201 protein-coding genes, 6 pseudogenes and 1 CRISPR repeat array (2 of these 208 cut by a window edge) are annotated in these 223,899 nt (G+C 74.1%); of the genes and pseudogenes, 103 read left to right on the top strand and 104 right to left on the bottom strand.

The annotated features are described in order from the left end of the window. From casB to ACZ3IL_RS13845, 7 genes are all read left to right on the top strand, one after another. Nucleotides 1-569 carry the 3' portion of a type I-E CRISPR-associated protein Cse2/CasB gene (casB, locus tag ACZ3IL_RS13875; RefSeq protein WP_467389924.1) on the top strand. It extends 82 nt beyond the left edge of the window, so the window shows 569 of its 651 coding nt (coding positions 83-651); the start codon falls outside the window, past its left edge; its stop codon occupies nt 567-569. Continuing rightward, complete coding sequence (cas7e, locus tag ACZ3IL_RS13870; protein WP_467389922.1) at nt 566-1,762, top strand: type I-E CRISPR-associated protein Cas7/Cse4/CasC; 1,197 nt, start codon at nt 566-568, stop codon at nt 1,760-1,762. The genes casB and cas7e overlap by 4 nt, the downstream gene beginning before the upstream one ends. Then, a complete protein-coding gene (gene cas5e / locus ACZ3IL_RS13865; protein ID WP_467389920.1) occupies nt 1,759-2,496 on the top strand; it encodes a type I-E CRISPR-associated protein Cas5/CasD in 738 nt (245 codons plus the stop codon). Before cas7e ends, cas5e begins: the two co-directional genes overlap by 4 nt. Next, nucleotides 2,496-3,209 carry a type I-E CRISPR-associated protein Cas6/Cse3/CasE gene (gene cas6e / locus ACZ3IL_RS13860; RefSeq protein ID WP_467389918.1) on the top strand — a complete coding sequence of 238 codons (714 nt, stop codon included), beginning with the start codon at nt 2,496-2,498 and terminating at the stop codon, nt 3,207-3,209. The genes cas5e and cas6e overlap by 1 nt, the downstream gene beginning before the upstream one ends. Beyond that, on the top strand, nt 3,206-4,171 hold the full coding sequence (cas1e, locus tag ACZ3IL_RS13855) for a type I-E CRISPR-associated endonuclease Cas1e (RefSeq protein WP_467389916.1): 966 nt from the start codon (nt 3,206-3,208) through the stop codon (nt 4,169-4,171). Before cas6e ends, cas1e begins: the two co-directional genes overlap by 4 nt. Beyond that, on the top strand, nt 4,168-4,518 hold the full coding sequence (gene cas2e, locus ACZ3IL_RS13850) for a type I-E CRISPR-associated endoribonuclease Cas2e (RefSeq protein ID WP_467389914.1): 351 nt from the start codon (nt 4,168-4,170) through the stop codon (nt 4,516-4,518). The genes cas1e and cas2e overlap by 4 nt, the downstream gene beginning before the upstream one ends. A gap of 92 nt (nt 4,519-4,610) precedes the next feature. Continuing rightward, a CRISPR array of direct repeats spans nt 4,611-4,944; the repeat unit is 29 nt; unit sequence CTGCTCCCCGCGCACGCGGGGATGGTCCC. 249 nt (nt 4,945-5,193) lie between these two features. After that, nucleotides 5,194-5,370 (top strand): helix-turn-helix domain-containing protein, encoded by a 177-nt coding sequence (locus tag ACZ3IL_RS13845; RefSeq protein WP_467389912.1) that lies wholly within the window; start codon nt 5,194-5,196, stop codon nt 5,368-5,370. A gap of 60 nt (nt 5,371-5,430) precedes the next feature. Here ACZ3IL_RS13845 and ACZ3IL_RS13840 read toward each other — a convergent pair whose 3' ends face one another. Further along, a complete protein-coding gene (locus tag ACZ3IL_RS13840; RefSeq protein WP_467389910.1) occupies nt 5,431-6,585 on the bottom strand; it encodes a tyrosine-type recombinase/integrase in 1,155 nt (384 codons plus the stop codon). 92 nt (nt 6,586-6,677) lie between these two features. Here ACZ3IL_RS13840 and ACZ3IL_RS13835 point away from each other — a divergent pair. Then, nucleotides 6,678-6,836: pseudogene (locus ACZ3IL_RS13835) on the top strand (pirin family protein); the annotation flags it as partial. Between the two features lie 201 nt (nt 6,837-7,037). Here the strand turns inward: ACZ3IL_RS13835 and ACZ3IL_RS13830 are convergent. Next, nucleotides 7,038-7,199 carry a hypothetical protein gene (locus tag ACZ3IL_RS13830; protein WP_467390496.1) on the bottom strand — a complete coding sequence of 54 codons (162 nt, stop codon included), beginning with the start codon at nt 7,197-7,199 and terminating at the stop codon, nt 7,038-7,040. 437 nt (nt 7,200-7,636) lie between these two features. Between ACZ3IL_RS13830 and ACZ3IL_RS13825 the strand changes: the two genes are divergently transcribed. Continuing rightward, a complete protein-coding gene (locus ACZ3IL_RS13825; RefSeq protein ID WP_467389908.1) occupies nt 7,637-8,815 on the top strand; it encodes a sensor histidine kinase in 1,179 nt (392 codons plus the stop codon). A 37-nt stretch (nt 8,816-8,852) separates the two neighbouring features. Continuing rightward, entirely contained in the window at nt 8,853-9,557 is a 705-nt protein-coding gene (locus tag ACZ3IL_RS13820; protein ID WP_467389906.1) for a response regulator, read from the top strand. 341 nt (nt 9,558-9,898) lie between these two features. On the opposite strand, the gene ACZ3IL_RS13815 is transcribed toward ACZ3IL_RS13820, so the two are convergent. The 6 genes and pseudogenes from ACZ3IL_RS13815 to ACZ3IL_RS13790 all read right to left on the bottom strand — a co-directional run. Continuing rightward, nucleotides 9,899-10,378 (bottom strand): hypothetical protein, encoded by a 480-nt coding sequence (locus ACZ3IL_RS13815; protein ID WP_467389904.1) that lies wholly within the window; start codon nt 10,376-10,378, stop codon nt 9,899-9,901. Between the two features lie 1,053 nt (nt 10,379-11,431). Continuing rightward, nucleotides 11,432-11,659, bottom strand: coding sequence for a hypothetical protein (locus ACZ3IL_RS13810; protein WP_467389902.1), 228 nt, complete (start codon nt 11,657-11,659; stop codon nt 11,432-11,434). Between the two features lie 157 nt (nt 11,660-11,816). Further along, nucleotides 11,817-12,332 carry a hypothetical protein gene (locus tag ACZ3IL_RS13805; RefSeq protein ID WP_467389898.1) on the bottom strand — a complete coding sequence of 172 codons (516 nt, stop codon included), beginning with the start codon at nt 12,330-12,332 and terminating at the stop codon, nt 11,817-11,819. Nucleotides 12,333-12,573: 241 nt separating this feature from the next. After that, nucleotides 12,574-13,221, bottom strand: a complete 648-nt coding sequence (locus ACZ3IL_RS13800; protein ID WP_467389896.1) for a DUF6518 family protein — start codon at nt 13,219-13,221, stop codon at nt 12,574-12,576. A gap of 212 nt (nt 13,222-13,433) precedes the next feature. Continuing rightward, the gene (locus tag ACZ3IL_RS13795; protein ID WP_467389894.1) at nt 13,434-13,631 is read right to left on the bottom strand and encodes a hypothetical protein; all 198 of its coding nucleotides are present in this window, start codon (nt 13,629-13,631) and stop codon (nt 13,434-13,436) included. Nucleotides 13,632-14,056: 425 nt separating this feature from the next. Next, nucleotides 14,057-14,541: pseudogene (locus ACZ3IL_RS13790) on the bottom strand (cellulosome protein); the annotation flags it as partial. Between the two features lie 5 nt (nt 14,542-14,546). Here ACZ3IL_RS13790 and ACZ3IL_RS13785 point away from each other — a divergent pair. Next, a pseudogene (locus ACZ3IL_RS13785) lies at nt 14,547-14,869 on the top strand (MGH1-like glycoside hydrolase domain-containing protein); the annotation flags it as partial. 46 nt (nt 14,870-14,915) lie between these two features. Here ACZ3IL_RS13785 and ACZ3IL_RS13780 read toward each other — a convergent pair. The 3 genes from ACZ3IL_RS13780 to ACZ3IL_RS13770 all read right to left on the bottom strand — a co-directional run bounded on the left by ACZ3IL_RS13780 (nt 14,916) and on the right by ACZ3IL_RS13770 (nt 17,228). Continuing rightward, entirely contained in the window at nt 14,916-15,485 is a 570-nt protein-coding gene (locus ACZ3IL_RS13780) for a TetR/AcrR family transcriptional regulator (protein WP_467389892.1), read from the bottom strand. 88 nt (nt 15,486-15,573) lie between these two features. After that, nucleotides 15,574-16,452: an SDR family NAD(P)-dependent oxidoreductase gene (locus ACZ3IL_RS13775; protein WP_467389890.1), complete on the bottom strand. Its 879-nt coding sequence runs from the start codon at nt 16,450-16,452 to the stop codon at nt 15,574-15,576. Nucleotides 16,453-16,652: 200 nt separating this feature from the next. Continuing rightward, a complete protein-coding gene (locus tag ACZ3IL_RS13770) occupies nt 16,653-17,228 on the bottom strand; it encodes a TetR/AcrR family transcriptional regulator (protein WP_467389888.1) in 576 nt (191 codons plus the stop codon). Nucleotides 17,229-17,312: 84 nt separating this feature from the next. On the opposite strand from ACZ3IL_RS13770, the gene ACZ3IL_RS13765 reads away from it, so the two are divergent. Continuing rightward, nucleotides 17,313-17,804: an FBP domain-containing protein gene (locus tag ACZ3IL_RS13765; RefSeq protein ID WP_467389886.1), complete on the top strand. Its 492-nt coding sequence runs from the start codon at nt 17,313-17,315 to the stop codon at nt 17,802-17,804. 110 nt (nt 17,805-17,914) lie between these two features. On the opposite strand, the gene ACZ3IL_RS13760 is transcribed toward ACZ3IL_RS13765, so the two are convergent. After that, a complete protein-coding gene (locus ACZ3IL_RS13760; RefSeq protein ID WP_467389884.1) occupies nt 17,915-18,520 on the bottom strand; it encodes a TIGR03086 family metal-binding protein in 606 nt (201 codons plus the stop codon). 244 nt (nt 18,521-18,764) lie between these two features. Here ACZ3IL_RS13760 and ACZ3IL_RS13755 point away from each other — a divergent pair, with 244 nt between their 5' ends. From ACZ3IL_RS13755 to ACZ3IL_RS13745, 3 genes are all read left to right on the top strand, one after another. Further along, the gene (locus tag ACZ3IL_RS13755; RefSeq protein ID WP_467390472.1) at nt 18,765-19,154 is read left to right on the top strand and encodes an ArsR/SmtB family transcription factor; all 390 of its coding nucleotides are present in this window, start codon (nt 18,765-18,767) and stop codon (nt 19,152-19,154) included. 181 nt (nt 19,155-19,335) lie between these two features. Then, nucleotides 19,336-19,710, top strand: a complete 375-nt coding sequence (locus tag ACZ3IL_RS13750) for a hypothetical protein (protein WP_467389883.1) — start codon at nt 19,336-19,338, stop codon at nt 19,708-19,710. Nucleotides 19,711-20,106: 396 nt separating this feature from the next. Continuing rightward, nucleotides 20,107-20,448 (top strand): GNAT family N-acetyltransferase, encoded by a 342-nt coding sequence (locus tag ACZ3IL_RS13745; protein WP_467389881.1) that lies wholly within the window; start codon nt 20,107-20,109, stop codon nt 20,446-20,448. Between the two features lie 133 nt (nt 20,449-20,581). On the opposite strand, the gene meaB is transcribed toward ACZ3IL_RS13745, so the two are convergent. From meaB to ACZ3IL_RS13730, 3 genes are read right to left on the bottom strand one after another with little or no spacing between them, the layout of a single operon-like run. Then, nucleotides 20,582-21,565, bottom strand: coding sequence for a methylmalonyl Co-A mutase-associated GTPase MeaB (gene meaB, locus ACZ3IL_RS13740; RefSeq protein ID WP_467389879.1), 984 nt, complete (start codon nt 21,563-21,565; stop codon nt 20,582-20,584). Then, nucleotides 21,562-23,736, bottom strand: coding sequence for a methylmalonyl-CoA mutase (gene scpA / locus ACZ3IL_RS13735; protein ID WP_467389877.1), 2,175 nt, complete (start codon nt 23,734-23,736; stop codon nt 21,562-21,564). The genes meaB and scpA overlap by 4 nt, the downstream gene beginning before the upstream one ends. Continuing rightward, nucleotides 23,733-25,547, bottom strand: coding sequence for a methylmalonyl-CoA mutase family protein (locus tag ACZ3IL_RS13730; RefSeq protein WP_467389875.1), 1,815 nt, complete (start codon nt 25,545-25,547; stop codon nt 23,733-23,735). Before ACZ3IL_RS13730 ends, scpA begins: the two co-directional genes overlap by 4 nt. 140 nt (nt 25,548-25,687) lie before the next feature. Between ACZ3IL_RS13730 and ACZ3IL_RS13725 the strand changes: the two genes are divergently transcribed. Genes ACZ3IL_RS13725 through ACZ3IL_RS13710 form a run of 4 tightly spaced genes read left to right on the top strand, consistent with a single transcriptional unit; the run spans nt 25,688 to nt 28,822 of the window. Further along, nucleotides 25,688-26,392 (top strand): DUF2470 domain-containing protein, encoded by a 705-nt coding sequence (locus ACZ3IL_RS13725; RefSeq protein WP_467389873.1) that lies wholly within the window; start codon nt 25,688-25,690, stop codon nt 26,390-26,392. Between the two features lie 30 nt (nt 26,393-26,422). Next, the gene (locus ACZ3IL_RS13720; protein ID WP_467389871.1) at nt 26,423-27,022 is read left to right on the top strand and encodes an HD domain-containing protein; all 600 of its coding nucleotides are present in this window, start codon (nt 26,423-26,425) and stop codon (nt 27,020-27,022) included. Between the two features lie 55 nt (nt 27,023-27,077). Continuing rightward, nucleotides 27,078-27,740, top strand: a complete 663-nt coding sequence (locus tag ACZ3IL_RS13715) for an RNA polymerase sigma factor (protein ID WP_467389869.1) — start codon at nt 27,078-27,080, stop codon at nt 27,738-27,740. Beyond that, complete coding sequence (locus ACZ3IL_RS13710) at nt 27,737-28,822, top strand: CU044_5270 family protein (RefSeq protein WP_467389867.1); 1,086 nt, start codon at nt 27,737-27,739, stop codon at nt 28,820-28,822. The genes ACZ3IL_RS13715 and ACZ3IL_RS13710 overlap by 4 nt, the downstream gene beginning before the upstream one ends. A gap of 118 nt (nt 28,823-28,940) precedes the next feature. Here the strand turns inward: ACZ3IL_RS13710 and ACZ3IL_RS13705 are convergent, their stop codons facing one another. The 7 genes from ACZ3IL_RS13705 to ACZ3IL_RS13675 form a co-directional block, all read right to left on the bottom strand. Continuing rightward, nucleotides 28,941-30,023, bottom strand: a complete 1,083-nt coding sequence (locus ACZ3IL_RS13705) for an LLM class flavin-dependent oxidoreductase (protein ID WP_467389865.1) — start codon at nt 30,021-30,023, stop codon at nt 28,941-28,943. 4 nt (nt 30,024-30,027) lie between these two features. After that, nucleotides 30,028-30,891, bottom strand: coding sequence for an ABC transporter substrate-binding protein (locus ACZ3IL_RS13700; protein ID WP_467389863.1), 864 nt, complete (start codon nt 30,889-30,891; stop codon nt 30,028-30,030). Next, nucleotides 30,888-31,670 carry an ABC transporter ATP-binding protein gene (locus ACZ3IL_RS13695; RefSeq protein WP_467389861.1) on the bottom strand — a complete coding sequence of 261 codons (783 nt, stop codon included), beginning with the start codon at nt 31,668-31,670 and terminating at the stop codon, nt 30,888-30,890. Before ACZ3IL_RS13695 ends, ACZ3IL_RS13700 begins: the two co-directional genes overlap by 4 nt. Beyond that, entirely contained in the window at nt 31,667-32,503 is an 837-nt protein-coding gene (locus ACZ3IL_RS13690; protein ID WP_467389859.1) for an ABC transporter permease, read from the bottom strand. The genes ACZ3IL_RS13695 and ACZ3IL_RS13690 overlap by 4 nt, the downstream gene beginning before the upstream one ends. Continuing rightward, a complete protein-coding gene (locus ACZ3IL_RS13685; protein ID WP_467389857.1) occupies nt 32,500-33,507 on the bottom strand; it encodes an ABC transporter substrate-binding protein in 1,008 nt (335 codons plus the stop codon). Before ACZ3IL_RS13685 ends, ACZ3IL_RS13690 begins: the two co-directional genes overlap by 4 nt. A gap of 40 nt (nt 33,508-33,547) precedes the next feature. Continuing rightward, on the bottom strand, nt 33,548-34,567 hold the full coding sequence (locus ACZ3IL_RS13680; protein ID WP_467389855.1) for an ABC transporter substrate-binding protein: 1,020 nt from the start codon (nt 34,565-34,567) through the stop codon (nt 33,548-33,550). A gap of 452 nt (nt 34,568-35,019) precedes the next feature. Then, nucleotides 35,020-35,145: a putative leader peptide gene (locus tag ACZ3IL_RS13675; RefSeq protein WP_467389853.1), complete on the bottom strand. Its 126-nt coding sequence runs from the start codon at nt 35,143-35,145 to the stop codon at nt 35,020-35,022. Between the two features lie 191 nt (nt 35,146-35,336). On the opposite strand from ACZ3IL_RS13675, the pseudogene ACZ3IL_RS13670 reads away from it, so the two are divergent. Beyond that, nucleotides 35,337-36,119, top strand: a pseudogene (locus tag ACZ3IL_RS13670) (IclR family transcriptional regulator); the annotation flags it as partial. A gap of 59 nt (nt 36,120-36,178) precedes the next feature. Here the strand turns inward: ACZ3IL_RS13670 and ACZ3IL_RS13665 are convergent. Genes ACZ3IL_RS13665 through ACZ3IL_RS13650 form a run of 4 tightly spaced genes read right to left on the bottom strand, consistent with a single transcriptional unit; the run spans nt 36,179 to nt 40,459 of the window. After that, entirely contained in the window at nt 36,179-37,171 is a 993-nt protein-coding gene (locus tag ACZ3IL_RS13665; RefSeq protein WP_467389851.1) for a class I SAM-dependent methyltransferase, read from the bottom strand. Next, the gene (locus ACZ3IL_RS13660; RefSeq protein WP_467389849.1) at nt 37,168-38,274 is read right to left on the bottom strand and encodes an NAD(P)-dependent alcohol dehydrogenase; all 1,107 of its coding nucleotides are present in this window, start codon (nt 38,272-38,274) and stop codon (nt 37,168-37,170) included. Before ACZ3IL_RS13660 ends, ACZ3IL_RS13665 begins: the two co-directional genes overlap by 4 nt. Then, nucleotides 38,271-39,695: an aldehyde dehydrogenase family protein gene (locus ACZ3IL_RS13655; protein ID WP_467389847.1), complete on the bottom strand. Its 1,425-nt coding sequence runs from the start codon at nt 39,693-39,695 to the stop codon at nt 38,271-38,273. The genes ACZ3IL_RS13660 and ACZ3IL_RS13655 overlap by 4 nt, the downstream gene beginning before the upstream one ends. Before the next feature lie 8 nt (nt 39,696-39,703). Beyond that, a complete protein-coding gene (locus ACZ3IL_RS13650) occupies nt 39,704-40,459 on the bottom strand; it encodes a (5-formylfuran-3-yl)methyl phosphate synthase (RefSeq protein WP_467389845.1) in 756 nt (251 codons plus the stop codon). A gap of 312 nt (nt 40,460-40,771) precedes the next feature. Between ACZ3IL_RS13650 and ACZ3IL_RS13645 the strand changes: the two genes are divergently transcribed. Continuing rightward, nucleotides 40,772-41,305 carry an EF-hand domain-containing protein gene (locus ACZ3IL_RS13645; protein WP_467390470.1) on the top strand — a complete coding sequence of 178 codons (534 nt, stop codon included), beginning with the start codon at nt 40,772-40,774 and terminating at the stop codon, nt 41,303-41,305. 170 nt (nt 41,306-41,475) lie between these two features. On the opposite strand, the gene ACZ3IL_RS13640 is transcribed toward ACZ3IL_RS13645, so the two are convergent. Continuing rightward, nucleotides 41,476-42,246, bottom strand: a complete 771-nt coding sequence (locus ACZ3IL_RS13640; RefSeq protein ID WP_467389843.1) for a hypothetical protein — start codon at nt 42,244-42,246, stop codon at nt 41,476-41,478. Beyond that, nucleotides 42,230-43,459, bottom strand: coding sequence for a hypothetical protein (locus ACZ3IL_RS13635; protein WP_467389841.1), 1,230 nt, complete (start codon nt 43,457-43,459; stop codon nt 42,230-42,232). Before ACZ3IL_RS13635 ends, ACZ3IL_RS13640 begins: the two co-directional genes overlap by 17 nt. 188 nt (nt 43,460-43,647) lie before the next feature. On the opposite strand from ACZ3IL_RS13635, the gene ACZ3IL_RS13630 reads away from it, so the two are divergent. Beyond that, nucleotides 43,648-47,190, top strand: coding sequence for a hypothetical protein (locus tag ACZ3IL_RS13630; protein ID WP_467389839.1), 3,543 nt, complete (start codon nt 43,648-43,650; stop codon nt 47,188-47,190). Between the two features lie 48 nt (nt 47,191-47,238). On the opposite strand, the gene ACZ3IL_RS13625 is transcribed toward ACZ3IL_RS13630, so the two are convergent. From ACZ3IL_RS13625 to ACZ3IL_RS13610, 4 genes are all read right to left on the bottom strand, one after another. Beyond that, nucleotides 47,239-48,348: an aryl-sulfate sulfotransferase gene (locus ACZ3IL_RS13625; protein WP_467389837.1), complete on the bottom strand. Its 1,110-nt coding sequence runs from the start codon at nt 48,346-48,348 to the stop codon at nt 47,239-47,241. A gap of 33 nt (nt 48,349-48,381) precedes the next feature. After that, nucleotides 48,382-49,383: an ABC transporter substrate-binding protein gene (locus tag ACZ3IL_RS13620; protein ID WP_467389835.1), complete on the bottom strand. Its 1,002-nt coding sequence runs from the start codon at nt 49,381-49,383 to the stop codon at nt 48,382-48,384. A 90-nt stretch (nt 49,384-49,473) separates the two neighbouring features. Further along, nucleotides 49,474-50,190, bottom strand: a complete 717-nt coding sequence (locus tag ACZ3IL_RS13615) for an ABC transporter ATP-binding protein (RefSeq protein ID WP_467389833.1) — start codon at nt 50,188-50,190, stop codon at nt 49,474-49,476. Further along, the gene (locus tag ACZ3IL_RS13610; protein ID WP_467389831.1) at nt 50,187-50,966 is read right to left on the bottom strand and encodes an ABC transporter permease; all 780 of its coding nucleotides are present in this window, start codon (nt 50,964-50,966) and stop codon (nt 50,187-50,189) included. The genes ACZ3IL_RS13615 and ACZ3IL_RS13610 overlap by 4 nt, the downstream gene beginning before the upstream one ends. A gap of 139 nt (nt 50,967-51,105) precedes the next feature. Here ACZ3IL_RS13610 and ACZ3IL_RS13605 point away from each other — a divergent pair, with 139 nt between their 5' ends. After that, nucleotides 51,106-51,675, top strand: coding sequence for a helix-turn-helix domain-containing protein (locus ACZ3IL_RS13605; RefSeq protein WP_467389829.1), 570 nt, complete (start codon nt 51,106-51,108; stop codon nt 51,673-51,675). A gap of 172 nt (nt 51,676-51,847) precedes the next feature. Here ACZ3IL_RS13605 and ACZ3IL_RS13600 read toward each other — a convergent pair whose 3' ends face one another. Further along, complete coding sequence (locus ACZ3IL_RS13600; RefSeq protein WP_467389827.1) at nt 51,848-52,771, bottom strand: glycerophosphodiester phosphodiesterase; 924 nt, start codon at nt 52,769-52,771, stop codon at nt 51,848-51,850. 164 nt (nt 52,772-52,935) lie between these two features. Here ACZ3IL_RS13600 and ACZ3IL_RS13595 point away from each other — a divergent pair, with 164 nt between their 5' ends. After that, nucleotides 52,936-53,688: a helix-turn-helix domain-containing protein gene (locus tag ACZ3IL_RS13595; RefSeq protein WP_467389825.1), complete on the top strand. Its 753-nt coding sequence runs from the start codon at nt 52,936-52,938 to the stop codon at nt 53,686-53,688. 170 nt (nt 53,689-53,858) lie between these two features. Further along, nucleotides 53,859-54,329: a hypothetical protein gene (locus ACZ3IL_RS13590; protein WP_467389823.1), complete on the top strand. Its 471-nt coding sequence runs from the start codon at nt 53,859-53,861 to the stop codon at nt 54,327-54,329. A gap of 64 nt (nt 54,330-54,393) precedes the next feature. Here ACZ3IL_RS13590 and ACZ3IL_RS13585 read toward each other — a convergent pair whose 3' ends face one another. From ACZ3IL_RS13585 to ACZ3IL_RS13570, 4 genes are all read right to left on the bottom strand, one after another. Next, complete coding sequence (locus tag ACZ3IL_RS13585) at nt 54,394-55,839, bottom strand: GH1 family beta-glucosidase (RefSeq protein ID WP_467389821.1); 1,446 nt, start codon at nt 55,837-55,839, stop codon at nt 54,394-54,396. A gap of 61 nt (nt 55,840-55,900) precedes the next feature. Beyond that, the gene (locus tag ACZ3IL_RS13580; RefSeq protein ID WP_467389819.1) at nt 55,901-56,812 is read right to left on the bottom strand and encodes an ABC transporter permease subunit; all 912 of its coding nucleotides are present in this window, start codon (nt 56,810-56,812) and stop codon (nt 55,901-55,903) included. 4 nt (nt 56,813-56,816) lie between these two features. Next, complete coding sequence (locus ACZ3IL_RS13575; RefSeq protein ID WP_467389817.1) at nt 56,817-57,824, bottom strand: carbohydrate ABC transporter permease; 1,008 nt, start codon at nt 57,822-57,824, stop codon at nt 56,817-56,819. Between the two features lie 91 nt (nt 57,825-57,915). Continuing rightward, entirely contained in the window at nt 57,916-59,253 is a 1,338-nt protein-coding gene (locus tag ACZ3IL_RS13570; protein WP_467389815.1) for an ABC transporter substrate-binding protein, read from the bottom strand. 370 nt (nt 59,254-59,623) lie between these two features. Here ACZ3IL_RS13570 and ACZ3IL_RS13565 point away from each other — a divergent pair, with 370 nt between their 5' ends. Continuing rightward, nucleotides 59,624-60,658: a LacI family DNA-binding transcriptional regulator gene (locus tag ACZ3IL_RS13565; RefSeq protein WP_467389813.1), complete on the top strand. Its 1,035-nt coding sequence runs from the start codon at nt 59,624-59,626 to the stop codon at nt 60,656-60,658. 173 nt (nt 60,659-60,831) lie between these two features. Here ACZ3IL_RS13565 and ACZ3IL_RS13560 read toward each other — a convergent pair whose 3' ends face one another. The 3 genes from ACZ3IL_RS13560 to ACZ3IL_RS13550 all read right to left on the bottom strand — a co-directional run bounded on the left by ACZ3IL_RS13560 (nt 60,832) and on the right by ACZ3IL_RS13550 (nt 65,914). Continuing rightward, nucleotides 60,832-62,343, bottom strand: coding sequence for an endonuclease/exonuclease/phosphatase family protein (locus ACZ3IL_RS13560; RefSeq protein ID WP_467389811.1), 1,512 nt, complete (start codon nt 62,341-62,343; stop codon nt 60,832-60,834). A gap of 207 nt (nt 62,344-62,550) precedes the next feature. Next, complete coding sequence (locus tag ACZ3IL_RS13555; protein WP_467389810.1) at nt 62,551-64,308, bottom strand: glycoside hydrolase family 6 protein; 1,758 nt, start codon at nt 64,306-64,308, stop codon at nt 62,551-62,553. Nucleotides 64,309-64,339: 31 nt separating this feature from the next. Next, nucleotides 64,340-65,914 carry a cellulase family glycosylhydrolase gene (locus ACZ3IL_RS13550; RefSeq protein WP_467389808.1) on the bottom strand — a complete coding sequence of 525 codons (1,575 nt, stop codon included), beginning with the start codon at nt 65,912-65,914 and terminating at the stop codon, nt 64,340-64,342. Between the two features lie 268 nt (nt 65,915-66,182). Between ACZ3IL_RS13550 and ACZ3IL_RS13545 the strand changes: the two genes are divergently transcribed. From ACZ3IL_RS13545 to ACZ3IL_RS13530, 4 genes are all read left to right on the top strand, one after another. Further along, on the top strand, nt 66,183-69,086 hold the full coding sequence (locus ACZ3IL_RS13545; protein ID WP_467389806.1) for a glycoside hydrolase family 48 protein: 2,904 nt from the start codon (nt 66,183-66,185) through the stop codon (nt 69,084-69,086). A gap of 388 nt (nt 69,087-69,474) precedes the next feature. After that, a complete protein-coding gene (locus tag ACZ3IL_RS13540) occupies nt 69,475-70,011 on the top strand; it encodes a SigE family RNA polymerase sigma factor (protein WP_467389804.1) in 537 nt (178 codons plus the stop codon). Next, complete coding sequence (locus tag ACZ3IL_RS13535) at nt 70,011-70,691, top strand: hypothetical protein (protein WP_467389802.1); 681 nt, start codon at nt 70,011-70,013, stop codon at nt 70,689-70,691. Before ACZ3IL_RS13540 ends, ACZ3IL_RS13535 begins: the two co-directional genes overlap by 1 nt. A 70-nt stretch (nt 70,692-70,761) precedes the next feature. Then, nucleotides 70,762-71,184, top strand: a complete 423-nt coding sequence (locus tag ACZ3IL_RS13530) for a secondary thiamine-phosphate synthase enzyme YjbQ (RefSeq protein WP_467389800.1) — start codon at nt 70,762-70,764, stop codon at nt 71,182-71,184. 68 nt (nt 71,185-71,252) lie between these two features. Here the strand turns inward: ACZ3IL_RS13530 and ACZ3IL_RS13525 are convergent, their stop codons facing one another. Then, the gene (locus tag ACZ3IL_RS13525) at nt 71,253-71,786 is read right to left on the bottom strand and encodes a DUF7822 domain-containing protein (RefSeq protein ID WP_467389798.1); all 534 of its coding nucleotides are present in this window, start codon (nt 71,784-71,786) and stop codon (nt 71,253-71,255) included. 300 nt (nt 71,787-72,086) lie between these two features. Between ACZ3IL_RS13525 and ACZ3IL_RS13520 the strand changes: the two genes are divergently transcribed. The 3 genes from ACZ3IL_RS13520 (at nt 72,087) to ACZ3IL_RS13510 (ending at nt 75,318) form a co-directional block, all read left to right on the top strand. Further along, nucleotides 72,087-73,346 carry an MFS transporter gene (locus ACZ3IL_RS13520; protein ID WP_467389796.1) on the top strand — a complete coding sequence of 420 codons (1,260 nt, stop codon included), beginning with the start codon at nt 72,087-72,089 and terminating at the stop codon, nt 73,344-73,346. A 161-nt stretch (nt 73,347-73,507) separates the two neighbouring features. Next, nucleotides 73,508-74,908, top strand: a complete 1,401-nt coding sequence (locus tag ACZ3IL_RS13515) for an MFS transporter (RefSeq protein WP_467389794.1) — start codon at nt 73,508-73,510, stop codon at nt 74,906-74,908. After that, nucleotides 74,908-75,318 carry a PPOX class F420-dependent oxidoreductase gene (locus tag ACZ3IL_RS13510; protein WP_467389792.1) on the top strand — a complete coding sequence of 137 codons (411 nt, stop codon included), beginning with the start codon at nt 74,908-74,910 and terminating at the stop codon, nt 75,316-75,318. Before ACZ3IL_RS13515 ends, ACZ3IL_RS13510 begins: the two co-directional genes overlap by 1 nt. Here the strand turns inward: ACZ3IL_RS13510 and ACZ3IL_RS13505 are convergent. From ACZ3IL_RS13505 to ACZ3IL_RS13475, 7 genes are all read right to left on the bottom strand, one after another. Beyond that, nucleotides 75,290-76,306 carry a Gfo/Idh/MocA family protein gene (locus ACZ3IL_RS13505; RefSeq protein ID WP_467389790.1) on the bottom strand — a complete coding sequence of 339 codons (1,017 nt, stop codon included), beginning with the start codon at nt 76,304-76,306 and terminating at the stop codon, nt 75,290-75,292. The two genes, ACZ3IL_RS13510 and ACZ3IL_RS13505, sit on opposite strands and share 29 nt — an antisense overlap. Further along, nucleotides 76,303-77,307: a transketolase family protein gene (locus ACZ3IL_RS13500; protein ID WP_467389788.1), complete on the bottom strand. Its 1,005-nt coding sequence runs from the start codon at nt 77,305-77,307 to the stop codon at nt 76,303-76,305. Before ACZ3IL_RS13500 ends, ACZ3IL_RS13505 begins: the two co-directional genes overlap by 4 nt. Then, nucleotides 77,304-78,953 carry a thiamine pyrophosphate-binding protein gene (locus ACZ3IL_RS13495; protein WP_467389786.1) on the bottom strand — a complete coding sequence of 550 codons (1,650 nt, stop codon included), beginning with the start codon at nt 78,951-78,953 and terminating at the stop codon, nt 77,304-77,306. The genes ACZ3IL_RS13500 and ACZ3IL_RS13495 overlap by 4 nt, the downstream gene beginning before the upstream one ends. Further along, on the bottom strand, nt 78,950-79,843 hold the full coding sequence (locus ACZ3IL_RS13490) for a hypothetical protein (RefSeq protein WP_467389784.1): 894 nt from the start codon (nt 79,841-79,843) through the stop codon (nt 78,950-78,952). The genes ACZ3IL_RS13495 and ACZ3IL_RS13490 overlap by 4 nt, the downstream gene beginning before the upstream one ends. Continuing rightward, nucleotides 79,836-80,987, bottom strand: a complete 1,152-nt coding sequence (locus ACZ3IL_RS13485; protein WP_467389782.1) for a threonine synthase — start codon at nt 80,985-80,987, stop codon at nt 79,836-79,838. Before ACZ3IL_RS13485 ends, ACZ3IL_RS13490 begins: the two co-directional genes overlap by 8 nt. Then, nucleotides 80,984-82,573: a DUF6917 domain-containing protein gene (locus ACZ3IL_RS13480; RefSeq protein ID WP_467389780.1), complete on the bottom strand. Its 1,590-nt coding sequence runs from the start codon at nt 82,571-82,573 to the stop codon at nt 80,984-80,986. The genes ACZ3IL_RS13485 and ACZ3IL_RS13480 overlap by 4 nt, the downstream gene beginning before the upstream one ends. Before the next feature lie 157 nt (nt 82,574-82,730). Next, complete coding sequence (locus tag ACZ3IL_RS13475) at nt 82,731-83,825, bottom strand: mandelate racemase/muconate lactonizing enzyme family protein (RefSeq protein WP_467389778.1); 1,095 nt, start codon at nt 83,823-83,825, stop codon at nt 82,731-82,733. Nucleotides 83,826-83,966: 141 nt separating this feature from the next. Here ACZ3IL_RS13475 and ACZ3IL_RS13470 point away from each other — a divergent pair, with 141 nt between their 5' ends. Beyond that, nucleotides 83,967-85,607, top strand: coding sequence for a carbamoyltransferase family protein (locus ACZ3IL_RS13470; protein WP_467389776.1), 1,641 nt, complete (start codon nt 83,967-83,969; stop codon nt 85,605-85,607). A 2-nt stretch (nt 85,608-85,609) separates the two neighbouring features. Next, entirely contained in the window at nt 85,610-86,533 is a 924-nt protein-coding gene (locus tag ACZ3IL_RS13465) for a phosphotransferase enzyme family protein (protein WP_467389774.1), read from the top strand. A gap of 84 nt (nt 86,534-86,617) precedes the next feature. On the opposite strand, the gene ACZ3IL_RS13460 is transcribed toward ACZ3IL_RS13465, so the two are convergent. Next, nucleotides 86,618-86,956 carry an SCO0607 family lipoprotein gene (locus tag ACZ3IL_RS13460; RefSeq protein WP_467389772.1) on the bottom strand — a complete coding sequence of 113 codons (339 nt, stop codon included), beginning with the start codon at nt 86,954-86,956 and terminating at the stop codon, nt 86,618-86,620. 186 nt (nt 86,957-87,142) lie between these two features. Further along, nucleotides 87,143-89,308 (bottom strand): MMPL family transporter, encoded by a 2,166-nt coding sequence (locus tag ACZ3IL_RS13455; RefSeq protein WP_467389770.1) that lies wholly within the window; start codon nt 89,306-89,308, stop codon nt 87,143-87,145. Between the two features lie 478 nt (nt 89,309-89,786). Here ACZ3IL_RS13455 and ACZ3IL_RS13450 point away from each other — a divergent pair, with 478 nt between their 5' ends. The 3 genes from ACZ3IL_RS13450 to ACZ3IL_RS13440 all read left to right on the top strand — a co-directional run bounded on the left by ACZ3IL_RS13450 (nt 89,787) and on the right by ACZ3IL_RS13440 (nt 92,203). Continuing rightward, nucleotides 89,787-90,857, top strand: a complete 1,071-nt coding sequence (locus tag ACZ3IL_RS13450; protein ID WP_467389768.1) for a sensor histidine kinase — start codon at nt 89,787-89,789, stop codon at nt 90,855-90,857. Further along, entirely contained in the window at nt 90,854-91,531 is a 678-nt protein-coding gene (locus ACZ3IL_RS13445) for a response regulator (RefSeq protein ID WP_467389766.1), read from the top strand. Before ACZ3IL_RS13450 ends, ACZ3IL_RS13445 begins: the two co-directional genes overlap by 4 nt. Nucleotides 91,532-91,738: 207 nt before the next feature. After that, on the top strand, nt 91,739-92,203 hold the full coding sequence (locus ACZ3IL_RS13440; protein WP_467389764.1) for an ATP-binding protein: 465 nt from the start codon (nt 91,739-91,741) through the stop codon (nt 92,201-92,203). A gap of 328 nt (nt 92,204-92,531) precedes the next feature. Here ACZ3IL_RS13440 and ACZ3IL_RS13435 read toward each other — a convergent pair whose 3' ends face one another. Continuing rightward, a complete protein-coding gene (locus ACZ3IL_RS13435) occupies nt 92,532-92,813 on the bottom strand; it encodes a hypothetical protein (protein WP_467389762.1) in 282 nt (93 codons plus the stop codon). Between the two features lie 301 nt (nt 92,814-93,114). Between ACZ3IL_RS13435 and ACZ3IL_RS13430 the strand changes: the two genes are divergently transcribed. From ACZ3IL_RS13430 to ACZ3IL_RS13405, 6 genes are all read left to right on the top strand, one after another. Further along, the gene (locus ACZ3IL_RS13430) at nt 93,115-95,571 is read left to right on the top strand and encodes a penicillin acylase family protein (protein WP_467389760.1); all 2,457 of its coding nucleotides are present in this window, start codon (nt 93,115-93,117) and stop codon (nt 95,569-95,571) included. A 149-nt stretch (nt 95,572-95,720) separates the two neighbouring features. Beyond that, nucleotides 95,721-96,755 carry an alpha/beta hydrolase gene (locus ACZ3IL_RS13425; protein WP_467390468.1) on the top strand — a complete coding sequence of 345 codons (1,035 nt, stop codon included), beginning with the start codon at nt 95,721-95,723 and terminating at the stop codon, nt 96,753-96,755. Between the two features lie 416 nt (nt 96,756-97,171). Continuing rightward, nucleotides 97,172-98,698, top strand: coding sequence for a Re/Si-specific NAD(P)(+) transhydrogenase subunit alpha (locus ACZ3IL_RS13420; protein WP_467389758.1), 1,527 nt, complete (start codon nt 97,172-97,174; stop codon nt 98,696-98,698). Between the two features lies 1 nt (nt 98,699). Next, a complete protein-coding gene (pntB, locus tag ACZ3IL_RS13415) occupies nt 98,700-100,118 on the top strand; it encodes a Re/Si-specific NAD(P)(+) transhydrogenase subunit beta (protein ID WP_467389756.1) in 1,419 nt (472 codons plus the stop codon). A 168-nt stretch (nt 100,119-100,286) separates the two neighbouring features. Continuing rightward, nucleotides 100,287-102,248, top strand: a complete 1,962-nt coding sequence (locus tag ACZ3IL_RS13410; protein WP_467389754.1) for an acyl-CoA dehydrogenase family protein — start codon at nt 100,287-100,289, stop codon at nt 102,246-102,248. A gap of 458 nt (nt 102,249-102,706) precedes the next feature. After that, on the top strand, nt 102,707-103,417 hold the full coding sequence (locus ACZ3IL_RS13405; protein ID WP_467389752.1) for a glycoside hydrolase family 95 protein: 711 nt from the start codon (nt 102,707-102,709) through the stop codon (nt 103,415-103,417). 90 nt (nt 103,418-103,507) lie between these two features. On the opposite strand, the gene ACZ3IL_RS13400 is transcribed toward ACZ3IL_RS13405, so the two are convergent. From ACZ3IL_RS13400 to ACZ3IL_RS13390, 3 genes are read right to left on the bottom strand one after another with little or no spacing between them, the layout of a single operon-like run. Next, the gene (locus tag ACZ3IL_RS13400; protein ID WP_467389750.1) at nt 103,508-104,143 is read right to left on the bottom strand and encodes a LutC/YkgG family protein; all 636 of its coding nucleotides are present in this window, start codon (nt 104,141-104,143) and stop codon (nt 103,508-103,510) included. Then, the gene (locus ACZ3IL_RS13395) at nt 104,140-105,537 is read right to left on the bottom strand and encodes a lactate utilization protein B (RefSeq protein ID WP_467390466.1); all 1,398 of its coding nucleotides are present in this window, start codon (nt 105,535-105,537) and stop codon (nt 104,140-104,142) included. Before ACZ3IL_RS13395 ends, ACZ3IL_RS13400 begins: the two co-directional genes overlap by 4 nt. A gap of 47 nt (nt 105,538-105,584) precedes the next feature. After that, nucleotides 105,585-106,301 carry a (Fe-S)-binding protein gene (locus ACZ3IL_RS13390; protein ID WP_467389747.1) on the bottom strand — a complete coding sequence of 239 codons (717 nt, stop codon included), beginning with the start codon at nt 106,299-106,301 and terminating at the stop codon, nt 105,585-105,587. 225 nt (nt 106,302-106,526) lie between these two features. Between ACZ3IL_RS13390 and ACZ3IL_RS13385 the strand changes: the two genes are divergently transcribed. Both ACZ3IL_RS13385 and ACZ3IL_RS13380 read left to right on the top strand, forming a co-directional pair. Beyond that, nucleotides 106,527-107,960 (top strand): WGR domain-containing protein, encoded by a 1,434-nt coding sequence (locus tag ACZ3IL_RS13385; RefSeq protein WP_467389745.1) that lies wholly within the window; start codon nt 106,527-106,529, stop codon nt 107,958-107,960. Beyond that, nucleotides 107,957-108,427: a hypothetical protein gene (locus tag ACZ3IL_RS13380; RefSeq protein ID WP_467389743.1), complete on the top strand. Its 471-nt coding sequence runs from the start codon at nt 107,957-107,959 to the stop codon at nt 108,425-108,427. The genes ACZ3IL_RS13385 and ACZ3IL_RS13380 overlap by 4 nt, the downstream gene beginning before the upstream one ends. Nucleotides 108,428-108,623: 196 nt before the next feature. Here the strand turns inward: ACZ3IL_RS13380 and ACZ3IL_RS13375 are convergent, their stop codons facing one another. Then, a complete protein-coding gene (locus tag ACZ3IL_RS13375; protein WP_467389741.1) occupies nt 108,624-109,046 on the bottom strand; it encodes a DUF350 domain-containing protein in 423 nt (140 codons plus the stop codon). Between the two features lie 177 nt (nt 109,047-109,223). After that, nucleotides 109,224-109,838: an HdeD family acid-resistance protein gene (locus tag ACZ3IL_RS13370; RefSeq protein WP_467389739.1), complete on the bottom strand. Its 615-nt coding sequence runs from the start codon at nt 109,836-109,838 to the stop codon at nt 109,224-109,226. Between the two features lie 208 nt (nt 109,839-110,046). On the opposite strand from ACZ3IL_RS13370, the gene ACZ3IL_RS13365 reads away from it, so the two are divergent. After that, on the top strand, nt 110,047-110,619 hold the full coding sequence (locus tag ACZ3IL_RS13365; protein ID WP_467389737.1) for a DoxX family protein: 573 nt from the start codon (nt 110,047-110,049) through the stop codon (nt 110,617-110,619). An 80-nt stretch (nt 110,620-110,699) separates the two neighbouring features. Next, nucleotides 110,700-111,617 (top strand): glucose-6-phosphate dehydrogenase assembly protein OpcA, encoded by a 918-nt coding sequence (gene opcA / locus ACZ3IL_RS13360; RefSeq protein WP_467389735.1) that lies wholly within the window; start codon nt 110,700-110,702, stop codon nt 111,615-111,617. A 117-nt stretch (nt 111,618-111,734) separates the two neighbouring features. On the opposite strand, the gene ACZ3IL_RS13355 is transcribed toward opcA, so the two are convergent. From ACZ3IL_RS13355 to ACZ3IL_RS13345, 3 genes are read right to left on the bottom strand one after another with little or no spacing between them, the layout of a single operon-like run. Further along, nucleotides 111,735-111,950, bottom strand: a complete 216-nt coding sequence (locus ACZ3IL_RS13355) for a ferredoxin (RefSeq protein WP_467390464.1) — start codon at nt 111,948-111,950, stop codon at nt 111,735-111,737. Between the two features lie 5 nt (nt 111,951-111,955). Continuing rightward, the gene (locus tag ACZ3IL_RS13350) at nt 111,956-113,149 is read right to left on the bottom strand and encodes a cytochrome P450 (protein WP_467389733.1); all 1,194 of its coding nucleotides are present in this window, start codon (nt 113,147-113,149) and stop codon (nt 111,956-111,958) included. 37 nt (nt 113,150-113,186) lie between these two features. Beyond that, a complete protein-coding gene (locus tag ACZ3IL_RS13345; protein WP_467389731.1) occupies nt 113,187-113,540 on the bottom strand; it encodes a hypothetical protein in 354 nt (117 codons plus the stop codon). A 356-nt stretch (nt 113,541-113,896) separates the two neighbouring features. Between ACZ3IL_RS13345 and ACZ3IL_RS13340 the strand changes: the two genes are divergently transcribed. From ACZ3IL_RS13340 to ACZ3IL_RS13330, 3 genes are all read left to right on the top strand, one after another. After that, nucleotides 113,897-115,636, top strand: a complete 1,740-nt coding sequence (locus tag ACZ3IL_RS13340; RefSeq protein WP_467389729.1) for a DUF262 domain-containing protein — start codon at nt 113,897-113,899, stop codon at nt 115,634-115,636. A 34-nt stretch (nt 115,637-115,670) separates the two neighbouring features. Then, a complete protein-coding gene (locus ACZ3IL_RS13335; protein WP_467389727.1) occupies nt 115,671-116,951 on the top strand; it encodes a type II toxin-antitoxin system HipA family toxin in 1,281 nt (426 codons plus the stop codon). Nucleotides 116,952-117,300: 349 nt separating this feature from the next. After that, complete coding sequence (locus ACZ3IL_RS13330) at nt 117,301-117,543, top strand: DUF5302 domain-containing protein (RefSeq protein WP_467389725.1); 243 nt, start codon at nt 117,301-117,303, stop codon at nt 117,541-117,543. Nucleotides 117,544-118,029: 486 nt separating this feature from the next. On the opposite strand, the gene lanKC is transcribed toward ACZ3IL_RS13330, so the two are convergent. Beyond that, the gene (lanKC, locus tag ACZ3IL_RS13325; RefSeq protein WP_467389723.1) at nt 118,030-120,627 is read right to left on the bottom strand and encodes a class III lanthionine synthetase LanKC; all 2,598 of its coding nucleotides are present in this window, start codon (nt 120,625-120,627) and stop codon (nt 118,030-118,032) included. 627 nt (nt 120,628-121,254) lie between these two features. On the opposite strand from lanKC, the gene ACZ3IL_RS13320 reads away from it, so the two are divergent. Continuing rightward, entirely contained in the window at nt 121,255-123,690 is a 2,436-nt protein-coding gene (locus ACZ3IL_RS13320; RefSeq protein WP_467389721.1) for a polysaccharide lyase 8 family protein, read from the top strand. A 438-nt stretch (nt 123,691-124,128) separates the two neighbouring features. Here ACZ3IL_RS13320 and ACZ3IL_RS13315 read toward each other — a convergent pair. Both ACZ3IL_RS13315 and ACZ3IL_RS13310 read right to left on the bottom strand, forming a co-directional pair. Beyond that, nucleotides 124,129-124,383: pseudogene (locus tag ACZ3IL_RS13315) on the bottom strand (threonine--tRNA ligase); the annotation flags it as partial. Further along, entirely contained in the window at nt 124,361-125,167 is an 807-nt protein-coding gene (locus tag ACZ3IL_RS13310) for a transposase family protein (protein WP_467389719.1), read from the bottom strand. The gene ACZ3IL_RS13310 and the pseudogene ACZ3IL_RS13315, both read right to left, overlap by 23 nt. A 93-nt stretch (nt 125,168-125,260) precedes the next feature. On the opposite strand from ACZ3IL_RS13310, the gene ACZ3IL_RS13305 reads away from it, so the two are divergent. The 5 genes from ACZ3IL_RS13305 (at nt 125,261) to ACZ3IL_RS13285 (ending at nt 128,814) form a co-directional block, all read left to right on the top strand. Further along, nucleotides 125,261-125,854: a TetR/AcrR family transcriptional regulator gene (locus ACZ3IL_RS13305; RefSeq protein ID WP_467389717.1), complete on the top strand. Its 594-nt coding sequence runs from the start codon at nt 125,261-125,263 to the stop codon at nt 125,852-125,854. Further along, the gene (locus ACZ3IL_RS13300) at nt 125,851-126,687 is read left to right on the top strand and encodes an alpha/beta fold hydrolase (protein WP_467389715.1); all 837 of its coding nucleotides are present in this window, start codon (nt 125,851-125,853) and stop codon (nt 126,685-126,687) included. The genes ACZ3IL_RS13305 and ACZ3IL_RS13300 overlap by 4 nt, the downstream gene beginning before the upstream one ends. A 296-nt stretch (nt 126,688-126,983) precedes the next feature. After that, entirely contained in the window at nt 126,984-127,691 is a 708-nt protein-coding gene (locus ACZ3IL_RS13295; RefSeq protein ID WP_467389713.1) for an alpha/beta fold hydrolase, read from the top strand. 419 nt (nt 127,692-128,110) lie between these two features. Then, complete coding sequence (locus tag ACZ3IL_RS13290; protein ID WP_467389711.1) at nt 128,111-128,266, top strand: hypothetical protein; 156 nt, start codon at nt 128,111-128,113, stop codon at nt 128,264-128,266. Nucleotides 128,267-128,283: 17 nt separating this feature from the next. Further along, complete coding sequence (locus tag ACZ3IL_RS13285; RefSeq protein WP_467389709.1) at nt 128,284-128,814, top strand: hypothetical protein; 531 nt, start codon at nt 128,284-128,286, stop codon at nt 128,812-128,814. Nucleotides 128,815-129,184: 370 nt separating this feature from the next. Here the strand turns inward: ACZ3IL_RS13285 and ACZ3IL_RS13280 are convergent, their stop codons facing one another. Continuing rightward, nucleotides 129,185-130,558 carry an NAD(P)-binding domain-containing protein gene (locus tag ACZ3IL_RS13280; protein WP_467389707.1) on the bottom strand — a complete coding sequence of 458 codons (1,374 nt, stop codon included), beginning with the start codon at nt 130,556-130,558 and terminating at the stop codon, nt 129,185-129,187. 220 nt (nt 130,559-130,778) lie between these two features. On the opposite strand from ACZ3IL_RS13280, the gene ACZ3IL_RS13275 reads away from it, so the two are divergent. Then, a complete protein-coding gene (locus ACZ3IL_RS13275; protein ID WP_467389705.1) occupies nt 130,779-131,141 on the top strand; it encodes an ArsR/SmtB family transcription factor in 363 nt (120 codons plus the stop codon). Beyond that, nucleotides 131,138-131,638 carry a GNAT family N-acetyltransferase gene (locus ACZ3IL_RS13270; protein WP_467389703.1) on the top strand — a complete coding sequence of 167 codons (501 nt, stop codon included), beginning with the start codon at nt 131,138-131,140 and terminating at the stop codon, nt 131,636-131,638. Before ACZ3IL_RS13275 ends, ACZ3IL_RS13270 begins: the two co-directional genes overlap by 4 nt. A gap of 154 nt (nt 131,639-131,792) precedes the next feature. Here ACZ3IL_RS13270 and arsB read toward each other — a convergent pair whose 3' ends face one another. Beyond that, the gene (gene arsB / locus ACZ3IL_RS13265) at nt 131,793-132,878 is read right to left on the bottom strand and encodes an ACR3 family arsenite efflux transporter (protein ID WP_467389701.1); all 1,086 of its coding nucleotides are present in this window, start codon (nt 132,876-132,878) and stop codon (nt 131,793-131,795) included. Beyond that, on the bottom strand, nt 132,875-133,180 hold the full coding sequence (locus tag ACZ3IL_RS13260) for an ArsR/SmtB family transcription factor (RefSeq protein ID WP_467389699.1): 306 nt from the start codon (nt 133,178-133,180) through the stop codon (nt 132,875-132,877). The genes arsB and ACZ3IL_RS13260 overlap by 4 nt, the downstream gene beginning before the upstream one ends. Before the next feature lie 74 nt (nt 133,181-133,254). On the opposite strand from ACZ3IL_RS13260, the gene ACZ3IL_RS13255 reads away from it, so the two are divergent. Both ACZ3IL_RS13255 and ACZ3IL_RS13250 read left to right on the top strand, forming a co-directional pair. Further along, nucleotides 133,255-133,677, top strand: coding sequence for an arsenate reductase ArsC (locus ACZ3IL_RS13255; RefSeq protein WP_467389697.1), 423 nt, complete (start codon nt 133,255-133,257; stop codon nt 133,675-133,677). A 120-nt stretch (nt 133,678-133,797) separates the two neighbouring features. Beyond that, nucleotides 133,798-135,078 carry an APC family permease gene (locus ACZ3IL_RS13250; protein WP_467389695.1) on the top strand — a complete coding sequence of 427 codons (1,281 nt, stop codon included), beginning with the start codon at nt 133,798-133,800 and terminating at the stop codon, nt 135,076-135,078. Nucleotides 135,079-135,249: 171 nt separating this feature from the next. On the opposite strand, the gene ACZ3IL_RS13245 is transcribed toward ACZ3IL_RS13250, so the two are convergent. After that, nucleotides 135,250-135,825: a rhodanese-like domain-containing protein gene (locus ACZ3IL_RS13245; protein ID WP_467389693.1), complete on the bottom strand. Its 576-nt coding sequence runs from the start codon at nt 135,823-135,825 to the stop codon at nt 135,250-135,252. Nucleotides 135,826-136,268: 443 nt separating this feature from the next. Between ACZ3IL_RS13245 and ACZ3IL_RS13240 the strand changes: the two are divergent. Further along, nucleotides 136,269-136,659, top strand: a pseudogene (locus ACZ3IL_RS13240) (DUF302 domain-containing protein); the annotation flags it as partial. Nucleotides 136,660-137,292: 633 nt separating this feature from the next. Here ACZ3IL_RS13240 and ACZ3IL_RS13235 read toward each other — a convergent pair. The 3 genes from ACZ3IL_RS13235 to ACZ3IL_RS13225 form a co-directional block, all read right to left on the bottom strand. Then, entirely contained in the window at nt 137,293-137,790 is a 498-nt protein-coding gene (locus ACZ3IL_RS13235; protein WP_467389691.1) for a hypothetical protein, read from the bottom strand. A 29-nt stretch (nt 137,791-137,819) separates the two neighbouring features. After that, nucleotides 137,820-139,046: a hypothetical protein gene (locus tag ACZ3IL_RS13230; RefSeq protein WP_467389689.1), complete on the bottom strand. Its 1,227-nt coding sequence runs from the start codon at nt 139,044-139,046 to the stop codon at nt 137,820-137,822. A gap of 149 nt (nt 139,047-139,195) precedes the next feature. Then, a complete protein-coding gene (locus tag ACZ3IL_RS13225; protein ID WP_467389687.1) occupies nt 139,196-139,696 on the bottom strand; it encodes a hypothetical protein in 501 nt (166 codons plus the stop codon). Between the two features lie 160 nt (nt 139,697-139,856). On the opposite strand from ACZ3IL_RS13225, the gene ACZ3IL_RS13220 reads away from it, so the two are divergent. From ACZ3IL_RS13220 to ACZ3IL_RS13210, 3 genes are all read left to right on the top strand, one after another. After that, the gene (locus tag ACZ3IL_RS13220; protein ID WP_467389685.1) at nt 139,857-140,960 is read left to right on the top strand and encodes a LysR family transcriptional regulator; all 1,104 of its coding nucleotides are present in this window, start codon (nt 139,857-139,859) and stop codon (nt 140,958-140,960) included. 292 nt (nt 140,961-141,252) lie between these two features. Continuing rightward, nucleotides 141,253-141,678: an aspartate 1-decarboxylase gene (gene panD / locus ACZ3IL_RS13215; RefSeq protein WP_467389684.1), complete on the top strand. Its 426-nt coding sequence runs from the start codon at nt 141,253-141,255 to the stop codon at nt 141,676-141,678. Nucleotides 141,679-142,169: 491 nt separating this feature from the next. Next, nucleotides 142,170-143,597, top strand: coding sequence for a peptidoglycan DD-metalloendopeptidase family protein (locus ACZ3IL_RS13210; protein WP_467389683.1), 1,428 nt, complete (start codon nt 142,170-142,172; stop codon nt 143,595-143,597). Here ACZ3IL_RS13210 and ACZ3IL_RS13205 read toward each other — a convergent pair. Then, nucleotides 143,572-144,531 (bottom strand): DMT family transporter, encoded by a 960-nt coding sequence (locus ACZ3IL_RS13205; protein ID WP_467389681.1) that lies wholly within the window; start codon nt 144,529-144,531, stop codon nt 143,572-143,574. The genes ACZ3IL_RS13210 and ACZ3IL_RS13205 overlap by 26 nt on opposite strands. A gap of 559 nt (nt 144,532-145,090) precedes the next feature. Between ACZ3IL_RS13205 and ACZ3IL_RS13200 the strand changes: the two genes are divergently transcribed. The 3 genes from ACZ3IL_RS13200 (at nt 145,091) to ACZ3IL_RS13190 (ending at nt 147,787) form a co-directional block, all read left to right on the top strand. Next, entirely contained in the window at nt 145,091-145,804 is a 714-nt protein-coding gene (locus tag ACZ3IL_RS13200; RefSeq protein ID WP_467389679.1) for a (2Fe-2S)-binding protein, read from the top strand. A 60-nt stretch (nt 145,805-145,864) separates the two neighbouring features. Then, a complete protein-coding gene (locus ACZ3IL_RS13195; protein WP_467389677.1) occupies nt 145,865-147,340 on the top strand; it encodes an SDR family NAD(P)-dependent oxidoreductase in 1,476 nt (491 codons plus the stop codon). 276 nt (nt 147,341-147,616) lie between these two features. Beyond that, nucleotides 147,617-147,787 (top strand): hypothetical protein, encoded by a 171-nt coding sequence (locus ACZ3IL_RS13190; protein WP_467389675.1) that lies wholly within the window; start codon nt 147,617-147,619, stop codon nt 147,785-147,787. Nucleotides 147,788-147,901: 114 nt separating this feature from the next. On the opposite strand, the gene ACZ3IL_RS13185 is transcribed toward ACZ3IL_RS13190, so the two are convergent. Continuing rightward, entirely contained in the window at nt 147,902-149,326 is a 1,425-nt protein-coding gene (locus tag ACZ3IL_RS13185) for a lipase maturation factor family protein (RefSeq protein ID WP_467389673.1), read from the bottom strand. A gap of 22 nt (nt 149,327-149,348) precedes the next feature. Continuing rightward, nucleotides 149,349-149,894 carry a DUF1990 family protein gene (locus ACZ3IL_RS13180; RefSeq protein WP_467389671.1) on the bottom strand — a complete coding sequence of 182 codons (546 nt, stop codon included), beginning with the start codon at nt 149,892-149,894 and terminating at the stop codon, nt 149,349-149,351. Nucleotides 149,895-150,472: 578 nt separating this feature from the next. Here ACZ3IL_RS13180 and ACZ3IL_RS13175 point away from each other — a divergent pair. The 7 genes from ACZ3IL_RS13175 (at nt 150,473) to ACZ3IL_RS13145 (ending at nt 159,553) form a co-directional block, all read left to right on the top strand. Beyond that, entirely contained in the window at nt 150,473-151,633 is a 1,161-nt protein-coding gene (locus ACZ3IL_RS13175; RefSeq protein WP_467389669.1) for a DUF6777 domain-containing protein, read from the top strand. A 145-nt stretch (nt 151,634-151,778) separates the two neighbouring features. Continuing rightward, a complete protein-coding gene (locus tag ACZ3IL_RS13170; protein ID WP_467390462.1) occupies nt 151,779-153,785 on the top strand; it encodes a SpoIIE family protein phosphatase in 2,007 nt (668 codons plus the stop codon). Nucleotides 153,786-153,887: 102 nt separating this feature from the next. Continuing rightward, the gene (locus ACZ3IL_RS13165) at nt 153,888-155,234 is read left to right on the top strand and encodes a wax ester/triacylglycerol synthase family O-acyltransferase (RefSeq protein ID WP_467389667.1); all 1,347 of its coding nucleotides are present in this window, start codon (nt 153,888-153,890) and stop codon (nt 155,232-155,234) included. A 10-nt stretch (nt 155,235-155,244) separates the two neighbouring features. Beyond that, nucleotides 155,245-156,033: a LytR/AlgR family response regulator transcription factor gene (locus ACZ3IL_RS13160; protein WP_467389665.1), complete on the top strand. Its 789-nt coding sequence runs from the start codon at nt 155,245-155,247 to the stop codon at nt 156,031-156,033. Nucleotides 156,034-156,130: 97 nt separating this feature from the next. Beyond that, complete coding sequence (locus tag ACZ3IL_RS13155) at nt 156,131-156,547, top strand: hypothetical protein (protein WP_467389663.1); 417 nt, start codon at nt 156,131-156,133, stop codon at nt 156,545-156,547. A gap of 19 nt (nt 156,548-156,566) precedes the next feature. Continuing rightward, the gene (locus ACZ3IL_RS13150) at nt 156,567-158,348 is read left to right on the top strand and encodes a sodium/solute symporter (RefSeq protein WP_467389661.1); all 1,782 of its coding nucleotides are present in this window, start codon (nt 156,567-156,569) and stop codon (nt 158,346-158,348) included. Next, a complete protein-coding gene (locus ACZ3IL_RS13145) occupies nt 158,345-159,553 on the top strand; it encodes a histidine kinase (protein WP_467389659.1) in 1,209 nt (402 codons plus the stop codon). Before ACZ3IL_RS13150 ends, ACZ3IL_RS13145 begins: the two co-directional genes overlap by 4 nt. Before the next feature lie 104 nt (nt 159,554-159,657). Here ACZ3IL_RS13145 and ACZ3IL_RS13140 read toward each other — a convergent pair whose 3' ends face one another. Both ACZ3IL_RS13140 and ACZ3IL_RS13135 read right to left on the bottom strand, forming a co-directional pair. After that, the gene (locus ACZ3IL_RS13140; RefSeq protein WP_467389657.1) at nt 159,658-160,149 is read right to left on the bottom strand and encodes a hypothetical protein; all 492 of its coding nucleotides are present in this window, start codon (nt 160,147-160,149) and stop codon (nt 159,658-159,660) included. Between the two features lie 270 nt (nt 160,150-160,419). Beyond that, nucleotides 160,420-160,977: a sigma-70 family RNA polymerase sigma factor gene (locus ACZ3IL_RS13135; RefSeq protein WP_467389655.1), complete on the bottom strand. Its 558-nt coding sequence runs from the start codon at nt 160,975-160,977 to the stop codon at nt 160,420-160,422. A gap of 269 nt (nt 160,978-161,246) precedes the next feature. On the opposite strand from ACZ3IL_RS13135, the gene ACZ3IL_RS13130 reads away from it, so the two are divergent. Next, nucleotides 161,247-162,449, top strand: coding sequence for a CapA family protein (locus tag ACZ3IL_RS13130; protein ID WP_467389653.1), 1,203 nt, complete (start codon nt 161,247-161,249; stop codon nt 162,447-162,449). Nucleotides 162,450-162,553: 104 nt separating this feature from the next. Beyond that, complete coding sequence (locus ACZ3IL_RS13125) at nt 162,554-163,423, top strand: polysaccharide deacetylase family protein (protein ID WP_467389651.1); 870 nt, start codon at nt 162,554-162,556, stop codon at nt 163,421-163,423. Between the two features lie 63 nt (nt 163,424-163,486). On the opposite strand, the gene ACZ3IL_RS13120 is transcribed toward ACZ3IL_RS13125, so the two are convergent. Then, nucleotides 163,487-164,149 (bottom strand): class F sortase, encoded by a 663-nt coding sequence (locus tag ACZ3IL_RS13120; RefSeq protein ID WP_467389649.1) that lies wholly within the window; start codon nt 164,147-164,149, stop codon nt 163,487-163,489. 391 nt (nt 164,150-164,540) lie between these two features. Here ACZ3IL_RS13120 and ACZ3IL_RS13115 point away from each other — a divergent pair, with 391 nt between their 5' ends. Beyond that, nucleotides 164,541-165,149 carry a hypothetical protein gene (locus ACZ3IL_RS13115; RefSeq protein WP_467389647.1) on the top strand — a complete coding sequence of 203 codons (609 nt, stop codon included), beginning with the start codon at nt 164,541-164,543 and terminating at the stop codon, nt 165,147-165,149. Nucleotides 165,150-165,245: 96 nt separating this feature from the next. On the opposite strand, the gene ACZ3IL_RS13110 is transcribed toward ACZ3IL_RS13115, so the two are convergent. From ACZ3IL_RS13110 to ACZ3IL_RS13100, 3 genes are all read right to left on the bottom strand, one after another. Then, nucleotides 165,246-165,821: a hypothetical protein gene (locus ACZ3IL_RS13110; protein ID WP_467389645.1), complete on the bottom strand. Its 576-nt coding sequence runs from the start codon at nt 165,819-165,821 to the stop codon at nt 165,246-165,248. Between the two features lie 357 nt (nt 165,822-166,178). Continuing rightward, nucleotides 166,179-166,943, bottom strand: coding sequence for a bestrophin-like domain (locus ACZ3IL_RS13105; protein WP_467389643.1), 765 nt, complete (start codon nt 166,941-166,943; stop codon nt 166,179-166,181). 17 nt (nt 166,944-166,960) lie between these two features. Next, a complete protein-coding gene (locus tag ACZ3IL_RS13100) occupies nt 166,961-167,092 on the bottom strand; it encodes a hypothetical protein (protein WP_467389641.1) in 132 nt (43 codons plus the stop codon). Between the two features lie 1,084 nt (nt 167,093-168,176). Between ACZ3IL_RS13100 and ACZ3IL_RS13095 the strand changes: the two genes are divergently transcribed. Both ACZ3IL_RS13095 and ACZ3IL_RS13090 read left to right on the top strand, forming a co-directional pair. After that, on the top strand, nt 168,177-168,989 hold the full coding sequence (locus tag ACZ3IL_RS13095; protein WP_467389639.1) for an SAM-dependent methyltransferase: 813 nt from the start codon (nt 168,177-168,179) through the stop codon (nt 168,987-168,989). Further along, nucleotides 168,986-171,151 (top strand): putative bifunctional diguanylate cyclase/phosphodiesterase, encoded by a 2,166-nt coding sequence (locus ACZ3IL_RS13090; protein WP_467389637.1) that lies wholly within the window; start codon nt 168,986-168,988, stop codon nt 171,149-171,151. Before ACZ3IL_RS13095 ends, ACZ3IL_RS13090 begins: the two co-directional genes overlap by 4 nt. 99 nt (nt 171,152-171,250) lie before the next feature. Here the strand turns inward: ACZ3IL_RS13090 and ACZ3IL_RS13085 are convergent, their stop codons facing one another. Next, nucleotides 171,251-172,129 (bottom strand): LysR family transcriptional regulator, encoded by an 879-nt coding sequence (locus ACZ3IL_RS13085; protein WP_467389635.1) that lies wholly within the window; start codon nt 172,127-172,129, stop codon nt 171,251-171,253. Nucleotides 172,130-172,324: 195 nt separating this feature from the next. On the opposite strand from ACZ3IL_RS13085, the gene ACZ3IL_RS13080 reads away from it, so the two are divergent. Genes ACZ3IL_RS13080 through ACZ3IL_RS13070 form a run of 3 tightly spaced genes read left to right on the top strand, consistent with a single transcriptional unit; the run spans nt 172,325 to nt 175,658 of the window. After that, the gene (locus tag ACZ3IL_RS13080) at nt 172,325-172,951 is read left to right on the top strand and encodes a succinate dehydrogenase (RefSeq protein ID WP_467390460.1); all 627 of its coding nucleotides are present in this window, start codon (nt 172,325-172,327) and stop codon (nt 172,949-172,951) included. 2 nt (nt 172,952-172,953) lie between these two features. After that, nucleotides 172,954-174,912: a fumarate reductase/succinate dehydrogenase flavoprotein subunit gene (locus ACZ3IL_RS13075; protein WP_467389633.1), complete on the top strand. Its 1,959-nt coding sequence runs from the start codon at nt 172,954-172,956 to the stop codon at nt 174,910-174,912. Beyond that, the gene (locus ACZ3IL_RS13070) at nt 174,909-175,658 is read left to right on the top strand and encodes a succinate dehydrogenase/fumarate reductase iron-sulfur subunit (protein WP_467389631.1); all 750 of its coding nucleotides are present in this window, start codon (nt 174,909-174,911) and stop codon (nt 175,656-175,658) included. Before ACZ3IL_RS13075 ends, ACZ3IL_RS13070 begins: the two co-directional genes overlap by 4 nt. 38 nt (nt 175,659-175,696) lie before the next feature. Here ACZ3IL_RS13070 and ACZ3IL_RS13065 read toward each other — a convergent pair whose 3' ends face one another. The 8 genes from ACZ3IL_RS13065 to bla all read right to left on the bottom strand — a co-directional run bounded on the left by ACZ3IL_RS13065 (nt 175,697) and on the right by bla (nt 184,978). Beyond that, on the bottom strand, nt 175,697-176,779 hold the full coding sequence (locus ACZ3IL_RS13065) for an endonuclease/exonuclease/phosphatase family protein (protein ID WP_467389629.1): 1,083 nt from the start codon (nt 176,777-176,779) through the stop codon (nt 175,697-175,699). A gap of 3 nt (nt 176,780-176,782) precedes the next feature. Continuing rightward, a complete protein-coding gene (locus ACZ3IL_RS13060) occupies nt 176,783-177,781 on the bottom strand; it encodes a D-alanyl-D-alanine carboxypeptidase family protein (protein ID WP_467389627.1) in 999 nt (332 codons plus the stop codon). Between the two features lie 141 nt (nt 177,782-177,922). Next, complete coding sequence (locus tag ACZ3IL_RS13055) at nt 177,923-179,185, bottom strand: ATP-binding protein (protein WP_467389625.1); 1,263 nt, start codon at nt 179,183-179,185, stop codon at nt 177,923-177,925. A gap of 13 nt (nt 179,186-179,198) precedes the next feature. Next, nucleotides 179,199-179,906: a two-component system response regulator CseB gene (cseB, locus tag ACZ3IL_RS13050; protein WP_467389623.1), complete on the bottom strand. Its 708-nt coding sequence runs from the start codon at nt 179,904-179,906 to the stop codon at nt 179,199-179,201. A gap of 336 nt (nt 179,907-180,242) precedes the next feature. After that, nucleotides 180,243-180,953 (bottom strand): GNAT family N-acetyltransferase, encoded by a 711-nt coding sequence (locus ACZ3IL_RS13045; protein ID WP_467389621.1) that lies wholly within the window; start codon nt 180,951-180,953, stop codon nt 180,243-180,245. 182 nt (nt 180,954-181,135) lie between these two features. Further along, nucleotides 181,136-183,496 carry an ATP-binding cassette domain-containing protein gene (locus ACZ3IL_RS13040; RefSeq protein WP_467389619.1) on the bottom strand — a complete coding sequence of 787 codons (2,361 nt, stop codon included), beginning with the start codon at nt 183,494-183,496 and terminating at the stop codon, nt 181,136-181,138. A 207-nt stretch (nt 183,497-183,703) separates the two neighbouring features. Beyond that, the gene (locus ACZ3IL_RS13035) at nt 183,704-183,901 is read right to left on the bottom strand and encodes an antitoxin (protein WP_467389617.1); all 198 of its coding nucleotides are present in this window, start codon (nt 183,899-183,901) and stop codon (nt 183,704-183,706) included. Between the two features lie 138 nt (nt 183,902-184,039). Continuing rightward, the gene (bla, locus tag ACZ3IL_RS13030; protein WP_467389615.1) at nt 184,040-184,978 is read right to left on the bottom strand and encodes a class A beta-lactamase; all 939 of its coding nucleotides are present in this window, start codon (nt 184,976-184,978) and stop codon (nt 184,040-184,042) included. Nucleotides 184,979-185,193: 215 nt separating this feature from the next. Here bla and ACZ3IL_RS13025 point away from each other — a divergent pair, with 215 nt between their 5' ends. The 3 genes from ACZ3IL_RS13025 to ACZ3IL_RS13015 all read left to right on the top strand — a co-directional run bounded on the left by ACZ3IL_RS13025 (nt 185,194) and on the right by ACZ3IL_RS13015 (nt 187,606). Continuing rightward, nucleotides 185,194-186,057 carry a LysR family transcriptional regulator gene (locus ACZ3IL_RS13025; RefSeq protein WP_467389613.1) on the top strand — a complete coding sequence of 288 codons (864 nt, stop codon included), beginning with the start codon at nt 185,194-185,196 and terminating at the stop codon, nt 186,055-186,057. 44 nt (nt 186,058-186,101) lie between these two features. Further along, the gene (locus tag ACZ3IL_RS13020) at nt 186,102-186,968 is read left to right on the top strand and encodes a serine hydrolase (RefSeq protein ID WP_467389611.1); all 867 of its coding nucleotides are present in this window, start codon (nt 186,102-186,104) and stop codon (nt 186,966-186,968) included. Nucleotides 186,969-187,117: 149 nt separating this feature from the next. Then, nucleotides 187,118-187,606, top strand: a complete 489-nt coding sequence (locus ACZ3IL_RS13015; RefSeq protein WP_467389609.1) for a phosphatase domain-containing protein — start codon at nt 187,118-187,120, stop codon at nt 187,604-187,606. A gap of 195 nt (nt 187,607-187,801) precedes the next feature. On the opposite strand, the gene ACZ3IL_RS13010 is transcribed toward ACZ3IL_RS13015, so the two are convergent. Then, entirely contained in the window at nt 187,802-188,017 is a 216-nt protein-coding gene (locus ACZ3IL_RS13010; RefSeq protein WP_467389607.1) for a dodecin, read from the bottom strand. Between the two features lie 274 nt (nt 188,018-188,291). Here ACZ3IL_RS13010 and ACZ3IL_RS13005 point away from each other — a divergent pair, with 274 nt between their 5' ends. The 3 genes from ACZ3IL_RS13005 (at nt 188,292) to ACZ3IL_RS12995 (ending at nt 191,402) form a co-directional block, all read left to right on the top strand. Continuing rightward, the gene (locus ACZ3IL_RS13005) at nt 188,292-189,536 is read left to right on the top strand and encodes an extracellular solute-binding protein (RefSeq protein WP_467389605.1); all 1,245 of its coding nucleotides are present in this window, start codon (nt 188,292-188,294) and stop codon (nt 189,534-189,536) included. Nucleotides 189,537-189,672: 136 nt separating this feature from the next. Next, nucleotides 189,673-190,467, top strand: a complete 795-nt coding sequence (locus tag ACZ3IL_RS13000; protein ID WP_467389603.1) for a GNAT family N-acetyltransferase — start codon at nt 189,673-189,675, stop codon at nt 190,465-190,467. After that, nucleotides 190,464-191,402 (top strand): lysophospholipid acyltransferase family protein, encoded by a 939-nt coding sequence (locus ACZ3IL_RS12995; RefSeq protein ID WP_467389601.1) that lies wholly within the window; start codon nt 190,464-190,466, stop codon nt 191,400-191,402. The genes ACZ3IL_RS13000 and ACZ3IL_RS12995 overlap by 4 nt, the downstream gene beginning before the upstream one ends. Here ACZ3IL_RS12995 and egtD read toward each other — a convergent pair. The 4 genes from egtD to egtA are packed head-to-tail and all read right to left on the bottom strand — an operon-like array spanning nt 191,297 to nt 195,610. Next, nucleotides 191,297-192,262 (bottom strand): L-histidine N(alpha)-methyltransferase, encoded by a 966-nt coding sequence (gene egtD / locus ACZ3IL_RS12990; RefSeq protein WP_467389599.1) that lies wholly within the window; start codon nt 192,260-192,262, stop codon nt 191,297-191,299. The genes ACZ3IL_RS12995 and egtD overlap by 106 nt on opposite strands. After that, nucleotides 192,259-193,011 carry an ergothioneine biosynthesis protein EgtC gene (gene egtC / locus ACZ3IL_RS12985; RefSeq protein WP_467389597.1) on the bottom strand — a complete coding sequence of 251 codons (753 nt, stop codon included), beginning with the start codon at nt 193,009-193,011 and terminating at the stop codon, nt 192,259-192,261. Before egtC ends, egtD begins: the two co-directional genes overlap by 4 nt. Continuing rightward, nucleotides 193,011-194,354, bottom strand: coding sequence for an ergothioneine biosynthesis protein EgtB (egtB, locus tag ACZ3IL_RS12980; RefSeq protein WP_467389595.1), 1,344 nt, complete (start codon nt 194,352-194,354; stop codon nt 193,011-193,013). Before egtB ends, egtC begins: the two co-directional genes overlap by 1 nt. Next, nucleotides 194,351-195,610: an ergothioneine biosynthesis glutamate--cysteine ligase EgtA gene (gene egtA / locus ACZ3IL_RS12975; protein ID WP_467389592.1), complete on the bottom strand. Its 1,260-nt coding sequence runs from the start codon at nt 195,608-195,610 to the stop codon at nt 194,351-194,353. Before egtA ends, egtB begins: the two co-directional genes overlap by 4 nt. A gap of 268 nt (nt 195,611-195,878) precedes the next feature. Between egtA and ACZ3IL_RS12970 the strand changes: the two genes are divergently transcribed. Further along, on the top strand, nt 195,879-196,727 hold the full coding sequence (locus ACZ3IL_RS12970) for a TIGR02452 family protein (protein WP_467389591.1): 849 nt from the start codon (nt 195,879-195,881) through the stop codon (nt 196,725-196,727). A 109-nt stretch (nt 196,728-196,836) separates the two neighbouring features. On the opposite strand, the gene ACZ3IL_RS12965 is transcribed toward ACZ3IL_RS12970, so the two are convergent. Then, the gene (locus ACZ3IL_RS12965; protein ID WP_467389589.1) at nt 196,837-197,568 is read right to left on the bottom strand and encodes an alpha/beta fold hydrolase; all 732 of its coding nucleotides are present in this window, start codon (nt 197,566-197,568) and stop codon (nt 196,837-196,839) included. Between the two features lie 160 nt (nt 197,569-197,728). On the opposite strand from ACZ3IL_RS12965, the gene ACZ3IL_RS12960 reads away from it, so the two are divergent. Both ACZ3IL_RS12960 and ACZ3IL_RS12955 read left to right on the top strand, forming a co-directional pair. Further along, complete coding sequence (locus ACZ3IL_RS12960) at nt 197,729-197,998, top strand: hypothetical protein (protein ID WP_467389587.1); 270 nt, start codon at nt 197,729-197,731, stop codon at nt 197,996-197,998. 196 nt (nt 197,999-198,194) lie between these two features. After that, a complete protein-coding gene (locus ACZ3IL_RS12955; protein ID WP_467389585.1) occupies nt 198,195-199,382 on the top strand; it encodes a thiolase family protein in 1,188 nt (395 codons plus the stop codon). Between the two features lie 97 nt (nt 199,383-199,479). Here ACZ3IL_RS12955 and trxA read toward each other — a convergent pair whose 3' ends face one another. Continuing rightward, nucleotides 199,480-199,860: a thioredoxin gene (trxA, locus tag ACZ3IL_RS12950; RefSeq protein WP_467389583.1), complete on the bottom strand. Its 381-nt coding sequence runs from the start codon at nt 199,858-199,860 to the stop codon at nt 199,480-199,482. Between the two features lie 113 nt (nt 199,861-199,973). On the opposite strand from trxA, the gene ACZ3IL_RS12945 reads away from it, so the two are divergent. Next, on the top strand, nt 199,974-201,413 hold the full coding sequence (locus ACZ3IL_RS12945) for a dihydrolipoyl dehydrogenase family protein (RefSeq protein WP_467389581.1): 1,440 nt from the start codon (nt 199,974-199,976) through the stop codon (nt 201,411-201,413). 60 nt (nt 201,414-201,473) lie between these two features. Here ACZ3IL_RS12945 and ACZ3IL_RS12940 read toward each other — a convergent pair whose 3' ends face one another. Then, on the bottom strand, nt 201,474-202,034 hold the full coding sequence (locus ACZ3IL_RS12940) for a TetR/AcrR family transcriptional regulator (protein WP_467390458.1): 561 nt from the start codon (nt 202,032-202,034) through the stop codon (nt 201,474-201,476). Nucleotides 202,035-202,248: 214 nt separating this feature from the next. Here ACZ3IL_RS12940 and ACZ3IL_RS12935 point away from each other — a divergent pair, with 214 nt between their 5' ends. Together ACZ3IL_RS12935 and ACZ3IL_RS12930 are read left to right on the top strand one after the other, a co-directional pair. Further along, nucleotides 202,249-203,646: a purine-cytosine permease family protein gene (locus ACZ3IL_RS12935; RefSeq protein WP_467389579.1), complete on the top strand. Its 1,398-nt coding sequence runs from the start codon at nt 202,249-202,251 to the stop codon at nt 203,644-203,646. A gap of 47 nt (nt 203,647-203,693) precedes the next feature. Continuing rightward, nucleotides 203,694-205,358 (top strand): amidohydrolase, encoded by a 1,665-nt coding sequence (locus ACZ3IL_RS12930; RefSeq protein WP_467389577.1) that lies wholly within the window; start codon nt 203,694-203,696, stop codon nt 205,356-205,358. A 165-nt stretch (nt 205,359-205,523) separates the two neighbouring features. Here the strand turns inward: ACZ3IL_RS12930 and ACZ3IL_RS12925 are convergent, their stop codons facing one another. The 4 genes from ACZ3IL_RS12925 to ACZ3IL_RS12910 form a co-directional block, all read right to left on the bottom strand. Beyond that, on the bottom strand, nt 205,524-206,189 hold the full coding sequence (locus tag ACZ3IL_RS12925; RefSeq protein ID WP_467389575.1) for a DUF305 domain-containing protein: 666 nt from the start codon (nt 206,187-206,189) through the stop codon (nt 205,524-205,526). A 114-nt stretch (nt 206,190-206,303) separates the two neighbouring features. Then, entirely contained in the window at nt 206,304-206,705 is a 402-nt protein-coding gene (locus tag ACZ3IL_RS12920) for a hypothetical protein (protein ID WP_467389573.1), read from the bottom strand. A 51-nt stretch (nt 206,706-206,756) separates the two neighbouring features. Continuing rightward, on the bottom strand, nt 206,757-207,101 hold the full coding sequence (locus tag ACZ3IL_RS12915) for a tetratricopeptide repeat protein (protein WP_467389570.1): 345 nt from the start codon (nt 207,099-207,101) through the stop codon (nt 206,757-206,759). 132 nt (nt 207,102-207,233) lie between these two features. Next, the gene (locus ACZ3IL_RS12910) at nt 207,234-207,881 is read right to left on the bottom strand and encodes a class I SAM-dependent methyltransferase (RefSeq protein ID WP_467389568.1); all 648 of its coding nucleotides are present in this window, start codon (nt 207,879-207,881) and stop codon (nt 207,234-207,236) included. Nucleotides 207,882-208,384: 503 nt separating this feature from the next. Here ACZ3IL_RS12910 and ACZ3IL_RS12905 point away from each other — a divergent pair. Genes ACZ3IL_RS12905 through ACZ3IL_RS12885 form a run of 5 tightly spaced genes read left to right on the top strand, consistent with a single transcriptional unit; the run spans nt 208,385 to nt 212,749 of the window. After that, nucleotides 208,385-209,956 (top strand): ATP-binding protein, encoded by a 1,572-nt coding sequence (locus ACZ3IL_RS12905; protein WP_467389566.1) that lies wholly within the window; start codon nt 208,385-208,387, stop codon nt 209,954-209,956. Nucleotide 209,957: 1 nt separating this feature from the next. Beyond that, nucleotides 209,958-210,365 (top strand): roadblock/LC7 domain-containing protein, encoded by a 408-nt coding sequence (locus ACZ3IL_RS12900; RefSeq protein WP_467389564.1) that lies wholly within the window; start codon nt 209,958-209,960, stop codon nt 210,363-210,365. Then, on the top strand, nt 210,362-210,718 hold the full coding sequence (locus ACZ3IL_RS12895; protein WP_467389562.1) for a DUF742 domain-containing protein: 357 nt from the start codon (nt 210,362-210,364) through the stop codon (nt 210,716-210,718). Before ACZ3IL_RS12900 ends, ACZ3IL_RS12895 begins: the two co-directional genes overlap by 4 nt. Then, complete coding sequence (locus ACZ3IL_RS12890; RefSeq protein WP_467389560.1) at nt 210,699-211,319, top strand: GTP-binding protein; 621 nt, start codon at nt 210,699-210,701, stop codon at nt 211,317-211,319. Before ACZ3IL_RS12895 ends, ACZ3IL_RS12890 begins: the two co-directional genes overlap by 20 nt. Next, the gene (locus ACZ3IL_RS12885) at nt 211,316-212,749 is read left to right on the top strand and encodes a cytochrome P450 (protein WP_467389558.1); all 1,434 of its coding nucleotides are present in this window, start codon (nt 211,316-211,318) and stop codon (nt 212,747-212,749) included. Before ACZ3IL_RS12890 ends, ACZ3IL_RS12885 begins: the two co-directional genes overlap by 4 nt. A gap of 23 nt (nt 212,750-212,772) precedes the next feature. Here the strand turns inward: ACZ3IL_RS12885 and ACZ3IL_RS12880 are convergent, their stop codons facing one another. Further along, nucleotides 212,773-213,807, bottom strand: coding sequence for a terpene synthase family protein (locus tag ACZ3IL_RS12880; protein WP_467389556.1), 1,035 nt, complete (start codon nt 213,805-213,807; stop codon nt 212,773-212,775). Nucleotides 213,808-214,155: 348 nt separating this feature from the next. Here ACZ3IL_RS12880 and ACZ3IL_RS12875 point away from each other — a divergent pair, with 348 nt between their 5' ends. Next, entirely contained in the window at nt 214,156-214,725 is a 570-nt protein-coding gene (locus ACZ3IL_RS12875) for a PadR family transcriptional regulator (protein ID WP_467389554.1), read from the top strand. Between the two features lie 77 nt (nt 214,726-214,802). Next, entirely contained in the window at nt 214,803-216,527 is a 1,725-nt protein-coding gene (locus tag ACZ3IL_RS12870; RefSeq protein WP_467389552.1) for an acyl-CoA dehydrogenase family protein, read from the top strand. 93 nt (nt 216,528-216,620) lie between these two features. Here ACZ3IL_RS12870 and katG read toward each other — a convergent pair whose 3' ends face one another. Beyond that, entirely contained in the window at nt 216,621-218,885 is a 2,265-nt protein-coding gene (gene katG / locus ACZ3IL_RS12865; RefSeq protein WP_467389550.1) for a catalase/peroxidase HPI, read from the bottom strand. Between the two features lie 254 nt (nt 218,886-219,139). Here katG and ACZ3IL_RS12860 point away from each other — a divergent pair, with 254 nt between their 5' ends. Next, on the top strand, nt 219,140-219,556 hold the full coding sequence (locus ACZ3IL_RS12860) for a Fur family transcriptional regulator (RefSeq protein WP_467389548.1): 417 nt from the start codon (nt 219,140-219,142) through the stop codon (nt 219,554-219,556). 65 nt (nt 219,557-219,621) lie between these two features. Here ACZ3IL_RS12860 and tpx read toward each other — a convergent pair whose 3' ends face one another. The 3 genes from tpx to ACZ3IL_RS12845 form a co-directional block, all read right to left on the bottom strand. Next, nucleotides 219,622-220,152 carry a thiol peroxidase gene (gene tpx / locus ACZ3IL_RS12855; protein WP_467389546.1) on the bottom strand — a complete coding sequence of 177 codons (531 nt, stop codon included), beginning with the start codon at nt 220,150-220,152 and terminating at the stop codon, nt 219,622-219,624. 88 nt (nt 220,153-220,240) lie between these two features. After that, nucleotides 220,241-223,249 (bottom strand): tetratricopeptide repeat protein, encoded by a 3,009-nt coding sequence (locus ACZ3IL_RS12850; protein WP_467389544.1) that lies wholly within the window; start codon nt 223,247-223,249, stop codon nt 220,241-220,243. Next, on the bottom strand, nt 223,250-223,899 hold the final stretch of the coding sequence (locus ACZ3IL_RS12845) for an HSP90 family protein (RefSeq protein ID WP_467389542.1). It continues 1,213 nt past the right edge of the window; the window shows 650 of its 1,863 coding nt (coding positions 1,214-1,863); its start codon lies beyond the right edge, outside the window; its stop codon occupies nt 223,250-223,252. It lies immediately after the preceding gene.

The following is a 223,899-nucleotide window of genomic DNA, read 5'->3' as shown; positions in this document are numbered from 1 at the left end:
GCCTGCAGCAGGGCTACCTGTCCGACCGGTCCGAGGCGGTCGCCGCCCTCGCCCGGCTGCGCCGCGGCGCCGGCAAGGACACCGCGACGATCCCGGACCTGTGGGGACTGCTCGACACCGAACCGCTCCACACCACGCCGGGAACCCGCCCCGACGAGGCCGAAGCAGCCGTGTTCACCGCCATGACCCTCTACGCCCTGCACCAGCAGTCCCGCAGCACCGCCATGCACCGCACCGGCGGCGACGAACTGGGCGCGGCCGTACGCCGGCTGATGCCACCGGGCGAGATCGACGAACCCGTACGCAAACGCTTCGTCCGGGCCGGCAGCGCCCCCACCCTGAGCGTCCTGGCCGCCCGCCTGCGGGAGATCACCCTGCTGCTGCGCGGTGAGGACCTCAGCCTCGACTACGTACTGCTCGCCGGGCAGCTCTACGCCTGGCAGCTCCCCGGCGGCCGGGACCGGGTGCGCCGCTCCTGGGGCCGCTCCTTCCACGCCCACCGCCCGCCCAAGAACACCGACGCCCCCGCGCGCACCCCCGATGAGAACGACCAGAAGGACGCCTCGTGACCAGCCGCATCATCCTCGACGTACACGCCCTGCAGAACGTCCCGCCCAGCAACATCAACCGCGACGACACCGGGGCGCCCAAGACGGCCGTCTACGGAGGGGCGATCCGGGCCCGGGTCTCCAGCCAGGCGTGGAAGCGCGCCACCCGGAAGACGTTCCAGGACCTGCTGCCCGCCGGTGAACTGGGCGTGCGCACCAAGCGCGTGGCCGAACTCCTCGCCCCGCGCATCACCGCCCTCCTCCCCGGCATCGACGACCCCCAGGCGTGGGCGCTTGCCGCCGAGGTCCTGCAGACCGCCACCGGCTCCAAGATCGAACCGCCCAAGCGGAAGGTGGACGCGGCGAAGAAGAACGGCGAAGCTGCCCCCGCGCCGGAGTCCTCCTACCTGATGTTCCTCAGCGCCCGCCAGCTCGACGCCCTGGCCGAGCTCGCGGTGGAGGGCGCCGGCGACGTCAAGGCGTTCTTCAAGGAGAAGGACAACAAGGCCCGGGCCAAGCAACTGGCCAACACCGAGCACTCCGTCGACATCGCTCTGTTCGGCCGGATGGTCGCCGACACCGCCGACATCAACGTCGACGCCGCGGCCCAGGTCGCCCACGCGCTCAGCGTTCACCGGGTGGAGAACGAGTCGGACTACTTCACGGCCGTCGACGACCACAACACCGAGGCCGAACCGGGTGCCGGCATGATCGGCACGGTCGACTTCAACTCCGCCACCCTCTACCGCTACGCCGCCCTCGACGTCGACCTCCTCGAGAAGAACCTCGGCCACGGCCTGGACCCGGACGCATCGCCCGCCACCCCCGTCCGCCGGGCCGTGGAAGCCTTCCTCGCCGGCTTCGTCTCCTCCCTGCCCACCGGGAAGATCAACACCTTCGGCAACCACACCCTCCCGGACGCCGTCGTCGTCAAGCTGCGCACCACCCGCCCCGTCAGCTTCGTCTCCGCCTTCGAAAAGCCCGTCAGCGCGGACGTCGACGGCGGCCACATGGAAACGGCCTGCGCCCGCCTCGCCGACTACATCCCCGAGATCGAGCGGGCCTACGGCGACGAGACCACCGACACCTGGGTGCTGCGGATCGGCCCCGCCACCCACAAGCTCACCGGCATCGGCACCGAGGTCCCCAGCCTGACCAAACTCGTCGAAACCGCCGGCGCCGCGGTCGCCGCCCGCCTGGAGCAGCGCGGATGAGCGTGCTCACCCTGCAACTGGCCGGCCCCCTGCAGTCGTGGGGGGCCTCGGCCCGCTTCGCCAGCCGCCGCACCACCGAGAACGCCCCCACCAAGAGCGGCGTCATCGGCCTGCTCGCCGCAGCCCAGGGCCTGGAACGCGACGCCGACCTGTCCGCCCTGGCCTCCTTGCGCTTCGGCGTGCGCATCGACCAACCCGGCACCCGGCTGCGGGACTTCCACACCGCCCACCACGGCGACACCGCCATGCCGCTGTCGGAACGCTTCTACCTGGCCGACGCCGTGTTCGTCGCCGCTCTCAGCGGTGAGCACGCCCTGCTCACCGAACTCCACACGGCCCTGCGTACCCCGGTCTACCTGCCCTTCCTCGGCCGGCGATCCTGCCCCCCGTCTCGGCCGGTCGAACTCGCCGTCCACGAAGGAGCCGAACTCGAGGACGTACTGCGCGAGGAGCCCTGGAGAGCCGCCGAGTGGTACCAGCAGCAGCGCCGTCACGACACGACGGTCACCCTCACCACCCTGACCGAACCCGCCCCCGGCACCACGACCCCCTCCACGGAGGACAGCACCATCGGGGACACCCTGCGCGACCAGCCACTGAGCTTCGACCCCCGCCACCGCCGGTACGCCCTGCGCACGGTACGCACCTCCACGGTCAGCGTGCCCAACCCCTGCGCCCGGCCCCGCCGCCGGCCGCCCGCCCACAATCCCGTCGGCCACCTGGAAATCGCCTGATGTTCCTCACCCGCTTCCGCGTCAACACCGCACGCTCCCAGGCCCGACGGCTGCTGTCCTCACCGCAGTCCACACACGCCGCCGTCATGTCGGCCTTCCCCGACCTGCTGCCCACCGACACCGACGCCCCGCGCGTCCTGTGGCGCCTGGATCGGGCCGCCCCGGCCCAGGTCCACCTGTTCATCGCCTCACCCACCCGCCCGGACCTCACCCACCTCGTCGAACAGGCCGGATGGCCCGCACTGGCCACCGAACAGGCCCGGGGATGGACCACCTACGACTACGCGCCGTTCCTCGCCGGCCTCGACAAGGGCAGCACCTGGAACTTCCGCCTGACCGCCAACCCCGTCCACAGCGTCCGCAACCGCGACGGCGCCCCCACCAAACGCACCGCCCACCTCACTCCCCGCCACCAGGTGGCCTGGCTGCTCCAGCGCCAGGAGGCGGGCGGATTCCGCGTCATCGAGAAACCGGCGGGCAAACAGCACACCGAGTTCGGCGACACCCACCAGGTGGCCGTCAGCGACCAGCGCACCCTGGACTTCCCCAAACGCGGCGCGAAGGGCCGCGTGAACGTCAAAACCGTCACCTACGACGGCCGCCTGGAGATCACCGACCCCGACGCCCTGCGCCGCCTGCTGACCACGGGACTGGGCAAGGCCAAGGCGTACGGGTGCGGACTGATGACCCTCGCCCCCACAGGTGAACGATGACGCAGACCGTCGGCAGCAGAGCGCTGAGCAGTCCGCGCGAACTGACACGCGTCGCGGACCGTTCCTCCTTCATCTACCTCGAACGCTGCACCGTCCACCGGGGCGCCAACGCCATCACCGCCGAAGACGCCGAGGGCACCACCCACATCCCCGCCGCCACCATCGGCACCCTCCTGCTGGGACCCGGCACCCGCATCACCCACCAGGCCATGAGCGTGCTGGGGGAATGCGGTGCCGGGGTGGTCTGGGTCGGAGAGAACGCCGTGCGCTACTACGCCGGCGGCCGGGCCCTCACCCGCTCCTCCGCCCTGGCCGAAGCCCAGGCCGTCGCCTGGGCCAACCAGCGCACCCGGCTGGACGTCGCCCGCGCCATGTACCGTCTGCGCTTCCCCGACGAGGACCCCTCCGGCCTCACCCGCCGAGGACTCCTCGGACGGGAAGGGGACCGCGTGAAGGACTGCTACCGCAAGAACTCCGAACGCACCGGGGTCCGCTGGCGCAAACGCCAGTACGTCCCGGGCGACTTCACCGCCGGCGACACCGTCAACCAGGCCATCACCGCGGCCGCCCAGTGCATGTACGGCATCACCCACGCCGTCGTTGCCGCGCTCGGATGCTCACCGGCGCTCGGATTCGTCCATTCCGGCCACGAACTGTCCTTCGTCCTGGACATCGCCGACCTCTACAAAACGGAGATCGGCATCCCTCTTGCCTTCGACATCGCAGCGGAATCCGACGAAGACCCCGGCCCCCGCACCCGCCGCGCCCTACGCGACCGCATCCACCAGCTCGGCCTTTTGGACCGCTGCGTCACCGACATCAAAGGTCTTCTCCTGCCACCTGGAACAGAAGCATCCGGAATCACGGTCGCGGACAGTGACATTGACCGGGTTTCCCTCCAGTCCGACCACGACCAGCTGCTTCCCTCCGGTACCAACTACGGGGACGAGGACGGCTGGTGACCGTCATCGTCCTCACCAACTGCCCGGCAGGACTGAGAGGCTTCCTCACCCGCTGGTTGCTGGAGATATCACCCGGCGTCTTCATCGGCGACCCGTCCGCCCGTATCCGGGACATCCTGTGGGACGAGGTCCGCCAGTACGCCGACCAGGGCCGGGCCCTGCTCGCCCACACCACCAACACCGAACAGGGCTACACCTTCCGCACCCACGATCACAAATGGGAACCCATCGACCATGACGGCCTCACCCTCATCCACCGTCCGGCCCCCCGCCCTGTGGAAGCCCCGGCGAAGCCGGCCCAAGGGTGGAGCAAGGCGTCGAAGCGTCGGCGCTTCGGCAGGAAGTGATCACGTAAACGCCCGTTATGTAATGAAGGTCGGACTTCTAAAAGCTTGCTTGAACAGGCGCATCACCGACTAAAAATCGCAGATCAGCGAGTCTGCTCCCCGCGCACGCGGGGATGGTCCCCTTGAAACCCGCAGGTCAGAGCCGGTTTCCCCCTGCTCCCCGCGCACGCGGGGATGGTCCCTCCGCGGGACGGTACAGCGGTCCGGCGGCGTACTGCTCCCCGCGCACGCGGGGATGGTCCCGGCACTGGGCACGGGACGGACTGATCTCCGACCTGCTCCCCGCGCACGCGGGGATGGTCCCAGCCTTCAGGCCCGGACCGCCCGCATGTCGATCTGCTCCCCGCGCACGCGGGGATGGTCCCTCCGCCGCCCCGTGGGACGGGTGGCATCTGCCCTGCTCCCCGCGCGCGAGGGGATGGTTCGTCCGCTCGGTGATCAAGATGGGTTGAACGTGCAGTTCATTGCTCGTCTGAACGGCGCGTCACTGTGCTCCTTCCGGGCCACACTGGGCCGCCCGCACGGCGTCTTCCAGGACCTCCGCGCCTTGATGAACTGCGGCTGTTCAGGGCTTCGATAGCACAGGATCTCGGTTCGGCCAAGCGGTTCTCTGTGGGTGATTCTTTCCGGCAGATGCCGGCTGCCGTCGAGAGGGACCCCATGGGGCAGAATTTCATGAGCGTCAAGGAAACCGCGAACTATCTGAACATGTCGGTGCCATGGGTGTATCGCGAAGCCGCTCGCGCGGGCCTCGTTCCGTACAGGTTCGGGTGCGGGCGTAACGCCAAGCTTCAGTTCAAGGCGGCTGAGGTTCAAGCCTGGGTGAAACAGCAGCGACTGTCGGGGGATTGAAGTCTCTCGATCGGATGTGTGCATGGCCCCCTCCTTGGAAAAGGAGGGGGCCATGCGCGTTCAGGCGGCAAGGCTGGTGTCCAGGACCTGGGCGGCGCGACCGATCGAGCCGGGCATGAGGTGGCGGTAGATCTTGAAGGTGATGTCGAGGCTGCGGTGGCCCATCCATTCCGCGACGTCGGTGATGGGGATGTTGTGGGTGAGGCAGTTGGAGGCGAAGAAGTGGCGGAGGCCGTAGACGACCATGCCTTCGGGGATTTCGACGAGGCCGTCCTTCTTGATGCGCCTCCACTGGTTCCCGATGTGGTGGTTGGGCATCGGCACGGTCAGGTCTCGCGGGTTTCGGAGCAGGTAGCCGTCGAGGGTGCCGTACGTGTCCGCGTACCACTCGATGGAGTGCTTGACCCGAGCCGGGAGCGGGACGTCGCGGTAGTCTCCGGCCCTGCGGTGTTTGAGGGGCGCGTAGGTCTTCGTTGTCTGGTTGACCTGTTCGGTGATCCGGTACACGTCGTCGGCCACGATGTTGTTGATGCTGACGGCCAGTGCTTCGCCGTTGCGCATACCGCAGCCGCTCATGAGGTCGGCGACGAGGCGGAACACGTCGTCACCGGCGGTGCGTATGCCGTGGATTTGGGAGGGGGAGGGGATGACGGCGCGCTTGGGGTCGTACTGCGGGGGCTTGACGCCGTCGAGCGGATCGTCGTCGTAGAGGCCGAGCCGGTGGGCGTCCAGCAGGATCGACTTGAGTGTGTCGAAGGCGTTGGACTGGGTGGCCAGGCCGACACCGTTGCGCTCCATGGTCTGGACGAAGGCTTCGACGACCTTGTGGTCGAAGGTGCCCATCCGGCGGCTCCGGAAGGCGGGATAGAGGTGGTGGACGAGCAGTGGGTCGAGGTGCCGCAGGGAGCCGGCGCTGAGGTCGCGCCGGCCGGCCTTCCCCTCGGTGACGTACTCCTCGAACCGCATCGGTCCGTACTTCTGGATGCGTTCGGCCTTGCGCTGATTCTGCGGATTGTTCTTCCGGGCCTGGTACACCTCGGCGAGGCGGGCCTTGGCCCTTTCCTGGGTGGAGAAGCCGGATTCCTCGGCCTGCTGTCCGGCCGCGTTGCGGTGGCGGATCTTGTACTCGTGCGGACACCTCGACCACCGGCTCTCGGTGTGCTCGCACTCCTTGAAGAAGCTTCCCGTGCCGCGGACGAGGTTGATGGTGGCCATGTTTGTCGACTCCCGGGCGCCTTGCTGACCTTTTGCTGACCCCGGATGGTCGATCAAGCCCCTGAGCTGGGGTGAAACGGTAAATCCGTGCTATGTGGTGGAACTTCGTCGCCCGATCCGGCGACGAGATCGCGCGGGCGCGGAACGACGGGGAGAACGGCACGCGCTTCGGCGAGGCGCACGGCTGCGACGGCGCCCGCCTGCCCGCTCCCGAGCTGCCCACCGTTCCGCTGAAGCCGCGCGGACGAGTGTGCCGACAGGCGCCCCGTGCGGGAGTCGGCAACCCTTCGTTCGATGACCACGCAGGCGATCCGGCATGCCTGGCCCGTGCCCCGGGGCAGGGGCGATCGCCGAGCGCCGCCATGTGGTCGGAGCCGGCGCTTGACCCCACGAGGGTGGCCGGGCGGGCCGGGACGACCGCGACGCCTGGTCCCCGGCCGGCTTCCGCCGGCTCAGAATCCCGCCGAACCACCGCCGGGGAAGCCTCCCCCCGGGCCGTGCCCGCCCCCGCGGTCGCCCGACTTCCACAGGAGCACGCCCACCCCCACGACGAGGGCGACGAAGCCGAGGAACCACAGCCCGAAAGTAACGACCACGTAGAGCAGCAGATCCATGGGTAACCGCCCCCTTCCGGCCCGCCGATGCGGGGGAACACTTCCTCGTGCCGGCCTGTTCAGCGTAGGAACCGGCCGGAGCGCCGTCGTCCACCCAGGGGTGGGCATCAGGACTGCAACCGGCGCGGTAGCGCGCAGGCCCCTCACACCCGCGGTGTATCCGCCGCTGTCCGCCGGGGGGGCGGCGGTCACGGCGCAAGGGGGGGACGAGCCGGGTGCGTTCCGCTGTCGGCCGGCGACCGCTGTCGCGGATCTCGGATCGCTCGATTGCCGGGCGGCCGGAATGGGGGGAGGGCGCTCCCTCACGGCCGGACGGGGCCCCACCGTCGGCTCCGGGCTCAACCCAGGGGTTGACGACCTCTCCGGCGGGCGCGACTACCCTGCGGGGGGTGCGAACGGGCAGAGGGCGGACGCGGGTCGATCCGCTGGTGATCGACGTGGTTCTGGCGTGTGTCCTGGCGACGCTGACCATCGTCTACGGCCGGCAGGGCTACGAGGCCACTTACCGCGACAAGGGATGGCCACCCTTCGGTCCCCTCGCCATCGGACTCAGCCTGGCGGTGAATCTTCCTCTGGCGGTACGGGGACGTGTCCCCAGGGCGGCGTTCGCCGTCTCTCACGGCGCGTTCGCCGTCTACACCGTGGCGGGATTCCAGCCGTCGGCGAATCTCTGGGCTCCCCTCCTCCTCTGCTACACGGTGATCCGGCACGATCCGGCGCGGCGGCCCGTATGGGCGGCGGCCGTGACCGCTGCGACATGGGTGATGAGCGGCCTGACAGCCCCACTGACGATCGAACTGGCGGTCGGACAGTCCGTCGTGGGGGTGGGTGTCGTGTGGTCGTGGGCCACCAGCAACAACCACCTCGCCGAACGCAACATCCAACTCGCCGAGCTGACCGTCCAGCTGCGGCAGGAGCAAGAACTGCGCGCCCGGCACGCGATCGCGGGGGAGAGACTGCGCATCGCCCGAGAACTCCACGACGTCGTCGCCCACCACCTGTCGGCACTGGCGGTCCAGGCGGGACTGGCCGATTTCGTGTTCTCCTCCGACCCCGAGGCCGCCCGGAAGGCGGTGGTGTCGATCGGCACGAGCAGCCGGGAGGCCCTGGAAGAGATGCGCGGCCTGCTCGGAGTGCTGCGCACGGACCCCGATGCCGTCGATCCCGCCCCCGACGCCGTCGATCCCGACCCGCTCTACCGCTCCTCGCCCGGTCTGGAGCGCCTGGACGAACTGGCGGAGCGCGCCCGTGCGGCAGGCCTCGACGTCACGCTGACGGTGACAGGATCACGGCGAGCGCTGCCCTCAGGGGTGGACCTGTGCGCCTACCGCATCGTTCAGGAGGCGTTGACCAACACGGTCAGGCACGCCGGCCGGGGAGCCCGGGTCCGTGTGGAGCTGGGCTTCGAAGCGGACCGGCTGACGGGCGAAGTCAGCGACCGGGGCGGGACCGCCTCGGTCGCGGCCCTGCCGTCCAGCGGGCTCGGCTTGCTCGGGATGCGCGAACGGGTGAGACTCTACGGCGGGTCGTTGCGGGCCGCTCCTCGCGCCGGTGGAGGGTTCGAGGTCGTCTTCACCATCCCGCTGGCCCCGCTCGACACCACCGGGGGCGGATGACCACCTACCCCCGCACACACCGGGGGAGGCGGCGGCGATGACACGGCTGCTGATCGTGGACGACCAGGTACTGATCCGGGCGGGGCTCGCGGCTCTGGCCGCGGCCGCGCCGGGCTTCGAGGTGGTCGGACAGGCCGCCACGGGAGAGGAGGCGGTCACGCTCGCCGCCGCCACGCGTCCGGACGTGATCCTGATGGACATCCGGCTTCCCGGCGTCAGCGGCATCACCGCCCTGGAGCGCATCCTCGCCGACGCGAGCGAACCCAAGCCGAAGGTGGTCATGCTGACCGTCTTCGACCTCGACGAGTACGTCTTCACGGCCCTCCGGGCCGGCGCCAGCGGCTTCCTCCTCAAGGACACCCCGCCCGAACGCCTCCTCGCCGCCGTCGCCCTGATCGCCGAGGGCGAGATGCTCTTCGCCCCCACCGTCACCCGCCGGCTCGTCGAGACCTTCGCCCACCGGCCGGAGTCGAAGCGGGAACGGCCCGTCTCCCTCGCCGAACTCACCGACCGCGAGACCGACGTCCTGCAACTGGTCGGACAGGGCCTGACCAACGAGCAGATCGCCCAGCGGCTGGTGGTGACCATCGCCACCGTCAAAAGCCACCTCAACCGCGTGATGTCCAAGCTCGGACTGGCAAGCCGCGCCCAGGCCGTCGTCGTGGCCTACGAGAGCGGCCTCGTCTCCCCGGCCCGCACGACTCGGGCCGATCCACCCAGTGGGGGCGGACCAACCGTGTGAGCGGCCGGAGCGCGGCGGGCCGTACCCGGGGTTCGCGATCGGACACCGGAACGCGGCGCGCGGGGGTCCGGCACCGCGACGGTTGTCGCACCGGCTACCGGCCCGCCCCTGTGCGGAGCGACAGCCGTCCTCCGCGCACACGGCCCGCGCCTCTCTCGCTCACTCCGTCGCCCGGTCCTGCCCAGCGCCTCCGGCCGCGTCGGTATCCGAACCCGCCCGGGCGACGACGCCGGTTCCCGGGACCACGGTCGGGTCCCGGGAACCGGCGTCACGGAAGACCGCGAAGCGAAAACAGCGCGCTCTCCCGGGAAGGCGTGGTGCCGGCGCCTCCCGGCCCCGGATCAGCCCCGAACGGCCTTGAGCAGCACCACCACGTTGTGGCCCTTGTGCCAGCCCGTGTCCACGAGCGGGCTGTGGTGGGACTCGTTGCCCCAGGCGTAGTACTTCTCCCAGGACTGGTACCACACGCCGTTCAGTTTGGATCCCGTGGCCGTGTAGACCTGCGCGATCTTGCCGTCGTGCCGGTTGTCCCAGATGTAGAACTGGGCCTTGGTCTGCGTGTTCAGGCCGCTGTACCGGTCGCACTCCCGGTACTTCACGCCCACGGTGTTGCCACGGCTCTGAATGTCGCGCCACTTCGTGCAGGCCCCGGTCGCGGCCGCACCGACGTTCGACGGCGACGCGACGGCCGCCGGTCCCAGTGCGGCGGTGGCCGTCGCGGCGAGCGCCACCGCGCCCAGCATCATGCGCCTGCCCACGTTCGGCGTGAGGAGGCCTCCACGCTTGCGCAGGTTACGGAGATTCACCTTGCGTGTGTTCATCCCGTGTCCTTCCCTTCCCATGAGTACGAGCCGGTTCCCCCGTCGGGTCCCTGTATTCCGCGGCCCCGGCGGCCGAAGGACCTGCCCCGGCGCCGTGGTGCCGGTTGACGAACGTACGGTGACCTGGCGTCGACTTCGTCCCACGAGGGGTTGAACATCGCGGTCCCCTCCTCGTCCTAGACCCGCGGTGTCTGCAACTCCTGCGGTAGAGGCTGGGGTTGACCCGGACCGATACGCGGCATGCGCCGGGCCGCCGGCTCGTCGGCGCCCCGGTCTTCCGAGCCGGGAATTGAGCCTTCTCAACCTGCTGCCGGCATGGGGAAGTCGAGTCGGCAACGTGGTGGAGCCATCTGGTGGACGGGTCTTCGGCCAGGAGAGCCGTTTCCGCCAGAGGCTTCCCGTGCTTGTCCACCCGTCGGGTGTCGACGCGTCCGGTTCCGCCCTCCGTTTCCTCACGCGGCAACCGCGCCGCCACCGCCGCGCGATCGGCTCCCGGTGGCGGCGCCCGAGCGCCGGCCGCCGGTCCCTTCCCACCCTCGGGCCGCGAAGGGGCCTCCGGCACCACCCGGGCGGCGAGGCTGGTGCCCAGGACCTGGGCGGCGCGGCCGATCGACCCGGGCATGAGGTGGCGGTAGGTCCTGAAGGTGGCGCGAGGCTGCGGTGGCCCGTCCATTCCGCGACGTCGGTGAGGGGGAGGGTGTGGGTGAGGCGGTCGGAGGCGAAGAAGCGGCGGAAGCCGTGGACGGCCATGCCTTCGGGGTTTCGGCGGTGTGCACGGCTACGACGGCGCCCGCCTGCCCGCTCCCGAGCTGCCCACCGTTCCGCTGAAACCGCGCGGACGAGTGCGCTGACCTGGGAAAGTCTGCGGTCGGGCCGGCGGATGTCCTTCGTGGTCCTCGGCGTCAGCCACGCACGGTTCCGAGCGGGCGGGGTGCGCGGGAAGGGGGCGGCGCGGACGGGAGCCCCGGCGGTACCGCTCCACGGCAGGCCGTTGCTCGGGCCCAGAAGCCCCGGCCGCAGCCGGGCGGCATCGGCCGGAGCCCCTGGAAAGCCTCAGACGCGGGAGGTCGCGAAGAGTTCGAGGTGGGCGCAGTCGGGGCACCGGTAGGCGTCGATCTGCCAGGTCGGCCTTCCCAGGCGCTTGGCACCACCGAAGGGACCCTTCTCGAGGACTCCCTGAATCCAGCGGGCATAGCCGCGGGAGCTCTGGCCGGAGTCCTCGACGAACCCGGGTTCCAGGCCGACGGTGCCGCAGTGGGTGCATCGGAAGGTGTTGTCCACGTGCTGAAGTCTATGGACCCGGCGACCCTCGTGGAGGAGGGGGCGCTGCCCGGCCGTCTCCCCTTCCCCGTGCCCCCGGGGAATCCGTACACGGGGCGGCCGGGGCGATGAAGGCCTCCACGGAGGGGTACGGCGGGCACGCGGCCCCCGCCGGGTGTCAGGAAGCGGCGACAGTGAGGTGGTACGTGGTGTCGACCCAGAAGCCGTCGCCCGTGTCCGCCTTGATCTCCAGGACGTACTGTCCCGGAGTCAGCGGGGCCAGGGACGACCACAGGCCCCAGGCGACCCTGGGCACCAGCCTCACGCGGAACCGCGGTGACGTGTACTCGCGCAGTGCCAGCGGGGCCCCGTTCAGGAACGCCGTGGCCCTGGCGACGTTCATCACCGCCGGACGCGACGAGAGGAGGGCGGGGCGCTGCGTGTTGAAGACGGGGAAGAAGACCGGGCGGTCGGCGGGGAGGGAGCAACGCCGTACTACCCGTCCGCCGTAGGTCCCCGCCAGGAACCAGACGTCTTCGGGTTGCCGCCAGTCGGCGAACTCGCCCGTCTCGTCCAGTACCGGGCTGTGCTCGTCGGGTGCGGAAAACGCCCACTGCCACCAGCGTGCCGCGAGCCTGCCCCCTTCGTCGGCATCCAGCTCCCGAGCGCCTTTCCGCTCTGTCGCGCCGTCCATCCCGCCCACCCCCTTTTTCCCGTGAAACCGCTTCGAACCGGTGGATTGTATCCGCGTCGCGGACCGGCTCCTCTGCCGTCACCTGCGGTTTTGCCTCTGGGGCCCGGCCGCGTCAGCTTTCTTGGAGGCGACGAGGGGCGGGCGGTGGGGAGGTACGCGGTGCCGTGGGCCGGCATGCGGAGTCAGCTGGTGCGGCGCTGCCCCGATGGGCACGAGGGCGCTCCCCGCCGCCCGTGCGTTCTCAGCCGAGGAGCGTCGTCAGGATCAGTTCGTAGAAGACGAGGTAGGCCAGGAGCGAAAAGGGAACGGCGGTCAGGAGGGTCAGTACGCGTTCCCTGAGGGTGCGGCCCATGAGCAGCGGCACGAGTACCAGAACGGCGAGGCAGACCCACGCCTGGGCGCCGTAGTGCAGGACCCAGGCGTAGTGGATGGCTTCCGTGCCGAAGACGCCCGCCAGGGCGGCAAGGCCGGCGACGCGGCGGCGCGGATCGGCGCCCCGCCACGCCCGCCCCGCCGCACCGAAGAGGGGGCCGGCGATGAACGCCATCCCGAGCCAGACGAGGGGAGCGAACAGGGAGCCCATGCCGTCGCGCGCGACCTCCGCGTAGCCGTAGTAGCCGACGACGAGACCGGACTCGGCGAGGAGGCCCGCGACGGCGGCCACCGGCAGGCCGCCCCGCCGGGCCGACAGCGCGCCCGCGACGAACGCGGCGACGGACCAGACCCCACCGGAGTTGGCGATCTGGTTCCACGCACCCGGAAGCCAGCCCTGGGCCAGATTGGTCAGGACGCCGAGGAGGAGTCCCCCGGCGAGCGCCGACGCCGTCGCGCCGGCCCAGGTCCTTCCCCTCGCGTCGGGCACTGAGGTGGTGACGGGGGACGCGCTCATGGTGGTGCTCACTTTTCTGCCGGGGCCGCGTGGCTCGCACTTCTTGGTGCAGCTGTAAGGATGCGCGGTGCCGGCGGTGCGTTCCCGTGACCTGCTCCACTCCGGCCCCGCCGGGTTGCCGTCGGCGTCCGCGGCTGGTGACAGCGTTCTCGCCGGCACCCCTGGCGGGCCGGCCCGGACCCGGCCGACCCGGCCCGGCCCGGACCCAGTCGTTACGCCAGGACGGGAAGCGAGGCCGGACCGCGAACGAGACGGGTGTGCCGCCGGGCGAGTCGGTCGGCCGGTACGGCGAGCCGGATTCCGGGGAACCGGGCGGGCACGGCGCGCAGGACGGTCTCCGTCTCGGCCCTGGCCGGGGGTGCGCCGAGGGCGTTGGTGGTGGTCTCGTGTCCGGCCACGAGCAGCAGCACGGCCAGGGAGACCAGCTCCTCCTCGCTCAGGTGGTCGCCTTCGACACGAGCGGCGACGAGCCGGTCGAGGAGGGAGCTGCCGGGGGTCGGCGCTTGGTGGCGATGAGGTGCGTCATGCGGTCGGCCACCGTGTACGAGGAGGCGTCGATGGCATCGGGTTCCCCTGCCGCGAAGAGCTGGGCGGACCAGCGCCGGACGTCGGGCCGGTCGGCCCGCGGCACTCCGAGGAGTTCGCAGATGACCGCGACCGGCAGGGGTACGGCCAGGCCGGCCATGAAGTCGAACGGGGCGCCGGCGGGCCACCGGTCCAGCAGTTCGTCGGTGGTCCGGGCGATGAAGGGGCGCAGCCGTGCGACGGCCCCGGTGGTGAACGCCCTGGTCACCAGTTTGCGCAGCCGGGTGTGCCGGGGCGGGACGCCGGCCAGCATGGTGTGGGCGACCGCGGGATGCGGGCGGCGCCGTCGAAGTCCGCAGCTCCTCCGCCGTGAAGGCCACTTCACCGTGTGCCCGGACATCTGGCCGTAGGCGTCGAACAGCCACCACTGGCCGTTGCCCCTGTTGGCCTCGACCGCCGAGTCGTCGAGGTCGCCGTCGATGTTCCAGTACGCCGGGTCGGCGTCGATCTTCGACTCCTCGACGGCGGAGACCCACTGGACGACCTGGCCCGGCACCGGCAGGTGGTAGTCGTGGCCGTACTCGTTGACGTTGACCGGCAGCGGGCCGATCCCGGTCTCCTTCCCCCCTCCCCGGTACCTGGCCGCGTTCGTGCGGACGGCGGCGGGTGACGACAGTTCGTGCCAGGACATCACGTCCGGTACGACGTCGTTGTCCTTGGCGTACGGGAGGAAGCCCCTGGCCCGGCCGAAGAGCCGCGAGGTGTGGGGGCCGCGATCCGCGCGTCCGGAGCCAGCCTCCCTCGGCCTGATGCCGATCGCGCTGGGCGAGCACTTGCCCGAGGACGTCGGGGCCGAACTCGCCGAAGGACTCGAAAGGCATCCGACACCGCACGGCCTGGCCACCGAACGGCCCGCTTCGCCGCACTACGTCCCGACGGCTACTGGCGGGGACCCATCTGGGCCCCGTCCACCGTGCTCGTGGAGGACGGTCTGCGCCGCGCCGGTCACCACCGCCTCGCGGAGAACTTCGACGCCCTCACCGGCGCGGGGCTGCGCGACCGTGCCTACACCTGGACCGCGAGCGGCTATCTGCTCCTCGCCGAAGCCCACGAGCTCCGGCGCGCGGAGTCGTCGCGGACGGCCGGCGTCCGACCCGCCGGACGGCGTGTCAACGGGGGACCAGCATGCCTTCCAGCAGGACGACGAGGTACCGGCGGGCCGTCTCGGCGCGGGCCTCCGGGGTTCCGTGGACGTTCGCGGCGTACGCGACACCGCACATCAGCGGCACCAGGTCGCCGGCGGTGACGTCCGCCCGCAGGACCCCGGCGTCGCGGGCGCGCCGGAACAACCGGTCGCCGGCTGACGCCAGGTCCTGCTTCAGCTCGGTGGTGCGGGGCAGGGCGTCCGCCGGTGCGGCGGTGACCGGCGACAGGGACGCGTCGGTGGCCTGGGCCTCGACGGTGCGGGTCAGGAAGCCGGCGAGGGCGCGTCCCGGGTCGTCGTCGGCCAGTGCCCGCCGCCCGTGGGCGGCGAGCGCCTCCAGGCCGGGGGTGGCGACGGTCTCCAGCAGGGCCTCCGCGGTGGGGAAGTGGCGGTAGACCGTGCCGACGCCCATGCCGGCGCGGCGGGCGATGTCGTTGAGCTGCAGGGGCGCGCCCCCGTCCACCAGGTCGCGAGCCACGGCGATGATCCGTTCCCTGTTGCGGGTGGCGTCCTTGCGTCGGGGAGCGGTCGGCATGCGGGAAGTCTAACGACCCGGTGCGTCCCTCCCGCCGGGGGACGCGGGCCCGGTGGACCGGCGGTCCACCGTCCCGGGCGTCCGTTCCTCACGCGGTCCCGACCGGTGCGAGGCGTTCGCTGAGGCGGCGCACCGCTTCGGCGACGCGCGGGTCCGTCGCCGCCGGGAAGGGAGCGACCGGGGTCGCCCCGGGGCCGATGACGATGCCGGTCCGGCCGGTGAGCGAGCGGTCGGTCGCCGCGAAGACCGAGGGCCTGGCCGCCGTGGACGCGGGGCCCGAGGTCGAGCGCGCGAACGTGCGCCGGACCAGCGGCCAGAGCAGTCGCAGCCCCGGCGAGACGATGCGGGGGTCGTTCATGGTGCCGTCGGTCATGTCCGTGGCGGCCCCGCCGGGGTCCGCCGCGAAGACCGAGACGCCCTCGCCGTCGAGCCGGTCCGCCAGGTCCAGCGTGTAGGCGAGGTGGGCGAGTTTGGCACGGCCGTACCAGTGGAAACCGTAGTAGCCGCCCGGCGGCTCGACGGCGTCGAAGACGCGCTTGGCCACGGTGACCGCGCCCGAGGTGACGTTCACGATCCGGCTCGGCGCGCCGGCCCGCAGGGCCGGCAGCAGCAGTTCGGTCAGCAGGTACGGCGAGAGGTGGTTCACGGCGAACGAGGCCTCGATCCCGTCGACCGAGTCCCGCCGGCGCGGGAACATCGCTCCGATGTTGTTGACCAGTACGGTCGGCGGCCCGTCCGCGGCGATCCTGGCGGCGAGGGCGCGGACCTCCGTGAGCGAGGCGAGATCGGCGGCCAGGAACCGGGCGCGGTGCGCGGGCGCCGTGGAGTCGATCCTTTCGAGCGCGCGGGCCCCGCGTTCGGCGTCGCGCCCGACCACGGTGACCGCGAATCCCGCCCCGGCCAGCCCCACGGCGGTCTCCAGCCCGATTCCCGCCGTTCCCGCCGTGACGATCGCCGTCCGCTTCATCGCCCACCCCTCTCCCCATGCGCGGATAACTTATCCGGTCGGCTGTACCGTAACAGATCCGGATAGGTAATCCGTTTGGGGTGCGGGTCGCGCGCCGGGGCGGTCGCCGGGCCGGCCGCGTTCCGGCCGCCTCCCGTGTCCGGCCGGGTGGTGGACCGCCGTACGGCCGGGGTTCGGGTGGTACCCGGTGGTGGCGCGGGTCAGGAGGCGGTGGGCCAGGTGCGCAGCAGGGCGTCGAGCGCGTCGAGGATCGCGGTCCAGCTCTCCTGCGAATCGGGGGCGCTGTGACTGAACCCGCCGGCCGCCTCCAGCTCGACGTAGCCACTGAAGACGCTGCCCAGGAGCCGTACCGCGTGCGTCTGGTGCGGCTCGGCCAGGCCGTACCCGCGCAGGACCGCCCGCGTCATCGCGGCGTGCCGGACACCGGCGCTCGCCGCCGCCGTCGGGGGGTCGAGCGGGAACCGGGCCGCGGCGAAGCGCCCCGGATGCCGGCGGGCGTAGTCGCGGTAGGCGTTCGCGAACGCGGTGAGGGCGTCCCCGCCCGCCCGTCCGGCCACCGCGGCGGACACCGCGTCGGCGAGTTCCTCCAGGGCGAGCAGGGCGATCCCCGTCTTGAGGTCGTGGGCGTTCTTCACGTGCGAGTACAGGCTGGCGGTCTTCACGCCGACCCGCCGGGCGAGGGCGGCGGGAGTCGTCCGCTCGAAGCCGATCTCGTCGGCCAGCTCCGCCCCCGCGCGCACCAGGCGCTCCGTGGTCAGTCCCGCACGCTTCGTCATCCCCGGCCTCCCGTTCGCTTCCCACCCTTGCCTTCGCTGATTATGCATTTGCCTAATTGTATTAGGCAAATTAGCGTGTTCCTCATGAAGCCCCTGACCGAGCAAGAGATCCGAAGCGCGTTCGTGAACTGCACGAAGGGCGAGGCCAGGCGCCTGAACGTTCCGCGCGACCTGGACGGACAGCCCTGGGACGACCTGGACTTCCTGGGCTGGCGAGACCCCCAGGCCCCGGACCGGGCCCACCTCGTGACCGAGCTGGACGGCCGCCCGGTCGCCCTGCGGCTGCGCTCCTCCGGCGCCGGCTCCTGGCAGGCGCGGCGCAGCATGTGCTCGGTGTGCGTGACCACCCACACCGGCGGAGTCTCCCTGATGGTCGCGCCCAGGTCCGGGAAAGCCGGGCAGCAGGGCGACTCGGTCGGCGTCTACATGTGCAGCGACCTGGCCTGCTCCCTCTACGTCCGGGGGAAGAAGGACGCGGGCGTCGGCGCGCGCCTCCACGAGTCGCTCACCCCGCGGGAGAAGGTCGAGCGGACCGTGGGGAACCTCGCCGCGTTCATCGCCAAGGTGACCGCCTGACCCCGAAGCCGCACCCGGGCCCGCCTCCCCCCTCGCCCTGGCGCCGCACGCGTCCGGCCCGCCGTGGCGCCGCCCGCCTCCGGCCCGCCGCGCCGCCGCCGGGGCCCCGGTCAGAGGGCCCGGTCGGGGCGCCAGTCGGGCCGGCGTCCGCTGAGACCGATCACGCGGTCCAGGAGCGGGGCGTCCCGCGGCACCGCGACGACCGGGCCGAAGAACCCCTCGCCGGACGCGTCGTCGGCCGGAGTCAGCAGGGCCTCCGCGACCCGCAGCTCCTCCTCGCCTGCCTCGTACGCCTGCCCGCTCGCCCGCGCCAGGTCCCAGCCGTGGATCAGCAGCTCGTCGAGGGCGACCCGGCCCATCACGGCGGCCGGCAGGCCGACGCCGCCCGCCCGCGTGTCTCCCTCCCGGGCCTCCGGTTCCCGCCAGGCGGCGACCAGCTCGTCCAGCGCCTCCGGGAGGGCCGTCCGCCAGTCGTCGGCCAGCACGGGGAGGGAGGAGCCGGGCGGCGTGTCGGTCGTCGGCCCGAACCGTTTGCGGGCCGCGTCGCGGAAGGAGACGCTCAGCCCGGCGAGATGGGCGAGCACCTCCCGTACCGCGTACGCGGAGCAGGGCGTGGGGTCGCCGAGCCGCTCGTCGGCGATGCCCTCCGCGAGCCGCGCGACGCGCCGCGCGGCCGGTCCCAGGTCGATCGGTTCGACGCGTGTGGTGTTCTCCATACGGGGCAGACCGCCGGGCCGCCCGGAACTCATCGCTCTGCCCCGCCCGGCTCCCGCCCCCCGGACCGGGAGGCTCCCGTCCCCGGAGCCCGGAGCCCGGAGCCCGGTGCGCCGGGGCGCGGGAGTCTGGGATCGTGGGGGCGACAGCATCCGGCGGACCGGTGACGGCCGCCCGTAGCCAGGGAGGGGTCCCACCGTGCCAGCACGCGCGCCCAGGGCGACGGACGGCGAACCGGCCACCGAGGTGAGCACGCCGCTCTACCAGTTGAAGGCCGAGTTCTTCAAGACCCTCGGCCACCCGGCCCGCATCCGGGTCCTGGAGCTCCTCAGCGTCCGCGAGCACGCCGTCTCCGAACTGCTGACGGAGATGGGCGTGGAGCCCGCGGCGCTCTCCCAGCAACTGGCCGTGCTGCGGAGGTCGAACCTCGTCCTGGCGCGCCGCGAGGGCGTCAGCGTGTACTACCGCCTGGTGAGCGACGAGGTCGCGGAACTCCTCCGGGTCGCGCGCAGCATCCTCACCGGAGTGCTCCAGGGCCAGGCCGCGCTGCTCGCGGACCTCGACGCCTCGGCCCGCCGGCCGTCCGGCCCGGCCGCCGTGCCGGCCCGGCGGGACGGGGGCGCGGGCCGCGGTTGACCCGGAGCCCCGCCGGCGGGCGGGGCGCGGACCGGCCGTGGACGCGGCGCGAACCGGCCCATGACCCCCTCCGCGCCCGTGCGTTCGGCCAAAGCGCCCCCGCCGGACGGACGGGGTGGGTAGCGTCACGTCGTCGGGCGCGCGAGGCGTCCGGCACCCTCACGACGGAAGGCGGCAGCCGATGGCGAACGTGGAAGTCTCCCTCAAGGAGATCATGACCCGGGTGGAGGGCAGTCTCGCCGCCGCGGTGGGCGACTACACCAGCGGCATGACCCTGGGGGCCCTGGGCGGCGGGCGCGACTTCGACGTCCAGGTCGCGGTCGCGGGGAACACCGATGTGATCCGGGCCAAGCTCCACACCATGGAACTCCTCGGCCTCCAGGAGCGGATCGACGACATCCTCATCACCCTGGGCAACCAGTACCACCTCATCACCCTCGGGAAGGGGCGGGGCAAGACCGATCTCTTCCTCTACCTCGTCCTCGACAAGCACAAGGCCAACCTCGCCATGGCCCGGCACCAGCTGCGCCGCGTCGAGGAGGAGATGGAGGTCTGACCTCCTTCCCCGTACGCGTGCCCAAGACTTGCGAAAATTTGAAATTCCCTACAAAGGGAGTTTCCGAAGTCTGAACGCCCGGCCGGTGCGCGGCCCGGTCACGGAGGGGCGGTCCGGTCCTCCGGCCCCCGCACCTCCGCGACCGGCGGGACCGCGCGCCGACCGTATGATGGGAAAGATCGTTTTCCGGAGCCGGGCCGGGCCGGACCGGCCGGGTGTGGTGCGGTGGTGACGGCGGTGACGGTGACCCGCACCACCTGTCCGGTCGCCTCCACCGGCCTCCACCGGGGGGCGGAGGCCGGCCGGCGCCGCCCTTCTCGCGCGGCGGCCCGGAACGCCGTCCGTCCCGCCGTTCCGGCGGCTCGCGTCCCGTCCCACCGCCCGAAAGGCACTCGCGTGACCCAGCAGTCCGCTCCTCCCGTCGTCCGCCGGGTGGACGCCCGGCACCGCTACGAGATCCTCGTCGACGGCGAGCGCGCCGGCCTGACGGCCTACCGCGACCGCGACGACCGGCGGGTCTTCTTCCACACCGAGATCGACGACGCCCACGCCGGCCGGGGCCTGGCCGCGATCCTCGTCGCACAGGCCCTCGCCGACGTCCGCGCCTCCGGGATGCGCATCGTCCCGGTCTGCCCGTACGTGGCGAAGTTCCTGGAGAAGCACGGGGAGTTCGCCGACATCACCGACCCCGTGACGCCCGAGGTCACGGAGTGGCTCGACGGCCTGCTGGGACGCTGATCACGCAGGGACGTGCTCCCGGCGGGGGAGTACGCCTCCGCCGGGAGCACGTCCCTGCCGCACGCACCCCCGGAGCGCCGGTCCTGCCTTCCGGAGCGCCGGCCCCGCCCTCCGGCGGGCCGGCGCAGGACCGTCAGTCGCCCCGCTCCCCGAAGGCCTTCAGAATGCGTTCGGCGGCCAGCGTCGCCGTCAGCCCGCCGTCCCTCACGCTCCGCTCCAGGGCGGGCGCCAGCTCCCGGACCGCCGGGTCCGTGTGCAGCCGGTGGAGGAGGTCCTCGCGGACCATCGTCCAGACCCAGTCGACCTGCTGCTCCTGGCGCTTGGCCGTGAGGCGGCCGGTCGAGTCGAGCAGGGCGCGGTGCCGCTGGAGCCGGCCCCACACCTCGTCGAGGCCCGACGACTCCCGGGCGCTGCAGCTGAGCACCGGCGGCGTCCAGAACGCGTCGGCGCCGTGCATCAGCCGCAGCGCGCCCGCCAGTTCGCGTGCGGCGGCCCGCGCGTCGCGCTCGTGCGGGCCGTCCGCCTTGTTGACGGCGACCACGTCGGCCAGCTCCAGGACGCCCTTCTTGATGCCCTGGAGCTGATCGCCCGTGCGGGCCAGGGTGAGCAGCAGGAACGAGTCGACCATGTTGGCGACGGCCGTCTCCGACTGGCCGACGCCCACCGTCTCCACCAGGACCACGTCGTACCCCGCCGCCTCCATGACGACGATCGACTCCCGGGTCGCCTTCGCGACCCCGCCGAGCGTGCCGGCGGTGGGGGAGGGGCGGACGAAGGCCGCCGGGTCGACCGCGAGGCGCTCCATCCGCGTCTTGTCGCCGAGGATGGAGCCGCCCGTACGGCTCGACGACGGGTCCACGGCGAGGACCGCCACCCGGTGGCCGAGCCCGGTCAGCATCGTCCCGAACGCGTCGATGAAGGTCGACTTGCCCACCCCGGGCACCCCGCTGATCCCGATCCGCACCGCCCGGCCGTTGTGCGGCAGCAGCGCGGTCAGCAGCTCCTGGGCGAGCGCCCGGTGCTGGGGACGGGTGGACTCGACGAGGGTGATCGCCCGGGCGATCAGCGCGCGCTTCCCGTCGAGCACCCCCTTCACGTACGTGTCGAGTCCGATCACAGGTCGTGCCCGAGGCCGGCGGCGAGGCGCGTCACCAGGTCGTGGGCCGCGTCCGGGATGACGGTGCCGGGCGGGAAGACCGCCGCCGCGCCCATCTCCAGGAGCGTCGCCACGTCCTGCGGGGGAATCACCCCGCCGACCACGATCATGATGTCCTCGCGGCCCTCCGCCGCCAGCTCCTCCCGGAGCGCCGGCACGAGGGTGAGGTGACCGGCGGCGAGCGAGGAGACCCCGACGATGTGCACGTCCGCCTCGACGGCCTGGCGGGCCACCTCGGCCGGGGTCTGGAACAGCGGGCCGACGTCCACGTCGAAGCCCAGGTCGGCGAAGGCCGTGGCGATCACCTTCTGGCCGCGGTCGTGGCCGTCCTGGCCCATCTTGGCGACCAGGATGCGCGGACGGCGCCCCTCGGCCTCGCCGAAGGCGTCCACCAGGGTCCGGGTCCGCTCCACGGAAGGGGACTGGCCTGCTTCGTTGCGGTACACACCGGAGATGGTACGGATCTGGCCCGCGTGGCGCCCGTACACCTTCTCCAGGGCGTCCGAGATCTCGCCGACGGTGGCCTTCGCGCGGGCGGCCTCCACGGCCAGTTCGAGGAGGTTGCCGTCGCCGCCCGCCGCGCGGGTGAGCGCGTCGAGCGCGTTCCGGCAGGCGGTCTCGTCCCGCTCCTCGCGCAGCCTCCGCAGCTTGGCGATCTGCTGGGCGCGCACCGACGAGTTGTCGACCTTGAGCACCTCGATCTGCTCGTCGGTCTCCACCCGGTACTTGTTGACGCCGATCACCGGCTGCCGGCCGGAGTCGATCCGGGCCTGGGTGCGGGCTGCGGCCTCCTCCACGCGCAGCTTGGGGATGCCGGCGTCGATGGCCTTCGCCATGCCGCCGGCCGCCTCGACCTCCTGGATGTGCCGCCAGGCGCGGCGGGCGAGGTCGTAGGTCAGCCGTTCCACGTACGCGCTGCCGCCCCACGGGTCGATGACCCGGCCGGTGCCCGACTCCTGCTGGAGGAGGAGCTGGGTGTTGCGGGCGATGCGCGCCGAGAAGTCGGTCGGCAGGGCGAGGGCCTCGTCGAGCGCGTTGGTGTGCAGCGACTGGGTGTGGCCCTGGGTCGCGGCCATCGCCTCCACACAGGTGCGGGTGACGTTGTTGAACACGTCCTGCGCGGTCAGCGACCAGCCCGAGGTCTGCGAATGGGTGCGCAGGGAGAGGGACTTGTCGTTCTTCGGGTCGAACTGCCGGACCAGCTTGGCCCACAGGAGACGGGCCGCGCGCAGCTTGGCGACCTCCATGAAGAAGTTCATGCCGATCGCCCAGAAGAACGACAGGCGCGGTGCGAACGCGTCCACGTCGAGCCCGGCCGCGCGGCCCGCGCGGATGTACTCGACGCCGTCCGCGAGCGTGTACGCCAGCTCCAGGTCGGCCGTCGCGCCCGCCTCCTGGATGTGGTAGCCCGAGATGGAGATCGAGTTGTAGCGCGGCATCCGGCGCGAGGTGTAGGCGAAGATGTCGGAGATGATCCGCATCGACGGGCCGGGCGGATAGATGTACGTGTTGCGGACCATGAACTCCTTGAGGATGTCGTTCTGGATGGTCCCGGCCAGCTTCTCGGGCGGTACGCCCTGCTCCTCGGCGGCCACGATGTAGAGCGCGAGGACCGGCAGGACGGCGCCGTTCATCGTCATCGACACCGTCATGCGGTCCAGCGGGATGCCGTCGAAGAGCTGCCGCATGTCGTAGATCGAGTCGATGGCGACGCCCGCCATGCCGACGTCGCCGGTGACGCGCGGGTGGTCGCTGTCGTAGCCGCGGTGGGTCGGCAGGTCGAAGGCGACCGACAGGCCCTTCTGCCCGGCCGCCAGGTTGCGCCGGTAGAAGGCGTTCGACTCCTCGGCGGTGGAGAAGCCCGCGTACTGGCGGATCGTCCAGGGCTGGTTGACGTACATCGTCGGGTACGGGCCGCGCAGGTACGGCGCCACACCGGGGTAGGTGTCCAGGAAGTCCAGGCCCTCCAGGTCACGGCCGGTGTAGAGCGGCTTGACGCCGATGCCCTCCGGGGTCTCCCAGAGCGGTTCGTCGCCGCCCGTCGCCCTCCTGACGGCCTCGTGCCACTCGTCGGGGCCGCCGGCGGCGGTGGGGGCCCCGAGTTCGATCCCGGAGAAGTCGGGGACGGTCATCGGGACACTCCCATGCGGTCGAGGGCGGTGGAGAGGAGGGCGACGGCGTCGCAGCCCGCGAAGAGATACGTGTCGACACCGGCGTACCGGGCGGGGCGGCCGGCGAGGAGGACGTGCTCCGCCCCCGCCGCGCGCAGCTCCCCGGCGGCGGCCTCCGCCCGCTCCTCGTACAGCGCGTCGCTGGAGCAGAGGCAGGCCTCGCGGGCGCCGCTCTCCTCGAACGTGCCCCCGGTGACGGGCTCGATGCCGCCGGCCTGGAAGAGGTTGGCGGCGAACGTCAGCCGGGCCGAGTGCGCGGCGGCCGGGCCGAGCGCGGCCAGGTAGACCCGGGGCCGGGCGCCGGTCGCCGCGAGGTGGGCGTCGGAACGGGCGCGCAGCACCTCGTACGCCTCGTCGCGCCGGACGCGGGGCAGGCCCCCGGAGGGTGGTTCGGGCGCGGGGACGCGCTCGACCGGCTTCTCCGCGAGGTGCGGGAACTCGCTGACGCCGGTGATCGGTTCGCGGCGGGTGGCCAGCTTCTCGCTCCGGGCGGCCCAGGTCCCGGCCAGGCGCTCGCCGACGAAACCGGAGCGCAGGGCGGCCGCCTGGCCGCCCTCCCGCTCGATGGTGCGGAAGAACTCCCAGGCGGCGTGGGCCAGTTCGTCGGTGAGCCGTTCCACGTACCAGGAGCCGCCGGCCGGGTCGATCACCCGGGCGAGGTGGGACTCCTCGATGAGGACGGTGGAGGTGTTGCGGGCGATGCGGCGGGCGAACGCGTCCGGCAGGCCGAGCGCGTCGTCGAAGGGGAGCACGGTGACGCTGTCCGCGCCGCCGACCCCGGCGGCGAGCGTGGCGATCGTGGTGCGCAGCATGTTCACCCACGGGTCGCGGCGCGTCATCATCACCGGCGAGGTCACCACGTGCTGGCGCTGCGCGCCCGCCTCCGGGGCGCCGGAGGCCTCGGCCACCCGGGCCCAGAGCCGGCGTGCCGCGCGGAGCTTGGCGATCGTCAGGAACTGGTCGGCGGTGGCCGCGTAGCGGAACTCGATCTGCCCGCAGGCCTCCGCGACGTCCGCCCCGGCCCCGGTCAGGCCGCGCAGGTAGGCCACGCCCGTCGCGAGCGAGCAGCCCAGCTCCTGCGCGGCCGAGCCGCCGGCCTCGTGGTACGGCAGGGCGTCCACGGTCAGGGCCCGCAGGCCCGGGTACCCGTCGGCGCAGCGGCGCGCGAGACCGGTGGCGGACGCGAGGTCGTAGGCCTGCCGGCCCGTACGGGCCTCGTGGCCCAGCGGGTCCGCGCCCAGGTTGCCCCGGACCGCCCCGGGGGCGACGCCCCGCTCCTCGTACAGCCGGAAGAGGCGCTCGGCGGCGGCGGCCGTCTCCCCGCCCGCGTCGAGGACGACGGGCGCGAGGTCCAGGTAGACGCCTTCGAGCGTCTTGTCCAGGGAGTCGACCGGGATGCCGGTGCCGCCGACGCCCAGCCACAGGGACGTGGCGCCGTTCTCCAGGTCGGAGAGGACGGCCTCGTTGTCGGCCGTGACGTGGCGCTGGCGCACGTCCCAGCCGCCGGCCGTGTTGCCCTCGGCCCGGCCGCCGCGCACGAAGGGCGCGAAGCCGGGGAGGCCGGGGTCGGGCGCGGTGTCGCGCGCGGTGTACAGCGGACGCGTGTCGAGTCCGTCCTCCAGCAGGGTGGACAGGGAGTCCTCGGCGGCGGGGCCGGAGAGCTCCTTGCCCGATTTGCGCAGGACGCCCGCCACGAGGTTTTGCCACCGCTCATGGGGCACGTCTGGGAATTCGGACGCCAGGGGAAGCCCGTCGTCAGGCAGGACCGTCATGCTCGGATGCTAGGGGAGATCGACAAGAGAGCAGGAGGGCGCGCGACTGTGACCTTCTTCTCTTCACCCGTGGTGAATTAGGTTAGGCTTACCTAAGTTCGAGTTCCGGCCTTTCCGTCCCCTGCCCCGGGAGAACCCGCATGCGTCCCCCCAGCACCCGCGCCGCCCGTCCCGCCCCCGCCGAACGCGTGCTCTCGGTCCTCGCCGCGGCGCACTCCATGACCGTCGTCACCGACGGCCGCGAGGAGGAGGTGCACCGCCTCGACGGCACGGGACCGATGGGCCGCATCCACCTGCACGACCCGTCGGAGGACTGCCCCGCCGGACGGCCCGGACGCGTCCCCGTGCGCCTCGAACTCACCGACATCGCCCCCACCCCGGTCCGCGAACGCCTCCGGGCCCGCGTCACCCTGACGGGCATCCTCGACGCCCCCTACGCACCCGGGGAGGCCCGGAGCACCTGCATGGAGTTCGGCCAGGCCCTCCTGGAGGACGCCGACGGGCGCACGTTCGTCCCGCTCGGCGAACTCCGGGCGGCCGAACCCGACCCGCTGGCCGTCCGCGAGGCGGCCCTGCTCACCCACCTGGTCGACGACCACGCCGAACTCGTCCCCCTGCTGCTCCGCCTCGTCCGGCCGCGCCCCGGCCGGGACACGGTCCGCGCCCTCCCCGTCGCCATGGACCGCTACGGCATCACCCTGCGCCTGGAACGCCCCGGCTCCCACCAGGACGTCCGCCTGCCCTTCCCCACGCCCGTCACCGATGCCGACCGGATCGGCTCCCGCCTCCACGCCCTCCTCTCGGCGGCCCGCCGGTCCTCCCACCCCCACCGACTGCCGGCCTGAACGGTCCGGCGCGTCCGCGATGATGGGGGCATGAGGACTCTCGCCGAGGCGGACGCGCCGGCCCGCCGCGCGCACGCCGGACAGGCCGACGAGGCCGGCGTCCCGTACGTCGAACACGTCCGCGCGGTCGCGGCCGGCCCGGAACCGCTCGGCCGCGAACCGGCCGTGGCCGGACTGCCGCACGACGTCATCGAGGACGCGCAGTGGACGGCGGAACGGCTGCGCGCCGCCGGAGTCCCGGACCGGGGCGCCGGTCTCGTCGAAGCCGTCACCAACCGGCCGGGCACGTCGTACGGGGAGAAGATCCGCCGGATCGCGGAGGACCCCGGCGCCACCCTCGTGAAGATCGCCGGCAACGCGCACAACGGCCGGCCCGACCGGACCGCCGCCCTGCCGCCCGCCCAGCGGGAACGGCTCGCCGCCAAGTGCCGCGCGGCCCGGGCCGTCCTCCGGCCCGCCGCCGGCCCCGGACGCGTCGCGACGATCCTGCGGGTGGTCAACCCCGGCCTCCTGGGCGGACCGGACGGCCCGGCCCCGGAGGACGCTCCGGCCCTGGAGGTCGCTCCGGCCCTGGAGGGCGGCCCGGTCCCGGAGGTCGCTCCGGCCCCGGGAGCGGACCGGACCCCCTGACGCGGTGTGACCCGGCTCACGGGAACCCATCCCGGGAGCCGGACAGACCACAGACGTGAACAACGACACGCGCGCCCGCATCCGGGACGGGGACCCGCCGGCCTTCGCCGAACTCTTCGACGCCCACGCCCGGAGCGTCTACAACCACGCCTTCCGGCTGACCGGTGACTGGTCGGTCGCCGAGGACGTCATGGCGGCGACCTTCCTGGAGGCGTGGCGGCTCCGGCGGAAGGTGGACCCCGAAGGGGGATCGCTCCGGCCCTGGCTCCTCGGCGTCGCCACCAACGTGGCCCGCAACCACTGCCGGGGCAACCGGCGTTACCGGGCCGCCGCCGCCGCGTACGCCACGGCCGTCCCCGAGGCGTCCGTGCCCGACCACGCCTCCGAGGTCGCCGGGCGGATCGACGACCGCCGCCGCATCGCCGCCACCCTGCGGGCCCTCGGCACGCTCCGCAGGACCGAACGCGAAGTCCTCGTCCTCTGCCTCTGGGAAGGCCTCGCCTACACCGAGGTGGCCCGGGCCCTGCGCGTCCCCGTCGGCACCGTCCGCTCCCGGCTCTCGCGCGCCCGCGCCCGGCTCCGCGACGGGGCCGAGGAAGAACTCGCCCGGGAGGCGGAGGAATCCGGGGGCCGGAAACGGGAACCCGCCGCCCGCCCCCGACAGATACCAGGTGACCGCGTGAACGCGGTCCGGCCCGCACAGGAAGGAATCCGATGAACCCCGACGCGAACGACCCCCGCACGGCGCACCGGCACGGGTCCGGGGACCTCCCGGCGATCGGAGAACGGGACCTTCCCCCGGGCCGCCACCAGTTCCACAAGGAGCGCCTGATGAACCAGATCCACGACGACCGCCGCGCCGCCCCGCGCAATCCCTTCCTGCGGAAGGCGATCCTCCTGCCCGCCGTCGCCGCGCTCGCCGGAGCACTCACCGTCGGCGCCCTCGTCCTCACCCCGGACGGCGCCCCGGCCGAGGACCGCGCCGTCGCCCCCGTCCCCGCCACCGGTCCCGCCCTCACCACCACCATCGGCACCGTCGACGCCCACGGCGCCCCCCGTCTCCTCGACCGCATCTCGCTCGCCGCCGCCGGGGCGGACGCCCCGCGCGGACGCGCGGGCCAGTACGTCTACATCGAGTCGCGGGCCGCGAACACGCACGTGAGGACCGTCAACGACGTCAGCAGCCTCGTCAGCGTGCCCCTGCACACCCGGCAGTCCTGGCGGTCCCCCGACGGCCGCAAGGGATGGCTGATCGAGCCCGGCACCACCAGCCCCGAAGGCATCACCCTCGGCGGCACCGACGAGCAGGGGAACGAGCCGCGGCCGCACCTCGGCGCGCCCTCGTACGACTACCTGGCCACCCTGCCCACCGACCCCGACGCGCTCCTGCGGAAGATCTACGAGGAGACCCGGGGCCAGGGCAACGGCAGGGACCAGCAGGCGTTCGGCACCATCGGCGACCTGATCACCGAGAGCTGGCCGTCCCCCGAACTCGCGTCGGCGCTCTACCGGGCCGCCGCCAAGATCCCCGGCGTGGTCACGGTCGACAGCGCCACCGACGCGGTCGGCCGCAAGGGCATCGCCGTCGCACGGCTCGACGAGGTCAACGGGCAGCGCACCGAGTGGATCTTCGACAGGAAGACCTTCACCTTCCTCGGGGAGCGCACGGTCCAGGTCAACGAGAGCCCCGACAAGAACGACCTGATCAAGCCCGGCACCGTCATCTACACCGCCGCGATCATGGTCCGGGCCTTCGTGGACGACATCAAGGTCACGCCCTCCGCCGGCACTTCCTCCTAGAGGGCGCTCCCCCTCCGGAGGGCGTCCCCGCCGGGCCGTGTCCTTCGGATCGTGCCGGGCGGGCCGTCCCGGGCGGGGTGCCCGGGACGACCTGTGGCGACCGGCCCCGGGCGGGCCGTCAGCGGCCCGCCCCCAGCGCCGGCAGCACCGTCTCGGCGACCCGGTACGCCTCCTCCAGGAGCGGGTTGCCGGACAGGATGAAGGTGTCCACGCCCAGCTCCCGGAACTCCTGGAGCCGCTCGACGACCTGGGCCGTGGAACCCACCAGCGCCGTCCCCGGGCCCGGCCGGAAGAGCCCCATGCCCGGCCAGAGGTTGGGATGCGTCTCCAGCTCCCGGGCGCGGGCGGGCACCCGTCCGCCGTGCTGCCGGAACTGCCGTTCCCAGCCCACCCCGTCCTCGCCCGTACGGCCGCCGAGCTGCCGGGCGTACGTCGCCGCGCTGGTGACGTCGAGGAGCCGGTCGGCGGCGGCCCACGCCTCGTCCTCGGTGTCGCGGACGATGAGGTGGAGCCGCAGCCCGACGCGGAGGGTCCGCCCGTGGGCCGCCGCCCGGGTCCGGACGTGGTCGAGCTTCTCCCTCAGCAGGTGCGGCGGCTCGCCCCAGGTGAGGTAGACGTCGACGTGCTCCGCCGCCATCTCGACGCCGGCGGCCGAGGACCCGCCGAACCAGAGCGGGACGTGCGGCGCCTGCACCGGGCGCAGTTCCCCGAAGGAGGCGCCCGCGCCCTTCAGGTCGTAGAACCTGCCCTTGTGGTCGAAGACCTCGCCGGCCGTGAGCCGCTTCACGATCGACCAGTACTCGGCGCTCAGCTCGTACCGCTCGTCGTGCCCGACGTGCAGGCCGTACTCCCGCAGCGACTCGGTCGAGCCGTTGACCACGTTGAAGCGGAGCCGGCCGCCGAAGAGGTTGTCGAAGGTGAGCGCGGTCTTGGCGAGCAGGGTGGGCGAGATCAGGCCCGGATGGACGGCGAGCAGCGGCTTGAAGCGGGTGCTGGTGGCGGCCGCGAGCGCCGAGCCGAGCGGCCAGACGTCGTACAGGTCGGTGGCCAGCAGCGCGCCGGTGTAGCCGAGGCGTTCGACGGCGCCGGCCAGGTGCCGGAGGTAGTCGAGGTCGACGGGCCTGCGGCCCGCGGGCTCCCAGGGGTAGGCGCCTTCGCGCGGGATGATGTACCAGAGGACTTCCGGTGCCGTGGACGTCATGGGCTCAGGCCTTCCGGGGCAGGGCGTCCGCAACGGTGATCGCGCGCTCGATGAAACCGGTGCGATGGAAGACGTCCGCCGCCCGCTGCTGCTCGGCGAGGAACTCCTCACCGACCTCCTCGATCGTCCACGGCAGGGCGCGCAGCGCCGTCTCCCAGTCCTCGGCGGTGCCGCCCTGGTCGGCGGCGGCGATCGCGGCGGCCTCCCCGGGGTGCGCGGCGGCCCAGGCGTCGGCCCGCCGCAGCGCCCGCACGAGGGCCCCGACCACCTCGGGCCGCCGCTCGGCCAGGTCCCGGCGGGTGAAGAAGACGGACCGGTCGGTGATCACGTCCCCGGTGCGGACCAGGGTCCGCAGACCGCCCGCACGGCGGGCCGCGACGAGTTCGGCGCCCTGGGCGACCCAGGCGGTGATCCCGCCGGAGCGGAGCTTCGCCTCGCTGTCCGAGTCGCCGCGCACCGCCGTGATGTCGGTGGCGTACGACAGGCCCGCGTCGTCCAGCGCCTGCGCGACGAGGTGGGTCTGCCAGGAACCGACGGCGAGGTGGACGGTGCCGCCCTTCAGGTCGGCGACGGTCCGCACCGGGCTGTCCTCGGGGACCAGGAGGGCGCCGTGGTCCGGGCGGGGCGCCGAGACCGCGGCGTAGACGATGTCGTGGCCGGCGGCCTGGGCGGTGACCGGCGGGGTGGAGCCGGTCCCGCCGAAGTCGATGGTGCCGTCGGCGAGGAGGGCGCCGGTGCGCACGCCGTCGGTGTACGCGTGCCAGGCGACGGTCTCGCCGAGGGCGGCGAGCTCCTCCTCCGCGTAGCCGAGGCGGGAGAGGTGGTAGAGGGACGGGTTGCTGCGGTGGACGCCGAGGGTGACGGTCACGCGGAGAACTCCTTCTGCGGAACGGGGGCTTCTTCGGGAACGGGGGCTTCCTCCGGGGAGGGGGACTCCTCCGGTACGGGGGAGGCGGTGCCGACGCCGAGGTCGGCGAGCAGACGGCGGCGCAGGGCGACCGCCGCCGGGTCGCCCGGGTCGCGGGGGCGGGGCACGGTCACGGTCTCGTCGGTGACGAGCCGGCCGTCGCGCAGGACGGCGATCCGGTCGGCGAGCCGCACGGCCTCGTCGACGTCGTGGGTGACGAGCAGCACGGCGGGCCGGTGGATTCGGCGCAGTTCGCCCACCAGGTCCTGCATCCGGAGCCGGGTCAGCGCGTCGAGCGCGGCGAACGGCTCGTCCAGCAGCAGGAGTTCGGGTTCGCGGACCAGTGCCCGGGCCAGCGCCACCCGTTGGGCCTCGCCGCCGGAGAGCGTGGCCGGCCAGGCGTCGGCGTGCCGCTCCAGACCGACCTCGGCGAGGGCCCGCAGGCCCGTCCCCCGGGTGGCGGCGCCGCGTGGCAGCCCGACGGTCACATTGCCGAGGACCTTCTTCGAGGGGATGAGCCGGGGCTCCTGGAAGACGATCGTGCGGGCCGGGGGGACCAGCACCTCTCCTCCGTCGGTGCCGTCGAGGGCGCCGAGGATGCGCAGCAGGGTCGTCTTCCCGCTGCCGCTGGCCCCGAGCAGGGCGACGAACTCGCCCCGCCCGATGGTGAGGTCGAGGCCGTCGATGACGGCGCGGTCCCCGAAGACCCGGCGCAGTCCCCGTACGCGTACGGCGGTCATCGTGCCGAACCTCCGGTTCCGGTGGCGCGCCAGGGCATGAGGACCCGCTCCAGGCCGCGGACGAGGACGTCGGCGGCGAGGCCGAGGAGCCCGTAGACGAGGATGCAGACGGCGAGGACGTCGGTCCGGGCGTAGCTCTGGGCCTGGGACATCAGGTAGCCGATGCCCGCGGTCGCGTTGATCTCCTCGGCGGCGATCAGCGCGATGACGCTGAGCGTCATGGACAGCCGCAGCCCGGCGAGCAGCGACGGCAGGGCGCCCGGCAGGACGACCTGCCGGACGATCGCGAGCCGGCCGAGCCCGAAGCTCCGCATGGCCTCGACGAGCTTCCGGTCCGTGTCGCGGACGCCGCCGCTGGTGGAGACGTACATGGGGAAGGTGGTGGCGACGGCGATCAGCAGGATCTTGGCGGTCTCGTTGATGCCGAACCAGACCATGAAGAGCGGCACGAGCGAGAGGAAGGGGACGGTGCGCAGGGTCTGGAGGGAGGAGTCGAGGAGTTCGTCGCCGAGCCGGGTGAAGCCGGTGGTGATCCCGAGGGCGAGACCGGCGGCGAGGCCGATGGCGAGCCCGGTCCCGGAGCGGGCCAGGGAGGTGGCGAGGGCGTCGGGAAGCTGCCCGTTCCCCCACAACTCACCTACGGCAGCGATGACTTGGACGGGCGAAGCGAGGACGTCGGGGGTGAGGGCGCCGGTCGCGGACGAGACCCACCAGAGCGCGAGGAGGGCGACCGGGCCGAGGGCGCGGACGGCGAGCGCGTACCCGTGGGAGCGGGCGTGACGGACGGGCGGACGGGGGGCCACGAGCCCCGGGGCGGTCGGGGCGGCGGTCACGACAGCCTCTCCACGTCGAGGAGGTGGGCGGCGACGTCGACCGTGCCCGGCGTCACCCTCTGGTCGGCGTAGAAGCGGGAGACGGCCTTGAACCGTTCGACGTCCTCGGGGCCGATGGGGTCGACGGTCCCGCCCTCGCGGGTGAACCCGATCTGCACGTCCCTGGCCCTGCCGGTGACGGCGGTGGGTCCGGAGTCGGTGAAGACGTTGAGGTAGGCGGCCGGGTCCTTCCGCTCCTTGGCGCTGTTGTCGTGAAGGTAGCGGTAGAGCGCCTTCACGATCGCGGGGTGCTCCTTCGCGAAGTCCGAACGGACGGCGTTCAGGCTGTAGTTGTCGGAACCGATCGCCCTGCCGTCGGCGAGGAAGCGGGCCTTTCCGCTGCCGATCTCGGCGACCGCGTAGGTCGACCAGACGGCCCAGGCGTCGACCTGGCCGGCGTTGAAGACGGCGGCGGTCTGGTCGGGCCGCAGATAGACGCGCTCCACCCGGTCGGCGGGGACCCCCTCCTTCGCGAGGGCCTTGAGGAGCAGGTACTCGCCCGTGCCGCCCTTGTTGACGGCGACCTTGCGGCCGACGAGGTCCCGCACGGAACCGATGCCGGACCCCTCGCGAACGAGAATCCCCTCGCCGACCGGATCGGGATCGGTGGCGGTGAAGAAGACGAAGCCGGGGTTCTGGGCGAGGGAGGTGATGCCGGAGGTGATGGAGCCGGTGGCGACGTCGAGCCGGCCGGCGTTCATCGCCTGCGCGGCGGGGGCGAACGGCCCCGCGCTGCCGGTCCAGGCGACCTCGGCGCCCACGGCGGCGAGGGCCTTGTCGAGACTGCCGTCCTTCTTGCCCCGGGCGAGGACCCCGGAGTTCCCCGGGTCGGGGATGCGGACGGTGACCGTACCGCCCTTCGCCCCGCCGGCGGCGGAACCGGCCGTCGGGTCGGCGCCGCAGGCGGTGAGGGTGGCGAGGGCGACGAGGGCCGTCAGGGCGGTGAGGGCGGGAAGGGGGCGCATGGCGGTCGTCCTTGAGGAGCGGCGGGAAAGGGGAGCGGGGTTACGCGACGGGGCTCGGCGGCGTGGCGCCGGAGGCCAGGAGCAGACGGGCCCGGCTCAGCGGCCCGGGATCGGCCCAGGCCCGCACGTCCACGGCCTCGGGGAGGAAGCCGTGGGCGCGCAGGGCCGCCTCCTGCCGGGCCAGCAGGTCGAGCCGGGTGTCGGAGAGGTCGGGGTGCAGGGTGCGGTGGACGCCGGGACGGTAGGCGCCCGCGACCCCTTCGGCGCCCGCGCCGGTCTCCGCCCCGAGGATGCGGGCGACCTCCTCCGGCCGGTCCGCGGCCCAGTCGGCGGCCCGGAGCAGGACGGCGAGGAAGCGGTCCACCAGCGCCGGGTGCTCGTCGAGGAGTTCCTGGTCGACGGTGAGGGGACGCGGGGTGCCGTTGTTGACGCGGTGGACCGGGTCCGGGAGGGCGTCGAGCTCGACGGCGACCTCGGCCCCGGCGCGGCGGGCCGACTCGACGGCGAGCGCGCCCTTCACGTACACCGCGTCGACGGAGCCCCGCCGCAGCGCGTCGAGTTCGGCGGCCCACTGACCGGAGTGCCCGGCCGCGGGGACGTCGACCGGCCGGGCGTCGTCGAGGCCGAGCCCCGCGGAGGCGAGGGCGCCCTCGAAGCCGCGCAGCGCCATCGCCCGCCAGAAGTCGATGGGCACCCCGTGCCGGGGCACGGCGAGCCGGAGCCCGCGCAGGGCGGCCGCCCCGCGGACCGGCGACCCGGGGGCGACGAGCACCACCTGGCGCTCCTCGATCCAGGTGAGACCGACCAGACGGGTGCTCCGGCCGCGCGAACGGGCCCACAGGGCGGGCACGTTGCCGCCCTCGCGGAAGAGGCCGGGCAGATCGTGGGTGTAGTGGGCGGCGCGGTCGGCCCCCGGTCCGGCGTCCTGGAGCGAGCGGACGGCGATGCCGTCCGGTGCGAACTCGGCGGCCAGCCAGCCGCGGTCGGCGGCCACGCCGGTGGCGGTGGGGACGGGGCAGCGGGTGAACCAGAGCGTGTCGGGCACGCGGACGTCTGTCATGGAGGAGGGTCCCGGGAGAAGGAGGAGGGGAGGCGCGCGCGGGGAGCGCACGGCGGCGGGAGCGGCACGGCGGGGCACGGCGGCCGGACGGCCGGACGGGCGACGGCGGGGTGTGACGGTGGAGTGCTGCGGTGGAGCGCGACGACGGGGAGCGACGGTGAGGTGAGACGGTCCAGGCGGGCAACCGGGCGGAGCCCCGGCGCGGAACCCGACGGGCTTGCCGCACCGGCCCGGTTGTCGGTCCCGCCGTCGCTGTCGGACCCGTCGTGGACGACGGTCCCGCCGCGGGCCTTGGCTCAGCTGTGGGCGTCGGCTCAGTCGTGGGTGTCGATCCCGCTCCGGGAGCCGGTCCCGCCGTGGGAGCCGCTTCCGCCCCGGGTGCCGGTCCCGCTCCGAGAGCCGGCCCTGCTCCGGGGAGCCGGTTCCACCGCGGGGGTCACCGACCGCAGGGGTCAGCGACAGGCCGCGCCGGCGACCCGTGCCAGGTCGATGTGCCGGCGCCGGGTGAGCCCGACGAGGACGGGCGGGACGGCGGGAAGGACGGGAGCGGCGGTCGTCGCCGTACGGCACGTGGTCATGGCGGTCCCGCTCCCTTCCGGTCTTCCGTGGTGGTGTGGCCGGAACCATGACACGGTCGCCGGGCCCTCCACAACTCGCTTCCCACGATGTGGGAACGCACGTGAACAGCGTGTTTCCACCCCCGGCCGGAGGTCGTCCCGGCTCCCACCATGTGGCAGCGTGCGGGCATGACCACCCTGCGGGAGCGAGCGTGACGACCACCGGAACCGGCCCCGTACGTCCTCCGGCCGGTGCCCGGACGGTCCGCCGCGCGCTCGACGTGCCGCACGGCTTCCACGACAACCGGCCCGACCCGAGCGTCTCCGGCCCGGCGCGCGGGCCGGGCCCCTCCGTCCCGGCCGTCCACCGCCCGGTCCGCACCCTGGTCGCCGCCGGCTTCCCGGAACAGGACGCCCGCACGGCCCGCTACCGACTGGTCCCCGCGGTCACGGAACCGGGCCGCCTCTCGTACCACCGGCGCGGCCCGCACCTGGCCGCGCCCGGGCTCGCCGGCCTGGCCGAGCGGACCGGGGCCACCGCCGACCCGACCCTGCGCAGCGGCCCGTACGCGGTGATCGTGGCGGGCGGTTCGGTGACGCCCGGGGCGGGACTGCGCCGGCCGCCGTACTCGACCGTGCTCGGCAAGGTGCTCCTCGCCCGGCCCCGGGTGGGCGAGACCGGCCCGCTCGCACCGCCGCCGCTGTACGCCTTCACGGAACGCACCGTCGTCGAACCCGCCCCGCCGGCCGCCGAGCCGGCGCGGGTGCGGAAGGCGGGCCACGCGTTCAACGACGAGGAGTCGGCGCGCGGCGTGCGGACGGTGGCGGTGCCGGTCCTGGAGGGGACGGGCCACGTCCGCTTCGTCCTCGCCGTCCGGGCCGCACCGGACCTGATCACGGACGCGCGGCTCGTCCGGTTCCCGCCCCGGGCCCACGCCCGCGCTCGCGCCCTGGAGGTCCTGCTCCCGCCCGCGGTGGACCGCACCCCCCGGGCGGGGGCGTCAGGGGGCCCGGCCACCGGGCCGCACCCCCCTGACGCCCCGGTGACCGGGGGTCAGGTCCGGACCTTGTGGGCGAAGACCCACCGGTTGCCCTCCAGGGCGTCGTTCGGTTCGGGCAGCGGACCGCGGCCGTGCCGGAGGGTGAAGTCGAAGGGGGTGTGCATCGAGGTGGACCAGCCCCGGTCCGTCAGCGCGCCCGCGGAGTCGGGCCGGGGCCCCGGGGCGAAGAGGCGGAGGAGGTCGATCCCGATCTGCTCGCGGGCGGCCGTGTAGATCGCGCTGTCGCGGTACGCCAGCAGGTCCTTCTCCAGCTTGGCCTCGAAGGCCAGCGCGCTGCCCTCGGCGGACAACCGGTCCACCGTCTCCACGAGGGCCGTCTCGGCGGGCCCCGGCAGGTAGAAGAGGAGGCCTTCGGCGAGCCAGGCGCCGGGGGCGGCCGGGTCGAAGCCGGCGGCGGTCAGCGCGGCGGCCCAGTCGGAGCGGAGGTCGACCGGCACGACGACGCGGGTCGCGCCCGGGGTGGCGGGCAGGCCCGCGAGCACCCGGTGCTTGAACGCCAGCACGCCCGCCCTGTCGATCTCGAAGACCACGGTCCCGGCCGGCCAGTCCAGCCGGAAGGCCCGGGTGTCCAGTCCCGCGCCCAGCAGGACCACCTGGCGGACGCCCGTCCGGGCCGACCGGAGCAGGAAGTCGTCCAGGACCCTGGTCCGCAGGCCGAAGTAGCGGGCGAACCTCCCCCACAGCGGGTTCCCGTCCCCGTCGGGGACCTGCTGGATCCGCACCGGCCAGTCCGCGGACGCCGGGGCGGCGCGCACGAAGTGCTCCGCGTGGACGTCCCGGGCCAGGCTGTCGTGGCGGTGGGTCTCGATCGCGCGCGCCGCGGCCACCAGCAGGGCGGTCAGCCCCACGCCCCCGTCCACCCCCCGGTCCCCGCCCCCTTCCCCCTCCGCCCCGCTGTCCGCCGTTCCGCCCGCCCTTCCCTCCGCCGTTCCGCCCGCCCCCCGGCCCGTCCTTCCGGCCACGGCCTCTTCGGTGCCCTCGGTCATCGGCTTCCCCTTTCCGGGAGGAGGACGGGCTTGACGACGAGGCCCGTCCCGCAGTCGTGTTCGGCCCGGTTGACCTCGGCCAGCGGGTAGGTGCGGATCAGCTCGTCGAAGGGGAAGCGGCCGGCCCGCCACAGGCCGATCAGCCGGGGTATCAGCAGTCCGGGCACGGCGTCCCCCTCGCAGACGTGCCGGATGCCGCGCCCCCGGTCCAGCGCGCCCGGCTCCAGTGGGAGGGCGGTCCGGTAACGGGCCACCAGGCCGAGGGTGCCGGTGGGGCGCAGGGCGTGGAGGGCGCTGTTGACGAGCGTGGGCGAGGCCGTGGTGTCGAGCGCGTACCGCGCGCCGCCGCCGGTCAGCCGCCGGAGCCGCTCCGGCAGCCCGGACGCTCCGGCGGACAGCGGCGCCGCACCGAACCGTTCCGCAAGGGCCAGCCTGCCGGGGTGCCGGTCGACGGCCACCGTCCGCACCCCGGCGGCGGTGGCGGCCATCACCGCCGCCAGGCCCACCGCTCCCGCGCCGAGGACCGCGAGGGTGTCGCCGGGCCCGGCGCCGAAGGTGTTCAGGACGGCTCCGGCACCGGTGAGGAAGCCGCAGCCGAGCGGCCCGAGGAGTTCCAGGGGCAGCGTGGGGTCGACCCGTACCGCGTTGCGGGCCGGGACCAGTGCGTACGCCGCGAACGAGGACTGGCCGAACCACCGGGGGGCCAGCGCCCGGCCGGCGGCGTCGGTGAGCCGGGGCGGATCTTCCGCACGCCCCCCGAAGAGGTTGAGGGAGGCGAAGGAATCGCAGTGGGCGGGGGCCGCGCCGAGGCAGTTCGGGCAGTGCCCGCAGGAGTCGAAGCTCAGCACCACGTGGTCGCCGACGCCGGGCGTGCCGTCCGGGCCGCCGCCCGACCGCACCACCACCCCGGCGCCCTCGTGGCCGAGCACCGCCGGGAGCGGGCTGCGGCCGGCCGACCGCCGGACCGCGAGGTCGGTCCGGCACATCCCGCTCCCCGCGATCTCGACCAGCAGTTCGCCGGGGGCGGGTTCCGCGCGCAGGGCCACCTCCTCGACGGTGAACGGGTCCTCGTACGCGCGCAGCACGGCGGCCTGGAACCTCATGGTCCTGCGGGTCCTTCCTCCTGGGGGCGGTGGACGACGAACGGCCGGAGGTTGCCGTAGAACCCCCACGGCCCGCCCGCGACGCCGACCCCGCTGTCCTTGACGCCCGCGAAGGGCTGGGCGAGGGAGAGTTCGGCGTGGTGGTTGATCCAGGCCGTGCCGCAGTCGAGCCGGTCGGCCACCGCCGCGGCCCGGTCGGGGTCGGTGCCCCACACGGAGCCGCCCAGCCCGAACCCGGTGCCGTTGGCCGCGTCGACGGCCTCGTCGAGGTGCCGGTACGGCAGCACCGGCAGCACCGGACCGAACTGCTCGCCGGTCACCACCGGGCTGTCCGGCGGCACGTCGGTGAGGACGGTGGGGGCGAAGAAGTACCCCGGCCGGTCGAGGCGCCGGCCGCCGGCCGCGGCCCTGGCCCCGTCCGCCAGGGCCCTCCGGGTGACCTGCTCGACCCGGGCCAGCTGGGGGGCGTTGTTGACGGGGCCCAGCCGGACGCCGGGGTCGAGTCCGGAACCGACGGGAACGGTCCGCGCCCGGTGGGCCAGGGCCTCGACGACCTCGGCGTGGATCCGGGCCGGGACGTAGACCCGTTTGACGGCCACGCAGACCTGCCCGCAGTTGCGGAACGCGGCCCAGAACAACCGGTCCGCGATCCGGTCCACGTCGACGTCGTCGAGCAGGACGGCGGCGTCGTTGCCGCCCAGTTCCAGGGTGACCCGGGCGAGCGAGGCCGCCGCCGCTCCGGCGACGGCCCGCCCGGTGGGCACCGAGCCGGTGAAGGTGACGTGGCGGATGCCGGGGTGGGCGGCGAGCCGGGCGCCGAGCGGCTCGTGGCCGGTGACGACGGTCAGCACGTGCTCGGGCAGGACGCCGGCGAGGACGGAACCGAGCAGCCGGGTGGCGAGCGGGGTGAACGGGGACGGCTTGAGGACCACGGTGTTGCCGGCCGCGAGCGCGGGCGCGAACTTCGCCGCCGCGAGCTGGAGCGGGAAGTTCCACGGCACGATCGCGGCGACCGGCCCGAGGGACCGCCAGCGGACCTCGCTGTGCACGGGGCGGCCGTCGGTGATCCGCCGGACCCGGGGGGCCAGCCCGGCGAAGAAGCGCAGCCGGGCCGCCACGCGGGCCACCTCGGCGTGCGACTCGGCCAGCGGTTTGCCCTGTTCCCGGGTGAGCAGCCCGGCGAGGTCGTCGCCGGCCGCCTCCACGGCGCCGGCCGCGGCGCGCAGCGCGGTGGTACGGGCGGCGGGGTCGGCGCGCCAGTCGTGCCAGGCCCGGCGGGCCCGGTCGACCACCCCGTCCAGTCCGCCCGGCGGCTCGTCGGGGGCGTCGGCGAACGGTTCCCCGGTGGCCGGGTCGACGACGGCGAACCGGGCGGCCGCCCGCGAGGGGCCGGAGGCCGGTGCGCCGGAGGTCGTCCGCATGCCGGCGGTCAGTTCGCGGAGGGGAGGCCGGCCGCGTGCTCCCGGGCCTGCCGGTCCATCTCCGCCCGGAAGGCGGCCACCAGGTCCGGCCGGATTCTTCCCGCCGTGCGGTCGCCGCCCTCGCAGACCGCTCCGCGCACGCCCACGATGTCCGTGCCGATGCGGGTCAGCGCCCCGAGGTCGTCCTGCCGGACGCTGCCCGCGAGGGCGGCCAGCAGGCCGGCCGCGTGGGCCCGCCGGACGAACTCGCCGCAGACGTCCGGCGACACGTGGTCGAAGAGCCGCGTCCCGTCCTTGACGGCGGTGTCCAGCATGGCCGCGTCGGCGCCGGCGCGGGCGGCGATGTCGGGCAGGGCGAGCGGGTTGACGCAGCCGACGCGGTGGGCGTCGGCGTACCCGGAGGCGACGACGGACGCGTCGGGACGGTGGTCCTTCACGGCCCGTACGACCGCACGCATCACCTCGACGCCCTGCTCCGGCGTCGTGCAGCCGTAGAGGCCGACCTTGATGTACGTGGCGCCGGAGACGACCGCCCCGAGTGCCGCCTGGGCCACCGTCCCGGGCTTGTAGGGGACGTCCCCCACGGTGGCGGAGACCGGCTTGTCCGCCGGGACCGCGTCACGGATCTCCCTGATCACCCAGGGGAAGTTGGCACCCAGCGAGCCCTCGTCGGGCTTCTTGACGTCGACGATGTCGAGGTGTTCCGCCGCCTTCGCGCAGTCGAGGGCCTCCTCGACGCCGTCCGGGGAGATGAGAAGCAGCACCTTGGGCTCCTTGGGTGGGATGCGGGTCCGCTCTGCGGTGCGTTCATCATCGCCACGTCCTCCCGGGCGCCGGGAGGGCGCGTGCGGAGGCCCGCGGGGGCGCGGGCATCCCCGCCCCATGCGCTGGGTACATGCGTACGACCCCGCCCCCTCCGCTCACTCCTTCCGGTGGGAGGGACCGCCCCGGCGCCACGCCCCCGGCCGCGGTCCGGTTACGTAGGAGCACCCCGTGGAGCGTCCGCGGAGTGCCCCCATCACCGCCGCCCGGCAGCGACGGGCGGCGAAGGACAGCAGGAGGAACGGATGACGGACGTGCGCACCGAGGCGGCCCAGCGGGTGGAGCTGGTCTTCTCCCTCTTCGACGCCAACGGCAACGGAGTCGTCGAGTCCGACGACTTCGACCTCATGACGGACCGGGTCCTGGAGGCGGCGGTCGCGTCGGACGACACCGCCAGGGCCGTCCTCCGGGCCGCGTTCCGCCGCTACTGGACGACCCTCGTCACCGAACTGGACGCCGACGGCGACGGGGTGATCACCCTCGAGGAGTTCCGGCCGCTCGTGCTCGACCCCGCCCGCTTCGGCCCCGCGGTCGCCGAGTTCGCCGAGGCGCTCTCCGCGCTCGGCGACCCGGACGGCGACGGCCTGATCGAGCGCCCGCTCTTCGTGGCACTGATGGAGGCGATCGGCTTCGAGCGCGCGAACATCCACGCGCTCTTCGACGAGTTCGGCCCGGACGCCGAGGACCGCATCACCGTGGCGACCTGGGACGCCGGCATCAGGGACTTCTACGCTCCCGACCTGGCCGGAATCCCCGGCGACCGCCTGGTGGGCCTCCCGGCCGCCTGACGGACGCTCCGTCCCGCGCCGCCGGGCGGAGAGCTGCGCCCGGCGCCGGGCGGCAGGGCCCTCCGAAGTGCCGCCCCGGCCCTGGAGGCCGTGGCCCCCGTGACGGAGGGGAGACGCGCGCGACCCGCCGCCCGGCACCGCGGAACCCGTGACCCCCGCCCCGGGGCGGGTCAGACGGGCGGCAGCAGATCGCTCTCGCTGACGGTGTACGCCAGCGGGGGCCAGGTGAAGTCCGTCTCCGTGTTCTCGCGGCGCCGCAGCCGGTAGAACGCGCGCCGCTGCTCCTCGTCGGCCACCGTGAGCCGGACCCCCTGCGGCAGGTACGCGTGGCCGTCGCGGAACCGGACGAGGGTCTTCGACGTGCGGAAGGTCACGCCCAGCCACTCGTCGTCCGCCGTCCGCGCGGCCGCGTCCAGGACGATCCGGTGCCTGAGGAGCCGGTTCGTGCCGACGGAGAACGCGACGACGCCGTGGTGGGCGAGCGGGACCTCGAACGTTCCGCCCCCGCCCTCCTTCCACTCGAAGACCAGCTTCCTCGACGGCCTCGCCCCGGGGTTCCGGTAGCAGGAGAAGACGGCGACGAACGAGTCCTCGGCCAGATCGAGGGCCTGATCGGAATGGCTCCCCATGGTGGCGTACGCGTTCGTGTAGCGCTCGGCGAGGGCGTTGTCGAAGTCCACGGGGAGCCCCGCGCCCTCCCGGACCCGGCGCGCCAGCCGTTCGTGCACCGGCCGGAAGCGCCGCGCCGGGGTGCCGTGGCGGGCGGTGGTGCGCACCAGCGGCACACCGCCCGTCCCGTCCGGCCGGGTGAGCGTGGCGCTCCCGCGGCCCTTCCCCACGTCCTCCCAGCGGACGGACGCGGACAGTTCCGCGAAGGGGTCCCCCTCGGCCGGCAGGGCGTACGAGAGGATCCCGGCCGGCACCTCAGACGCGCGGGGCAAGGTAGTCCCCCGCGTTCATGCTGAAACGGAACCGGCCGCCGTAGTCGACGAAGGACGGCGACCTGTTCTCCTCGGCGTACAGCCCGCGCAGTTCGGCGAGGCCGGCCTCGGTCGGCGGCTCCAGCTCCACCGGCTCCCCGCCCGCGTCGAGGAACGTGCGGCCGTCCCGGTGGACGGCCTCGGTGGCCGAACACCGCACCACGTACCCCAGCCGGGTCGGGAGCAGCCCGGCGTCCAGCGCCGAGGGCCGGATCTCGTGCGTGTACAGGCGGTTGGTGGACAGCGGCACGAAGAACACCGACCCGGGGTGGAGGGTCAGGGTGAACTCCCGGGGGAGCGCCGCCCCCTCGTGCTCCGCCGCCGCTTCCTTCAGGCGGAAACGGAGCCGGGTCAGTGCGCTGATCCCCTTCACCCCGTGGTCGAAGGCGTCCCCGTCCGGGGGACGCAGGCCGTCGAGCCGGTCGTAGAAGGTGCAGAAGGCCATGATGCCGTTGACCGGCATGTCCTTGGTCTTGTCGGCGTGCGCCGAGATCCTGGCCTTGGACTGCTTGCGCCCGGCCGTGGCGAGGGTGTTGGGGTAGACCTGCGCGAGCACGTGGTTCAGCGGCGCGTGCCCGCGGAAGACGGCGGCGGCCTCGCGGTTCAGGGCCTCGACGATCCGGGTGTCGGTCGGACGGAAGTTCTCGGTCGGTCCCGACAGGTTCGTCGAGCACCGCAGCAGCCGGAAGCGCAGGCCGTCGCCGCTCCGCGTGACGGGCGTCAGGTAGATGCCGCTGCGGCGGGCCGTGCCGGGCTTGGTGGACTCCGTCAGGGACTGGAACGCGTGCTCCGCGCGGATCCGTCCGAAGTGGTCCTCGGCGGGCTCGAAGAAGCGGCGGTAGTACGCGCCGACGCCGTGCACGCGGAGGGGGACCCGGCCGAGGCCGACGGAGGTCCAGGACCGGCCGGCCTCCTCGTGGTGGCCGTGCGACAGCTCCCGGACGACGAAAACCCGGCCGGCCGCGCGCAGCCGGCGCGCGTCGATCCCGGACAGGTCGCCGCACAGGTAGACGGACCTCCCCGCGAGGCCGGGCGCGCCGGAGGCGAACTCCTCCGGCGTCAGAACGGACCCGAAGAAGTTCCCGGGCAGCTCGTCGTCCCCCGGCGCCGAAGGCGCCACCAGGACGTTGCCCGCCTCCTCGACGCGGGCCTCCGGCAGCTCTGTCGCGTACATCAAAACGGCACCTGTCGTTCGCGGATCCCGGCGGAGCGCTCGGAACCGTAGAACCGTAGACCGGGTCCCGGCGCCGGGCAACGGGGTTCCGCCGCGCCCGGCGGAGCGTCGCGTCACGCCGGAGCACCCCCGGCCCGCCGGGGCGGCCCCGGACGGGACTGTCGGTGCCGGTGCCTAGCATGGCGATCATGACGGACACGCGGGCGGGGGCGGCGGAGCGGCTGCTGCGGGAGATGGCCGGGACCGGACGGCGCACGCAGGACGGGGACGCGCGGCGCGGGGACGCGCGGCGCGTGGTGGAGCGGGCCGGGCCCGCGCGCTCGGTGGCCGCCGGGGTCGCCGCCGCGGGCGGGGCCGACGGGGAGACGGCCGCCCTGCTCGGGGAGCTGGCGCGGCGTCACCTCGGCGGGGACCCGGCCCGTTGGTGCGCGCTGCACGACGCGCTGACCGGACACCGGGGCACCCTGCCCGAACTGCTCGCCGCACTGCCGGCGCCCCCGGCCCCCGGCGACGCGCTCCGCCCGCCCGCGCCCCGCAGCGTCCACCGCACGCTCGGCCTGCTCCTCGCACACGCGGAACCGCGGCACGCGGCGGACGCGCTCGCCGCCCTGCCCGAGCGGGTGACGACGGAACTGCTCGCCGGCGGGACCCCGCCCCCGTCCGCGCTCATCGACGCCGTCGTCGACCACGGCGACGCCCCCGCCCGGACGGCCCTGGCCCGCCACCCCCGGCTCGACACCCGTGTCCTGGCCCGGCTGGTCGCGGTCGGCGACGCCGTGGTCGCCGCGGCCGTCTACCGCAACCCGCGCACCACCCCGTCCCTGCGCCGCGCGATCGTGGAACGGCTCGACACCGTCCCCCTCGACGACGCGCTGTACGCCGAACTGACGGCGCCGCAGGGGCAGGTCCCGCGCACCTGGGCCGTTCCGCTGCTCTGCTCCGGCGACCCGCGGCTCGTGCTGCCCGCCCTGCGCCGGGGCGTGCGCCGGGTCGCCCAGCGGTACGCCCTGCTGAGGATCTGGGAGCGGACCGGCCCCGGCGCCGTACGGGCCCTGCTCGACGACCCGGCCGCGGCCCCCTGGCTGAGCCGGGACGTCGTGGACGCGGCCGCCGAGGCCCTGGCCGCCCCGGACGGCGACGGACCGCGCCTGCTGCGCGCCCGGGGCGAACCGTACGAGGACCCCGCCCGGCTGCCCGCGCTCCTCGCCACCGCGCGGGGCACCAGCACGCTGCGGGACCTGCTGTCCGAGCCGTACGCCCACGACCTCGACGCCCTCGCCGCCGCCCACGCCGCGACCCCGTTCATGCCCGAGGCGTGCGAGGAGCTGGCCCGTCACGAAGCCGCGAGCGACGCACAGCGTCACGCGTTCCGGCTGAGCGCGCTCAACGAACCGTGGCGGGCCGGGGGCCGCCGCGCGGGGAACACCACCCCGGCCGCGCGGCGCCTCGCGGAGGAAGAGCTCGACGGCGGCGCCGCCGACTGGGCGGAGGGCATGACGGCGGCGGGGCTCCTCGACCCGGTCGAACTGATCCGCACCGCGCGCCCCGCCCACCACGCCCTGGCCGCGCTCGCCCGCCTCGCCGGACGGAAGCTGCTGGGCACCGCCGCCGCCGAACTGCACGCCCTCACCGAGACGCACCTCGGGCGGGGGAACCGGGCCCGGACGGCGTTCGACGACCTGCTGCCCGACCACCGGGGGACCCTCGTGGAGCTGATCGCGGAGGCGGGACGGACCCCGGACGGGCCGGCCGCCGGGCCCGCCGTCGAGGCCGATCCCCACACCGGCCCCGAGACCGGCCCCGTCGGCGCCACCGGTTCCGGGCCGTCCGCCCCCGGGGCCCCGTCCCGGCGTCCCCGCCACCGGCGCGACCGGGTGCACGCCCTGGCCGCGCTCGACCTGCTGTACTCCCTCGCTCCCGCCGGCGCGCCCCGGCCCGAGGACCCCCGGGTGCTGAAGGCGCTGGCCGTGTACGACCGGGAGACCGCGCCCGGCCTCGCCACCCCCCGCTGGTTCGCCCACGCCTGCGCCGCCCACGCGATCCCGCCCTCCGAGGACGGCTTCGCGTACGAGGCGCCCGGCCCCGCACGGGTGCGGGCACGGCTTCCCGAGACGTACGGATCCGGCGCACAGCACATCGAACAGGCGTACGCGCAGGGCGTGCTGTCCGCGGAGGAACTGCTCACCCTGCTGCCCGCCCGGCGGCTCCTCCTGCTGCCCCACGACTGGCAGCGGCTCGCGTTCGCCGCTGCCTGGCGGGCCGCCCTCGCCCGCCTGCTGCGCGCCGAACTCGGCACCGACCCCGACGCCTGGCTCCGCCTGGCCGCGACCGTCACCGCCTCCGAAACCACCTCGGAGGGACGGACCTGGGCCGGACTGGTGGAGCGCGCACGGTCCGGCCCCCGGCCGGAGCCGGGCACCGGAGGGGCCATCGGCAGGAACCGGCCGACCACCCCGGACGAGGCGATCGGACTGCTGGAGCACGGCGACCACCTGTGGGCCTGGCCCGAGGGCACCCTGCTCTGCCTCGCCGACGCGGAGGTCGTCGAGGCCGTCCTGCCCCGGCTCGGCCCCGACGGGCCCTGGCTGCTCGCCGCGTACCTGCTGCGGCACGACCGCACGCCCCGCACGGTCCTCGACCGGCTGCTCGCGGACCGGGACCCCGACGCGCTGCGCGTCCTCGCCGCCCAGTCCCGCTGGATGGAGCGGAGCGGCACGGTGCACCGGCTCGTCGACCTCGACGACCCCCGGGTCGACCTCGCCCTGTTGCGGCACTGGAACCCCGAAAGCGTCGTCCACCGGATCGTCACCCGCTCCCGGCCCGGCACCGCACGGCCCTCCCTGGGCGCCCGGGTGCTGGCCGACTGGCGGGCCGAGGGCACCGCCTGGCCGGCCGGTGGCCCGATGTGGCTGTGCTCCGCCGAACCCGACCTCGTGGAGGAGATCCTCACGAGAGAAGGCGGCCGCCTCGGCCTCGGCGACCAACTGCTCGGCTGTCTCCGGCTGTTCGAGCACGGCGGTGCCGACCGGCTGGCGGCGCTCGCGGGACGGGACGTACTCGGACGCTCCGCCACCACCGTGTGCGCCAAGGCCCTGGCGTCCGCCGACCCCGCCGCCGTCCTCCGCGCCCGGCTCGACCGCGAACTGGCGCCGGACAGGCTCGTCCGGAAGCTGCGGCGCGCCCGGCACGCCCCGCACGCGCGCGACCTCGCCGGCTCCCTCCCGCCGGGCGAGCCGGTGGACTGGGCCGCCCTCGAAGCCGCCCACGCCCAGGACCCGATCCCGTACTGGAAGGACCTCGTCAACCTGGACGGCGTCCCCGAGGACGTACGGCTGCGCCACGCGGCGCTGCTGCACGAACCCGGCCCCGACGGCCTGCCCGACGGTGCCCGCACCACCCGGGAACGGGCCCGGCACGGCCTCGGCGGCCTGTACCACTGCGCGCCGTCCACCCAGCTGGACGGGCTGCTCGCGGCGGGACTCCTCGACGGCACGGACCTGGTGCGCCTCGCGACCCCGGCCGTGCGGCTCCTCGCCTATCTGGGTGCCGCCGCCCGCCGCACCGACGCCCCGCCGGGCGCCGCCGAGGCCCGCGCCGTCCTCGCGGACCTCGTGCGCTCCGCGCTCGGCACCGACCCGGCGGCCTGGCACCGGGTCGCCGAGCGGCTCACCGGCCTCGATCCCGATGGGGACCCGTTCCCGACGGTGGAGTCGCTGCTCACCGATCCGTGACCCGGGCCCGATCCGTGACCCGGGCCCGATCCGGGGTCCGGGGGCCGTTCACCGCCGGGGGAGCCGGTCGGCGGAGTAGCGGTAGGCGCGGAAGACGGCGTTCTGGGCCCCGGCCGACGACTCCAGGCCCACGCCGTCGCCGAAGGAACGGAACTGCGGCACCACGAACTCCCAGACCACCCGGCCGGCCGGCGTCACCTCGAAGAGGCGTCCGAAGGAGCCCTCCGCGATGAAGGTGTTGCCGTTCGGCAGACGCTGCGCGCTGGACATGTACGGGCTGTAGAAGTTCTGCGGCGGGTCGTCCTGGTAGGACCACACCTCCTCGCCGCTGCGCGGGTCCAGCTCCAGCACCCGCGAGTACGGCAGGGACGTCGTGTCGCGGTAGGAGCCGTTGTCGAAGACCAGGAGGGTGCCGCCGGGCAGTTCGTGCGGATGGTGCTGCTGCGCCAGGACGTCGGGGCCGATGCGCCACAGCACGGAGCCGTCGGCGCGGTCGACGGCGACGGTCGAGGACGCGCTGCGGAAGCCCACGACGATCGAGCCGTCGGCGCTCTCGTTGACGGTGTTGGCCATGGGCCAGTGCTCCCGGGCGAAGTGCGGGTCGAGGGGGAAGTCCTCGGGGTCGAGGTGGTCGATGGCGGCCCAGCGCCACACCTCCCGCCCGTCCCAGGTCAGTTCGAGGACGACGTCGCCGTAGATCACCCCGTCCGGGGCCTCGGAGCCGGGGATGCCGCCCCGGATGCGGGCGGCGTCGGCCGGGGCCAGCGGTTCGACGGTGGTGATGAGGAGGTTGCCGTTGCGCAGGATCGAGGCGTCGTGGTGGTGGAAGGGGTGCCGGACCTCGCGCAGGACCGTGGAGTCGGGGGCCAGTTCCTGGAAGATGCCGCCGTGGTACACCTCCCAGATGGGGAAGAGGACCGGGCCGTCGGTGTCCTTGGCCGCGTAGAAGAGGTTCCCGTCGGGGAGCAGCTGGGCCTGACGGCCGGGCGGGTGCGGGGAGTGCCAGGTGTGGGCGGGCCGGCCCTCGATGTCGACGAGGTGGATCTCGCCGGCGCTGGTGATGGGCGTGTAGAGGGTGTAGCCGCCGTAGCTGAGCTCGGGGTCGTGGGCGATCAGGCCGACGCCGCGGCGGCGCAGGGTGTTCTGGTCGACGGGCACGGGGTCTCTCCTCGGGGGGTGCGGGTGCGGGGGTCAGCGGACGGTGACGGCGGCCGGGTCGACGGCCGTCAGGGGCGCGGGGTCGAGGTGCCGCAGCAGCGCGGCCCGGTCGGCGGAGCCCGGCAGGTCCTGCGCGGCCTTCGCCCAGGCGGCCTCCTGGGTCAGCTGGGCCAGGAGTTCGGGCGAGAGGGTCGCGCCGTAGGCGTAGCGGGGCTGGAAGGCGTCGACGTAACCGGCCCGGAGGGCGCCCCTGGACTGGACGAGGACGGCCTTCCGGGCGGCGGCCGGGTCCGAGGCGATCTCCCGCTGGGCCCGGCGCACGGCGCGGAGCACGGCCGTGGTGGTCCTCTCCGTCGCCTTCGGGCCGGCGACGAGCAGGGTGCGGGCCGTGTAGCCGGTGAAGCGGAGTTCGGCGTAGCGGTCGCCGAGGGCGGTGCGGGTGGAGTCGTAGAAGCCGGGGAAGGTGACCCCGGCCTCGACGTCCCCGCGTGCCAGAGCCGAAGTGACCTGGTTCGGGGCGAGGTTGACCACGGTCACGTCCGCCGCCGTCAGCCGGGCCGAGGCGAGCATCCGCGAGAGCGCGTACTCGACGTTGGTCCCCTGCGGGACCCCGATCCGGCGGCCCTTCAGCGAGGCGAAACCGGTGATCCCCCGGTCGGCCCGGGTGAGCAGGCGCCAGTCGGAGAACCGGGACAGGTCGGCGACGATCCGCAGTTCGCGTCCCCCCAGTGCCGCCGTGACGGCGGGCAGGTCGCCCACGACGCCGAGCTGCGCCTGACCGCCGAGCACCGCGTTCAGCGCGTCCCGCCCGGTGGGCAGGGTGGTCAGGGTGGCGTCGATCCCCTCGGCGGCCCACAGCCCGTGCTCCTGGGCCACGTGGACGGGCGCCCCGCCGAGGTGGTCGCTGGTGGCGAGGGAGACGGCGGGCCGTCCGCCGGCCGCGGACCCGGTACCGGTACCGGTGGAGCAGGCGGAGGCGAGCGCGCAGAGCAGGGCCGCCGTCAGGAGGGCGGTGAGCGCGCGGGGTCCGGGCATGGGTGGTCCTTCCGGGGACGGGGAACGGCGCTGGGGGGAACGCGGAAGCTGGAGGGGGACGCGGGAACGCGGGAAAGGGAGAAAGGGGGCTCAGTCGGAGCCGAGGTGGCGGGCGATCAGGGACCGCAGCTCCGGGTCGGGCGGACCGGCCGGCACGGCGCGGTCGGCGAGGAGCCGTCCCGGCGTGCCGCCGAGGACGACGACCCGCTCGGCGAGGGCCAGCGCCTCGTCGATGTCGTGGGTGACGAACAGGACGGTGGTGCCGCGGCGCTTCCACAGCTCCCGCAGCAGGCTCTGCATCCGGGTCCGGGTCAGCGCGTCCAGCGCCCCGAACGGCTCGTCCAGCAGCAGGACCTCGGGTTCGGCGGCCAGTGCGCGGGCCAGGGCCACGCGCTGCTGCATGCCGCCGGAGAGCTGCCCCGGGTACTTCTCCGCGCCGTCCGCGAGACCCACCTCGGCCAGCGCCGCGAGGGCACGGCGGCGGCGTTCCGCCCGCGGCAGGCCGAGCCTCTTCAGGGCGAACTCGACGTTGCCCCGGGCGGTGCGCCAGGGGAAGAGCGCGTAGTGCTGGAAGACCACGCCCCGCTCCGGCCCCGGTCCGCCCACCGGCGCGCCCCCCGCCGTCACCCGTCCTTCGGCGGGCCGGATGAAACCGGCCACCAGGTTGAGGACGGTGGACTTGCCGCATCCACTGGGGCCGAGCAGCGCCGTGAACGAGCCCGCCGGGAGGTCGAGGTCGGTGCGCTCCAGTATCCGGGCCGTCCCGTGGCGGACCGACAGCCCCTCCAGCCGTACTCCCAGGCTCATGACGCGCTCCAGTGGACGAACCGGCGGCCGATCGCGGTCAGGACGAGGTCGACGGCCACGCCGAGCAGCCCGAGCACGAGCAGTCCCGCGAACATCCGGTCCACGCGCAGGAACTGGCCGTCCACCTGGAGCCGGTACGCCAGCCCGCTGTCCGCGCCGCCCAGTTCCGCCGCCACGAGGGCGAGCAGCGCCACCGACGCCCCGTACCGCAGGGCGGCGAGCAGCGCGGGAGCGGCGGCGGGCAGCAGCACCTCGGTGAACCTCCGGTGCGCGGGTGCCCCCAGGGAGCGGGCCGCCCGCAGGTGGGAGGCGGGGATGCGGGAGACCCCGTCGTGGACGTACAGCCAGACGACGAGCAGCACGGCGTACGCGATGAGCAGGCGTTTGGCGGTCTCCCCGATGCCGAACCAGGCGGTCGCGAGCGGCACCAGCGCGATGGCGGGGATCGGGCGCAGGAAGGAGATCACCGGGGTGACGGCGGCGGACAGCCCCGGCAGGCAGCCGGTGGCGAAGCCCAGCGCGCCGCCGGTCACGGCGCCCAGCGCGAAACCCTGTCCGGCACGGGCCAGGCTGGCGCCCAGGTCGGAGGCGAGGACGCCGCTGCGGGCGCCGTCCGCCAGCGCGGCCGCGGTCTCGCCGGGCGTGGGCAGCAGCCCGGGGGCCACCGCGCCGGACCGGGCGAGCAGGTACCAGAGGACGAGCACGGTGCCCGCCGCGCCCAGGGCCGGGCCGATCCTGGCGCGGGCCGTGCCGGGCGGTGAGGGAGTGGCGTGCACGGGGCGGCTCCTCGTTCGTTCTCGCGGCCTTGATAAGTGAGATCAATAATTGACCACGCTTATGAAGGGGGTGTTGCGGCGGCGTGAAACGTCACCGGGACCCCCGGCCCCCGAACGGCGATGCGATACGTTCACCTGCGTGCCCCGCCCCGAACCCACGCCCGAGGCCATCGAGGTCGGACGGGTGGTCCGGAACCGCCGCAAGCAGCGCGGCGTCTCCATGGCCGTCCTCGCCGCCCGCTCCGGCCTCTCCCAGCCCTTCCTCAGCCAGCTCGAACGCGGCCTCACCACCCCCAGCCTCAGCTCGATCTACCGGATCGCGGAGGCCCTGGACGTCACGCCCGGCACCTTCCTCCGCCCGCCCGCCCGGCCGGGCGCGGTCAGCCACGAGAGCGATCCCCAGGTGATCCGCGTCAGCGAGGCCGCGGGCCAGGTCGCCCGGGTCCTCATCCCCGGCGGACGCAGCACGCTGATGGAGGCGTACGAGCACCACTTCGAGCCCGGCCGGGGAGAACGGGGCTGGTTCGAACACCCCGGCGAGGACTTCCTTTACGTCCTGGAGGGCGAGATCCTCCTGGAGGTCGAGGGCGAGGAACCGCTGACCCTGCGCGCCGGCCAGAGCGCCCACCACCGGGGCGAGGTCCCGCACCGCTGCCGCCTGGCCGGACCGGACCCCGCCCGCACCCTGCTGGTCATCGCGAACGCCTAGGCGATGCCTTTCGGATCGTGCCGGGCTCGCGACGCCCGGCACCCGCGCCCGCCGCGTTGCCGTATCACCCCGGTACAGCCGGTGCCGGAGCGGCCCTCCGCCTTGCGACCGCACGCACCGGACGCCGCCGGGCCCGCCCTCCGGGCGGACGGCGCCACTTCCGGCACACGCCCTAGCCGGCGCTCCGTCCGGTGATCCAGCCGCCCAGTTCCGCGGGCCGGTTGGTGATGATCCCGTCCACGCCGAGGGCGTCCATCTCCTTCCAGCGCGCGGGCGCGTCGACCGTCCAGACGTTCACGGCCACGCCCGCCGCGTGCAGCCGCCCGACCACCTCCGGCCGGGTGGCCAGCGCGACGTGCGAGACGTTGTACGCGGCGAGCCCCAGGTCCGCGGAGACCGCGACCGGGTCGGGGTCCAGCGTGTCGCGCAGGAGCCCGAGCGGCAGTTCGGGCGCCAGCTCGCGCGTGTACCGCAGGGAGGGGACGTCGAAGCTCTGGACGAAGACCCGGCCGGTCATGTCCTGGGCCCGGACCTCCTCGACGATCCGGGCCACCTCGGCGCGGCTGTGCCGGCCCTTGATCTCCAGGAGCAGGTTGCCGCCCCGCTGCCTGAGGTCCGCCAGCTGGGCCGCCAGCGTCGGCACGTGGACGCCCGTGTAGACGGGGGCGAACCAGGACCCCGCGTCCAGGACGTCCAGCTGGGCGGAGGTCAGGGAGCGGATCGCGCCCGTGCCGTCGGTGGTCCGGTCGACGGTCGTGTCGTGCAGGACGTACGGCACGCCGTCCTTGCTCGGCTGGACGTCGTTCTCGATCCACACGGCCCCGCCCCGCCGGGCCACCTCGTCGGCGACCAGCGTGTTCTCGGGCGCCGACGCGGAGGCGCCCCGGTGGGCGATCACGGTCGGCGGCGTCCCGGCGGCGCGCATCCAGCGGCTCGCCGGAAGCCCGGCGTCCCGTTCCACCGGAGGGGGAGCCGCCCACGAGGGCGAGGCGGTGACGAACGCGGTCGCGAGCGCCGTCACGACGACGGACCCGGCGACGAGACCGGCGGACCGGCGCCGGCGGGACCGGGAAGCGGGCGGATGAGCGTCTCTCATGTCCCGTCACCCTAGAGGGAGGGCGCGGGAAAACCGCGCGTGCGCGACACGACGCGCGGCCCGAGCCCCTTCGCCGGAGGGTCCGGTCTGCGGCATGGTGGGAGGTGTGCCCGGAGCCGTGCCGTCGGGGGACCGCGCCCGGGTGTGTGGAGTGAGGGGGACTCATGGACACGGGTACGGGACGAAGGACGGGCGGCGTCGGCGCGGTCGCGCCGCGGGACGCGGGGGAAGGGGCCCGGGAGCGGCCGGCCGAACGCGGGCGGGGGGTGCTCGAAGGAGCGTTCGCGCTGCTCGACGCGTTGCGGCGGAACGGCGACGAGGCCGGGGTGACCGAACTGGCGCTCGCCTGCGGGGTGCCCAAGGCCAGCGTCCACCGGCTGCTCGACCAGCTGGTCCGCGTCGGCGCCGTCGAACGGACGGGCAACCGCTACCGGGTCGGCCCGCAGCTCTACCGCCTCGGCCAGGCGTGGGAACCGCACCCCGGCCTCCGTCCCGCCGCCCGGGTGCCCCTCCAGCGGCTCCGGGCCGCCACCGGCGCGAGCGTGGTCCTCGTGGTGCTGCGCGAGGAGATGGCGCTCACGATCGGCTCGGTACCGGGAGACCTGGAACCGCTCCTCCCCGTACGGAACGGTCTCGCGTTCCGCCTCGACACCGCCGCCGGCAAGGCGCTGCGGGGTGCCCCCGGGGGCGGCGCCGTCCTCGACCGGGAGGACGTGATGGAAGGGGTGTGCTGCGCCGCCCTGCCGGTCCGCGCCCCGGACGGGCGTACGGTCGCGGCCCTCGCCGCCCTGGTTCCGGCGGGCCGCCGGCTCGACGCCCTCGCCCACGCCGTCGCCGGGGCCGGGGCCGCGGTCACCCGGGCGCTCGCCGGCGGCGGCCGCCGGAGAACGGTGCCGACGACCGCTCTCGTGCCCTGAGGGACACCGTCCCCCGTTCCCGTTCCGTCCAGTGGAACGCGCGTAGAACGGGGCCGGGGGAGCAGGGCACAGTGGGTGTCGTGCCGGGGGGAAACGGCACACCGGGCCCGCCCAGGGGGGCGGCCCGGACTCCATGTCACACGAGTGACCCGATGTGTGGGGGGAACCACATGCGCAAGAACCGAGCCGCCCGACTGGCCGCCACCGCCCTGCTCGGACTCGGCAGCCTCGGCGCCTTCGCCGGCACCGCGCACGCCGAGCCGATCGACTACGTGAAGATCGAGCTCCTCGAACTGCACTGCCAGAAGAACAGCGAGGGCGACCACGACGAGGCCTACCTCAAGATCACCGACGCCAACGGCAACGCCGTCAAGGTCTGGCCGGGCGGCGGCCTCAAGTACCAGACCATGGGCACCGGTTACGTCCGCTCCATGACCGACGGCAACGGCAGCACGGCCCTCATCCTCGGCAAGGAGCAGGCCCGCACCCTGACCCTGTGGGACTACGACACCACCAGCAGCGACGACAAGCTCGGCGCCACCCTGGTCACCGGCTCCGAGGTCGGCGCCGAGACCCAGTGGCGCACCGTCGAGGGCTCCGGCGGCATCTACGTCATCGGCTACCGGGTGATCGACATCTGACGGCCGGACGGGAAGCGGTGAGGGCCGCGCCGGATCACCGGCGCGGCCCTCGCGCGTCACCGCCTCAGCCCGCGTCCGGGGCCGTCAGCTCGCCCGACCGGGCCACCCGCGCGTACCAGCGGGCACTCGACTTCGGGGTCCGCTCCAGGGTGTCGTAGTCCACCCGGATCGCGCCGAACCGCTTCGCGTAGCCGTACGCCCACTCGAAGTTGTCGAGCAGCGACCAGAGGAAGTAGCCGCGCACGTCCACCCCGTCCGCGAGCGCCCGGTGCACCGCCTCCAGGTGCGCGTGCACGTAGGCGGCGCGCTCCGGGTCGTGCACCGAACCGTCCGGGCCGACCACGTCCTCGTACGCCGCGCCGTTCTCGCTGATCACCAGCGGCAGGCCGGGGTACGCGGCGGACACCCGCTTCAGCAGGTCGTACAGGGCGCTCGCGTCGACCGGCCAGCCCATCGCCGTCCGCTCGCCGGGCGCCCGGTGGAAGGCAACCCGGTCCGCGCCCGGCCACGGCGAGTACGGGCTGTCCCCGTGGCCGTCGTCCTGCGGCTTCTCGGCCCCCTCCGCGACGTGCGACACCAGCGTCGGCGCGTAGTAGTTGATCGCGAGCAGGTCCAGCGGCTGCCTCGCCGCCGCCGTGTCGCCGTCCCGCACGAAGGACCAGTCGGTGAGGTGCGCGGTGTCGGCGAGCAGGTCCTCCGGGTAGGCGCCCTCCAGCATCGGTCCCAGCCAGATCCGGTTGCCGACGGCGTCGATGCGGCGGACCGCGTCCAGGTCCCCGGGGGAGGCCGTCAGCGGTCGCACCTCGTGCAGGTTGAGGGAGACGGAGAGCTGCCGCCGGTCCGCCGGCAGCGCGGCCCGCAGCGCCTGGACCGCGAGCCCGTGCCCGAGGTTGAGGTGGTGGGCGGCGCGCAGGGCGGCCACCGGGTCGGTCCGGCCGGGGGCGTGCACCCCGGAGCCGTACCCCAGGAAGGCGCTGCACCAGGGCTCGTTGAGCGTGGTCCACCGGGAGACCCGGTCGCCGACGGCGTCCGCGACGATCCCCGCGTACTCCGCGAACCGTTCCGCGGTCGCCCGCTCCGGCCAGCCGCCCGCGTCCTCCAGCTCCTGCGGCAGGTCCCAGTGGTAGAGGGTCAGGGCCGGCTCGATCCCGGCGGCCAGCAGCTCGTCCACCAGCGCCCGGTAGAAGTCCAGGCCCTTCTGGACGGCGGGGCCCCGGCCGGTGGGCTGCACCCGGGACCAGGAGACGGAGAACCGGTAGGCGTTCAGGCCGAGTTCGGCCATGAGGCCGACGTCCTCGCGGAACCGGTGGTAGTGGTCCACGGCCACGTCGCCGGTGTGGCCCTCGAAGACCTTGCCGGGTGTGTGCGAGAAGGTGTCCCAGATGGACGGGGTGCGGCCGTCCTCCGCCGCCGCTCCCTCGATCTGGTACGCGGCCGTGGCCGCTCCCCAGAGGAAGCCGGGCGGGAACGAACGGGTGGCGGTGAGCGGCCGGGTTTCGGACGCGGTCATAGGGGGGCGCTCCCAACGCGGTTGCGGGATCGGTACGTTGACTTGGGGGAAGGACGGCCGGTCAGCTCTTGACGGCTCCGGCCGTGATGCCGCCCACGATGTGCTTGCCGAGGAAGGCGAAGACGAGCAGCAGCGGCACGGTGGAGATCAGGGCGCCGGTCAGCACGATGGCGTGGTCCACGCTGTGGTTGCCCGCGCCGAGCCCGGCGAGCGCCACCTGGAGGGTGGGGTTGCCGTCCGGGGTGAGGGCGATGAACGGCCAGAAGAAGTCGTTCCACGACTGGACGAAGACCAGCATGCCGAGCACCGCCATCGCGGGCCGGGCCACCGGGAACACCACGTGCCAGATCACCCGGAGGCTGTGCGCGCCGTCCATCCGGGCCGCCTCCACCAGCTCCACGGGCAGCGCCTCGACGAGGAACTGCCGCATGAAGAACACCCCGAAGGCGGCGACGAGCGAGGGCAGGACGACCGACTGGAGCTGGTCGACCCAGCCCAGGTCGGTGACGATCTGGTAGAGCGGGATGACGCTGAGCTGCGGCGGGATCGTCATCGTCGCCACCACCAGCGAGAGCAGCATCGTGCGCCCCCGGAAGGGGAGTTTGGCGAAGGCGAAGCCGGCGAGCGTGGAGAAGAGGACCGTGGACGCGGCCACCAGGCTCGCCACGATCGTCGTGTTGACCAGCGCCTCGCCCATGTCGACCTGGTCCCAGGCGAAGGCGAGGTTGTCCAGGAGACGGGAGCCGGGCAGCAGCGGCGCCGGGGCCTCCACGACCCGCTCGCCGGTGTGCGAGGCGGCGACCACGTTCCAGTACAGCGGGAAGAGGGAGACCACCGCGGCCAGGGCGAGCAGGACGTAGGTCAGCGGTCCCGCGTGGTGCTGCCGTCCGGCCGTCTGGCGGAAGCGCCGGCCGGGCGCGGGCCTCCCGGCCGCCGGGCGCGCCGGACGGGGCGTGTCGAGTGTGCGGGCCATGAGGTCAGCCCCCCAGCTTCTTGCGTTGGTGACGGGAGACGAGCGCCTGGACGCCGCCGACGATCAGCAGGAGCAGCAGCATCACCCAGGCGATGGCCGAGGCCTGGCCCAGCGCGCCGGTGACCCACCCCTTCTCGTACATCAGCAGGCTCAGCGTCTGGAACTGGTTGCCGCTGCCGCCGCTGATGCCGACGCTGCCGCCGTAGAGCATCGGTTCGCCGAAGAGCTGGGTGGCGCCGATGGTGGAGACCACGATGGTGAAGAGGATCGTGGGCCGGATGGAGGGGATGGTGACGCTGAGGAACTGGCGCCAGCGCGAGGCCCCGTCCAGGGAGGCCGCCTCGTACAGGTCCTGCGGCACCGCCTGCATGGCGGCCAGGTAGATCAGCGCGTTGTAGCCGGTCCAGCGCCAGGTGACGATCGTCGAGATCGCGATCTGCGCCGGCCACTTGGACGACTCCCAGTCGACCGGGCCGATTCCGGTCCAGTCCAGGAAGGTGTTGATCATGCCGTAGTCGGTGTTGAACAGCTGGGCGAAGACCAGGGTCGCCGCCGCGATCGAGGTGGCGTACGGGGCGAGGATCGCGACCCGGAAGAAACCGCGTCCGCGGAGCTTGTAGTTGAGCAGGTGCGCCAGGCCCAGGGCCATGAGCAGCTGCGGAACGGTCGAGAGCACCCCGATGGTGAAGGTGTTGAAGAGCGCGTTCCAGAAGAACTCGCTGGTCGCGAGGTCGGTGTAGTTCTCCGCGCCCTTCCACTCCGCCCCGCCGCCGAGCTCCACCCGGTGCAGGGAGAGCCAGCCGGTGTAGATCAGGGGGAAGAGACCGAAGGCGGCGAAGGTGAGGAAGAAGGGGGCGACGAAGACGTACGGGACCGCCTTCAGGTCCCAGCGGTAGAGGGTGCTGCGCCAGTTGCCCGGCGCGGGGCGGCGGCCGCGCGGGCCGGGGGAGGAGGAGGGGGGCGCGACGGGCGGCGGGGAGCCGTCGGACCGCGCCCGGACGGAGGTGGCCACGGGGGCGTCCTTCCAGGTCGATGCGTGCGCTCGTGCGGACGGTGCCGGTCCGCCGCCCGGCAGGCGGCGGCGGACCGGCGGGCGTCCCCCGTTACTGGTCGATCTTGTCGTCGACCAGCTTCTTGACGTTCTCCCAGGCCTTGGCCGGGTCGGTGCCGCGCTGCTCGATGTCGAGGATGCCGTTGTCGGTGAGGAAGGTCTTCACCTGGCCGTCGTAGCGGCTGATCGCGGCGGGCGTGATCTTGGTCGCCGCGCCGGAGAAGATCTTGCCGACCGGGGTGTCGCCGAAGTACGGCAGCTTCGCCTCCTGGACGGCGACCGAGGTGAGCGTGTCCTTGGACGAGGGGATGTTGCCGTTGACCGCGAACACCTTGGCGTGCTGCGCCGGGGCGGTCAGCCAGGCGGCCAGCTCGGCCGCCTCCTTGACGTGCTTCCCGGACTTCGGCACGGCGAGGAAGGCGCCGCCCCAGTTGCCGGCCACCGGCGGCGCCGCGATGTCCCACTTGCCCTGGTTGGCTGGTCCGGCCTGGTCCTTGATGATGCCGGTCATCCAGCTCGGGCAGGCGACCGTGGCGAACTTCGAGTTCTTGAAGGCCGCGTTCCAGGTGCCCTTCTCGTCGAACTGGCGCAGCTTGGCGGTGAGTCCGCCCCGCGCCGCCGCGACGGCGGTGTCCCAGGCCTTCTTCACGCCGGGGCTCTTCTCCCAGTCGAGCTTGCCGCTCGCGTCGGCGTACTGCACCGGGTCGCTGGAGACGACCGCGTTGAAGAGGCCGCTCGCCGAGTCGTGGAAGGCGGTGCCGGCGGGCGCGTTCTTCTGATAGGTCCTGCCGGCCTCCAGGAACTTGGCCCAGTCGCCGGCCCACAGCTTGCCGACGGCCTCGCGGTCGGTGGGCAGCTTGGCCTTGGCGAAGAGGTCCTTGTTGTAACAGATGGCCATGGGGCCGATGTCGGTGCCGAGGCCGATCACCCTGCCGTCGGCGGTGGTCGCCTGCTTGACCTTCCAGTCGAGGAAGGCGCCGAGGTTCGCACCGCCCTCCTTGCTCAGGTCCACCCACTTGTCCGCCATGGTGGAGCCGGTCGCCTCGGCGATGTAGCCGACCTCGACGGCCTGGATGTCCGCGAGGCCGCTGTTGCGGGAGAGGCGCAGCTTGAGCGTGTCCCAGTACTTCTGGCCGTCGGCGACGTTCGATTCCTCGATCTTGATGCCGGGGTGGGTCTTCTCGTACTCGGCGTAGAGCTTGGCGCCGGTCTTGTCGTCGTACCCGAAGGAGCCGAAGGTCCCGACCCGCAGGGTGATCGTGCCGCCGCTCTTGGCGCCGCCGTCGTCGCCGTCGCCGCCGCAACCGGTGAGCAGGGCCGCGCCGGTCACGGCGGCGGCGACCGCCGCGATCGCCGTACGACGTCCGCGTCTGCTGCTGGAAGTGCCCATTCCACTCTCCTCGTCCAAGGTGGTGCTCGTTGTGCGCCAGGGGGTCCGGGTGGCTGGTCGCGGCTCGGCGGCGGCCTCCGGGGCCCGTCACGGGGCTGTGCGACTCCTGAATGGGAGCGCTCCCACGTCGTTGCCGGAAGGTTGCTGCCTGGCGGGTGCGGGTGTCAAGACGTGAACGCGGATTCGTTACCGGAAGGTTTTCCGGGGGTTTCGTGCCCCCGGGCGGGGGCCGGTCCCGTCATCTCCTGAACGCATTCACGGGTCCGCGCCGTGACGTGGCGGGAATCGGATGGTCTATTGTGGGAGCGCTCCCATGATGGAGGGGGCCGGTCGAGCGGCACAGTGTCCTACGAGGGGAGCCGTGGAAGTCGTGAGCGGACGGCAGAGCGGCAGACCCACCCTGGAACAGGTCGCGGCCAGGGCCGGGGTCGGCCGGGGCACGGTCTCCCGGGTCATCAACGGCTCCCCGAGGGTGAGCGAGCGGACCAGGAACGCCGTCGCCCGCGCCGTCGCCGAACTCGGCTACGTCCCCAACCAGGCCGCCCGCGCCCTCGCCGGCAGCCGCACCGACGCCGTGGCGCTCGTCATCCCCGAAGCCGAGGCGCGGCTCTTCGCGGAGCCGTACTTCCTCGACCTCATCCGCGGGGTCAGCGCCGGACTGGCCGAGGCGGACAAGCAGTTGCTGCTCACCCTGGTCCGCAGCGAACAGGAGCGGCAGCGGTTCGAGCAGTACCTCGCCGCCCAGCGCGTCGACGGGGTGCTGCTCGCCTCCGTCCACGGCGACGACCCGCTGCCCGACCGCATCCGGGAACTCGGCCTCCCGGTCGTCATGAACGGCCGCCGCAGGGAGGCCGAACCCGTGCCGTACGTGGACTCCGACAACATCGGGGCGGGCCGGGCCGCCGTCGCCCACCTCGTGGGAAGCGGCCGGAGCCGGATCGCGACCGTCACCGGCCCCCTCGACATGTACGTGGCGCGCGCCCGGCTCGGCGGCTACCGGGCCGGTCTCGCGGAGGCGGGCCTCACGCCCGACGAGGAACTGGTCGCACCGGCCGATTTCACCGAGGAGGGAGGCCGGCGGGCCATGCGGCTGCTGCTCGACCGCAGGCCGGACCTCGACGCGGTCTTCGCCGCCTCCGACGTGATGGCGGCCGGGGCGCGCGGGGCGCTGCGGGAGGCGGGCCGCCGCGTGCCCGGGGACGTGGCCCTCGTGGGGGTCGACGACTCCCCGGTGGCCCGGCTCATGGACCCTCCGCTGACCAGCGTGCGGCAGCCCACCGAGGAGATGGGCCGGACGATGGCACGGATGCTGCTCCGGGAGGTCGCGGAGGCCGCGGAGGCCGCCCCGGAGGAGCCGCGCCGCCGTGTGCTGCCGACGGAGCTGGTGGTGCGCGACTCGACCTGAGGGGACGCCGCGGCAGGGCCCGGCCGGCACGGCCCCCGGGGCCGGGACCCCGCCGGGTGCCCCCGGGACCGCGACCCCACCGGGTGCCCCCGGGGCCGGGACCCCACCGGGTGCCCCCGGGGCCGGTACCCCGCCGGACGCCCCGGGGCCGGGAGCCGTCCGCGCCGCCCCGGTCAGAAGCGGAACCGCGCCTTGACCGGGTAGTGGTCCGACTCGCCCGCGTCCGCCGTCACGTCGCACGAGACGACGGTTCCGGTCGACGGACCGAACAGGTAGTCGATCTTGATGCCGCGGGTGGCCAGCGGTTTCGTGGCCCGGCCGTCACGGGGCCGCGTCGCCGACAGGCCCTCGTCGCACTCCGCGTCCGCCGCGTAGGCCGATGTCATGACGTCCTTGGGGACGTCCGGCGAGGCGGAGTCCGGCGGGACGGAGTTGAGGTCGCCGCCGTACACGGTCCGGTAGCCGGGCGGGGTGTACGCGTGGACGATCTCCTGGAGCCGCGCGGCCTGCTCCCCGCGCTTCGACCCGTCCGCGTCGTCCGTCGGCAGGCCGGCGCTGAAGTGGGCCGTGCAGAACTGCAGGGCCCGGTCCGGGAGGACGGCGCAGATCGCGGTCCGCTGCTCCATGCGGACCCAGTCGGTGCCGACGGTCCTGTTCTGCGGCGACGGCAGGGCGTACGACGTGTACCAGACGTTGGAGTCCGGCACCGCGAGGCCGATGCCGTAGGAGCCGCGGTCCTTCCAGCCGGTTTCCGCCGAACCGGCGTTGTCGCAGGTCCGGGCGGCCCTCACCGAGGAGTTGTCGACGGCGTACTCGACGGGTGCGAAGCGCACGTCCCATCCGGTGCCCGTCTTCGCCTCCAGGGATGCCTCGACGCTCTTGGCGTGCGACTCGCACATCTCCTGGAGGAACACGGCGGCGTACTGCCGCGCCTCCGTCGCGGTGCCCATCCGGTCGGTGACCCGGGTGCCCAGGGCGGGGCCTTCCACCCGGTGGTTGCCGCAGTCGGGGTTGTGGTTCGCGCAGACGTTCCACGACATCACGCGGAAGTCGGCGGCCGGAGCGGGAGAGGCGGGGGCGGGGCGGCCCCCGGCATCGCTCGCGTTCTCCTCGCCCAGGTGGACGAGCTGGAACTTCTGCCAGGAGCCGACGGAGTCCGCCCGCGCCCGCAGCAGCCCCGCGTCCGTTCCGGGGTCCTCCACCTCGGCGGTCACGTACTTGTCGCCGTCGTTCGTGGCGGCCTTCAGGGCGTACGTGCCGTCCGTCTGCTTCTCCAGGCGGATCTTCTCCCAGGCGCCGACGGTGGTGCCCCGGGCCCGGAGCAGGTTCTGGCGGGTGCCCGTGTAGCCGCGCTCGGTCGTGACGTAGTTCCCGTTCGCCTCCGAGCGCAGGGTGGTGGACCATCCCTTGTCGTCGGTGTGCAGGGTGAACTTCTCCCAGGAGCCCAGCTCCTCGGGAGAGGAGGCGGCCTTGCGGGCGCGCAGCATGGCCTCCCCGCTGCCGGTGGCCGAGACCTCCACCGACACGTAGAGGCCCCCGGCGCCCACGGACCTGAGCGCGTACTTGTCGCTGGAGGTGACGGGCACCGGACGGGGTTCCACCGCCTGGGCCTGCGCGGTCGTCATGACGACCGTCGTGAACAGTGCGGAGCACAGCACCGCCAGGCGGCGCGCTGTCTTTCTCATCCTCATACCTCGCCAGGGGCTGGTGACGACCGAACGGGGCACCCTACGGTGCCGCCGCGGCCGCACGCAAAGATCGCCGGCGGGGTCGTCAGGTCCCCGCGCCCCCCGCCCGTCCCCGCGCCTCCCCGCCGGCCCCCGCGCGTCCCCGCCCGCCCAGCGCGAACGGCCCCGGGGGTCCGGACCCCGGGGCCGCGCGGTCCGGCGGGGTTACAGCGCCGGGTGGGCGTTCTTCAGGAGTTCCTGGAACTGGGCCGAGAACCACTGGCCCGAGACCGGGGCGTCCGGCAGCGCGCCCGACATGCTGTTCCCGTTGCGGGCGTTGCCCGTGTAGGTCGGGTCGCACATCCGGTCGAAGCCCTTGCCCTCGTTGTTCGGGATCTCCTTGCTGGAGCCGTCGGACTCGCCCGGGGGCTTCATCCACACGTAGGCGTCGATGCCCGCGGCGGGCGCCGCCTGGGGCCGTTCGCCGAGGCCCGCCCCGGACTGGTTGCACCAGTTGCCGAGGTGGATGCGCCGGTCGTAGCGGCCGCCGTTGACGTACGTGTCCACGTTCGTCGTCGCGCCCGGTGTGGTGGGCCGGGCGGCACCGCCCCAGCCGTTGCGGGAGGTGTCGATCAGCATGCCGAGGTTGGCGTCGAAGCCGAGCGACACCAGCTTGGCGCGCATGGCCTGGGCGTACGACAGCTCGTCCGTGTACCGGTTCCAGTCGACCCACTTGGACTGGCGCACGGAGACGCCGTTCACGCTGTCGTCGATCCGGAAGTGGTCCTCCTTCAGGGCGCTGTAGTTGGCGGTGTTGACGATGAAGCCGTGGACGTTGGCGACGGTGGAGCCCTCCGCCGTGGCGGCCTGCTTGAAGAGTTCGGCGGAGGCGCCGAAGTTGTCGTCCCAGCCCAGCCAGCCGTGGTGGCCCGCGTCCACGTAGTTGTAGACGTTGCCGATCGCGCCGAGCTTCTTGAGCGCGTAGCCGACGCCGGTGACGTAGTTGCCGTTGGCCTTCATGACGTCGCAGTTGGGCGTGGCGGTCGGGCGCCCGGAGACGTTGGTGACCAGGTTGGGCAGCGAGTCGATCTCGACGGTGGTGACGATCCTCAGGCCCGCGTACTTCTGGTCGGCGAGGATCGCCGCGATCGGGTCGATGTACTCGGTCTTGTAGCGGCCGATCTCCGTCGGGCCCAGCTCGCCGTTGGAGGCGAGCGCCGCGCAGTCGCGGCCGGGCAGGTTGTAGATCACCAGCTGGACGACGAGTTCGCCGGAGCCCTTCTGCCGCAGGGCCTCGTCCAGGTGGGCGCGCAGCCCCATGGAGGTCGCGGAGCCGTTGACGGCGGCGATCCGGTCCAGCCAGACGCCGGTGGGCTGGTTGGACACCTTGGTGCCGCCCGGCTCGGCCGCCGCCTTCGCGGACCACTCGGGGTTCACGTACACCTTGGCGCCGGCGTACGGGTTGTCGGCCCTCGCACCGGCCGGCGGGGTGGTGGGCGGCGTCGTCGGGGGAGTGGTCGGCGGGTCCGTGGGCTCGGGGGCGCCGTTGCAGACGACGCCGTTGAGCTTGAAGGTCGCGGGCACCGTGTTCGTGCCGCTGTACGAGCCGTTGAAGCCGAAGGAGGCGGAACCCCCCGTGGCCAGGCTTCCGTTGTAGGAGAGGCTTCTGGCGGTGACGGCGGCGCCGGACTGGGTGATCGTGGCGTTCCAGCCCTGGGTGACCTGCTGGTTGCCGGCGTAGGACCACTCGACGGTCCACGAGGCCACCGGGGCACCGGTGTTGGTCACGGTCACGTCGGCGCCGAAGCCGGTGTTCCACTGGTTGGTGATCCGGTAGTCGACCTTGCAGCCGGCCGCGGCGGCGCCGGCGGTGGCGGTGCCGAGGACGGTGGCGGTGGCACCGGTGGCCGTGACCAGGCCGAGCGCCGCCAGGAAGGCGGTGCGGCCGGTGCGGCGGGCGGGGTTGGTACGGGTGCGGCTCATGCGGGTGGGGGTTCCTTTCCGGGGGTGGGGATCAGGGGGCGAGGGCGCGCAGGTGGTCGCGCAGCCCGACGCCGAACGCGGTGGGGGTGCCGTCGTACGAACTGATCAGGGAGGGCCCGGAACCGCAGTCCCAGGTGTTCCAGGTCCAGCCCAGGTACGAGAGGCCGCGGTCGTCGAACCACTTCATGACGCGGTCGACGAACGCGTGTCCGCAGGTGTTCTCACCGATCTCGCCCGCGAGCAGGGGTACCTGCGCGGCTGTCGGGGCGAGGGTGTCGTTCCAGCACGTCTCGGTGGAGCAGGTGTTGAAGTTGTAGACGTGCCAGGCGGCGGCGAGATTCGCCGCCGGGTCCGTGGGGCGGTGCGCGAGCCACTGGCTCAGGTCGTTGGCGTACGCGATGCCCGGCACGAGGACGAGGTTCCGCGCCCCCGTGGCGCGGACGGCGTCCACCAGGTCCTGCATGCCGGCGACCTCGTAGCCGATGCCGGGGCAGGTGCCGCCGTCGCGCCAGCAGGACCAGGCCTGTGCCGCGGTGGAGGTCGCCCGGTCCGGGTAGGGCTCGTTGAACAGGTCGAAGACGACCCGCCGGTCGTTCTTGAAGGTGTGCGCGACCGAGGTCCAGAAGGCCGGGGTGTACCGGGCGTCGGGCATCGGTTTCTGGCAGGAGGCGTGCACGTCGGGGCAGCCCGACGAGTTGCCGGTGTACTGCCCGTGGGTCCAGTGCAGTTCGACCACGGGGGTCATGCCGTGGGCGAGGACCCTGGCCACCAGCTCCTTGACGGCGTCGACGTAGTGCGCGCCCCGGTACTCCGGCTCGATGTTGTCCAGGCCGAGCCAGCACTCCTCGTTGAGGGGGATGCGGACCGTGTTGGCCTTCCAGCCGGCGATGGCCCTGATCGAGGCGTCGTCGACGGGGCCGTCGAAGAATCCGCGCCCCTGGACGCACATGAACTCGCCGCCGGAGCGGTTGACGCCGAGGAGGCGGCGGGTGGCGCCGTTCTGATCGGTGAACCGGTTCTCGTCGACGCTCAGTTCGGGCGCGCCGGAGACCGGGACCGGGGGTGTGGGCGGGGGTGTCGTCGGGTCGGTGGGGGTCGGGGTCGGTGTGGGCGTCGGGGTCGGTGTGGGCGTCGGGGTGGGGGTCGGGGTCGGTGTGGGCGTCGGGGTGGGAGTGGGTGTCGGTCCGGTCGTCCCGCAGGGCGTGCCGTTGAGGGCGAACGCGGTGGGCGCCGTGTTCGTCCCCGACCAGGAGGCGATGAAACCGCCGGTCGCCTTCGCTCCCGTGGCGAGCGAGCCGTTCCAGCTCTCGTTCACCACGGTCACGTCGGCGGCGGACTGGGACCACTTGCCTCCCCAGCCCTGACCGACGACCTGGCCGGCCGGAAGGGAGAAGCGGAGGCTCCACCCGTTCAGGGCGGCGCCGTCGTTGGTGACGGTGACGGCGCCCTGGAAGCCGCCGGCCCACTGGCCGGTGACCGAGTACTCCACCGTGCAGACGGGTGCGGCCGCGGCTCCGGAGGCCGTACCCATGAGGGCGAGAGCGGTGCTCGCCATCGTGAGCGCCGCTCCTGCGAGCAGCGCGGACAGACGTGGGGGATGACGCATGAGCGAGTCCTCGCAGCGAGGGCACACCGGTGACGGTGCGCCGACTGGATGGAATCGCTCCCACTGGGTCCGGCAGACCGTAGCGCCAACAGCCGCCAAGGAAAAGAGGTGTTGAGTAAATTCCTCGCCGATTGCCTTCGACTCTTCACACGCCTTGACGCCGTCGCGCCCCAACTGCACAGTGGGAGCGCTCCCACTGGTTCAAGGCTTGACCGGCCCGCCTCAGCTCTTCGCACCCACCCCCCGAACCGCGAGGAGAACCACCCCCATGACACGAGCACGACGCCGGCCGCTGGCCGCGCTCGCGACGGCCCTCTCCCTCCCCCTCGGCCTCCTGGCCGCCGGTGCCGGCACCGGCACCGCGCGCGCCGCCGACGTGCAGTGCGGCGTCGACTACAGGACCAACGACTGGGGGTCCGGTTTCACCGCCGAGCTGACCCTCACCAACCGGTCCGCCGCACCCCTGAACGGCTGGACCCTGACCTACAGCCACACCGGCGACCAGAGACTCACCAACGGCTGGAACGGCACCTGGTCCCAGTCCGGCAGGAACGTCACCGTGACCAACGCCCCCTGGAACGGCACGCTCGCCGCCGGCGCCGCCGTCACCACCGGCGCCCAGTTCACCTCCGGCGGCACCAACACCGCACCCGCCTCCTTCGCGGTCAACGGCACCCCCTGCTGGGGCGCCCACCCACCTCCGGTGACGGTCCTGACCAGCCCGGCGCCCGGAGCCGTGTACGGCGCGGACGACGCCGTCCCCCTCGCGGCCACCGCCGCCGCGGCCGACGGCGCCACCGTCGGCAAGGTGGAGTTCTACAGCGACACCACGCTCCTCGGCACCGACACCACCGCGCCCTTCACCCATGACGCCACGGGCCTCGCCGCCGGGACCCACTCCCTCTACGCGAAGGCCTACGACAGCCTCGGCGCCTCCGCCGAATCGGTGCCCGTCGGCATCACGGTCGCCGCCGGCCCCGCGCTCGTCGCCTCCCCGGACCGGCTCGGCGTGCGCCAGGGCACCACGGGCACCTTCGACCTGAAACTCTCCACCGCCCCGGCCGCCAACGTCACCGTGAGCGTGGCCCGCGCCTCGGGCGACACCGGCCTCACCGCGACCCCGGCCACCCTCACCTTCACCCCGGCGAACTGGAACACCGCCCAGAAGGTCACCGTCGCCGCCGCGGCCACCGGCACCGGCACCGCCGTCTTCACCGCGACCGCCCCCGGCCACGCCAGGGCCGAGGTCACCGTCGCCCGACTGGCCGCGGACTCCGCGTACGAGGCCCGCTTCCTCGACCTCCACGCGAAGATCACCGACCCGGCCAACGGCTACTTCTCCCCCGAGGGCATCCCCTACCACTCCGTGGAGACCCTGATCGTCGAGGCCCCCGACCACGGGCACGAGACGACCTCGGAGGCCTACAGCTACCTCATCTGGCTCCAGGCCATGTACGGCAGGGTCACCGGCGACTGGACCGCGTTCAACAAGGCCTGGGAGACCATGGAGAAGTTCATGATCCCCACCCACGCCGACCAGCCCACCACCGGCTCCTACAACGCCTCGAAGCCGGCCACGTACGCCCCCGAGTGGGACCTCCCCTCCCAGTACCCGGCGAAGCTCGACCCCGGGGTCGCCTCCGGCTCCGACCCGATCGCGGCCGAGCTGAAGAGCGCCTACGGCACCGACGACATCTACGGCATGCACTGGATCCAGGACGTCGACAACGTCTACGGCTACGGCAACGGACCCGGGAAGTGCTCCGCCGGACCGGCGGCGACCGGCCCCTCGTACATCAACACCTTCCAGCGGGGCCCCCAGGAATCCGTCTGGGAGACCGTCACCCATCCCACCTGCGACACCTTCTCCTTCGGCGGGAGGAACGGCTACCTGGACCTCTTCACCGGGGACGCCTCCTACGCCAAGCAGTGGAAGTTCACCAACGCCCCGGACGCCGACACCCGCGCCGTCCAGGCCGCCTACTGGGCCGACCTCTGGGCCAAGCGGCAGGGCAAGGGCTCCCAGGTCGCCACGACCGTCGGCAAGGCCGCCAAGATGGGCGACTACCTGCGGTACGCCATGTTCGACAAGTACTTCAAGAAGGCCGGGAACTGCGTCGGCCCGACCGCCTGCCCGGCCGGCACCGGCAAGGACAGCGCCCACTACCTGATGTCCTGGTACTACGCCTGGGGCGGTGCCACCGACACCTCCGCCGACTGGTCCTGGCGCATCGGCTCCAGCCACAACCACAGCGGCTACCAGAACCCCCTCGCCGCCCACGCCCTCGGCTCCTACGCCCCGCTCAAGCCCAAGTCGGCGACGGGCGCCGCCGACTGGACCACCAGCCTCGGCCGGCAGCTGGAGTTCTACCGCTGGCTCCAGTCGGACGAGGGCGCCATCGCGGGCGGCGCCACCAACAGCTGGCAGGGCCGCTACGCCACCCCGCCCGCCGGCACCCCCACCTTCCACGGCCTCTTCTACGACGAGAAGCCCGTCTACCACGACCCCGCGTCCAACCAGTGGTTCGGCTTCCAGGCCTGGTCGATGGAACGGGTCGCCGAGTACTACCAGCAGACCGGCGACGCCGAGGCGAAGGCCGTCCTCGACAAGTGGGTGCGCTGGGCCCTGTCCGAGACCACGCTCCACCCCGACGGCACCTACCGCATCCCCTCCACCCTCCACTGGTCCGGCGCGCCCGACACCTGGAACGCGGCGGACCCCGGAGCCAACGCCGGCCTCCACGTCACCGTCGCCGACTACACGAACGACGTCGGCGTCGCCGCCGCCTACGCCAAGACGCTCACCTACTACGCCGCCAAGTCCGGCCACGCCGAGGCCAAGCGCGTCGCCAAGGCCCTCCTCGACGGCATGTGGAACCACCACCGGGACCCGCTGGGCATCGCCGTCCCGGAGACCCGCGCCGACTACCACCGCTTCGACGACCCCGTGTACGTGCCGAGCGGCTGGACCGGCACCATGCCGAACGGCGACGCGGTGAACTCCTCCTCCACCTTCGCCTCGATCCGCTCCTTCTACGAGGACGACCCGGCCTGGCCGAAGATCGAGGCCTACCTGGCGGGCGGCGCCGCCCCCGTCTTCACCTACCACCGGTTCTGGGCCCAGGCGGACGTCGCCCTGGCCATGGGCTCGTACGCGGAGCTGCTCGAATGACAGCCCGCCCCGCCTGAAGAGGGCTCCGCGTACGACGGGGCCGGACGGACCCGGAAGGGACCCGTCCGGCCCCCGGCCGCGTCCGGGGGCCCCGCGCCGACCCGCCTGGACAGTCCGTCGCGCCGCCGCTTAGGGTCGGGAGCCGAATCGTCGGGCGGCCGCCCGGAACACCGGGAACCGTTCAGGAGCACGCACGTGACCACCCACGCCGATCCCGCCCGCCGGGCCGGAGGGCCGGCCGCGGCCTCCGGCCCCGCACCGGCCCGCGGGACCGCCCGCCGGGCCGCGGGCCGGCCCGCCCCGGAGGCCCCGCGCGCCGCGCGGCCCGTCGCGCCGCTCCCGGCGCCGCCCGCCGGCCCCGCGTCCGCGTCCGACCCCGAGGACCACCGTGGCCGCGACGGAATCTGAGGGCGACGACGCGGCCGACTTCCGGGCCTTCTTCGAGCGCCACTACGCCGAACTCGCCCGTCTCGCCCACCTGCTCACCGGCGAGACCGACGCCGCCGACGACCTGGCGGCCGACGCCATGCTCGCCCTGTGGCACCGCTGGGACCGGGTCCGCGCCGCCGACCATCCCGCCGCCTACGCCCGGGGCGTCGTCGCCAACCTCGTCCGCACCCGCATCCGGAGCACCGTGCGCGAGAGGCGCAGGATCGCCGCCTTCTGGGACCGGCGCCCCGAGCACACCGAGGGACCGGACGTCCCCGCCGTCCTCGACGTCCGGACCGCGCTGCGCGCCCTGCCGTTCCGCAAACGCGCCTGCGTCGTGCTCCGGCACGCCTTCGACCTCTCCGAACGCGACACCGCCCTCGCGCTCGGGATCTCGGTCGGTACCGTCAAGAGCCAGACCGCCAAGGGCATGGCGGAACTCCAGCGGCTGCTCGGCGAACGGGCCGCGACCGAACTCGCCGTCGGGAGGCGCTGATGGACGAGACACGGCTCCGCCGCGAACTGCGCGAGGCGGCCCTCGCCCACCGGCCCGACCACGCCCGCATCCTGGCCCGGGTGGAACGCGGTCTCGCCGCGCCCGCCCCCGCGTCCCGCCCGCCGCGCCCCCCGTCCCGGTGGACCGCCCGCCGCTGGACGGCGGTCGCCGCCGCGACGGCGGCCGTCGCCGGCGCCGTCGGCCTCGGCGGACTCGCGTCGACCGCGCTGAACGACCGGCCCGCCCAGCCCGCCGGCCCCGCCCCCACCCTGACCGCGCCCGGCCCGGCGGCACGGGCGGCCGGCACGATCGCCCCCGGCGGCAACCGCTGGTGGGCGCAGAGCGACCTCGGCGTGACGACCGGGTCCCCGGTCACCGGGCTCGTCGTCGAGGTGCGGATCGCCCGCACCCCCGGAGTCGTGAGCACCGGCCACTGGCGCACCCGCCCCGCCGAGGACTTCACCGTGGAGGTGACGGAGGAGCCCGGCTTCCTGGTCTACCGGTGGACCCTCAAGGAGGGCCGGACCGTACCGCCGGGCCCGCACGTCTTCGCGGCCCAGTACAACCACGCAGAAGGGGAGCGGGACGCGTCGGCCGACCGGTACGACGTCGTCCTGACCGGCCCCGACGGCGGCCGGACCACCCTCAGGGGCGGTTTCGGGGCGGCCCCGGTGGCGTGACGGGACGGCGGGGCCGGGGCCGTCCGCGTGGAGAGTTTGAGAGGACCGGCCGGTCGGCCACCATGGGGGGATGAGCCACGGATTCGAGACCCGCACCCTGGACGTCACCACCGGCACGACGGAGACGGTCCACGACCTGACCCGGGAATGCGCCTCCTTCCTGGCGGAGGTGGCGCAGGGCCGGGACGGACTCCTCAACGTCTTCACCCCGCACGCGACCGCGGGAGTGGCGCTGATCGAGACCGGCGCGGGAAGCGACGACGACCTGCTGGCGGTCCTCCACCACCTCCTCCCCGCCGACGAACGCTGGCAGCACCGCCACGGAAGCCGGGGCCACGGCCGGGACCACGTCCTGCCGGCCCTCGTCCCCCCGCACGCCACGCTCCCCGTGATCGGCGGCGAACTGGCCCTCGGCACCTGGCAGTCGGTGTGCCTGGTGGACACCAACAAGGACAATCCGCACCGTCAGGTACGGCTGAGCTTCCTGGGGTGAGGAGCCGCTTCGGCAGGCCCCCGGGGCCGGTCCCGCCGGCCCCGGAGGAAGGCCGCGTCCGGTTCCCGTCAGTCGGGGAAGGAGAAGTAGAGCGCCTCGCCGTAGAAGGACGCGAAGTGCCGCTGCCAGTCGGCCCGGACCGAGGCCAGCCAGTCGTCGTCCCGGCCGGCGATCGCCGCCTCGGCACGGGCGACGGCGTCGGGGATGTCCTCGGACACCAGACGCCGCACGCTCGCCGCCGGGTCGTCGTCCGACATCGAGACGATCTCCCCGGTCTCCAGGAGGAAGTACGTCGCCCGCTGCTTCTCGAGGTGGGCCGTGGTCCTGGCGACGCATTCGGTGAACCCGGCGTCGCCCTCCAGGCCCTTGCCGACCACGCGCAGGAGGTCACGGAGCAGGGCCGCCCCGTCGTCGTAGTCCGCGGCGATGCCGATCGGGTGATTCCAGATCATGGACGGAACGATCGTCGTTCCGCGTCCCGCCATGAGCTTGTGCGCGAGCGGGACGTCCCAGTTGTGCTCCGATATGCACCGGATCGGCCGGGGGACCTCCGTCTCGTTCGGCATCGAGTCCGCGGAGTAGAGATAGGAACGGTTCGCCATAGTGGTGAAGCTAGCACCGGGGTCCGACAACGCCGGCGCCGTCGGACTCCTCCCTCGCGGCCGGCCCCGGGTGAGCCCCGGCCGGGACGGCTGCCGGCCCGCTTCCCGCACCACGGCTCCGGGTGCTCTCCGCTCTTCGTTCCCCGGCTTTCCGTCCTCCGCTCCCCGCTCCCCGCTCCCGGTCCCTTCGGCCCTGGCGGCGCGGGCCGCTTCCGTCCAGGGGGACGACGGACCGCGACGCGCTCACTCTCCGCATCCGAAGGCATCCCTTTCGTAGCGGAGTGTGGTTAGCTTCGAGGTGTGAGATGCCTGTGGCGGCAGACCCGGTCCTTCCCGCCGGCGGTGCGGCTGCTCATGCTGAACCAGTTCCTCGGCAACCTCGGTTTCAACATGCTCATGCCGTATTTCGCCACCCATCTGACGGACGGCCTCGGGCTCGCGGCATGGGCGGTCGGACTCGTGCTGGGTGTCCGTCACTTCTCCCAGCAGGGCATGTTCCTCGTCGGCGGCACGATCGCCGACCGCCTCGGCCACCGGGTGCCCGTCGTGGCGGGCTGCCTCCTGAGGACCGCCGGCTTCGGCATGCTCGGCTGGGTGCACAGCCTCCCGGCGCTGATCGCGGCCTGTGCGGCGACCGGGTTCGCCGGGGCGCTGTTCAACCCCGCCGTCCGCGCCTCCCTGGCCGCCGCCGCGGGCGAGCGGCGGGTGGAGGCCTTCGCCGTGTTCAACGTCTACTACCAGTCCGGACTGCTCCTGGGGCCGCTCGTCGGGCTCTGCCTGCTGGCCGTCGACTTCCGGCTGGTGTGCGGGGTGGCGGCGGCCGTCTTCGCGGTGCTCACCGTGCTCCAGTGGCGTGCGCTGTCCGAGGGGCGCGGTTCCGCGGCGCGTGCCGTCGGGGGCGGCGTCCCGGCGCAGTGGCGCGCGGTCGTGACCAATCGGCCGTTCCTGCTCTTCTCCGGCGCGATGGCCGGATCGTACGTACTGGCCTTCCAGGTCTACCTGGCGCTGCCGCTCGCGGCGGCCGACTTCCTGGGCACGGGCGGAACCCTCGTCACCTGCGGACTGTTCGTCGTCTCGGCGGCGGTGGCCGTCGCGGGCCAGCTCCGGCTCACCGGCTGGGCGAAGGAGCGGTGGGACTCCGGCACCGCGCTGGTGCGCGGGCTGGCCGTGATGGGGGTGGCCTTCATGCCGCTCGCGCTGGTCCGGCCCGGGTGGCCGGCCGGACGGGTGGGCTGTCTCGTCGTGGCGGTGGTGCTGCTCGCCGCGGGGTCCGCGGTCGTCTACCCGTTCGAGATGGACACGGTGATGGCGCTGTCCGGAGGCCGTTTCGTCGCCACCCACTACGGCTTCTACAACACCGTTTCCGGCCTCGGCGTCACCGTCGGCAACCTCGGTACCGGCGCCCTGTGGGACCTCGCCCGGCGGCACGCGGCCGTGATGGCCCTGACCTGGGGCCTCCTGGCCGTCCTCGGTCTGGCGTGCGCGGCGGCGGTGGCGGCTCTCGCGCGCGGCGGTCACCTGAACGGGCGACGGGCGGAGGCCGCCGCCGTGCCGGCCTGACGACCGGCCCGCGACCGCCGATCGCGCGGCGCGGGCCGCCCTCCCGCCACATGGCTCGTTTCGCGGGGGTGCCGTCCCGTGCCGTGCCTTCCATACTGCCGGGAGATCCAGGCACGAACAGTGACAGCCCCCGTGACACGGTCTGCGTGAAAGGAACCCCCTTGCGCGAGACGGACGGCATTCGAGGCGCCGAGGTCGGCCCGACCGGATCGAGCGTGCGATGGCAGGTGGTCGCCCTGCTGTTCGTGGCCGTCGTCATCAACTACGTGGACCGGTCGAGCCTCGCGGTGGCGCTCCCGGTCCTGTCGAAGGAGTTCGGCTTCGACGCCGGCGTGTCCGGGCTCGTCCTGGGGGCGTTCTTCTGGACGTACGCGGCGTTCCAGATCCCCTGCGGGCGGCTGGTCGACCGGTTCGGGGCGCGCCGGGTGCTGGCCGCCGCCGCGACGGCGTGGTCGCTGGTCACCATGGCGACGGGCCTCTCCGCCGGCTGGGTCTGGCTGCTGGGCTTCCGCGTCCTCCTCGGCGTCGCCCAGGCCGCGATGTTCCCCGCCGGGACCAGCTGCATGGCGCTCTGGTTCCCGCGTGACGAGAGGGCGCTGGCCAGCGGGCTGTACGACAGCGGCGCCCGGGTGGGCACCCTGGTGACGCTCCCGGTGTTCGCCGTGCTGATGGCGGTGGCGGGCTGGCGGGGGGCCTTCGCCCTGGTGGGGGCCGTGGGTGTGGTCTGGGCGCTGGTGTGGTGGCGGATGTTCCGCGACCGGCCCGGCGAGCACCCGGGCGTGTCGGCGGCGGAACTGCGCCACATACGCCGGGCGGAACCGGACCCGCCCGCCGGCGCGTCCCCGGCCCGGGCGCCCGGCTGGCGCGTGGTCCTGCGCAGCCGCGCCGTCTGGGGCACGGTCGTCGCCGTCGTCGCCCAGTCGTACGTCATCTACTTCTTCATCACCTGGTTCCCGTCGTACCTGGTCGACGACCGCGGCTTCACCCTGCTCGAACTGGGCTTCTTCGGGACGATTCCGGGGCTCGCGGCCATCGGCGGGAACTGGCTCGGCGGATGGGCGTCGGACGCCCTCGTCAAGCGGGGCCGGACGCTCACGTTCGCGCGGAAGTCCTGCGGGGCGGGCGGACTGCTCGTGTCCGCGTCCGTGGGGGCGGCGGCCGTCGTGCCCGGCGCGGGCGCGGCCCTCGCCCTGCTCTCGCTGTCGTTCGCCGGGGTGTCGTTCGCGACGTCCGTGCTGCTGACCATCCCGGCGGACCTCTCGCCCCCGGGAACGCCGCTGGCGGGAACCCTGCAGAGCCTGCAGAACACCTTCTCGGGCCTGGCCGGCATCGCCTCGCCCCTCGTCGTCGGCGTGCTGAAGGATGCCACCGGGTCGTTCGTCCCCGGGCTGCTCTCCGCCGCTTCGGTCGCGGTCCTGGGCAGCCTCGCCCTCCTCGTCGTCGTGGACCGGATCGACGCCGACGTGCTCGTGGCCGGCGGAGGCGCTCTGGTGCCCGGAGGCGGGACCGGGCAGTCTGGCAGCGGCGTCCCGCACGGCGACGGCGGACAGGAGGTGCGGTGATGGCGGACGAGGTGATCCCGCGGGTGGCGCGCGGGTGGATCGACGACCGGGCCTTCGCGGTCCTGGGCATCCCCCGGGCGGACGGGCCTCCCCACCTGTCGGTGGTGTGGTGCATGACGGACGGGGACGAGGTGCTGGTCAGCACCCTGCGCGAGCGGCTCAAGTACCGGCTCCTGGAGCGGGACCCCCGCGCGACGCTGCTGGTGTACCCGCGCGAGAACCCCAACTCGTACGTCTCCCTGGAAGGCACGGTCGCCTTCCGGGAGGAGGGCGCCGCCGACCTCGTCCAGGCACTGGCCATGAGGTACAAGGGGCGCCCCTACCCGGAGGAACCCGGCGTGGAGCGGGTGACGGTGCGGCTGAGGCCCGAGCGGGTCTTCGTCAGGGAGCGTCCTGCCGCAGGCCGGTGAGGGGGAGTTCCCGGCCGGTCCGCGCCGCCTCGGCGGCCACCGTGGCCACGTACGCGGCCGTGTGGGCCTCCCGCAGGGTCGCCGCCCTCGGCGCCTTCCCGTGGGCGCAGCACTCGGTGAAGTGCTCGTGCAGGGCGACGAATCCGGCGTCGTCGTCCTCGAGGACGTCGGCGTGCGGGGGACGGGCGCCGTCGGCCGGGGCCGTCTCGACGCGGAAGTGCCGGGCGTGGAAGCGTCCCCGCTCGAAGGCGGCGGAGCCGGCGGAGCCGACGACGTCGAGGCTGCCGAAGGGGACGTGCGGGTCGCTGATCCACGACCCCTCGACGGTTCCCACGGCACCGCCGGGGAAACGGAGGAGCACCGTGGCGGCGTCGGCGACACCGCCGCGCCCCGTGTGGGTCATGGCCGCCACGGAGAGGGGCGGCTCGCCCACCATCCAGATGATCTGGTCGATGCCGTGGACCAGGGACTCCACGATGATGCCGCCGCTGCGCCCCTCGTGCCACAGCCAGTCGCCCTCCCGGTCCCGCAGGCTGTACATGCGGTGGTAGGCGTGGGCGATGCTGCCCAGCTCCCCGGCCGCGATGCGGTCGCGGAGCCGCTGGAGCGGCGGTACGAAGCGGAAGTGGTACGGCACCATCACCGTGAGGCCCCGGCTCTCGGCCAGTCCGGCGAGGCGCGGGATGCCGTCGGGGCGCAGACCGACCGGCTTCTCGACCACCAGGTGCTTGTCCGCGCGCAGGACCGCTTCGGCGATCTCCAGGTGGGTGTCGGGAGGGGTGCACACCACCACGGCGTCGACCCCCGGGTCGGTGAGGACGTCGTCGAGGTGGTCGGTGACGCCGGCGGTGCCGAAGTCGGCGGACACGCGCCGGGGCGTGCCGGGCTCCACGACGACCCGGACCAGCTCCGCCCTCCCGACCCGTTTCAGCACCCTGGCGTGTCGTCCGGCGGACCAGCCGCTTCCCACGATCGCGTAGCGGATCATGCGCTTCCTCCCGGGGTCGTGTCGTCCTTCGTGCCGTGGACGGCCGTGGCCGCACGGCCGGCCAGCTGCTCGGCGGTGAGTCCCGTCGCGCGCAGCAGATCGGTGTAGTCGCCGGAGCCCGGCGGGGCGGTGAGGTCGCACCGTACGAGACGGGGACGGGCACCGCCCGCCGGGTCGGACGTGAGGGCCTCGTCGAGGGCCGCCGCGAGGCCACCGGGGCGGTGCTGGTCCTCGGCGGCGAGCACGACGGGGAACCCGCGCAGGACGGCGGCGAGTTCCGGCGGTACGGGGGACAGGCGGCCCACGTGCAGGGCCGCCGCCGGGATGCCGTGGTGCCGGGTCAGGAACCGGGCCGCCTGCTGGACCTGCTCGCTCAGGGCGCCGTGGGCGCAGAACAGGACGCGGCCGTCCGGGGGCGGCGGGGTCAGCCAGCGGACGGGCGCCCAGGAACGGTCCCCGGCCGCCGGCGGCCCGTCCAGGTGGACGGGCCGCCGGACGAGCCGCACCCAGCGGGGCCCGGGACGGGTGGCGCAGTGGGCGGCCAGGGCCCGCGCGTCCGCCGCGTCCGAGGGGGCGACGACCTCCATGCCGGGGACGGCCCGCAGGAGGGCGGCGTCCTCGGTGGCGTGGTGCTGGACGCCGTCCCGGCCCGCGCTGAGCCCGGTCATGCCGGCCAGGAAGGTGACGTCGGCGTCGTGAAGGGCGACGAGGGACCGGATCGGTTCCAGGGCCCGCAGGGAGAGGAACGCGGCGAACCCGGCGACGACGACCTTGAGCCCGCCGCGCCACAGGCCGAACGCGGCGGCGGCCGCGGTGGCCTCGGCCACCCCGACGTCCAGGACGCGGTCCGGGTGGCGGCGGGCGAAGTCGCCGAGCCGGAACGACAGGGTGGCGTCACAGGTGACGATCACGAACGGGTCGGGGCCCCGGAGGAGTTCACCGCACAGGGTGTGCGTGAACGCCTCCAGCTGCGTCTCCTCGGGGGCGGACAGGGCGCTCACCTCCGGCCCGCGTGGCGCTCGGCGTACATCTGGAAGTCCGGGGACATGGTGTCGGCGGCGAGCAGGACGTTGAGGAGGGTCGGCCGGTCGGCGTCCAGCCCGGCCGCGAGGGCCTGCGCGAAGGACGCGTCGTCCCGCACGGTGCGCGCGTACCAGCCGAAGGCCCGTGCCACGGCGGTCCAGTCGGTGGCGGCGAACCGGTCGAGCAGGCCGGGCCGGCGCAGTCCGACCGCCGAGACCCGGTCGAGCAGCCCGAAGGCGTTGTCGTTGAGGAGGACGAAGACGAGACGGGCTCCGACACGGACGGCGGTCTCCATCTCCTGGCAGGCGAGGGCGAAACCGCCGTCGCCGCCGATGCCGACGACGGTGCGTCCCGGCTGGGCGACGGCCGCCCCGACGGCGGCCGGCAGGGCGTAGCCGATGCTGCCGCTGCCGCGCGGGGCGACGACCGAGCGGCCCGCGCTTCGGGCACGGAAGTGGGCACCGGCCCAGCTGCAGGCGCGGGAGGCGTCGGCGACCAGGACGGTGTCGTCCGGGCAGGCCCGCTCCACGGCCCGGACGAGGGCGCCGGGCGCCGGGGGCGTGGTGTCGTGCGGCTCGTCGAGGAGGGCACCCGTCGTGCCCGTCCAGGCGGGAGCGCCCCGCCAGCCGGCGGCGCGCAGGGCGCCCTCCAGGTCGGCGAGGGCCGCCGCGGCGTCGGCGTGCAGCACGCACCGGGGGGACAGGACGCGGCCCAGTTCCTCCTCGTCGACGTCCACCTGGACGCAGACGGCGCCCGGCGCGGGGAGGCGCCCGAAGCCGGTGGACTTGTCGCCCGCCTTGCTGCCGACCCAGAGCACCAGGTCGGCGCGGGCGGCGAGGGCGTTGGCCGCCGTCGAGCCCTTGGCGCCGATGACGCCGAGGCTGTGGGGGTGGGTCTCGGCGAGGGTGCCCTTGCCGTTGAACGTCGTGGCCACCGGGACGCGGAACGCGTCGGTGAAGGCGGCCAGCCGGTCGTAGGCCCGGGACAGGTGGACGCCGCCGCCGGCCACCAGCAGGGGCCGCCGCGCCGCGGCGAGCAGACCGGCGGCCTCGGTCACCGCTCCCGCGTCGGGGCGGAGCCGGGACGGGGCGGGCAGGACTGCGGGCGGCGAGGGGGTGGGCCCGGCTCCGGCCAGCAGGTCGGAGGGGACGTCGAGGTGGACGGGGCCCGGCCGCCCCGTCGTCGCCAGCCGGACCGCCCGGACGGCCAGGGCGGGCAGGCGGGCGGCGTCCGGCACGGCGAGGGTGGCCTTGACGCACGGCCGGAACATCTCCTGGTGGCGGCAGGCCGCCGTCGGCCACTGGTCCTCCTGGCCGAGCGGCACGCCGCTGGTCAGCGCGACCAGCGGTATCGAGCTGTTGTACGCCTCGTGCAGGGCGGGCAGCAGCAGCGGCGAGCCGATGCCGCCGGGGGCGTCGACGACGGCGGCCTTCCCGGTGAACCGCGCGCTGGCGTCGGCCATGTAGCCGGCGGCGGTCTCGCTGCGGGCCATCACGTGGTGGACCCCGGCGCGGCGCATGGCGGCGTACAACGGCAGGGTCGACTCGCCGGGCAGGCCGAAGAACGACTCGACCCCCGCGTCCCGCAGGGCCTCGACGAGGCTGTCGGCTCCGGTACGTGTCACGTTGTCCTCCTGGGGACGGTTCGGCCGGCGCGCGGACGGCCGGAGGACGCGCCGAGGGCGCCCTCGGCGGTCCGCAGCTCCGCGCCGAGCGCGCGTTCCGCCCTGTCGAGCGTGTCGTCGTCAGGGATCCAGCTCATGGGGACGGGCTTCCGCTCGACGGCGGGGACGCCGCTGCCGCGGACGGTGGGGGCCCACAGCACGGCGGGGCCCGCGGGGGCGTTCAGCAGGCGGCCGATCCCGGCGTCCAGACCGGCGAGGTCGTGGCCGTCGACCGCGGCGAAGACGGGGGCGGTGGCGGCCAGCATCCGCCGGGTGACGTCCCCTCCCCGGGTCGTGCCGCCCGACTGGTGGCCGTTGGCGTCCACGACGAGGAGGAGGTTGCGCAGCCCGGCGCGCACGGCCCACAGATAGCCCTCCAGGGCGATGCCGGCCTGGAGTTCGCCGTCCCCCGTGACGACGGCGACGCGGCCCCCGCCGCCCCGGAGGGCGAGCCCGTGGGCCAGCCCGGCCGCCGCCGGGACGCCCAGGCCGAGGGAGCCGGTGGTCATCCCGGCACCGGGCAGGAACCGCAGGCTGGGGTGCCCCTGGTAACGGCCGCCGAGGGACGCGTACGTCCCGTCCCCCTCCCATCCGGCCACGGCCGCGTACAGGGCGGGGGCCGCGTGCCCCTTGGACAGGACGAGACGGTCGTGGTCCGGCGTCTCCGTACCGCCGTGCGCCGCGAGGTCCAGGTGCTCGACCAGTACGGCGAGGAGGTCGGCGACCGACAGGCAGGACCCCAGGAACCCCCAGCGGGCGCCGCGCACCGCCCGCACCGAGGCGAGCCGCAGGCGCAGGGCACGGGCCCGGAGGCGGGCCGCCCGCTCCGCGTCGCGTCGCGCGTCAGCCATCGGCCCGCCCGTCCCGTTCGCCGCCGGTCAGGTTGACGAGGACGGGTTCGTCCCGGCCGATCCCGCCGCGGGCCGCCAGCTGCGCGACTCCCGCGAGGGCCGCCGCGGCCGCGAAGCACACCTCGATGCCCTCGTCCTCGGCGAGCAGGCGGCGCGCCCGGACCATCTCGTCGTCGGAGACCGCCGCGAAGCTTCCGCCGGTCCCGGTGGTGATGGCCCTCATGAACGGGTAGGTGTTGCTCGGGTCTCCGCGCAGGATGGCCTTGGCGAGCCCCTGGGGCCGGCGCAGGACGTGGTGCGGCAGGATCCGGTCGCTGCCGTCCCGGTCCGCGTGCCACATGGGCGCGCAGCTGAGCTGCTGGACGCAGACGAAGCGCGGCAGCGCCGGCAGGCGGCCCATCGCGAGGTACTCCCGCGCCCCCTTGTGCGCCCCGTACACGCCCATGCCGCTGCTGACCGCCTGGAACACCACGGCGGGGGGACGCGGCATCTGGTCGTACGCCTCCAGATAGGCGAGCTTGAGCCCCTCCCGGCGGCCGGAGTTGAAGAACCCGCCCTCGAAGAGGAGGCCCTGCTCGGCGGCGAAGGCCCGGCCCGCCGCGGCGGCCCCCACGAAGTCGTCGTCGACGACGTGCAGTTCGACCCCGGGGTGGTCGGTGTACTGGTGACGGTCCACGAAGTCGCGCCCGGTGAAGAGGTGGACCTTCATGGCGTGGGTGAACCGCAGCCCCCAGGCGAAGGACGTGGAGCTGTTGCCGGTGGAACTGGCCACGAACTCGCTGACGCCCTGCTCCTGGAGCACGGCGAGCACGCACGCCGCCATCCGGTCCTTGGTGGTGCGGGTGGCGTTGCGCGTCTCGTCCTTGAGGTAGAGGCGGTCGAGCCCGAGCCGGGAGCCGAGGACGCGGGCGCGGACGCACGGGGTGTTGCCGTCGCCGATGTGGAGGACGGAGTCGGGCCGGTGCAGCGGAAGGAGGTCGAAGTACCGCGCGGACGGCACCTCCTCGTCCTCGCGCACCCGGGCCGTCGTCACGTCGTAGACGGGGTCGAGGAGGCCGCCGCAGGAGCAGCGGGGATCGACGGCGGCGTACGGGCGGGAGGCGCCGCAGCGGACGCACACCGCCCGGAAGTCCTTGGTGGTCATCGGGGCTCCCCCGTGGGAACGGTGAGGGCGGCCGGTCCGGCCGCGGAACGGGCGTCGGCCGGAGACGTCACACGGAGCCGTCCGCCGGGGGAAAGCCCCCGCTGCCGTCCGGTCCGGCGGTCCTCGGACAGCAGGACCACGTTCATGTGGTTGGGCAGATGGGTGTCGTCGAAGCCCAGGATGTGCCCGAGGAGCGTCCCGTCCGCCGTGTGGACCGCGTCGCCGACCGCGAGCAGCCCGCCCGTGAACTCGGCGAAGCCCAGGTAGGACACCTCGTCGACCCGGTCGCCGCCGGCGGGCGGCGGTGCGGGGGTGGTCATGAGCTCGTGGACGGTGCCGGCCGGGACGGCGCGGGTCCGCCAGCGCTCCAGCCTCATGCCGCGGCTGAACCTGCGGTGCTCCATCACGGCGACCCACCGGCCGGTCAGGGCGGAGCGCGGCCAGCGCGTGGCGTCCGGCAGGTCGGGGACGGCCTCGCCGATGTGCCTCCGCCCGAGTTCACCGGCGACGGTGCGGGCCGCGCCGGCGTCGTAGCCGTCCACGGCGATCCAGGGGCGGGCGCGGATCTCCTCCGCGAGGGCGGTGCCGGCGGGGGCCCGCGGGGTCGCGCCGATGCCGTGCCAGGCCGGGAAGCGGGCGGCGGACACCCCGGCCGCCTCGCGCAGTGCCGTCTCCGGGCCGTCTCCGCGCGGTCCGACGAGGAGGGCGAGGGGCGCCCGTCCGAGCATCCGGCAGCCCAGGGCCTCCGCGAGTTCGTCCGGGGTGAACTCCGCCGTGCCCCGCGGGCGGCCGGGCGCGGTTCCGGGCGCGGCCAGTTCCGGGTGGTCGGCCAGGCACACGTGCCGGGCCAGGGGAGGGGTCCGCCGCAGCAGGCCCACGGGCAGTTCGCACGGGGAGGGCAGGGCGCGCAATCGCAAGCCGCCCGGCGCGTCCGGATCCCGGGTGAGCTGGACGGACGACCAGGACAGCAGGGCCTGTCCGTGCTCGTGGAGCAGGGGGACCGTCGCGGCGGCCGTTCCTTCGCCGGGATCGAGCAGGAGCGCCGCCCCGGTGGCCGCGCCGACGGCGGCGCCCGCGAGGACCGGGCCGTCCTGCGCGGCGAGCGCGGTGAGCAGCGCGGCGGTCAGGGCGGCCGGCTCGGTCAGGGACCGGGGGTCGTCGCGCCGCCCCGCGTACAGGACGGAACGGGTCGCCGCGTCCGTGACGAAGCGGTCCGCCCTGCCGGGCATCCGCACCAGGCGGAACCCGTCGGCGCCGCTGAGCGCGGCGACGCGTCCTTCGCGCCCGCCGTGCAGGGGCAACGGTTCGGCGGGTCCGCCGCCGGGGGCGGCGAGCCGGTCCAGCCGGTCCGGGTCGAGCGGTACGGCCACGCACACCGCGTCCGGCGGCGGTTCACCGGTGCCGGGGTCCGAGGACACGTGCGCCGGGCGCAGGGCCGCGACGGCGTAGCCGATGACGGCCGGGTCGCTGCTCAGCAGCCGGACCCGGCGCGGACCGGCGGCGAAGTCGGCGGCGTGGCCGGGCTCGGCGCCCAGACCGGTGGCGAGGCCGGTGAGCGGAAGGGCATGGTTCTCGGCAGCGATCACGGGGTTCCCCTCTTCTCGCTGGATGACGGTGCCGGAGTGGTGGAGCCGTGGGCGGAGCGGGGCGGGGCGGGGCGGGGCGCACGGGTCCGGGGCCCGGGGCGGCGCACGGACCGGGCGGGACGGGGCCCGGAGTGGCGCACGGGCCGGGGCGCGGACCTCAGTCGAACCAGTGGTCCGGGACGGTCACGCCGAGGCCCGGCTCCCCGGGCAGGCTCAGCCGTCCGTCCCGCACGGTGAAGCCGCCCTGCGGGCCGTGCCCGGGATCGAGGACGACGAGGGAGAAGTAGTAGTCGCAGCCGTCGACCAGGGAGGGCAGCGTGAGCATCTGGTGCAGGGCGGCGGTCGTCCCCAGCCGGGACTCCTCGAACGCCCCCGCGTACCCGTGGACGCCGTGCAGCGCCGCCGCCGCGGAGATCCTCCCGACCGTGCCGTAGCCCCCGAGTTTGCCGAGCTTGAGGCTGATCAGGTCGTACGTCCCGTCCGCCAGCAGGCGGCGCGCGTCGGCGGGGGTGCGGCAGCCCTCGTCGGCGCAGAGGGGGACGGGGAAGGAGCGGCGCAGCCGGTCGAGCGGCTGGTGGTGCTCGGGGGCGAAGGGCTGCTCCACGAAGTCGATCGGCACGTCGGCGACGGCCCTCATCAGACGGGGCACGTCCAGCGGATCGCCGGTGCAGTTGAAGTCCAGCCGGATCACGATGTCGTCGTACCGGCCGGCGAGGGACTCGATCCTGGCCGCGTCGGTGCGCCAGTCCCGCACCCCGGTCTTCATCTTGAAGATGCGGTACCCCTCCTCGTACCTGGCCCGGACGAGGTCGGCCTCCTGGGCGGGGTCCTGGGCCGACACGGAGTACGACAGTCCGAGGTCGGGGCGGCGGAGTCCGCCGAGCAGCGTGTAGACGGGGACGCCCAGGGTGCGCGCGGCGAGATCGTGGAGCGCCGTCTCGACGGCGCTTTTCGCGGCCGGATTTCCTACGATGGCCGCGTCGACGGCGGTGCGAGAACCCTGTATGTCCAGTACGTCACGGCCTTCGAGCACGGGTTTGAAGAGGCTCTCGGCCACGTGGCATATTCCCTCCGGAGTCTCCGAGGAAAAGAGGTTCCAGGTGGCCGCCTCGCCGTACCCGGAGACTCCTTCGTCACTTCGGACACGCACGAACACATTGGTGACGGAGTCGGCCAGGGAACCGGCGCCCATTTCCTGCTTCTCCCGGGTGGGGAGGGTGCGCACGGCAGTGCAGATGTCCCTGATGCGCATGAAATGCCCCTTGTTGTTATGTCTTGTTTGATTGTCTTCATGCACTTACGCCGCACCCCGGCGATCATTTACAGTACGAGCGGCAAGCGGCCCCGTGTAAGGCGTTTTTCGGGGGCGCACGGGAGGCACGGAGGGGAGCACGTGAAGATTCTCGGGATCAACGCCATATTTCATGATCCGGCTGCGGCACTGGTCGTCGACGGCGAGATAGTCATCGCCCAGGAGGAGGAACGCCTTTCGCGGAAAAAGGCCCGGAAGACACCGGTGCCGTTCAACCGCTGGGAACTGCCGGAATTGGCCGTCGCGAGTTGTCTGGCCGAATCCGGACTTACGATGGGCGATCTCGACGCCGTCGTCTACTCCTACGAGCCGTCCCTCGTCCCCGACCAGGACACGGACGAGCCGCGGGGGTTCTGGGAGCAGGTCCACAAGACGTACGCGCAGACGGCCCCGCAGTTCCTCCACCGGATGTTCCCGGACCTCGATCCGGCCAAGGTCACCTTCGTTCCCCACCACTTCGCGCACGCCGCCTCCGCCTACCTGGCCGCCCCCTACGACAGGTGCGCCGTCCTCGTCCTCGACGGGCGCGGCGAAGTCGCCACGCACCTCGCGGGCCGCGCCGAACACGGCGAACTCACCGTCCTGGCGAGCCAGCACCTGCCGCACTCGCTCGGACTGCTCTACGAGGACGTCACCGAACACCTCGGCTTCCGCCGCTGCGCGGACGAGTACAAGGTCATGGCGCTCGCGGCCTACGGCGAACCCGCCCACCTCCGGCACTTCCGCGAACGCGTGCGGGCGACCGGGGACGGCACCTTCGTCGTCGAGCCGCTCGACCTGCACGAACTGATGCCCCGCCGGCTCCGCGGCGAGGCGATGGAATCCCACCACGCGGACCTGGCCGCCACCGTCCAGTGCCGTCTCGAAGAGGTCCTCGTCGACCTCGCCCGCTGGCTCCGGCGGGAGTCCGGAGAACGGGACCTCGCCATGGCCGGCGGCGTCGCCCTCAACTGCGTGGCCAACTCGCGCATCGCCAGGGAAGGGTCGTTCGAGCGGGTCTGGGTGCAGCCGGCGGCGGGCGACGCCGGTACGGCCCTCGGCGGCGCGCTCTACACCGCGCAGGCGGCGGGCGACCCCGTCAAGCACATGACCACGGCCGCCCTGGGGCGCGGCTGGAGCGACGCCGAGACGGAGGCCTGGCTCCAGTCCAACCGGATTCCCTACTCCCGCCCGCCGGACGTGGCGGCCGTCGCGGCCCGCGCGCTCGCCGACAACAAGGTCGTCGGCTGGTTCCAGGGCCGCAGCGAGTTCGGCCCCCGCGCCCTGGGGCACCGCAGCCTGCTGGCCAACCCCACCTACCGGGGGAACCTCGAACGCCTCAACGACATCAAGGGACGGGAACAGTTCCGCCCGGTGGCGCCCATGGTCCTGCTCGACCGCGCCGCCGAGATCTTCGACGGACCGCTGCCGAGCCCCTACATGCTCTTCACCCACCGGATCAGGCCGGGCTGGGCCGAGCGCGTCCCCGCGGCCCTGCACGTCGACGGAAGCGCCCGCGTCCAGACCGTCGCCGAGGACGACGAACCCCTGGTGGCCCGCATGCTCAAGGAGTTCGAGCGGGAGACGGGCGTCCCCGTCGTCATCAACACCAGCTTCAACGTGGCCGAGATGCCCATCGCGGACCACCCCCGCGACGCCGTCGCCTGCTTCGCGACCACCCCCATGGACCTGCTGGCCCTCGGCCCGTTCGTCCTCCGGCGCCGCGACCTGTCGGCGGACTGACCGTGGGCAGGGGCCCGGACCCGTACACGGCCGGCGCGTTCCGCCGCGCGCTGGAGGAGGCCTGCGCGACGGCCGGCCTTTCCGCGGCCGGTGCCGAGCCCCTGCACCTCACCGTGAACGCGGTCTTCCGGCTGCGCGGCGCTCCCGTCGTGGCCCGCGTCGCCGGCCCCCAGCTCGGCCGCGACGACGTGGTCCGCGTGGTCCGCCTCGCGCACTGGCTGGAACGCGAAGGCGTTCCCGCCGTCCGGCCGGCCCGCCTCGCCGTCCCCCAGCCGGTGGCGACCGGAAGCGGGCCGCTCGTGACGTTCTGGCGCCACCTTCCCCAGCCACCGGACCACCGGCCGGCCGCCCACGAACTGGCCGGTCCCCTGCGCCGTGTGCACGCCCTGGGGCCGCCCCCCTGCCCGCTGCCCGAGTGGGACCCGCTGAGCGTCGGCCGAGCCCGGCTCGGCAGGGCACCGGCCGACGCGGGCACCGCCGAACTCGCCTATCTGCGCGGCCTCGCCGACCGCCTGGAGGACGAGCTCCCCCGGCTGCGGTTCGTCCTCCCGCGCACCGTGATCCACGGCGACGCCCACATCGGCAACCTGCTGCACGACGCCCGGGGCCGCCCGGTCCTCTGCGACCTGGACTTCATGTGCGTGGGGCCGCCCGAATGGGATCTGGTCCCCGAACTCATGGGCTGCCTCCGCTACGGACGGCCCGTGGCCGGGTACCAGCGGCTGGTGGACGCCTACGGCTTCGATCCCCGCACCTGGGAGGGGCTCCCGACCCTGGCCCGCGTGCACGCCCTGAACGTCCTCACGGTCGTCCTCCCCCTCCTCGCGGCGAACCCGGGGATGCGCGCCGAATGGCGACGCCGCATCGCGGGCCTGCGGGACGGGGCCCCGGCAGGACCGTGGACCTCCTACCGGTACACGGTCTGACGCCCCCGGAGAGCGGCGCCGCCCCGGCCCCGGCCGCCCCGGCCCCGGCCGCCCGGGACGGGGCCACCCGCACCGGGCCCCGGCTCACTTCTCGTCGGGGACCTCGACGATCCTGCCGTCCTTGTCGAGCGTGTGGGTGTCCCAGTATTTGTCCCACGCGTCGTCGACCTGAAGCGGCACCTTGCCCTCCGGGTACCGCGCGAACCCGGCCGGGGGCTCCTCCCCGTCCGGGACGCAGGCGGAGCCGGTGCCGCCCACGGACAGGACGGGGTACTCCCCGCCGGAGCAGATGTCATCCTGGAACCCGAGGCCCGCGCAGCCCGTGAGCACCACGACGGAGGCCGCGCCCGCGAGGGCGACCACGACGGCGCGGGCCCTCCCCGGCCGGGAGGCGGCGGCGGTTCGGGTCGTCCTGCCGGGCATGCGCATGATCTTCTCCAGTCTCTCGGTCCGTCCCACTCTCGCCGCCCGGGGCCCCTCCCGTACTGAGTACGCGTACTCAGTACGGGAGCCGGACGTACTCACCGTGCGGCCTTTCCCGGTGGGACACGGCGTCCACGGCGGCGAGGGACGGACCGGGCACCGTCCCTCGCGTCGCCGGGGCGCGGGTCAGGCCCTCTCCCCCCGGCCCCGTGCTCCGCGCACCGGCCACCACATCCCCCGGCCCAGCAGCGCCGTGGCCGCCGGCACCAGCAGGAGCGACAGGACGAACGCGGACAGGAGGATGCCCAGGGCCGTGGCGAAGCCCAGCTGGCGGGTGGAGGGGTCCGCGTTCACCACGAGGGTGCCGAAGGAGGCCGCGAGGACGACGCCCGCCGTGGCGACGGCCGGCGCCGTGTGCCGTACCGCGCGGGCCACGGCGGCGCGGACCGGACCCCCGTCGGCCATCTCCTCGCGCAGACGGTCGCTGACGAGGATGTTGTAGTCGGTGCCCAGCGCCACCACGAACAGGAACAGCACCAGCGGCAGGACGAAGTTCACGCCCGGCGCGCCGCCGATGTGCTGGAAGACCAGCGCGGAGGCGCCGAACGTCGCCGCGAAGCACAGGCCGACCGAGAGCATCAGCACCACCGGGGCCGCGAGGCTGCGCAGCAGCACCACCAGGATCAGCGCGATCAGGGCGGTGGCCACCGGGAACACCGTCCGCAGGTCCCGGTCGACGGCCGTCGCCACATCGGCGAACACGGCCGCCGTGCCGCCCACGTGCGCGGTCAGTCCCGTCGGCGTCGCCTCCCGCACGGCCTGGCGCACCGGCCCCGCCACGAGGTCCCGGGCGCGCTGCGACTGCGAGTCCGCCGTCAGGTGGACGTCCAGCCGGGCGGCGGTGCGGTCGGCGTCGAACACCGGGGCGGCCACCGTGCCCACCCCGGCCACCCCGGTCAGCGCCCGGCGCAGGGCGGCCGGCCCGGCGGGGTCCAGGACCCGGCCGTCGTCGGCGGTGACGTACACCGTCGTCGGGTCGGACACCCCCTGAGGCAGGGCGCCGGCGATCTCCCGCGCCGTCGCGGCGGCCGCCGTCTCCTGCGGGGTGCCGCCGGTGCCGAAGTCCATGCGGACGCCCGCCGCGCCCGCCGAGAGCGCGCCGAGAAGGGCCACCGACGCCACGAGCACCAGCAGGGGACGGCGCGCCACCAGCTCGCCGGTACGGTGCGCGAGACCGGTCCGCCCGGTCTTCGAGAGGGCCCGCGACGGCCAGAACATCTTCCGCCCGGCCACCGCCAGCAGCGCCGGCATCAGGGTCAGGCTCGCCACCAGCATCACCAGGACCGACACCGCGACCGAGGGACCGAGCACCCGGAACTGCCCGAACGTCGCCACCCCGAGCGTCGCGAAGGCGGCCACGATCGTCAGCGCCGCCGAGGTCACCGCCGTGCCCACCCGCCCGGACACGTCCGCGGCCACCAGGCGGTGGTCCTCCTCCGGCCGCCGCCGCAGCTCCTCGCGGAAACGGAACAGCAGGAAGAGGAAGTAGTCGACGCCGATGCCGATCAGCACGGTGCCGATCATGCTCGGAGTACCGGGGTCCAGTGCGAAACCGGTCAGGAGGGCCGCTCCCACGACCGTGCCGGCGGCGGCGCCGCCCACCACGGACACCGCGAACAGGGGGAGGAACGCGGCCAGGACGCTGCGGAACACCAGCACGTTGACGAGGACGATCAGCCCGACCATCACGAACCCGACGACCTTCTGCGTGCTCTCCTCCGCGTCGGCGCGGTCCACCACGTCCGCCAGGCCCCCGGTGAACCCCGTGCGCAGCCCGGCCTCGCCGAACTCCTGCTGGACGCGGTCGTGGAAGACCCGGTACAGGGAGTGCATGCCGGGGTCGGTGGAGTTGCCCTCCAGCCGCGCGCCGAGCAGCGCGAACGACCTGTCGGGGGCGGTCGTGGCCGGTGCCACGAGGGGGACCTGGGAGTAGTCCCTGGAGAGTCCCGGTATCTGTTCGTCCGTCCACGGCATCTCCACGCGCGTGGCGCTCAGTTCGCGCGCCACCTCCCGTACGCGCTTCTCGTCCGCGCCCTCCAGCGGCCTGCCGTCGCGCCGTGCCACCAGCACCGTCACCGCGTCGGCGTCGGGCTCTGCGCCGAACTCCTCCCGGGCGACCCGCAGCGCGGCGGCCGCGTCGTACTCGGGGGGCAGGAAACCGGCGCTGTCGGTGTGGGTCACGCGGAAGACGAGCACCTGGCCCATGAGCGCCACGAAGACGCCGACCACCGTCCACACGGCGATGACCCGCCAGGGTCTGCGGGTCGAGAATCCGGTCAGGGCGCGGATCACGGAAGGCCTCCTGGAAGGACGGAAGAGAACGGGGGCCGCGGGGCGCCCCGTGCCGGGTCGTCCCGGCACGTCTCCAGCACATCAGCGGCGCGCGCCCCGCACCTCGGAGCCGGGGACGAGAAACCCGCTGGGAGCACGGCCCCGAACCGTCCGGCCTCTGGGAGCCCGCTCCTGGTCCCCGCTCCCTCCCGGTCCCGAGGCCCCGGCTCCGGCGCACCGGCAGCATGGGAGAATCGGCGGACGAACCGCAGGTCGTCGGGCCGCTGCGGCGGCCCCGGAAAAGCACGGACGCGCACGGGGGGCGAAGATGGGACGGCGCGCGGACGAAGCGCGCCCCGGCCGGGTACGGGGCGGGGCGGAGGCGTCCGGTACCGGGCTTCCGGACCGTGCGACCGGGACGGGGAGCCGACGCGGGGGGCCGGGGCCGTGGAGCCAGCACGACGGACTCGTCGCCGTCGGCGCGGCAGCCGTCGATCTCGTGGGTTTCACCGTCACCAGCCAGATGGACCGGGGCCACGTGCCGGTGGCCGGGTGCCTGGTGGTGGTCGTCGCCTCGCTGTTCCTGCTGGCACGCCGCCGCGTGCCCCTGTGCGTCCTCGGGTGCGTCCTCGCGGCGAACCTGTCGCTCAACTGGTTCAGCTCCGTGGGCCAGCACTACGGGGCCGCCACCGTCGTCGCCCTCTACACCGCCGTACGCCACCACCGTCCCGCGGTCGGCGCGGCGGCCGTCGCCGGCTGTGTCGCGGCGCTCCAGTTCGCCCACCCGGGACTGCGCGCGCCGTCCCTGATCGAGTTCGTCCCCAACGCCGCGTCCGCGCTGTTCGTGGCCGCCGCCGCCGTGGCCGTAGGCCGCTGGCAGCGCAACGCCGAGACCCAGCGGCGGCTGCTCGCCGAGCGGGCCGTCTCCGACGAACGGCGCCGCATCGCCCGGGAGCTGCACGACATCGTCGCCCACCACCTGACCACGATGCAGCTGCTCGCCGGAGGCGCCCGGGCCAATCTCGACCGGTCCCCGGACACGGCCCGCGAGGCCCTCGTCGACCTGGAGGGCTCGGGCCGCACCGCCCTGCGCGAGATGCGCCACCTGCTCGACGTGCTGCGGGCCGGCGACGAGAACGACGAGGGCGAGGCGACCGCGCCGCAGCCCGGCATCGGCGACCTCGACCGGATCGTCGAGGACAGCCGCCGCGCGGGCCTCCCCACCACCCTCACCACCGACGGCGACCCGCGGTCGCTTCCGCCCGGCGTCGCGCTCACCGTCTTCCGCGTCGTCCAGGAAGCCCTCACCAACGCCCGCAAACACGCGGGCGACGGCGCGCGCGTCGACGTGCGTCTCACCTTCGCCGCCGACGAGGTGCGGGTCGCCGTCACCGACGACGGGCCGCGTCCCGGCCGCCCCGCCGCGCGCGAATCGGGCTACGGACTCATGGGAATGCGTGAACGCGTAGCCCTCCACGGCGGCACCCTGCGGGCCGGACCGGAGGACGGAGGGTTCGCCGTCCGCGCCCGCCTGCCGCTGCCCGCCGACCGTCAGGAGGCGTACGCGTGAACGGGATCGTGAAGGTCCTCATCGCCGACGACCAGCCCCTCGTCCGCCGCGGCCTCGCCCTGATGCTGGCCCCCGAACCGGGTTTCCAGGTCGTGGCCGAGGCCGCGGACGGCGCCGAGGCGGTCCGCCTCGCCCACGAACACCGGCCCGACGTGGTCGTCATGGACGTCCGCATGCCGGTCATGGACGGCATCGCCGCCACCGAACGCCTCACCGCCGAACTGCCCGGCTGCCGGGTCCTGGCCCTGAGCACCTTCGACATGGACGAGCACGTCGTGGACGCCCTGAGGGCCGGGGCGTGCGGCTTCCTGCCCAAGGACATCTCGCCCGAGGACCTCGTCGCCGCCCTGCGCGTGGTCCGCGACGGCGAGGCGATCCTCGCCCCGAGGCTCCTGACCCGGCTCATCTCCCGGCACGTCACGGCCCCGGAGCACCGGACGGCGCCCCCGGTGCCCTCCGGCGGCGAGGGGCTCACCCCGCGCGAACGGGAGGTGTGGCGGCTGATCGCCGCCGGCCTGGACAACACGGAGATAGCCGGCCGGCTCGGTGTGAGCGCCTCCACCGTGAAGAACCACATCACCGGCCTCTTCGCCAAGCTGCGGGTCCGCGACCGCGCCCAGGCGGTCGTCGCCGCGTACGAGACGGGACTGGTGCGGGCACGGCGGGAGGCGTGAGCCGCCGGGCCGGGGACCGGTGCGCGCGGCGACGGGGCCCGCCGCCCGCCTCCGCGGCCGCCCTTCCCGGACGTCGCCCCCTGTTCGGACGTCGCCCCCTCCCGGACGTCGCCTCCTGTCCGGACGGTGGCACCGATCCGTTTCCTCCGCGTCAGGACCGGCCGGGTGGGTAACCGTGCCGTGGAGACGGGAGCGAGGAGGAGTTCGGTGGGAATCCCTGTGGAGGGCGGCGGCGCCGTCCGGCCGGTGCCGGGTGGTCTGCTGATGTGCGTCGGCTACGCGCCCGACGGGGACGGCGGCTGCGTCGCGGACGCCCGTCGCCGTGCCGCCGCCCTTCTGGACGAAGCGCGCACCAGGCACCTGGTGCCGGTGCCGGAGCACGCGAAGGACCTGACCGAACTGGTGGTCAGCGAGCTGCTCACCAACGCCCGCACGCACGCGCCCGGTCTGGTGCTGGTGGAGGTGTGCGTCACCGCCGGCGGCGTGGACGTGGTCGTGTGGGACAGCGATCCGGCCGTTCCCATGATCTATTCGGCCGACCCGGACCGGGCCGGCCGGCACGGCCTGGAGATCGTCGAGGCCGTCACCGAGAGCCTGTTCGTGGAAAGGGACGCGGCCGGCAAGTGCGTCACGGCCCGCATCGCTCCGGACGCCGCTCCCCGCCCGGCCTGACGGGGCGTTCCTCCCGTCTCCGGCCGGGCCGACGTCGCCGGGCCGCGCGCTCTCGTCCTCACGGGACGACGGCGGCCCGCACGCTCGGTCGACGCAGAACTCGTTCCCCTCGATGTCCAGCATCGGGACGCACGAGTCGTCGCCGTCGTACAGCGTTCGCACGTGTACCGCGCCGAGCGGGGCCAGCCGTGCGCGTTCGGCCTCGGGCGCGGGGCCCGCCGTTTCCGCCCGGTGGCCCTCCGGGCCGGGCCGCCGTCCCTCGGGCCGGGCCGCCGCCCCCCCCGGCCGGACCGCCCGCCGCGACGACGGCGCGTGCCGGTCCCGGCCGTCACCGGGAGGGGAGACGGCCGGACTCGCGTGCCGCGTCCTTCCTTCCGGACCGTCGCCGGGGGAGGGCCCGGACCGATCCGTCCTTCCCGTTCGTCCGCGAGGACACGCCCTGCGTCATCTCGGCGAACCACCAGGTGCCCGCCGCCACGCACGCCCAGAGGAACCCGGTCGCCACCGCCGCGGACCAGGAAGCCCGCTCCGCCCGCCCTTCCACGGCGGTCAGCGCCACCCAGCCGATCAGCAGCACGCACGCGACCCGTACCCGTCGATGTCTGAACATGTTCACCCGCTACCCGGGACGATGCCGATCACACAGCCGTCGCCCGTCGCCCGTCGCCCGTCGCCCGTCGTCGACGAGGACGACCCGCGATCGCCCCGCTGGTTCCGCGTCCGCCTCCCGCCCGGCTCCGTCCCCCCGACGCCCGGCTGCCCGCCGTCCGCACGAGGGACCGGCCTGCACCGCCGGGGTGCCCCCGACCCGCCGGACGCCGACGGCGTCCCGCACATCACCGGGATTTCATCGCCCCTTCCTAGCGTGGCCGCGTCCGTACGGAAATCCCCACCACAGGGAAGGACGCACGATGGCACGGAGGAGATCGAGGGCGAGACCGCCGATCGCGGTCATGGCCGCCGTGGCGGTGATGACCACCACGGCGGGCACCGGGGCGTTACCCGGGGGAGCGGCCGCAGGAACGGGCCCGGACGGACCGACGATCCGTTACACCGAGTACGGCATACCGCACATCATCGCCCCGGACTGGGAGGGCCTGGGGACGGGCTACGGATACGCGGCGGCCAAGGACAACATCTGCACCCTGGCCGACACCTACCTGATGGTCGACGCCCGGCGGTCCCGCCACCTGGGACCGGACGGCAGGACGAGCCCCGGCCAGAACCAGAACACCACCAGCAACCTCAACAGCGACCTGTACTTCCAGCGGCTCAAGGACGACGCCGTGGTGGAACGGCTGCTCGACCGGCCCGCGCCCGACGGGCCGGAGCCGGAGGTCAGGGAGGCGGTCCGCGGCTACGTCCGCGGATACAACCGGTACCTGGCGGAGACGGGCGTGGACGGCATCACCGACCCCGCCTGCAAGGGCGCGCCCTGGGTCCGGCCGATCACGGAACTGGACGTCTACCGGCACGCCCACGCCGAGATCGTCATGGGTTCCGCCGACGCCCTGCTCGACGGCCAGGTGAACGCCGCGCCCCCGGGGAGCCCGGCCGCCGCGCCGCCGGTGTCCCCGCCCGCGAAGACCGCGCGGGGAATCCGTGCCGCGATGGCGGCGAACCGCCGGGACGGCATGGGCAGCAACGCGCTGGCGGTCGGCTCGCAGGGGGTGTCCGGCGGCACCGGCATGCTGCTCGCCAATCCGCACTTCCCGTGGCAGGGCAAGAACCGGATGTGGCAGAGCCACCTGACGATCCCGGGCAAGGTCAACGTCTCGGGGGCCGGCCTGCTCGGGCTGCCCGCGGTGAACATCGGGCACAACGACGACGTCGCCTGGAGCCACACCGTCGCCACGGTGGCCCCGTTCGGCCTCTTCGACGTACAGGTCGATCCCCTGAACCCGACCACGTACCTGGTCGACGGCGCCTGGGAGAAGATGACCTCGCAGCGGGTCACCGTCGAGGTGCGCGGGCCGGACGGCTCGCTCGGTGAGGTCTCCCGGACGCTGTGGTCCACCCGCTACGGGCCGGTCACCACCTCCATCGTGGGCTACCCGCTGCCCTGGGTGGTCAGCGCGCACGTGGTGCGCGACCCGAACATGGACAACCTGCGGGCGCTGAACACCTGGTTCGGCCTCGACCGGGCCAAGGACGTCCACGAGGTGGTGGACGTCCTGGAGACCACCCAGGGCGTCCCCTTCTTCAACACGATCGCCTCCGACCGCAAGGGCAACGCGCTGTACGCGGACATCCAGGTCGTCCCGAACGTCACCGACGAGCACGCACGGGCGTGCCTCACCGAGACCGGGAAGCTGCTGTTCGACCAGGCGCTCCCGCTGTCGAACGTCCCGCCGGTCTCCATCCTCGACGGCAAGCGCAGCGCCTGCGACTGGCCCGACGACCCGAACGCGGCCGCGCCGGGCCTCCTCGACCCGCGCAAGCAGCCGCGGCTGATCCGGTCCGACTTCGTGGGCAACGCCAACGACAGCCCCTGGCTGGCCAATCCCGGGCAACCGCTGTCCTTCCCCCGGATCATGGGCGACACGGCGGCGCCCCGGTCGCTGCGCACCCAGGAGCTGATCCTGACCGCACGGAAGAGGATCGACGGCACCGACGGCCTGCCGGGCAGGGGCTTCACCCCGGAGACGATGGGGAAGCTGCTGTTCTCCGACAACAGCAGGGCGGCCGACCTCGCTCTCGACGCCACGGTGACGGCGTGCCGGAACACCGCCTTCGGGCTCGTCCTGGTGGACGGAAACCTCGTCGACATCAGCGGGGCGTGCCCGGTCCTGGCCGCCTGGAAGAGCCACGACTTCACGGCGGACAGCCGCGGCTCCTGGCTGTTCGCGAACCACTGGGCCCACCTGAGCGGGGGGAAGAAGCTCGGAGACCTGCCCTGGCGGGTCCCCTTCGACCCGAAGGACCCGGTGCACACGCCCAACTCGCTGGACGCCGGGAACTCCGCCGTCCGCGACGCCCTGGCCCGTGCCGTGTCCGCCCTGCGCAAGGCGGGCGTTCCGCTGGACGCGCCGCTGTCGGACGTCCAGCGGGTCACCCGCGCCGGCGAACGGATACCGATCCACGGCTCGCTCGGCGAGCTGGGCGTCCTGAACGTCATCACCCCCGGCCAGGTCGACGGGAGGTCCGACGTCACCTTCGGGTCCAGCTTCGTCCAGCAGGTGCGGTTCACCGCGGACGGTCCGCCCGAGGCGTACTCCGTCCTGGCCTACTCCCAGTCGGCCGACCCGACCTCGCCGCACCACGCCGACCAGACCAGGCTGTTCTCGGCGAGCGGATGGGTGACCGAGCGTTTCACCGAGGAGCGGATCGCGGCCTCGCCGGACCTGCGGATCACGGTCCTGGACTGAGGCGTCCCGCGACTTCCGTCTCCGCCTCCGCCTCCCCGACGACACCCACCGGGGTGCCCCCGCCGGGAGACGGCAACCCTGAAGACACCCCACGAAAGGGAAACACCGTGACAAGGACATCGCACTGGCGCAGAGCCGTGGTGGCGTGGATGCTCGCCGCCGTGGCCGTCGTCGCGCCGACGGGCTCCGCGCGGGCCGCCGACGACACCGTGCCGCCGAAACTGGAGGACGGGTTCGGCCTCACCCAGGCCGCCGCGCCCGTGGGCACCGCCCACGACTTCTACCTCACGGTCACCACGCCCCAGGTCGCGGGCGAACAGCACATCAAGATCATCCTCCCGAGCGGGTACTACGACGACCCGGCCCGGCGCTACCCCGTGCTCTACTTCCTGCACGGCTCGCCCGACGACCCGGTCGGACAGACCTATCCCGCGCTGTCCATGTCGGACCGGATGATCACCGTCGTCCCGGACGGCGGGGCACGGGGCTGGTACGCCAACTGGCTCAACCAGAAGACGGCGGCCGGCGCCCAGAACTGGGAGAACTTCCACCTCAACCAGGTGATCCCGTTCATCGACGCCAACCTGCGGACGATCGCCGCCAAGAAGGGCAGGGCCGTCGCCGGAATCTCCATGGGCGGGTTCGGCGCCTTCCACTACGCCCAGGCCCGGCCCGACCTGTTCAGCCAGACCGCCTCCCTGTCGGGAGACATCGACCTGTCGGCCAACTCCATGGACCTGCGGTTCGCGGTCGTCGCCTCCCTCATCGACGCCCAGGGCGCGGCCTGCGCCTCGGCGTCCGGGATCTGCGACCCGAACGACTCCCCCTACAAGCCCGGCGTGGACAGCGACGCCGCGTTCGGCTCGCCCTACCCGGTGTTCAACGCCGACTGGCGGTGGAACCAGGTGGACCCGCAGCAGCACATGGACAAGCTCGCCGGGATCGGGATCTCCATCTACACCGGTGACGGAGGCGGCTCGATCGGCAATCTCGAGTTCTGGGTCGCGGGCGCGGCCAAGAACGTCAAGGCCCGCCTGGACGCCCTGGGCATGCCGTACCACTACGTCAACTACGGTGACGGCGCCGGCTGGGGCACCCGGTGCGACGGCGGTCACAACGGTGGCTGCTGGGAGGAGGACCTCCGGGACCTGATCCCCCGGCTCGAAAGGGCCTTCGCCTCCTGACCCGGGGCCGCGCACCGGTGCCCGCCCGTCCCGTTCCGGCGGCGGGCGGGCACCGGTGCCGCTGCCTCACCGAGGGGCCGGGGCCGTTCGGCCGGCCCCTCTCCGACCAGGTGGAGAAACCGGTCCGCCCCCGGCGGCGGACCCCGGCGTGGCCGGTGCCGAAGACCTCGACGCGGCCGTCCGCGCCGGTGCTCGCGCCGATCCGCGTACCACCGCCGAAGTCCCCCCCGCGGGACCCGTCCCGCGTGACGGACGGGAACCGGCTCGTCAAGGTTGCGTGTGCCTCACCGACGGGTGCTGTTCAAGGAGAGCTTCCGGCGGTCAAGCTGAGCGGCGTGCTCCGGACCATCGCGGGCGCACTTCTGATCGAGTCGGAACACGCCGTTGACGGCCAGAGCAGCGAACGGAGAACACTCGTGATTGTCGGAGTCCTCAAGGAAGCGCGGGCAGGTGAGAGTCGCGTTTCGGCCACGCCGGCCACGGTCGAACAGATCCGCACACTGGGGTACGGCGTGGTCGTCGACCCCGGCGCGGGCGTCGCGGCCGGCTTCACCGACGGCGCCTACGAGGCCGCCGGTGCGACCGTCGGCGACGCGGTGACGGCGGACGTGGTGCTGGGGGTCAACGCCCCGGCCCCGTCCCAGCTGGACCGGGTCCGGCCGGAGGCGACGGTGATCGCCCTGTTCGCGCCGGCCTTCGACCCGGCGATGGTCGAGGACCTGGCCCGGCGGCCGTTCACCGCCCTCTCGATGGACGCCGTGCCCCGCATCAGCCGGGCGCAGTCGATGGACGTGCTGTCGTCGATGGCGAACATCGCCGGATACCGGGCCGTCATCGAGGCGGCGCACGAGTTCGGCCGGTTCTTCACCGGCCAGGTGACTGCGGCGGGCAAGGTGCCGCCGGCGAAGGTGCTCGTCGCGGGCGCCGGCGTCGCCGGCCTGGCCGCGATCGGCGCCTCGGGCTCGCTCGGCGCGATCGTGCGCGCGACCGACCCCCGGCCCGAGGTGGCCGACCAGGTCCGCTCGCTCGGCGGCGAGTACCTGCCGATCGAGTCGCCCGAGACCGAGGTCTCCACGACCGGCTACGCCAAGGAGATGGGCGACGACTACAAGGCGCGCGAGGCCGAGCTCTACGCCGCCCAGTGCCGCGAGGCCGACATCGTCATCACCACCGCGCTGATCCCCGGCCGCCCCGCGCCGACGCTGATCACCGCGGAGATGGTGGCGGGCATGAAGCCGGGTTCGGTGATCGTCGACATGGCGGCCGCCAACGGCGGCAACGTCGAGGGCACGGTGAAGGGGGAGAGGACCGTCACGGAGAACGGCGTGACGATCCTCGGCTACACCGACCTCGCGGGCCGGCTGCCCGCGCAGGCCTCGCAGTTGTACGGCACGAACCTGGTGAACCTGCTGAAGCTGATGACGCCCGGCAAGGACGCCCGCCTGGTCCTCGACTGGGACGACCCGGTGCAGCGCTCGATCACCGTCGTGCGCGCGGGCGAGTCGGCCTGGCCGCCCCCGCCGGTCCAGGTCTCGGCGGCCCCGGCCCCCGCGCCCGCGCCGGCCGCGGTGGAGCCCGCGCCGGAGAAGGCGCCGATGACGGCGGGGCGGAAGTTCGGCGGGGTGGCCCTCGGCGCCCTGGCCCTCTTCCTCCTCGCCGCGTTCGCGCCGGCGGCGCTGCTGCCCCACGTGACGGTCTTCGTGCTCGCGATCGTGATCGGCTACTACGTGATCGGCCACGTGCACCACGCGCTGCACACGCCCCTCATGTCGGTGACGAACGCGATCTCCGGGATCATCGTCGTCGGCGCCCTCCTGCAGATCGGCCACACGAGCACGGCGGTCACGGTGCTGTCGTCCGTGGCGATCCTCCTGGCCAGTATCAACGTCTTCGGCGGCTTCGCGGTGACGCGTCGCATGCTCGCCATGTTCAACCGGAGCTGACATGTCTGCGACCATCGCCGCCCAGGCGGCCTACCTTGTTGCCGCGCTGCTCTTCATCCTCGCGCTGGCAGGACTCTCCAAGCACGAGACGGCACGGCTCGGCAACGCGTTCGGCATGCTCGGCATGGGCGTCGCGCTCGTCGCGACGGTCGTGCTCGCGGTGGACGGCGACGTCAGCACCGCCGGGCTCGGCCTGATGGCCGTCGCGATGCTGATCGGCGCCCTGATCGGACTGCGGCGGGCCCGCGGTGTCGAGATGACCGGCATGCCCGAACTGATCGCGCTGCTGCACTCCTTCGTCGGTCTGGCCGCCGTGCTGGTCAGCTGGAACGGCTTCCTGAACGTCGAGCACGATCCGGACGGCCACGAGGCGAGGACCCTGGACGCCCTCGGCACGCTGGGCATCCACCACGCGGAGGTGTTCATCGGCCTGTTCATCGGCGCGGTGACCTTCACCGGCTCCGTCGTCGCCTACCTGAAGCTCGCCGCGAAGATCGACTCCAAGCCGCTGGTGCTGCCGGGCAAGAACGCCCTGAACCTCGGTTCCCTCGCCCTGTTCGCCGCCCTGACGGTGTGGTTCGTGATCACACCGGAGCTGTGGCTCCTCGTCACCGTGACGGTCCTCGCCCTCGCCCTCGGCTGGCACCTGGTGGCCTCGATCGGCGGCGGTGACATGCCGGTCGTGGTCTCGATGCTCAACAGCTACTCCGGCTGGGCCGCGGCGGCCTCGGGCTTCCTCCTCGGCAACGACCTGCTGATCGTCACCGGCGCCCTCGTCGGCTCCTCCGGCGCCTACCTCAGCTACATCATGTGCAAGGCGATGAACCGCTCCTTCTTCGCGGTCATCGCCGGCGGCTTCGGCATCGAGGCGGGGCCGGGCTCGGACGTCGACTACGGCGAGCACACCGAGACCACCGCCGAGAGCGTCGCCGAACTGCTCGGTTCGGCCCGGTCCGTGGTCATCACGCCCGGGTACGGCATGGCCGTCGCGCAGGCCCAGTACCCGGTCGCGGAACTCACCTCGAAGCTGCGCGCCAGGGGCGTCGACGTACGGTTCGGCATCCATCCGGTCGCCGGCCGCCTGCCCGGCCACATGAACGTGCTCCTCGCCGAGGCCAAGGTGCCGTACGACATCGTCCTCGAAATGGACGAGATCAACGAGGACTTCGCCAAGACCGACGTCGTCCTCGTGATCGGCGCCAACGACACGGTCAACCCGGCCGGGGCGGAGGACCCCGGCAGCCCGATCGCCGGCATGCCGGTCCTCACCGTCTGGGAGGCCCGGAAGGTCGTCGTGTTCAAGCGTTCGATGGCCTCCGGGTACGCGGGCGTGCAGAACCCGCTCTTCTTCAAGGAGAACACCTCGATGCTCTTCGGCGACGCGAAGGCCCGGGTCGAGGACATCATCGGCGCCCTCTGAGGCGCGGCGGGGAACGGGGCCGGCGCGGCCCGGCGCGGAGGGGGACGTCCGCGCCGCCGCCGGGAGGTCCCGCTCCCCGCTCGCCCGCCCGGAGCGCGGAGCGGGCGACGAGCGGGGCCGTCGTGGCCGACCCCGCTTGATCGTCCCGGAGCGGGGTAGCGAAGGGGCATGGCCACCGACAACGCACCCCCCGCCACGAGCGGTCGCACGCGGCCCGGGATCGACGTCCGGGCGCTCGCCGGAATCCTCGACGGCGAGTACGCGGAGATCCGCGACCTCGTCCGCGCCAATCTGGTGACGCACGCCTCCGTCCTGGAGGAGGCCGAGGAACTCGGCGTCGACGCGTTCCGCGAGCGGGTGCGCGAGATCGTGGTCGAGATGGCCGCGACGGGACAGACCGGCATGGGCTTCCCGCGCGAGTACGGCGGGGGCGGTGACGTCGGGGCGTCGATCGCCGCGTTCGAGACCCTGGCCTTCGGCGACCTGTCGGTGCTGGTGAAGACCGGTGTGCAGTTCGGTCTCTTCGGCGGCGCGATCCTCCACCTGGGCACCGCCCGCCACCACGAGGCCCATCTGCGGGACCTGATCACCGGACGGCTGATGGGGTGCTTCGCGATGACCGAGACCGGCCACGGCTCCAACGTGCAGGCGCTCGGCACCGTCGCGCGGTACGACGCCGCGAGCCAGGAGTTCGTCCTCACCACCCACGGCGACCAGGCGCGCAAGGACTACATCGGCAACGCGGCCCGGCACGCCGAACTGGCCGTCGTCTTCGCCCAGTTGGAGGTGGGCGGACGATCCGAGGGCGTACACGCCTTCGTCGTGCCCGTCCGGACCGGCGGCGAGGTGGCCCCCGGCGTCCGGATCGAGGACGACGGACGCAAGGTGGGCCTCAACGGCGTGGACAACGGCCGCATCCGGTTCGACGGCGTGCGGGTGCCACGCGAGGCGCTGCTCGACCGGTTCGCCGCCGTCAGCCCCGAGGGCGTCTACACCAGCCCGATCGAGAACCCCGACCGGCGCTTCTTCACCATGCTCGGCACGCTGGTGCAGGGCCGGGTCAGCGTCGCCGGCGCCGGGATCGGCGTCGCCAAGGTCGCCCTGACGATCGCCACGAAGTACGCCGTGCGGCGCCGGCAGTTCGAGGCCTCCCCGGGCGCGGGGGAGCGGCTCCTCCTCGACTACGGACTGCACCAGCGCCGGTTGCTGCCGCTCGTCGCGCGCACGTACGCGCTGCACTTCGCCCAGGACGCCGTACGCGCGCAACTCCACGACGTCTTCTCCGGGGCCGAGGACGACGCGCGGGCGCGGCGCCGGCTCGAGTCGCGGGCCGCCGGCATGAAGGCGCTCAGCACCTGGCACGCGACCCGGACCGTCCAGGAGTGCCGCGAGGCGTGCGGGGGCGCCGGTTACCTCGCCGTCAACCGGTTCGCCGCCCTCAGGAACGACAGCGACATCTTCACCACCTTCGAGGGCGACAACCACGTCCTGCTGCAACTCGTCGCCAAGGGCCTCCTCACCGACTACGCGAGCGAGTTCGAGGACCTGGACCAGCTCGGCGTGGTCCGCCACGTCGCCGGCCTCGCCGTCGGGACGGTCCTGGAGAGGACGTCGGCCCACAAACTGCTCGAACGGGTGCGCGACCTGCTGCCCGGTGGTGACGCGTGGGACCAGGAGGCGGGGCTGCTCGACCCGGAGTACCAGCTCGCCATGGTCCGCTACCGCGAGGAGCACATGCTCGCCGGCGTGGCCCGGCGCCTCAAGCGCGGCATCGACCGGAAGGGCGACCCCGGCACCGTCTTCTCGCAGGTCCAGGACCACGTCGTCGCGCTCGCCCGCGCACACGTCGAACGGCTGGTCCTGGAGGCGTTCGTCGACAAGGTGCGCACCCTGCCCGAGGGCGGCGAGAAGGCCGCACTCACCCTGCTCTGCGACCTGTTCGCCCTGTCGGCGATCGAGGCCGACCGGGCCTGGTTCATGGAGCACGGCCGGCTGACCGTCCAGCGTTCCAAGGCGATCAGCCGCGAGGTGAACGACCTCTGCCGCGGGGTCCGCCCCCTCGCGGTCGACCTCGTCGACGCGTGGGGCGTGCCGCCCGAGATGCTGCGCGCACCCGACCTGGTGGGCTGACCCGGGGAGGGGCGGACCCGGGGACGGCTCCGGACGCGTCGGCCCGGGTCCTCCGGGGCGGCGGACGAGCGGGAGGCTCCGGACGGCCGGGCGTCCGGAGCTGCGGACCTGCGGGGATTCCCGGCGCCCTCGCCGACGGACGACAGGGAGGTCACGGGGGACCGGGAGGTCACGGACGTCCGGGAAGTCGCGGGCGTCCGGGAGGTCACGGACGCCCGGACCGGCCGGCTTCCGGGGATTTCCCGGCGGCGGCAACCTTCCCCCGCCCGGCGGCGACAGAGGGGTGACCGTCCGCCCCGAGGAGCAGAAGGGGGTGTCCGCCCCGTGGACCCCGAACCGGAACGCCTCCCGCACCACCCGGTGGCCGGACCCGGCCACCGGACCGCGCGCGGGACCGGCCCCGGCGGGCGGCCCCCGTGCCGCGGCGACCACTGCCCGCCGGCCCCCGGGGAACGGCCGTGACGCGCCACGACACCCGGGGAGACGGCCTTCCGGCGGAGAACGACCGGTCCGGTCCCCTGGTGGACGGCGGTCCCGAGGGCGAGCGGGTGACCGTCACCCACGCCCCCGCGCTCCCGGACGGCGCCACCGTCCCGCTCCCGGTCTTCAGGACCCGCGTCCGGCGCGTCCCGGCCGCGCCCGCCCTCCCCGTGCGCAGATCCGTCGACCCCGCCACCGGAGCGGTCCTCGTCCTGTGCGGGGAGCGGCGCAGCGAGGTCTTCGTCTCCCGCCCCGACGACGTCCTCGTCCAGTACGTCACCGCCCCCGGTCCCGCCGTCGACGTCGACCTCGACCACCGGCTGCCCGGCGCTCCGCCCGGCCTGGAGACCGGCCGCGGCGTCGCCACCGCCCGCCGCGAGACCCTGCTCACCCTGCGGGTGCGCCACCCGAGGGGCCTCCTCGACCACACGGGCCTCACCCTCCTGCTGGCCGACGCCGGCCGGACCGCGGTCACCGCCTCGGGCATCCGGGTCGAGGGCGCCGGACGGCTCCTGCTCCTCACCCGCGTACGGCCGCACGGCGACGGGTTCGACCCGGTCCGGGAGGCGGCGGCCCTGCGGGCCCTGGCGGGCACCGGACCGGACCGCCCGCCGCCGGACCCGGCTCTCCTCCGGGCCCGGCTCCTCGCCCGGCACACCGCGTCGCCCAGGGGCGCGGGACGGGCGTGACCGACCGCGGGACGGGCGCAGCCGCCCGCGTCCCCGCCCCGTGCCGCCCGCGTCCCCGCCCCGGACCCGTCCCGCGCCGGACCCCCGGCGTCAGTCGTCCGTCACCAGGACCACTTCCAGCGTCCGGGGCCCGTGGACGCCCTCGACCCGGTCGAGTTCGATGTCGCTCGTCGCGGACGGGCCCGAGATCCAGGTCAGCGGACGTGCCGGGTCGAGCCGGGGGAGCGCCAGGGGGACCGAGGCGACCACCTGTTCCGGCGCCCGGACCACGCAGAGGTGCAGGTCGGGAACGAGGGTGAGGGCGCGTCGGCCCTGCCCCGGACCCCCGTCGAGGACGAGCGTGCCGGTCTCGGCGATCGCCACCGCGCACCCCGTCACCACGGCGTCGGCCGCGTCGAGCGCGGACGGGGTCAGCGGGGGCTCGTCCGTCCGCCGGAGGGCGTCGGTGCGGGCGAGCCAGCCGGCGGGCAGGCCGGGCGGGACGACGACCTCGCGGACGCCGCGCTCCGCGAGGATCTCGGCGATCACCTCCGCCAGGCCGCCGGGGACGGTGCGGTGGACGTGGGCCCGGTAGTCGGCGAGGTTCTCGTGGAGCAGGTCGAGGACGCCCGCCGGGTCCCCGGCCGTGTGCCGGACGCGGTAGTCGCGGACCACGCCGGGAGCGGCGGGCGCGTCCGCGACGGCGGCGCGGACACGGGCGAGTACGCGCGCGCGTGAGTCGGTCATGTGCGGTTCTTCCTCCACCAGTCGCGGAACGGCTCGGCGGGCATGTCCGGCAGGTCGCGGCTCTCGGTCCACCGGCGGACCCCCGGGCCCGGTGCCCGCCGGGGGTGCAGCGCGCGGGTGCGGGAGGCCAGGCGCTCCCCGGCCGCGAGCACGCCCGGGTGGTCCAGTACCCAGGTGGCCGCCCTGACCGCGGCCCTCTCCAGGCGGTGGCCGCCCTGTTCCGCCACCTTCCCCCGCAGGTGGACCAGGACTTCGGGGATGTCGATGGCGACCGGGCACACCTCGTAGCAGGCGCCGCAGAGCGAGGAGGCGTACGGCAGGGAGGCGTCGACCTCGCTCGCCGTGCCCCGGAGCTGCGGCGTGAGGATCGCGCCGATCGGCCCCGGGTAGACCGAGCCGTACGCGTGGCCGCCGGCCCGCTCGTACACCGGGCAGACGTTGAGGCAGGCCGAACAGCGGATGCAGCGCAGCGCCTGCCGTCCCACCTCGTCCGCGAGGGCGGCGGTGCGCCCGTTGTCGAGGAGGACGAGGTGGAAGGCCGAGGGCCCGTCGCCGTCCGTGGTGCCCGTCCACGTGCTGGTGTACGGGTTCATGCGCTCGGCCGTCGAGGAGCGGGGGAGCGTCTGCAGGAAGACCTCCAGGTCCCGCCAGGTCGGCACCACCTTCTCGATGCCGACGACCGAGATCAGGGTCTCGGGCAGGGTCAGGCACATGCGGCCGTTGCCCTCGGACTCCACGACGACCAGGGTGCCGGTCTCGGCGACCATGAAGTTCGCCCCCGAGACGCCGACCCGGGCCCGCAGGAACTTCTCCCGCAGGTGCAGCCGGGCCGCCTCCGCCAGGTCGGCCGGGTCGTCGCTCAGCCCCTCCGGCGCGGGGCGGCCCCAATTCCCCATCCGTTCGCGGAAGATGTCGCGGATCTCGCCCCGGTTGCGGTGGATGGCCGGGACCAGGATGTGCGAGGGGCGGTCCTCGCCGAGCTGCACGATCAGCTCCGCGAGGTCCGTCTCGTACGCGGCGATGCCCTCGGCCTCCAGGTGCTCGTTGAGCCCGATCTCCTGCGTGGCCATCGACTTGACCTTGACCACCTCGGTCTCGCCGGTGGCGCGGATCAGCCCGGTGACGATCCGGTTGGCCTCGGCCGCGTCCTCCGCCCAGTGCACGGTGCCGCCCGCCGCCGTCACGGTCTCCTCCAGCCGGAGCAGGTGGGACTCCAGGTTCCGGAGCGTCTCGTCCTTGATCCGCCGGCCGGCCTCCCGGAGCTCCGCCCAGTCGTCCAGCTCGGCCACCGCCCGCGCCCGCTTGTCCCGGATCGTGTGGGTGGCGTGCCTGAGGTTCGCGCGCAGGGTCGTGTCGCCGACCGCGTCCCTCGCCGCCTCCGGGAAGGCCGGCATGCCGACGAAGGCCGGGCCGGACGCGGACGCGCGCCTCTTCTCCTCGCTCACTGCCAGGGCTCCTCTTCCGTGCTCGCCAGGATCTCCGCCAGGTGCAGCGCGCGCAGCGGCGTCCTCCGCCTGGCCAGCATGCCGCCCAGGTGCAGCAGACAGGAGTTGTCCGCGCCGCACAAGACGTCCGCGCCGGTGGACAGGGCGCTCGTGATCTTGTCGGCGCCCATCGCCGCCGAGACGTCGGGGTTCTTCACGGCGAAGGTGCCGCCGAAGCCGCAGCACTCCTCCGCGCCCGGCAGCTCCACGAGGTCCAGGCCCCTCACCGCCTCCAGGAGCCGCCGGGGCCGTTCCCCGAGCCCGAGCAGGCGCAGGCCGTGACAGGACGGGTGGTACGTCACCCGGTGCGGGAAGTACGCGCCCACGTCCGTCACGCCGAGCACGTCCACCAGGAACTCCGTCAGCTCGCGCACGCGCGGCGCCAGCTCCGCCGCCTCCGCGCCGAACGCCGGATAGTGGTGCCGCACCATCGCCGCGCACGACCCGGACGGGGTGACGACGTGGTCGTACCCCTCGAAGGCCCGCACGGCGCGCCGTACGAGCGGCGCGGTCTCCTCGCGGTAACCGGTGTTGAACTGGGGCTGCCCGCAGCAGGACTGCGCGGCCGGGAAGTCCACCTCCACCCCCAGCCGTTCGAGCAGCCGGACCGTGGCCATGCCCGTCGCGGGGAAGACGGCGTCGTTGACGCAGGTGACGAAGAGGGCGACGCGCATCACTGGTTCCTCGGGGACGGTTCGGTCGGGGGGACGCGTTCCTGGTGCCGTTCCGGCGTGGTACGCAGTGTCGCAGGAGCCGCGGCCGGACGTCCGGCCGTCGGCGGGGATCTTTTCCGCCGGGCGCCCGCCGGCCGGGTGCGGGGTCCCGTGCCGGAAGCGGCGTCCCGGGCCGGGGAGGGGGACGCCGGGGCGCTGTCAGTGGCTGGCCCTACCGTTCTCTCCATGACGACGACCTATCTGGAGCTGTCGCAGGACGGCGGCGGTGCCCACAAGTTCTACGAAGTGACCGTGGAGGACCTCGCGGTCACGGTCCGGTACGGCCGGATCGGCACGAGCGGGCAGACGCAGCGCTCCACGTTCCCGACGGCGCAGAAGGCCCAGGCCGCGGCCGCGAAGAAGATCGGCGAGAAGGTCCGCAAGGGGTACGCGCCCGCGGTGCCGGGCGTCCGCGCCGCCCGCCCGGTGACGCGCCGCGAGGTGACCTCGGCGCCCTCCACCGCGCGCGCCGTCGCCCCGGTGCTCTGGCGCTTCCGGACCGGTTCGGCCGCCTTCGGCATCCACGTCGACGAGGAGCGCTGCTGGGTCGGCAACCAGGCGGGAGACGTCTTCACGCTCGACCGCGCCGGCGAGGTGCAGGCCCGGTTCAGCCTGCCGGACGGCGTCAAGTGCCTGGTCGCCGACGACTTCTGGATCTACGCGGGCTGTGACGACGGCAAGGTGTACGACCTGTCGTCCAAGCTCCCCTTCGCCGCGTACGACATCGCCACCGACGTCGACATCTTCTGGCTCGACATCCACGAGGGCGTCCTGCACGTCGCCGACCGGTCGGGCCGGCTCACCGTCATCGACCACGAGGACGAGCACCAGTGGGCGCGCGGCGGTCAGGGCGAGCACGCCTGGATGGTCCGCGCGGACGGCGACGCCGTCTACTACGGGGACACGCGGGGCGTCGCCGCCCACGCGCCGGACGGCGGTGGCGAGTTGTGGCACACGGCCACCGAGGGCGGGGTCCTCTTCGGCTGGCAGGAGGACACCGCGGTCTACGCGGGCACGGCCCGCAAGAAGGTGCAGCGGCTCGCGAAGAAGGACGGCCGGGTGGAGGCGGTGTACTCCTGCGACAGCCCGGTGTACTCCTGTGCCACCTCGCCCGGCGGCCGGTTCGTCTTCGCGGCGGACTCGTCCTCCTCCGTCTACTGCTTCGCGGAGGACGGCACCCGGCTCTGGAAGCTGGGCACGGGCGGCGGTTCGGCGCTCTCCATGCAGTACCGGGACGAGCGGCTCTACCTGGTGACCACGGACGGCTCGCTGGTCTGCGTGGACGCGAGCGAGGCGGCGATCGAGGCCGCCCAGCGGGGCACGGTCCCGGTCGTCCGGGACATCAAGCTCGCCGCCGCCCTCCCGGTGTACGAGCCGGCCACGACCGTCACGGCCGTGACCACCGTCAGCGACGCCCCGGCCGGCGCGGTGGTCGTGGAGTGCGTGAACGAATCGGGCCGGACCCGGGTGCGGGTCGTCTCGCAGGGCTACGAGAGCTCGTGGAACGTCCAGTTCCCGAGGGCGATCCGCGAGCCCGGGGCGCGGTACGTGGTCGACGCCCTGCACCCCGCCGCGGGCGGCTTCTACCGGGTCCGCGGTGACATCCGGCGACTGCTGTGACGGACGGGGCAGCCGGGGGCGTCTTCGAGGCGGCCACGGGCGACGGCCCGCCACCGGCCGACGCCGCGCAGCGGTCCCGGGAGGTCCGGGCGGCCCTCGACGGACTGCTGGGAATCAGACGGCTGACCCGGGGCGGGTCCGGGGACCCGGCCTCCGTGCCCGCCGAGTGGGAACTCCGGCGGCCGGTCCGGGCGGTGGCCCTGGCCCTGGAGGCCGGGGGGATCACCCCCTCGTCCGTGGACGCCACCGGGGCGCGGAGCACCACCGGTTACCGCGTACGGGAGGGGGAGCGGCCCGGCACGGCCGTGGTGGAGTGGCTGGGCCCGCCGGGGGCGGGCGCCGCCCGGGAGGAGGAGGCGGCGCTCGGTGCGTGCGTCCCGGTCCTGGCCCGGCTCGGCTGGGAGGCCCTGCTCTACCGGGGGCCGCGCGGACGCCGCTTCCTGGAGGTGGAGCCCGCGGAGGGGTGAGCGCCGGAGGGGCCCGGCCCCTGCCAGGGGCCGTGACCGCGTCCCCGCGCGGGACCGGACGGACACACCGGTCGCCGGGTTCCGGGGGGACCCGGCGGCCTGGACCGCGCTCCGGACGGCCTGGACCGCGCTCCGGGCGGCCGGGGCCGGGCTTCGGCCGCCGGAACCGCGCTCCGGGCGGGGGCGGGGCGGAGGGTCAGGCGATCGAGGCGGAGACGATCGCCGAGACCGCGATGTTGCAGGAGGCCGTCACCCAGACCGCCGGGTGGGGCGTGGGGTCGACGAGGGTGGCGCCCAGCTTCCCCGGCGTGACCAGGTCGACCACGAAGAAGGCCACCGCCATCAGCACGAGGCCGAGGAGGCCGAACGCGGCGGTCGAGACGATCCCCTTGCCGAAGTCGTCGTACGTCGTCCAGATCGAGGTGAAGACGATGCCGCCGATGCCCAGGAGCGCCGAGCTCAGCAGGACCGCGGCGTTGCGGTTGCGGTCCTCCCAGATCTGCCGTCCGAGCTTTCCGGGGGTCAGCAGGTCCACGAGCACGATGCCCAGGATCAGCAGGACCACGCCGAGGGCGCCGTAGGCGCTGGTCCGGCCGAGACCGTTGACGATGTCGCTCATGGGTTGCCGGCTCCGGGAGTTCACGACCGCGGGGGTCGGTGGTCAAGGACCGGCAAAATGTAGCGCACGCGTCGGCGGCGCCCGCCGCCCGCCCGGAATCCGGGTGGTCGACGGGCGGGAACCGTGTGGTCGGCCGTACGGCGGGGGAGGGGCGGCGGCCGGAGCGGCGGCCCGGCGTCAGGCGCCCGGCGGCAGGCTCTTGGCGCGCGAGCGCACCTGGAAGGCCGTGACGATCTCGACGGCGCCGACGGCGACGAGCCAGATGCCGCCGAGGAGCGTGAGCACCGCGGCCGACTCCAGCGGGGACACGATCAGCACCACTCCGGCGAGCGCGCTGATGATGCCGAGGAAGACCTGCCAGCCACGGGCCGGTACCGCCGGATCGGAGGCCGCGGCCACGGTCTGGGTGATGCCCCGGAAGAGCCAGCCGATGCCGATCCAGAGCGCGAGCAGCAGGATCGACTGCATCGCGCCCCGGAAGCAGAGCAGACCCAGCAGGATCGAGAGCGCGCCGCTGATGAAGGCCATGACCCGCAGCGCGGTGCTCGCGTGCGTGCCGAAGGCGGCGACCAGTTGCATCACGCCGCTGAACAGCAGGTACAGGCCGAAGAGCACACCGGCCACCAGCAGCGACGCCCCGGGCCAGACCAGTACGAGGACGCCGAGGACCAGCGCCACGAAACCGGCGAGGAGCAGGGCCTGCCAGGCGGCACCCGCCAGCGCGCCGAGGGGCCCGGCCGGTACGGACCGGTCCTGGGGCCGTTCGTGGGAACGGTCATGAGTCTGTGCCATGGGCGGAACCCGTCCTTTCGTGGGGGTGGGAAGACGGAGCGGAGCGGAACGGGACGGCTACGGCCCTCCCCACTAAAGCAACAGCGGTCACATGCCGCAAAAGGTGACTCGTACGGAGTAAGGGGACACCCGCCCGGGCGGCGCGCGTCCCGGAGAACGGTGACAGTGGAGGACGTACCCCCCCCGTCTTCCTCACCTGGAGAACCCCATGGCCCACTTCAACCGACGCGACTTGGGGCTGCTCGTGCTGAGGGGCGGCACCGGAGCCGTGCTCGCCGCGCACGGCGCGCAGAAGCTCTTCGGCTGGTTCGGAGGCGGTGGAATCGAGGGCACCGGCAAGGCGATGGAGGCGATGGGCTTCTCGCCGGGCCGGCGGAGCGCGGTCGCCGCGGGGCTCGGCGAGGCCGGCGGCGGTCTCCTCCTCGCCCTCGGTCTCGCCACCCCGGCGGCCGGCGCCGCCGCGGCCGGAGCCATGGCCGGAGCCGTCTCGGTGCACGCCCCGGCCGGCTTCTTCGCCCAGGGCGGGGGCTACGAGTACCCGGCCTTCCTCGGCTTCACGGCCGCCGCGATCGGCGTCACGGGCGCCGGACGCTACTCCCTGGACCACGCCACCGGTCACGTCCTCGACCGGCCGTGGGTGGTGGCCGTCGCCTTCCTCGGCACCGCGGTCGCCGCCGCGGCCGTCGTGGGCCGCCGCGCCCAGGGGCAGGCGGCCTCCGCGCAGGACTCCTCCGGGCAGAATTCCTCCGGGCAGGACTCCCCGGGCGACGGGCCCTCCTGACGGAGTCCCACCCGGGGCCCGCACGCGTCCGCCGCGCGGGAGGGTTAGGCTCGCCGCAGAGGAAGGGACGGGCGCCGCGCATGAAGATCGATCTGACGGACACCAATTCCAGCAAGATCAACAAGGCGATCCTGGAGGGCCGCAGGGACACCGGCACCCCTGCCGTCGGTGCCGTGCTCACCCTCGTGGTCGTCACCGACGAGGAGAACGCCTACGACGCGGTCAGGGCCGCCAACGAGGCCTCCCGGGAACACCCCTCCCGCATCCTCGTGGTCGTCAAGCGCCACGCGCGCACCCTTCGCGGACGGCACGAGACCCGGCTCGACGCCGAGGTCCGGCTCGGCAGCGACGCCGGATCGGGCGAAACGATCCTGCTCCGGCTCCACGGCGAACTCGGCGCCCGCGCCGACTCCGTGGTCCTCCCGCTGCTCCTGCCGGACGCGCCCGTCGTCGTCTGGTGGCCCGTCGACGCCCCGGAGATCCCCTCCGGAGACCCGCTGGGCTCGCTCGCGCAGCGCCGCATCACCGACGCGTACGCGGTCGAGGACCCCCTCGCCGCCCTGGAGACCCGCGCCGCCTCGTACGCGCCCGGCGACACGGACCTCGCCTGGACGCGGCTCACCCCCTGGCGCTCGATGCTGGCCGCCGCGCTCGACCAGGCACCGCTCACCGTGACCTCCGCCGCGGTCGAGAGCGAGGCGGAGAACCCCAGCGCCGAACTCCTCGCCCGCTGGCTCGAGGTCCGGCTCGGAGTCCCCGTCGAACGGACCGTCACCGAAGGCCCGGTCGTCACCGCCGTCCGCATGGGCACCCCGGGCGGCGAGATCCGCATCGACCGGCCCGAGGGGCCGGTGGCCCGGCTCGCCATCCCCGGCCAGCCCCACCGGGTCCTCGCCCTCAAGGTCCGCACCACCGCCGAACTGATCGCCGAGGAGCTGCGCCGGCTCGACCCCGACGAGGCCTACGAGGCCGCCCTGCGCCACCGCCACCGCCCCTGATCCCGTCACGCGCCCGGGCCCGGTCCGTCACACCCCGGTCCGCCGTACCCAAGGCCCGCCCCGGTTCGCCGTACCCAAGGCCCGGCCCGGCGCCGGGCCGGGTCGTGATCGGTCGGGTCAGGAGCGGGGCCCCACCGTGCGGGCACCCGCACGGACGGTGATGGCGAGCGCCGGACAGGAGTCGGCGGCGTCCAGGGCCCGTTCGTCCTCGGGAATCTCCCGGCGCACCGGCTCCGCCGTGGCGCCCTCCAGCCGGTACAGGTCCGGGGCGAGCCCGGCGCACATGCCCGACCCGATGCACGCCCCCCGGTCGACCTCGGTGGTCCAGCCCATCGCGCTCACCAGCCCACCGGCATCTCGCGCGGACCGCGCACCAGCATCTGGTCCTTCCACCGCACGTCCCCGGCCAGGTGCAGGTCCGGGAAGCGGGTGAGGAGCGCCAGGACCGCCTCCTGGAGCTCCAGACGGGCGAGCGGCGCGCCCAGACAGTGGTGGACGCCGTGCCCGAAGCCGAGGTGCTGGACGCCGGCGCGGGTGACGTCGAGCCGTCCGGGACCGGTGAACTTCAGGGCGTCGCGGTTGGCGGCGCCGATCGCGACGAGCACCGGCTCCCCGGCCCGGACCAGGGTGCCGCCCACCTCGACGTCCTCGGTGGCGTACCGGGGGAAGGCGGCGCCGCTGCCCAGCGGCACGAACCGCAGCAGCTCCTCGACGGCGCCCTTGATCAGGTCGGGCCGCTCGCGCAGCAGGGCGAGCTGGTCGGGATGGTCGAGCAGGGCGTGCGCGAAGTTGGGGATCTGACTGGCCGTCGTCTCGTGCCCCGCGACGAGGATGCCCACGCACAGGTCGACGAGCTCCGGCTCGGTGAGCCGGTCACCGGTGTCGCGCGCCTCGATCAGACCGGTCATCAGGTCGGGGCGCGGGCGGGCGCGGTGGTCCTCGATGAGCGCCGCCATGTAGGCCCGCAGCTCCTCGCGGCTGCGCCAGAACTCCTCGGCGGTCAGCGAACTGGTGGACAGCGCAGCGTCGCTCCACACCCGGAACTTCGGGCGGTCCTCCTCCGGGACGCCGAGCATGCGGCAGATGACCGCGACCGGGAGGGGGAGCGCGTACGACTCCACCAGGTCGGCCGGCGGTCCGGCGGCCTCCATCTCGTCGAGGAACCCGTGGGCCAGCTCGCGCACCTGGGGCCGCAGCTTCTCGACCTGGTGGACCGTGAACGCCTTGGCGACCAGGGTGCGCAGCCGGGTGTGGCCGGGCGGGTCCATGCCGAGGATGCCGGAGTCCTGCTGAGCCTCGGACTGGCGGGGCTCGTCGTGCTTGGCGGCCTCGGCGCGGCTGAAGCGCCGGTCGCCGAGGACCAGGCGGGCGTCGGCATAGCGGGTGGCGAGCCAGGCGGGTTCGCCGTACGCCATCCGGACGCGTAACAGCCCCGGGTGCTCCAGCGCCTCGACGTACGCCTCGGCGAGGCCGAGCCCCTCGGGCTCGTTGAAGGGATAGGCGAGGGGAGTGGGGTCCGCCGTCGCGGTCATGGGGCGCCTCCGGTGAGTGAGCGGGTGATGACAGAACCTAAGGGGGGCGCCGGGGGCGGTCAATGGGGCCACGGCCCGTCGCCGCCGCGTACGGCATGGACTTCGCGGAACCGCCGGACGGCCCCTCGGGCGTCCTCCTGGCGACGCTCAGGAAGAAGTCGCCGGAGGGGACGGGCGGCAGGCCGGAATCCGGCCTGCCGCTCCTGCGCGGCCTGCGCCTGACCGCGACGCGCGCCTCGCTGTACCGGGGGATACTCGCGCAGACCGCGCAGACCGCGCAGACCGCGCAGACCGCGCAGACCGCGCAGACCGCGCAGGACACCCGGCTGCTCGGCCCCGTCGCCTCCTGCCACCTCCGGACGCTGCGGCAGAGGCGCCGGACCAACACCATGATCAAGAACCTGTCGCCGCAGGCGCTGACCGGCCTGTGGGCTCCCGGACCGCTCCCCGCCGCCCCGGGGCGCCGTCGCACGGGCACACCGCGCCCGGGAACGTGCCGGGAGTCCGGTGAACGGTGCCGCGGGACCGGAAGCCCCGGGCTCCCCGGCGCGGCTCCCGGCCCCGACGCCCGCTCCCGGCGACAGCACGTGGACCCGCGTCCCCGGCCGGGAGGTGGATACGGGCGAGAAGGGGTAGATCGCCGATTTCGGCGGCGGGACGTTCCTCCGTCCGGAAAGCACTATGTTCTGACGTGGTCCGTCGTACGACCCTCAATCCCACCCGACCAGGACCCGACAGGAGCAGGAAATGTCCGAGACCGCACCGGGCCTCACGACACAGCCCACCGCCACCACCTACGAACTCGGTCAGCTCGTGCCCTGGGCCCAGGAGGGTCGGGTCAGGGTGCCGCACTTCCAGCGCGGCTTCCGCTGGCAGGCCAAGGACGTGTTGCGGCTCTTCGACAGCATCGTGCGCGGCTACCCGGTGGGCAACCTGCTGTTGTGGGTGCGGAAGTCACCCGCGGAAAAGATCAAGCTGGGACAGCTGGTCATCGAGGCACCGTCGCAGGACGAGGCGTTCTGGGTGGTCGACGGCCAGCAGCGCCTGACCAGCCTCGCCAACGCACTGCACCCCGAGGGCAACAAGCACGAGCCGTTCAACGTGGTCTACGACTTGGCGGAGGAACAGTTCATCGAGGCGCCCCGGTACGGCCTGGAGCCGCACCACGTCGACGCCCCCACGCTTTTCGACGGCCGGCGCCTGCTGAGTTGGTTCCGTACCCAGGGGCCGGAGGTGGAGGACTACTACGACAAGGCGGAGGAGGTCTCCACCAAGCTCCGCCAGTACAAGGTCCCCGCTTATCTGGTCCGTCAGGACGACCTGCACGTTCTGACGGACATCTTCGACCGGATGAACAACTACGGGCGGCGTCTCAACCGAGCGGAGATCTTCACGGCCCTCAATTCCGGTACCGAGGAGGGTTTCGAAGGCCAGCTGAACTTCTCGCGCATCGCGGACAACGTGGCCGCCCGTACGCTTTTCGGGACCATCGACGTCAACACCATCCTCGCGGCGTTCCTGGCGCGACGGGGCGTGAACCCCATGCGTGACATCCGGACCGAGTTCGCCACCGAGTCGCGCCGCTCGCAGCTCGAGTTCGTGGAGGACGAGCAGACGGCCTACCGGGAGGCGGAGGAGGCGCTGGTGCGCGCCGTCATGTTCCTCATCGAGACCGCGGGAGTGCCGCACATCGCGCTGCTTCCCTACCGGGCCCAGCTCGTCGTCCTCACACGCTTCTTCGCGCACTTCCCGAACCCGGCGCCCAACAGCCTGCGACTGCTGCGACGCCTCTTCTGGCGCCTGTCGATCGCGGGCCCGTCGGTCTTCAAGGGCAGTTTCACCCAGTTCAGCCGTATCCTCAGCAACAAGATCCGGCCGGGGGACGAAGAAGGTTCGCTGCAGGCGCTCCTGGACACGATGAAGGACGCCGTGCACGCCCGTCCCAACCCGGACCGCTTCCGTACGAACGAGGCCACCGCGAAGATCGTGCTCAGCGCGTGGTGGTCCTTGCGGCCCCGTTCCCTCGCCACGGGGGCCCCCGCGGACGCGCAGAGTCTGTCCAGCATTCTCGGTGACGAACAGACACCGGTCGGCGCCATTCCCTACGTCTTTCCCCGTCTCAACGAGCCGGGTGAGAAGGGCAAGCGCCTGTGGGCGGCGAACCGCATCTTCCTCCCGTTCGGCGAGGACCTGCCCTCCGAGGTCTCCCGCATGCTCGCCGAGCCCCGCATCGACCTGGACGAGGACGCTTGGCGAGAGGTCATCGGCTCACACCTCATCGACGACGCCGCCCTGGACGCCCTGGCGCAGGGGGACCGAATCGGGTTCCTCGAAGCACGCCAGAGGCGCATTCACGCTCATCTCGACGACTTCCTCGCCCGCATGACCCAGTGGGACTACGAGGACACACCGTCCCTCGACGGACTGGACTTCGACGACGAGGAGAACGAACCGGAGATCGACTTCTCCGACGACCAGCTTCGTTAGCCGCACAGCCTTCATGTCATCGGAAAGGATGGCCATGACCGGTCGTCTGCCGGAAGTCTTCCACGCCGTGCTCCTCCACGGCGCACGAGTGGGCACGCTTTGCCAGCGGGGTGACCACACGCGCTTCGTCCTCAATCAGTCCTATATGGAGAACCCCTCCAGGCCGGTGCTCGGCCTGCGTTTCGAGGAGGACCTGAGCGGGCCGTACGCCGCAGCTCTGCGATTGCCCCGCTGGTTCTCCAACCTCCTTCCGGAGGGCCCCCTGCGGGACTGGATCGCTCAGGACCGAGGAGTCTCCCTGGACCGGGAGATGGAACTGCTCGCCCAGGTCGGGCACGACCTGCCGGGCGCGGTACAGGTACTTCCCGCGGAGGGCCCCGACGACGGCTGGGAATGGAACGAAGCCGGCATCGCGCGAAAGACCGACGGAGCGGCACGCACCGGCCGGGCCGAGTCCCCCTGGAGATTTTCCCTGGCGGGGGTCGCGCTGAAGTTCTCCCTGCTGGCCCGGGGTGACCGTTTGACGGTGCCGGTGGGCGGAGAACTGGGGGACTGGCTCGTCAAGTTCCCCGACTACCGTCATCCACACGTGCCGTGCAACGAATTCGCCATGATGTCACTCGCCGGGCAGGTGGGCCTGGACGTGCCCGATGTCAGGTTGGTGCACCGGGACGAGCTGGACGGCATCCCCGACCGCATGTGGCCCAACAAGGAGGAGTGGGCCTACGCGGTGCGCCGGTTCGACCGTTCTCCGCAACCGGGCCGCGCGCGCGTCCACATCGAAGACTTCGCCCAGGTGAAGGACGTCTACCCGATCGACAAGTACAACTCCTCCTTCGAGACGGTCGCCTCCTTCGCCTACCGCGGCCATGACGTGGAAGCGCTGCGGGAGGCAGTTCGGCGGATCGCCTTCTCCGTCGTCGTCGGCAACGGGGACGCGCACCTGAAGAACTGGTCACTGATCTACCGGGACCAGATCACCCCGAGCCTGTCGCCCGTCTACGACCTGGTGTCCACCATCCCCTACACCCCCTCCGACGAAGTCGAGGACCTCGGCCTCAAACTGGGCGGCAGCAAGCGGTTCGAAGCGGTGAGCGCGGCTTCCTTCATTCGCCTTGAACGCCGCCTCGACCACCGTTTCGGCACCACGGGCGCCGGGCTCGGAGAGATCGCCGTACGAACGGCGGAGCACGTACTGGAGAAATGGCCGGCGCACGAGCACCTGCTGAGCGACGTTCCGGACGTCCAGCGGTCGGTCACCGCCTGGATCCGGGAGTCCGCCGCCCGGATCCGAAAAGGCTCGCCCACGCCCTGAGGGACTCGTGCCGCCCGAACGCCGCCCTCCCGTACGACTGCCACCTCGTCGGGAAGGCCGGCGGAGTCCGCGAACTCGCCTGGGCGGTTTCGTTCGGACCACCGCGTGGTTTCAGGGGAAGAGGCCCGCGACGTGGGGTCCGGCCGGGTGGGTCTCTGGGATCAGTCCGTCACGGGACCGACACGCCTGGCCCGGCACGGAGTCCTTTCCGTACCCCTGGGGGCGGAACGTCCCCGGCAGTGGAGGGAACACCCGCCGGAACGGGGCGGGGCGATGTGGTCGGTGCCCCGCGCCGCGCCCGGCATGACAAGCTGTGCCTGCCCACCCCCCCCGAACCCAGGAGGTCACCATGACCGAAGAGCCCACAGCCACGGAAGGTTCGGAGCCGGCCACCCCCGAGGCGTCCCCGCTGACGCCGGACGGCGACGGCAACTACGACCTCAAGCGCAAGTTCCGCGAAGCCCTGGCGCGCAAGCGCGGTGCGCAGGCGGACACGGCCGACGTGGCCGCCGGCCCGGACGCGTCGAAGGTGCGCGCGGCGCACGGCCCGGCCGCGAGCCAGCGGTCGTTCAGGCGCAAGAGCGGCGGCTGAGCCGACCGGCTCCGCCGCCGGCCGCTCCACCTCCACCGCCGCCCCGGCACCACGCTGCCGGCGCGGTGCCGGGGCGGTGCCGGCGAGGACTCACCCGCCGGCCCGGCCGGATACGACGGGCCGCGCCGCCCCGCCCGGTGCCCGGCAGGCCGCGCCACCCCGCCCGCTGTCCGGCGGGCCACCGGCCGCCGGGCGGACGCACACGAGGGCCGGAGCCGGTGGCGGGACCACCGGTTCCGGCCCTCGCGGGCATCAGCTCGTTACATCGGCTCGGGGAAGATGTCGCTGATGCTCCAGGCGACGCTGAAGCAGGGGAACAGGGCGTCGGCCTCCTGCTCGGTCTCCAGGGCCTGGAGCGCGAGGATCTGGTCCATGGGTGATCTCCTCTTTCTCGTAGGGGTCGTACCGGTCGGTTCACTGTGCACCTCGGCACGGAGGTGTCCGCCGCCGTGCCGAGGGGTTCTGGGGGCGTTTCGTCCCGTGACGTCAGGCGGCTGCCGGGAGCCGGGGACGCGCATCGGGTCCCGGCAGGAGCGGGCCGGTCAGCAGGCGGTGCAGGACCAGCAGGACACCGGCCCCGCCACTGGACAGGTCGGCGGTGAACCGCTGCGAACCCGCTCCGAGGAAGCGGACACCGCGCCGGTGGGGGACCGCGTACTTCAGCAGGCCGGTCGCGGCGCGCACGGCGTCCTCGCGGGCGGCCTCCGTGCCGGTGAGTTCGGCGTGCCGGGTCAGGAACCAGGCCAGTCCGGCCAGCCCCCGGTACAGGCCCGGCTCCTTCGTGGCGCGGGAGACCCGGATGCCCGCGACCAGGCGCGGCAGCGCCGCGGCGCAGCGCTCGTCCGGGGCGGTGGCCACGTAGTGGGTGAGCACCGCCGCGAGACCGGCCGCGCCCGTGGCCAGGTACGGCATGGCACGGGTGAGCCGCGCATTGTCGGAGAGGGACAGGGCGCCGTCGTCCAGCGGAAAGGTCCGGTCCAGTTCCTGGTGGAGCAGCAGGCGGCCCGCCTCCAGGAAACGGGCCTCGCCGGTGCCGAGGGCCAGGCGGTGGAGGAAGAGGGCGGGCCCCGAACGGCCGTGCAGCAGGCCGCGGGCGTCGTGTTCGCCGAGGGTGGCCGGCAGGTCGGGGGCGCGCAGCAGGCGTTCCCCCGCCGCGACGGCCCGCTCCAGGTGGCCGCTCTCCCCGGTCAGCCGGTGCAGGGCGAGCCAGCTCAGGCCGACCCCGGCCCGCCCGCCGGCCAGCGTGCCGCAGGACGCGGTGAGGGGGTGGTCGTCGGCGTCCCGGAGCAGGTCGGCGGCCTCGTCCAGCCGGCCGAGGTCGGCCAGCACCCGGGCGACGCCGGCCGAGCCGACGAGCAGCCCGGGGGGCAGCGTGCCGTGCAGCGCCAGCGCGTCGTGGCGCAGCCGTTCGCGGATCTCCTCCGGCACCGCGACCCCGGCGCGCCGCAGGGCGTACACCACCCCGGCCGTGCCGTAGGCCAGGCACACGTTGTTGGTCCGGAACGCCTCGGGCGAGGGCGGGAAGACCCACTCCGGCCGGTCGGCGTCGGCCGTCGCGAGCAGTCCCGCGGCCACCTCCCCGGCCAGCCGGGTGAGACAGCCGCGCGGATCGGCGTCCACCTCGGCGGGGGAGGGCGGGTGACCGGGGCCGTTCCGGTCCCGCGTCCGGTCCTCCGCCGGGTGGAAGGCGGTCGCCCGCCGCCACAGGTCCTGCGGCGGGGCCACGTCCGCCAGGTCGTGGCGCAGCAGTACGAGGTTGGCGGGCGCGTGCTCGGCGATCTCGTTGAACGGCGCCAGGAAGGCGAGCGCGACGGCCGCCGTGCCGTACCGGTCCTGCAGCAGCGGATCGGTGTCGGTCCGGCGCAGGCCGGGTGGCGGGGCGAACCCCGGGGTGCCCATCCCCGACGGGGCCCCGGACAGCGCCGAGGCCGTCTCGAAGTCCACCAGCCGGACCCCGCCCGACGGCGTGACCAGGACGTTGCCCGGGCTGAGGTCGCCGAACCGGTGACCGGCGGCGTGCAGCCGTTCGAGCGCCGCGTCCAGTCCGGCCAGCAGCCGCCGGCACGCCTCGTAGTACGCGGCGACGGACTCGGCCGTGCGGTCGGCACGGGCCAGCGGGGAGGACCGGCTCAGCCAGCCCACCAGCGGCTGCCCCGCGACGTGTTCGGTGACGAGGAAGTCGTTCTCCCACTCCGTGAAGTGGTCCAGCGGCTCCGGGCCCACCCCCGGGACGGCCGCGTGCAGCTCGCGCAGCACGTCGTACTCGTGCCGCAGCCGCTGCCGCGCGTCGGTCCCGTCGAAGACCAGGCCGTTGTGGGCACGGGCCTCCTTGAGGAAGACGGTGCGGCCGGTCCGCCGGTCGCGGGCCAGGTAGGCGCCGCCGGCGTTGCTCAGGCGTATTGCGCGGGTCACCTCGTAGTCGCGGATCAGGATCGGGCCCGCGTGCGGCCGCTCCTCCCGTTCGGCGAAGGGGTCCGTGATCCCCTCGGGCAGGTGGAAGGCGGGCAGCCGCGCGTCCACGACCTCGCGGCCGGAGCCGTCGCGGACCATCACCTCCCGGGTGCCGTCGGCCCGGAGCCGGCCGAGGGCACCGTCGAAGGAGCCGTAGCGGTAGTGGACCGTCCGCGAGTCGCGGAAGCGGCGGTCGGTGAGGACGTACGGCCCCTCCTCCCCGTCGAGCGCGTCCCGCAGGCGTTCGAGGAGCCGGCGGGCGGTCGCCGTGTCCGGTGGGTAGACGGCGCAGAACTTGCCCGACTGGGCCCGCGCGGCGTGCTTGTGATGGAGGAACAGGAAGAAGAGCCGGGCACTCAGGTGCTTGAACGGCACGCCCTCGGAGAAACAGATCCCGGCGACCGTGTCGAGCACGTGCTGGGCCCGGTCCAGCCGCGCCGACACGTGGATCTTCCAGCCCTGTCCGGCGGGCCCGGTCCTCCGGCCGGGCCAGACCGTCCAGATGCCCTGTTCGGAGCCGCGCAGGCCGGGCGGGACCTCGCCGGGGACGAAGCGCGGCCCGGGGTCGGCCACGCGGGGCAGCGGCAGATAGTACTCCCGGTCCGCGAGCGCCTCGGCGAAGCCTTCGAGCACGGGATCTCCTCACAGAGTGGTGGTGGGCCGTCCCCACGGTCTCGCGTCCCGGACGCCGGGACCGGCAGGTACGGAGGCGGTTCGGGCGGCGGTCCGCGCGGGCCGCAGCGGCCCGCGCCGCCGGCGGCGGCGCGGCCGGGGGCATTCCGCCGAAGGGGGAGCGGTGGTGAACGCGTTCCTCGCGCGCGCCCGCCCACGGCGGTTCCGGCGCGTCACCGGCCCTCCGGCCGGCCGGGCCCCGCTCCTCCCGGCCCCGCTCCTCCCGGCCCCGCTCCTCCCGGCCCCGCGCCGGGGTCGGGCGCGTCCGGGCGGGCGACGCCTCGCCCCCCGGTGCCGGGACCGGACGAGGACCTGACGGCGGCCGCGAACGGCCCGGACCTCCCGGTCCGCCCCCGCCCCCCTTCCTGGATTCCTCCCCGCTCCCTTTCCGGGAGAGGAATCGTTCACAGGAATGGTTCTGAGCGAACGATCAATTCTTTGCTTTTATGAGCGAAGTATTGACGGTTTCTGTTCGGGTGTGCGAAAAACTCACCACCGCGCGCCCTTTCCGTGACCGGCGTCCCCCGACGCCCGGCCCGCACCGGAGACGACGACGCATCCCCTCTTCCCTTCGGAGGTACCTCTCCCGTGCCCTCCACATCCGCCGCCGGCCCCACCTTCCTGTCCCGCCGTGCCCTTCTGCGCGCACTCGCGGTCGCCGCGACCACCGCGCCGCTGACCGCGCTCACCGCCCCGGACGCCGCCGCGGCCGGCGCGTACGACGCCCTCCGCGCCACGTGGCGTGACCTCGTCCTCGGTTCGGGCTTCGACGCCGGCGCCGAACCGTACCGGACCAAGCTCGCCGCCCTGGGCGCCACCGCGGCCACCCTGCGCTCGGCCATGGCACCCACCGCCGGATCGCTGTGGCCCGACCTGCCCTACGCCGACCCCGAACCGGACACCGATCCCGAGTCCTACACGTACTCGGGAAACCTGGGCGTGAGCTACCAGCGGCTGCGCACCCTCACCGAGGCGTACGTCCAGCCCGGCACCGGACTCACCGGGGACCCCACCCTGCTGACCGAGATCCTGGCGGGCCTCGACCGGCTCCACGACGAGGCGTACCACGCGGGCCGGGCCCGCTACGGCAACTGGTACAACTGGCAGATAGGCATCCCGCAGGCACTCCTCGACATCTGCGTGCACCTCCACGGAGACCTCGGCGCCGCGCGGATCTCCGACCACGTCGCCGCCGTCGACCACTTCGTGCCCGACAGCGCCGTCGCCTCCTACACGGGCACCTCCACCGGCGCCAACCGCGTCGACCTGTGCCGCGTCATCGCCCTGCGCGGCGTCGTCGGCGAGAACTCCGCCAAGCTCGCCCTCGCCCGGGACGCGCTCTCGCCGGTCTTCCCGTACGTCACCTCGGGCGACGGCCTGTTCAGGGACGGCTCGTTCATCCAGCACACCTACGTGCCGTACGCGGGCTCCTACGGCGCGGTCATGCTCGGCGGACTCTCCCTCCTCTTCGCCCTGCTGAGGGGAACGAGCTGGGAGATCACCGACCCGGCCCGCCAGATCGTCCTCGACTCGGTGGAGAAGGCGTACGCACCCTTCCTCTTCAACGGCCTGGCCATGGACAGCGTCTCGGGCCGCGCACCCAGCCGCGGCGTGCAGAAGGGCGACGTACAGAAGATCCGGCAGGACGACCACCTGCGCGGCCACGGCATCATCGCGGCCGTCGCGCTGATGGCCCGGAGCGCCTCCAGCGCGGAGAGGACCCGGTGGGAGGGCATGGTCAAGGGCTGGATCGCCCGTGACACGGTCAGCCCGGTCCTCGGCGACCCGCTCCTGGGCGTGGCCCAGCTCGCCCGCCTCAAGGCCGTGAACGACGGCGGCACGGCGGCCACGCCGGAGCCCACCGGCCACAGGCTCTTCCCCGGCATCGACAGGGCGGTTCACCGCCGCCCCGGCTGGGCCGCGAACGTCTCCATGGCCTCGAACCGCATCACGTTCTACGAGAACGGCAACGGCGAGAACCTGCGCGCCTGGCACAGCGGCTCCGGAATGCTCTACTGGTGGGGCGAGGACTTCGCCAACGACCAGTACGGCGACGGCTTCTGGCCCACCGTCGACCCCTACCGGCTGCCCGGCACCACGGCGTCGAAGAAGACCCTCGCCGCCGGGGAGGGCGGCGCCTGGGGCGCGGCCCGGCCCGACGTGCGCTGGGTCGGCGGCGCCACCGACGGCACCTACGCGGCGGTCGGCCAGTACCTCAAGGGGCTCTCCTCCACGCTCCGGGCGAAGAAGTCCTGGTTCTTCCTCGACGACGCGATCGTCTGCCTCGGCGCCGGCATCCACTGCCGCGACGGAGTCGGCGTCGAGTCGGTCGTCGACAACCGCAACCTCGGCGGGAGCGGTACGCGGACGCTCACCGTGGACGGTGCCGCGCAGCCCGGCACCCTCGGCTGGAACGCCGCCTTCGGAGCGGCCGGATGGGCGCACATCGAAGGCCACGGCGGTTACGTCTTTCCCGGCGGCGCCCCCGTCAGGGCACTGCGTGAGGCCCGCACCGGCGCCTGGTCCGACATCAACACCGGCGGCAGCACCGACGCGATCACCCGCCGGTACCTGACCCTGTGGTTCGCCCACGGCACCGACCCGACCGCCGCCGGCTACGCCCACGTCCTGATGCCCGGGGCCTCCGCCGCGCAGACCTCGGCCCGCGCCGCGAACCCCGGCTGGCTGGACGTCCTCGCCAATACCGACAACCAGCAAGGCGTCTCCGTACCGTCGCTGGGCTTCACCGGCGTCAACTTCTGGTTCGCGGGCACGGTGGGCGACGTGACGGTCGGCGCTCCCGCCGCCGTGATGATCCGGGTCTCCGGGACCACGGCCACGGTGTGCGTCTCCGGCCCGCTGCGGGACGGCGCGGTCATCGACCTCACCTGGAACCGGGCGGTGTCGGCGGTCATCTCGAAGGACACCACCGTCCAGGTGCTGTCCACCGGTGCGTCGGCGAAGCTGCGCATCACCCCGGGCACCCTGGCCGCCACGCACAGGGCGACGCTCGCCCTGGGCTGACGGCGAAGCGCCGGAATCCGGTCCGGGCCGCGACGGGGGCGGATCGGCGGATCACCGGCATCCGCGGACCGGCGCCACCGCGAACGCGAGGTGATCCCCTCGCGTTCGTCGTGCGGGCTCCCCGGCCGCTCCTCCAGGCTCCCGGCCACTGACTGCGCTTCCGCCACGGGCACCGCTGCGCGAAGCGGCGGACCCGAACCCGGCGCGCCGACGGCCTCCTCGCCCGGGATGCAGCCGTCGGCCCGCCGGGGAGGGGCCGCAGGTAAGGGGGTGGAGGTGCGGCGCGGAACGGCCGGCCCCGGTCGTGCGGGCTTCCCGCACGTGACACCCGTGGCCCGTTCCCGCGTGCGGGCCGGGAACGGACCACGGGCATGCGGCCACTGCTCCCCCGGTGCCCGGCCGGGTCGGCGGCCGGCCCGCCGAGCACGCCGGAGGGTGGGGGAACATGTCGTCACTGTGGTGTGCCCAGTGCCCGGAGGTCTCGTACAGCCCCCGTTTGCCGAGAACCGGTGAGCACACGCGCCGGTAGCCCAACCGCCGCTCGGCGGCCCGGACGTACTCCTCCGGGGCATGCCTCACGGTCGCGCCGCCCGGCAGCCGGTACGGCAGGCCGGAGCCGATGAGCGGGCCGGTGCCGAACAGACCCGGTTCACGGCCGAGCTCGCGGTGGTCACGGTCTGTTCGCCGGGACAGCGGGTCTTGGCGTGGGTGCTGTCGTGCCGGCGCTGCCACCGCTTGGGGCGGCGGCCGGGGAAGGGGACGGGGGTGGAGCCGCCGGCAGCTCGGTACGCCGTGCCGGCCCGGCACCTGAGGCCGCTGCCGGGCCGGGCATGCCCGGACGACGGCTGTGGGCGCGGGCCGCGGTGAGGTCCTGGGTGCGGCCCGGTGTCGTACGGGAGAACCGCGGCGGGGTGCCGTCGGGGCGGGCTGCGACCTGGATGTTCATGCCGTGCTCGCGGTGCTTCGGGGAGTGGTGCGGCCGGTCCACGGCGACGCGGTCGATGGGGATCGGCGTGCCGTCGACGATGACGAGGTCTCCTTCGCCCGGGCCGGCGAGTGTCTCGTGCGGGCCGGGTGCCCAGGAGGCCACGACCTCGGGGGTCTCGTCCACGTACCGCCAGGCGGTCGCGGTGGAGATCCCGAAGCCGGCCGCGAGCCGGGGCGACGTCCCGTTCTTCCGCAGGTGCGCCGGCGCGAGCAGTACCTGGTGGAAGCAGCCCGGCTTGCGCCACCGTGCGCCACGTCCACACCTTCGGGCATGGATGAGCCAGGAGACGTGCCCGACCGGCTCATGGGGGGACGCCGTGCACGGCACGGCACGGGACCAGGCGAGGTTCCTCGGGCGAAGCGCGGTGCGTGGAGAACACCACCGCGACGACCAGGAGCCCCCCGCCTCGTCACACCACCCCGCCGACCTGCACAACCACCCCTGCAGGCCAAGGGGGGGGAACGGTTCAGCAGCCAGGACGGGGGCCATCCGCAACCGCACGACCGGCGTGAGCCTTCTCCTGCTTGCGTTCCTAGGGGTCCTAGGTAAAAACTAGGGCCCCTAGGATCATGGGGAGGGCGAATGGCGCGGGCGGGGCTGACGGCGGAACGGGTGACGATCGCGGGCGCCGAGCTGGCGGATGAGGTCGGGCTCGACCGAGTGACCATGTCACAGGTGGCGCGGCGGCTCGGCGTGAAGGACGCCAGTCTCTACACGCACGTCCGCGGCCTGGAGGATCTGCGCGGACGGATCGCGCTGCTGGCGGCGGACGAGAAGACCGTTCGTATCGCGGAGGCGACCTCCGGACGGGCGGGCAAGGGCGCGCTGGTCGCGTTTGCCAACGCCTGGCGGGAGTACGCCCACGCGCATCCCGGCCGCTACGCGGCGACGCAGGCCCCGATCCGGATCGCCCCTGAACTGGCCGCAAAAGCGCCCGGACCACGGCGCGCGGTCGAGTTGACCTACGGCGTGCTGCGCGGCTACGGACTCGCCGAGCCCGACCTGACCGACGCGGTCCGGTTGCTGCGCGGCACGTTCCACGGCTTCGTCGCCCTGGAGGCCGCGGGCGGATTCGCGCACGAGCGTTCGCCGCAACAGTCCTGGGACCGCGCCCTCGACGCCCTCCACACCCTGCTGGAGCACTGGCCCCTGCCCCGAGAAGGAGACTCCGCATGACCGCCCCGACCATCGGCAGCCTGCGCGTGAACGGCGCGACCCTGCACTACGAAGTGCGCGGCCGGGGCCCGCTCCTGCTGCTGATCCCCGGAGGAGCGGGCGACGCGGCCTCCTTCGACGGCATCGCCGACGACCTGGCTCCCGAATGCACCGTCGCGACCTATGACCCGCGCGGCATGTCCCGAAGCACCCTGGACGACCCCGAGGCCGAACAGCGAGTGGCAGAGCACGCCGACGACGCCTTCCGGATACTGGAACTGCTGTCACCCGGTGAGCCCGCGCGTGTTTTCGGTTCCAGCTCTGGCGCGATCACCGCCCTGCACCTGCTCACGGCCCATCCCGAACACGTCGAACGCCTCGTGGCGCACGAACCGCCGGTCGTGGAGGTCCTTCCGGACGCCTCCGAACATCGCGCGCTCGTCGCGCGCGTACAGGCAACGCTCCACGCGGAGGGGCTCATGCCGGCGATGGCCGTGTTCGCCGCGGGTCTGAAGAGAGGCGGCGACACCACCGAGCCGAAGGCCGGAATCGACCTTCCGCCGCAGGCAGCGGCCCGGGCCGAGCGGACGATGGCCAACCTGCCCTACTTCCTCGGGCGCATCGTGCCCGGCTTCATGTCCTACACCCCGGACGTCCAACGGCTGGAAGAACTGTCGGACCGGCTCGTACTCGCCGGTGGCGAGGACTCACGCGGTGAACTGCCCTACCGTCCGGCCGCTTTCCTGGCCGAGCGTCTCGGCACGGAACTCCGGCACTTTCCCGGCGGGCACACCGGCCTGACCACACACCCCGTCAGGTTCGGCGAACTCCTCCGGGAGGCCTTCCGGACCTAGACCCGAATCGGATTCGTCCGGGTCGGCACCCACCCAAGACGGTCGGCGAACGTCACGTCCGTCAGTGAACCTCTTTCACCCTCCAGCACAGGATGAAAACGGCTCACGCACGGACGTCCAACGGCTCGGTATCCGGTTTCAGCAGCGCGGAATTCACCACTGCGGTAAAACCTTTATGAGTCGGAGCGCGACAGTCGTCACAAATTCAGGATTTTTTTCGCCGCTGCCGACAGAGGTCGGTTCGGCTGTCGGCGAACGGTGCTTCCGCGGTGCGGGCGCCTCGATATTTTCCCGGCATGGCTGATCAACATGCGATTCACGTCGGGGGCGTCCGGCTGGCCTATCAGGTCTCGGGGCCGCCGGACGCTCCGCCGCTCGTCCTGTTGCACGCGCTGGGCGAGGATGCCACGGACTGGGACGTCGTGACACCTGTCTTCGCCCGCAGTCGGCGTGTCTATGCTCTCGATCTTCGCGGTCACGGCCGAAGTGATTGGCCAGGGGAGTACTCGCTGCAACTCATGCGGGACGACGTGCTCGGCTTTCTGGATGCACTGTCACTTGACCGGGTGGATCTGGTGGGGCACTCGGTGGGCGGGATCGTTGCCTATCTGCTTGCCGGGGAATGTCCGCAGCGTGTGGACCGGCTCGTCCTGGAGGACGTTCCGATCCCACGTCCTCGGGAAAAGACCACTCCGACCAGGCCGGACGGGAAGCTGACGTTCGACTGGGAAATGGTGTTGGCCATCAGGCGGCAAGTCGACACGCCGGATGCGGAATGGCTGCAGTGCCTCAGCGGGATCACCGCCGAGACCCTTGTCGTGGCCGGCGGGCCACGCAGTCACGTATCCCAGGACGGCATCGTCGAGTTGGCCCGTCGTGTTCCTCGCGGGCGAGTCGTCACCATTCCGGCCGGGCACTTGATCCACACATCCGAACCGATGGGGTTCGCGAAGGCTGTTCTGGCGTTCCTGCGGTCGGAGGAAGAATCCCGCCCCGCACAGTAGGGGAGTCCGTCCCGTGAGCCTTTTCCGGACTGACGGTGCCGGCCGGGTGTGGGGCGGACCGGTGGAACGGCGAAGCCCCTTGTGGACGGGTTCTCGACCAGGATCGCCCGCAGCCGCCAGGAGCTTCGCGTGCTTGTGCACCCGTCGTCGGCCGACCTGTCCAGTCGCACGCTGCGGTGCCCGACGGGACGACTCGCCGTCCGGCGCCGCCGCGCGGCCCGGTGCGCGCTCCCGACCGTGGTACGGAGCCGTCACGGATCCGGATCGGGCTCGTCGTGATCGAATCGCCCGAGTGAAGGCGAGGCCAACTGAGCGACGGCCATTGGCGATTGCCCGCAGCCCCCACCGCGTGGTGGTCATCGTCGCGGCCGTCCGCACCCCGGAGAGGCAACGCCGAAAACGCTCAGTGCCCCTTCGTCTTGGCGAAGGAAGGTGTCGCCGTCCCGGGCGGCCCGGCCTCCGCCCGGCTCGTCGAGGGAACCGGCAACGAGGCGGGCGGTCGCCGCCCCAACGGTGGGTTCGTCCTGAACCGCGTCTTCGGCGAGGACGCGTTCCACGTGAGAATCACTTCCTGAGCAGTGACGGAGCCCTCGTGCCTCTCATCACCGAGTACAGCACCAACGCCCGGACGGACTACGGGCTCGTGGAGGTATACGACTCGGACGCCTTCCTCGGGGACGACGAGTCGTTGCAGCGGTCATTGACTCAGGTGGTCGCCGGAAACGGCTATCACCTCTACCTGCAGGCCAGCCAACCCGACATCGAAGTACAGGTCACCATCAGGATCTGGGACACCCCCCAGAGGCCCCCGGAAGACGTCGAGGGCACGATTCCTGTCTCTCTGGAATCGGAAACGGGCCAACTCGTCATCAACCAACTCACCTTCGGACCGGCAGGCGTGATGGACCTGCCCCGGCCCGGCGTCTACGACGGACACGCGGCATGGAGCGGGCGAGAGGCCACGGCCGCCTACTACAACACCTGCCTCCGGAGCGTCGGCGAGGAGCGAGGGGACGCGGAACGGATCGGAGCAGCGCGGAAACAGTGCCCCACGACTGAGCGGTACACCCTCGACCTCTGGTTCGTACGGGAATCCGAACCGGAGGACGATTGGTACGAATAGCCCCCGGGGGCTTTCTCCTGAGCACCGAACGGGGCCCGTGGTTTCCGTAACGGGTGTCGAATCCGCGCCGGACGACGGAGGCGTTCCTGGGAGGGGTGGCGCAGTCGAGCGACCCCGTGGTCCTGGTTGTGCCGGAGCTGGTCACCCGCACGATCCGATGCGCCCGCGGGCGGGGCTCCGCTTCGGCTCCGGCGGGGGCCGGCCACGTGAAGGCGGTCGTGCTCGCCGAGAGCCGGGACCGGACGGTCGTGAAGGACGCCGGCCCGGCCGGCGAGAACCTGGCGGACGACTCGGACGCGGTCCCCGGTGAGCCGACCGGGACGGTGGCCCCGCCCCGGTCGCGGCCCGCCCGTGCGGGAGGCGGGAGCGGTCACGAACAGCAGGAGGGCGCTGAGGCGGTGGTGTCGAGCGGGACCGGCTGCGGAGCCGGAGCGTGGCAACCGCCCCCGTCTCCCGCCGTGTCGGCGGTCTGCTCGTCGAAGAGGCCGGCGCCGCCGCACACCCCGGTCTCGGGCAGGACGAGTTCGACGCGCTCGGCCGCCTCGCGGTCGCCGGCGAGGGCGGCCACGACGGAACGGACCTGCTCGTAGCCGGTGAGGGCCAGGAACGTGGGCGCGCGGCCGTAGGACTTCATGCCGACCAGGTAGACGCCCTCCTCGGGATGGGAGAGCTCGTTGACGCCGTGCGGGTAGACGGTGCCGCAGGAGTGCTGGTTCGGGTCGATGAGCGGGGCGAGGGCGAGGGGTGCCTGGAGGCGCTCGTCCAGGCCGAGACGGAGCTCGCCGAGGAAGGACAGGTCGGGGCGGAAGCCGGTCAGGACGACGACCTCGTCGACCGGGTCGAGGCGGCGGCCGTCCTCGGCGACCAGGACGAGCCGGTCACCGGCGCGTTCGATCGCCTCCGTACGGAAGCCGGTGACGGCGTCGGCGTACCCCTCGTCGACGGCGGCCTTGGCGGCCAGGCCGAGGGCGCCGCGCGCGGGGAGCCGGTCCGCGGTGCCGCCGCCGAAGGTGGAGCCGGAGAGCCCGCGCCGCAGGACCCACGTGGCGTGCGTGCCGGCCCCGTCCTCGGACTTCGCGAGTTCGGCGAGGGCGGCGAGGGCGGTGAAGGCCGAGGCGCCGGAGCCGATGACGGCGGTCCGCCTCCCGGCGTAACGGGCGCGGGTGGCGGGGTCGTTCAGGTCGGGGACGCGGTAGGAGACGCGGTCGGCGGCCGCGCGCTCGCCGAGGGCGGGCAGGCCGTCGCCGCCGGCCGGGCCCGGGATCGTCCAGGTGCCGGAGGCGTCGATGACGGCGCGGGCGAGGATCTTCTCCTCGTGTCCGTCGGCGTGGGTGACGTGGACGGTGAAGGGCTGTGCCTCGCGGCCGGCGTCGACGGTCCGGTCGCGGCCCGCGCGGGAGACACCGGTGACCCGGGCGCCGAGGCGCACCTTGTCGCCGAGGGCGTCGGCGAGCGGCCGCAGGTACCGCTCGGCCCAGTCGCCGCCGGACGGGTACGTCTTCGTGTCGGGCTTCGTCCAGCCGGTGGGGGCCAGGAGCTTCTCGGCGACGGGGTCGGTGAGTTCGCCCCAGGTGGAGAAGAGCCGCACGTGCGCCCACTCGCGCACCGCCGCACCGGCCCGCGCCCCGGCCTCCAGGACCAGGGGCTCGATGCCGCGGTCGACGAGGTGGGCGGCTGCGGCCAGACCGGCGGGGCCGGCCCCGATGACCACGACGGGCGGCTGCTCGGTGACGGTGGCGTTCATGACGATTCCCCTTGTGTTTCGACATCTGTCGATCTCTTGTACGTCCAGCATGGCATCTGTATCGATAGGCGTCAACATAGACACCTGTCGAATCCAAATGGTCGTTCACGGGGGCTTCGGTCGGCCGGGTCGTCCCGCCCCGCCCGGCGCGCCCCCCTTCGGACGGCCGCGAGACCGCCGACCCCCGGGGGCCTGCTTTGACATGTGTCAACATAGGCGTATGTCGAACACGAAGGCGCTGCCGCTGCTCCAGTCCGCCGTCGAGCCGTGCTGCCCGCCCCTGAACGAGCGGCCGCTGACCGCGGAGGAGGCCGAGCCCGCGGCGAAGATGTTCAAGGCGCTGGGCGACCCGGTACGGCTGCGGCTGTTCTCCGCCGTCGCCTCGCACGAGGGCGGCGAGGCGTGCGTGTGCGACATCTCCGACGTCGGCGTCTCCCAGCCCACCGTCTCCCACCACCTGAAGAAGCTGAAGGAGGCCGGGCTGCTCTCCTCCGAGCGGCGCGGCACCTGGGTCTACTACCGTGTCGAACCGGCCGTCCTCGCCGCCATGGGGCAGCTGCTCACCAAGGCCTCCGGCGCATGACCGGCTCCGTGCGGGTGGTCCCGCTGACCGCCGACCACGCCGGCGAGGTCATCGCGATCTACCAGGCCGGCATCGACGAGGGCAACGCCACCTTCGAGACGACCGCGCCGTCCTGGGAGGGGTTCGACGCGGCCAGGCTGCCCGGGCACCGCTTCGCGGCCGTCGACGGGACCGGCCGGGTCCTCGGCTGGATCGCCGCCGCCCGGGTCTCCGACCGGTGCGCGTACGCGGGCGTCGTCGAGCACTCCGTCTACGTCCACCCCGACGCCCGGGGCCGGGGTGTCGCCTCCGCCCTGCTGAAGGCGCTCGTCGACTCCACCGAGGCGGCCGGGATCTGGACCGTCCAGTCCGGGATCTTCCCCGAGAACGCGGCCAGTCTCGCCCTCCACGAACGGGCCGGGTTCCGGGTCGTCGGCATCCGCGAGCGCATCGGCCGTCACCGCGGTGTCTGGCGGGACGTCGCCCTCGTCGAACGCCGCAGCAGCACCGTGCGGTGAAGCGGGCGTGCCCCGGGTCGCGGTCGGCGACGTGGGCGGCGTCCGGATGGGTCTCGCCCGGCCGCGGTGGCATGGGGCCGCCGGGGGAGAGGGGCGTACGGCGGTGCCCCGCCCTCCGGGGGCGGGGCACCGTTCGGCGGAAGGGCCTTCGGGCTCATGGCCGGCCGGAGGCGAACCTCTTGCGCCGGGCGAGCGAGACGTGGACCAGGGCGACGAGGACGGGGACCTCGATGAGGGGACCGACGACGCCGGAGAGCGCCTGGCCGGAGGTGACGCCGAAGGTGGCGATGGCGACGGCGATGGCGAGTTCGAAGTTGTTGCCGGCGGCCGTGAACGCGAGGGTCGCGGTGCGGTCGTAGGCCAGGCCGACGGCCTTGCCGAGCGCGAAGGTGCCGAACCACATCACCGCGAAGTAGACGAGCAGCGGCAGCGCGATCCGGGCGACGTCGAGCGGCCGGGAGGTGATCGTCCTTCCCTGCAGGGCGAAGAGGACGACGATCGTGAACAGCAGGCCGTACAGGGCCCAGGGGCCGATCTTCGGCAGGAACCGCCGCTCGTACGACTCGCGGCCCATCCTCTCCTCGCCGACGCGGCGGGTCAGGAAGCCGGCCAGCAGGGGGACGCCGAGGAAGACGACGACGTTGAGCGCGATCTTCCCCGTGGAGATGTCGAGGGTCTCGCCCTTGCCCAGGCCGAGCCAGTGGGGGAGGACGTCGAGGTAGAACCAGCCGAGCAGGCCGAAGGTCAGGACCTGGAACACCGAGTTCAGGGCGACGAGGACGGCTGCCGCCTCGCGGTCGCCGCAGGCCAGGTCGTTCCAGATGATCACCATGGCGATGCAGCGGGCCAGTCCCACGACGATCAGGCCGGTGCGGTACTCGGGCAGGTCCGGCAGGAAGGTCCAGGCGAGCGCGAACATCACCGCGGGGCCCAGGACCCAGTTGATGACCAGCGACGAGACCATGAGCTTCTTGTCGCCGGTCACGGCGTCGAGCCGGTCGTAACGGACCTTGGCGAGGACCGGGTACATCATGATCAGGAGCCCGGCGGCGATCGGCAGGGAGACGCCGCCGATCTCGACCTTCGCGAGCGCGTCGTCCAGACCGGGGACCAGGCGCCCCAGGCCCAGGCCGAGCGCCATGGCGAGGAGGATCCAGACGGCGAGGAAGCGGTCGAGCGTCGACAGCTTCGCGACCACGGACGCCTCCGGTGGGGTGGTCGCGGGGGCGGTGGGGTTCAACAGGACCTCTTGGAGTCGGCATGGGCGCGGGCGGTGGCGGCGAGTCCGGCGAACCGGCCGGCGAGCGCGTCGAGGACCTCGGGCTTCAGCCGGTAGTACGTGAACCGGCCGCACGGCTCCGTCTCCACCACGCCGGCCTCCCGCAGCACCTTGAGGTGGTTGGAGAGGTTGGTCTGTCTGGCCCCGGTCTCCTCGACCAGATGGGTGGTGCACAGGGTCTCGTGGGCGAGCAGGGTCACGATCCGGAGCCGCAGCGGGTCGGCGAGGACCTTCAACAGCTCAGTGTCGACTGACGTCAGCATGGACTGATACTGTCACATCAGTGAAGGGTGATGTCAGTCCGGGGTGATGCCCGTCCGTTCCGAAAGAAGAACCGATGCCCGAGTCCCCACGCGCCTCCGTGCTGTTCGTCTGCGTCCACAACGCCGGACGTTCCCAGATGGCCGCCGGATTCCTCCACCACCTGGCGGGCGACCGCGTGGAGGTCCGCTCCGCCGGCTCCCTGCCCGGCGACCGGGTCAACCCGGCCGCCGTCGCCGCCATGGCCGAACTCGGCATCGACATCTCCGGCCGGCGGCCCAAGGTCCTCACCCCCGAGGCCGTCCGGGCGTCCGACTACGTCATCACCATGGGCTGCGGCGACGCCTGCCCGTACTTCCCCGGCAGGACCTACCTCGACTGGCGGCTGGACGACCCGGCCGGCCAGGGCGTCGAAGCCGTCCGCCCCATCCGCGACGAGATCAAGGGCCTCGTCGAGAACCTCGTCGCCGACATCGACGCGAAGAGGCGGGAGGGCTGACCGCGCCATGACGACCACCACGACGGGCGCCCGGAACGCGCGCGGAGCCGCCGTCGGCTCCGGCCGCACCACCGCGCCCTTCACCGCCCGCACACATTTCGAGCTCTGAGGAACGCGTCCATGGGCACGTCGTCGTCCACCGGCGGTACCCCGGGAGCGTTGCGGCGGACGCTCGGTGTGCCCGACGCCGTCGTGATCGGCCTGGGGTCCATGATCGGCGCCGGGATCTTCGCCTCCCTGGCCCCGGCCGCCCGCGAGGCCGGCTCCGGACTGCTGATCGGTCTCGCGCTCGCCGTCGTCGTCGCCCACTGCAACGCGACCTCCTCCGCGCGGCTCGCGGCCCGTTACCCGGCGTCGGGCGGCACGTACGTCTACGGCCGCGAACGGCTCGGGGAGTTCTGGGGGCATCTGGCCGGCTGGGCGTTCGTCGTCGGCAAGACGGCCTCCTGCGCGGCGATGGCGCTCACCGTCGGCTCGTACGCGTGGCCCGGCCGGGCGCACGCGGTCGCGGTCGCCGCCGTGGTGGCGCTGACGGCGGTGAACTACGCCGGGGTGCGCAAGTCCGCCCTGCTGACCAGGGTCGTCGTGGCCGTCGTCCTGGCGGTCCTCGCCGCCGTGGTGGTCGCCGCCCTCACCTCCGGCGCGGCGGACGCGGCCCGGCTGGACGCCGGTTCCGACACCACCGCCGGCGGGGTGCTCCGGGCGGCGGGCCTCCTGTTCTTCGCCTTCGCCGGGTACGCGCGCATCGCCACCCTCGGCGAGGAGGTCCGCGATCCGGCCCGTACGATCCCGCGGGCGATCCCGATCGCGCTGGGCATCGCCCTGGTCGTCTACGTCCTCGTCGCGGTCTCGGCCCTGACGGTGCTGGGCCCGGACGGGCTGGCCGGGGCGACCGCGCCGCTGGCGGACGCCGCGCGGGCCGCGGGCGCCGATCCGCTCGTCCTGCTCGTCCGCGTCGCCGCGGCCGTCGCCGCGCTCGGTTCCCTGCTCGCCCTGATCCTCGGGGTCTCCCGCACCACGCTGGCCATGGCCCGCGACCGCCACCTGCCGCACGTCCTGGCCGCGGTGCACCCGAGGTCCGGGGTGCCGCACCGTGCCGAACTCGCCGTCGGTGCCGTGGCGGCGGTGGTCGCGGCGACGGCCGACGTGCGCGGGGCGATCGGCTTCTCCTCCTTCTGCGTCCTCGTGTACTACGCCGTCGCCAACGCCTCCGCCTGGACCCTCACCCCGGGCGAGGGCCGGCCGGCGCGCGTCGTCCCCGCCGCCGGGCTGGCCGGCTGCCTCGTCCTGGCCTTCGCGCTCCCTGCGTCCTCGGTGGCCGGGGGCGCCGCGGTCCTGGCCCTCGGGGCCGCCGTCCACGGGGTCCGGCGCGTGGCGGCCGGCGGTTCGCCCGGCCGCTGACCCCGAGGGCGGGCACGCACGCGCGTGAACGCCGGGGACGGGAGAACCCGCGGCCGGGGCACCCCCTGGATCTGCCGCCGCGGGCCGCCGCCCTCTCCTTCGCCGCGGAGGACCTCGGGGTGCGCGGCCGGGCGGGCGGTCCGCACGGAGGCACGGGGTGCGGTCCTCGTGTCAGCGGGCCCGCAGGGCCGCGAGAGTCGCTTCCAGATCGGCGGGGCGGGGGCGGTTGTGGGGGAGCCTGCCGAGCACGGCGGCCATGCCGCAAGTATTGGTGAGGGCGGAGAGGACCAGCCCGGCGGCGATGCCGGCCGAGAGGAGCTGGAAGGCCGGGTGGACGAGGACGCCGAGCAGGAGGCCGAGGAGCACGACGGTGCCCGCGGTGAGGCGGACCTGGCGTTCCATGCCCCAGACGGTACGGGCCGCCCCCCGGGGGCGGTGCAGGTCGTGGCCGTCGGCGGCCCAGGCGCCGGTGCCGCCGGCGAGGGTGGCGGTGTCGACGCCGTGCCCGGCGAGGACGCGGCAGGCGTCCTCGGACCGGGCGCCGGACGCGCAGACGACCAGGACGTCGCCGCGGCCGGCGGCGTCGCGGATGTCGGGCAGCGCCCTCCGGAGCTGGTCCAGGGGAACGTTCAGGGCGCCGGGGAGGTGACCGCCGGCGTACTCGCCGGGGGTGCGGACGTCAATGACGGTCAGTTCGTGCAGGCGGGCGCGGGCTTCGCCGGTGTCGAGGGTCGCGGGCGCGGACATGGCAGGTGTCGTCCTTTTCTTTCCGGGGTGTCCCCCGGGAGGCGGAGTGCGTTACTCCCGGGGGTACGGGGTGAGGAGTGGCGGTGGGGCTCGATCCGGCGGAAGCGGAGCCGAAGGCGGACCTGAACCGTCCGGGCGGGGCGCAGGGGCGGATCGCCGGAGCGATCCGGACGGCCGAGGAGGGGCGGGACCGCGAGGAGGTCGTCACACAGCCGGCGGCCGCGTCGCGGGTGCCGAGCCGGGTCCTCGACCATCGCCGCCGCCCTCCGGCTCGATGGTGCCGACGAAGAGCACGGGCTCACCCCCTTCGGTGCGCATTACCCCCCGGGGTATGTTTTCCACGCCAATAGTATTACCCCCGGGGGTATATTCCGGACCGTGGGGTCCCACCGCTCCGGAGCGGGCGCCCCGACAGTGCCGACATCGCGAAGGAAGACAGCGGCATGCCGTACGGCCGGACCGTGAAGCCGACGGGAACCTTCGAGGGGACCGTGGAAGCCGGTCCGCCGCGCCCTCGCCGATCAGGGCTTCGGCGTCCTGACCGAGATCGACGTGCGGGCCACCCTCAAGGCCGGGCTCGACCACGACATGGAGCCCTGCCTGGTCCTCGGCGCCTGCAACCCGCCACTGGCCCGCCGGGCCCTGGACGCGGACCGTTCGATCGGCCTGCTGCTGCCGTGCAACGTCGTGGTCCGGGCCGAGGGCGACGAGGTGGTCGTACAGGCCGCCGACCGCGCCGTCATGGTCACGCTCACGGGCGTCGACGCCATGACGCCCGTGGCCGACGAGGCCGGCCGCCGCCTCGGCGCCGCGCTCGCCTCCCTCGGTACGGCCGGCGCCTGCGATCGTCCCGGGCGGGCGCCCTCCGCGACGCCGTCACCCCGATGGTGGTGGAGCGGTTTCCGGGCGGGATGGAGAAGGACGGGGCCGGCCGGGGTGACCAGGTGAACATCCTCCGGGTCCTGAAGACGATCCCGCGGGACGCGTATGCCGGGGGACCATGGCGGACGACCCGGTGAAGGGGGTCCGGAAACCCGAATGCGTTCGGGGAACGGTCGCCATTCCGTCTCGCGCCCACGTGGAGCGGACGCCGGCTGTTGCCGGCGAGGACCTGGGCTTCCGGCACTCCTTCGCCTCGAACGCCCTTGGCAGTGCCATCCCCATCACCGGTGTGGCGGAGTGGACGGGCACAAGCCCCTATCACGAGCGGCTCCCAGTGCCGGGCGCGACTTTCGAAGGAGGCGGTGGGCGTCCCCCCGCATCGCGCCCTCCCGGTCCGGACACCCCGAAGGTGAGGACGTCGCACTACGCCTCCAGATCATGGCCGGAGCCGGACCGCCCCGCCGCTGGCCCGGACCGGTCCGTCCCGGGCGGTCACGCAGGCCGCCCGGTGACCGGGGCCGCCGAAGGCGACCACGACCACCGGGCGGAGCCGTCCGGTTCCCGGACGGTGTCGACGCGCGCCGTTCAGCAGTTCCGGATGGACCACACGGGCGTCCAGTCGTACGTGAAGGGCGTGGGCTCCGGCAGGACGACGTCCAGCACCTGGCCGTTCTGGCCGTAGAAGAACGCGGCGGCGCCGACCTGGTTGTTCACCACCTGGCCCACGCCGTTCCAGTGGGACAGGGAGTACTGCTGGCACCGATAGAGGAAGAAGACCTTGTACTTGCCCACCACCGGGTCCCAGACCCCCGTGCAGAGATTCCCCGACGCGCACGTGACGGGGCTGCCCGACGTCGTGTGCACGTAGTCCGCCCAGGGCGAGACCGTCGGTGATGCGGCCGCCGCGGCACGCGGGGACGTCCCCTCGCCCCGGGGCGCCGGCGGCATGACCATGGTGTGGCCGCCACCCCCGTGAGGCCCGTCCGGACCCGCCGCCCGGGCCGGGCCCGCCGCGAAGGCGGACACCAGCACCCACAGGAGGGCACCGACCACACCGAGGGTGGAACGCCAGGTACGCGACATCGTCACTCCCTCTCCGGGAATCCCCGGGTTCACTTCTGACTCGTGCACAGCGGTACGTCCGGCAACTGATTGTCCGGATGGCTGATGTAGATGTGGGTGACGTAGCCCCCGTACTGCGGCAGATACGCCCACCAGTCGTTGGTGTACGGCGGGACGGAGACGAGCTGCCCCTTCTTCTGGCAGCCCACCAGCACCTCCACGCCGGCCGGGAGCCGGGTCAGCAGGTTGTCCCCGACGACCGGTTCCGTCCGGACGGCGACGTCCTGACCCCACGTCCCGTACCACTTCCCCTTCGGCGCCGTTCCGCCGGGAACGTTCAGGGAACGGGTCAGCCGGCCGAGGTCGGTGTACGCCTTTCCGTACGACGTCCCGTCCTGGTGCAGTGTGAGGACGGCCACGATCGAACGGTCACCGGCTCCGACGGTGCCGGTCGTGTGCAGCGCCGGTCGGCTCAGGTCGACGCCGGCGTCATCCGCGCCGACGGGCGCGGGGGCCGAGGCGTCGGTGCCACCGGCCGCAGTGGTGCTCACGGGGCCGCAGTTCCCCTTCGCGTACTTCCCCGACCAGCCCTGTTTCACGGCCCACGGGCGGTCGAACGCGGCGGCGATGCCGAAATGCTGGTCGAAGGAGTCCGACGCGCACCGGGTCGACTGGCGCAGACGCTCCATGATGAAGTCACGAACCGGCGCGGGGGCGGACTCCAGGATGTGCCGGTAGGTCTTCACGGTGTCGCGGGCCGACATGGCCGTGTAGCCCCAGTACCCCTCGTAGGCCGCCGGTGGGGGAGTGGTGTCGGCGAGCCCGAGCCGAGTGACCATGCGCTCGACGATCGCCGGCCCGCCGTAGGTCGACCAGTAGTGGCTGGCGGCGGCGTCCTGACTGCTGCGGAGCATGACGTCCAGCCGCGTGCGGTCGGCGGCCGGGATGGTGTCGGGGCTGCGGTTCCACAGGAAGTCGAGGGCGATCAGGAGCTTGACGACCGACGCGGACCGGAACGTGGCGGCCGGGGCGAGCTGTTCGGTGAACGTCCCGGTCTGCCGGTCGTACACGGCCACGCCCGCCGTGACCCCCGCGGGCACCTGGAGGCTCGCGGGCGTGACCGGCACGGAGTCACCCGCCGGTTCCGTCGCGGTCGCGACGGAGTGCGGGAGCGCCGCGCCGGTGAAGGAGAGGGAGAGGAGGGCCGCGGTCGCGGCGAGCAGGCGCCGAGGCGTACGGCGAGCGGTGGTGTGGGAGTGCCTGACGAAGCGGAACATGGCGTGAGAGGTCCTCGCTTGGTGGGAGAGCGGGCTTGCCCGGGTCTCGGAAAGGGGCGGCGGACGGGGGGGCGGGACCGTGGCACGGAGCCCCCGGCGGGACACGGGGGGCTCCACCGGAGCGGGCCGGGCGGACGACTCCCGGCGGGTTACGGGATGTTGCACTCCGTCATGCCGGGCCAGGGATCGGTCGACGTCCACACGTCGACGGCGGGTATGAAGCCCCACCCGTGATGGCCCTCGCGACCGGGAGCGACGCGGTCACCCATGGTGTAGTACCAGATGTTGTTGCCGCCGCTGTGCGCGGCGCCGCTTGCCCAGCACACGAACCAGCTCGTCGACGTGTCGATCCAGCCGATCACCGAGCACGCGGCGATGAAGCTGCCGCAGCCGTACAACGGGGCGCCGGCACGATTGCCGCACACCCAGTCACGCGTCCAGGTGCGCCCCGTGTACGCGTCGTAGTGGCTGACGTCGCGAGCGGTGCACGACGCCCGGGCCGCGGAGGGTGCGGCCTCGGCCGTGGGCGGCGCGCTCCGCACCACGCGGGAGGCCGTGCCGGCCTGCGGCGTCGACGCCTGAACGACGCCGGCGCCGAACAGCACGGCCAGGAGGGCGGCGAGCATCGCCACCGCTCGTCTCACAGACATGTTTCGGCCCCCGTTGTCGAGAAAGCGATGGTCGGACGGCCCTGCGGAACCGAGGAGTTGTCACGGGACGTCGCTTGAGAGCCGAGCCTTCCACCCGCACTCTGTTCGTGTCATCACTTGTGGCCATGCGACATGAAAGACGATCGATAAGGGATTCATCATGGTTACTGGCGAAACGGCCGCTGGAGACGCCGCACCGGCGGGCCCCGACCCGCGGACGCCGAGCGCCCATCAGCTCCGGCTGTTCGTCGCCCTCGCGGAGGAACTCCACTTCTCGCGCGCCGCCGCCCGGCTGTTCATCACGCAGTCGGCGCTGAGCCAGCAGATCAGAGACCTGGAAAGACGCCTCGGGGTGCGGCTGTTCGACCGTTCGAGCCGAGCCGTGATGCTCACCCCGCAGGGCCGGGTGCTGTTGGCGGACGCGCGCGGCGTGGTGGCGGCCATGGACCGGCTGAGCCACAGCGCCTCGACCCAGGCGCGCAGGCTCTCCGGACGGCTCGTCGTCGGCACCATCGGCGCGGAAGCGGCGATGCCCTATACGCACGCCGTGCTGCGTCTGCTCCGCGAACGGCACCCGCTGGTCCAGGTCGACGTGCGCAGCCTCCACTTCGCCGACCACTTCGACGCCCTGTTCCGCCATGACATCGACGTTGCCTTCCTCCGCCCACCGGTCCCGCCCGGAGTGGAGGTGCAACACCTGGCCACGGAACCACGGTTGGCCTGCCTCCCCGCGAGCGACCCGCTCGTGGACCGCGACCGGATCACCCTCGCCGAGCTGACGCGCCACCCCGTGATCGACGTCCCGCCGCAGGTGCCACGGCTCTGGTGGGACTTCTGGGCCGTCGACCCGCGACCCGACGGCACCCCGGTCCGCTACGGACCCGTCGCCTCGGACCTGGAGGGCCTTCTGCACCTCGTGGCCCAGGGCAAGGGCATGTGCTTCCTGCCGGCCGCCGCGCGTGACCTCTTCCCGCGACCCGGCATCCGCTACGTCGAGGTCACGGACCTGCCCCCGTCAACGGCGGGCCTCGCCTGGCTGAGGGAAAGCCGCACGGAACCGCTCATCGAGGCCGTGGTGGCGGCTGCCGGACACGTGGCCCCGGCGCTGGACCGGGGGGCTGTCCGGGGCAGGAGCCGGGCCGATCCCGGGATCGAGGCCAGGGCTCTGGAAAGGGACGGGCCTCCAGGAGTTCGCCGATCCGCCGGGCAAGGAGTTTCCGCTGATCAAGTACGGCCGTCAGCGAAGCGGCCGGGCCGGGGATGACCGGCGCGGCCGCGCCGGTGCCCGGACGGTGACGGTCTGCTCGTGGCCGGCTCCCGGATGATCGACGCCCTCTTGGACGGTCGCGCTGACAACGGCCGCCGAATCCCGTACGCGCGTTCCGGGACGATCGGCCCAACAGGTGCCTGAGGCAAGGGAAAGCCCAGGTGGGAAGCGGTCTCGGCTGACCGGCGCGATGTTCCTCACAAGCACCGTCCGGCGCGTCCCGGTGTACAGTCGAGGCCGCCCTTGACCCGCACGAAGCAGGCAGGGAGCCGTCTCAGAGGAGTTCACCGTGCTGCGCACTCTGTTCAAGTCCAAGATCCATCGCGCCACCGTCACCCAGGCGGACCTGCACTACGTCGGGTCGGTCACCGTCGACGCCGACCTCATGGAGGCGGCCGACCTGCTTCCCGGGGAGCTGGTGCACATCGTCGACATCGACAACGGCGCCCGTCTGGAGACGTACGTCATCGAGGGCGAGCGGGGTTCGGGCGTGATCGGCATCAACGGCGCCGCCGCCCACCTCGTGCACCCCGGTGACCTCGTGATCCTCATCAGCTACGCGCAGGTCGAGGACGCGGAGGCGCGGACGTTCGTGCCGCGCGTCGTGCACGTCGACGCCGGGAACCGCATCGTGGAACTGGGCACCGACGCGTCCGCGCCCGTCCCCGGCAGCGACACGGTCCGCTCCCCGCACGCCGTGCCCGCCCGGGGCTGACCCACGGGGCCCCGCCCGCGGGGGGCCGGTCCGAAGGGGGCTCCGGCATGACGGCCGGGCCGGTCCGCCCACCGCCGGGGACCGGCCCGGAGACCGGCCCGAGGTCCGGCCCGGCCCCCGGCCGACAGGCGCCGGAGGCCCTGTCGCGTCACCCTGGAAAGCGACGACCCCGACGAGCGAGAGGCCCGTGATGACCCAGCCGTATCCCGACCCCGTGCCCCCGTCGCCCATCCCGCCGCCCGTACCGAACCCCGTGCCCCCGCCGGACCCCAGTCCGGTCCCGGTGCCGCCGGAGCCCGGTCCCGCCCCCGTTCCGCAGCCCGGCGGTCCCGTGCCCGAACCGGAGCCCCAGCCCCAGCCGGGGCCGGCCGGCGGAGGGCGGACGTCAACGCGGACATGACGGAAGAAGGTCCGGATCGCGTGAAACCCTTGTCACGGAGCGTGTTCCGCCCCTAACTTGAATGGCCGTTGCTGTGTTCAAGGGGGGCCCCATGGCCGTACGCGGACGTCACCGCCGCCACCAGCCGAGCCGCATCAACCGCGCCTCGCTCACCGTCACGGCGGGAGGCGCCGGCATGGCGCTGCCGCTGATCGGCGCGGGCACGGCGCAGGCGGCCTCGCTCGACGTCTGGGAGAAGGTCGCCTCCTGCGAGTCCTCCTCCCACTGGCACGTCAACACCGGGAACGGCTACTTCGGCGGCCTCCAGTTCAGCCAGTCCACCTGGGAGGAGTACGGCGGCACGCACTACGCGCCGCGTGCCGACCTCGCCTCCAGGGACCAGCAGATCGTGATCGCCGAGCGCGTCCTGAAGGGGCAGGGCCCCGGCGCGTGGCCGTCCTGCGGCTCCCGCGCGGGTCTCGCCGCCGGCGGCGGGCCGTCCGGCGTCGCCCCCCGGTCCGCCCCGGCGGGGAAGCCGTCCGGCGGGAACCGGATGAGCACGACGTCCCTGCCGGGACAGCGCGCCTTACCGGAACGGCCGGCGCGGAACGCCGGACCCACCGCCGTCCCCACCGTGCGCGAGATGTACACGGTGACGCCCGGCGACTCCCTGTCGAAGATCGCCGGCGAGGAGCACGTCCGGGGCGGCTGGAAGAGCCTGTACGAGAAGAACCGCTCCGTCGTCGGCGACGACCCCGACCTCATCCACCCCGGCCAGCGCCTGACCCTGCGCATCGCCGCGCCCAGGAAGTCCGGGGAGGCCGGCAAGGCCGCCGCGCCGAGGGCCCCCGAGGCCGTGCCGCCCGTGAGGAAGGCCCCGCCCCGGGCGGTGCCGCCCAAGTCCCCCGCCCCCCGGTCCGTCACCGCGCCCCCCGTGACGAGACCGGCGGCCGGACCCGGCGTCAAGCCCTCCGCCCGGCCCGTCGCCAAACCGGCCTCCGGACCGGCCGTCAGACCGGTTCCCAAGCCCGCCGCCAAGCCCCGCCCGGCCGCCAAACCCGTTCCCAAGCCCGCCGCCAAACCCGTCGCCGCACCGCGTCCGGCGGCCAAGCCGCGTCCCGCCGCCGCACCGGAGGTCCGTTACTCCGCCCCCGTCTCGTCCGGCATCGGAACCCGCTACGGCAAGCCCGGTTCCTCCTGGTCCAGCGGTTACCACACCGGCGTCGACTTCCCCGTCCCCACCGGCACCTCGGTCAAGGCGGTGGCCGGCGGCCGGGTCGTCTCCGCCGGATGGGGCGGGGCGTACGGCTACCAGGTCGTCCTCCGTCACGACGACGGCCGGTACAGCCAGTACGCGCACCTCTCCGCCCTCTCCGTCCGCGAGGGCCAGCGGGTGCACGCCGGCCAGCGCATCGCGCGCTCGGGGTCGACCGGCAACAGTTCGGGACCGCACCTCCACTTCGAGATCAGGACGGGCCCCGGGTACGGCTCCGACATCGACCCCCTGGCCTATCTCAGGGCGCGGGGCGTCTCCCTCTGACCCCGGCGGCCCCGGCTCCGCCCCTGCCTCCGCCTCCGTCCCCGGCGGCCCCGGCATCCCCGTCCCCGGCGGCCGGCCCCGCCGCCGGGGACGCCGCCCGTCCCGGTTCCGGCCCCGGGGCGGGGGCCGCCCGGCCGAGGGTGAGCAGGACGAGCCCGTACGCGGTGACCCCGCCGCAGACCAGCGCGCCCGCCGTGCCCGCCGCGCCGTGGCGGAAGCCCTCGCCGAACAGGGCCACGCCCACCGCCGCGGCGACCACCGGGTCGACCACCGTGAGCGTGGCGAGCGGGGCGGCGAGCCCCGCGCCCCGGTAGGACGCCTGGGAGAGCAGCAGCCCGCCCACGGCGAACCCCGAGAGCGCCGCCAGGGACGCCCACTCGGCGAACGGTGCCCCCGGCGTCCACGCCCCGGCCACCGCCTTGGTGAAGACCGATGCCACGCCGAAGGAGACGCCCGCCGCCGCGGCCAGGGCGACGCCGCGCGGCACCGCCCGCCCCGTCAGGCGGGCGGCCGCGAGGAGGAGGCCCACCGTGCCGAGCGCGGCCCCCGCGAGCAGCCACCGCTGGCCCTCCCCGGGGGACCGCGCCCCGGCGCCGCTCGTGAGGCTCAGCAGGCCCGCGAGGCCCGCCGTGGTCACGAGGGCGCCCCGCCAGGTCCGCCGCCCGGCCCGGCGGCCGGTGAAGAGGGCCGCCATGGGCAGCGCGCACACGAGGGTGAGGGCGCCCAGCGGCTGGACCAGACTGAGCGGCCCGTACGCGAGGGCGGCGACGTGCAGGGCCGCCCCGACGCCGTTGAGCAGCACGGAACCCCACCAGGCCGGGCGGCGCGACGGCGGGCCCGCGGAGGCCGCGACCCGTTCCTGCACGATCGCCGCGGCCGCGTAGGCGACCGCGGAGGCCAGGGCCAGGACGACGGACAGGACGAGGGGGCTCATGCCTTCCACCATCCCCCCACCCGGCCCGTCGCGCGCCGTACCGCGCTCTCACGGCCACCACGGCGTCCCGGCCCACGCGCGGAGGGCACCCGGCCACGACGCCCGGCCCACGCGGGCGGAGGGCACCCGGCCCGCGCGCCCTCACGGGCACCCGGTCCCGGCGCCCGGCCCACGCGGGGGCAGCGCTTCGGAGACGCCGGCGATGGCCTCGGCCGGGGCCATCGCGCGGAGGGCGGCCCTCCCCATGCGCGCCGGCTCCGGGCGCACCCTCGCCCGGCCCGCGCGCCCTCGCGGCCGGCCCCGGCGGCCCGGCCGGTCCGTCGGGCGCCCGGCCCGCGCGGAGGGGAAGCGAGGCGGCGGTCGCGGCGCGGCCGAAGGCGACGGCGCCGGGACCGCGCGCGGAGGGGAAGCGGCGTCCGCACGGGCCGGGGCCGGTGCGACGCGGTCCCCGGCGCGTCCGTCCGGAGCGCTACCGTGGGCGCCGGCCCGCGACCGGGCCCGTCCCGGGCGGCCGAGGCCCGGGAGCGCAGGACGGCGTGGCAGGACCGAGGGGGGCCGGATGGATCTCGTCGAGAGCGGATCGGTGGGCGGGTTCTTCGTCCTGCGGACCGCGCCGCCGGAGAGCGGCGGGGCACACCGCCCGCTCGCCCGGCTGTACGCGGGGGAGGACGGCCCCCTCACGGCGCGCGTGGACCGGGTCGCCGCCCGGCTCGGCGCTCCCGAACGGCGCGTCGGCGCCTCCGTCGCCCATCTGGGGCTCGCCGCCCGGCTCTGGTCCACCGCCCTCGGTCCCGCCGCGCTGTACGGCCGCTTTCCGGACCTGGACCCCGCCGCGCTGTTCTGGGACGGGGCGCTGACCTCGCCCGACGACCTGTGGTGGGCCGGTTCCTCGACCCGTCCGGCCACCGTGGCCGACCTCCGCGAGGCCGTGCAGGAGGCCCACCTCGTCCCGCTCCACGCGGCCCTGCGCCGGGACGGCCGGACGGCGCCCCGGCTCCTCTGGGGCAACGCCGGCTCCGCCCTCGCCGGGGCCCTGCGCGAACTGACCCGCTGGGCCCGCGCCCACGGCCGGCCCGACGCCGCCGGCCGGGCCGCCGCACTGGTCGCCGGCCTCCTCGACCACCCCGACCTCGCCGGCACGGTCCGGGGACCCCGGCTGCGCCGCGCCAGCTGCTGTCTTTACTACCGCTGCCCCGGCGGCGGGCTCTGCGGGGACTGTGTCTTCGACCACGCTCCCCGAACGGGTTTGGAGGGGCGGCCCCCCGCTCCGTAAAGTTGCCCTTTCCGAAGCCCGCGAGCGGCGACGTACGAGCGAACGAGGAACCCGAAGGCCATGACGGTGACCGAAGAAACCCAGGACTACGGGCCGGGCATCGACCCCGAGCGCCTGGCCGTCTGCCTCGGCGTCCTCGAAGAGCTCGACAAGCTGGAGGTCGACCACCCGGACGCGATCCTCGTCCGGCGCGCCACCGCCGGGATCTACCGGACGGTGAAGCAGCGCCGCCGCCAGGAGCGCCGGGCCGCCAAGACCGCCAACGACCGGGCGGTCACCGAGGCCACGGCCACCGGCTCCGCGCAGCGCATCGACGACGAGACCGAGGGTCTCCTGCCCACCCCGGCCACCGAGGAGGGCAGGATCGCGGGGATACTCCAGCGCCCCCGCTCCTGCTACGTCTGCAAGACGCGGTTCGTCGAGGTCGACTACTTCTACCACCAGCTCTGCCAGAAGTGCGCCGCCGAGAACCGGGCCAAGCGGGACGCCCGCGCCGACCTCACCGGCAAGCGCGCGCTGCTCACCGGCGGCCGGGCCAAGATCGGCATGTACATCGCGCTGCGGCTGCTGCGCGACGGCGCCCACACCACCGTCACCACCCGCTTCCCCAAGGACGCCATCCGCCGCTTCAAGGCGATGGAGGACTCCGCGGACTGGATGGACCGCCTGGAGGTCGTCGGCATCGACCTGCGGGACCCGGCCCAGGTGGTGGCCCTCGCCGACCGGACGGCCGAGGCCGGGCCGCTGGACATCCTCATCAACAACGCGACGCAGACCGTGCGGCGCCTGCCCTCCGCGTACGCCGCCCTGGTCGAGGGCGAGGCGGCCCCGCTGCCCGCCGGGGAGCTGCCCGCCCACCACGTCATCGGCGCCTTCAACTCGGGCGCGGTGGACGGTCTCGCCGCGCTGCCCGCCGGCACGAGCGGCCTGGAGGCGCAGAAGGTCGCGGACCTCGCCCTGGTCGCGGGCAACGCCAGCATCGCCCGGCACCTCGACGGCACCGCCATCGACGCGGGCGGCCTCCTGCCGGACGTCGTCGAGACCAACACGTGGGTGCAGAGCATCGAGCAGATCTCCCCGGTGGAGCTGCTGGAGACGCAGCTGTGCAACTACACGGCGCCGTTCATCCTGATCAGCAAGTTGCGCCCGGTGATGGCCGAGGCCGCGCGCAAGGCGTCCAGCGGGCGCGCCTACGTCGTGAACGTCTCCGCCATGGAAGGTGTTTTCAGCCGCGGCTACAAGGGCGCCGGGCACCCGAACACCAACGCGGCGAAGGCCGCGATGAACATGGTGACGCGGACCAGCGGCCAGGAGATGTTCGAGACCGACGGCATCCTCATGACCTCCGTCGACACCGGCTGGATCACCGACGAGCGACCGCACTTCGACAAGCTGCGCCTCGCCGAGGCCGGTTTCCACGCCCCCCTCGACCTGGTCGACGGCGCGGCGCGGGTCTACGACCCGGTCGTGCGGGGCGAGGCGGGCGAGGACCTGTACGGGGTGTTCCTCAAGGACTACGCCCCGGCCAACTGGTAACCCGCGTTCCCGGTTCCGGCAAGAGCGTCCCACCGGCCGGGTGGGGCGCTCTTTCGGCTTGCGTCACCCGTTCGCGTCACACTTGTGAGCCCGGTAGAGCGCATGCGCGCTCATTTGGTTACTCTGATGTTCACGGTCGGCCACCGAGGAGACACAACTTCCTCACGGCCTTCCCGGGACCGGCCTGCCACCAAGGCCGCGGACCCGTCCGGCGAACGGCGCCACCGCGACCGCACGGCACTTGTCCTACAGGTACGCGACACGAAGGAGTGCGCGGTGACACCCGAACTGACCAAGCAGGAACCGCGACCGGCCGAACCCACCGACCGGCAGCGCCGGAAGGGCGAGCTGGGGAGCCTGGAGGTCTGGGCCCGCTCGGCCCCGATCCGGCTCGCGGGCTACGAGGAGGACCTCGCGGAGCCCCACATCCTGCCGGGCATCGACTGAGCCGGCACCCCGACGCGCCTCCCGGTGCCCCCGTCCGGACGTCCGGACGGGGGCACCGGCACGTCCGGGGGAGCGCGCCGGGGGGAGCGGGAGGTCTCCGGGAGGCGCGGGGCCTCAGGAGGGCTCCGCCGGTCTCCGCAGCCGGGTCGGCGGCAGGTACTCCCGCAGCGGGGTCCGGTGCCACCAGGCCCCGGTGGCGCGCAGTTCGCGCCAGGTCGTGTAGCGGTACCGGTACAGCCGGGCCCGCACGTGGACCGGCGGCGCGTCCGGGAACGGGTTGCGGGCCAGCAGCCGCAGGGTGTCCGGGTCGCCGTCGAGCAGCCGCTCCACGAAGGGGCCGAACCACGCGCGCGCGTACCCCGGGGAGAGCGCCGCGAACCACATCAGCCAGTCGAGCCGCAGGTGGTACGGCGCGAACTGGCGCGGCAGCCGGCGCGGGTCGCCCGGCTTGCCCTTGAAGCCGTACTCCCGCCAGACGCTGCCCGGGTGCGGCACCGGGTCGTCGGTGCCCTCGATCACGATCTCGTCCCGGACCCGCCCGACCGTGCCGAACGCGCCGTAGCTGTTGACCAGGTGGAACGGGTCGTACGAGCGGTTCATCGCCTGGTTCCGGGAGAGCAGGTTGCGCACCGGGCGGTGGCTGCGGACCAGGACGAGGACGGTCACCGCGACGACCAGGACCGCGTACCAGAGCGGCGGGCCGGGCATCGGGCGGTCGCCGGTGAGCGGGGAGGCGTCCACGGCGGAGAGGGCGAGCACGACGGTGAGCCAGTTCAGCCAGGCGAAGTTCCCCGAGAGGACCAGCCACAGCTGGGTCACCACCATCAGCCCGGCCGCGACCGTCGCGACCGGCTGCGGGGCGAACAGGAAGAACGGCACCACGAGCTGGACGACGTGGTTGGCGGCCGCCTCCGCCTTGTGCAGCGGCCGGGGGAGGTGGTGGAAGAACCAGCTCAGCGGGCCGGGCATCGGCTGGGTCTCGTGGTGGTGGCAGAGACAGGTCAGGTCCCGCCAGCAGCGGTCGCCGCGGATCTTGATGAGCCCGGCTCCGAACTCCACCCGGAAGAGCAGCCAGCGCAGCAGGAGGAGCACCAGGACGGGCGGGCCGGTGTCGTCGTTGCCGAGGAAGACGGCCAGGAACCCGGCCTCCAGGAGCAGCGACTCCCAGCCGAAGGCGTACCAGGTCTGGCCGACGTTCACGATCGACAGGTACAGCGCCCACAGCACCAGCCACAGGAGCATCGAGACCGGCAGGGGCACGGCGTCCCCCGCGCCCGCCGCCACCGCCAGGGCCAGCGCGGCACCGGTCCAGGAGACGGTGGCGAACAGGCGGTCGGAATAGCGCAGGCGGAAGAGCGAGGGCGTGTCGCGCGGCCGGGTCCGGCGCAGGTGCTCCGGCACCGGGAGCATGCCGCGCTCCCCGATGAGCGCCCGGAACTGGAGGGCGGCCGACAGGAACGCCACGCAGTACAGGACGGCCAGGCCGCGCTGGAAGGCGATCCGGGCCGGCCAGAGATCGGGTGCCGTGAACCACTCCACCGTCCCCAGTATCGGCCAGGGGTCACGTCCTGACGAGCCGCCGGAGGGTCCGGCCGAGGCGGCGGGCGTACGCGCGCTGGAGCCGGGGGAGCAGGGGCCCGGCGAGCCGGGCGTACCAGAGGGCGGGACGGCTGAAGGCGGTGACGGTGAACCGGACGGCGCCGCCGGGTTCGAGCTCCACCACGAAGGCCTCCTCGCCGCGCGCCGGGTGCCCGGTGAGGGTGCCGTAGGCGAACCCGGTGCGGTTCTCCTCGTACGCCGTCCAGATCACCGAGCAGGGGGCGGTGACCCGGAAGCGGCCGGCGCCCAGCGAGACCTCCACGCGGACGCCGGGAGCCGCGCGGTCGGCGTCCGCGGTGACCTCCGCCCCGGAGCGGCGGTGCATCCGCCAGGTGGTGACGGCGGCGCCCGCCGTCTCGAAGGCGGCCCGGCCGTGGCCGACGACCGTGCTGTACCGCAGGTGGCGGTAGGCGTCGGGGAGGGCCTCCGGGGTGCGGGTGGCGCCGGTCTCGCGGTAGGTGAGGTCCGGGCGGGCGGGCCGGGAGAGGTCCTTCAGGAGGCGGGTCATGCCGGGAACTCCGTTCGCGAGGGGCGGGACGGGACGGGGCGGGGCGGGGGACGGGACGGGGGCGGGGGACGGAACCGGTGCCGCCAGTGTGGGGCCACCGCCGGGCGGGCGGGGCGCGGACGGCGAAACCGGGGGTGCCGGGGGTCCCGGGGGTCCCGGGGCTCCCGGCCGTCCGGGCCGGACGGGGCGGGCCGGCCGCCCCGGAGGCTCCCCCGGCCGGGGCCCGGGGGAGCGGGAGGACCGGGGAACACGCGTCCCGTCGGGGGCACACGGAACGCGCCGGTCGTCGCGACCGCCCCGCGAGGGCCGGTGGCACGGCCGTCGCACGCCCCTGGTTGAACGTGTTCAATCCATGACACGAGCGTAGGACGTTCCCCGGGCGCGTTCAAGGGAGCGGCCCCGGCGGATGCCCCGGTCGGCCCCTCCCCGCTTGCGGGCGCCCGCACCTTGCGACAGACATGAAGGACTGGCCGGAACCGGCCCCGGGCCCGCGGGAGAGAACACGTACGGCCCGGGGAACTCGATCGAGCCGTAAACCGGGCCCCGGGCCCGCAGGAGAGAAAGTCGGGAGAAACCAGGTGCCTCCACCCCTCCGCCGGACGCGGCGAACCGCCACCGCTCCCCGCGAGGGGGCCCGCCTCGCCGCCGCCGCGGCGCTCGCCTCGGCCCTGCTGCTCGCCGGCTGCTCCTTCGGGGAGACCGGCGCCGGCGGAGCGGGCCGGGCCGCCGCGGCCCCCGCCCGGGACGTCCTGCTCCAGCCGTTCGCCACCGGGGGGCCCGACCCCTTCACCGCCTCCACCGTCCGGAACACCGTCCGCCCGTCGGCCCCCACGGGGAACCGGGACGCGGACGGTACCGGAGGGCCCCGCGAGGTCACCGGCTCCACCCCCGGCCTCTACGGCGGCACCCGCGCGATCGGGAGCTGTGACGTCGAACGGCAGATCGCCCTCCTCGCCGGGGACCGGAAGAAGACGAAGGCCTTCGCCGGGGCCGCCGGCGTCCCCGAGACCGGGGTCGCCGCCTGGCTGCGCGGCCTCACCCCCGTCACCCTGCGCGAGGACGTCCGCGTCACCGGCCACGGCTACCGCGACGGCCGGGCCGACGCCTTCCAGGCGGTCCTGCAGAGCGGCACGGCGGTCCTCGTCGACCGGTACGGCGCCCCCCGCGTCCGCTGCGCCTGCGGCAACCCCCTCCGCGCCCCGGCCCCGGACAGGAGCGGCGTCCACACGGGCGACCCCTGGGACGGCTTCGACCCCGACCGCGTGATCACCGTCCGTCCGGCCGGCGCGGCCCTTCCCGGCCTGGTCATCGTGAACGCCACCGACCGCACCTGGATCGAGCGGCGGACCGGCAGCGACGGCGCGGAGGACCGCGAACCCGCCGTGAAACCGGCCTGCGACCCGGACGCCTGCGTCCTGGACGGCACGGCCACCCCCGACCCCAGCGCCCCCGGCCGCAGCACCCCGCCGGACTCCGTCCCCACGCCCCCGGACCCGCCGGACACGGGAATCCCGGACCCCGGCCTCCCGACGGAGTCCGCCCCGGCCCCCGACCCGTCCGGCCCCGGGGACGTGACCCCCGTCCCCGACCCGGACGCGGAACCGTACCCCGACCCCTCGTCCGAGCCCTTCCCCGACCCGTTCGCCGAGCCGCCCGCCCCGCCGGAGGAAGAACCGCCGCCCGGGGAGGTCCTCCCGCCCGGGCCGGTGCCGGACCAGCCCGATACCTTCGAGGGATGAAGCGGACCCCCATGGCACGTACGAACGGGACCGCGCCCGGAGCGGCCCCGTGAACGCGGACGACCGGGAACGGGCGGCGGGAAACCCGGTCCGCCCCGCCCCGCAGGAGGCCCCGATCCTCTCCGCGTACGGCTCCGCCTTCCGGATGGGCGGCTTCGACTGGGACCTGACCACCGGGACGATGACCATGGACGACGCGGCCCTCGCCGTCTTCGACATGGACCGCGAGGAGTACGACGGGCACCCCGAGTCCCTGGCCCCGCGGGTCCTGCCGGACGAGGGCATCCGCCTCGACACCCTGGTGACGCAGGCCCTCAAGGACGGCAGCGACCAGTACGGCGCGTACTTCCGCATCCGCCGCCGCGACGGCGCCCACCAGTGGACCCACACCCAGGGGATCGTCCTGCGCGACGCCACCGGCCGCCCCGTGCGCATCCTCGGCGTCCTGCGCGACGCCACCCACGAACTCACCGAACCCGCCGCACGGCTCGGCCTGGACGAGGGGCGCCGCAAACGGGCCGACGTCGTGGAGGGCACCACCGCCGCCCTCGCCCACGCCCGGACCGTGCAGGACGTCATCGACCTCCTCAACGACTCCCAGGCCCTCGAACACTTCGGCGCGGCCAGCCTCGTCATGGGCCTCCTGGAGGCGGGCCGCATCCACCTGGTCGCCGAGGGCCCCGAGGGGGCCTTCGTACCGGGCACCCGCTTCACCCGGGTGGACGAGCCGTACCCGATGAGCGAGGTGATCCGCACCCTGCGGCCCCGGTTCATCGACTCGGCCCGCGACTTCTCCGAGTCCTTCCCGGTCCTCTGGCCCCACATCAGCGGACTCGGCGTCACCGCCGCCGCCTACCTGCCGCTCATCGCCCAGGCCCGGCCGATCGGAGCCCTCGGACTCCTCTACAGCGACAGGACCGGCTTCAGCGAGGACGAGCGGACCCTGCTCGTCGCCCTCGGCAGCAGCATCGCCCAGAGCCTCCAGCGGGCCATGCTCTACGAACAGGAGCACGACCTCGCCGAAGGGCTCCAGCAGGCCATGCTGCCGCGCCGGATTCCCGAGGTGCCCGGCGCCCGGACGGCCGTCCGCTACCGCTCCGCCCGGCTCGGCCGGGACGTCGGCGGCGACTGGTACGACGTCATCGCGCTGCCCGGCGGACGGGTCGGCGCCGTCATCGGCGACGTGCAGGGCCACGACACCCACGCGGCGGCCGTCATGGGCCAGCTGCGCATCGTGCTGCGCGCCTACGCCACCGAGGGCCACCCCCCGGCCACGGTGATGGCGCGGGCCTCCGTCTTCCTGCACGAACTCGACACCGACCGCTTCGCCACCTGCACGTACGCGGAGGTCGACCCCGGCACCGGGGTCGTCCAGCTCGTCCGCGCCGGCCACGTCGACCCCCTGCTCAGGGAGGCCGACGGCAGGTGCCGCAGGCTGCCGGTGGAGGGCGGGCTGCCGCTCGGGCTCTCCGCCGAGTTCGGCCGCCTCGACTACCCCGTGACCGCCCTGGAACTGGACCCCGGACAGACCCTGATGCTCTACACCGACGGGCTCGTGGAGAAACCGGGCGCCGACCTCGACGAAGGCCTCCAGTGGCTCTCCTCCCTCGTCCGGCGCGGCCCCGCCGACCTCCAGGAGCTGGCGGACCACCTGTGCGAGGTGGTGGCGGAGCGCGGCGGCGAGGACGACGTCGCGATCCTGCTGCTGCGCCGGCACGCCACGCACGCCCCCGGGGCCGGCCGGTTCCAGCAGCACGTCGCCCAGAGCGATCCGGAGGCGCTCAGCTCGGCCCGGCACATGATCAGGGCCGCCGTCCGGGCCTGGGGCGCGGGGGAGCGCGCGGACGAGATCGAACTGGCCGCCGACGAGCTGATGACCAACGCGCTCATGCACACCGACGGCGGGACGATCGTGACCCTGCGGGTCCTCCCCGGGCCCGTACGGCGGCTGAGGGTGGAGGTCGAGGACCGGTCCAGCGCCCTGCCCCGGCGGCGCGAGGCGGGCGAGGCGGGCGTGTCCGGCCGGGGACTGCTCCTGGTCGACCAGCTCTCCGACGCGTGGGGCGTGGAACCGCGGGGCGGCGGCAAGTGCGTGTGGTGCGAGTTCCTGGTGGAGGACCCCGGGGCCGGAGACGACGACACGGACCGGTGAGACCGCTCACGCAGCGTCGTCCGATCATGCTTGACCGTGACGGACCGCGGCGGTTGACTGCGGTCTCCCGCCACTCCGCGCACGCAGGACGTGAGGACACCCGTGACCACCGAGCTACTGGCTCCGCTGGACCTGGCCTTCTGGCACCTGGAATCCGCAGCCCACCCCCTGCACCTCGGCGCCCTCGCCCACTTCGGCCCCGTACCCGCCGTCCCCGGCGGGGGACCGGCCGACGTCCTGGAACTGCTCGCCCGCCGCGCCGCCGCCGTCCCCCGGCTCCGGATGCGCGTCCGCGACGTCCTGCTGCCCGTCGGCGGCGCCGCCTGGAGCCCCGACCCGGACTTCGACGTGCGCCGCCACGTCCGCGAGATCACCCTCCCCGGCGCCGACTTCCCCGCCGAGACCACCCGGCTCGTCGCCGAACTCATGGAACGCCCCGTCGAACGGGGCCTGCCGCCCTGGGAGATGTACCTGCTCGGCGGCGCCCCCGACGGCTCCTTCGCCGTCCTCGTCAAACTCCACCACGCCCTCGCCGACGGCATGCGGGCCGTCGCCATCGGCGCCGGCATCTTCGACGAGGTCGCCGCCGCCCGCCGTCCCGCGCGCCGCCCCCGCCCCGCGCCCCCGCGCTCCCGGCTCCCCGGACCCGGCCACCTCCTCGGCCTCGCCCGGGACCGCCTCGGCGACCTCGGCCGGGCCGTCGAGGTCGGCGCCTCCGTCGTCCGCGCCAGCCGCCTCGACGGGCGCCCCACCGCCGTCCTCGCCGCCCACCCCAGCGGGACCCGCCGGATCGCGACCGCGACCCTGCCCCTGGACCGCGTCCACCGCGTCCGCCGCGCCACCGGCGGCACCGCGAACGACGTCCTCCTCGCCGTCGTCGCCGGGGCCCTGCGCCGCTGGTTCGACGAGCGCGGCCTGCCGCTGCCCGGAGCCGACCCCCGGGCCCTCGTCCCCGTCTCCCGCCGCCGCCCCGGCGTCCCGTCCGGCGCCGGCAACAGCCTCTCCGGCTATCTCCTCGACCTGCCCGTCACCGAACCCGACCCGGCCGCCCGGCTCGCCGCCGTCCGCCGCGCCATGGACCGCAACAAGGCGGCGGGACCCTCCCGGGGCGCCGGCGCCGTCGCCCTCCTCGCCGACCGGCTCCCCCCGCTCGCCCACCGCTTCGGCGCCCCCCTCGCCTCCGGCGCGGCCCGCCTCCTCTTCGACCTCCTGGTCACCCAGGTGCCGCTGCCCCGCTCCGCGCTCTCCCTCGGCGGCGCCCCGCTGCGCGCGCTCTTCCCCATGGCCCCGCTCGCCCGGGGCCAGTCCCTCGCCGTCGCCATGTCCCCGTACGGCGGGCAGGTCCACGTCGGCCTCGTCGCCGACGGGGAGGCCGTCCCCGATCCCGACGCCCTCGCCGACGCCCTCACCGCCGAACTCGGCCTCCTCGACCCGGAGGGCACGGCCTAGACTCCGCCGCATGCTGCGCGTACTGGCCGTGGACGACGAGGAGCCCGCCCTCGGGGAACTGCTCTACCTGCTGCGCGCCGACCCGCGCGTCCGCACCGCCGAGGGCGCCGGGGACGCGACGGCGGCGCTGCGCAGGATCGGCCGCGCCCTGGAGGCGGGACCCGACGGCGAGGACGCCGTCGACGTCGTCTTCCTCGACATCCACATGCCCGGTCTCACCGGGCTCGACGTGGCCCGGCTGCTCGCCGGCTTCGCCCGCCCCCCGCTCGTCGTCTTCGTCACCGCCCACGAGGGCTTCGCCCTCCAGGCCTTCGACCTGAAGGCCGTCGACTACGTCCTCAAGCCGGTGCGCCGCGAACGCCTGGCCGAAGCCGTCCGCCGCGTCCACGAGCTGGTCCACGCCACCGCCGCGCCCGCCCCGGCGGCCCCCGAACAGGTCCCCGTCGAACTCGGCGGCGTCACCCGCTTCGTCCCCGTCGACGACATCGCCTACGTCGAGGCCCACGGCGACTACGCCCGTCTCCACACCGACCGGGGCAGCCACCTCGTCCGCATCCCCCTCTCCACCCTGGAGGAACGCTGGGCGGACCGGGGCTTCGTCCGCATCCACCGCAGCCACCTCGTGGCCCTCGCCCGCATCGACGAACTGCGGCTCGACGGCGGCGCCACCTCGGTGCGCGTCGGCGACGCCGACCTCGCCGTCAGCCGCCGGCACGCCCGCCAGCTCCGCGACCTCCTGATGCGCCGGGCCGGCAACCGTCCGCCCGCGCGTCTACCGCCCCCCGACCCCGCTGCGTAGACTCCACGCGTCCCGGGCGGCGCACCCCGCGCCCTCCCGGGGACCCGGAAGACCCCGACGACCCGTCCGAAGCCGAGAGATGCCGGAGCGGACACCGATGTCCGAGCACCACCCCGCCCAGGCCCCCGGCCGGGAGGACGCCCGGCGCAGGCCGCGGCGCGAGACCGTCACCTACGTCTCCGCCCACGGCCCCGGGGCCGTTCCGCCGGGAACCGCCGGGCGGCGCCCCGTCCATCCGCCGGCCCGCTCCGAGATCGACGAGCAGACCACCCTCGGTCACACCTACGTCCGTTCCCTGATGCGCAGTCAGCTCCGTGCCGCCCTCACCGCCCTCGGGGCCCTCGTCCTGCTCGTCGGCTCCCTCCCGCTGCTGCTCGCGCTGCCCGCCCCCGAGGCCCTGGTCTGGGCCGTGCTCGGCGTCGGCGTGTACCCGGTCGTCTGGGGCATCGCCCTCTGGTACGTCCGCCGCGCCGAACGCAACGAACGCGACTTCACCGGCCTCGTCGAACGCTGAGAACGGTGGACCGTCCCGCATGAACCAGACCCACGCGGTCGTCGCCGTCACCGCCGTCGTCCTCGCCACCGTCCTCATCGGCGCCCTCGGCCTGCGGATCTCCCGCACCACCTCCGACTTCTACGTCGCCTCGCGGACCGTCCGGCCGGGCCTCAACGCCGCCGCCATCAGCGGCGAGTACCTCTCCGCCGCCTCCTTCCTCGGCATCGCCGGGCTCGTCCTGGTCCAGGGCCCCGCCATGCTCTGGTACCCGGTCGGCTACACCGCCGGCCACCTCGTCCTGCTCGTCCTCGTCGCCGCGCCCCTGCGCCGCTCCGGCGCGTACACGCTCTCCGACTTCGCCGAGGCCCGCCTCGAATCCCGGCGGGCCCGGCGGCTCGCCAGCCTCTTCGTCGTCGGCATCGGCTGGCTGTACCTGCTGCCGCAGCTCCAGGGCGCCGGGCTCACCCTGGAGATCCTCACCGGCGCCCCCGGCTGGGTCGGCGGCCTGCTCGTCGCCGTCGTCGTCACCGGCACCGTCGCGGCGGGCGGCATGCGCAGCATCACCTTCGTCCAGGCCTTCCAGTACTGGCTGAAACTGACCGCCCTGTTCGTCCCCGCCCTCTTCCTGCTCGCCGCCTGGTACGGGGACGGGGCGCCCCGCGCCCGCTTCGACGCCCCCGCCGTGCTGCGCGGGCACACCGCCGTCCGGGTCGCCGACACGGTGCGGATCGGGCTCGACGCCCCCCTGACCGTCACCGTCACCGGCAGCGTCGACTCCGTCCCGTACACCGGACGGACCGTCACCCTCGCCCCCGGGACCCACCACGTCCTCGGCGGCACCACGCTGGCCTTCGCGCCGGACACGCCGCTGCCCGGGAGGGTGGCCGGCGGGACGGACCCCCTCGGCCGGTCCGGGCCGCCGGCCGACGGCCGCGACGGACACCGGCTGTACGCCACGTACGGCCTGATCCTGGCCACCTTCCTCGGCACCATGGGCCTGCCGCACGTGGCCGTCCGCTTCTACACCAGCCCGCACGGCCGCGCCGCCCGCCGCACCACCCTCGTCGTCCTCGGCCTCGTCGGCTCCTTCTACCTGCTGCCGCCGCTCTACGGAGCCCTCGGCCGGATCTACGCACCCGAACTCGCCCTCACCGGCTCCGCCGACGCGGCCGTCCTCGTCCTGCCCGACCGGATGCTCGGCGGGCTCCCCGGCGACCTGCTCGGGGCGCTCCTCGCGGGCGGCGCCTTCGCCGCCTTCCTCTCCACCGCCTCCGGACTCACCATGTCCGTCGCCGGGGTCCTCACCCAGGACGTGCTGCCCTCCCGGGGCGTCCGGCACTTCCGCCTGGCGACCCTGCTCGCCACCGCCGTCCCGCTCGGCGCCGGCGTGGTCGCCTCCAAGGTGCCGGTCGCGGACGCCGTCGGGCTCGCCTTCGCGGTCTCCGCCTCCTCCTTCTGCCCGCTGCTCGTCCTCGGCATCTGGTGGCGCGGTCTCACCCCGCCCGGCGCGATGGCCGGGCTCCTGCTCGGCGGCGGCTCCGCCCTCGCGGCCGTCATGGCCATCAGGGCCGGGCTCGCCCCCGAGGGCTGGCCGCACACCCTGATGGCCTGGCCCGCGGTCTGGTCGGTCCCGCTCGGCTTCCTCACCATGGTCCTCGTCTCCCTGGCCACCCCCCGGCGGGTCCCGCCCGGCACGCCGGCGCTCCTCGCCCGGCTCCACCTCCCGGAGGAGATCGCCGGGGCCGCCCCCGCCCAGGAGGACCGTCCCGAGGGGCGTCCGGGGGCCCGTCCCGGAGTCCGCCCGGGAGCCCGCCGGTGAGCGGCGTCGCCCTCGCCGCCGCGTCCGCCGCCGGAGCCGTCCTGCTCGCCGCGGGTTTCGTCCTGGGCCGGTTCGCCGCCCGGCGCGGAGGCCGCGACACCGATCCCGACCTCGGCACCCCCGTCGAACGGGCCACCTTCCACACCCTGCACACCGCCTCGCTCGCCGCCCCGCCGCTGCGCGCCGGACTCACCGGGGAGACGGCGCGCAGGGCCGCCCGCACCCTCCGCTCCCTGCTCGGCACCGAGGCGCTCTGCCTCACCGACCGGGACGCGGTCCTCGCCTGGGACGGGCCGGGCGAGGACCACCACCGCGCGCACGTCCCGGCGCAGACCGCCGAGACCCTGGAGACCGGCCGCAGCCGCTCCGCCGACTCCGGCTGCACCGACCCCGCGTGCCCGCTGCGCTGGGCGGTGATCGCCCCGCTCACCGGCGAGGACGGGGTGCTCGGCGCGCTCGTCGCCTACGGTTCGAGGGAGTCGGCCGTCCTGGTGCGGGCCGCCACCGAGGTCGCCCGCTGGGTCTCCGTCCAGCTGGAGCTGGCCGAACTCGACCGGTCCCGCACCCGGATGGTGGAGGCCGAGATCAAGGCCCTGCGCGCCCAGATCTCCCCGCACTTCATCTTCAACTCCCTCGCCGCGATCGCCTCGTTCGTCCGCACCGACCCCGAGCGGGCCAGGGAACTGCTTCTGGAGTTCGCCGACTTCACCCGCTACTCCTTCCGCAGGCACGGCGAGTTCGCCCAGCTCGCCGACGAACTGCGCTCCATCGAGCAGTACCTGGCGCTCGCCGGGGCGCGCTTCGGGGACCGGCTGGAGGTGACCCTCCAGATCGCCCCCGAGGTCCTGCCGGTGACCCTGCCGTTCCTCTGCCTCCAGCCGCTGGTGGAGAACGCGGTCAAGCACGGCCTCCAGGACCGGGAGAAGGGCTGCCGGGTCACCATCGCCGCCCGGGACGCGGGCGCCGAGGCCGTGGTGACCGTCGAGGACGACGGCATCGGCATGGACCCGGAACTGCTGCGCGCCGTCCTGCGCGGAGAGCACCCGGCGGGCGCCGGCATCGGCCTCTCCAACGTGGACGAGCGGCTGCGCCAGGTGTACGGGACGGAGTACGGCCTCGTCATCGAGACGGGTGTGGGGGCGGGGATGAAGGTGACGGTGAGGATTCCCAAGTACCGTCCCGGGGTGCACCCTTCGGCCAGGTGACCGCGTCCCGGGCGCCCGGTGGGCACACCGCGGGCACCCGGGCGCGTCCGGCGGGCGCGGACGCGGGGGAAGGTGCGGGCGCGACGGAGGGCGGGGCGCCCCGGTCAGCGCAGGTACAGCGAGAGGTGGGCGAGCGGCAGGCCCAGCTTCCACGCCGGCAGCCAGACCTGTTCGTCCTCGTCGACGGTGCCCCCGGGGCCGGCGCCCGTCCCGCCGTCGAGGTCGGCGGCGCGGATCCAGGTATCCCGCAGCCGGCGCCAGGCGGTGTCCGCGAACGCCAGGTCGGGGCCGTCGCCGCCGGCCGCCCGCCGCGCGGCGAGCCGTTCCTCGACCCAGGGCGGCCAGGGGCGGTCGTACGCCGTGTGGCGCAGCCACTCGTCGATCCGGCCGCCGGGGGGCCGCTCCGGGTCCTCCGTCAGGTGGACGGTGAGGGCCAGGGCCCGGAGGCCGGCCCGGTACTCCAGCGAACCGGGTGCCACGAGCGCGGCGGCCCGCAGCACCTCGTCGGCCACGTACTCGGCGCACAGCCAGGCCATGGGGACGGCCAGACCGCCCCCGCTCGTGCCACCGGCGCCGTTCGTGCTCTCGGACAGCAACGTTCCCACCTTCTCCCGGACGTGCCCGGACGCGACGTGCCCGGACACGGGATGCCCGGACGTGGAGCCCGGACGCGCGGGGCCCCGGGAAGAGCCTCCTCCGCGAAGGGCGTCCGGGGGTCCCGCTTTGCTCAACTCGTCCGAGCGGTTTCGGACACGTCCTCCGGCCGGATCGATACGTCCGGGGCCACCGGTGTCCCGGGTGTCAGGCGTGACGCGGGAGGCGGTGGCGGGCGGTCGCGGGCCCTTCCGGCAGGCGGCGTTCCGGTTTCACCGCGCGACCCCGGCGCGGGTCCCGGCGGCGCCCGCGCGGCGCGGCCGGTAACCGGGCAGCGACCGGCCGAGCTGCCGCAGGGCGTAGTGGGAGCGGGACTTGACGGTTCCGGCGGGGATGCCGAGTTCGACGGCGGCCTCGTTGACGGTGAGGCCGTGGAAGTAGAGCCGGACGAGCACCGCGCGGTGCTCGGGGCTCAGTTCCCGGACCGCCGCCCGCACGTCGAGCGCGGCTTCGGCGGAGGCGGTGGCGTCGGAGGGGTCGGGCGTCACGGCGAGGGCGCCGTCGCCGATCTCGGCGGGCCGGGCGAGGCGTGAGCGGCGGGCGTCGATGGCGAGGCGGCGGGCCACGGTGAAGAGCCAGGGGCGCATGGAGGCGTAGGGGGCGCCGAAGGCCTCGGGGTGCTGCCAGGCCCGCACGAGGGTCTCCTGGGCGAGGTCCTCGGCCCGCTGCCGGTCCCCGTGGGTGAGGCCGAGCAGGAAGGAGAGCAGCGCGGGGCCGTGGTCCCGCTGCAGTTCCTCCAGGGTCCGTTCGTCGGTCGTCGCCGTCGTCATGCTTCCCGCCTCTCCTGCGGCTCGTCGTCCGGGCACGTACGAGCGCATCCGAACGCATCCGGACGACGAGGGACAGGGAACGGACACCGGTCTGCGGCGAACGGTCGCACCGAGCGGCGAATGGCACGGCGAACGGTCGGACGGACTACCTGCGTCCGATTCAGTGGGGTTCATGGCTTTACGCGGCCTTGACCCTTGACCGCGGCTTTTTCCGGAGGGTCTATTCATCAGAACAGATGTTCATCACATGACTTGGTGGAGCGTCCCGCATGGCCTCACGCACCAGACCCGTGGAGGCGGTCCTCCTCGCCTCCGTCCTGTTCGCCGCGGCGACCGGCTGCGCCGGCGGGGGTGACGGGGCCGCGCCGGGGACCACCGCGCCGCCGGCCGCCGCCGGACGGTCCGCCGTCCCTTCCCCCGCTCCCGGCGGGGCGTCCGCGCCCGCCGGGTTCACCCTCGTCGCCTCCGGGGACGTCCTCCCGCACGATTCCGTCATCCGCAAGGCGGCCGAGGACGCGGGAGGGAGGGGCTACGACTTCCGGCCCATGCTCTCCGGCGCGAAGCCCGTCGTCTCCGGCGCCGACCTGGCCATCTGCCACATGGAGACCGTGTACGGGGAGAAGGGCGGCCCCTACACCGGCTATCCCGCCTTCAAGTCGCCGCCCGAGGTCGCCGCCGCGCTCGCGGCCACCGGATACGACTCCTGCTCCACCGCCTCCAACCACACCCTCGACGACGGGGCGGCGGGCCTCGGCCGGACCCTCGACGCCCTCGACCGGGCCGGCGTCCGCCACGCCGGATCGGCCCGCACCGCCGGGGAAGCGGCCCGGCCCGCCCTGATGAGGGCGGGCGGGGCCACCGTCGCCCAGCTCGCCTACACCTACGACACCAACGGCCACCCGCTGCCGGAGGGGAAGCCCTGGGCGGTCGCCCTGCTGGACGAGCGGCAGGTGATCGCCGACGCCCGCGCGGCCCGCGCGGCCGGCGCCGACGTGGTCGTCGTCAGCGTCCACTGGGGCACCGAGTGGCAGACCGGGCCGGACGAACGGCAGCTCTCCCTCGGCCGGACGCTGACCGCCTCGCGGACCGGCGGCCGCCCGGACATCGACCTGATCATCGGCACCCACGCCCACGTCCCCCAGGCGTACGAGAAGGTCAACGGGGTGTGGGTGGTCTACGGGATGGGCGACCAGATCGCCGGCGACATGGTCGACCACCGGGGCGTCCACGACCCGCGCGGCAACCAGAGCAGCATCGGCCGCTTCACCTTCGCGCCGCCGAGGAGCCCCGGCGGACGCTGGGAGGTGACCAGGGCGGAGTTCGTCCCCCAGTGGTTCGACACCGCGCGCGGCAGGGTGGTCAACCTCGGTACCGACGCCGGGGACCCGCGCCGGGCCGCGATCCGCGACGCGATCCGGGGGGTCGTGCTCGGCCGGGGCGCCGGTGAGGACGGCCTCGTGATGGGCCGGTAGCGCGCGGGGACCCGTCGCCGGGGCTGTCCGCCCAACGGGTGCTTTCGGACGGGTGCGCGGTGTCGGTGAGCCGCGCGGCCCCTCGCCCGTACGAACCATTGGTCATGAAAAAGGATCAGATGCCCAACGGGCGCCGGGCGGTCCTGCGGCTCGCCGTCGCGCTCGGCGCCACCGCCACCGCCGGAGTCCTCGCGGCGGACCGGCTCGCCGGGGCCGACCGGGCCGCCGGCGCCTCCACGCCCCGCGCCCCGGGCGCGGGACCCGCGGCCCCGGCCGCCGGCCCGGGGGCGGCGGCCGCCCGGCCGCACCCGAACGCGTACCGCCTCCGGCCGATGACCGCCTACGCGCCCCCGGCCCACCGGCGCGCGACGCCCCCCGTGCGGCAACGGCCCTTCCTCAACGTGTCCGGAGCCGGCCGCACGATGGTGCTGACCTTCGACGACGGACCCGACCCCCGCTACACCCCCGCCGTCCTGGACGTCCTGCGCCACCACGACTGCCGGGCGATGTTCTTCGTCTGCGGCGAGATGGCCACCGAGAACCGGGACCTGCTGCGGCGGATGGCCGCGGAGGGCCACGTCGTCGGCAACCACTCGTGGTCCCACCCCCTGATGACCCGGCTGCGCCCCTCCCGCATCCGCGACGAGCTGGGCACCACCAGCGAGGTCGTCGAACGCGTCCTCGGCGCGCCCCCGCTCTGGTACCGCGCGCCCTACGGGGCCTGGAACCGGCACTCCTTCGAGATCGGCGCCGAACTCGGCATGGAACCGCTGGCCTGGACCGTCGACAGCCTGGACTGGACGGAACCCGGCACGGACACCGTCGTGCGCCGCGTCCTCGGCGGCGCGGCCCCCGGCGTCGTCGTCCTCAACCACGACGCGGGCGGCGACCGTTCCCAGAGCGTGGCCGCGCTCCGCCGCTACCTGCCCGGACTCCTCGACGCCGGCTACCACATCACCGTGCCCCGGCGCTGACGGCCGGTACGGCGGAAGGGCCCCCGCGCCCGGAGCGGCGGGGGCCCTTCCGCGTTCCCGCGCTCAGCGGGAGCCGACCATCCGGGCGAAGACGACGACGTTCCCGTCGTACCCCCGCGCGCGCGTGTACCCGCCGCCGCAGGTGATCACCCGGAGTTCCGGCCGGCCGGTGTCGGCGTAGACCCGTACGCCGGGGAAGTCGTCCTTCGCGTACACCTCGACGCCGTAGACCTCGAAGACCGCCACCCGTCCGTCGTAGCGCTCGACCTCGATGTGGCGGCCCTTCTCCAGGGAGCCGAGGCCGTAGAAGACCGCCGGGCCCCGCGTGTTGTCGACGTGGCCGACGATGACCGAGGTGCCCCGCTGGCCGGGGGAGATGCCGTTCTGGTACCAGCCGGCGAGGTTGGCGTCCTGGGGCGGGGGCGCCGCCACCCAGCCGTCCGCGTCCAGGCCCACGTCCATGAGGGGCGCCGCGACCCGGATCGCCGGGATCTTGATCCGGGAGGCCGGGGCGAAGGGCAGCGGTTCCAGGCCGGTGGCGTCGGAGGGCGCCGGGGGGACGGCCGGGCGCGCCGCCGGCCGGGCCGCCGCGGCGGGCTGCGGGGGCCCGGAGGGGGAGTCCACCCCGTTGCGCATCATCGCGAGCCCGGACAGCATGGCGAGGGCCAGGACGCCCCAGGGGCGGCGCCTCCTGCGCTCGGGGACGCGGAAGTCCTTCGGGGGCATGGTTCTCCCTTCGTGGCGTCGTCAGAACGGTAAGGGCGGTCGCGCGGTCCGTCGCGCCGGGCGGCCCGAACGGGTGGGGGCCGCCCCCGGACGGGTGCCGGAGGGCCTGCGGGTGCCGGGTCCGGACGGGAGGCCGGACGGGTGACGGGTGCGGGACGGGCGGGTGACGCCGGGCTGACCCATCCGAGTAATCGTCAGATAAACCTCCCGGGAGGCCCTGAGCTGCGGTTCTGTCGCCTGCGGCGCTCCGGCTCCGGCGTGTCGCCTCACCGGGGTGGACCAGCGCCGATATGCGTGGTGCGTCACGAATGGTGATGGTTCGTCGTGGAGGGCGTACTCGTCGAAACTCCCGGAGCACCGCTTTGGGGCGTCTTCCACTGGAGGTTCAACCATGCGTGCTGCACGCACTCTGGCGGTGGCAGCCACCGCGATCGCGGCGGTCGGGCTCACGGCCCCCCTCGCCGCCGCCACCAACGGCCCGGGCAACGTCCTGCACGGCGGCTCCAGCGGTGGCCCGAACAACGGTTCCAACGGCGGTTCCCACGGCGGCCCGAACGGCGGCGGCAACGGTGGCGGGAACGGTGGTGGCTCGAACAACGGCCCGAGCAACGTCACCGTCAACCCCTTCGACGTCCACCCGGGATCGACGCTGACGATCACCGTCAGGGGGTGCGCCCGCGGCGGCACGGTCACGTCCAACGCCTTCCCGGAGACCAGCCTCTCGGGGAACTCCAACGGCTTCTCCAGCGCCGTCGCCCGGATCTACAACGACGCCACCCCGGGCAACTACAACCTGGCCGTCCGGTGCAACGGCAACTCCTCCGTGGTCACGCAGTCGTTCCGCGTCCTCCCGGGCCGTGGCGCGCAGGGCGGCCTCGGCGGCTCGATGGCCCCCAGCTCCACCGAGACGGCCATCGGCGGAGGTCTCGTCGCCGCCGCCGCGCTCGGCGGCGGTCTCGTCGTCCTCCGCCGCCGCCGCGAGGCCGGTGCGGGAGTCTGACCGGCCGAACCTCCCGGCCGGCCCCGTGTCCGTCGTCCCCGGGTCCCCACGGGACCCGGGGACGACGGACGCCCGGGCGGCGTCCCGCCGGGTGCCTCAGTGGCGGCGGTTCGGGGCGGAACGGCGGCGCACCACGTGCAGGACACCGCCCGCGGCGGCCAGGACGAGTGCTCCGCCCGCGGCCAGTTCGAGCGGCCCCGCCCCGTCGTCCACCGAACCGCCCAGGCCGCCCCGGACGCCGCGTGAGGGCGTGAGGACGGTGGAGCGGATCGTCGGGACGGCGGTGGCGGTGGCCGTGGCCGTGGCGCCGCCGATGGTGAGGTCCACGGTGCCCTGGACGCCGCCCGTGCAGTTGAACGCCACCGTGTAGACGGCGCCGGGCTTCACGTCCAGGTCCACGACGGCGGTCGCCGTCGAGCCGGGTGCGATGACGGCGGTGTCGAAGACGCCCGCCGCGGCCGTCGCCGTACTGGCACAGCCGGGGGCGCTCAGCGACACGCGGCCGCCGGGGGTGACGACCGAGGGCGACACGACGAAATCGGCCTGGGCCTGGGCGCCCCGCGCCTGCGGGGCGGGTGCCGGGGCACCCTCCGCCGCGACGGCGACGGGGGCGGCCAGGGCGAAGGCGACCACCCCCGGCAGGGCGGTGGACGCGACACGTATCGCGCGCATGGTGAATCCTCCGGGTCCCGAGGGGCAGCCGCGGAAGGGGGTTCCCGCGAGGGGCCTGCGTGCACCTCGATGCCCGAAACGCTAGGAGCGCGTCACCGCCGCCGCGATCCCAGAGGTGCGAACGGGTCACGCGCGTCCCCCGCGCGGCCCACCCCGGTGGCGGAACCCGCCGGACGTCCTTCCGGAACCCGCCGGATGCCCCGCCCGGACACCCCCGGACACCCCCCCGGAACCCACCGGACGCCTCCGCCCCGGAACCCCCCGGACGCCCCGCCCCGGAACCCTCCGATCGCCCCGCCCCGGAATCCGCCGGACGCCCTTCCGGAACCCCCCGGGTGTCCGGGAGAGGGCCGGGGCTTACGGGGCGAGCCCCGGGAACAGGTCGGTGAACGGCGTGGCCGTGGCCGACACGCCCCGGCCGAACGGCGCGTCGAAGTCCCAGATCAGGAAGAGCAGGAAGGCGATCAGCGCGCTGAACAGGCCGGCGAGCAGCAGTTCGCGGCCGGTCCTGCGGATCTGCAGGGTGAAGATCAGGCCGACCGTCACCAGGGCGCCGATGATCAGGCCGAACCACACCACCCCGGGCATGGTCGCGCCCGCGTTCTGCCCCCGGGCGTTCCGGGCGTCGTCGACGACGGCCACCTGGTCCACCAGCGGCTGGTACGCCTGTCCCTCGAAGTCGTTCGCCGGGCGGTAGTCGGTGACGCTCCGCCGGACCCGCTCCAGGAGCGCGGCGCCCTCGTCGCTCAGTTCGCCCGTCTCGGACATGTGCCGCCACTCGTCGTCGAGCACGTGGGAGACGTAGGCGTCGACGTCGGCGCGGATGCGGGCGCGGACCTCCCGGGGGTAGACCTCGGCGCGGGCCGAGATCTCGTGCAGCGCCTGGGCCTCCTGCCGGACCGTCTCCTGGGCGGCCCCGCGGGCCTCCCAGACGCCGGCGATGGCCAGGCCGAGCACGATCGCGTAGATCACGCCGATCATCATCGTCATGTACTCGATGACGTCCGGGGTTTCGCTGGGGTCGTCGTCCGCGGGAATCCGGCGGTTGTTGATGACGACGATGGTGAGGACGACGGCGCAGGCGGCGGCCATCGCGAGGGACAGGACGAGCCATTCGGACACGGATTCCTCCGGCGGGATCAGCGGGAGCGGGGGCGCAGGATCGCGGTCGCGAGGACCGCGGGGGCGATGATCACGAGCGTCATGGTGACGACGGACGTGCCGCCCTCCGGCCGGGGCCGCGTGACGGGGCGGTAGTGGGGGAGCGCCACGGGGGCCGGTGGCGCGGGGCGCGCGGACGGCGGGGGAGCGGCGGCGGACGACGGCTCGGGGGCGGGCGTGCGCTCCGGCTCCGGTTCCGCCGTGGAGGGCGGGGTGGTGACGGGGCCGGGAGGGGGCGGCGTCCGTACGGGGGGCGGCGGGGGCGTCCGGACGGGGGGCGCGGGTGGTGTCGTCCGGACGGGGGGCCGTGTCGTCGGTACGGGAGTGGGGGGCCGCTCCGGTGTGGGCCGGGGCGGCGCGGGTGTCGTGGGTGCGGGCGTGGGGGTCGGGGACGGGGTGGGCGAGGGCGTGGGCGAAGGACACGAGGGCGGCGGGGTGTGCGGGGGCGGCGTGTGCGGAGGCGGCGTGTGCGGGCGCGGGCACCGGCCCGGTCCGGCGAACGCCACCGCCGTGGTTGAGCCGGCGGGGCCGGTCACGGCGTGGGCGCAGGCGTCGGCGGCGGCGGGCGCGGGGGAGGCGACCAGCCATACCAGTGCCAGGGCCGCCAGCGGTCGCGCGAGGAGAGATCCGTACGGAGACACCCGTCGAGCTTGATCACTTTCTCCGTACGGCGGGGCGGAATGCCGGCGGATGCGCCGTACGAGGGATCTCCCGGTGCGCGGACTTGACGCTTCCTCTCCGCGCGGGCATGTGACGCGACGTTCCGTCGCCACCGCGTTCCGTGATTCCGGACGGGCGGGACCGGAACCGGTGGACGGCCGGTGGGAACGGTTTCGGCCTTCCGGAGAAGAACTGTCCGGTTGTCGCCCTGCCGGACGGTACGGTCGAAAGGGTTCCCGCACCGGAGAATGGTGCTCCGTCACGTCAACGCCCCAGGCGACAGGGGTGTTCGAGCCCCCTCCGGGCCCGCCGGGAGTCCGTCCGCAAACCGGCGCACGCTCATATGCACGTGAATGTGCACGGGCCGAAGGCGTGAAGTCGGCGTTCAGGGCGCACGTGCCAATGGCGTGTGACCAAGAACGGACCGCGAATTTCCGTTTCTACTCGCCCTCTTGGCGGCCGATCAGTAGCCTCACCTCGAACACCGGCCGCGAACACATGGCCGTATCCCACGGCGACTTGTTGGAGACATTGATGGAGCGTCCCGCCTGGGCTCCGCCGGGTATCGACATTTCGGTGCCGAGCGTGTCCCGTATGTACGACTTCTACCTGGGCGGCTCGCACAACTTCGAAGTCGACCGGGAAGCCGCCCGCAAGGCCATGGAGTTCATGCCCGGACTGCCCAAGGTCATGCAGGCCAACCGCGCCTTCATGCGCCGCGCCGTGCGGTACGCCGTCGGCAGCGGCGTCACCCAGTTCCTGGACATCGGGTCCGGCATACCGACCTTCGGCAACGTGCACGAGGTCGCCCGCGCCGCCGACCCGGCCGCGCGGGTCGTCTACGTCGACCACGACCCGGTCGCCGTCGCCCACAGCCGCGCCGTCCTGGAGGGCGACGGGAGCGCCGCCGTCGTCTCCGCCGACCTGCGCAAGCCGGCCGACATCCTGCACAGCCCCGAGACGGCCCGGCTCCTCGACCTGGAACGGCCGGTGGCCCTCCTCCTCGTCGCCGTCCTCCACTTCCTGGAGGACCACGACCGCCCGCACGAGGCCGTCGCCGAACTGGTCGGCGCCCTCGCGCCCGGCAGCCTCGTGATCCTCACCCACGCCTCGGACGAGGGCGTCCCGCTCGAACAGGAGCGGATCGGCGGCGCCGTCGGGGTCTACCGGAACATCCGCAACCCCCTGGTGATGCGCTCCGGCGACGAGATCGCCCGCTTCTTCGAGGGCACCGAGCTGGTGGAACCCGGACTCGTCCCGATGCCGCACTGGCGGCCGGAGAGCCCGGTCGAGGAGGAGGACCCCTCCACCTTCTCCGGTTTCGCAGGGGTGGGGCGCAAAGCGTGAAGGTCCCGTCCCAGCCGGCCGACGCCGACGCCGAGGCCGGCGGCCCGGAGGACAGACTCAGGCGGTTCGTCACCATCTGGAGCCGCGCGATCTTCCCGGTGACCGCCACGTCGCTCACCCGCACCGAGTTCGAGGGACACCTGCTGCCCCCGGCCCGCGCCCTGTGCGACGCCCTGCTCGCCCGGCCCTTCGACACGGCTCCCGCCCAGCGTGCCGGCGCGGCCCTCGTCGCCGCCCACTGCACCGACCCGGAGGCGCTCGGCCGCAGCCTCGGCGTCGTCGACTCGTACCTGGTGCTCTACTGCGGCACGGAGTCGGACCTGTCGGCCGAGGAGCTCCGGGCCCGCTGCTCCCGGCTCCAGCACGCCGTCGCCACCGGCTACGCGCAGGCCCTGCGCGAGCGGACCCTCGCGGAGCAGGAGGCGATCGCCCGCTCCGCGCTCGCCGCCCGCACCGCCGCCGAGATCGCCCTGCACGCCACCGAGAGCCGCTTCCGCGCGGTCTTCGACGGGGCGGCGATCGGCATCGGCATCGCCGACCTCGACGGCAACATCCTTGAGGTCAACGAGACCCTCACCCGCATGTTCGGCGGGATGGAGGGCCGGCTGCGCAGCCGGAAGGTCAGCGAGTGGGTCCATCCGGAGGACGGGCCGCACGTCTGGAGGCTGTACGAGGAGCTGGTCCGCGGCGAGCGGGAGCACTACCGGGTCGAGAAGCCGTACTACCGGGGTGACGGAACGGTTCTGTGGACCAACCTCACCGTCTCGCTCCTCCGGGACGCCGAGGGCCGCCCCCAGTACCAGCTGGCCCTCCTGGAGGACACCACCGAACGGCGCCTGCTCCATCTGCGCCTGCGGTACGAGGCCACCCACGACGCCCTCACCGGACTGCCCAACCGGACCCTGTTCTTCGAACGCCTGGAGAAGGCGCTCGCCCCCGGCGACAACGCCCGCTTCGGCCTCTGCTACCTCGACCTCGACGGCTTCAAGGCCATCAACGACAGCCTCGGCCACTCCACCGGGGACCGGCTGCTCGTGGAGGTCGCGGACCGGCTGCAGAGCTGCGTCACCGGCGCCAACGAGATGGTCGCCCGGCTCGGCGGGGACGAGTTCGTCGCCCTCACCACCGGCTCCGCCGGCGAGCGGGACGCCACCGACCTCGCCGACCGCATCCTCGCCGCCCTCGCCACCCCGATCGGCGTCGACGGCCGCGAACTCACCGTGCGCGGCAGCCTCGGCGTGGTCGAGGGCCCGGCGGGGGAGCGGACCCCGGCCGAGGTGCTGCGGAGCGCCGACATCACCATGTACCGGGCCAAGGCGGCGGGCGGCAACCGCTTCGAGCTGTCCGACCCCGAGGCCGACGCCCGCGCCATCACCCGGCACGGCCTCACCACGGCCCTGCCGGCCGCCCTGGAGCGCGGCGAGTTCTTCATCGAGTACCAGCCCCTCGTCCACCTCGGCGACGGCAGCGTGCACGGCGCGGAGGCGCTCGTCCGCTGGTGCCACCCCCAGCACGGGGTGCTCGGCCCCGACCACTTCATCCCGCTCGCCGAGGACACCGGCCTCATCGTGCCGCTCGGCCGCTGGGTGCTCCAGGAGGCCGTGCGCCAGGCCCGCTTCTGGCGGAACCGGCACGCCGACGGCGGCCCGCTCCGCATCAACGTCAACCTCTCCCCGACGCAGCTCCACCACCCGCGCCTGGTGGCCGACACCGTCGACGTCCTGGAGCGGTCCGGCCTCGAACCGGGCGCGCTCTGCCTGGAGGTGACCGAGTCGGCCCTGATCGGCGCCGACGAGGGCGTCCTGAAGCCGCTGCGGCAGCTCGCCGAGATGGGCGTCGACATCGCCCTGGACGACTTCGGCACCGGCTACTCGAACCTGGCCAACCTGCGCCGGCTGCCGGTGAGCGTCCTCAAGCTCGACCGCTCCTTCACCCGGGGCATGCAGCAGCACCCCGTGGACCCCGTGGACCTGAAGATCGTGGAGGGGATCGTCTCGCTCGCGCACAGTCTGGAGCTGGCGGTCACCGTCGAGGGGGTGGAGACGGGGGCGCAGGCGCGCCGGCTCCGCGACCTCGGCTGCGACACGGCCCAGGGCTGGTACTACGCCCGCCCCGGCGCCCCGGACCGCATCCACTCCCTGCTCCTGGCGGACGCGGTGTGACGGCGGCTCCCGGCGTATCCGTCCGTCGCGCGCGCCTCCGCTCCCGGCGGACGCGGTGCGGCGTCGTCCCCGGGCGGGCGCCCGCCCGGGAACGGCGCGTCAGCCGTACCGGAGCAGCATCCCCTGCAACTCCCGCGCGGCCCTCGGCGGCGCCACGTCGCTGCGGTGGGCGAGCGCGATGGTGCGGCGCAGGCCCGGCGGGGCGAGGGCCGTCACCCGCAGGTCGCGGCCGGCCCGCGTGGCGACCATCGCCGGGACGACCGCGATCCCGAGCCCGGCCCGTACGAAGCCGAGCACCGCGTCCAGCTCCCCGCCCTCGACGGTGAACGTGGGCTCGAAGCCCTCCGCCCGGCAGGCCGCCACCGTCAGTTCCCGCAGGTCGTAGCCGTGCCGGAACATCACCAGCGGCTGGTCGCGCAGGTCCGCGATCCGCACCGGGCGGCGGGGCCCCGGGGCCGCGGCGGAGGAGACCACCACCAGGTCCTCCCGGAGCAGTTCGACCGTCGTCAGCGCGGGTGACGGGGTCGGCAGCGGCAGCACCACGAGGGCCAGGTCGAGCGCCCCGCGCGCCAGCTCCCGCACGAGGTCGTGCGAACCGCTCTCCTGGATCAGCAGCTCGATCCCCGGATGCAGGTCGTGGAAGGCCCGCAGCACGTCGGGGAGGAGTCCCGTGCACAGGCTGGGGGTCGCGCCGAGCCGCACCCGGCCCCGCTTGAGCCGGGCCAGCTCCTGCACCTCCAGCCGGGCCGTCTCGGTGTCGGCGAGGATGCGGCGCGCGAGCGGCAGCAGGGCCTCCCCGGCGTCGGTGAGGGCGATGTTCCCCCGCGCCCGGCTGAACAGCTCCGCGCCCAGCTCCTGTTCCAGGGCCTTGATCTGCTGGGAGAGCGAGGGCTGCGAGACGTGGACGCGCTCGGCGGCCCGGGTGAAGTGCCGGGTCTCGGCCACCGCGACGAAGTAGAGGAGCTGCTGGAACTGCATGGTCCCAGCGTAGGCGATGTGAATAGGTTCAGCCTATCGAGATCAGCCGAACCATGTCTTGGACCTCTCGGGTGCGCCGGTCCTACCGTCGGGGACATGGCTCTGGCACCCACGGGGGACCGGACGACGGGCCGGCCGCCGACCCCCGCCCCGTCCCGCGGATTCCTCTCCTCGACGCTCGGCAAGAAGACGGTCATGGCCGTCAGCGGACTGATCATGCTCGGCTACCTCGTCGCCCACGTGATCGGCAACCTCAAGGTCTTCTTCGGCCCCGACGAGTTCAACGGTTACGCCCACTGGCTGCGCGTCATGGGCGCCCCGCTCCTGCACCACGCGTGGGCCCTGTGGGCCGTCCGGATCGTGCTGCTCGCCGCCGTCGCCGCCCACGCCGTCTCCGCGTACCAGCTCAGCCGGCGCGACATCAGGGCGCGCCCCGTCGGCTACGCGCACCGCCGCGGGCGGGCCTCGTACGCCACCCGCACCATGCGCTGGGGCGGGATCGTCCTCGCCCTGTTCATCGTCTGGCACGTCCTCGACCTGACCACCGGCACCGTCCACACCGGCGGCTTCGAGCAGGGCCGGCCCTACCAGAACGTCGTCGACACCTTCTCCACCTGGTACGGCAACGTCGTCTACATCGTCGCCATGCTCGCCGTCGGCCTCCACGTCCGCCACGGCTTCTGGAGCGCCGCACAGACCCTGGGCGTCGGCAACGCCCGCCGCGAACGCCTCCTCCGGGGCCTCGCCGACGGCCTCGCGCTCGTCCTGACCGCAGGCTTCGTCTCCGTCCCCGTCGCCGTCATGACCGGAGTGGTGAGCTGACCATGAGCCTCCCCGACACGGGCTTCGCCGCCTACACCACCGGCGAGCCGATCACCGACACCAAGGCCCCCGCCGGACCCGTCGCCGAACGCTGGGACACCCGCCGCTTCCAGGCGGGACTGGTCAGCCCCGCCAACCGCCGCAAGCACCGGATCATCGTCGTCGGCACCGGCCTCGCCGGCGGCTCCGCCGGCGCCACCCTGGCCGAACAGGGCTACCAGGTCGTCCAGTTCTGCTTCCAGGACTCCCCGCGCCGCGCCCACTCCATCGCCGCCCAGGGCGGCATCAACGCCGCCAAGAACTACCGCAACGACGGCGACTCCGTGCACCGCCTCTTCTACGACACCGTCAAGGGCGGCGACTTCCGGGCCCGCGAGTCCAACGTCCACCGCCTCGCCCAGATCTCCGTCGAGATCATCGACCAGTGCGTCGCCCAGGGCGTCCCCTTCGCCCGCGAGTACGGAGGCCTCCTCGACACCCGTTCCTTCGGCGGCGTCCAGGTCTCCCGCACCTTCTACGCCCGGGGCCAGACCGGACAGCAGCTCCTCCTCGGCGCGTACCAGGCGCTGTCCCGGCAGATCGCCGCCGGACGCGTCGAGATGCACGCCCGCACCGAGATGCTCGACCTGATCGTCATCGGCGGACGGGCCCGGGGCATCGTCGCCCGCGACCTCGTCACGGGCCGGATCTCCGCCCACCACGCCGACGCCGTCGTCCTGGCCACCGGCGGCTACGGCAACGTCTTCCACCTGTCCACCAACGCGATGAACTCCAACGCCACCGCCGTCTGGCGGGCCCACCGGCGCGGCGCGTACTTCGCCAACCCCTGCTTCACCCAGATCCACCCCACCTGCATCCCGCGCACCGGCGACCACCAGGCGAAGCTGACCCTGATGAGCGAGTCGCTGCGCAACGACGGACGCATCTGGGTCCCCCGGGCGAAGGGCGACACGCGTCCCGCCGCCGAGATCCCCGAGGACGAGCGCGACTACTACCTGGAACGCCTCTACCCCTCCTTCGGCAACCTCGTCCCCCGCGACATCGCCTCCCGCGCCGCCAAGAACGTCTGCGACGAGGGACGCGGCGTCGGCCCCGGCGGACAGGGCGTCTACCTCGACTTCGCCGACGCCGTCCGCCGGACGGGCCGCGAGGCGGTCGAGGAGAAGTACGGCAACCTCTTCGACATGTACGAGCGGATCACCGCCGAGAACCCGTACGAGGTCCCCATGCGGATCTACCCCGCCGTGCACTACACGATGGGCGGCCTCTGGGTCGACTACGACCTCCAGACCACCGTCCCCGGCCTCTTCGCGATCGGCGAGGCCAACTTCTCCGACCACGGGGCCAACCGGCTCGGCGCCTCCGCCCTCATGCAGGGCCTCGCCGACGGCTACTTCGTCCTGCCCGCCACCGTCAACGACTACCTCGCCCGCCACCCGCACGCCGAACCGGCCGGCGACGACCACCCGGTGGTCCGGAACGTCCTCGCGGAGACCGAGGACCGGCTGAACCTGCTGCTCTCCGTCGACGGCGACCGCACCCCCGACTCCTTCCACCGCGAAATCGGCGAACTCCTGTGGGAGCACTGCGGAATGGCCCGCACCGGCGAGGGACTGCGCACCGCCCTCGCCCGCATTCCCGAGATCCGCGAGGAGTTCTGGCGCCGGGTCAGGGTTCCCGGCACCGGCGAGGAGTTCAACCAGACCCTGGAGAAGGCCAACCGGATCGCCGACTACCTGGAGCTCGCGGAGCTGATGTGCCTCGACGCGCTCCACCGCGCCGAATCCTGCGGCGGCCACTTCCGCGAGGAGTTCCGGACCCCCGACGGCGAGGCGGCCCGCCGCGACGAGGAGTTCGCGTACGCGGCGGCCTGGGAGTTCAACGGCGGCGCCGCGCCCGTCCTCCACAAGGAGGAGCTGACCTTCGAGTACGTCCACCCCACCCAGCGGAGCTACACATGAGGCTCAACCTGCGCGTCTGGCGCCAGCGGAACGCCGAGACCGACGGTGCCATGGCCACCTACGAGGTGGACGGCGTCTCCCCGGACATGTCGTTCCTGGAGATGCTCGACACCCTCAACGAGGACCTGATCCTGCGCGGCGAGGACCCCGTGGCCTTCGACCACGACTGCCGCGAGGGCATCTGCGGCGCGTGCAGCCTCGTCATCAACGGCGACGCCCACGGCCCCGAGCGCACCACGACCTGCCAGCTCCACATGCGCTCCTTCCGCGACGGCGACACGATCGACGTCGAGCCCTGGCGCGCCGCCGCCTTCCCGGTCGTCAAGGACCTGGTGGTCGACCGCTCCGCCTTCGACCGCGTCATCCAGGCCGGCGGCTACATCACCGCGCCCACGGGCGCGGCCCCCGAGGCCCACGCCATCCCCGTCCCCAAGCCCGACGCGGACTCCGCCTTCGAGCACGCCGAGTGCATCGGCTGCGGCGCCTGCGTGGCGGCCTGCCCCAACGGCTCGGCCATGCTCTTCACCTCCGCCAAGGTCAACCACCTCAACGTCCTGCCGCAGGGCTCCCCCGAGCGGGAGACCCGGGTCCTCGACATGGTCGCCCGGATGGACGCGGAGGGGTTCGGAGGCTGCACCCTGGCGGGGGAGTGCGCGACGGCCTGCCCGAAGGGCATCCCGCTGCCGTCGATCGCGGCGATGAACAAGGAGTGGCTGCGGGCGCGCAGGAAGGGGGGTCGCGGCTGACGCGGGCCCCGGCCGTACCGGACGTCCCCGGCTGACCGTCACCGGTCCGCGCCGGCGGCCGCGTCCGGACCGAGGGCGATCCGGGCCGCCACCGGGAGGTGGTCGCTCGACGTCGCGGGCAGCTCCCACGACGAGGTGGCCCGTACGCCCCTGACGAGGATCTGGTCGATCCGGACCACCGGGAAGCGCGCGGGCCAGGTGAAGCCCAGGCCCGTGCCCGCCGAGGAATGGACCGGGACCATGCGGGAGGTGAGCGGCCGCAGCGCGCGGTCGTCGGTGGAACCGTTGAAGTCCCCCATCACCACGGCACGCGGGGCGTTCTCGGCCCGCACGGACGCGGCGAGGCGGCCCAGCGCCTCGTCGCGTGCGCGCGTGGTGAAACCGGACGGGCCGACACGGACGGACGCGAGGTGCGCCACGTGGACGTGCAGCGGGCCCGACGGGGTCTCCACCGTGGCGCGCAGGGCCCGGGTCCACGGCATGATCGGCAGGGCGCGGGCGTCGCGCAGGGGGAAGACGCTCCAGATGCCCACCGTGCCCTGGTAGAAGTGGTACGGGTACGAGGGCGCCAGAATCCGTTCGTACGCGGGCGCCGTGGCGGGACTCAGCTCCTCCAGGGCGAGGACGTCCGCCCCGGACGCGAGCAGGCTCCGGGCCGTGCCCCCCGGATCGGGGTTGTCCTGGCTGACGTTGTGGCTGACGAGGGTGAGGTCCCCGCCGGGCGGCGGATCGGTGAGGAACGCGCCCCCGAAGACCGCGAGCCACGCGATGGCCGGGAGCGCCGGGGCCACCAGCGCCACGACCGATCCGCGCAGGAGCGCCACGGCCAGGAGCACCACGACCACCAGGCCCGTCCAGGGGAGCAGCGTCTCGACCAGACTGCCCGGACGGCCCGGGCCGTTCGGAATCAGGCCGTGGCCGAGGAGGAGCAGGACGAGGAGCGCGGAGAGGACGGCCGTCGGCCTCCCCCGGCCGCGCGCCCGGGTGGACCGGAAGGGGCGGAAGGGGCGGAAGGAAGTGCGCGGGGGCGGCGCCGGCCTCCCGGCCGCCGGGTCCGGCGGTGGTTCCCGCCGCACGTCCGGGGCCGCCACGTCGTTCTCCGCCGGTGTCGTCGTCACCACGCCTCAGCTCCCCGTCCGCGAGGGGGCCAGGCGGCCGCGGAGTCCGTCGATCAGCGCGCGGCTGTTCTCCAGGGCCGCCCGGAGGCCCTCGCCGGCCGTGGTGTCCGCCCGCTGGTGCAGGACCGCGCCCAGGAGCAGACGGGTCCCGCCGCCGGTGCGGACCTCGGAGGCCCAGAGGAGGTTGCCCCCCGCCGGGGTGCTGGAGCCCGTCTTCAGGCCGACGACGCCCGATTCCCCGAGCAGGGAGTTGGTGTTGGAGACGGTCCCCGCACCGGGGACGGTGACCGACCGGCTCGCCACGATCTCGCGGAAGACGGGGTCCTTCATCACCCGCCGGGCCAGCTTCAGCTGGTCGACCGCCGTGCTCGTGGTGGTGACCTCGATCCCGCTGGCCCCCGTGTAGGTCGAACGGGTCATGCCCAGCTCGTCCGCCGCCCGCCGCATCTTCTTCACGAAGGCCTCCTGGCCGCCGGAGTCCCAGCGGGCCAGCAGACGGGCGACGTTGTTCCCGGAGGGGATCAGCAGCAGCTCCAGGAGCTGCCGCTGGGAGTACTTCCGGCCGGCCGTGACCGGCACGGTCGACTCGCCCCCGACGCCCACCTCGTACGCCGCCTCCCGGTCCGCCTCGATCAGGGGGCCGGGTTCGCCCGGCCGCAGCGGGTGTTCCCGCAGGATGACGTGGGCGGTCATCACCTTCGCCAGGCTCGCGATCGGCACCGGACGCTCCTCGCCCCGCGTACCGAGGGAACCTCCGTCCTCGAGCCCGACCGCCGTCTGGCCCTCCGACGGCCACGGGACCGTGCCGTCGTCGACGATCTCCTCCCGGCCGCCGTGCGGCTCGGCGGACGAGGCGCCGGGGGCGCCCCCGGCGGACGGGGAGGGGGAACCGTCCGGCGCCGCGGTGACGGCGACGCCCAGGGCGGTCAGGAGCAGCAGGGCGGACACACCGCCCGCGACGCGGCCGCGCCGGGTGCGGGGAAGGGAGACGGGGGAAAGGGGCATGGCGACCAACTCCGGGCTCTGACGCGCGTGATCCGTACGCCGACAAGACTCCGGTGGCGGCCCGTCGGGACCGTGTGGGGCGGGGCGCCGCGGGGACTCGGGAACCCATCGGTCCTGTATCGGCCCGGGGCCGCCGGGCGGCTACGCCCGGGCGGCGGCCCCGTCCGGGTCCGGGGCGCCCTCCGGCAGGCGCAGCACGGCCACCGCTCCGCCGTCCCCGGGATGGTTGGCGAAGTCCAGCGACGCCCCGATCACCTTCGCCTGTCCGCGCGCGATCGTGAGGCCCAGACCGTGGCCCCGGCCCCGCTCGGCCGCTCCCGTGCGGAAGCGCTGGGGGCCGTGGGCCAGGAGGTCGGCGGGGAAACCGGGCCCGTGGTCCCGGACCGTCACCGTACGGTCCGTGACGGTGACCTCCACGGGACCGGCGCCGTGCCGGTGGGCGTTGACGACGAGGTTGGCGACGATGCGGTCCAGACGGCGCGGGTCCGTCTCGGTCACCGGAGCGCCGACCACCGTCACCCGCGCCGCGAGACCGGTCCTCGCCACCGACTCCCCGACGAGTTCGGCGACGTCCACCGCGCGCGACCACGACCGCTCGGCGCCCGCGTCGAGACGGGAGATCTCCAGCAGGTCCTCGATCAGGTCGCGCAGCACCCGGGTCCGGTCCCGCACCAGCTCGGTGGCCTCCCCCTCGGGCAGCAGGCCGGCCGAGGTGACCAGCCCCATCAGCGGGGTGCGCAGTTCGTGCGCGACGTCGGCGGTGAAGCGCTGCTCGCTCGCGATGCGCTCGCGCAGGCTGTCGGCCATCGAGTCGACCGTGGCCGAGATCTCGGTGATCTCGTCGCCCCCGCGGTCCCCCATCCCCGTGCGCGCGTCCAGGTCGCCCGCCGCGATGCGCCGCGCCGTACCGGCCACCCGGCGCAGCCGCCGGGCCGGCGGCTCGGTCGCGAGAATCGTGATCGGCACCACGAAGGCCAGGGTGACCAGGGAGTACTTCCACATGTGCCGGTCCAGGGCGCGCCGGGTGAGCAGGTCGGCGGTCATGTCGATCTCGACCGCGTACACCTGCCCGCCCTCCTTCTTCGCGGCCCAGAAGACGGGCGCGGGGAGGCCGTCCTCGTAGAAGGTGCCCCGGCCGTGGAGGTCGACCTGCCGCAGGAGGGGTTCCGGAAGCTCGCCCGGTGCCACGAGGGGCGGTTCCCGCCGGGCGTCCCGGGCGTCCCCGATCGCCGTTTCCAGTGCGCCGACCGCTCTCCCCTCGCCCTCGTGCATCGACCGCCGCAGGGTCGACTCGTGCACCAGGACACCGACCGTGAGCGCCATCGCGGCGCAGGCCAGGGTCACCAGGAGGACGGTCTTCCACCGCATCGAACGGGGGTTCAGGAGCGCGCGCGTGATCGGCATCTCGGCCCCCGGGTCAGCGGCGCAGCTTGTAGCCGAAACCGCGGACCGTCTCGATGCGGTCGGCGCCCACCTTCTTGCGCAGGCGCTGGACGCACAGGTCGACGACCCGGGAGTCGCCGTCCCAGCCGTAGTCCCACACGTTGCGCAGCAGGGTCTGGCGGTTCAGCACGATCCCGGGGTGGGCGGCGAACTCGAGCAGCAGCCGCAGCTCGGTCGGGGCCAGCGCGATCTCCTCGCCGCCCCGGTACACCTCCAGGGCCGCCGGGAGGACGGTCAGGTCGCCGAAGACCAGCCGGTCGGCCGGCCCGGGCTCCGCCTCCCGTTCCTCCCGCGCCGGCGGCACGAAGGTGGCCCGGCGCAGCAGCGAGCGTATCCGGGCGACCAGGACCGCGGTGTCGACCGGCTTGACCACGTAGTCGTCGGCGCCGGCCTCCAGGCCGGAGACCACGTCGAGGGAGTCGCCGCGCGCGGACATCATCAGGATCGGGTCCGTGCCGGTCTCCCGGATCCGGCGGCACAGCCCGATGCCGTCCAGGCCCGGCAGCATCACGTCGAGCAGCAGCAGGTCGAAGCGGCCCTCCCGGAACAGTTCGAGCCCGCTCAGTCCGTCGCCCGCCACGACCACGTCGTAGCCGTAGCGTTCCAGGGCCATCGCGACGGACCTGCGGATCACCTCGTCGTCCTCGACGAGCAGGATCCTCACGGGGGCGGGCTCGGGCATGTGCGTCCATCGGGTGGGGTGCGGGCGGGAGGGCGTGGTCGCGCACCGTGCGGTGCGGTCCTCCATCATGCCCTGCCGGGCGGCGGGCCGTGCGGGCCGGTGCCCCGGGGCGCGGGCGGGGAACCGCCGCCGACCAGGGCCGATGCCGTACGGATACACGGCCGAGCGGTCACGGACGCACGACCGCGCCGCCGCCGTTCCACGGCCGAGCGTCCACGGACGCGCGCGCGGCGCCGAAGGGCCCGCGCGCCCGTGCGTCCGCATGCCCGTGCGTACCCCCGCCCGTGGGGAGGTACGGGCGGAGGAGGCACGGGCGGGGGTACGGGCGCGGCGCCGTCACGGGGTGCGGAAGCCCCGGAAGGTCACGTGTCTCCGGCTCGTGAAGCCGAGCCGTTCGTAGAGCGCGATCGCCGTGGCGTTCTTCTCGGCCACGTGCAGGAAGGGACGTTCGTTCCGTGCCAGGACGCGGGCGACGAGCGCGTCCGTCAGACGGGCGGCGTGTCCTCGCCCGCGCGCCTCGGGGGCCGTGCAGACGGCGCTGATCTCGGTCCAGCCCGGGGGCCGGAGCCGCTCGCCCGCCATGGCCACCAGCCGGCCGCCGTCACGGACGCCGAGGTAGGTGCCGAGCTCGCGGGTGCGCGGCCAGAACGGTCCCGGCCGGGTACGGGCGATCAGGTCGAGCATCTCGGGCACGTCGGCCGCGCCGAGTTCGACCACCTCGGCGCCGGCCGCGGCACGGGTCGTGCCGGGGACGCCGCCGGCGGGCCAGATCATCTGCCGGCCCTCCAGGACGAAGACCGGTTCCCAGCCGGGCGGGACCGCCTCGCAGCTGAACATGTCGGCGAAGGCGTCCCGGCCGAGGAGCCGCGCCAGGTCGTCCCAGTCCGCCGCGTCCGCGTCGGCGGGCACCGTGGAGAAGGTCGCCACCTCCGGCAGATAGGTGGCGGCCCGGCCCTTCCGGCGCCCGAGGTCCGCGTGACGGCCGCGCAGCGACTCGCCCACCGGGTCGTCGAGCACCGCGGTGCCGTCGGCCTCGTCGTTCGTCATCGTGATGTGCCCTTCTTCCGTGTGCGGCCGTCCCGGACGGCGGGCCCCGCCCGGGAGGGGAACCGCCGCGGCGAGGTCCCGGGACCGGTGCCGGGAGGGCTGTCACTGTCGCACGGGCCCCGTGGACGGGTGGGGACCGGGTCCGCCTTCCGCGACGTGCCCGGGGGCGTCCGGAGGCTCCCTCAGGACTGTCCGGAGAGGGCCCGCGCCAGATAGGGCGCGGTGCGGCTCTCCGCCGCGCCCGCCACCCGCTCCGGGGGACCCGCCGCCACGATCCGCCCGCCCCGGTCCCCGCCGCCCGGACCGAGGTCGATCACCCAGTCGGCGGTGGCGACCACGTCCATGTCGTGTTCGACGACGACCACCGAGTGCCCGGCGTCCACGAGGTCGTGGAGCCGGCGCAGCAGGACCTCGACGTCGGCCGGGTGCAGGCCGGTCGTCGGCTCGTCGAGCACGTACAGGGTGGGGGAGCGGTGCGGCCGCTGGAGCTCCGAGGCGAGCTTGATGCGCTGGGCCTCGCCGCCGGAGAGCTCCGTGGCGGGCTGTCCGAGCCGCAGATGGCCGAGGCCCACGTCGAGGAGGGTGCGCAGGCTCCGTGCGGCGGCGGGGGTGTCCTCGAAGAAAACGGCGGCCGACTCCACGGTCAGGTCGAGGACCTCGGCGACGGTGAGGCCGCGCAGCCGCACCCGGAGGGTCTCGGGGTTGTAGCGGGCCCCGTGGCAGTCGGGGCAGGGCGCGTACGTACTCGGCAGGAAGAGCAGTTCGACCGAGACGAACCCCTCGCCCTGACAGGTCTCGCACCGCCCGCCGGGCACGTTGAAGGAGAAGCGTCCCGCCCGGTATCCGCGCGCCACCGCCTCTTCCGTCTCCGCGAACAGCTTGCGCACGACGTCGAACAGGCCCGTGTACGTGGCGAGGTTGGAGCGCGGGGTCCGGCCGATGGGCCGCTGGTCCACGATCACCAGCCGCACGGCGTCGTCGGGTTCACCGGTCAGCGCGTCCACGAGGGTGGACTTGCCCGAGCCGGAGACGCCCGTGACGGCGGTGAACACGCCGAGGGGGAAGGCCGCCTCCACGTCCCGCAGGTTGTGCCGGGTGACCGGCCCCGTCCGCAGCCAGCCCGCCGGTTCGCGCACCGCCCGCGCGGGGGCGGCCTCCCGGTCGAAGAGGAACCGCCGGGTCACGGACTCCCCGACGCCGGCGAGTTCGCGCGGCGGTCCGCTGTGCAGCACCCGCCCGCCGTGCACCCCGGCGCCCGGTCCGACGTCCACCAGCCAGTCGGCGTGCCGCACCACGTCGAGGTGGTGCTCCACGACGAAGACCGAGTTCCCGGCCGCCTTGAGCCGGTCGAGGACGACGAGCAGGGCCTCGGTGTCGGCCGGGTGCAGTCCCGCCGACGGCTCGTCGAGGACGTACACCACGCCGAACAGGCCCGACCGCAGCTGGGTGGCGAGCCGCAGCCGCTGCAGCTCCCCGCTGGAGAGGGTGGGGGTGGCGCGGTCCAGGCTGAGGTAGCCGAGGCCGAGTTCCCCCACGGCGCCGATCCGGGCGACCAGGTCCTCGGTGAGCACCCGTGCGGTCTCCGTGGCGTCCGCCGCCGTCGCCGCCGTGGTGAGGACACCGGCCAGGTCCGTCAGGGGCAGCGCGGCGAGTTCGGCGACGGTACGGCCGGCGAAGGTCACCGCCAGCGCCTCGGGCCGCAGCCGTCCGCCGCCGCACACCGGGCACGGCGCGCTCGTGAGGAAGCGTTCGGCCTTCGCGCGCAGGGCCGGGCTCTTCGAGTCGGAGAAGGTGCGCAGGACGAGGCGCCGGGCACTGGTGTACGTGCCCTGGTACGGACGCTGGACGCGCCCCGCCTCGCGTACCGGGTGGACGGTGACGACCGGCTGTTCGTCGGTGAAGAGGATCCACTTCCGGTCCTCGGGGTCCAGCTCCCGCCACGGCCGGTCGACGTCGTGGCCGAGGGCCGCCAGGACGTCCCGCAGGTTCTTCCCCTGCCAGGCGCCCGGCCAGGCCGCGATCGCGCCCTGGCGGATCGACAGGTCCGGGTCGGGGACGAGGAGGTCCTCGTCGGTCTCGTGGATCCGTCCCAGGCCGTGGCAGGAGGGGCACGCGCCCGCCGCCGTGTTGGGGGAGAAGGCGTCGGAGTCGAGCCGTTCCGCTCCCTCCGGATAGCGGCCCGCCCGTGAGAACAGCATCCGCAGCGAGTTGGAGAGGGTGGTCACGGTGCCGACGGAGGAGCGGGCGTTCGGCGACGACCGGCGCTGTTCCAGGGAGACCGCCGGGGGCAGTCCGGTGATCTCGCCGACGGCCGGTGCCCCCACCTGGTGGATCAGCCGCCGCGCGTACGGGGCCACCGACTCGAAGTAGCGCCGCTGGGCCTCGGCGTAGACCGTGCCGAAGGCGAGGGACGACTTGCCGGAGCCGGAGACGCCGGTGAAGACGACGAGCGCGTCACGGGGGATGTCGACGTCGACCCCGGCGAGGTTGTGCTCGCGGGCGCCCCGGACGCGGACGTAGGGGTCGTGCGGGCTGTCGTGCATGGCCTGATTTTATCCATTATCCACTTTTCGCTCCCGGGGGAGGGGTGGACGGCCCGCCACCGGCCCCCGGCCCGGAGAGCCGCCCCGCCCCCGGCTTACCGGCCACCGGTCCGGACGGGCCCCTGGCACCGCCCCGCCGGTCCCCCGCGAGAGCGCCGCGGCCCCCGCCCTCACGGGCGGGGGCCGCGGCGCTGCGGGCCGTCGGCGTTACCGCTGCCCGGGTTCCTGGCCGCCGCCGTACGAGCGGCGGGCCGCGTCGGCGGCCTTGTCCGTCTGCGCGTCGTACTTGTTCCCGGTGCGCTCGTCCACCAGCCGTTCCGCGTGCTCCACGCCCCGGTCGGCCTGGTCCGGGTGGCCCTTCGCCATGTCCTTGGCCTTCTTGGCCATGTCGCCCAGCTTGCCCATGAGATTCCTCCCGGATTGTGTGCTCGTGCGTCGTACGTGGTGTCCCCTACCCGCCCGGACCGGTCCGATACGTGCCTTTTCCTTCTTCTTCGGGCGACGGGGTTCCTCCGGTCGCCGGGGCCCGTGTGCGGCCGCCGTCTACGCGAGCGCCGCGAGGGCGACCTCGGTGGCGCGGGCGATGAGGGCGTCGTCGCGCGCGGCGTCCTTGACGTCGCGCCGGGAGAGGACCGCGAGGACGAGGGGAGCGGCGCCGGGCGGCCAGATGACGGCGATGTCGTTGCGGGTGCCGTAGCCGCCCGACCCGGTCTTGTCCCCGACCTGCCAGCCCCGGGGAGTACCGGCGCGGATGGTGCGGTCACCGGTCGTGTTGCGCTTGAGCCAGTCGGTGAGCAGATCCCGCTTGGCGGCCGGGAGCGTGGGACCGAGGACGTACGCGCGGAGGTCGCCCGCGAGGGCGCGGGGCGTGCTGGTGTCGCGGGGGTCGCCGGGGACGGCGTCACTGAGCGCGACCTCGTACCGGTCGCAGCGGGTGACGTCGTCACCGAGGGCGCGCAGGGCGTTCTGGAGCGCCCGGGGGCCGCCGAGCTCGCGGAAGAGGAGGTTGGCCGCGGCGTTGTCGCTGTAACGGACCGCGGCGTCGCACAGCTCGCGCAGGGTGAGCCCGGTGCCGACGTGCCGCTCGGTGACCGGGGAGTTGCTGACGATCTCGTCGCGGCCGTAGCGCACGAGCCGGTCGAGCTGCCGGAGGGAGTTCTTGTCCAGGACGGCTCCGGCGAGCAGCGCCTTGCAGGTGGAGGCGTAGGCGAAGCGTTCGTCGGGCCGGTGGGTCACGGTCCGGCCGCTCCCGGTGTCGAGCGCGTAGACCCCCAGCCGGGCGCCGAACCTCCGCTCCAGTTCCCCGAACGCGCGGGGAGCGGCGGACGACGGCGGGGAGGGCTTCGAGGCCGGCGGGGTCCGTCCGGCCGTCGCCGGGGAGGCGGTGTCCGGGGCGGCGGCGCATCCGGAGAGGGGCAGGGCCGTGATCCCGGCCAGCGCGGTGAGGACGGTACGACGGGAGACGGGTGTTCGAGCGCGCATGGTGAGCGGGTGTTCCTTTCCTCGGTGGTGGTTCGTACCCGGCCGGCCCGCCGGACGCGGTTCCGGGGGCCACGAGGCCGACGGACCGCGGGAGCCCGCCGGAGGCGCCGGGCCCCTTCGCCGGGAGTCAAGCCCGCTCCCGGGCCTCATGTCGAATACGCTCTCGGCGCCTGAACAATTCGAAACTCATATCGACGCACGTCGAGAGGGGAAGAGTGCTGACGGAACGGCATCTGGAAATCTTCGTCGCGCTGGCGGAGGAGCAGCACTTCGGGGACGCGGCGCAGCGGGTGGGCATCACCCAGCCGCCGCTGTCGCAGGGGCTGCGCCGCCTGGAGACCCTGCTCGGCGTCCGCCTGTTCGACCGGGGCAGGGGGGTGTCCCTCACGGAGGAGGGGGCCCTGCTGCTTCCGCACGCCCGCAGGGCGCTGGCCGCGCTCGCGGAACTCCGCGAGACCGGGGCGCGCGAACGCGCGGACGGCCGGCGGCTCCGGCTCGGCCTGGCCCCCGAGGTCCCGACGGCCCTCGCGGCCGGTGTGGCGGCCGCGCCGGTCCGGGCGGGCGAGCGGGCGCGGATCGGGATGGTCACGGCCCCGACCGTCGCGCTGCTCGGCGACGTCGCCGCCGGACGGCTGGACATCGCCGTGATCCGGCACCCCTCCGTACTGCACGGTCTGGCCGCCGGACGCGTCGTCCTCCTCCCGACCTGGCTCCTCGTCCCCGCCGGGCGCGGGGACGTGCCGGCTTCGCGCCTGCCCGTCGTCGTACGCCCCCGCGCCGAGGCCCCGGCGGCCCACGACCTGTTCCTCGACACCCTGGCCGGCCGCGGCCGCCGGGTGGAGACCGTGGTGGTGTCCGACGAACGTGCCGGCCTGGCGCTCGTCGCGGCGGGACAGGCGGTGATGGTCACGGCGGACGGCGGGCTCGCGGCTTCCGGCGTCGAGCGGCGGGCGGCGGCGGACCCGCCGCTTCCCCTGCGGCTGCGGGTGGCCTGGGACCCGCGCCGTCCGGACGCCGAGGAGACCGCCAGGACGGCGCGGCTCCTGGAGGACGCGCTGGCCCGGGGGGAGGCGTCGTGAGCGGCGCGCGGCGCGGCGGGAGCGTGGAGCGGACGATCCGGAACATGTTCGACGACGCGGGCGTCCGCGGCTGGATGCACGTGGCGGAACTGCACCGGCCGTCGGCCCGGGTGACGATCGACCCCGACGAACGGCTGCCCGTGGGATCGATCTACAAGGTGCCCGTGATGGTCGCCTTCTGCCGTCTGGCCGACGCGGGGCTCATCGACCCGCGCCGCAGGCTGACGCTGGAACCGGAGGGGCGCGTCCCCGGTCCGACGGGCATCTCGATCCTGCGCGACGCCGTCACCATGTCGCTGCGCGATCTGGTGGTGCTGATGATGACCATCTCCGACAACACCTCCGCCGACGCCGTCCTCGGGGCGGTCGGCCCCGACGCGGTCGACGCCGTGTGCCGGGACCTGGGCATGCCCGACACCCATGTCCGCGGGGGCGTCGTCAACACGTTCAGCCGTCTGCTGGCCGACACGGGAGCCGATTCCCTGGACGCCGCCCTGGCGCACGTGACGGACAACGACACCGTCGTCCCGCCGGGCGTGTACGACCCGGCGTACAAGGCCTCCAGCACGCCGGCGGACATCGCGAGGCTGCTGCGGGCGATCTGGACCGGACGGGCCGCCTCCGAGGACGGCTGCGCCTTCATGCGCGAGGTGATGCGCCGGCAGCCGTGGTCGCACCGCCTCGGCTCGGGGTTCCCCTACGACGACGTCACCGTCTACGGCAAGACCGGCACCTTCGGCGCGCTGCGCCACGAGGCGGGCGTCGTCGAACTCGCCGACGGCAGCGCCTACACCGCCGTCGTCTTCACCCAGGCCGCCCGGTCCGACAGCAAGCTCCCGCGCGCCGACGCCGTGATCGGCGCGGCGGCCAGGGTCGCCGTGGAGGAACTGCGGGGGCGCCGGGAGACCTGACGGAACTCGGCGGTGTCCGGGGCCGGACGGCGGGAGGCGGGGCCGCCCTCCGTGCCCCGGCCCCCGGGCGGCGCCCGAACGCCCGTCCGCCCGGCGGGAACGCGGACCGGCCCGGGCGCCCGCCGGGTCCCGCCTCCTACGCTGGCACCGTGACTCAGGACAACAGGCCCCTGGCCGTCTTCGACCTCGACAACACCCTCGCCGCGACCGCGCACCGCCAGCACTTCCTGGAGCGGAGGCCCAAGGACTGGGACGCGTTCTTCGCGGCGGCGCCCGGCGATCCGCCGCTGGAGGAGGGCGTCGCGCTGTGCCGCGGGGCGGCCCGGGAGTGCGAGGTCGTCTACCTCACCGGCCGGCCGGAACGCTGCCGTCGCGCGACCGTGGACTGGCTGGCGGAGCAGGGACTTCCGGAGGGTCCGCTCCACATGCGCCGCCCCCGCGACTTCCGGCCGGCCGCGGTGACCAAGGTGGAGGTGCTGCGGGGGCTCGCGGCGGACCGCCGGATCAGGATGCTCGTCGACGACGACCCGGTGGTGTGCGACGCTGCGGAGGCGGCCGGCTTCACCGTCGTACGGGCCCGCTGGGCGGCCCCGTCGGCGGTGCTGAGGGAGGCCCAGGAGAAGGAGGGCCGCACCTGAGCGCCGGACCGCCGCGGGGGACCGGCGGGCAGAAGCCGGAAGGGCCCGGTGCGGGGGAACCGGAAGGGCCCGGCGGCGGGAAGCCGCAAGGAACCGGTGGCGGGAAACCGCAAGGGCCCGGTGGCGGAAAGCCGGAAGGGCCCGCCGCGGGAAGGGCCGTGCCCCGTTCCGCGCGGACCCCGCCGGTGCGGGAGGTCAGTTCTCGTCCTCCAGGCGGAAGCCGACCTTCAGGCCGACCTGGTAGTGCTCGACCGAACCGTCGACGATGTGGCCCCGTACCTGGGTCACCTCGAACCAGTCGAGCTCCCGCAGGGTCTGCGAGGCACGGTCGATGCCGTTGCGAATGGCCTCGTCGACGCCCTCGGTGGAGGTGCCGACGATCTCGGTGACGCGGTAGGTGTGGTTCGACATGGGGGACGGACTCCTCTCGGTGCCTTTTCTCCACCGTGCCCCAGGCCGCGCCGGGGCGCGACACGACGGCCTCCTCGCGGCTCCCGGGATCACCCGCGGCGGGGAGCGGGCCGTCCGCCCGGGGAGGACGGCCCGGATGGTCAAGGACTTGACCATCTCGTTGGTCCAGACCAGAATCCAGGCCACGCACCCGCGCGAACACCCCGTTCGGTCCCCCCATGCCGGGTCAGCCCCCACCGCACGACCCTGTGCTGAACCGCAGAAGGTGGCCCACGTGAAGAACCGACTCCTCGCCTGTCCCCTGGCGGCCGTCACCGCGCTCGCACTCGCGGGCTGCGGGATGCTGCCGGGCGGCGGGACGCAGACCGTCCACCTCTGGCTGATGCGGGACAGCGCCAGCCAGGACTTCCTGGACCGCTTCACGAAGGCGTACGAGGACGAGCACGACGGCGTCCGGCTGGAGATCACCATCCAGGAGTGGACCGGCATCGGCAAGAAGGTCACCGAGGCGATCAAGGGCTCCGGCGGACCCGACGTCATCGAGGTCGGCAACACCCAGGTCGCCCAGTACGCCGACACCGGCAAGCTGTACGACCTCACCCTGGAGTCGGTGCGCGACCTCGGCAGCGAGGACTGGCTGCCCGGCCTCGCCGAACCCGGCCGCATCGGCGGAACCCAGTACGGCATCCCCTGGTACGCGGCCAACCGGATCGTCATCTACAACAAGGACCTGTTCCGGAAGGCGGGCATCGACGGGCCGCCCGCCACCCGCGCCGAATGGCTCGCCGACACCGCGAAACTGAACGGGAACGGTTCCCAGGGCATCTACCTCGCGGGACAGGACTGGTACACCCTCTCCGGCTTCGTCTGGGACGAGGGCGGCGAACTGGCCGTCGACAAGGGCGGCGTGTGGACGGGCGCCCTCGACAGCCCGGCGGCCCGGCGCGGCATGGCCTTCTACAAGGAACTCCAGTCCCTCGGCTCCGGCCCCAAGAACGCCGACGAGCAGAACCCGCCGCAGGCCGGCGTCTTCGCCAGGGGCGACGTGGCCCAGATCGTCGCCACCCCCAGCGCCGTCGCCGCGATCCTCGAGGCCGCCCCGGCACTGGAGGGCAAGCTCGGCTACTTCCCGATACCCGGCACCCGGGCCGGCCGGCCCTGCGCCGTCTTCACCGGCGGCTCCGACCTCATCGTCCCGGAGAACGCGCCCCACCGCGCCGCCGCCCTCGACGTCGTCACGGCGCTGGCGGGCGAGAAGTGGCAGACCGAACTCGCCCGCGCCATGGGCTACGTGCCCAACAAGAAGGGCCTCGCCTCCGTCGTCGCCGGCCAGGAGGCCACCGCCGCCATGGCCGAGGGAGCCGCGCGCGGCCGGGCCACCCCCAACTCCCCCCAGTGGGCCGACGTCGAGGCCGACAACCCGATCAAGCCCTACATGACGGCCGTCCTCCAGGGCGGGGACCCGGTCGAGGCCGCCCGGAAGGCCTCGGAGGAGATCACCGAGACCCTCGCCGAATAGCGTTCAGCGGGCGCACACCCGGGAACCCCCGGACGGTCACGCCGAATCCAGCCGGTCGCGGAAGAAGTAGAGGGCCGGGCCACCCGCGGGCGGCCCGGCCCCGTCCCTTCCCTTCCGTCCGCCGGAGGAGCCCGCCATGTCCGCACCGACGCACACGCCCGCCGTCCCCGCACAGCCCCGGGCCCGCACCGGGCGGCCCGCGCCCCGGTACACCGTCGGCCTCGCCCGCGACCGGGAGGACGTGCGCGCCGCCCAGCGGCTGCGCCACCAGGTCTTCGCCGGCGAGCTGGGGGCCCGCGTCGAAGGCCCCGAACCCGGCCTCGACGGCGACGCCTTCGACGCGTACTGCGACCACCTCCTCGTACGGGAGGAGACCACCGGCGAGGTCGTCGCCACCTACCGGCTCCTGCCGCCCGAACGGGCCGCCGTCGCCGGACGCCTCTACTCCGAGGGCGAGTTCGACCTCGCCCGCCTCGCCCCCGTCCGGCACGACCTGGTGGAGGCCGGCCGCTCCTGCGTCCACCCCGCCCACCGCGACGGCGCCGTCATCGCCCTCGTCTGGGCCGGAATCGCCCGCTACATGACCGGGAGCGGCCACGACTGGATCGCCGGATGCTGCTCGGTCCCGCTCGCCGACGGCGGCGCCCTCGCCGCCGCCACCTGGGACACCGTCCGGGCCGGGCACCTCGCCCCGGAGGAGCACCGGGTCGTCCCGCACCGCCCGTGGGACCCCGAGGGCGTCGTCCGCCCCGGGGGCCGCACCGAACTGCCCCCGCTGCTGCGCGGCTACCTCCGGCTCGGCGCCCGGGTCTGCGGCGCCCCCGCCCACGACCCCGCCTTCGGCGTCGCCGACTTCTACGTCCTGCTCTCCCTGCGGCGCACCGACCCGCGCTACCTCAACCGCTTCCTGTCGCTCGCCCCGGCCGCGTGACCGGGCCCGCGGCGACCCCGCCGTGGCTCCCCGCGGCGCCCTGCACCCCGGGCCGCTGCGCCGCCCACCCCGGCACGGACCGTCGCGAGGGGGGACGACCCGGCCCGGCGGCGGCCGGCCCGCTGCGGGCCCTGGCCCGTCTCGCGGCGGGCACCGGCACCGTCCTCCTCGGCGTCCTGCTCGCCCCGTGCGCCGCCCCGCTGCCGTCCGCCGCCCGGCACGCCCTGACCCGGGCCTGGGCGCGGACGGTGGTCCGCGCCTTCGGCGTACGCGTCCGGTACACGGGGAACCCCGCCACCGCCGGCCCGCTCCTCGTCGTCGCCAACCACGTCTCCTGGCTGGACGTCCCGCTCCTCGCGGCCGTGCTGCCCGGCCGGGCGGTGGCCAAGGCGGAGGTGCGCCACTGGCCGGTCCTCGGCGCGCTCGCCGCCCTCGGCGGCACCCTCTTCGTCGAACGGGACCGGCTCAGGGCCCTCCCCGGCACCGTGCGCGCCGTGGCCCGGACGCTCGCGGCCGGCGGCCGGGTGCTCGTCTTCCCCGAGGGCTCCACCTGGTGCGGCCGGGCCGGGGGACGGTTCCGGCCGGCCGTGTTCCAGGCGGCCCTGGACGCCGGATGCGCCGTGCAGCCGGTACGGATCGCCTACCGGCCCGCCGGCGCCGCCGCGTACGTCGGGGACGACCCGCTCGGCGCCTCCCTGTGGCGGGTCGTCACCACCCGGCGGCTCACCGCCGAGGTCCACGCGCCGGACCCGCTGCCGGGCGGCCGGTACCCCGACCGCCGCTCCCTGGCCGCCGCCGCCGAACGCGCCGTCACCGGACCCGCCGCGGCTCAGCGCGCCGTCGCGAGCGACAGCGCGAACCTCTCCGCGTCGTCCGTCCACCAGCGGACCATGCCCAGGCCCGCCGCCGCCAGCTCCTCCCGCACGCCCTCCTGACGGAACTTGGCCGACACCTCCGTCCGCATCTCCTCGCCCGCCGCGAACGGCACCACGAGGTCCAGCTCCGGGATCTTCACGGTGAGCGCGCGGCGGGCGCGCAGCCGCATCTCGATCCACTCCCGCTCGGCGTCCCACACCGCCACGTGCTCGAAGTCCTCCGGATCGGCGTCCGCGCCCAGCTCCCGGTCGATCACGGACAGCACGTTCCGGTTGAACGCCCCGGTCACCCCGGCCGCGTCGTCGTAGGCGGCCACGAGCGTCGCCTCGTCCTTCACCAGGTCCGTGCCGAGCAGCAGGGAGTCGCCCGGCGCGAGCATGGCGCGGACCGAACGCAGGAACGTCCGCCGCTCGCCGGGCAGCAGATTGCCGATGGTCCCGCCGAGGAAGGCCACCAGGCGCGGCCCCGGGGTGCCGGGCAGTGCGAGCCCCCGGGTGAAGTCCGCGACGAGGGCGTGCACCCGCAGCTCCGGCCGCTCGGCGAGCAGCGACTCGGCCGCCCCGGTCAGCGCGGACTCGCTCACGTCCACGGGCACGTAGTCGTCCAGGCCGGGCAGCAGCGCGTCGATCAGGAACCGGGTCTTCTCGGAGGAGCCGGACCCCAGCTCCACCAGCGTCCGGGCCCCGGTCGCGGCGGCGATCTCCGGGGCCCGCGCGGCCAGGATCTCCCGCTCCGCCCGTGTCGGGTAGTACTCGGGCAGCCGGGTGATCTCCTCGAACAGCTCGCTGCCCCGGGCGTCGTAGAACCACTTGGGCGGCAGCCCCTTGGGGAAACGGGTCAGTCCGTGGACGACGTCGGCGCGCAGGTCGGCGCCGGCGGCTTCCGGGTCGAGGGTACGGGTCAGCTGGAACGGGCTCACGCGGACGGCTCCTTGAGCGGGGTGAGGGTGACATCGGCGCGGTCGGTGGTCACGAGCGTCCGCTCGGGCACCTCCCGCCAGCGCGGGTCGTCGTCGTACGGTTCGGAGGCCACGACCGTCCGGCCGGGGCCCGTCAGGTACCAGAGGCTGTTCCCCCAGGCGGTCGCGGCGATCCGCCCGCCGTCGGTGAGCAGCAGGTTCAGCCGGGAGCCGGGGGCCGCCCGGGCGACCTCCCGCACGGTGCCGGCGAGCGCGTCCCCCGGCCCGTCCCCGGCCCGCAGCCGGTGCAGGACGAGCGCCCACACCAGCGCCGAGTCGGTGCGCGCCTCCAGGCGCAGCAGCTCCCCGGCGGACAGCGTCGCGCCGAGCGGGACCAGGGACTCCGGCCATCCCACGACCATGCCGTTGTGGCTGAACAGCCAGGGCCCGGAGGCGAACGGCGCCGCCGCCGCCTCCCCGTCGGCCCCGGGCAGCGTGGCCCCCCGGACCGCCGCGAGCAGCGCTCCGGAACGGACCACCCGCGCCAGGTCGGCGAAGGAGGGGTCGCCCCAGATCGGTCCCGGGCGCCGGTAGCGGGCGGGCACCGGATCGTCCCCGGCGTACCAGCCCACGCCGAAGCCGTCGGCGTTCACCACCCCGCTGGACTGCGTACGGGGTTCCCAGGACTGGCGCAGCAGTCCGTGCGCGGGCCGGACGATCAGCTCCCCGAGCGGCACCGGGTCGCCCACGTAGGCGAGGTGACGGCACATCAGGCGGGTTCCGCGGAGCGCGCCGTGCGGAAACCGGCGAAGATCTGGCGCCGCACCGGCAGGTCCCAGTTGCGGAAGGTGCCCCGGCAGGCGACCGGGTCCACCGCGAACGACCCGCCCCGCAGCACCTTGTGCTCCGGACCGAAGAACACCTCCGAGTACTCCTTGTACGGGAAGACCGCGAACCCCGGGTACGGCAGGAAGTCGCTCGCCGTCCACTCCCACACGTCCCCGATCAGCTGCCGCACGCCCAGCGGCGAGGCGCCCTCCGGATAGCTGCCCGCCGCCGCGGGGCGCAGGTGCCGCTGCCCGAGGTTCGCGTGCTCCGGCCCGGGGTCGGCGTCGCCCCACGGATAACGGCGGGAACGCCCGGAGACCGGGTCGAACCGGGCCGCCTTCTCCCACTCGGCCTCCGTCGGGAGCCGTCGCCCCGCCCAGCGCGCGTAGGCGTCCGCCTCGTACCAGCTCACGTGCAGGACCGGCTCCTCCTCCGGTACGGGTTCGGTCACCCCGAACCGGCGGCGCAGCCACCGTCCGCCGTCGCGGCGCCAGAACAGCGGCGCCCCGATGCCGTGCTCCCGGATCAGCTCCCACCCCCGGGGCCGCCACCAGCGCCGGTCCGCGTAACCGCCGTCGGCGACGAAGGCCAGATAGGCGCCGTTGGTGACCGGCGTGGTGTCGATGTGGAAGGCGGGCACGTCCCGGCGGTGCGCGGGCCGTTCGTTGTCGAGGGCCCACGGCTCGTCCGAGGTGCCCATGGTGAACGGCCCGCCGGGCACCAGGACCTCGGACGGCAGCGGACCGCCCCGGTGGACCGGCGGCGGGGGAGCGGTCAGGACGGCCGGCCCCCTGCGGAGCTGATGGGTGATCAGCATCGTCTCGCCGTGCTGCTGTTCGTGCTGGGCGACCATGCCGAAGACGAACCCCCCGTCGAGCAGGGGCCGCCCCTCCAGCGGCGCCCGCTCCAGGAGGTCGAGGACCCGGAGCCGTACGTCCGCCGCGTAGGCGCGGGCCTCGCGCGGCGGCAGCAGGGGCAGCGAGGGACGGACGGCGCGCGGGTGCGCGAAGGCGTCGTAGAGCGGGTCGATCCCGGGCCGCAGCTCCTCGCCGCCCGCGACGCCCCGCCACAGCCACTGCTCCTCCTGGTTGCCGATGTGGGCCAGGTCCCAGACGAGCGGCGACATCAGGGGGGAGTGCTGGGCGGTGAGGTCGTCGTCCTCCACGCAGGAGGTGAGCAGGAGGGTGCGGTCCCGCGCGGCGGTGAGGGCGTCCAGGGCGCGCCCGCGCGTCACCTCGGGGGCCGGCCCGGACCCGGTCGCGTGCCCGTTCGCGCGCGCGGTCACGAGACCACCGCCAGGGGCTCGTCGGCCGGGGAGACGCCGGGCACCACGTACCGCTCGTGGAAGGCGGCGACCAGCCGCCGGACCTCCTCGCCCGCCCCGATCCGGGGCAGCGCCTCCAGGGCGGCGGAGAAGACCGTCCGGGCGGCGGCGTGCAGTCCGGGATCGGCCAGGCCGTCACGGGCGGCCGCCACCCAGAGCGGATTGCGCGGCGCGGGCTCGCCGCCGGCCCGCTCCGCGAGCGGTTCGACCGCCCGGTACACGGTCTCCGCGGCCTCCGGGTCGTCGAAGACCGCCGTCGTCACGGCCACCGGCACCATCCACCCGTCCGGCCCCGGCTGCGCGTCGATCATCCGCAGCTCCAGATGGCCGTGCGGCCGCACCGGCGGGAAGAGCGTCGTCATGTGGTAGCGCAGGTCGTCGGCGCCGGCCGGACGGGGACGCCCCGTGCGCAGCCACTCCCGGAAGGTCAGCCCCTCCGGCACGGCCCAGGGCCCCTCGTCCGACCGCACGCACAGCACCGGGGTGTCGAGCACGTGCGCCGCCCACTCCTCGCGCGGCTCCCCGGCCGGCCGGGGAGCGAGCGTCCGCAGCGGATCGAGGTCCGCCCACAGCGCCTGCCGCGTCGAGCGCCACCCGGTCCGGCGCCCGCCGTGCACGGGCGAGTTGGCGAAGGCGGCCACGAGCACCGCGCCCAGGAGGTGGGCCAGCCGCCACCGCCTCCGGTGCCCCAGCGGGCCCGGCCCGTCGAACCCGGCGTCGAGACAGACCTGGACGGAGGCCGACTCGCGCATCATCGTCCGCCCGGACGGCCCGGTCCGGTCGAGCGCGGCCTCCATCGCGTCGTACCGCGGCTCGTGGAGCACCCGGTCGCGCGACGCGTGCCAGGGGTCCACCCCGTACCCGCCGAGGGCGAGGCCGAGCGGTCCGAGTACGCCCCGCACCGCCCGCAGGTCGGAGGCGAGGGAGTCCAGACACTCCATGAGGCTCCCGGCCGGACGGGAGCTGAGCTCCACCTGACCGCCGGGTTCGAACGTCAGGCACGACACCAGGGGCAGGGCCCGCAGGGCGTCGAGCGCCGCCGTGAGCCTCGGCGGCCGTACGGGGACCCGGGGGTCCCGGAGGTCGTGCACCAGCCACTCCAGCTCCACCCCCACCGTGCGGGGCGGTCCGGTCTTGAAGCAGATGCACCGCAACAGTTCGTCCGCCTGCTCCTCGGTGAGCGGGGGATCGTCGCGCCGCGTGCCGCTCGGTGACATCCGTGCGCCTCCTGGTCCTCGGGGACGGGCCCCGGAACGGTCCGTCCCGGAGCCCCGCCACCGGGGACGCCGGGGGCGCGGCCCCCGGGCACACGGGTCCCGGAACGCCACTGGTTCCACCTAAAGCCACCACCGACCGGCGTGCAAGAGCGCCCCGTCGGTCCCTACGCGCCCTGTGTACCCGCGCCCGCCGCCGATTCCCCGCCGCCCCGCGAAGCTGTCGAAAACCCGTTGCCCCGAACGGGGCGGAACGATCACGCTGACGCGCATGAGCGCACGACTGCGTGAGATCGCGCGGCAGACCGAGGAGATCGTCGCCGCCGGCCACTACCGCGCCGGGGACGGCCGGATCGTCTCCCTCGCCGGCGACCTGGCCGCCGCCCTGGCCGGAACCCGTCTGTACGGGCCCGGGCCCGTCGCCGTCACCCCCGACACCGACCGCACGCCCGTCCTGGAGGTCACCGGCGAGAGCAGCCTGGCCGCGGCCCGCCGGATGACCGCGGCCGACCCCGCCCGCCCGGTGGCCGTCCTGAACTTCGCCTCCGCCCGCAACCCCGGCGGCGGCTACCTCAACGGGGCCCAGGCCCAGGAGGAGGCGCTCTGCCGGTCCTCCGCCCTCCACGCCACCCTGCTGCGCGTCCCCGCCCCCTACGCCCACCACCGGGCCGACCGGGACCCCTTCTACTCCGACCGCGTCATCCACTCGCCCCGGGTGCCGGTCTTCCGCGACGACCGGGGGGACCTGCTCGCCGAGCCCTTCACGGCCGGCTTCCTCACCTCGCCCGCGCCCAACGCGGGCGTCGTCCGCCGCACCGCCCCCGAACGCGCCGGCCGGCTGCCCGCCGTCCTCGCCGCCCGCGCCGAACGCGTCCTGGAGACGGCCGCCGCGACCGGATACCGGCGGCTCGTCCTCGGCGCCTGGGGCTGCGGGGTCTTCCGGAACGACCCGGCGGAGGTCGCCGGCGCGTTCGGGGCGCTGCTCACCGGGGAGGGGCGGTTCGCGGGCCACTTCGAGGAGGTCGTCTTCGGCGTCCTGGACCGCGCCCCCGGGACGCCCACGCTGGCCGCCTTCGCCCGGGTCCTCGGCCGCGCCCGGGGCCTCGACCGCACCGTCTGACGCACGGGCCCTTCCGGTACGCGGCCGCCCCGGCGCGGCTCCGGCCGGTCCGTACGCCTCCCGCACGTCCCGGCGTACGCCCCCGGCGCGCCGCACGCCCGCCGCGCGGTCACCGTCCGTCGCGGGCCGGGTCCCGGACCCAGCCGTCCAGGGCGGACACGAACCCGTCGAAGTCGTCGCGGTGGACGGTGTGCCCGGCCTTCGCCACCGTGCGGACCTCGAACCCGCGCTCCGCCAGCATCCGGGCGTTCGCGGGCGATACCGGCAGGCTCGGATCGGCGAGGACGACCAGCGAGGGGACGACGGGACGGGCCGGCCACAGATCGGTGCCCGCGCACTCCTCCAGGGCGTACGCGGTCCGCTCGTCCCACATGCGCACCGCGTCCGCCTCGGCGTCGACGTCCTCCTCCGCCCAGCCCGGGTTGAGCCGGCGGATCATCTCCCGGGTCAGCCCCTTCCCCCGGACGAAGAGCTCGGCCCGGTAGGCGGAGGGACCGGCCCCCAGGTGCCAGGCCGGGTCGGAGTACACCGCCCGGGCCGGCGCGAGCCGTTCCACCGCCCGCGCGAGCACGAGCGCGCCGAGCGAGTGGCCGACGGCCAGTTCGAGACCGGCCGGCACGGACTCCACGAGGTCGTCGGCGTAGTCCTCCGGCCGGTACTCCCCGGGCCCCGCGCCCCGTCCGCTCGCCCCGTGCCCCCGCAGGTCCACCGCCACCACCCGGTAGCCGCGCTCCGCCAGGGCGGGCCCGAACCGGTGCCAGGTGCGGTGGTCCGCCATGAGGCCGTGGACGAGCAGGGCCGTGCGGTCCCCGGTCCCCCAGGTGGTGGTGTGCAGACGCACGGTGCCGCCCCTCCGTCCTCCGTCGTCCTCCGCCGGTGCCCACCGGGCGCCGGGGACCCGACCCTACGGCCCCGGCGGGGCCGGCCGCCGCACCTTCCCGCCCGCGGCCGCCGGCGCGGGTCGTCCGGCACGAGACCGGCCGAACGCTTAGCGTCGGTGCATGAGCACAGTTCCGAAGCGATTCGAGATCCTGCTGGTGCCCGGGCACGTCGAGGACCGCCGCGGCGCCTCCGTCGCGGACAGCGCCGTCCGCACGGCCGTCGTGGAGGCCACCGGACGGCAGGGAGCCTCCGGCTACCCGGTCTACGAGGGCCACGGCGTCAGGGCCGACATCGACCCCGAGACGGGCACGGTCGAGGCGCTGCTCGTCGACGGCCGGGAGCTCGACTACGGCCTCACGCCCCTGGCCCGCCCGGCCGACCGGGCCTGAACCCGCCCCTCCCTCCCGCCGCGTCCGGACCGGACGCGACGGGAGGGAGGGGACGCGGTGCGCGGGACCGGTCCGCACCGGCGGGCGGTCCGTTGACAGGGCGGGCCGCCGGGCGGAGACTCTGCGCGCCCGGTGGGGCGAAGATGGTCCCACGGGGCGGACAGAGCCGTTCCGAGGGCCACGTGGGAGAGAACCGATGAGCATCCGCGACGTCTACATCGTCGACGCCGTCCGCACCCCGATCGGGAAGTTCGGCGGCGCCCTCGCCGCCGTGCGCCCCGACGACCTCGCGGCCCATGTCGTGCGGGCGCTCGTGGACCGCTCGCCCGCGCTCGACCCGGCGCGCGTGGACGACGTCTACTTCGGCGACGCCAACGGCGCGGGCGAGGACAACCGCGACGTGGCGCGGATGGCCGTCCTGCTCGCGGGGCTGCCCGTCACCGTCCCGGGCGTCACCGTCAACCGCCTCTGCGGCTCCGGCCTGGAGGCCGTGATCCAGGCGGCCCGCGCCATAGCCCTCGGGGACGCCTCCGTGGCGATCGCCGGCGGCGTCGAGTCGATGTCCCGCGCCCCCTGGGTCCTCCAGAAGCCCGAGCGGGCCTTCCCCGCCGGCCACCAGCAGCTCCACTCCACGACCCTCGGCTGGCGCATGACCAATCCGCGGATGCCCGCCGCGTGGACGGTCTCCCTGGGCGAGGGGGCGGAACTCGTCGCCGACAAGCACGGCCTCACCCGCGAACGGCAGGACGCCTTCGCCCTCGCCAGCCACCGCAAGGCCGCCGAGGCCTGGGCGAAGGGCCTGTTCGACGACGAGGTCGTGCCGTACCCGGACGCGGACCTGACCCGCGACGAGTCGATCCGGGACAGCACGTCCATGGAGGCCCTGGCCCGGCTCAAGCCCTCCTTCCGCACCGGGGGCGGCACCGTCACGGCGGGCAACTCCTCGCCGCTCAACGACGGCGCGGCCGCCCTGCTCCTCGTGGACGAAGAGGGGCTGCGCGAGACCGGGCGCGAACCGCTCGCCCGCGTCCGCGCCTCAGCCGTCACCGGCGTCGAGCCGCAGCTCTTCGGCCTCGGCCCGGTCGAGGCGGTCCGCCGGGCCCTGGAGAAGGCCGGGCGCTCCTTCGCCGACCTGCGGACCTTCGAGCTCAACGAGGCCTTCGCGGCCCAGGCGCTCGGCTGCCTCGCCGAGTGGCCGGACCTCGACCCGGAGATCGTGAACCCGCGCGGCGGGGCCGTCGCGATCGGCCACCCGCTGGGCGCGTCCGGCGCGCGCCTGGCCGGATCGGTGGCGCACCAGCTCGCGGCGGCCGGTTCGGGCACGGGCCTCGCCGCGCTCTGCATCGGCGTCGGCCAGGGCCTCGCGCTGGTCCTGGAGCGCTGAGGACCGCGGGGACGCGGGGACCACGCGGAAGAGGGGTACGGGAGGCCTTCCCGTACCCCTCTCGCGTCCGCGCCGCCGCTCCTGCGGGGGGTCCGGACTACCCCTGCGCGTTCCCCTGCGCCTGGGCGTCCGCGACGGACTTGCGCACCTCGTCCATGTCCAGCTTGCGCGCCTGGCCGATCAGGTCCTCCAGGGCGGCCTCCGGCAGCGCTCCCGGCTGCGCGAACACGGCCACCTTGTCGCGCACGATCATCAGGGTCGGGATCGACTGGATCTCGAACGCCGCCGCCAGCTCCTGCTGGTCCTCGGTGTCCACCTTGGCGAAGACGAGGTCCTGGTGGCGTTCGGAGGCGGCCTCGAAGACCGGGCCGAACTGACGGCAGGGACCGCACCACGAGGCCCAGAAATCGATCAGGACGAACTCGTTCTCGCTCACGATCTCGTCGAAGTTGTCCTTGGTGAGCGCTACGGTGCTCATGCTGCCTGCCTCTCGGGGTCTCCTGGCGGTGTCCTCACGGTCCCCTCGGGACTCGTCCGGCACAACGGCGTATCACGCCGCGCTATTCCGGCCCCTGCCCGCAGACTGGGACCATGACACATACGGTGGAGAACGAGCAGGTCCACGACGTGGTGGTGCTGGGCGCGGGACCGGTCGGCGAGAACGTCGTCGACCGGGTGCGGGCGGCCGGCCTCAGTGCCGCGATCGTCGAGAGCGAACTGATCGGCGGCGAGTGCTCCTACTGGGCGTGCATGCCCAGCAAGGCGCTGCTGCGCCCCGGGATCGCCCGCTCCGACGCCCGGGCGGTCGCGGGGCTGCGGGACGCGGTCCGGGGCCCCCTGGACGCGGCGGAGGTCCTCGCCCACCGGAACGAGGTGGTCGGGGACTGGAAGGACGACGCCCAGCTGGACTGGCTCGATTCGACCGGCACCCGGGTCCTCCGGGGCCACGGCCGTCTCCTCGGACCGCGCCGGGTGGAGGTGACCGGCCCCGAGGGCGAGCGCCACGTGCTCACCGCCCGGCACGCGGTCGCCGTCTGCACCGGCAGCCGGGCCCTCCTGCCCGACCTTCCCGGGCTGCCCGGGGCCCGGCCCTGGACCAGCCGCGAGGCGACCGCCTCCCCGCACGTGCCCGAGCGCCTCGTCGTGGTGGGCGGGGGAGTGGTGGGGGCCGAGATGGCCACCGCCTGGCAGTCCCTCGGCTCCCGGGTGACGGTGCTGGCGCGGGGCGGAAGGCTGCTGCCCCGCATGGAGCCGTTCGTCGGCGAGCACGTGGCCGCCGCCCTCGCGGAACGCGGCGCGGACATCCGCGACGCGTCGGTCACCGCGGTGGTGCGGGACGGGAGCACCGGCCCGGTCACCGTGGTCCTGGAGGGAGGGGACCACGTCGAGGGCGACGAGGTGCTCTTCGCGACCGGCCGGGCCCCGCGCACCGAGGACATCGGCCTGGAGACGGTCGGCCTGGAGCCCGGCTCCTGGCTGGACGTGGACGACAGCCTGCGGGTCCTCGGCAGCGACTGGCTCTACGCCGTCGGGGACGTCAACCACCGGGCGCTCCTGACCCACCAGGGCAAGTACCAGGCCCGGATCGCGGGCGCCGCGATCGCCGCCCGCGCGCGGGGGGACGCGCTCCCGGACGCCGGGAACTGGGGCGCGTACACCGCCACGGCCGATCACGCCGCCGTGCCGCAGGTGGTGTTCACCGATCCCGAGGCGGCCGCCGTCGGCCTCACGCTGGCGGAGGCGGAACGGTCGGGGCTGCGGGTCCGGGCCGTGGACCTGGACCTGGGCGGGGTCGCCGGGGCCGGCCTCTACGCCCAGGGCTACCGGGGGCAGGCGCGGATGGTCGTGGACCTGGACCGGGAGGTCGTCGTCGGCGCCTCCTTCGTCGGTCCGGCCGTCGGCGAACTCCTCCACTCGGCGACGGTCGCCGTCGTCGGCGAGGTCCCGGTCGCCCGTCTGTGGCACGCCGTTCCGTCGTATCCGACGCTGAGCGAGGCGTGGCTGCGGCTCCTGGAGGCCTACCGGGGCTGACGCCCGCCCGTCACCGCCAGTCCGCCCGTCGCCGTCCGTCCGTCCGTCACCGCCCCTCCGTCACCGCCCGGCGGGCGCGGGCCGGGGGACCAGGACGCGCGCCACCGCACGGGCGGCCTCCAGCGCGGGGCCCGGCTCCTGGCCCAGGACGACCCGGGTGCTCAACCCGTCGAGCAGGGCGAGGAGTTCGGAGGCGCGGGCGCCGGCGTCCAGCGGGGCGAAGCGTCCCCGCCGGACGCCCGCCGCCAGCAGGGTCTCCAGGTCCTCCTGCCAGCTCCGGTCCAGCTCCACCTGCGCCTCGCGGAGGGCTTCGTTGCCGGCCGAGCGGGCCCAGAGCTCGATCCACAGCGTCCAGCGCGGATCGCGGGGCCCGCGCGGCAGGTAGAGCCTCAGGAAGAGGTCCAGCTTGCGCTCGGCCGTGGTCCGCCGGCCGAGCAGCGCGCGGCGCTCCTCCGCGAGCGCCTCCTCGCTCCAGCGGAGGGCGGCGAGCAGCAGCAGGTCCTTGCTGCCGAAGTAGTACAGGATGTGGCCGCCGCTCGTGCCGAGCCGCTCCGCGAGCGCCGACATGGTGAGGGTCGCGAGGCCGTCCTCGGCGATCGCCGCCATGGCCTCCTCCAGCATCCGTTCCCGGGTGACGTGCCCGTCCCGCCGTCGTGCCGCCACTGCCGTCCCCGTTCCGCCGTCTCCGTCGCCGCCCGTCCCGTTCCGCAGGGGGCCGTCGTGTACGGGAACGACCCTAACCGGAACCCGCAGAGGTCTTGACGTGGCTCAAACCCTTCGCACATCTTGAACAGCGTTCTAAGAATTAGAACGGCGTTCAAGACGGGAGTGCGATGTGCTCGAACACGAGACGGCGACCGTGACCACGGGCCGCGACGAGGTGTTCCGGGTCGAGGAACACGGGATCGACCCCATACCCGACGCCGAACGGCACGGCAGCGCCAAGGACGTCTTCTGGCTCTGGTTCGGCTCGAACCTCACCTTCACCTACGTCATCAACGGCGCCCTCGCCGTCGCCTTCGGGCTCTCCTTCTGGCAGGCCACCATCGTCGTCGTGACCGGCGGCCTCGCCTTCCTCGCCGTCGGCGCGGCCGGACTCGGCGGCGTGCGCACCGGCACCGCCACGCTCGTCCTCTCCCGCGCGGCCTTCGGCCGCCGCGGGAACCGGCCCGCCGGCCTCCTCAACTGGATCGTCGGCATCGGCTACACCATCGTCAACACGGTGGTGGGCACCCTCGCCCTCGAAGCCTTCTTCACGGACCTCGGAGGGAACGGCGGACACGCCTCCCGGGCCCCGGCCCTCGCCGTCACCCTCGCGCTGACCTTCGCCGTCGCCCTCTGGGGCCACGCCACCGTCCAGTTCGCGGAGCGCTGGATGGCGTACGTCCTCGCCGCCGGCTTCGCCGCCCTGCTCGTCCTCGTGCTGCCCGGCGCCGACACCTCCGCCCCCGCCGCCGCCCCGGGCGCCTCCGGCTGGAGCCTCGCCTTCGTCGTCATGCTGGCGGGCCCCTTCTCGTACCTCCCGATGCCCGCCGACTACACCCGCTACCTGCCCCGCACGACCACCCTCCGCGCCGTCACCGTGAGCGGAGCCCTGGGCGGCTTCCTCTCCTCCGTCGCCCTGGGCGTCATCGGCGTGGCCGCCGCGACCCGGACCGACATGACCGACGCCGTCGCGGGCACCGAGAGCCTGCTCCCCGGCTGGTTCCAGCCCCTCTTCCTCGCCCTGGTCCTCGGCGGCTCCGTCACCAACTCGATCATCACGCTCTACTCGTCCAGCCTGAACCTCCAGGTCCTCGGCATCCCCTGGAGCCGCTCCCGCGCCATCGTCGTCAGCGGCGCCGTCACCGCCGCCGGCTCGCTCGGCGCCCTCTTCCTCACCGACTTCACCACCTCGCTCCTCTCCTTCCTCTCGCTCCTGATCATCGTCTTCGCCCCCTGGGGCGGGGTCTTCCTCGCCGACATGGTGCTGCGCCGCTGCTCCTACGACTCCGCCGGCCTGCACGCGCACACCGGCGGCGCCTACCGCTACCGCGCGGGCTGGCACCCGGCCGGCCTCGCCGCGTTCCTCGCGGGCCTCGCCTTCTCCGCGCTCACCTGCGACTCCGAGCTGTGGACCGGCCCCCTCGTCGCCCCGCTCGGCGGCGCGGACCTCACCGTGCTCGGCGCGGCCGTCTCCGCCCTGGTGTACGTGCTCCTCGCCCGGGGGCACGTCGCCCCGTACCGCCCCTGACCGCCACCGCGCCCCCACCCCTCCCGTACGTCCTGGAGCCACCCCGCATGAACAGCACCGCCCCCGCCGACCTCGTCCTCACCGGCGCCCGCGTCCACACCGTCGATCCCGCGCTCCCCGAGGCCCGGGCCCTCGCCGTCCGGGACGGCCGCATCGTCTGGATCGGCTCCGACGACGAGGACGCCGCCGCCCTGACCGGCCCCGGCACCCGGGTCCTCGACGCCGGCGGCCGGCTCGTCCTGCCCGGCTTCGTCGACGCCCACAACCACGTCCGGCTCGGCTCCGACGACGCCTGCGCACAACTCGCGGGCGCCCGCGACCTCGACGCGATCCACGAACGCGTCCGCGCCTGGCACGCGGCCCACCCGGACGCCGAGTGGATCGAGGCCGAGGCGTTCGACTACTCGGCCGTGCCCGGCGGACGCATGCCCACCGCCGCCGACCTCGACCCGGCCACCGGCGACACCCCCGCCCTCGTCCTCAGCTACGACGTGCACACCGCCTGGCTGAACACCGCCGCCCTCGAACGGCTCGGCATCGACCGCGACCACACCGACCTCCCCTTCGGGAGGGCCGTCACCGACCCGGCCACCGGCGAACCCACCGGATTCGTCCAGGACTTCGCGATCAAGGGCCTCTCCCGCGACGGCCACCGCGCCCTGCGCGACCTCGGCCTCCCCTGGGCCTCGCCGGACCGCCAGTACGGGCGGCTCGTCAAGAGCCTCGACGACGCGATCGGCTACGGCATCACCACCGTCGTGGAACCGCAGAACTCCCTGGACGACCTCGCCCTCTTCACGCGGGCCCGCGCCGAGGGCCGGCTGCGCTCCCGGATCGTCGCCGCCCTCTTCCACCCGCGCGGCACGACGGAGGAGGACCTCGACGCCTTCGGTGCGGCGGCCGCCGCGCACGCCGACGACCGGCTGCGGGTCGGCCCGCTCAAGCTGTACATCGACGACGTCGTGGAACCCCGCACCGCCGCCCTCCTGGAACCGTACGCGGGCTGCTCCCACCACCGCGGCGACACCTTCTACCCGCCGGAGGAGTTCGCCGGACTCCTCACCCGGCTCGACGCGCGCGGCTTCCAGTGCTTCGTCCACGCCACCGGCGACCGGGGCATCCGCACCGTCCTCGACGCCGTCGAGCGCGCCCGCGCCGTCAACGGGCCGCGCGACGCGCGCCACCAGATCGTGCACGTCGAATGCCTCGACCCGGCCGACACCCCGCGCTTCGCGGAACTCGGCGTCGTCGCCTGCATGCAGCCCCGGCACGCCGCCCCGGACATCGCGGGGCCCGGCCGGGACTGGGCCGAGAACGTCGGACCCGACCGCTGGCACAAGGCGTGGCCGCTGCGCAGCCTGCACGCGGCCGGCGCGGTCCTCGCCCTCTCCAGCGACTGGAACGTCGCCGAGATGGACCCCATGGTCGGCATCCACGCCGCCGTCACCCGCCGCCCGCCCGGCGGGGGCGAGGCGTGGACGGCCGGCGAGACGATCGACGTCGCCACCGCCGTCGAGGGCTACACCATGGGCTCGGCGTACGCCAACTTCCTGGAGCACGAACGCGGTTCCCTGACGGTGGGCAAACTGGCCGACTTCGTCGTCCTCTCCCGCGACATCCTCCGCGTCGCTCCCGAGGACATCCCCGGCACCGTCGCGGAGACGGTCGTGGTGGGCGGCGAGGTGGTCGTGGAGCGCCGCGCGGGGGAGTGAACGGGACGGCCCGCCCACGGACCCCGGGCCGCCGCCGGCACAGTTTCGGCGGTCCCTCGGGCGCCGCGTTCCGGACGGCGGGCCCGGTCGGGGCCGGAAGCCGCGGCGCGTGGCCGTGGGCCGTTCCCGGACCGGACGCGCCGGTCCGGGAACGGTGAGGGGCGGTCAGAGGCGGCCGAGAATCGTCCGCAGCTCGGACACCTCGGCGGACTGGGTCCGTACGACGTCGTCGGCGAGCTTCCTGGCCGTGGCGTTGAGACCGTTCCGCTGCTCGTCCTTCGCCATGGCCACCGCACCGTCGTGGTGGGCGATCATCAGTTCGGCGAAGGCGCGGTCGAACTCCTTGCCCCTGGCGGCCGCCAGCTTCTTCATGTCCTGTTCGGACATCATCCCGGCCATGCCGTGACCGGAGCCGTGTCCGCCCCCGTGGCCGGCCGACCCGGGCCTGTTCCAGCCCTTCAGCCAGGCCCGCATCTTCCGGATCTCCGGGTCCTGGGCCTGCTCGATCGCGCCGGCCAGCTTCTTGACGCCGGCGTCCTCGGCCCGCCCGCCGGCGAGCCGCGTCATCTCCAGGGCCTGCTCGTGGTGGGGGATCATCATCTGCGCGAACATGACGTCCGCGTCGTTGAAGGGCCCGGGAGCGGGCGCCTGGGAGGCGGCGGCCCCCGGCGCGGCGGTGGCGGACGGGGAGGCCGCGGACGGGGAGGCGGCCGCCGGCGGGGCGGTGCCGTCCGCGCCGCAGGCGGTGAGCAGGAGCCCGGTCGCGGTGGCGGCGCCGGCGAGGGCGAACGTCCGGACGGCGCGGTTCGTGAAGGCACGCGTGTGCTGCATGGGGTGATACCTCGTGTGCTGTTCGTACGGACCCGGGGGGTCCCGTACGGGCGGAAATGGGCAGGCCGAAGGTGCGCACGGGCGACGCGGGGGCGCCCGTGGCGGAGTGGCGGCCTATATCCGCAGGACGGACAGCCGGGTGGGGCCGGGAGGACGGCGGGGCGGGGCGTGCGGCGCCCGTACGTGCGCGAGCCGCGCCAGGAAGGGGACGAGCCGGCCGGGGCCGCGGCCCAGCGCGGCCAGGACGAGCCGTGCCAGCAGCCAGACCCCGAGGACGGCCACGCACAGGGTGCTCATGTCCGTCGCGGCGCCGGGGTCGTGCGGGGCGCCGGAGTCCCCGCCGTGGTGCGCGGGGGAGGCCGCCGTCGTGGTGGTGGTGTGCGCGCCGCCCCCGGAACCCTCGGGGTGGCCCACGGTGTGCATCAGGAACACGCCGAGCGCGAGCACGACGACGAGCAGGAGGCGCGCGGGGGCGCCTCCCGCCCTTCGTTCCCGCTTCGTCCGGTGTGTGCGCACGGCTCGGACCTCCCGGCCGCGAATATACCGCGCGGGGGTATCAGGGGCGCGTCAGGACACCGCCTCGCCCGCCATGGCGGCGGCCATGCGCAGGTGCGGCGCGGCCTCCTCCGGGCGGCCCAGGCGCTCCAGCGTGCGCCCGAGCATCAGCCGGGCGTAGTGCTCGACCGGGTCGCGCTCCAGGATCGCGCGCAGTTCGGTCTCGGCGCGGGAGAGCCGCGCGGAGTGGTAGTACGCCCGGGCGAGGAGGAGCCGCTGGGCCGTCTGGTCCGGGTGCTCGGCGACGAGGCCGCGCAGGATGCGTACGGCGGTCCCGTACTCCTTCGCCTCGAAGAACAGCCGCGCCCGGTCCCAGCGCTCCCCGGCCGTGCCGAACTCGTAGTACGTGTCGCTCACTCGCTCTTCCCTTCCGGAGTTCCGGGCCCGCCCCACGGGAGGCGGTCGACCGGATCAGCGCACAACGATGGTTGAATATTCCACCATCGCTGTCGCTCCCGCCGCGCGCCCTCGGCCCGCGCCCCGCCGGGACTACGCGGGCGGGCGGACGGCGTGCACGTAGAGGTGCGGCTCGGGCTCCGCCCCCGGACCGTGCGGCCGGTACAGGGCGGTGTCGTGATGGACCACCTCCAGGCCGGCCGCCTCCAGGACGCGCAGCTGCTCCTCGGCCGCGAGGCTGCTCACGCTGACCTCGTGCCCCATCCACACGATGTCGAGGAGCCGGATGTCCCCGGGCACGGTGGCCATCGCGAACGATCCGCCCGGGGCGACCCACGAGGCCATCCTCGTCAGCGACTCCGCGACCTCGGGCTGGTCCATCACCAGCAGGGGGAAGAAGGCGCACACCGCGTCGAACCCCCCGGCCGGGGGCAGGTAGGCGCGCACGTCGGCCTGTTCGAAGCGGGCGCCGGGAACCCGCAGCCGGGCCAGGCGGACCATCTCGCCCGACACGTCGATCCCGGTGACCTCGAAGCCCGCCCGGGTCAGCGTCTCCGCCGCCGGGCGCCCGGTGCCGCTGCCCACGTCCAGGACGCGGGCGCCGGGGGCCAGGCGTCCGGTGAGCCAGTCCAGGGCGGCGAGCTGGCCGGGAACGTCCGCGAACACCTCCTCGTAGCGCGCGCCGACCTCGTCGAACACCGCCGCGGCGGACTCTCCCCGATGCCGTGCGCCGTCGCTCACCGCACCACCTCCCCGTCCCGGTGGACCCCGGTCACCGGCTCCCGGGTCCGGGGGCCGTCGTGGTCCCAGCATGCCAAGGGGCGCGGAGGCGGGGGAGCCTTTCGCCCGTTCCCGCGCGTTCCGCGTCCCCGCCTCGCGGCGGCCGGGAGTCCCCGGGGCGGGCGTCAGAAATTGATCGGTTCATTGCATTTCCAGTGGGACGATCAGTCGTTTTATGGGCCCGGAATGACCGGTGGGGGTTGTCCTTTCCGCAAAGTCACACGGGCAACACGAACTGACTATGCTCCCCGATGTGTTGCGCCACGATCACGGCGAGTCATGGACGCCGTGGGGTGGCGAACGGAGCGCGGCTGCAAAGGGGAGCGAACAAAATCGCGATTCCGAAGTGACCCGCGAGGACTCGTCGGACCACACCCACCTGCCCGAAGAGAGTCCACCCCCGTTCCTTCCGGCGCATCGCGTCACCTCGGTCCGCTCATTTCAGACTGTTTAGGGACCCCTTGATGGTTCATGCAGGTTCGATTTCCAGAACCCGGTCAACCTCGGCTGACCGGACGTGGCTCCTCCCCTCGGGGTTCCTGGCCGGAGCCACCGCGGCGGGGCTGCTCTTCTCCCCCGCGCAGATACGGCCGGCGGTCGCCTGGTGCGGCCTCGTCGCGGTCCTCCTGACGGCCGTCACCTCGGCCTGGACCGCCCGCCGGCTGCGCGCGGCGGAAGCGGCCCGCCACACACGGGCGAGGGCCGAGGCGGAGAAGTACTACGAGCAGCGCGAGGCCGCCCTGCTCGGGCGCCTGACCGACCAGCTGACCACCACCGCCTGGCTCGCCGAGGAGCTGCTGCCCGCGGCCGTCTCCCGCCTGCAGAGGGGCGAGGCGGCCTCGGACATCCTGCGCGCCGTCGACTTCGGGAAGCACATCGACGACGAGTTCGCCGCGGCGCTCAAGGGAGCCCTGCGGACGGTGCTGGAGGCCGTGGAGAGCGAGGAGCACACCCGGGACGCCTCCCAGCGGGCCCTGGTGGCGGTCGCGCGCCGGGTCCAGGCGATCGTGCACCAGCTCGCCAAGGACCTCCACGCCATGCAGATCCTGCACGGCAACGACATCGTGGTCTCCCGCGGCCTCCAGGACGTCGACCACCGCAACGCCCTGATCGGGCGCCTCGCGGCCAGCATCGCGGTCCTGGGCGACGCCCGGCCCGGCCGCCAGTGGTCGAAGGCGATCCCGCTCTACGACATCCTGCGCGGCGCCATGTCGCGCATCGTGGACTACCCCCGCGTCAAGCTCCAGGCGGTGGCCGAGGTGGCCGTGGTCGGCCCGGGCGCCGAACCGCTGATCCACCTGCTCGCCGAACTGCTCGACAACGCCACGTCGTTCTCGCCCCCGCACACGCCGGTGGAGGTGACCGCGAACGAGGTGCCCTCCGGCATCGCGATCGAGATCGAGGACCGGGGGGTCGGGCTCACCGAAGAGGTCCGGCAGCGCGTCGAACGCGTCATGGAGCAGTCGCGGAAGACCATCCAGCTCGCCAGCCTCGGCGAGGTGACGCAGCTCGGTCTGCCCGTCGTCAGCCGGCTGGCCCGCGAGCACGGCTGCGAGGTCCACCTGCGCACCTCCGCCTACGGGGGCGTACGGGCCGTCGTGCTCGTCCCCCGGCGTCTCATCACCACGATGCCCCAGCCCACCACGAGGGCCGGCGGACTGGCCCGGAGGCGTGTGCCCGGCCCGGCCAGGCCCGCCCCGATGCCGGCCAGGCCCGCCTCCGTGCCCACCGGGCCCGCTCCGCTGCCGGCCCGGCCCGCGCCGGCGCAGGACGGACCCGCGCCGATGCCGGTGCGCGCCGTCGCCGCCGGGGATTCCGGCACGGCCGGGACGACCGTCAACGGGCTCCCGCAGCGGCGAAGGGAGACGCCCGTCCCGCCACCGGTCGTGGTGACGACCTCCACGCCCCCCGCCTCCCGGAGCACCTCCGGGACGGCCCCCCAGCCGGGCCTGATGTGGGAGGCGTTCAACGGAGACAAAAGATCGGGCGTCGCCCCCCTCCCTTCCCCCAGCGAGCCGTCAGATGAGGACGAGTAACATGCAGCCACTGCCCAACATGGACTGGATGCTCACGGAGCTCGTGAGCAGCGTTCCGTACGTGCGACACGTGGTCGTCCTCTCGGCCGACGGCCTGTGCATCGGGCAGGCGAACACGGCGCCCGACACCGCCGACGCACTCGCCGCCGCCTGTTCCGGCATCCAGAGCCTGGCGAAGGCCATCGCGCAGATGTTCCCGCACGGGGACGGCTCGACGCGGATGGTCGGGGTCGAGGCCGACGGCGGGTACTTCTCCCTGATGGCGGCCGGACCCGGCGCCTACCTCGCGGTCCTCGCCGACCAGGAGGTGGACGCGGGCCTGCTCGGCGACCGCATGCGGACACTGGTGCTCCGGATCGGTCAGCACATGACCAGCCCGCCCCGGCAGGACGTCGGGCAGGCGATGTGACATCGGAGAACCTGAATCCCTGGGACGAAGGCACCCCCGTTCCGCTCTACGTCATCACCGGCGGACCGGGCCCCTCGGCCAAGGGCTTCGACCTGGTCACCCTCATCGCGGCGCGGGCCGAGCCCGACCCCGCGATGCAGCCCGAGCAGGCGGCCATCCTCTCCCTGTGCGAGTACCCGCTCTCGGTGGCCGAACTGTCGGCGTACCTCAGCCTTCCGTTCAGCGTCGTCACCGTACTGCTGTCCAAGCTCGTCGAGGAGGAACGGGTCGAGGCCATCGCACCCGTCCCCGTGGCGGAATACCCCGAACGCGGCCTACTGGAGGCGGTGATCCATGGACTACGCAAGCTCTGACGCCCTCGTCGCCGGCCCGCGCGGCACCGACGTGCTGCCCCACGGCTCCAGGGGAGTCAAGGTCGTGATCGTCGGCGGCTTCGGCGTCGGCAAGACGACCATGGTCGGGGCGGTGAGCGAGATCCCGCCCCTGACCACCGAGGAGACCATGACGCAGGCGGGCGTCGGGATCGACCACAACCCCGGTGCCAAGGGCAAGAACACCACGACCGTCGCGATGGACTTCGGACGGATCAGCATCAACCGGGAACTGGTCCTCTACCTCTTCGGGACCCCGGGACAGGAGCGCTTCTGGTTCCTGTGGAACGGCATCTTCGAAGGCGCGCTCGGCGCCGTGGTCCTCGTCGACACCCGGAGGATCGAGGTCTGCTTCGAGGTCATCACCCGCCTGGAGGACCGCCGCGTCCCCTTCGTCGTGGCCGTCAACACCTTCCCGGAGGCCCCGCAGTACCCCCTGCCGGATCTCCGCACCGCTCTGGCCCTCGGCGAATCCGTGCCCATCGTCACCTGCGACGCACGGGACCGGGCGTCCTGCCGTGACGCCCTGCTCTCGCTGATGGACTACCTGTGCACCCTCGTCGCCGCCCAGGAGACCGCATGAACTTCCCACCCGCCGGACACACCACCGCACACACCGGCCAGGTGCCGCCCCCCGGTTGCCCGGCCCACGCCCCCGCCGGAACCGACGGAGCGGTCCGGCTCCACGGCGCGGCGGCGGCGACGGACCCCATGGGGCTGTACGAGGAACTGCGGGCCGCCCACGGCCCGGTGGCGCCCGTGCTCCTCGACGGCGACGTGCGCGCCTGGCTCGTCCTGGGCTACCCGGAGAACCGGGACGTGGCCAGCCGCCCGACCCAGTTCTCCCGCGACCCCCGGGTCTGGCACGGCTGGAGGAGCGGGGAGATCGACCCCGCCACCTCACCGCTCATGCCGATGATCGGCTGGCGCCCCGACTGCGTCTGCGCGGACGGCGAGGAGCACCAGCGCCTGCGCGGCGCGGTGACGGCCTCCCTCGGCCAGTTCGACCACCGGGGAATCCGCCGCCGCATCACCCGCTTCGCCCACCAGCTGATCGACGGGTTCTGCGAGGACGGCGAGGCGGAGCTGGTCGGGCAGTTCACCGAACACCTGCCCATGCTCACCCTCATCCACCTGCTCGGGATGTCGGACGAGGAGAGTCCCGAACTCGTCTCCGCCGCCCGAGACCTCTTCAAGGCCACCGAGACGTCGCTCGCCAGCAACGCCTACGTCCTCGACAGCCTCGAACGGCTCGTCGTCACCAAGCGCGCCCACCCGGGGCACGACATCGCCTCCGCGCTGATGGCCCACCCCGCGGGCCTCACGGACGAGGAGGTCCAGCACCACCTGCGCCTCATCCTGCTCGCCGGTTACGAGACGACCGCCAACCTCATGTCCAACGTCCTCCGCATGGTCGTCACCGACCCCCGGTTCCGCGGCTCGCTGGCCGGTGGCCAGATGACCCTGCCCGAAGCCGTGGAGCAGGTCCTCTGGGACGAGCCGCCGCTGATGGTGTGCCCGGCCCGCTGGGCCAACAGCGACACCACCCTCGGCGGACAGCGGATCAGGGCGGGGGACATGCTCCTCCTCGGCCTGGCCGCGGGGAACATGGACCGGACGATCCGTCCCGATCCCTCGGCCCCGGTGCACCACAACCGGGCCCACCTGTCCTTCAGCGCCGGCACGCACGAGTGCCCCGGCCAGGACATCGGCCGCATCATCACCGACGCCGGCATCGACATCCTGCTCACCCGGCTTCCGGACGTCGTCCTGGCCGTCCCCGAGGAGAGCCTCGCCTGGCGCTCCTCCACCTGGGCCCGGCACCTCACGGCGCTGCCCGTGAGCTTCTCCCCGCGCTCCCCCCGGGCGCACGACGACCCGGCGCCCCTCCCGGCCCCGCCCGCCCGGAACAGCGGGGAACCCCCGGCGCCGCCGTGGCCGGCGGCCGGGCCGGGGACCGCGCCCCGTACGTCCTGGTGGGCGCGCGTCAGGAGCCTCCTGCGGAGGCGGTAGGACGGGGAACCGGGCCCGCCCCGCTACGTTTCCGGGAACGCTACGTTCCCGGAAACGTAGCGGGGCGCTCCCGTGTACCAGGCGTGGATTCCGGAGAGGAAGCCGCAGGCGCCCCGGAGCCACCTCTCCAGCCCGGCCCGCTCGTCCCGGTCGAGGCCGGACCGCCGTACGAGCGGCGGCAGCTCGTTCCGCCTGAGGTGCTCGAAGTCCCGCAGCCGGGCGTTCACCAGGTGGAGGGCGGCGGGTACGGCCTCGTGGAGGGGGATGCCCAGGGAGGTGCCGACCACCAGGACGAGGTTGTTGACGTCGTTCTCCTCGTGGACCTCCCTCTCGTAGGAGGCCAGGTCGTTCGCCAGCCCCATGAAGTCCATGAAGGCGTCCAGCAGGGCCCGGACCGTCCGGTCCTGCCGGATGCGCTCCGGTATCCGCGCGCCCGTGGCCAGTTCGACGGAGTAGGGGGCGGTGTAGGCGGCGAAGCTCTCGCGCCGGAACGGGGCGTAGTCGATCAGATGGGGAACGCGGCCGCTGAGGCTGTTGGCCAGCTCCTCGACCCCCGCGTCGACGTACCGGACCAGCGCGCGGTGGAACTCGTGCCGCCAGTGGGCCAGTTCCGGGGGGAAGAGGTGCCGGCGCAGGTCGGCGATCCCCCTCTCGACGGCGTTGACCGGCTCCGGCAGCCGGGCGTCCGGCTCGGGACGCAGGAAGGCGTGCAGCCGGGTGGTGAAGGCGCGCGCGCCGGGAAGGTCGCCGGTCTGCTTGAAGGCGGCGGCGAAGTGGTCGTCCCAGGCCAGCGCCCAGACGTTGAACCGGTGGTTGAGCCGCAGGCCGGCGAGCGGGGCGTCGGGAAGGGTCCAGGCGGTCAACTGGTCGACGGTCATGGCGTGGAAGGCGGCCGGGCTCCATATCCCGCGCCGTTCCGGCCCGTCCCCGTGGCCGTCCAGCATGCCCATCTCGCGGGCCCAGGTCTCGCTCTCCCGGTGCAGGTCCGGCAGGTGCGGGTTCACCCGCAGCGGGTGGGGCATCCACAGCCGGGGGAGTTCGACGGCACGCACTGTCATGGACCGACCTCTTCCTCTCCTCGGTCCGCATCCCTGTGCGGACCACCGTACGGACGGCCTGGCCGCGGGAAGGCGGCCCGCCGGTCGTCGCCGCTCCCCGCCGGAAGGACGGACACGCTTTCGGACGGCACGCCGGGGCGGCGCGGTGCGCCGCCCGTGCTTCCGCGTGTGGGACACCCCCACTGCCGAAATCCGGACGATGCCCGTCCTGCGGCCCCCCAAACCTGCCCGTCGCGAACGGCCGGCAACCTCGCGCTTTCCCCCGGACGGCGACCGGAGGGGTGAGCCGCGTCTCATCGGCCCCGTCCGGCCTTGCTATGCAACTCGTTGCATAGCAAGATCGGGCGCATGGCGCTCGACCACGCGATCCTCGTGTCCCTGCTGGAGAAGCCCGGGTCCGGCTACGAACTGGCCAGGCGCTTCGAACGGTCCATCGGGTACTTCTGGACCGCCACCCACCAGCAGATCTACCGCGTGCTCAAGCGCATGGAGAGCGACGGCTGGATCGATGTCCGGGACGTGCCCCAGCAGGGGCGCCCGGACAAGAAGGAGTACTCCGTCGCCGGGCCCGGACGGGACGCGCTCTCCGCGTGGCTGCACGCGCCGATCGAGCCCGAGAGCGTGCGGCACGACCTCGCCGTGAAGATCCGGGGCGCCGCCTTCGACGACCCGGCCGCCCTGACCGGCGAGGTGCGGCGGCACCGGCGGGCGCACACGGAACGCCTCGCCCACTACCTCGCGGGCGAGACGCGCGACTTCGGGGAGCCGCGCGCGGACGGCCCGGCGGACGGCCCGCCCGACGCCGAGCGGGAGCTCCAGCACGTCGTCCTGCGCGGCGGCATCGCGTACGAACGGATGATGATCGCCTGGCTCGACGACGTCCTCGCCACGCTCGACCGCTTCGGAACCGGGCGCTGACCCGGTCCGGAAGACCCCTCCACCCACCGCACCACCCACCGCACCACCCATCGACCCGAGCCGGAAAGGCGGACGTCATGGCCGACCCGCTGCTGTTCAACCCGCACACCTACGACCCCGCGCACTTCGACCCGGAGACCCGCCGGCTCCTCCGCGCCACCGTCGACTGGTTCGAGGCGCGCGGCAAGCGCCGCCTCATCGAGGACTACCGCACCCGCGCCTGGCTCGGCGACTTCCTCGCCTTCGCCGCGGAGGAGGGCCTCTTCGCGACCTTCCTCACCCCGTCCTCCGCCGCCGGCGAGGACGAGGGCGACAAGCGCTGGGACACCGCCCGCATCGCCGCCCTCAACGAGATCCTCGGCTTCTACGGCCTCGACTACTGGTACGCCTGGCAGGTCACCGTCCTCGGCCTCGGCCCGGTCTGGCAGAGCGACAACGCCGCCGCCCGCGCCCGCGCCGCCGGACTCCTCGCCCAGGGAGAGGTGTTCGCCTTCGGCCTCTCCGAGAAGTCGCACGGCGCCGACATCTACTCCACGGACATGCTGCTCACGCCCGACGGCGAGGGCGGCTTCCGCGCCACCGGCTCCAAGTACTACATCGGCAACGGCAACGCGGCCGGACTCGTCTCCGTCTTCGGCCGCCGGACGGACGTCGAGGGCCCCGACGGCTACGTCTTCTTCGCCGCCGACAGCCGCCACCCGGCGTACCACCTCGTCAAGAACGTCGTCGACTCCTCGAAGTACGTCAGCGAGTTCCGCCTGGAGGAGTACCCGGTCGCCGCCGAGGACGTCCTGCACACCGGCCGCGCCGCCTTCGACGCCGCCCTCAACACCGTCAACGTCGGCAAGTTCAACCTGTGCACCGCCTCCATAGGCATCTGCGAGCACGCGATGTACGAGGCCGTCACCCACGCGCGGAACCGCGTCCTGTACGGCCGGCCCGTCACCGCCTTCCCGCACGTGCGGCGCGAGCTGACCGACGCGTACGTCCGGCTCGTCGGCATGAAGCTGTTCAGCGACCGGGCCGTCGACTACTTCCGCACCGCCGGTCCCGACGACCGCCGTTACCTCCTCTTCAACCCCATGACGAAGATGAAGGTGACCACGGAGGGCGAGAAGGTCATCGACCTGATGTGGGACGTCATCGCCGCCAAGGGCTTCGAGAAGGACACCTACTTCGCCGAGGCGGCCGTGGAGATCCGGGGCCTGCCGAAGCTGGAGGGCACCGTCCACGTCAACCTGGCGCTGATCCTCAAGTTCATGCGCAACCACCTGCTCGACCCGGTCGCGTACGAGCCCGTCCCGACCCGCCTGGACGCCGCCGACGACGCGTTCCTCTTCCGTCAGGGGCCCGCCCGGGGCCTCGGCTCGGTCCGCTTCCACGACTGGCGTCCCGCCTACGACGCGTACGCCCACCTGGCCAACGTCGCCCGGTTCCGCGAACAGGCCGACGCGCTGTGCGAGTTCGTCCTCAAGGCCGCTCCCGACGAGGAGCAGAGCCGTGACCTCGACCTCCTCCTCGCCGTCGGCCAGCTCTTCGCGCTCGTCGTCCACGGGCAGCTCGTCCTGGAGCAGGCCGCCCTGACCGGCCTCGACGAGGACGTGCTCGACGAGCTGTTCGCCGTCCTCGTCCGCGACTTCTCCGCGCACGCGGTCGAGCTGCACGGCAAGGACTCCGCGACCGAAACGCAGCAGCTCTGGGCGATCGGCGCCGTCCGGCGCCCCGTCGCGGACGGGGCGCGCTCGGAGCGGGTCTGGCGGCGGGTCGAGGCGCTGTCGGGCGCGTACGCGATGACGCCCTGAGCCTCCGGGCCGCCGCCCGGGGCCGGACGGGCTTCCGTCCGGCCCCGGGATCCGGGCCGGACGGCGGGGGAGCCGTCCGGCCGCGGGAGGGGATCAGGCGAGGTCGAACCGGTCCAGGTTCATGACCTTGTCCCACGCGGAGACGAAGTCCCGCACGAACTTCTCCTTCGCGTCGTCGCTCGCGTAGACCTCGGCCAGCGCGCGCAGTTCGCTGTTGGAGCCGAAGACGAGGTCGACGCGGGTGCCCGTCCACCGGACCGCGCCCGTCGCGGTGTCGTGGGCCTCGAAGAGGTTCGCGTCCCCCGCCACCGGCTTCCAGACCGTGCCCATGTCGAGCAGGTTGACGAAGAAGTCGTTCGTCAGGGAGCCCGGGGTCGTGGTCAGGACGCCGTGCCTCGACTGCTGGTGGTTCGCGTCCAGGACGCGCAGGCCGCCGACGAGGACCGTCATCTCGGGGGCGCTGAGGTTCAGCAGGTTGGCCCGGTCGACCAGCAGGAACTCGGCCGGGAGGCGGTTGCCCTTGCCGAGGTGGTTGCGGAAGCCGTCCGCCTTCGGCTCCAGGGCGGCGAAGGACTCCACGTCGGTCTGCTCCTGGGAGGCGTCCACGCGGCCCGGCCGGAAGGGGACCTCGATCTCGACGCCGGCGTTCCTGGCGGCCTGCTCGACGCCCGCGGTCCCGGCCAGCACGATCAGGTCGGCCAGCGAGATCCGCCTGCCGTCGGTCCGGGAGCCGTTGAACGCGTCGCGGATGCCCTCCAGGACGCGCAGCGCCGCCGACAGCCGGTCCGGGTCGTTGACCTCCCAGCCGATCTGCGGCTGGAGACGGACGCGCGCGCCGTTGGCCCCGCCGCGCTTGTCGCTGCCGCGGAAGGAGGAGGCCGACGCCCAGGCGGTGGAGACCAGCTGGGAGACCGACAGGTCCGAGGCGAGGACGCTCCTCTTGAGGGCGGCGACGTCCTCGGCGTCCACGAGTTCGTGGTCCACCTCGGGCAGCGGGTCCTGCCAGAGCAGCACCTCGGACGGGACCTCGGGGCCCAGGTAGCGGGAGACCGGGCCCATGTCACGGTGCGTCAGCTTGAACCAGGCCCGCGCGAAGGCGTCCGCGAACTCCTCGGGGTTCTCGTGGAAGCGCCGGGAGATCCGCTCGTACGCCGGGTCGAAGCGCAGCGACAGGTCGGTCGTCAGCATGGTCGGGGCGTGGGTCCTCGACGGGTCGTGGGCGTCCGGGACCGTGCCCGCGCCCGCGCCGTCCTTCGGCCGCCACTGGTGGGCGCCGGCGGGGCTCCTGAACAGCTCCCACTCGTAACCGAAGAGGATGTCGAAGAAGCTGTTGTCCCAGGTGGTCGGCGTGTTCGTCCAGGTGACCTCCAGGCCGCTGGTGATGGTGTCGCCGCCCTTGCCGGTGCCGTGGGAGTTCGCCCAGCCCAGGCCCATGGCCTCGATCGGCGCGGCCTCGGGGTCGTCGCCGACGCTCTCCGACGGACCGGCGCCGTGGGCCTTGCCGAAGGTGTGCCCGCCCGCGATGAGCGCGACCGTCTCCTCGTCGTTCATCGCCATCCGGCGGAAGGTCTCCCGGATGTCGCGGGCCGCCGCGACCGGGTCCGGACGGCCGTCGGGGCCCTCGGGGTTGACGTAGATGAGGCCCATCTGCACGGCGCCGAGCGGCTCCTCCAGCTCGCGGTCGCCGGTGTGGCGCTCGTCCTCCAGCCAGGCGTTCTCGGGGCCCCAGTAGACGTCCTCGTCGGGCTCCCACACGTCCGCGCGGCCACCGGCGAAGCCGAAGGTCCTCAGGCCCATCGACTCCAGGGCGACGTTGCCCGCGAGGATCAGGAGGTCGGCCCAGGAGAGGTTCCGGCCGTACTTCTTCTTGACCGGCCACAGCAGCCGGCGGGCCTTGTCCAGGTTGACGTTGTCCGGCCAGCTGTTGAGGGGGGCGAAGCGCTGCTGGCCGGCGCCGGCGCCGCCGCGGCCGTCGCTGACGCGGTACGTGCCCGCGCTGTGCCAGGCCATCCGGACCATGAGGGGGCCGTAGTGGCCGAAGTCGGCGGGCCACCAGTCCTGCGAGGTCGTGAGCACCTCGGCTATGTCCCGCTTCACGGCCGGGAGGTCCAGGTTCCCGAACGCCTCGGCGTAGTCGAAGTCCTCGCCCAGCGGGTTGGCCACGGCGGGGTTCTTGGCCAGGATCTTCAGGTTCAGCCGGTTCGGCCACCACTGGTTGTTGCCGCCGCCCTGGGTCGGATGGGCGGCGCGGCCGTGCGCGACCGGGCAGCCGCCTCCGGTTTCGTCCAGCTTCGCGTCCACGACGATCGCGTCGTGGTTCTCGGGCGCCTCGTTCTCGGGCACGCGGTTCTCAGACATCGGAATCCTTCCGGACCTGGTGGACGACAGTGCTCGGGAAGGGGGATCGGCGGAGCGGTCGGGCCGGGTCCGGAGGGCCGTCCCGTTCCCGGTCCCCGCCGCGCTGACGTCTTCCTGTCCCTTGGCCATCAACGGAAGCGATCCTACGATGGACCTTGTCCAAGTCAAGAACAATGTCAAATCATTGTCCGAGGAGCACCGGTCGCGCACCGGCCGCCCCCCGGACCCCGCCGAGGCCGAAGAGGTGAACCGACATGAGCGACCTGCTGGAACGGCTGCGATCCCGGGGCTGGCGGATGACCTCCCAGCGCCGGGTGGTCGCGGAGGTCCTGGCCGGTGAGCACGTGCACCTCACGGCGGACGAGGTGCACGCGCGGGCCGCCGAACGGCTGCCGGAGATCGCGCGGGCGACGGTCTACAACACCCTCGGCGAACTCGTCGCCCTGGGAGAGGTCGTGGAACTCCCCGCGGAGGGAAGGGCCAGACGCTACGACCCGAACGCGCACCGGGCCCACCAGCACCTGGTCTGCTCGGGCTGCGGGACCATCCGGGACGTCCACCCGGCCGGGGACCCGCTGGCCGCGCTGCCGGAGGCGGAACGGTTCGGCTTCGCCGTGGAGAAGGCCGACGTGACGTACCGGGGGCTGTGCCCGGACTGCGCGCGGAAGTGAGCCCGTACGACGGAAGGGGCCCGCCGCCGGCACCGGCGACGGGCCCCCTCCGGGGACGGCGACGGTCACTTCAGGACGGCCAGCGCCTCGTCGTAGGAGGGCTCGTCCGCGATCTCGTCCACGAGCTGCGCGTGCAGGACCGTGTCGTTCTCGTCCAGGACGACGACCGCGCGGGCGGTCAGGCCCGCCAGCGGGCCGTCCTCGATGTCCACGCCGTAGTCCTTGTGGAACGCGCGGCCGCGCAGCGTCGAGAGGGTCTTGACGTTCTCCAGGCCCTCGGCACCGCAGAAGCGCGCCTGGGCGAAGGGGAGGTCGGCGGAGACGCAGAGCACCACCGTGTTCTCCAGCTCCTCCGCCCTCTTGTTGAACGCGCGGACGGAGGAGGCGCACGTCGGGGTGTCGACGCTCGGGAAGATGTTGAGGACCTTGCGCATCCCGGCGAAGTCCTCGAGCGACGCGTCGGCCAGCCCCTCGGCGACGAGCGTGAAGCCGGGTGCCCGGCTGCCGGGGGCCGGCAGCACGCCGCCGACCCGCACCGGGCTGCCCTTCAGCGTGACCTGGGCCATGGAGATCTCCTTCGGACGTACGAGTGACAACGGAGGGAATCGTACGGAGTCCGGGCCGCCCGCGCGGTCGCGCCCCGCGGACGGGCCCGGCCCCCCACGGGACGCGACCGCCGGGCACTCAGTCCCGGGGCCGCGCCAGGTACTCCTGCCGCAGGGCGTCCAGGACGCGCGCCGCCTCGGGATGGCCCGCCGCGCGGCAGCGCGCCGCCGCCGCCGTCAGCCGGACGACGGCGTCGTCGAACCGGCCCAGGCCGTTGCCCTCGACCAGGGCGGCGAACCGGACCGCCTCGGCCCTGGGCAGCTCGCCCCGCTCCCCGCCCTCCTCGTGGACGGCGACCGCCGCCCCGGCCTCGGCCAGCGCCTCCTCGAAGCGCTCCGCCTCCGCCAGGACGCGGGCCCGCCGGTAGTGCACCTCGCCGCGCTCGTACCAGACGGCGAAGTCCTCGGCCTCCTCCGTCAGCCCGGCCAGGACCCCGTCGGCCCGCTTCAGGTGGTCCAGGGCCGCCTCCACCCCCTCGGAGCCCCGCGCCGCCACCGTGAGACGGGCGAACTCGCGCGCCATCAGCGCGATCAGGGGCGGGTTCGGCGCCTCGGCGTGCGCGGCGACCGCACGTTCGTACGCGGTGTCCGCCGCCTCCCAGCGGTCGGCCATCGCCAGCGTGGTCGCCGTCTCCGCCGCCACCAGCGTGCGGATCGGGCCGTCCTCCTCCCACGTGGCGACCGTGTCCGCGAGCCGCAGGAACTCCTCGGCGGCGGGCAGGTACTCGTCCAGGTCCCGCAGCCCCCGCGCCAGCGACAGCCGCACCTGGGCCGCCACCCGCTCGTCCAGCGAGGACGCCGCCCCGTGGGAGAGGACCGACTCCAGGACGGCGACGGCGTCCGCCTGCCGCCCCGCGCGCGTCAGCACGTCCGCGAGCTGGAGCCGTACGTCCGCGGCCTCCCCGGGCTCCCCGTCCCGGTCGAACCGGGCGGCCGCCTCGGAGAGGTGGCGCACGGCGCCCGTGAGGTCCCCCAGGTGCGAGGCCGCGTGGCCGAGCAGGGAGTACGCCGGAGCCAGCGGGAAGTCCGCGTCGTCGTACCGGACCGCGTCCGCGATCGCCCGGTGCAGCAGCTCCACCGCCTCCGCGGGCTCCTGCCGGGCCAGCGCGAACTGGGCGAGCATGGCGCGCGGACGCGCACCGCGCCAGGGCCGGCCCGAGGCGTCGACGTCCGCCAGGGCCGCGCGCAGCTCCGACTCGGCGAGCGCGGCGTCGCCCCGCCGCCCGGCCACGTCCGCGACGAACTGGCGCGCGTTCGCCACCTGGTGGGGGACGGACAGGCGTTCCGCCTCGGCCCGCGTCCTCCGCGCGGACTCCTCGAACCGCTCCAGGACGGCGGCGGGCACCTCCGGCATCCGCCGCATCACCTCCTGGTACGCGGCGAAGGTGTGGGCGTACAGCACGGTGAGGTACTTCAGCACGCGTTCCGCCGCCGCCTCGTCACCGGCCGCGGCCTCGCCCTCCCCGTACACCCCGTCGGCCGGGGGAGCCCCGGCCCCGAGGCGTTCCGCCTCGCGCAGCGCCTCGTCGAGGCGGGCCCGGGCGGTCCCGGCCGCCGCGCCGGAACCCGCCGCGCCGTCCCCCTCCCGCGCCGCGTCCCCGTCACCGGAGGCTCCGGCGGCGTTCGCCCACGCGTGGGCCCGGGCGGCGAGGGCGTGCCACGGCATCCCGATCCGCTCGTAGAGCGCGGCGGCCTCCTCCAGTGCGGCGGTGCCCTCCGCGTCCCGGTCCTCCCGCGCGTGCTTCTGCGCGCGCCACATGGCCAGTTCGGCCCGCAGCAGCTCCTCCGGGCCGAGCCGTTCGTCGTGGACGGCGGAGCCGTCGGCGAGCCTCCCGGAGACGAGGGACCACAGTTTGTCGGCCCCGGGGTGGCCGCGGCGCGTCATGGTCCGCGCCTCGCGCACCAGGGCGTTGAAGTCCTCCGGCACGCCGGGGACGGCGGACGCCGGGGCCGTGCCCGCGCCCGCCGGGGTGCGGACGGCGGCGGTCGTCCGCAGTCCGAGCGGCAGCGGCTCGTCGAGCGGCGGGCGCTCCCCGAGACGCCGCCGGCGGCGGTCCCCGACGGCCGTGGTGCCGTTGCGCGCGTCGAAGGCGCCGGCGAGCCGGTCCGCCTCGGCGCGGACGTGCGCGAGCAGACCGTCCGCCGTCCAGTTCCGGCCGGGCGGACCGGCGACGGGCGTCTCCCCGTGTCCGTCCTCCACCAGCCGGGCGAGCAGCACCTCCACGCCGGTGAGGAAGCCCAGCCGGTCCAGGGGCGCACCGGTCGCCCCGAACAGCGGGCGGTTCTCCGCGAGGACCTCGAGGCCCCGGCCCTCGTTGCGCGAGAGGGCGCAGAACTCCAGGTGCAGACCGACCTCGCGCTGCATGCCGGTGTTGCCCCGGATCCGCCGGTAGCCGGTGAGGTGGTGGGAGCGGGCTTCGTCCGTGCGGCCCAGGCGCAGCAGCGGCAGCAGGGCGCGCGCCTGGCTCATCTGCGGTTCCTCGCTGCAGGACTGCGAGCCGTCGAGGACCGGCCGCCAGATGTCGAGGGCCCCCGCGTCGTCCCCCGCCGCAACGCGGTACGAGGCGTGGTGCCGGGTCTCGCAGGCCTCGCAGTCGCTCAGGTCGGTACGGGGCCGGGTGGCCCAGAGGTCGTAGGCGTCGGCGACGCCCTCCCCGGTGTGGGCGGCGATCTGGTACCGCATGGCCGCCACCGGCTGCATCCCGTGCCCGGCCTCCTCGTACCGGTCCCGCATCCGGTCCACCCAGCCGCGCACGGTGTCCAGCGGCACCTCCGGCACCTGGAGCAGGGACGTCGTCACCCACTTGAAGCGCCAGAAGACCTGATGGGCCTCCCACGTGCTGAAGGACCCCGGGGCGGTGTCCCACAGCTGGAGCAGCCGGGCGAAGACCACGGGGGACTTGCGCTGCTCGCCGGTGAACTCGTACGCCGTCATCAGCTCCAGGAGGGCCGTGACGAGGGTGTCGGGCTCCTCGAAGACCCCGGCGGCCTCGACCAGCTCCTCGGCGGTGACGGTCCGGTGCGTCCCGTGGGGACGCTCGTGGTTCTCGCGCAGCGCCTCGACGACGGCCTCGGGCGTGTCCAGCATCTACAGTTCCTTCCGGGGCTCGGAGCCGGGTGCCGCCGCGTCCGGACGGTGCATGGCGTGGGTCAGCAGGCCGATGAAGGCCCGGTTGAGCAGGGCGCTCTCGCTCGCCCGCAGCGGGCGGCGGCTGAGCAGCAGCGCCTGGCCGTAGAGCGCTTCGGCGGTGGTCACGGCGAGACCGCGCTCGCTGATCGTGATCGCCTGGCGGACCAGCGGGTTGAGGTGGTTCAGGACGAGCTGGGCGCGCGGGGCCTCCTGGCGCAGCGAGCCGAGGATGTCGGCCCACAGGCCGTCGCTGTCGGCCGCCAGGTCCGCTCGCGTCCGCTCGTGGCGCGCCTCCCGGTTGTCGAGAAGGAGGGCGGGCGCGGTGACCGGCTGGAAGTCGCGCAGGACGACGTCGCAGTCGTGGACGCCGATCGTCTCCCGGGCGACCGCGAGGAAGGCGGCCGCCCGCAGTTCGGCGGCCGGGTCCACGGCGTCCAGGTGCGCGGTGACCGTGGCCGGGTCGAGGTCCGTGACGGACGTGCCCGGACGGATCTCGGGCAGCCGGTGCACGAGGTCGCGGTCGTAGGTGTAGCCGCCGTTGACGACGCCCAGGCCGGCGGCCGAGGCGATGGGGGCGACCTGGCGGAACTCCTCGACGCTCCGGGTGA

It is taken from the genome of Streptomyces sp. NPDC014907 (genome assembly GCF_055562975.1).
This window is presented reverse-complemented; position numbering and strand designations above follow the sequence as displayed.

What these genes read in the sequence shown, in the direction of transcription:
- ACZ3IL_RS13310 (WP_467389719.1), bottom strand. Translation starts at nt 125,167, where the DNA reads ATGGCCCCCGTCCTGGCTGCTGAACCGTTCCCCCCCCTTGGCCTGCAG.
- ACZ3IL_RS12870 (WP_467389552.1), top strand. Translation starts at nt 214,803, where the DNA reads ATGGCCGACCCGCTGCTGTTCAACCCGCACACCTACGACCCCGCGCAC.
- ACZ3IL_RS13035 (WP_467389617.1), bottom strand. Translation starts at nt 183,901, where the DNA reads ATGGGCAAGCTGGGCGACATGGCCAAGAAGGCCAAGGACATGGCGAAG.
- ACZ3IL_RS13235 (WP_467389691.1), bottom strand. Translation starts at nt 137,790, where the DNA reads ATGTCGCGTACCTGGCGTTCCACCCTCGGTGTGGTCGGTGCCCTCCTG.
- ACZ3IL_RS12850 (WP_467389544.1), bottom strand. Translation starts at nt 223,249, where the DNA reads ATGCTGGACACGCCCGAGGCCGTCGTCGAGGCGCTGCGCGAGAACCAC.
- ACZ3IL_RS13490 (WP_467389784.1), bottom strand. Translation starts at nt 79,843, where the DNA reads ATGGCTGACGCGCGACGCGACGCGGAGCGGGCGGCCCGCCTCCGGGCC.
- cas6e (WP_467389918.1), top strand. Translation starts at nt 2,496, where the DNA reads ATGTTCCTCACCCGCTTCCGCGTCAACACCGCACGCTCCCAGGCCCGA.
- ACZ3IL_RS13155 (WP_467389663.1), top strand. Translation starts at nt 156,131, where the DNA reads ATGTCCGAGCACCACCCCGCCCAGGCCCCCGGCCGGGAGGACGCCCGG.
- ACZ3IL_RS13115 (WP_467389647.1), top strand. Translation starts at nt 164,541, where the DNA reads ATGCGTGCTGCACGCACTCTGGCGGTGGCAGCCACCGCGATCGCGGCG.
- ACZ3IL_RS13805 (WP_467389898.1), bottom strand. Translation starts at nt 12,332, where the DNA reads ATGGACGGCGCGACAGAGCGGAAAGGCGCTCGGGAGCTGGATGCCGAC.
- ACZ3IL_RS13060 (WP_467389627.1), bottom strand. Translation starts at nt 177,781, where the DNA reads ATGCCCCTTTCCCCCGTCTCCCTTCCCCGCACCCGGCGCGGCCGCGTC.
- ACZ3IL_RS13260 (WP_467389699.1), bottom strand. Translation starts at nt 133,180, where the DNA reads ATGCTGACGTCAGTCGACACTGAGCTGTTGAAGGTCCTCGCCGACCCG.
- ACZ3IL_RS13475 (WP_467389778.1), bottom strand. Translation starts at nt 83,825, where the DNA reads ATGCGCATCAGGGACATCTGCACTGCCGTGCGCACCCTCCCCACCCGG.
- ACZ3IL_RS13280 (WP_467389707.1), bottom strand. Translation starts at nt 130,558, where the DNA reads ATGAACGCCACCGTCACCGAGCAGCCGCCCGTCGTGGTCATCGGGGCC.
- ACZ3IL_RS13410 (WP_467389754.1), top strand. Translation starts at nt 100,287, where the DNA reads ATGGCCACCGACAACGCACCCCCCGCCACGAGCGGTCGCACGCGGCCC.
- ACZ3IL_RS13350 (WP_467389733.1), bottom strand. Translation starts at nt 113,149, where the DNA reads ATGACCGCGACGGCGGACCCCACTCCCCTCGCCTATCCCTTCAACGAG.
- ACZ3IL_RS13300 (WP_467389715.1), top strand. Translation starts at nt 125,851, where the DNA reads ATGACCGCCCCGACCATCGGCAGCCTGCGCGTGAACGGCGCGACCCTG.
- ACZ3IL_RS13095 (WP_467389639.1), top strand. Translation starts at nt 168,177, where the DNA reads ATGGAGCGTCCCGCCTGGGCTCCGCCGGGTATCGACATTTCGGTGCCG.
- ACZ3IL_RS12890 (WP_467389560.1), top strand. Translation starts at nt 210,699, where the DNA reads ATGGACTACGCAAGCTCTGACGCCCTCGTCGCCGGCCCGCGCGGCACC.
- ACZ3IL_RS13600 (WP_467389827.1), bottom strand. Translation starts at nt 52,771, where the DNA reads ATGAGAGACGCTCATCCGCCCGCTTCCCGGTCCCGCCGGCGCCGGTCC.
- trxA (WP_467389583.1), bottom strand. Translation starts at nt 199,860, where the DNA reads ATGAGCACCGTAGCGCTCACCAAGGACAACTTCGACGAGATCGTGAGC.
- ACZ3IL_RS13710 (WP_467389867.1), top strand. Translation starts at nt 27,737, where the DNA reads ATGAACCCCGACGCGAACGACCCCCGCACGGCGCACCGGCACGGGTCC.
- ACZ3IL_RS13425 (WP_467390468.1), top strand. Translation starts at nt 95,721, where the DNA reads ATGCTCGCCGCCGTGGCCGTCGTCGCGCCGACGGGCTCCGCGCGGGCC.
- ACZ3IL_RS13705 (WP_467389865.1), bottom strand. Translation starts at nt 30,023, where the DNA reads ATGACGTCCACGGCACCGGAAGTCCTCTGGTACATCATCCCGCGCGAA.
- ACZ3IL_RS12860 (WP_467389548.1), top strand. Translation starts at nt 219,140, where the DNA reads ATGAGCGACCTGCTGGAACGGCTGCGATCCCGGGGCTGGCGGATGACC.
- ACZ3IL_RS13385 (WP_467389745.1), top strand. Translation starts at nt 106,527, where the DNA reads ATGACGACGACCTATCTGGAGCTGTCGCAGGACGGCGGCGGTGCCCAC.
- ACZ3IL_RS13750 (WP_467389883.1), top strand. Translation starts at nt 19,336, where the DNA reads ATGGCGAACGTGGAAGTCTCCCTCAAGGAGATCATGACCCGGGTGGAG.
- ACZ3IL_RS13630 (WP_467389839.1), top strand. Translation starts at nt 43,648, where the DNA reads ATGACGGACACGCGGGCGGGGGCGGCGGAGCGGCTGCTGCGGGAGATG.
- ACZ3IL_RS13590 (WP_467389823.1), top strand. Translation starts at nt 53,859, where the DNA reads ATGCGCAAGAACCGAGCCGCCCGACTGGCCGCCACCGCCCTGCTCGGA.
- ACZ3IL_RS13585 (WP_467389821.1), bottom strand. Translation starts at nt 55,839, where the DNA reads ATGACCGCGTCCGAAACCCGGCCGCTCACCGCCACCCGTTCGTTCCCG.
- ACZ3IL_RS13760 (WP_467389884.1), bottom strand. Translation starts at nt 18,520, where the DNA reads ATGGAGAACACCACACGCGTCGAACCGATCGACCTGGGACCGGCCGCG.
- ACZ3IL_RS12940 (WP_467390458.1), bottom strand. Translation starts at nt 202,034, where the DNA reads ATGCTGGAGGAGGCCATGGCGGCGATCGCCGAGGACGGCCTCGCGACC.
- ACZ3IL_RS13270 (WP_467389703.1), top strand. Translation starts at nt 131,138, where the DNA reads ATGACCGGCTCCGTGCGGGTGGTCCCGCTGACCGCCGACCACGCCGGC.
- ACZ3IL_RS13230 (WP_467389689.1), bottom strand. Translation starts at nt 139,046, where the DNA reads ATGTTCCGCTTCGTCAGGCACTCCCACACCACCGCTCGCCGTACGCCT.
- ACZ3IL_RS13000 (WP_467389603.1), top strand. Translation starts at nt 189,673, where the DNA reads ATGTCCGCACCGACGCACACGCCCGCCGTCCCCGCACAGCCCCGGGCC.
- ACZ3IL_RS13180 (WP_467389671.1), bottom strand. Translation starts at nt 149,894, where the DNA reads ATGACCCGCCTCCTGAAGGACCTCTCCCGGCCCGCCCGCCCGGACCTC.
- ACZ3IL_RS13080 (WP_467390460.1), top strand. Translation starts at nt 172,325, where the DNA reads ATGGCCGTCAGCGGACTGATCATGCTCGGCTACCTCGTCGCCCACGTG.
- ACZ3IL_RS13655 (WP_467389847.1), bottom strand. Translation starts at nt 39,695, where the DNA reads ATGCGGACGACCTCCGGCGCACCGGCCTCCGGCCCCTCGCGGGCGGCC.
- ACZ3IL_RS13800 (WP_467389896.1), bottom strand. Translation starts at nt 13,221, where the DNA reads ATGAGCGCGTCCCCCGTCACCACCTCAGTGCCCGACGCGAGGGGAAGG.
- ACZ3IL_RS13580 (WP_467389819.1), bottom strand. Translation starts at nt 56,812, where the DNA reads ATGGCCCGCACACTCGACACGCCCCGTCCGGCGCGCCCGGCGGCCGGG.
- ACZ3IL_RS13680 (WP_467389855.1), bottom strand. Translation starts at nt 34,567, where the DNA reads ATGACAGACGTCCGCGTGCCCGACACGCTCTGGTTCACCCGCTGCCCC.
- ACZ3IL_RS13170 (WP_467390462.1), top strand. Translation starts at nt 151,779, where the DNA reads ATGGGCGGCTTCGACTGGGACCTGACCACCGGGACGATGACCATGGAC.
- ACZ3IL_RS13550 (WP_467389808.1), bottom strand. Translation starts at nt 65,914, where the DNA reads ATGCGTCATCCCCCACGTCTGTCCGCGCTGCTCGCAGGAGCGGCGCTC.
- ACZ3IL_RS12875 (WP_467389554.1), top strand. Translation starts at nt 214,156, where the DNA reads ATGGCGCTCGACCACGCGATCCTCGTGTCCCTGCTGGAGAAGCCCGGG.
- katG (WP_467389550.1), bottom strand. Translation starts at nt 218,885, where the DNA reads ATGTCTGAGAACCGCGTGCCCGAGAACGAGGCGCCCGAGAACCACGAC.
- ACZ3IL_RS13130 (WP_467389653.1), top strand. Translation starts at nt 161,247, where the DNA reads ATGGCCTCACGCACCAGACCCGTGGAGGCGGTCCTCCTCGCCTCCGTC.
- ACZ3IL_RS13725 (WP_467389873.1), top strand. Translation starts at nt 25,688, where the DNA reads ATGCGTCCCCCCAGCACCCGCGCCGCCCGTCCCGCCCCCGCCGAACGC.
- ACZ3IL_RS13120 (WP_467389649.1), bottom strand. Translation starts at nt 164,149, where the DNA reads ATGCCCCCGAAGGACTTCCGCGTCCCCGAGCGCAGGAGGCGCCGCCCC.
- ACZ3IL_RS13225 (WP_467389687.1), bottom strand. Translation starts at nt 139,696, where the DNA reads ATGTCTGTGAGACGAGCGGTGGCGATGCTCGCCGCCCTCCTGGCCGTG.
- ACZ3IL_RS13160 (WP_467389665.1), top strand. Translation starts at nt 155,245, where the DNA reads ATGCTGCGCGTACTGGCCGTGGACGACGAGGAGCCCGCCCTCGGGGAA.
- ACZ3IL_RS13535 (WP_467389802.1), top strand. Translation starts at nt 70,011, where the DNA reads ATGGACGAGACACGGCTCCGCCGCGAACTGCGCGAGGCGGCCCTCGCC.
- ACZ3IL_RS12900 (WP_467389564.1), top strand. Translation starts at nt 209,958, where the DNA reads ATGCAGCCACTGCCCAACATGGACTGGATGCTCACGGAGCTCGTGAGC.
- bla (WP_467389615.1), bottom strand. Translation starts at nt 184,978, where the DNA reads ATGCGCGCTCGAACACCCGTCTCCCGTCGTACCGTCCTCACCGCGCTG.
- pntB (WP_467389756.1), top strand. Translation starts at nt 98,700, where the DNA reads ATGTCTGCGACCATCGCCGCCCAGGCGGCCTACCTTGTTGCCGCGCTG.
- ACZ3IL_RS13775 (WP_467389890.1), bottom strand. Translation starts at nt 16,452, where the DNA reads ATGAAGCGGACGGCGATCGTCACGGCGGGAACGGCGGGAATCGGGCTG.
- ACZ3IL_RS13110 (WP_467389645.1), bottom strand. Translation starts at nt 165,821, where the DNA reads ATGCGCGCGATACGTGTCGCGTCCACCGCCCTGCCGGGGGTGGTCGCC.
- ACZ3IL_RS13135 (WP_467389655.1), bottom strand. Translation starts at nt 160,977, where the DNA reads ATGACGACGGCGACGACCGACGAACGGACCCTGGAGGAACTGCAGCGG.
- ACZ3IL_RS13730 (WP_467389875.1), bottom strand. Translation starts at nt 25,547, where the DNA reads ATGACGGTCCTGCCTGACGACGGGCTTCCCCTGGCGTCCGAATTCCCA.
- ACZ3IL_RS13355 (WP_467390464.1), bottom strand. Translation starts at nt 111,950, where the DNA reads ATGGGCTGGACCACCGAGGTCGACCGGGGGGCGTGCATCGGGTCGGGC.
- ACZ3IL_RS13685 (WP_467389857.1), bottom strand. Translation starts at nt 33,507, where the DNA reads ATGCGCCCCCTTCCCGCCCTCACCGCCCTGACGGCCCTCGTCGCCCTC.
- ACZ3IL_RS13220 (WP_467389685.1), top strand. Translation starts at nt 139,857, where the DNA reads ATGGTTACTGGCGAAACGGCCGCTGGAGACGCCGCACCGGCGGGCCCC.
- ACZ3IL_RS13250 (WP_467389695.1), top strand. Translation starts at nt 133,798, where the DNA reads ATGGGCACGTCGTCGTCCACCGGCGGTACCCCGGGAGCGTTGCGGCGG.
- ACZ3IL_RS13845 (WP_467389912.1), top strand. Translation starts at nt 5,194, where the DNA reads ATGAGCGTCAAGGAAACCGCGAACTATCTGAACATGTCGGTGCCATGG.
- ACZ3IL_RS13195 (WP_467389677.1), top strand. Translation starts at nt 145,865, where the DNA reads ATGACGGTGACCGAAGAAACCCAGGACTACGGGCCGGGCATCGACCCC.
- ACZ3IL_RS12905 (WP_467389566.1), top strand. Translation starts at nt 208,385, where the DNA reads ATGGTTCATGCAGGTTCGATTTCCAGAACCCGGTCAACCTCGGCTGAC.
- ACZ3IL_RS13555 (WP_467389810.1), bottom strand. Translation starts at nt 64,308, where the DNA reads ATGAGCCGCACCCGTACCAACCCCGCCCGCCGCACCGGCCGCACCGCC.
- ACZ3IL_RS13695 (WP_467389861.1), bottom strand. Translation starts at nt 31,670, where the DNA reads ATGACCGCCGTACGCGTACGGGGACTGCGCCGGGTCTTCGGGGACCGC.
- ACZ3IL_RS12960 (WP_467389587.1), top strand. Translation starts at nt 197,729, where the DNA reads ATGAGCACAGTTCCGAAGCGATTCGAGATCCTGCTGGTGCCCGGGCAC.
- ACZ3IL_RS13530 (WP_467389800.1), top strand. Translation starts at nt 70,762, where the DNA reads ATGAGCCACGGATTCGAGACCCGCACCCTGGACGTCACCACCGGCACG.
- ACZ3IL_RS13430 (WP_467389760.1), top strand. Translation starts at nt 93,115, where the DNA reads ATGGCACGGAGGAGATCGAGGGCGAGACCGCCGATCGCGGTCATGGCC.
- ACZ3IL_RS13400 (WP_467389750.1), bottom strand. Translation starts at nt 104,143, where the DNA reads ATGACCGACTCACGCGCGCGCGTACTCGCCCGTGTCCGCGCCGCCGTC.
- ACZ3IL_RS13340 (WP_467389729.1), top strand. Translation starts at nt 113,897, where the DNA reads ATGTCCGAGACCGCACCGGGCCTCACGACACAGCCCACCGCCACCACC.
- cas5e (WP_467389920.1), top strand. Translation starts at nt 1,759, where the DNA reads ATGAGCGTGCTCACCCTGCAACTGGCCGGCCCCCTGCAGTCGTGGGGG.
- ACZ3IL_RS13545 (WP_467389806.1), top strand. Translation starts at nt 66,183, where the DNA reads ATGACACGAGCACGACGCCGGCCGCTGGCCGCGCTCGCGACGGCCCTC.
- scpA (WP_467389877.1), bottom strand. Translation starts at nt 23,736, where the DNA reads ATGACCGTCCCCGACTTCTCCGGGATCGAACTCGGGGCCCCCACCGCC.
- ACZ3IL_RS13660 (WP_467389849.1), bottom strand. Translation starts at nt 38,274, where the DNA reads ATGAGGTTCCAGGCCGCCGTGCTGCGCGCGTACGAGGACCCGTTCACC.
- ACZ3IL_RS13010 (WP_467389607.1), bottom strand. Translation starts at nt 188,017, where the DNA reads ATGTCGAACCACACCTACCGCGTCACCGAGATCGTCGGCACCTCCACC.
- ACZ3IL_RS13345 (WP_467389731.1), bottom strand. Translation starts at nt 113,540, where the DNA reads ATGGTGTTGGTCCGGCGCCTCTGCCGCAGCGTCCGGAGGTGGCAGGAG.
- ACZ3IL_RS13820 (WP_467389906.1), top strand. Translation starts at nt 8,853, where the DNA reads ATGACACGGCTGCTGATCGTGGACGACCAGGTACTGATCCGGGCGGGG.
- ACZ3IL_RS13830 (WP_467390496.1), bottom strand. Translation starts at nt 7,199, where the DNA reads ATGGATCTGCTGCTCTACGTGGTCGTTACTTTCGGGCTGTGGTTCCTC.
- ACZ3IL_RS13210 (WP_467389683.1), top strand. Translation starts at nt 142,170, where the DNA reads ATGGCCGTACGCGGACGTCACCGCCGCCACCAGCCGAGCCGCATCAAC.
- ACZ3IL_RS12925 (WP_467389575.1), bottom strand. Translation starts at nt 206,189, where the DNA reads ATGCAGCACACGCGTGCCTTCACGAACCGCGCCGTCCGGACGTTCGCC.
- ACZ3IL_RS12970 (WP_467389591.1), top strand. Translation starts at nt 195,879, where the DNA reads ATGAGCGCACGACTGCGTGAGATCGCGCGGCAGACCGAGGAGATCGTC.
- ACZ3IL_RS13275 (WP_467389705.1), top strand. Translation starts at nt 130,779, where the DNA reads ATGTCGAACACGAAGGCGCTGCCGCTGCTCCAGTCCGCCGTCGAGCCG.
- ACZ3IL_RS12945 (WP_467389581.1), top strand. Translation starts at nt 199,974, where the DNA reads ATGACACATACGGTGGAGAACGAGCAGGTCCACGACGTGGTGGTGCTG.
- ACZ3IL_RS13525 (WP_467389798.1), bottom strand. Translation starts at nt 71,786, where the DNA reads ATGGCGAACCGTTCCTATCTCTACTCCGCGGACTCGATGCCGAACGAG.
- ACZ3IL_RS13395 (WP_467390466.1), bottom strand. Translation starts at nt 105,537, where the DNA reads ATGCCGGCCTTCCCGGAGGCGGCGAGGGACGCGGTCGGCGACACGACC.
- ACZ3IL_RS13335 (WP_467389727.1), top strand. Translation starts at nt 115,671, where the DNA reads ATGACCGGTCGTCTGCCGGAAGTCTTCCACGCCGTGCTCCTCCACGGC.
- ACZ3IL_RS13560 (WP_467389811.1), bottom strand. Translation starts at nt 62,343, where the DNA reads ATGAGAAAGACAGCGCGCCGCCTGGCGGTGCTGTGCTCCGCACTGTTC.
- ACZ3IL_RS12955 (WP_467389585.1), top strand. Translation starts at nt 198,195, where the DNA reads ATGAGCATCCGCGACGTCTACATCGTCGACGCCGTCCGCACCCCGATC.
- ACZ3IL_RS13045 (WP_467389621.1), bottom strand. Translation starts at nt 180,953, where the DNA reads ATGACGAACGACGAGGCCGACGGCACCGCGGTGCTCGACGACCCGGTG.
- ACZ3IL_RS13570 (WP_467389815.1), bottom strand. Translation starts at nt 59,253, where the DNA reads ATGGGCACTTCCAGCAGCAGACGCGGACGTCGTACGGCGATCGCGGCG.
- ACZ3IL_RS13780 (WP_467389892.1), bottom strand. Translation starts at nt 15,485, where the DNA reads ATGCCGACCGCTCCCCGACGCAAGGACGCCACCCGCAACAGGGAACGG.
- ACZ3IL_RS13075 (WP_467389633.1), top strand. Translation starts at nt 172,954, where the DNA reads ATGAGCCTCCCCGACACGGGCTTCGCCGCCTACACCACCGGCGAGCCG.
- ACZ3IL_RS13020 (WP_467389611.1), top strand. Translation starts at nt 186,102, where the DNA reads ATGTTCGACGACGCGGGCGTCCGCGGCTGGATGCACGTGGCGGAACTG.
- ACZ3IL_RS12930 (WP_467389577.1), top strand. Translation starts at nt 203,694, where the DNA reads ATGAACAGCACCGCCCCCGCCGACCTCGTCCTCACCGGCGCCCGCGTC.
- ACZ3IL_RS13055 (WP_467389625.1), bottom strand. Translation starts at nt 179,185, where the DNA reads ATGCCGATCACGCGCGCGCTCCTGAACCCCCGTTCGATGCGGTGGAAG.
- ACZ3IL_RS13205 (WP_467389681.1), bottom strand. Translation starts at nt 144,531, where the DNA reads ATGAGCCCCCTCGTCCTGTCCGTCGTCCTGGCCCTGGCCTCCGCGGTC.
- egtC (WP_467389597.1), bottom strand. Translation starts at nt 193,011, where the DNA reads ATGTGCCGTCACCTCGCCTACGTGGGCGACCCGGTGCCGCTCGGGGAG.
- ACZ3IL_RS13505 (WP_467389790.1), bottom strand. Translation starts at nt 76,306, where the DNA reads ATGATCCGCTACGCGATCGTGGGAAGCGGCTGGTCCGCCGGACGACAC.
- opcA (WP_467389735.1), top strand. Translation starts at nt 110,700, where the DNA reads ATGAAGATCGATCTGACGGACACCAATTCCAGCAAGATCAACAAGGCG.
- ACZ3IL_RS13125 (WP_467389651.1), top strand. Translation starts at nt 162,554, where the DNA reads ATGAAAAAGGATCAGATGCCCAACGGGCGCCGGGCGGTCCTGCGGCTC.
- ACZ3IL_RS13620 (WP_467389835.1), bottom strand. Translation starts at nt 49,383, where the DNA reads ATGCCCGGACCCCGCGCGCTCACCGCCCTCCTGACGGCGGCCCTGCTC.
- ACZ3IL_RS13375 (WP_467389741.1), bottom strand. Translation starts at nt 109,046, where the DNA reads ATGAGCGACATCGTCAACGGTCTCGGCCGGACCAGCGCCTACGGCGCC.
- ACZ3IL_RS13435 (WP_467389762.1), bottom strand. Translation starts at nt 92,813, where the DNA reads ATGTTCAGACATCGACGGGTACGGGTCGCGTGCGTGCTGCTGATCGGC.
- ACZ3IL_RS13770 (WP_467389888.1), bottom strand. Translation starts at nt 17,228, where the DNA reads ATGACGAAGCGTGCGGGACTGACCACGGAGCGCCTGGTGCGCGCGGGG.
- ACZ3IL_RS13245 (WP_467389693.1), bottom strand. Translation starts at nt 135,825, where the DNA reads ATGTCCGCGCCCGCGACCCTCGACACCGGCGAAGCCCGCGCCCGCCTG.
- ACZ3IL_RS13330 (WP_467389725.1), top strand. Translation starts at nt 117,301, where the DNA reads ATGACCGAAGAGCCCACAGCCACGGAAGGTTCGGAGCCGGCCACCCCC.
- ACZ3IL_RS13675 (WP_467389853.1), bottom strand. Translation starts at nt 35,145, where the DNA reads ATGACCACGTGCCGTACGGCGACGACCGCCGCTCCCGTCCTTCCCGCC.
- ACZ3IL_RS13150 (WP_467389661.1), top strand. Translation starts at nt 156,567, where the DNA reads ATGAACCAGACCCACGCGGTCGTCGCCGTCACCGCCGTCGTCCTCGCC.
- ACZ3IL_RS13720 (WP_467389871.1), top strand. Translation starts at nt 26,423, where the DNA reads ATGAGGACTCTCGCCGAGGCGGACGCGCCGGCCCGCCGCGCGCACGCC.
- ACZ3IL_RS13595 (WP_467389825.1), top strand. Translation starts at nt 52,936, where the DNA reads ATGGACACGGGTACGGGACGAAGGACGGGCGGCGTCGGCGCGGTCGCG.
- ACZ3IL_RS13460 (WP_467389772.1), bottom strand. Translation starts at nt 86,956, where the DNA reads ATGCCCGGCAGGACGACCCGAACCGCCGCCGCCTCCCGGCCGGGGAGG.
- ACZ3IL_RS13305 (WP_467389717.1), top strand. Translation starts at nt 125,261, where the DNA reads ATGGCGCGGGCGGGGCTGACGGCGGAACGGGTGACGATCGCGGGCGCC.
- ACZ3IL_RS13085 (WP_467389635.1), bottom strand. Translation starts at nt 172,129, where the DNA reads ATGCAGTTCCAGCAGCTCCTCTACTTCGTCGCGGTGGCCGAGACCCGG.
- ACZ3IL_RS13765 (WP_467389886.1), top strand. Translation starts at nt 17,313, where the DNA reads ATGAAGCCCCTGACCGAGCAAGAGATCCGAAGCGCGTTCGTGAACTGC.
- ACZ3IL_RS13200 (WP_467389679.1), top strand. Translation starts at nt 145,091, where the DNA reads ATGGATCTCGTCGAGAGCGGATCGGTGGGCGGGTTCTTCGTCCTGCGG.
- ACZ3IL_RS13040 (WP_467389619.1), bottom strand. Translation starts at nt 183,496, where the DNA reads ATGCACGACAGCCCGCACGACCCCTACGTCCGCGTCCGGGGCGCCCGC.
- egtA (WP_467389592.1), bottom strand. Translation starts at nt 195,610, where the DNA reads ATGTCACCGAGCGGCACGCGGCGCGACGATCCCCCGCTCACCGAGGAG.
- ACZ3IL_RS12885 (WP_467389558.1), top strand. Translation starts at nt 211,316, where the DNA reads ATGAACTTCCCACCCGCCGGACACACCACCGCACACACCGGCCAGGTG.
- cas1e (WP_467389916.1), top strand. Translation starts at nt 3,206, where the DNA reads ATGACGCAGACCGTCGGCAGCAGAGCGCTGAGCAGTCCGCGCGAACTG.
- ACZ3IL_RS13510 (WP_467389792.1), top strand. Translation starts at nt 74,908, where the DNA reads ATGGCGGACGAGGTGATCCCGCGGGTGGCGCGCGGGTGGATCGACGAC.
- ACZ3IL_RS13295 (WP_467389713.1), top strand. Translation starts at nt 126,984, where the DNA reads ATGGCTGATCAACATGCGATTCACGTCGGGGGCGTCCGGCTGGCCTAT.
- ACZ3IL_RS13365 (WP_467389737.1), top strand. Translation starts at nt 110,047, where the DNA reads ATGGCCCACTTCAACCGACGCGACTTGGGGCTGCTCGTGCTGAGGGGC.
- ACZ3IL_RS13615 (WP_467389833.1), bottom strand. Translation starts at nt 50,190, where the DNA reads ATGAGCCTGGGAGTACGGCTGGAGGGGCTGTCGGTCCGCCACGGGACG.
- ACZ3IL_RS13370 (WP_467389739.1), bottom strand. Translation starts at nt 109,838, where the DNA reads ATGGCACAGACTCATGACCGTTCCCACGAACGGCCCCAGGACCGGTCC.
- ACZ3IL_RS13665 (WP_467389851.1), bottom strand. Translation starts at nt 37,171, where the DNA reads ATGACCGAGGGCACCGAAGAGGCCGTGGCCGGAAGGACGGGCCGGGGG.
- ACZ3IL_RS13255 (WP_467389697.1), top strand. Translation starts at nt 133,255, where the DNA reads ATGCCCGAGTCCCCACGCGCCTCCGTGCTGTTCGTCTGCGTCCACAAC.
- ACZ3IL_RS13390 (WP_467389747.1), bottom strand. Translation starts at nt 106,301, where the DNA reads ATGCGCGTCGCCCTCTTCGTCACCTGCGTCAACGACGCCGTCTTCCCC.
- ACZ3IL_RS12880 (WP_467389556.1), bottom strand. Translation starts at nt 213,807, where the DNA reads ATGACAGTGCGTGCCGTCGAACTCCCCCGGCTGTGGATGCCCCACCCG.
- cseB (WP_467389623.1), bottom strand. Translation starts at nt 179,906, where the DNA reads ATGCCCGAGCCCGCCCCCGTGAGGATCCTGCTCGTCGAGGACGACGAG.
- ACZ3IL_RS13840 (WP_467389910.1), bottom strand. Translation starts at nt 6,585, where the DNA reads ATGGCCACCATCAACCTCGTCCGCGGCACGGGAAGCTTCTTCAAGGAG.
- ACZ3IL_RS13815 (WP_467389904.1), bottom strand. Translation starts at nt 10,378, where the DNA reads ATGAACACACGCAAGGTGAATCTCCGTAACCTGCGCAAGCGTGGAGGC.
- ACZ3IL_RS13485 (WP_467389782.1), bottom strand. Translation starts at nt 80,987, where the DNA reads ATGACCACCAAGGACTTCCGGGCGGTGTGCGTCCGCTGCGGCGCCTCC.
- ACZ3IL_RS13635 (WP_467389841.1), bottom strand. Translation starts at nt 43,459, where the DNA reads ATGTACGCGACAGAGCTGCCGGAGGCCCGCGTCGAGGAGGCGGGCAAC.
- ACZ3IL_RS13070 (WP_467389631.1), top strand. Translation starts at nt 174,909, where the DNA reads ATGAGGCTCAACCTGCGCGTCTGGCGCCAGCGGAACGCCGAGACCGAC.